177 protein-coding genes, 5 tRNA genes and 2 pseudogenes are annotated in these 194,388 nt (G+C 62.3%); 137 read left to right on the top strand and 47 right to left on the bottom strand.

What is annotated here, in order from left to right; all coding sequences use genetic code 11:
- The coding region (locus HMPREF3173_RS02635) for an FdhF/YdeP family oxidoreductase (protein ID WP_070571422.1) at positions 1–1,846 on the top strand (1,846 nt) is incomplete at its 5' end.
- A gap of 33 nt (positions 1,847–1,879) precedes the next feature.
- Here HMPREF3173_RS02635 and HMPREF3173_RS02640 read toward each other — a convergent pair.
- The gene (locus HMPREF3173_RS02640) at positions 1,880–2,338 is read right to left on the bottom strand and encodes an Lrp/AsnC family transcriptional regulator (protein WP_043215826.1); all 459 of its coding nucleotides are present in this window, start codon (positions 2,336–2,338) and stop codon (positions 1,880–1,882) included.
- A 156-nt stretch (positions 2,339–2,494) separates the two neighbouring features.
- Here HMPREF3173_RS02640 and HMPREF3173_RS02645 point away from each other — a divergent pair, with 156 nt between their 5' ends.
- Positions 2,495–3,679 carry a trans-sulfuration enzyme family protein gene (locus HMPREF3173_RS02645; protein ID WP_070571423.1) on the top strand — a complete coding sequence of 395 codons (1,185 nt, stop codon included), beginning with the start codon at positions 2,495–2,497 and terminating at the stop codon, positions 3,677–3,679.
- Between the two features lie 111 nt (positions 3,680–3,790).
- Here the strand turns inward: HMPREF3173_RS02645 and HMPREF3173_RS02650 are convergent, their stop codons facing one another.
- Positions 3,791–4,024 carry an HP1242/YdcH family protein gene (locus tag HMPREF3173_RS02650; RefSeq protein ID WP_043215824.1) on the bottom strand — a complete coding sequence of 78 codons (234 nt, stop codon included), beginning with the start codon at positions 4,022–4,024 and terminating at the stop codon, positions 3,791–3,793.
- Positions 4,025–4,142: 118 nt separating this feature from the next.
- Here HMPREF3173_RS02650 and HMPREF3173_RS02655 point away from each other — a divergent pair, with 118 nt between their 5' ends.
- The 5 genes from HMPREF3173_RS02655 to HMPREF3173_RS02675 all read left to right on the top strand — a co-directional run bounded on the left by HMPREF3173_RS02655 (position 4,143) and on the right by HMPREF3173_RS02675 (position 8,820).
- The gene (locus HMPREF3173_RS02655) at positions 4,143–4,517 is read left to right on the top strand and encodes a 5-carboxymethyl-2-hydroxymuconate Delta-isomerase (protein ID WP_070571424.1); all 375 of its coding nucleotides are present in this window, start codon (positions 4,143–4,145) and stop codon (positions 4,515–4,517) included.
- A gap of 148 nt (positions 4,518–4,665) precedes the next feature.
- Positions 4,666–6,306, top strand: coding sequence for a phosphoethanolamine transferase (locus HMPREF3173_RS02660; protein WP_070571425.1), 1,641 nt, complete (start codon positions 4,666–4,668; stop codon positions 6,304–6,306).
- A 79-nt stretch (positions 6,307–6,385) separates the two neighbouring features.
- Positions 6,386–7,516 carry a ribonuclease D gene (gene rnd, locus HMPREF3173_RS02665; RefSeq protein ID WP_070571426.1) on the top strand — a complete coding sequence of 377 codons (1,131 nt, stop codon included), beginning with the start codon at positions 6,386–6,388 and terminating at the stop codon, positions 7,514–7,516.
- Positions 7,516–7,809 (top strand): YcgL domain-containing protein, encoded by a 294-nt coding sequence (locus tag HMPREF3173_RS02670; protein WP_043215465.1) that lies wholly within the window; start codon positions 7,516–7,518, stop codon positions 7,807–7,809. Before rnd ends, HMPREF3173_RS02670 begins: the two co-directional genes overlap by 1 nt.
- Positions 7,810–7,887: 78 nt before the next feature.
- Positions 7,888–8,820 (top strand): D-2-hydroxyacid dehydrogenase, encoded by a 933-nt coding sequence (locus tag HMPREF3173_RS02675; protein ID WP_070571427.1) that lies wholly within the window; start codon positions 7,888–7,890, stop codon positions 8,818–8,820.
- 92 nt (positions 8,821–8,912) lie between these two features.
- Here the strand turns inward: HMPREF3173_RS02675 and HMPREF3173_RS02680 are convergent, their stop codons facing one another.
- Positions 8,913–9,506: a nitroreductase family protein gene (locus HMPREF3173_RS02680; protein WP_070571428.1), complete on the bottom strand. Its 594-nt coding sequence runs from the start codon at positions 9,504–9,506 to the stop codon at positions 8,913–8,915.
- Between the two features lie 219 nt (positions 9,507–9,725).
- Here HMPREF3173_RS02680 and HMPREF3173_RS02685 point away from each other — a divergent pair, with 219 nt between their 5' ends.
- Both HMPREF3173_RS02685 and HMPREF3173_RS02690 read left to right on the top strand, forming a co-directional pair.
- A complete protein-coding gene (locus HMPREF3173_RS02685) occupies positions 9,726–10,175 on the top strand; it encodes a YcgN family cysteine cluster protein (protein WP_070571429.1) in 450 nt (149 codons plus the stop codon).
- Between the two features lie 49 nt (positions 10,176–10,224).
- Positions 10,225–11,433, top strand: a complete 1,209-nt coding sequence (locus HMPREF3173_RS02690) for a hypothetical protein (RefSeq protein ID WP_070571430.1) — start codon at positions 10,225–10,227, stop codon at positions 11,431–11,433.
- Positions 11,434–11,530: 97 nt separating this feature from the next.
- Here the strand turns inward: HMPREF3173_RS02690 and HMPREF3173_RS02695 are convergent, their stop codons facing one another.
- The 3 genes from HMPREF3173_RS02695 to HMPREF3173_RS02705 form a co-directional block, all read right to left on the bottom strand.
- Positions 11,531–11,812 (bottom strand): YgaP family membrane protein, encoded by a 282-nt coding sequence (locus HMPREF3173_RS02695; RefSeq protein WP_070571431.1) that lies wholly within the window; start codon positions 11,810–11,812, stop codon positions 11,531–11,533.
- Between the two features lie 127 nt (positions 11,813–11,939).
- Positions 11,940–12,410: an RNA methyltransferase gene (locus HMPREF3173_RS02700; protein ID WP_043215476.1), complete on the bottom strand. Its 471-nt coding sequence runs from the start codon at positions 12,408–12,410 to the stop codon at positions 11,940–11,942.
- Positions 12,411–12,480: 70 nt separating this feature from the next.
- Positions 12,481–12,852 (bottom strand): YajD family HNH nuclease, encoded by a 372-nt coding sequence (locus HMPREF3173_RS02705; RefSeq protein ID WP_043215477.1) that lies wholly within the window; start codon positions 12,850–12,852, stop codon positions 12,481–12,483.
- A 133-nt stretch (positions 12,853–12,985) separates the two neighbouring features.
- Between HMPREF3173_RS02705 and HMPREF3173_RS02710 the strand changes: the two genes are divergently transcribed.
- Positions 12,986–13,264 (top strand): hypothetical protein, encoded by a 279-nt coding sequence (locus HMPREF3173_RS02710; RefSeq protein ID WP_070571432.1) that lies wholly within the window; start codon positions 12,986–12,988, stop codon positions 13,262–13,264.
- Positions 13,265–13,283: 19 nt separating this feature from the next.
- On the opposite strand, the gene HMPREF3173_RS02715 is transcribed toward HMPREF3173_RS02710, so the two are convergent.
- Complete coding sequence (locus HMPREF3173_RS02715) at positions 13,284–15,326, bottom strand: S9 family peptidase (RefSeq protein WP_070571433.1); 2,043 nt, start codon at positions 15,324–15,326, stop codon at positions 13,284–13,286.
- Between the two features lie 172 nt (positions 15,327–15,498).
- Between HMPREF3173_RS02715 and HMPREF3173_RS02720 the strand changes: the two genes are divergently transcribed.
- Genes HMPREF3173_RS02720 through HMPREF3173_RS02730 form a run of 3 tightly spaced genes read left to right on the top strand, consistent with a single transcriptional unit; the run spans position 15,499 to position 17,326 of the window.
- Entirely contained in the window at positions 15,499–16,002 is a 504-nt protein-coding gene (locus HMPREF3173_RS02720; protein WP_043215483.1) for a hypothetical protein, read from the top strand.
- A 16-nt stretch (positions 16,003–16,018) separates the two neighbouring features.
- Positions 16,019–16,792 (top strand): class II glutamine amidotransferase, encoded by a 774-nt coding sequence (locus tag HMPREF3173_RS02725; protein WP_070571434.1) that lies wholly within the window; start codon positions 16,019–16,021, stop codon positions 16,790–16,792.
- Positions 16,793–16,804: 12 nt separating this feature from the next.
- Positions 16,805–17,326 (top strand): DUF2937 family protein, encoded by a 522-nt coding sequence (locus HMPREF3173_RS02730; RefSeq protein WP_070571435.1) that lies wholly within the window; start codon positions 16,805–16,807, stop codon positions 17,324–17,326.
- 100 nt (positions 17,327–17,426) lie between these two features.
- On the opposite strand, the gene HMPREF3173_RS02735 is transcribed toward HMPREF3173_RS02730, so the two are convergent.
- Positions 17,427–18,338 (bottom strand): LysR family transcriptional regulator, encoded by a 912-nt coding sequence (locus tag HMPREF3173_RS02735; RefSeq protein ID WP_043215489.1) that lies wholly within the window; start codon positions 18,336–18,338, stop codon positions 17,427–17,429.
- Positions 18,339–18,468: 130 nt separating this feature from the next.
- On the opposite strand from HMPREF3173_RS02735, the gene HMPREF3173_RS02740 reads away from it, so the two are divergent.
- Genes HMPREF3173_RS02740 through HMPREF3173_RS02755 form a run of 4 tightly spaced genes read left to right on the top strand, consistent with a single transcriptional unit; the run spans position 18,469 to position 22,150 of the window.
- Positions 18,469–19,755, top strand: coding sequence for an MFS transporter (locus tag HMPREF3173_RS02740; RefSeq protein ID WP_070571436.1), 1,287 nt, complete (start codon positions 18,469–18,471; stop codon positions 19,753–19,755).
- 9 nt (positions 19,756–19,764) lie between these two features.
- Positions 19,765–20,544, top strand: coding sequence for a 5-oxoprolinase subunit PxpA (locus HMPREF3173_RS02745; protein ID WP_070571437.1), 780 nt, complete (start codon positions 19,765–19,767; stop codon positions 20,542–20,544).
- Positions 20,541–21,236 carry a 5-oxoprolinase subunit PxpB gene (gene pxpB / locus HMPREF3173_RS02750; RefSeq protein ID WP_070571438.1) on the top strand — a complete coding sequence of 232 codons (696 nt, stop codon included), beginning with the start codon at positions 20,541–20,543 and terminating at the stop codon, positions 21,234–21,236. Before HMPREF3173_RS02745 ends, pxpB begins: the two co-directional genes overlap by 4 nt.
- Positions 21,233–22,150, top strand: coding sequence for a 5-oxoprolinase subunit C family protein (locus tag HMPREF3173_RS02755; RefSeq protein WP_070571439.1), 918 nt, complete (start codon positions 21,233–21,235; stop codon positions 22,148–22,150). Before pxpB ends, HMPREF3173_RS02755 begins: the two co-directional genes overlap by 4 nt.
- Before the next feature lie 188 nt (positions 22,151–22,338).
- On the opposite strand, the gene HMPREF3173_RS02760 is transcribed toward HMPREF3173_RS02755, so the two are convergent.
- The 3 genes from HMPREF3173_RS02760 to HMPREF3173_RS02770 all read right to left on the bottom strand — a co-directional run bounded on the left by HMPREF3173_RS02760 (position 22,339) and on the right by HMPREF3173_RS02770 (position 25,655).
- Positions 22,339–23,517 carry a vWA domain-containing protein gene (locus HMPREF3173_RS02760; protein WP_070571440.1) on the bottom strand — a complete coding sequence of 393 codons (1,179 nt, stop codon included), beginning with the start codon at positions 23,515–23,517 and terminating at the stop codon, positions 22,339–22,341.
- A 12-nt stretch (positions 23,518–23,529) separates the two neighbouring features.
- Entirely contained in the window at positions 23,530–24,375 is an 846-nt protein-coding gene (locus HMPREF3173_RS02765; RefSeq protein WP_043209275.1) for an AAA family ATPase, read from the bottom strand.
- 206 nt (positions 24,376–24,581) lie between these two features.
- Positions 24,582–25,655 (bottom strand): DUF748 domain-containing protein, encoded by a 1,074-nt coding sequence (locus HMPREF3173_RS02770; protein WP_043209276.1) that lies wholly within the window; start codon positions 25,653–25,655, stop codon positions 24,582–24,584.
- Between the two features lie 133 nt (positions 25,656–25,788).
- On the opposite strand from HMPREF3173_RS02770, the gene cysK reads away from it, so the two are divergent.
- The 3 genes from cysK (at position 25,789) to HMPREF3173_RS02785 (ending at position 29,283) form a co-directional block, all read left to right on the top strand.
- Complete coding sequence (cysK, locus tag HMPREF3173_RS02775; RefSeq protein WP_043209279.1) at positions 25,789–26,763, top strand: cysteine synthase A; 975 nt, start codon at positions 25,789–25,791, stop codon at positions 26,761–26,763.
- Positions 26,764–26,977: 214 nt separating this feature from the next.
- Positions 26,978–27,913 carry an aspartyl/asparaginyl beta-hydroxylase domain-containing protein gene (locus tag HMPREF3173_RS02780; RefSeq protein WP_070571441.1) on the top strand — a complete coding sequence of 312 codons (936 nt, stop codon included), beginning with the start codon at positions 26,978–26,980 and terminating at the stop codon, positions 27,911–27,913.
- 488 nt (positions 27,914–28,401) lie between these two features.
- Positions 28,402–29,283, top strand: coding sequence for a DMT family transporter (locus tag HMPREF3173_RS02785; protein WP_070571442.1), 882 nt, complete (start codon positions 28,402–28,404; stop codon positions 29,281–29,283).
- Positions 29,284–29,373: 90 nt separating this feature from the next.
- Here the strand turns inward: HMPREF3173_RS02785 and HMPREF3173_RS02790 are convergent, their stop codons facing one another.
- Positions 29,374–30,249, bottom strand: a complete 876-nt coding sequence (locus HMPREF3173_RS02790; protein WP_070571443.1) for a DMT family transporter — start codon at positions 30,247–30,249, stop codon at positions 29,374–29,376.
- Positions 30,250–30,455: 206 nt separating this feature from the next.
- On the opposite strand from HMPREF3173_RS02790, the gene aceK reads away from it, so the two are divergent.
- Entirely contained in the window at positions 30,456–32,171 is a 1,716-nt protein-coding gene (gene aceK, locus HMPREF3173_RS02795; protein ID WP_070571444.1) for a bifunctional isocitrate dehydrogenase kinase/phosphatase, read from the top strand.
- An 84-nt stretch (positions 32,172–32,255) separates the two neighbouring features.
- Here the strand turns inward: aceK and HMPREF3173_RS02800 are convergent, their stop codons facing one another.
- The gene (locus HMPREF3173_RS02800) at positions 32,256–33,116 is read right to left on the bottom strand and encodes a DUF6279 family lipoprotein (RefSeq protein ID WP_070571445.1); all 861 of its coding nucleotides are present in this window, start codon (positions 33,114–33,116) and stop codon (positions 32,256–32,258) included.
- A gap of 130 nt (positions 33,117–33,246) precedes the next feature.
- On the opposite strand from HMPREF3173_RS02800, the gene HMPREF3173_RS02805 reads away from it, so the two are divergent.
- Positions 33,247–34,083 carry a CvfB family protein gene (locus HMPREF3173_RS02805; protein WP_043209290.1) on the top strand — a complete coding sequence of 279 codons (837 nt, stop codon included), beginning with the start codon at positions 33,247–33,249 and terminating at the stop codon, positions 34,081–34,083.
- On the opposite strand, the gene HMPREF3173_RS02810 is transcribed toward HMPREF3173_RS02805, so the two are convergent.
- The gene (locus tag HMPREF3173_RS02810; protein WP_043209291.1) at positions 34,084–34,464 is read right to left on the bottom strand and encodes a hypothetical protein; all 381 of its coding nucleotides are present in this window, start codon (positions 34,462–34,464) and stop codon (positions 34,084–34,086) included.
- A gap of 272 nt (positions 34,465–34,736) precedes the next feature.
- Here HMPREF3173_RS02810 and HMPREF3173_RS02815 point away from each other — a divergent pair, with 272 nt between their 5' ends.
- Both HMPREF3173_RS02815 and def read left to right on the top strand, forming a co-directional pair.
- Positions 34,737–35,690, top strand: a complete 954-nt coding sequence (locus HMPREF3173_RS02815; protein WP_043209293.1) for a YihY/virulence factor BrkB family protein — start codon at positions 34,737–34,739, stop codon at positions 35,688–35,690.
- Positions 35,687–36,223, top strand: coding sequence for a peptide deformylase (gene def / locus HMPREF3173_RS02820; RefSeq protein ID WP_070571446.1), 537 nt, complete (start codon positions 35,687–35,689; stop codon positions 36,221–36,223). The genes HMPREF3173_RS02815 and def overlap by 4 nt, the downstream gene beginning before the upstream one ends.
- On the opposite strand, the gene HMPREF3173_RS02825 is transcribed toward def, so the two are convergent.
- Positions 36,178–36,627, bottom strand: a complete 450-nt coding sequence (locus tag HMPREF3173_RS02825; RefSeq protein ID WP_070571557.1) for a GNAT family N-acetyltransferase — start codon at positions 36,625–36,627, stop codon at positions 36,178–36,180. The two genes, def and HMPREF3173_RS02825, sit on opposite strands and share 46 nt — an antisense overlap.
- A gap of 239 nt (positions 36,628–36,866) precedes the next feature.
- Between HMPREF3173_RS02825 and HMPREF3173_RS02830 the strand changes: the two genes are divergently transcribed.
- The 7 genes from HMPREF3173_RS02830 to HMPREF3173_RS02860 all read left to right on the top strand — a co-directional run bounded on the left by HMPREF3173_RS02830 (position 36,867) and on the right by HMPREF3173_RS02860 (position 41,686).
- A complete protein-coding gene (locus HMPREF3173_RS02830) occupies positions 36,867–37,124 on the top strand; it encodes a DUF2790 domain-containing protein (protein ID WP_043209299.1) in 258 nt (85 codons plus the stop codon).
- Between the two features lie 82 nt (positions 37,125–37,206).
- Entirely contained in the window at positions 37,207–38,163 is a 957-nt protein-coding gene (locus HMPREF3173_RS02835) for a threonine dehydratase (RefSeq protein WP_043209302.1), read from the top strand.
- A 98-nt stretch (positions 38,164–38,261) separates the two neighbouring features.
- A complete protein-coding gene (locus HMPREF3173_RS02840) occupies positions 38,262–38,906 on the top strand; it encodes a LysE family translocator (protein WP_070571447.1) in 645 nt (214 codons plus the stop codon).
- Between the two features lie 209 nt (positions 38,907–39,115).
- Positions 39,116–39,538, top strand: coding sequence for a YybH family protein (locus HMPREF3173_RS02845; protein WP_043209305.1), 423 nt, complete (start codon positions 39,116–39,118; stop codon positions 39,536–39,538).
- Between the two features lie 52 nt (positions 39,539–39,590).
- Positions 39,591–39,935, top strand: a complete 345-nt coding sequence (locus HMPREF3173_RS02850; RefSeq protein WP_043209307.1) for a YciI family protein — start codon at positions 39,591–39,593, stop codon at positions 39,933–39,935.
- 18 nt (positions 39,936–39,953) lie between these two features.
- On the top strand, positions 39,954–40,445 hold the full coding sequence (locus tag HMPREF3173_RS02855; protein WP_070571448.1) for an SRPBCC family protein: 492 nt from the start codon (positions 39,954–39,956) through the stop codon (positions 40,443–40,445).
- Entirely contained in the window at positions 40,445–41,686 is a 1,242-nt protein-coding gene (locus HMPREF3173_RS02860) for an RNA polymerase sigma factor (RefSeq protein WP_070571449.1), read from the top strand. Before HMPREF3173_RS02855 ends, HMPREF3173_RS02860 begins: the two co-directional genes overlap by 1 nt.
- A gap of 109 nt (positions 41,687–41,795) precedes the next feature.
- Here the strand turns inward: HMPREF3173_RS02860 and HMPREF3173_RS02865 are convergent, their stop codons facing one another.
- Together HMPREF3173_RS02865 and HMPREF3173_RS02870 are read right to left on the bottom strand one after the other, a co-directional pair.
- The gene (locus tag HMPREF3173_RS02865; RefSeq protein WP_043209315.1) at positions 41,796–42,266 is read right to left on the bottom strand and encodes a MaoC family dehydratase; all 471 of its coding nucleotides are present in this window, start codon (positions 42,264–42,266) and stop codon (positions 41,796–41,798) included.
- Between the two features lie 36 nt (positions 42,267–42,302).
- Positions 42,303–43,247 carry an alpha/beta hydrolase gene (locus HMPREF3173_RS02870; protein ID WP_070571450.1) on the bottom strand — a complete coding sequence of 315 codons (945 nt, stop codon included), beginning with the start codon at positions 43,245–43,247 and terminating at the stop codon, positions 42,303–42,305.
- 212 nt (positions 43,248–43,459) lie between these two features.
- Here HMPREF3173_RS02870 and fadD2 point away from each other — a divergent pair, with 212 nt between their 5' ends.
- Together fadD2 and fadD1 are read left to right on the top strand one after the other, a co-directional pair.
- Positions 43,460–45,148: a long-chain-fatty-acid--CoA ligase FadD2 gene (gene fadD2, locus HMPREF3173_RS02875; protein ID WP_070571451.1), complete on the top strand. Its 1,689-nt coding sequence runs from the start codon at positions 43,460–43,462 to the stop codon at positions 45,146–45,148.
- Between the two features lie 291 nt (positions 45,149–45,439).
- Positions 45,440–47,137, top strand: a complete 1,698-nt coding sequence (fadD1, locus tag HMPREF3173_RS02880) for a long-chain-fatty-acid--CoA ligase FadD1 (RefSeq protein WP_043209321.1) — start codon at positions 45,440–45,442, stop codon at positions 47,135–47,137.
- A 78-nt stretch (positions 47,138–47,215) separates the two neighbouring features.
- On the opposite strand, the gene HMPREF3173_RS02885 is transcribed toward fadD1, so the two are convergent.
- Together HMPREF3173_RS02885 and HMPREF3173_RS02890 are read right to left on the bottom strand one after the other, a co-directional pair.
- Positions 47,216–48,523, bottom strand: a complete 1,308-nt coding sequence (locus HMPREF3173_RS02885) for an NAD(P)/FAD-dependent oxidoreductase (RefSeq protein ID WP_070571452.1) — start codon at positions 48,521–48,523, stop codon at positions 47,216–47,218.
- A gap of 25 nt (positions 48,524–48,548) precedes the next feature.
- A complete protein-coding gene (locus HMPREF3173_RS02890) occupies positions 48,549–49,913 on the bottom strand; it encodes a glutamine synthetase family protein (protein ID WP_043209325.1) in 1,365 nt (454 codons plus the stop codon).
- Between the two features lie 517 nt (positions 49,914–50,430).
- Here HMPREF3173_RS02890 and hrpA point away from each other — a divergent pair.
- Complete coding sequence (gene hrpA / locus HMPREF3173_RS02895; protein ID WP_070571453.1) at positions 50,431–54,336, top strand: ATP-dependent RNA helicase HrpA; 3,906 nt, start codon at positions 50,431–50,433, stop codon at positions 54,334–54,336.
- A gap of 207 nt (positions 54,337–54,543) precedes the next feature.
- Positions 54,544–55,665: a beta-ketoacyl-ACP synthase III gene (locus tag HMPREF3173_RS02900; protein WP_043209328.1), complete on the top strand. Its 1,122-nt coding sequence runs from the start codon at positions 54,544–54,546 to the stop codon at positions 55,663–55,665.
- Between the two features lie 168 nt (positions 55,666–55,833).
- Here the strand turns inward: HMPREF3173_RS02900 and HMPREF3173_RS02905 are convergent, their stop codons facing one another.
- Positions 55,834–57,078 (bottom strand): putative porin, encoded by a 1,245-nt coding sequence (locus tag HMPREF3173_RS02905; RefSeq protein WP_043209330.1) that lies wholly within the window; start codon positions 57,076–57,078, stop codon positions 55,834–55,836.
- A 253-nt stretch (positions 57,079–57,331) separates the two neighbouring features.
- On the opposite strand from HMPREF3173_RS02905, the gene HMPREF3173_RS02910 reads away from it, so the two are divergent.
- Positions 57,332–58,459, top strand: coding sequence for a GNAT family N-acetyltransferase (locus tag HMPREF3173_RS02910; protein ID WP_070571558.1), 1,128 nt, complete (start codon positions 57,332–57,334; stop codon positions 58,457–58,459).
- 59 nt (positions 58,460–58,518) lie between these two features.
- Here HMPREF3173_RS02910 and HMPREF3173_RS02915 read toward each other — a convergent pair whose 3' ends face one another.
- The 4 genes from HMPREF3173_RS02915 to HMPREF3173_RS02930 all read right to left on the bottom strand — a co-directional run bounded on the left by HMPREF3173_RS02915 (position 58,519) and on the right by HMPREF3173_RS02930 (position 62,714).
- Complete coding sequence (locus HMPREF3173_RS02915) at positions 58,519–60,351, bottom strand: ABC transporter ATP-binding protein (RefSeq protein WP_070571454.1); 1,833 nt, start codon at positions 60,349–60,351, stop codon at positions 58,519–58,521.
- Positions 60,352–60,413: 62 nt separating this feature from the next.
- Positions 60,414–60,971, bottom strand: coding sequence for a peptidylprolyl isomerase (locus HMPREF3173_RS02920; protein WP_070571455.1), 558 nt, complete (start codon positions 60,969–60,971; stop codon positions 60,414–60,416).
- On the bottom strand, positions 60,965–61,777 hold the full coding sequence (locus HMPREF3173_RS02925) for an alpha/beta fold hydrolase (RefSeq protein WP_070571456.1): 813 nt from the start codon (positions 61,775–61,777) through the stop codon (positions 60,965–60,967). The genes HMPREF3173_RS02920 and HMPREF3173_RS02925 overlap by 7 nt, the downstream gene beginning before the upstream one ends.
- A gap of 13 nt (positions 61,778–61,790) precedes the next feature.
- On the bottom strand, positions 61,791–62,714 hold the full coding sequence (locus HMPREF3173_RS02930; protein ID WP_070571457.1) for a PA3225 family LysR-type transcriptional regulator: 924 nt from the start codon (positions 62,712–62,714) through the stop codon (positions 61,791–61,793).
- Positions 62,715–62,762: 48 nt separating this feature from the next.
- Between HMPREF3173_RS02930 and HMPREF3173_RS02935 the strand changes: the two genes are divergently transcribed.
- From HMPREF3173_RS02935 to HMPREF3173_RS02945, 3 genes are all read left to right on the top strand, one after another.
- On the top strand, positions 62,763–63,089 hold the full coding sequence (locus HMPREF3173_RS02935) for a hypothetical protein (RefSeq protein ID WP_043209340.1): 327 nt from the start codon (positions 62,763–62,765) through the stop codon (positions 63,087–63,089).
- Between the two features lie 101 nt (positions 63,090–63,190).
- Positions 63,191–63,790, top strand: a complete 600-nt coding sequence (locus HMPREF3173_RS02940; protein ID WP_043209343.1) for an FMN-dependent NADH-azoreductase — start codon at positions 63,191–63,193, stop codon at positions 63,788–63,790.
- Between the two features lie 197 nt (positions 63,791–63,987).
- Positions 63,988–64,857, top strand: a complete 870-nt coding sequence (locus tag HMPREF3173_RS02945; RefSeq protein ID WP_043209345.1) for a carboxylate/amino acid/amine transporter — start codon at positions 63,988–63,990, stop codon at positions 64,855–64,857.
- 48 nt (positions 64,858–64,905) lie between these two features.
- Here the strand turns inward: HMPREF3173_RS02945 and HMPREF3173_RS02950 are convergent, their stop codons facing one another.
- Complete coding sequence (locus HMPREF3173_RS02950; RefSeq protein WP_070571458.1) at positions 64,906–66,198, bottom strand: mechanosensitive ion channel family protein; 1,293 nt, start codon at positions 66,196–66,198, stop codon at positions 64,906–64,908.
- A 144-nt stretch (positions 66,199–66,342) separates the two neighbouring features.
- On the opposite strand from HMPREF3173_RS02950, the gene HMPREF3173_RS02955 reads away from it, so the two are divergent.
- Entirely contained in the window at positions 66,343–67,668 is a 1,326-nt protein-coding gene (locus tag HMPREF3173_RS02955; protein ID WP_043209349.1) for a DEAD/DEAH box helicase, read from the top strand.
- A gap of 107 nt (positions 67,669–67,775) precedes the next feature.
- Here the strand turns inward: HMPREF3173_RS02955 and HMPREF3173_RS02960 are convergent, their stop codons facing one another.
- On the bottom strand, positions 67,776–68,048 hold the full coding sequence (locus HMPREF3173_RS02960; RefSeq protein ID WP_043209351.1) for a hypothetical protein: 273 nt from the start codon (positions 68,046–68,048) through the stop codon (positions 67,776–67,778).
- Positions 68,049–68,249: 201 nt separating this feature from the next.
- On the opposite strand from HMPREF3173_RS02960, the gene HMPREF3173_RS02965 reads away from it, so the two are divergent.
- Positions 68,250–68,642 (top strand): transcriptional regulator, encoded by a 393-nt coding sequence (locus HMPREF3173_RS02965; protein WP_043209353.1) that lies wholly within the window; start codon positions 68,250–68,252, stop codon positions 68,640–68,642.
- 106 nt (positions 68,643–68,748) lie between these two features.
- Entirely contained in the window at positions 68,749–69,675 is a 927-nt protein-coding gene (locus tag HMPREF3173_RS02970) for a DMT family transporter (RefSeq protein ID WP_070571459.1), read from the top strand.
- A gap of 22 nt (positions 69,676–69,697) precedes the next feature.
- Here HMPREF3173_RS02970 and HMPREF3173_RS02975 read toward each other — a convergent pair whose 3' ends face one another.
- On the bottom strand, positions 69,698–70,870 hold the full coding sequence (locus HMPREF3173_RS02975; protein ID WP_070571460.1) for a YbfB/YjiJ family MFS transporter: 1,173 nt from the start codon (positions 70,868–70,870) through the stop codon (positions 69,698–69,700).
- Between the two features lie 105 nt (positions 70,871–70,975).
- Between HMPREF3173_RS02975 and HMPREF3173_RS02980 the strand changes: the two genes are divergently transcribed.
- Both HMPREF3173_RS02980 and HMPREF3173_RS24795 read left to right on the top strand, forming a co-directional pair.
- Positions 70,976–71,869: a putrescine utilization regulator PtrR gene (locus HMPREF3173_RS02980; RefSeq protein WP_070571462.1), complete on the top strand. Its 894-nt coding sequence runs from the start codon at positions 70,976–70,978 to the stop codon at positions 71,867–71,869.
- Between the two features lie 125 nt (positions 71,870–71,994).
- Positions 71,995–72,123 carry a PA1414 family protein gene (locus HMPREF3173_RS24795; protein WP_256543834.1) on the top strand — a complete coding sequence of 43 codons (129 nt, stop codon included), beginning with the start codon at positions 71,995–71,997 and terminating at the stop codon, positions 72,121–72,123.
- 87 nt (positions 72,124–72,210) lie between these two features.
- On the opposite strand, the gene HMPREF3173_RS02985 is transcribed toward HMPREF3173_RS24795, so the two are convergent.
- Positions 72,211–73,590 (bottom strand): sodium:solute symporter family protein, encoded by a 1,380-nt coding sequence (locus HMPREF3173_RS02985; RefSeq protein ID WP_043209362.1) that lies wholly within the window; start codon positions 73,588–73,590, stop codon positions 72,211–72,213.
- 247 nt (positions 73,591–73,837) lie between these two features.
- Positions 73,838–74,788 carry an agmatinase gene (gene speB / locus HMPREF3173_RS02990; RefSeq protein WP_043209365.1) on the bottom strand — a complete coding sequence of 317 codons (951 nt, stop codon included), beginning with the start codon at positions 74,786–74,788 and terminating at the stop codon, positions 73,838–73,840.
- 225 nt (positions 74,789–75,013) lie between these two features.
- Between speB and HMPREF3173_RS02995 the strand changes: the two genes are divergently transcribed.
- From HMPREF3173_RS02995 to HMPREF3173_RS03005, 4 genes and pseudogenes are all read left to right on the top strand, one after another.
- On the top strand, positions 75,014–75,907 hold the full coding sequence (locus HMPREF3173_RS02995; RefSeq protein WP_043209367.1) for a LysR family transcriptional regulator: 894 nt from the start codon (positions 75,014–75,016) through the stop codon (positions 75,905–75,907).
- A gap of 143 nt (positions 75,908–76,050) precedes the next feature.
- A pseudogene (locus tag HMPREF3173_RS25235) lies at positions 76,051–76,326 on the top strand (PAS domain-containing protein); the annotation flags it as partial.
- A gap of 303 nt (positions 76,327–76,629) precedes the next feature.
- Positions 76,630–77,610 (top strand): annotated as a pseudogene (locus HMPREF3173_RS25240) (methyl-accepting chemotaxis protein); the annotation flags it as partial.
- Positions 77,611–77,685: 75 nt separating this feature from the next.
- Entirely contained in the window at positions 77,686–78,279 is a 594-nt protein-coding gene (locus HMPREF3173_RS03005) for a tRNA-uridine aminocarboxypropyltransferase (RefSeq protein WP_070571466.1), read from the top strand.
- A 7-nt stretch (positions 78,280–78,286) separates the two neighbouring features.
- On the opposite strand, the gene HMPREF3173_RS03010 is transcribed toward HMPREF3173_RS03005, so the two are convergent.
- Positions 78,287–79,171 carry a LysR substrate-binding domain-containing protein gene (locus HMPREF3173_RS03010; protein WP_070571468.1) on the bottom strand — a complete coding sequence of 295 codons (885 nt, stop codon included), beginning with the start codon at positions 79,169–79,171 and terminating at the stop codon, positions 78,287–78,289.
- A gap of 149 nt (positions 79,172–79,320) precedes the next feature.
- Between HMPREF3173_RS03010 and HMPREF3173_RS03015 the strand changes: the two genes are divergently transcribed.
- Positions 79,321–82,341, top strand: a complete 3,021-nt coding sequence (locus HMPREF3173_RS03015; RefSeq protein ID WP_070571470.1) for a D-2-hydroxyglutarate dehydrogenase YdiJ — start codon at positions 79,321–79,323, stop codon at positions 82,339–82,341.
- Positions 82,342–82,446: 105 nt separating this feature from the next.
- On the opposite strand, the gene HMPREF3173_RS03020 is transcribed toward HMPREF3173_RS03015, so the two are convergent.
- From HMPREF3173_RS03020 to phhA, 5 genes are all read right to left on the bottom strand, one after another.
- Entirely contained in the window at positions 82,447–83,646 is a 1,200-nt protein-coding gene (locus HMPREF3173_RS03020) for an MFS transporter (protein ID WP_070571471.1), read from the bottom strand.
- 102 nt (positions 83,647–83,748) lie between these two features.
- Entirely contained in the window at positions 83,749–83,877 is a 129-nt protein-coding gene (locus HMPREF3173_RS24800) for a hypothetical protein (protein ID WP_256543836.1), read from the bottom strand.
- Positions 83,878–84,108: 231 nt separating this feature from the next.
- Positions 84,109–85,305, bottom strand: a complete 1,197-nt coding sequence (locus tag HMPREF3173_RS03030) for an amino acid aminotransferase (protein WP_168166361.1) — start codon at positions 85,303–85,305, stop codon at positions 84,109–84,111.
- Positions 85,302–85,658, bottom strand: a complete 357-nt coding sequence (locus HMPREF3173_RS03035) for a 4a-hydroxytetrahydrobiopterin dehydratase (protein WP_028691075.1) — start codon at positions 85,656–85,658, stop codon at positions 85,302–85,304. Before HMPREF3173_RS03035 ends, HMPREF3173_RS03030 begins: the two co-directional genes overlap by 4 nt.
- 39 nt (positions 85,659–85,697) lie before the next feature.
- Positions 85,698–86,486, bottom strand: coding sequence for a phenylalanine 4-monooxygenase (gene phhA, locus HMPREF3173_RS03040; protein WP_043209381.1), 789 nt, complete (start codon positions 86,484–86,486; stop codon positions 85,698–85,700).
- Positions 86,487–86,743: 257 nt separating this feature from the next.
- Here phhA and HMPREF3173_RS03045 point away from each other — a divergent pair, with 257 nt between their 5' ends.
- Positions 86,744–88,303: a sigma-54-dependent transcriptional regulator gene (locus tag HMPREF3173_RS03045; protein ID WP_070571476.1), complete on the top strand. Its 1,560-nt coding sequence runs from the start codon at positions 86,744–86,746 to the stop codon at positions 88,301–88,303.
- 95 nt (positions 88,304–88,398) lie between these two features.
- Here HMPREF3173_RS03045 and HMPREF3173_RS03050 read toward each other — a convergent pair whose 3' ends face one another.
- Positions 88,399–88,656 (bottom strand): DUF2790 domain-containing protein, encoded by a 258-nt coding sequence (locus HMPREF3173_RS03050; RefSeq protein ID WP_043209383.1) that lies wholly within the window; start codon positions 88,654–88,656, stop codon positions 88,399–88,401.
- 416 nt (positions 88,657–89,072) lie between these two features.
- Here HMPREF3173_RS03050 and acs point away from each other — a divergent pair, with 416 nt between their 5' ends.
- The 13 genes from acs to astE all read left to right on the top strand — a co-directional run bounded on the left by acs (position 89,073) and on the right by astE (position 103,667).
- A complete protein-coding gene (gene acs / locus HMPREF3173_RS03055) occupies positions 89,073–91,034 on the top strand; it encodes an acetate--CoA ligase (protein ID WP_070571478.1) in 1,962 nt (653 codons plus the stop codon).
- Between the two features lie 524 nt (positions 91,035–91,558).
- A complete protein-coding gene (locus tag HMPREF3173_RS03060) occupies positions 91,559–92,344 on the top strand; it encodes an ABC transporter substrate-binding protein (RefSeq protein WP_043209388.1) in 786 nt (261 codons plus the stop codon).
- 90 nt (positions 92,345–92,434) lie between these two features.
- Positions 92,435–93,124 (top strand): ABC transporter permease, encoded by a 690-nt coding sequence (locus HMPREF3173_RS03065; protein WP_043209390.1) that lies wholly within the window; start codon positions 92,435–92,437, stop codon positions 93,122–93,124.
- On the top strand, positions 93,121–93,819 hold the full coding sequence (locus HMPREF3173_RS03070; protein ID WP_043209392.1) for an ABC transporter permease: 699 nt from the start codon (positions 93,121–93,123) through the stop codon (positions 93,817–93,819). The genes HMPREF3173_RS03065 and HMPREF3173_RS03070 overlap by 4 nt, the downstream gene beginning before the upstream one ends.
- A gap of 22 nt (positions 93,820–93,841) precedes the next feature.
- Positions 93,842–94,606 (top strand): ABC transporter ATP-binding protein, encoded by a 765-nt coding sequence (locus HMPREF3173_RS03075; RefSeq protein ID WP_043209394.1) that lies wholly within the window; start codon positions 93,842–93,844, stop codon positions 94,604–94,606.
- 99 nt (positions 94,607–94,705) lie between these two features.
- On the top strand, positions 94,706–95,686 hold the full coding sequence (argR, locus tag HMPREF3173_RS03080) for a transcriptional regulator ArgR (protein ID WP_043209396.1): 981 nt from the start codon (positions 94,706–94,708) through the stop codon (positions 95,684–95,686).
- Between the two features lie 328 nt (positions 95,687–96,014).
- Positions 96,015–97,235, top strand: coding sequence for an aspartate aminotransferase family protein (locus HMPREF3173_RS03085; protein ID WP_070571479.1), 1,221 nt, complete (start codon positions 96,015–96,017; stop codon positions 97,233–97,235).
- Positions 97,236–97,383: 148 nt separating this feature from the next.
- A complete protein-coding gene (gene aruF, locus HMPREF3173_RS03090) occupies positions 97,384–98,403 on the top strand; it encodes an arginine/ornithine succinyltransferase subunit alpha (RefSeq protein WP_043209401.1) in 1,020 nt (339 codons plus the stop codon).
- Between the two features lie 81 nt (positions 98,404–98,484).
- Complete coding sequence (gene astA / locus HMPREF3173_RS03095; RefSeq protein ID WP_043209403.1) at positions 98,485–99,510, top strand: arginine N-succinyltransferase; 1,026 nt, start codon at positions 98,485–98,487, stop codon at positions 99,508–99,510.
- Entirely contained in the window at positions 99,511–100,974 is a 1,464-nt protein-coding gene (gene astD, locus HMPREF3173_RS03100) for a succinylglutamate-semialdehyde dehydrogenase (RefSeq protein WP_070571481.1), read from the top strand.
- Positions 100,975–100,997: 23 nt separating this feature from the next.
- The gene (astB, locus tag HMPREF3173_RS03105) at positions 100,998–102,347 is read left to right on the top strand and encodes an N-succinylarginine dihydrolase (RefSeq protein ID WP_070571482.1); all 1,350 of its coding nucleotides are present in this window, start codon (positions 100,998–101,000) and stop codon (positions 102,345–102,347) included.
- Between the two features lie 13 nt (positions 102,348–102,360).
- Positions 102,361–102,648, top strand: a complete 288-nt coding sequence (locus HMPREF3173_RS03110; protein WP_043209409.1) for a hypothetical protein — start codon at positions 102,361–102,363, stop codon at positions 102,646–102,648.
- 11 nt (positions 102,649–102,659) lie between these two features.
- On the top strand, positions 102,660–103,667 hold the full coding sequence (gene astE / locus HMPREF3173_RS03115) for a succinylglutamate desuccinylase (protein WP_043209412.1): 1,008 nt from the start codon (positions 102,660–102,662) through the stop codon (positions 103,665–103,667).
- 158 nt (positions 103,668–103,825) lie between these two features.
- On the opposite strand, the gene HMPREF3173_RS03120 is transcribed toward astE, so the two are convergent.
- The gene (locus tag HMPREF3173_RS03120) at positions 103,826–104,662 is read right to left on the bottom strand and encodes a hypothetical protein (RefSeq protein WP_070571484.1); all 837 of its coding nucleotides are present in this window, start codon (positions 104,660–104,662) and stop codon (positions 103,826–103,828) included.
- Between the two features lie 389 nt (positions 104,663–105,051).
- On the opposite strand from HMPREF3173_RS03120, the gene alaS reads away from it, so the two are divergent.
- From alaS to mgtE, 8 genes are all read left to right on the top strand, one after another.
- Positions 105,052–107,676 carry an alanine--tRNA ligase gene (gene alaS / locus HMPREF3173_RS03125; protein WP_043209414.1) on the top strand — a complete coding sequence of 875 codons (2,625 nt, stop codon included), beginning with the start codon at positions 105,052–105,054 and terminating at the stop codon, positions 107,674–107,676.
- A gap of 86 nt (positions 107,677–107,762) precedes the next feature.
- Complete coding sequence (locus HMPREF3173_RS03130) at positions 107,763–108,998, top strand: aspartate kinase (protein ID WP_043209416.1); 1,236 nt, start codon at positions 107,763–107,765, stop codon at positions 108,996–108,998.
- Positions 108,999–109,165: 167 nt separating this feature from the next.
- Positions 109,166–109,354, top strand: coding sequence for a carbon storage regulator CsrA (gene csrA, locus HMPREF3173_RS03135; protein WP_043209419.1), 189 nt, complete (start codon positions 109,166–109,168; stop codon positions 109,352–109,354).
- 72 nt (positions 109,355–109,426) lie between these two features.
- Positions 109,427–109,517: transfer RNA gene (locus HMPREF3173_RS03140), tRNA-Ser, on the top strand.
- A gap of 106 nt (positions 109,518–109,623) precedes the next feature.
- Positions 109,624–109,700 (top strand) — tRNA-Arg (locus tag HMPREF3173_RS03145).
- Positions 109,701–109,773: 73 nt separating this feature from the next.
- Positions 109,774–109,850 (top strand) — tRNA-Arg (locus HMPREF3173_RS03150).
- Positions 109,851–109,923: 73 nt separating this feature from the next.
- A tRNA-Arg gene (locus HMPREF3173_RS03155) sits at positions 109,924–110,000 on the top strand.
- Between the two features lie 401 nt (positions 110,001–110,401).
- Entirely contained in the window at positions 110,402–111,844 is a 1,443-nt protein-coding gene (mgtE, locus tag HMPREF3173_RS03160) for a magnesium transporter (RefSeq protein WP_043210979.1), read from the top strand.
- A gap of 70 nt (positions 111,845–111,914) precedes the next feature.
- On the opposite strand, the gene HMPREF3173_RS03165 is transcribed toward mgtE, so the two are convergent.
- Positions 111,915–112,241 carry an Arc family DNA-binding protein gene (locus HMPREF3173_RS03165; RefSeq protein ID WP_003254499.1) on the bottom strand — a complete coding sequence of 109 codons (327 nt, stop codon included), beginning with the start codon at positions 112,239–112,241 and terminating at the stop codon, positions 111,915–111,917.
- A 346-nt stretch (positions 112,242–112,587) separates the two neighbouring features.
- On the opposite strand from HMPREF3173_RS03165, the gene phnN reads away from it, so the two are divergent.
- The 10 genes from phnN to HMPREF3173_RS03215 all read left to right on the top strand — a co-directional run bounded on the left by phnN (position 112,588) and on the right by HMPREF3173_RS03215 (position 122,793).
- The gene (phnN, locus tag HMPREF3173_RS03170) at positions 112,588–113,187 is read left to right on the top strand and encodes a phosphonate metabolism protein/1,5-bisphosphokinase (PRPP-forming) PhnN (RefSeq protein ID WP_070571486.1); all 600 of its coding nucleotides are present in this window, start codon (positions 112,588–112,590) and stop codon (positions 113,185–113,187) included.
- Positions 113,188–113,382: 195 nt separating this feature from the next.
- Positions 113,383–113,457: transfer RNA gene (locus tag HMPREF3173_RS03175), tRNA-Arg, on the top strand.
- A 172-nt stretch (positions 113,458–113,629) separates the two neighbouring features.
- A complete protein-coding gene (locus HMPREF3173_RS03180; RefSeq protein ID WP_070571559.1) occupies positions 113,630–114,643 on the top strand; it encodes a LacI family DNA-binding transcriptional regulator in 1,014 nt (337 codons plus the stop codon).
- Positions 114,644–114,725: 82 nt separating this feature from the next.
- Positions 114,726–115,496: an AP endonuclease gene (locus HMPREF3173_RS03185; RefSeq protein ID WP_070571488.1), complete on the top strand. Its 771-nt coding sequence runs from the start codon at positions 114,726–114,728 to the stop codon at positions 115,494–115,496.
- Complete coding sequence (locus HMPREF3173_RS03190; RefSeq protein WP_070571490.1) at positions 115,489–116,442, top strand: sugar kinase; 954 nt, start codon at positions 115,489–115,491, stop codon at positions 116,440–116,442. The genes HMPREF3173_RS03185 and HMPREF3173_RS03190 overlap by 8 nt, the downstream gene beginning before the upstream one ends.
- A 65-nt stretch (positions 116,443–116,507) precedes the next feature.
- Positions 116,508–117,785, top strand: coding sequence for an MFS transporter (locus tag HMPREF3173_RS03195; protein WP_043210970.1), 1,278 nt, complete (start codon positions 116,508–116,510; stop codon positions 117,783–117,785).
- A 9-nt stretch (positions 117,786–117,794) separates the two neighbouring features.
- On the top strand, positions 117,795–118,781 hold the full coding sequence (locus HMPREF3173_RS03200) for a 2-hydroxyacid dehydrogenase (RefSeq protein ID WP_070571492.1): 987 nt from the start codon (positions 117,795–117,797) through the stop codon (positions 118,779–118,781).
- Between the two features lie 143 nt (positions 118,782–118,924).
- Positions 118,925–119,680 carry a gluconate 2-dehydrogenase subunit 3 family protein gene (locus HMPREF3173_RS03205; RefSeq protein ID WP_070571494.1) on the top strand — a complete coding sequence of 252 codons (756 nt, stop codon included), beginning with the start codon at positions 118,925–118,927 and terminating at the stop codon, positions 119,678–119,680.
- A 1-nt stretch (position 119,681) separates the two neighbouring features.
- Positions 119,682–121,469 (top strand): GMC family oxidoreductase, encoded by a 1,788-nt coding sequence (locus HMPREF3173_RS03210; protein ID WP_070571496.1) that lies wholly within the window; start codon positions 119,682–119,684, stop codon positions 121,467–121,469.
- Positions 121,470–121,479: 10 nt separating this feature from the next.
- On the top strand, positions 121,480–122,793 hold the full coding sequence (locus tag HMPREF3173_RS03215) for a cytochrome c (RefSeq protein WP_070571498.1): 1,314 nt from the start codon (positions 121,480–121,482) through the stop codon (positions 122,791–122,793).
- Between the two features lie 87 nt (positions 122,794–122,880).
- Here the strand turns inward: HMPREF3173_RS03215 and HMPREF3173_RS03220 are convergent, their stop codons facing one another.
- Positions 122,881–123,366, bottom strand: coding sequence for a hypothetical protein (locus HMPREF3173_RS03220; protein WP_232092049.1), 486 nt, complete (start codon positions 123,364–123,366; stop codon positions 122,881–122,883).
- A 218-nt stretch (positions 123,367–123,584) separates the two neighbouring features.
- Here HMPREF3173_RS03220 and HMPREF3173_RS03225 point away from each other — a divergent pair, with 218 nt between their 5' ends.
- Positions 123,585–124,583, top strand: coding sequence for a diguanylate cyclase (locus HMPREF3173_RS03225; RefSeq protein WP_070571500.1), 999 nt, complete (start codon positions 123,585–123,587; stop codon positions 124,581–124,583).
- Between the two features lie 197 nt (positions 124,584–124,780).
- On the opposite strand, the gene lpdA is transcribed toward HMPREF3173_RS03225, so the two are convergent.
- The 4 genes from lpdA to HMPREF3173_RS03245 are packed head-to-tail and all read right to left on the bottom strand — an operon-like array spanning position 124,781 to position 129,733.
- Positions 124,781–126,160, bottom strand: coding sequence for a dihydrolipoyl dehydrogenase (gene lpdA, locus HMPREF3173_RS03230; RefSeq protein ID WP_070571502.1), 1,380 nt, complete (start codon positions 126,158–126,160; stop codon positions 124,781–124,783).
- A 2-nt stretch (positions 126,161–126,162) separates the two neighbouring features.
- Positions 126,163–127,440 (bottom strand): dihydrolipoamide acetyltransferase family protein, encoded by a 1,278-nt coding sequence (locus HMPREF3173_RS03235; RefSeq protein ID WP_070571504.1) that lies wholly within the window; start codon positions 127,438–127,440, stop codon positions 126,163–126,165.
- Positions 127,441–128,499 (bottom strand): alpha-ketoacid dehydrogenase subunit beta, encoded by a 1,059-nt coding sequence (locus HMPREF3173_RS03240; RefSeq protein WP_043210951.1) that lies wholly within the window; start codon positions 128,497–128,499, stop codon positions 127,441–127,443.
- 1 nt (position 128,500) lies between these two features.
- Positions 128,501–129,733, bottom strand: a complete 1,233-nt coding sequence (locus HMPREF3173_RS03245) for a 3-methyl-2-oxobutanoate dehydrogenase (2-methylpropanoyl-transferring) subunit alpha (protein ID WP_070571506.1) — start codon at positions 129,731–129,733, stop codon at positions 128,501–128,503.
- A 197-nt stretch (positions 129,734–129,930) separates the two neighbouring features.
- Here HMPREF3173_RS03245 and bkdR point away from each other — a divergent pair, with 197 nt between their 5' ends.
- The 3 genes from bkdR (at position 129,931) to HMPREF3173_RS03260 (ending at position 133,418) form a co-directional block, all read left to right on the top strand.
- Positions 129,931–130,416, top strand: a complete 486-nt coding sequence (gene bkdR, locus HMPREF3173_RS03250; RefSeq protein WP_043210945.1) for a Bkd operon transcriptional regulator BkdR — start codon at positions 129,931–129,933, stop codon at positions 130,414–130,416.
- A gap of 285 nt (positions 130,417–130,701) precedes the next feature.
- A complete protein-coding gene (locus tag HMPREF3173_RS03255; protein ID WP_177343682.1) occupies positions 130,702–131,943 on the top strand; it encodes a glutamine synthetase family protein in 1,242 nt (413 codons plus the stop codon).
- Positions 131,944–132,074: 131 nt separating this feature from the next.
- Positions 132,075–133,418, top strand: a complete 1,344-nt coding sequence (locus tag HMPREF3173_RS03260) for an MFS transporter (protein ID WP_070571510.1) — start codon at positions 132,075–132,077, stop codon at positions 133,416–133,418.
- Between the two features lie 76 nt (positions 133,419–133,494).
- Here the strand turns inward: HMPREF3173_RS03260 and HMPREF3173_RS03265 are convergent, their stop codons facing one another.
- The 4 genes from HMPREF3173_RS03265 to flgA all read right to left on the bottom strand — a co-directional run bounded on the left by HMPREF3173_RS03265 (position 133,495) and on the right by flgA (position 136,079).
- A complete protein-coding gene (locus tag HMPREF3173_RS03265) occupies positions 133,495–134,238 on the bottom strand; it encodes a flagellar brake protein (protein WP_070571512.1) in 744 nt (247 codons plus the stop codon).
- Positions 134,239–134,318: 80 nt separating this feature from the next.
- Complete coding sequence (locus HMPREF3173_RS03270; protein WP_043210937.1) at positions 134,319–134,786, bottom strand: flagella synthesis protein FlgN; 468 nt, start codon at positions 134,784–134,786, stop codon at positions 134,319–134,321.
- Positions 134,787–134,832: 46 nt separating this feature from the next.
- Positions 134,833–135,141 (bottom strand): flagellar biosynthesis anti-sigma factor FlgM, encoded by a 309-nt coding sequence (gene flgM, locus HMPREF3173_RS03275; RefSeq protein ID WP_043210935.1) that lies wholly within the window; start codon positions 135,139–135,141, stop codon positions 134,833–134,835.
- A gap of 185 nt (positions 135,142–135,326) precedes the next feature.
- Positions 135,327–136,079, bottom strand: coding sequence for a flagellar basal body P-ring formation chaperone FlgA (flgA, locus tag HMPREF3173_RS03280; protein ID WP_043210934.1), 753 nt, complete (start codon positions 136,077–136,079; stop codon positions 135,327–135,329).
- Between the two features lie 63 nt (positions 136,080–136,142).
- Here flgA and HMPREF3173_RS03285 point away from each other — a divergent pair, with 63 nt between their 5' ends.
- The 52 genes from HMPREF3173_RS03285 (at position 136,143) to flhB (ending at position 194,270) form a co-directional block, all read left to right on the top strand.
- Positions 136,143–137,072, top strand: a complete 930-nt coding sequence (locus HMPREF3173_RS03285; RefSeq protein ID WP_043210931.1) for a chemotaxis protein CheV — start codon at positions 136,143–136,145, stop codon at positions 137,070–137,072.
- A 51-nt stretch (positions 137,073–137,123) separates the two neighbouring features.
- Positions 137,124–137,951, top strand: a complete 828-nt coding sequence (gene cheR / locus HMPREF3173_RS03290; protein ID WP_070571514.1) for a protein-glutamate O-methyltransferase CheR — start codon at positions 137,124–137,126, stop codon at positions 137,949–137,951.
- 212 nt (positions 137,952–138,163) lie between these two features.
- Entirely contained in the window at positions 138,164–138,571 is a 408-nt protein-coding gene (gene flgB, locus HMPREF3173_RS03295) for a flagellar basal body rod protein FlgB (protein WP_043210926.1), read from the top strand.
- A gap of 2 nt (positions 138,572–138,573) precedes the next feature.
- Positions 138,574–139,017, top strand: a complete 444-nt coding sequence (gene flgC / locus HMPREF3173_RS03300) for a flagellar basal body rod protein FlgC (protein WP_043210925.1) — start codon at positions 138,574–138,576, stop codon at positions 139,015–139,017.
- Between the two features lie 15 nt (positions 139,018–139,032).
- Positions 139,033–139,737 (top strand): flagellar hook assembly protein FlgD, encoded by a 705-nt coding sequence (flgD, locus tag HMPREF3173_RS03305; protein ID WP_070571516.1) that lies wholly within the window; start codon positions 139,033–139,035, stop codon positions 139,735–139,737.
- 31 nt (positions 139,738–139,768) lie between these two features.
- A complete protein-coding gene (gene flgE / locus HMPREF3173_RS03310) occupies positions 139,769–141,124 on the top strand; it encodes a flagellar hook protein FlgE (RefSeq protein WP_070571518.1) in 1,356 nt (451 codons plus the stop codon).
- Positions 141,125–141,197: 73 nt separating this feature from the next.
- Entirely contained in the window at positions 141,198–141,383 is a 186-nt protein-coding gene (locus tag HMPREF3173_RS03315) for a hypothetical protein (RefSeq protein ID WP_070571519.1), read from the top strand.
- 179 nt (positions 141,384–141,562) lie between these two features.
- Positions 141,563–142,303: a flagellar basal-body rod protein FlgF gene (gene flgF, locus HMPREF3173_RS03320; protein ID WP_070571521.1), complete on the top strand. Its 741-nt coding sequence runs from the start codon at positions 141,563–141,565 to the stop codon at positions 142,301–142,303.
- Between the two features lie 48 nt (positions 142,304–142,351).
- Positions 142,352–143,137, top strand: a complete 786-nt coding sequence (gene flgG, locus HMPREF3173_RS03325) for a flagellar basal-body rod protein FlgG (RefSeq protein ID WP_043210912.1) — start codon at positions 142,352–142,354, stop codon at positions 143,135–143,137.
- Positions 143,138–143,169: 32 nt separating this feature from the next.
- Positions 143,170–143,865 carry a flagellar basal body L-ring protein FlgH gene (flgH, locus tag HMPREF3173_RS03330; protein ID WP_070571523.1) on the top strand — a complete coding sequence of 232 codons (696 nt, stop codon included), beginning with the start codon at positions 143,170–143,172 and terminating at the stop codon, positions 143,863–143,865.
- A gap of 11 nt (positions 143,866–143,876) precedes the next feature.
- Positions 143,877–144,986, top strand: coding sequence for a flagellar basal body P-ring protein FlgI (locus HMPREF3173_RS03335; RefSeq protein WP_070571560.1), 1,110 nt, complete (start codon positions 143,877–143,879; stop codon positions 144,984–144,986).
- Between the two features lie 12 nt (positions 144,987–144,998).
- Entirely contained in the window at positions 144,999–146,159 is a 1,161-nt protein-coding gene (gene flgJ / locus HMPREF3173_RS03340) for a flagellar assembly peptidoglycan hydrolase FlgJ (protein WP_070571525.1), read from the top strand.
- Between the two features lie 12 nt (positions 146,160–146,171).
- Complete coding sequence (flgK, locus tag HMPREF3173_RS03345) at positions 146,172–148,217, top strand: flagellar hook-associated protein FlgK (protein WP_070571527.1); 2,046 nt, start codon at positions 146,172–146,174, stop codon at positions 148,215–148,217.
- 13 nt (positions 148,218–148,230) lie between these two features.
- Entirely contained in the window at positions 148,231–149,799 is a 1,569-nt protein-coding gene (locus tag HMPREF3173_RS03350) for a flagellar hook-associated protein 3 (protein WP_070571529.1), read from the top strand.
- Between the two features lie 144 nt (positions 149,800–149,943).
- Positions 149,944–153,519 carry a glycosyltransferase gene (locus tag HMPREF3173_RS03355; protein ID WP_070571561.1) on the top strand — a complete coding sequence of 1,192 codons (3,576 nt, stop codon included), beginning with the start codon at positions 149,944–149,946 and terminating at the stop codon, positions 153,517–153,519.
- A gap of 52 nt (positions 153,520–153,571) precedes the next feature.
- Positions 153,572–156,298 carry a glycosyltransferase gene (locus HMPREF3173_RS03360; protein ID WP_070571531.1) on the top strand — a complete coding sequence of 909 codons (2,727 nt, stop codon included), beginning with the start codon at positions 153,572–153,574 and terminating at the stop codon, positions 156,296–156,298.
- A gap of 360 nt (positions 156,299–156,658) precedes the next feature.
- A complete protein-coding gene (rfbF, locus tag HMPREF3173_RS03365; RefSeq protein ID WP_070571533.1) occupies positions 156,659–157,429 on the top strand; it encodes a glucose-1-phosphate cytidylyltransferase in 771 nt (256 codons plus the stop codon).
- The gene (gene rfbG, locus HMPREF3173_RS03370; RefSeq protein WP_218188840.1) at positions 157,411–158,484 is read left to right on the top strand and encodes a CDP-glucose 4,6-dehydratase; all 1,074 of its coding nucleotides are present in this window, start codon (positions 157,411–157,413) and stop codon (positions 158,482–158,484) included. Before rfbF ends, rfbG begins: the two co-directional genes overlap by 19 nt.
- Positions 158,481–159,803 (top strand): lipopolysaccharide biosynthesis protein RfbH, encoded by a 1,323-nt coding sequence (gene rfbH, locus HMPREF3173_RS03375; protein ID WP_070092454.1) that lies wholly within the window; start codon positions 158,481–158,483, stop codon positions 159,801–159,803. Before rfbG ends, rfbH begins: the two co-directional genes overlap by 4 nt.
- A 47-nt stretch (positions 159,804–159,850) precedes the next feature.
- Positions 159,851–163,336, top strand: coding sequence for a glycosyltransferase (locus HMPREF3173_RS03380; protein ID WP_070571537.1), 3,486 nt, complete (start codon positions 159,851–159,853; stop codon positions 163,334–163,336).
- Positions 163,337–163,483: 147 nt separating this feature from the next.
- On the top strand, positions 163,484–164,593 hold the full coding sequence (locus HMPREF3173_RS03385) for an N-acetylneuraminate synthase family protein (RefSeq protein WP_070571538.1): 1,110 nt from the start codon (positions 163,484–163,486) through the stop codon (positions 164,591–164,593).
- Positions 164,594–164,595: 2 nt separating this feature from the next.
- Positions 164,596–166,434, top strand: coding sequence for a thiamine pyrophosphate-binding protein (locus tag HMPREF3173_RS03390; protein WP_070571539.1), 1,839 nt, complete (start codon positions 164,596–164,598; stop codon positions 166,432–166,434).
- A complete protein-coding gene (locus HMPREF3173_RS03395; RefSeq protein WP_070571540.1) occupies positions 166,427–167,560 on the top strand; it encodes an FkbM family methyltransferase in 1,134 nt (377 codons plus the stop codon). The genes HMPREF3173_RS03390 and HMPREF3173_RS03395 overlap by 8 nt, the downstream gene beginning before the upstream one ends.
- Positions 167,557–168,543, top strand: a complete 987-nt coding sequence (locus HMPREF3173_RS03400) for an NAD-dependent epimerase/dehydratase family protein (RefSeq protein WP_070571541.1) — start codon at positions 167,557–167,559, stop codon at positions 168,541–168,543. Before HMPREF3173_RS03395 ends, HMPREF3173_RS03400 begins: the two co-directional genes overlap by 4 nt.
- Before the next feature lie 34 nt (positions 168,544–168,577).
- Positions 168,578–169,474 (top strand): class I SAM-dependent methyltransferase, encoded by an 897-nt coding sequence (locus HMPREF3173_RS03405; RefSeq protein ID WP_083299912.1) that lies wholly within the window; start codon positions 168,578–168,580, stop codon positions 169,472–169,474.
- A gap of 296 nt (positions 169,475–169,770) precedes the next feature.
- Positions 169,771–170,706 (top strand): ketoacyl-ACP synthase III, encoded by a 936-nt coding sequence (locus HMPREF3173_RS03410; protein WP_070571542.1) that lies wholly within the window; start codon positions 169,771–169,773, stop codon positions 170,704–170,706.
- Between the two features lie 242 nt (positions 170,707–170,948).
- The gene (locus HMPREF3173_RS03415) at positions 170,949–171,797 is read left to right on the top strand and encodes a flagellin domain-containing protein (protein ID WP_070571543.1); all 849 of its coding nucleotides are present in this window, start codon (positions 170,949–170,951) and stop codon (positions 171,795–171,797) included.
- Positions 171,798–171,870: 73 nt separating this feature from the next.
- Complete coding sequence (locus HMPREF3173_RS03420) at positions 171,871–172,227, top strand: flagellar protein FlaG (protein WP_070571544.1); 357 nt, start codon at positions 171,871–171,873, stop codon at positions 172,225–172,227.
- Between the two features lie 76 nt (positions 172,228–172,303).
- Positions 172,304–173,701: a flagellar filament capping protein FliD gene (gene fliD, locus HMPREF3173_RS03425; RefSeq protein ID WP_070571545.1), complete on the top strand. Its 1,398-nt coding sequence runs from the start codon at positions 172,304–172,306 to the stop codon at positions 173,699–173,701.
- 136 nt (positions 173,702–173,837) lie between these two features.
- Complete coding sequence (gene fliS / locus HMPREF3173_RS03430) at positions 173,838–174,233, top strand: flagellar export chaperone FliS (protein WP_043210879.1); 396 nt, start codon at positions 173,838–173,840, stop codon at positions 174,231–174,233.
- Between the two features lie 16 nt (positions 174,234–174,249).
- A complete protein-coding gene (locus HMPREF3173_RS03435; protein WP_043210877.1) occupies positions 174,250–174,546 on the top strand; it encodes a flagellar protein FliT in 297 nt (98 codons plus the stop codon).
- 168 nt (positions 174,547–174,714) lie between these two features.
- Positions 174,715–176,190 carry a transcriptional regulator FleQ gene (gene fleQ, locus HMPREF3173_RS03440; RefSeq protein ID WP_070571546.1) on the top strand — a complete coding sequence of 492 codons (1,476 nt, stop codon included), beginning with the start codon at positions 174,715–174,717 and terminating at the stop codon, positions 176,188–176,190.
- A 183-nt stretch (positions 176,191–176,373) separates the two neighbouring features.
- Positions 176,374–177,591, top strand: coding sequence for a sensor histidine kinase (locus tag HMPREF3173_RS03445; RefSeq protein ID WP_043210980.1), 1,218 nt, complete (start codon positions 176,374–176,376; stop codon positions 177,589–177,591).
- On the top strand, positions 177,591–178,952 hold the full coding sequence (locus HMPREF3173_RS03450) for a sigma-54-dependent transcriptional regulator (RefSeq protein WP_070571547.1): 1,362 nt from the start codon (positions 177,591–177,593) through the stop codon (positions 178,950–178,952). Before HMPREF3173_RS03445 ends, HMPREF3173_RS03450 begins: the two co-directional genes overlap by 1 nt.
- Positions 178,953–179,057: 105 nt before the next feature.
- Complete coding sequence (gene fliE / locus HMPREF3173_RS03455; protein ID WP_043212757.1) at positions 179,058–179,390, top strand: flagellar hook-basal body complex protein FliE; 333 nt, start codon at positions 179,058–179,060, stop codon at positions 179,388–179,390.
- A gap of 14 nt (positions 179,391–179,404) precedes the next feature.
- A complete protein-coding gene (gene fliF / locus HMPREF3173_RS03460; RefSeq protein ID WP_070571548.1) occupies positions 179,405–181,183 on the top strand; it encodes a flagellar basal-body MS-ring/collar protein FliF in 1,779 nt (592 codons plus the stop codon).
- The gene (fliG, locus tag HMPREF3173_RS03465) at positions 181,176–182,195 is read left to right on the top strand and encodes a flagellar motor switch protein FliG (RefSeq protein ID WP_043212764.1); all 1,020 of its coding nucleotides are present in this window, start codon (positions 181,176–181,178) and stop codon (positions 182,193–182,195) included. The genes fliF and fliG overlap by 8 nt, the downstream gene beginning before the upstream one ends.
- 89 nt (positions 182,196–182,284) lie before the next feature.
- Positions 182,285–183,061, top strand: coding sequence for a flagellar assembly protein FliH (fliH, locus tag HMPREF3173_RS03470; protein WP_070571549.1), 777 nt, complete (start codon positions 182,285–182,287; stop codon positions 183,059–183,061).
- Entirely contained in the window at positions 183,051–184,409 is a 1,359-nt protein-coding gene (fliI, locus tag HMPREF3173_RS03475; RefSeq protein WP_070571550.1) for a flagellar protein export ATPase FliI, read from the top strand. Before fliH ends, fliI begins: the two co-directional genes overlap by 11 nt.
- A 6-nt stretch (positions 184,410–184,415) precedes the next feature.
- A complete protein-coding gene (gene fliJ / locus HMPREF3173_RS03480) occupies positions 184,416–184,868 on the top strand; it encodes a flagellar export protein FliJ (protein WP_043212772.1) in 453 nt (150 codons plus the stop codon).
- Positions 184,869–184,965: 97 nt separating this feature from the next.
- Positions 184,966–185,271: an STAS domain-containing protein gene (locus tag HMPREF3173_RS03485; protein ID WP_043212774.1), complete on the top strand. Its 306-nt coding sequence runs from the start codon at positions 184,966–184,968 to the stop codon at positions 185,269–185,271.
- A gap of 8 nt (positions 185,272–185,279) precedes the next feature.
- On the top strand, positions 185,280–186,971 hold the full coding sequence (locus HMPREF3173_RS03490; RefSeq protein ID WP_070571551.1) for an ATP-binding SpoIIE family protein phosphatase: 1,692 nt from the start codon (positions 185,280–185,282) through the stop codon (positions 186,969–186,971).
- 60 nt (positions 186,972–187,031) lie between these two features.
- Entirely contained in the window at positions 187,032–187,379 is a 348-nt protein-coding gene (locus HMPREF3173_RS03495) for an Hpt domain-containing protein (RefSeq protein ID WP_070571552.1), read from the top strand.
- A gap of 70 nt (positions 187,380–187,449) precedes the next feature.
- Positions 187,450–188,721, top strand: a complete 1,272-nt coding sequence (locus tag HMPREF3173_RS03500; RefSeq protein ID WP_070571553.1) for a flagellar hook-length control protein FliK — start codon at positions 187,450–187,452, stop codon at positions 188,719–188,721.
- Between the two features lie 139 nt (positions 188,722–188,860).
- Positions 188,861–189,358 (top strand): flagellar basal body-associated protein FliL, encoded by a 498-nt coding sequence (gene fliL / locus HMPREF3173_RS03505; RefSeq protein WP_043212786.1) that lies wholly within the window; start codon positions 188,861–188,863, stop codon positions 189,356–189,358.
- Between the two features lie 9 nt (positions 189,359–189,367).
- Positions 189,368–190,336, top strand: coding sequence for a flagellar motor switch protein FliM (gene fliM / locus HMPREF3173_RS03510; RefSeq protein ID WP_043212789.1), 969 nt, complete (start codon positions 189,368–189,370; stop codon positions 190,334–190,336).
- A 47-nt stretch (positions 190,337–190,383) separates the two neighbouring features.
- Positions 190,384–190,848 carry a flagellar motor switch protein FliN gene (fliN, locus tag HMPREF3173_RS03515; protein WP_043212852.1) on the top strand — a complete coding sequence of 155 codons (465 nt, stop codon included), beginning with the start codon at positions 190,384–190,386 and terminating at the stop codon, positions 190,846–190,848.
- A gap of 12 nt (positions 190,849–190,860) precedes the next feature.
- A complete protein-coding gene (gene fliO / locus HMPREF3173_RS03520; RefSeq protein ID WP_070571563.1) occupies positions 190,861–191,295 on the top strand; it encodes a flagellar biosynthetic protein FliO in 435 nt (144 codons plus the stop codon).
- Positions 191,295–192,050 (top strand): flagellar type III secretion system pore protein FliP, encoded by a 756-nt coding sequence (gene fliP, locus HMPREF3173_RS03525; RefSeq protein WP_070571554.1) that lies wholly within the window; start codon positions 191,295–191,297, stop codon positions 192,048–192,050. The genes fliO and fliP overlap by 1 nt, the downstream gene beginning before the upstream one ends.
- A 21-nt stretch (positions 192,051–192,071) precedes the next feature.
- On the top strand, positions 192,072–192,341 hold the full coding sequence (gene fliQ, locus HMPREF3173_RS03530) for a flagellar biosynthesis protein FliQ (RefSeq protein ID WP_043212792.1): 270 nt from the start codon (positions 192,072–192,074) through the stop codon (positions 192,339–192,341).
- Positions 192,342–192,348: 7 nt separating this feature from the next.
- The gene (fliR, locus tag HMPREF3173_RS03535; protein ID WP_070571555.1) at positions 192,349–193,125 is read left to right on the top strand and encodes a flagellar biosynthetic protein FliR; all 777 of its coding nucleotides are present in this window, start codon (positions 192,349–192,351) and stop codon (positions 193,123–193,125) included.
- Positions 193,126–193,127: 2 nt separating this feature from the next.
- Positions 193,128–194,270 (top strand): flagellar biosynthesis protein FlhB, encoded by a 1,143-nt coding sequence (flhB, locus tag HMPREF3173_RS03540; protein WP_070571556.1) that lies wholly within the window; start codon positions 193,128–193,130, stop codon positions 194,268–194,270.
- The last annotated feature ends 118 nt before the right edge of the window (positions 194,271–194,388 follow it).

Genomic DNA, 194,388 nt, shown 5'->3' on the forward strand with positions numbered 1-194,388 from the left:
GGCGTTCCTGTACCAGCTGTTCGTGCGGGCCTTCGGCACCAACAACTTCCCGGACTGCTCGAACATGTGCCACGAAGCCAGTGGCGTGGGCATGTCCAGCACCTTGGGTGTGGGCAAGGGCACTGTGGTGTTCGATGACCTGGAGGAAGCCGACGCGATCTTCGTCATCGGCCAGAATCCCGGCACCAACCACCCGCGCATGCTCGAACCGCTGCGCGAAGCGGTCAAGCGCGGTGCCCAGGTGGTGTGCTTCAACCCGCTCAAGGAGCGTGGCCTGGAGCGTTTCCAGCATCCGCAGCACCCCTTCGAGATGCTCAGCAACGGCTCGGAGCCGACCAACACCGCGTACTTCCGCCCGGCGTTGGGCGGCGACATGGCGGTGATGCGCGGCATTGCCAAGTTCTTGCTGCTGTGGGAACGCGAGGCCCAGGCAAAGGGCGAGCCGGCGGTCTTCGACCACGCTTTCATCGCCGAGCATACCGATGGCGTGGAGGCCTACCTGGCAGTCCTGGATGCCACGTCCTGGGAGCATATCGTCGAGCAGTCCGGCCTGAGCCTGGCTGAGATCGAGCTGGCCGCACGCATGTACCGCAAGGCTGAGCGGGTGATCATGTGCTGGGCCATGGGCGTGACCCAGCACCGTCACTCGGTGCCGACCGTCCAGGAAATCGTCAACCTGCAACTGTTGCGCGGTAACGTCGGCAAGCCTGGCGCGGGCCTCTCGCCGGTACGCGGCCACAGCAACGTGCAGGGCGACCGCACCATGGGCATCGACGAGAAACCCCCGGCCCGCTTGCTCGATGCCCTGGAAAAACGCTTCCAGTTCAAGGTCCCCCGCGAGCATGGCGATAACGCCGTGCTGGCGATCAAGGCCATGGAAGAGAAGCGGGCCAAGGTGTTCATCGGCTTGGGGGGCAACTTCGCCCAGGCCACGCCCGATACACCGCGCACCCATGCGGCGATGCGCAACTGCGAACTGACGGTGCACATCGCCACCAAGCTCAACCGCTCGCACCTGGTGACAGGCCGTGATGCCTTGATCCTGCCGTGCCTGGGCCGCACCGAGATCGACCTGCAGGCCGAAGGCCCGCAAGGCGTCACCGTGGAAGACACCTTCAGCATGGTGCATATCTCCCACGGCCAGCTCAAACCCCGCTCGCCGCACCTGCGCTCGGAGCCGGCGATCATTGCCGGCATGGCCAAGGCGACCCTGGGTAACCATCCGATCGATTGGGAATGGGTGGTCGGCGACTATGGACGCATCCGCGAACTGATTGCCGATGTGATCCCAGGCTTTGCCGATTTCAACACGCGCCTGGCGCAGCCGGGGGGGTTCCATTTGGGCAACGCGGCCGCCGATCGTACGTGGAACACGGCGACCGGCAAGGCTCAGTTCACGCCCAGCGAACTGCCTGAACAGCTGGTCAACGCCAAGGTCCTGGCCCGCGGCGACAAGCCGGACCTGATCCTGCAGACGCTGCGCTCGCACGATCAGTACAACACCACCCTGTACGGCCTGGACGACCGCTACCGGGGCGTGTTCGGCCTGCGCGAGGTGGTGTTCGTCAACGAGGCTGACATCCGCCGCCTGGGCTTTGAGCCCGGCGAGCAGGTGGACATGGTGTCGCTGTGGGAAGACGGTCGCGAGCGGCGCGTATCGGGCTTCCGCCTGGTGGCCTACGACCTGCCCGAGGGCCAGGCGGCTGCCTACTACCCGGAGACCAACCCGCTGGTGCCGCTGGAGAGCTACGGCGAAGGGACCTACACCCCAACGTCGAAGTTCGTGGCGATCAAGCTTCAGAAGGCGCGTGCGGACAACAGAATCGAAGTCAGCCACGCAGACTGACTGACGGCCGGGGCTGCTTTGCGGCCCCAGCGTTCAGCGGTGAACCGGGTACGCCGTGGTGTACTTCATCTGCTCCATGGCAAAGCTCGAGGTAATGTTCGAAAGGCCGTCGGTGCTGGTAATCAGCTTCTTGTAGAAACGGTCATACGCGGCGATATCGCCCACCACTACCCGCAGCATGTAGTCCCAGTCGCCGGACATTCGATACACCTCCATCACTTCCTCGAACCCGGTCACGACCCTGGCGAATTGCTCGAGCCAGGCGCTGTCGTGACGTTGGGTCTTGAGCTGGACGAACACGGTCAGTCCCAGGCCCAGCTTTTCGGGGTCGAGCAGGGCGACGCGGCCGCGGATGAAACCCTCATCCTCCAGGCGCTTGACCCGCTTCCAGCAAGGCGTGGTCGAGAGATTGACGGCTTCGGCCAGGTCCTTGAGGGAGATGGAGGCATCGCGCTGGAGCAGGGTGAGGATGTGTTGATCGAAACTGTCCATACCGTTATCGGGCGCCCGTTGAGAAAAAGTTTCTCGAGATTAGCGTGCTTGAAGAATCACGAGAATAGCCAAAGCGCCCAGGCAGCAGATTCATCCCCCGCTCGGCGAAGGGCAGTGGATATGCCATAGTGGCGCCTTCCTCCCTCATCATCGTCAATGGACCCGACCATGTCCGACAACAAGCCGCGCAATTTCGCCACCCGTACCATCCACGCCGGCGAGCAGACCAGCGTCGCCGACAACGCCATCTTCCCGGCCATCGTCACCACCAGCTCGTTCATCAAGCGCGGTCTGGATGATCACCCCGAATATGCCTACAGCCGGGTCAGCAACCCGACCCGCCATGCCTATGAAACCTGCGTCGCCGCCCTGGAAGAAGGCGTGGGCGCGGTCGCCACCGCTTCGGGTGTCGGCGCCACGGCCACCGTGCTGGAACTGCTGTCCAAAGACGCCCACGTCGTGGTGATGAACGGCGTGTACGGCGGTACCTTCCGCCTGCTGGAGGACTACCGCAGTCGCACCTCGGGCCTGACCACCACCTATGTCGACCTGAACGACCTGGAGGCCGTCGCCGCCGCCATTCGCCCTGAGACCCAACTGATCTGGATCGAGTCGCCGACCAACCCGTTGCTGCACCTGGTGGACATCCAGGCGGTGTGCACGCTGGCCCGTGAGCGCGGCATCCTCACCTGCATCGACAATACCTTCTGCTCGCCCTGGAACCAGCGCCCGATCACCCTGGGGGTCGATCTGGTGATGCATTCGGCGAGCAAGTACATCGGGGGGCACTCCGACCTGATCGGTGGCGTGGTGGTGGCGGCCAACGACGAGCTGCTCAAGCGCCTGCGCCGCATCAGCATGGCCGTGGGTGCCATCCAGGGGCCGTTCGACTGCTACTTGGCCCTGCGCGGGCTCAAGACCCTCGACGTGCGCATGGAGCGCCAGTGCGCCAACGCCCTGCGCGTCGCCCAGTTTCTGGAAGGGCATCCGCAGGTCGAGCAGGTGTATTACCCGCAGCTCGAAAGCCATCCGCAGCATGAGCTGTGCAAGCGACAGATGCGCGGCGGCGGCGCGGTGGTAGCGATGAAGATCAAGGGCGACCGCGCCGCGGTCAACCGCCTGGTGGAAGCGCTGTCGATCTTTGTGCTGGCCGATTCGCTGGGAGGGGTGGAGAGCATGATCAACCACTCCTGGAGTATGTCGCACAACTCCCTGAGCCCCGAGCAGAAGGGGCAGATGGGCATCAGCGAGAACCTGCTGCGCCTGTCGGTGGGTATCGAAGACTACCGCGACCTGATCGAGGATCTGGAAACCGGGCTCAAGGCTTCGGCCGGGGCGTAACGACAGCCGCTTGGGTCGTATGTCTGGCTTTCGCGAGCGAACCCGCTCCCACTGGCTTTTGCAGAACCTGTGGGAGCGGGTTCCTCCGCGAATGTTTTTGAAGAGGGAATGTTATCTGGCGGGATGAACGATCCGTTCGATCTTGTCCTTGATCAGCAGGCGCTCCTTGCGCAAGCGATTGACCGCGTCGTCAGCGGTACCGTTGCCTTCGGCGGCCACCACTTCCTTGTCCTTGGCGTTGTACTCCTTGTGCAGTTGATGGAGCGTCTGGTCCTTGTCGATCAGCGCCTGGAAATCGTCAGCGGAAATGTGCAGGTCAGCGAGCAGATCATGCGGGACTGGCATTTCTTCACCTCGGGTCAGGGGTTGGCAAAAAGTCCTGAACCTTGAGGATAGTCGCCTTTGCCCGGTTGCGGGACTGGAGTAGGCTGTGGCCCTCCCGCCCTGACCTGGAACCCGCGCCATGCCTCACCTGAACCTGGAATACAGCGACAACCTGGCCGATCTGAATGTCGATCTGCTGCTGATGCGCCTGAACCACACCCTGGTGGGCAGCGGCCAGTTCGCCGACGAGCTGGATATCAAGAGCCGTGCCCAGGCCTTCGCCCATTACCGGGTGGGCACCGCACCGCTCGAACGGGCGTTTGCCCATGTACGGCTGGCGATTCTCAGCGGGCGTTCGGCGCAGGTGAAGAAGCAGTTGTCCGCCAGCCTGCTGGAGGTGCTGAGCGAAGTAATCGCCGCTCGCGAGGGCCTGGATATCCAGCTGTGCGTGGAGGTGCAGGATATCGACCGCGAGCCTTACGCCAAGCTACATCTGGCCGCCGGGGAAAGATGAAATTCATTTAATGTTAAAAAGATATCAGCCAACCCTTTGTTGGCGTCTTTTTCACAAAATCTTGATGGTGCGCTTTCTAGAGTTCGGCCAACTTCCCCGGTGCCCTGCCAGGTGCGTGGGCCGATCTTAATTCTCGACTGCGAACATCATCTTGAACGTAAAAACACTGCGGGCCGAATGGGTCACGTTGCTGGCCAGTCTTTACCTGTTGATCGGGTTCAATACCGCGCTCTGGGAGCACCTGGAAACCGCTGTACCTCCCGGCATGGTGGGCATGTGGCTGCTACTGGCCTTCGCCGTGATGATGCTGTTCGCGTTCAACCTGCTGCTGACGCTGGTGGCGTTCAGGTATGTGCTCAAGCCATTGTTGATCGTGTTGTTCATGAGCGGCGCGGGTGTTGCCTATTTCATGAACCAGTACGGTGTGCTGATCGACACAGGCATGTTCCGCAACATGGCCGAGACCAACGTCGCCGAAGTCCGTGACCTGCTGTCGATCAAGTTCGCCCTTTACATCGGCCTGCTCGGCGTCCTGCCGTCGGTGCTGCTGTGGAAGGCCAGGATCGCCTATCGGCCCTGGCATCGCGAGCTGCTGGGCAAGCTGGTGGTCAGCGGTGCCTGCGTGGCGGCCCTGGGCTCGGTGGCGCTGGTCAACTACCAGGGGCTGTCTTCGCTGTTTCGCAACCACCATGAAATCCGCCTGATGCTCACCCCGAGCAACATCGTCGGCGCCTCGTTCGGTTATGTCAGCGAGCGCCTTGGCAGTGCCGCGCGGCCGTTCCAGCACTACGGTGAGGACGCCAAGCGCGACACCCATGCCTGGCAGCGCCATGAACGCAAGTCGCTGACCGTGCTGGTGGTGGGGGAGAGCGCCCGGGCCGAGAACTTCGGGGTACTGGGTTATGGACGCGACACCACGCCTCGCCTGAACCAGGAGCAAGGCCTGCTGGCGTTCAGCGATGTGCATTCGTGCGGCACCGAAACCGCCGTGTCGGTGCCGTGCATGTTCTCTGGCATGCCACGCAAGGACTACGACGCTCGCGTTGCCAAGAACCGCGAAGGGCTCCTGGACATCCTCCAGCGCGCCGGCCTGAGCGTGCAGTGGCGCGACAACCAGTCCGGGTGCAAAGGCACCTGCGACCGGGTGCAGTTCGTCGATGTCAGCAACCTCAAGGACCCTAAGCTCTGCGCCGATGGTGAATGCCACGACGAGATCCTTCTGCAGGGCCTTGGCGAGCTGCTGGACAATCTGACTCAGGACACCGTGCTGGTACTGCACCAGATGGGCAGCCATGGCCCGGACTATTACAAGCGCTATCCGGCCAGCGCCGAGCGCTTCACCCCGGTGTGCCAGAGCAACGCCCTGAACCAGTGCGACCAGCAGGCCATCGTCAACAGCTATGACAACACCTTGGCTTACACTGACCAGGTGCTGGGCTCGCTGATCGATCTCCTGCGCAGCCGTCAGGACAAGGTCGACACCGCGATGATCTACCTCTCCGACCATGGCGAGTCGCTGGGCGAATACAACCTGTACCTGCATGGCACACCCTACATGTTGGCGCCCGAGCAACAGCGTCATGTGCCGCTTTTGGTGTGGTTCTCCGACAGCTACCGCCAGGACTTCGCCCTCGACACCGACTGCCTGGGCCGTCTGCGCGACGCGCCGCTGAGCCAGGACAATCTGTTCCATTCGATGCTCGGCCTGTTGCAGGTGCGTACCGAGGTCTACCGGCAATCGATGGATATGTTCGCCAGCTGCCGGCCGTGGATGACCGCCGACCGTTGATCAAACCAAGGATGGCGCAGGTTTCACCCCCAATGCCCGCGCCGTATATACTGCCCGCCATTATTTGTGGGAGAGCCTCGTGGGCATCGAAATACACTGGATACGAGATGACCAGACCCTGGCCGAACACTGCCGGGCCTGGCGCGAGCTGCCCTTCGTGGCGCTCGACACCGAGTTCATGCGGGTCGACACGTTCTATCCCAAGGCCGGCCTGATCCAGGTCGGTGAAGGCAACCGGGCTTTTTTGATCGACCCTTTGCTGATCCGCGACTGGCAGCCGCTGGCCGAGCTGCTCGAGGACAACGGCGTGGTCAAGGTGCTGCACGCCTGCAGCGAAGACCTGGAAGTGCTCCTGCGCCTGACCGGCAAGCTGCCGCAACCGCTGTTCGACACCCAGCTGGCCGCCGGCTACCTGAATATCGGCTTCTCCATGGGCTACTCGCGCCTGGTGCAAGAGGTCCTGGGCATCGAGCTGCCCAAGGGCGAAACCCGTTCGGACTGGCTGCAACGGCCATTGTCCGAAACCCAGGTCAGCTATGCTGCCGAGGATGCCGTGCACCTGGCCGAGCTGTTCAGTGCCCTGCGCCCGCGCCTGTCGGACGACAAGTATGCTTGGGTGCTCGAAGACGGCGCCGAGCTGGTTGCCCAGTTGCGCCGCGAAGTCGAGCCGGAGCTGCTTTATCGCGACGTGAAGCTCGCCTGGAAGCTCAGCCCCCAGCAACTGGCGGTGCTGCGCGAATTGTGCATCTGGCGCGAGCGTGAGGCCCGCAGCCGCGATGTACCGCGCAACCGCGTGCTGCGTGAGCACTCGCTTTGGCCCATGGCCAAAAGCCAGCCGGACAATCTGTCGGCCTTGGCCCGGATCGACGACATGCACCCGCGCACCATCCGCCAAGACGGCGAGTTCCTGCTTGGCTTGATCAAGCGCGCGGCGAGCCTGCCGGCCGAACAGTGGCCGCAAGCCTTGCCCGAGCCGCTGCCGATCGAGGCCTCCGGCATCCTCAAGCGTCTGCGCGCGGTCGGCCAAGCCGAAGGCGAGCGTCTGGGTATCGCCCCGGAACTGATGCTGCGCAAGAAAACCCTCGAAGCCTTGCTCAAGAGCGGCTTCCCCAACGGCCCCTATCAACTGCCCGATTCGCTGCGCGGCTGGCGCCGCGAGCGCATGGGCCAGGCCCTGCTGGACAGCCTGGCAGGCGCCGGAGACTCCTGATGAAACGTATTTGCTCGATCTACAAGAGCCCTCGCAAGAACGAAATGTACCTCTATGTGCTCAAGGCCGAGGGGCTGGCGCGAGTGCCCGAGGCCTTGCTGCCCTTCTTTGGCACCCCGGTGCATGCCTTCGACCTGGTGTTGACCCCCGAGCGCAAGCTGGCGCGTGAGGACATCGCCAAGGTGCTTGAGAACCTCGACAACCAGGGCTACCACCTGCAGATGCCACCGCCCGAGGACGACTACATCGAGCACCTGCCCGAAGAGCTGCTGCGCCGCAACGACCCGGCCTGACCTCGGCCCGGTCCCAATCGTTCGTCAAGCGACCCGCCTGCCGGGTCGTTTTCGTTGTTTGCCAAGGTTGTCTTCTACATGCGCATTCTGATCGCTGAACAGGATCATGCCAACTATGCCCGCCTGCTGGGCGAGGCGGCGCCAGAGCTGGATATCGTGACCAGCGGCGATTCCGCCGAATTATCGCGTCTGGCGCCTGACTGCCCGGTATGGCTGGGCCAGCCCGACCTGCTCGCCAGCCTGCTGCGCCAAGGGCATGGGCCCCGGTGGATACAGTCCACCTGGGCCGGCATCACGCCGCTGCTGGCCAAAGGCCTGCCGCGTGATTACCGCCTGACCCGTGCGGTCGGTATCTTCGGCCAGGTGATGGCCGAATACATGCTCACCTACATGCTGATTCATGAACGCGACGTACTGGCGCGTCTGGTCAGTCAAGTCGAGCGCCGTTGGGATGATCGCCCGGGGCGCTCCCTCGAAGGGCGTCGGGTGCTCGTGGTGGGTACGGGCGATATCGGCCAGCGGGTCGCCGAGTTTCTCGTGCCGTTCGGCGTGACCTTGTATGGCATTGCCAGCAGCGCCCGCGAGCAGGCGCCCTTCGTCGAGGTGGCCGGGCTCGAGGACTTGCCGCGCATGGTGGCGCAGGCCGACTACGTGCTCAACCTGCTGCCGGACACGCCGGCGACGCATGATCTCTACGATGCTGCGCTGTTCAGGTGCTTCAAGCCCAGCGCTCTGTTCATCAATGCCGGGCGCGGCGTGGCAGTGGTCGATGCCGACCTGGTGGAAGCCTTGAAGCAGGGCCATCTGGCCGGGGCAGTGATCGATGTCTGCCGGCAGGAGCCGCTGCCTCAGCGCCATCCGTTCTGGACGGCCTGGGGCCTGCTGTTGACCGGGCACAGCTCGGCGCCCACCTCGCCAGTGGCGATGGTGCGGTTGTTTGTCGAGAACATGCAGGCGTATCAGGCGGGGCAGGGGTTGCGCGGGGAAGTGGATTTCAAGCGCGGGTACTGAGTCGGTCGCAGTTCGCGGATGAACCCGCTCTCACAAAGACCGCACGGTCTCTTGCAGGAGCGGATTCACCCGCGGATCAGGGCCGGAGAGCCTCAGAGGCTGAAGTCGCCCTCGGCCGCCAGTTCGCTCAGCGGACGGCGTGGGCTTGGCTCTTCACGCGCTTGCAGGGCTTCGGCCAAGGTGGCCTTGTCGCCGAGCTTGCCGATCGCCACCATCGCGTGCAGCGCATAGCCTTCGGGGATCTTCAGCTCCTTGCGAGCCAGCTCCGGATCGAAACCGGCCATGCCATGGGTGTGCCAGCCGCTGATGCTGGCTTGCAGCGCCAGGTGGCCCCAGGCGGAACCGGTGTCGAAGGTGTGCCACAGGGCCGGTTTTTCCTCGCTGGAGCCGGGGGCGGCGAAGGTGGTCTTGGACATCACCAGTACCAGCGCCGAGGCCTGTTGTGCCCAGCTGCGGTTGAATTCGTTGAGGATGCCCAGGTAGCGCTCCCAGTTCGCCGTGTCACGGCGGGCATACAGGAAGCGCCAAGGCTGGGAGTTGTAGGCCGAAGGCGCCCAGCGCGCGGCCTCCAGGAAACTCAGCAGGGTCTGCTCGCTGATCGGCTCGGCGGTGAACGCCCGTGGCGACCAGCGGTTGATGAACTGCTCATTGATGGCATAGTCAGCGATGCGTGGGTTGGCGCTCATGCGTGCTCCTGCAAATGGAGGGGAAAGCGCGCACGCTACTGCGTCTGATCGGCACTGACAAGCGGTCTGGCTTTGGTTCGGGACAGGCTCTAGACTGGCGCCGCCATGGCGGCAGCTGCGCGTTTGAAGCTGCTAGCCACAAGAAAAAGCCGTTACGCCCGCTCTTGCTTGAAGCGTGTTGCTTGAAGCATGCCGCTGGCCCAAGCAGGAACACGTGTGATGATCGCCGATACCGCGCCCTTCTGGCGGCGCAAGACCCTTGAGCAACTCGACCCGCAAGAATGGGAGTCGCTGTGCGATGGCTGCGGCCTGTGCTGCCTGCAGAAGCTCGAGGACGAGGACGACAACAGCGTCTACTACACGCGCATCGCCTGCAAACTGCTGGACCTCACCACCTGCCAGTGCAGCGACTACCCGAACCGCTTCGCCCAAGTGCCCGACTGCATCCAGCTCACCCCGGGCAAGGCCGACCAGTTCAAGTGGTTGCCCACCACCTGCGGCTATCGCTTGGTCAGTGAAGGCAAGGACTTGCCTGCCTGGCATCACTTGGTCTGCGGGGATCGCAGCCAAGTGCATGAGCAGCGTATTTCCCAGTCTGGGCGCATGCTCAGCGAGCACGATGTGGACGAGGACGACTGGGAAGACCACCTCATCTTCCGCGCCGGCTGATCAGGTCGCGCTTTTTTGTCTTTCGCTTCTGGGAACAAGGAGTTTCTGCATGCGCTGCCATTTGTTGTGGGTTCTGGGCCTTCTGGCCTGTACGCCGGCCTGGGCCAAGAAAGTCGATCTGGATTACCAGGTGCGCCTGCTGCCGGCGAGCGGGCAGGCCGAGGTGCATCTGACCCTGGCCGATGGCAGTGTGGTGCGCAGCCTGGACTTCGACCTGGGCACGCACAGTGCATACAGCGATTTTCACGCCGATGGCCAATGGCAGGTGCAGGGCGAGCGGGGGATTTGGCGCCCGGCCTCGGGCAAGACCCAGCTCAGCTATCGCGTGCAGCTCGACCAAAAACCGCGGGGCGGCGCCTATGAAAGCCGCATCACGCCGCACTGGGCGTTGTTTCGCGGGGACCAGCTGGTGCCGCCAGCCCGCCTGGACCAGCAGGACGGCACCGAGCTGGTGGCGCGTCTGATGTTCGAGTTGCCGACAGGCTGGAAGAGCGTAGAAACTGCCTGGCCCCGCATCGGCAAGCAGACGTTTCGCATCGACGATGTCTCGCGCCTGTTCGACCGTCCAACCGGCTGGATGCTTGCTGGCAACCTTGGCAGTCGCCGGGCGCGGTTGGGCGAGACGGAGGTCACCGTGGCCGCGCCGCAAGGCCAGGGTTTACGCCGGATGGACACGCTGACGTTGTTGACTTTCGTCTGGCCGCAGGTGCAGGCCGTGTTCCCGCGCAATCCGCCCAAACTGCTGTTGGTGGGGGCGCGGGATGAGATGTGGCGCGGGGCGCTGGCCGGGCGCAATTCCATCTATCTGCACAGCAACCGACCATTGATCGGTGAGAGCGGCGCCAGCCCTTTGATGCGTGAGTTGGTTCAGGTATTCGCCCAGATCAACGACCGCGAGGGCAGCGACTGGCTCGGGGAAAGCCTGGCTGACTACTACGCCACCGAGCTGTTGCGCCGGGCTGGGGGGCTCAGTGATGACCGTTACGAGGCCTGGCAGGCGCGGCTGCACAAGCAGGCGGCCAAGGTCACCCGCCTGAGAGGGGAAAAGGCCGATACCGCCCAGGTCGCCCGCGGTGTGCTGCTGCTCCAGGCCCTGGACCGGGAGATCCGCCTGCATACCCAGAATAAGCGCTCGCTGGACGATGTCACTCGCGCGTTGATGCGCCTGTCCAGTGTCAGCACGGCAGAGTTCATCCAGCTCAGCGAGAGCGTGCTCGGACGATCTTCCGAGGTGCTGGACAGCAAGGTTCTGCGCTGAAGTTCCGAGGGTTTGTCCGCGGGTAAGCCCGCTCCACAGATGTTTCGATGTTCCCACTGTGAGGCGACTTTACCCGCGAATGCGCCGCGCAGGCGCCTCAGCCTTTGGCCTTGAGCGCTTTCAACTGCTCTGCACTGCGTTCGATATCATCGCGCAGGCGCAGGTACTCCGCCCTGTGACGTTGCAACCATGCCTTGGTCGAGCAGTGTCCGCTGATCCCGCGGGCCAGGGCCATGCCGCCTACCACGATCTGCAGCAGCCCGAGCGCGCCGCCATGGCGCAGCCCCTTGCCGATCATCAGCGCGCCGCCTGCCAGGGAGCTGGCACGCTCCCAGCCGTGGACATTATGGGTATGCACAAGCAAAGGGGTATCACGCATGGCTTGGTCTCCGTGTGGGGTGTAAGCAACTGACCCGCTACGGCAGCTGGCCGTTCAGTCCGATTGCCAGGCGGAACCTGTTGGAGAGCGTTTCAACCGCGTGAAGCCCCCCTCGCAAAGGTGGTGTTCATTTGAATTTGGGCCCCGAGCGGGTATTGAGCCCCTTGGCCATCCGGTCATACAGCACCACATTCACCGTTGCCGCCAGGTTCATGCAGCCTTCGGTGGGGATGTAGATGGTTTCTTCGCACCAGGCCCGGACATCGGCGCTCAGGCTGCCGTCTTCGGGGCCGAAGATGTAGAGGGCGCGGTCGGGATGGGTGTACTCGGGCAGGGGGCGGGCGCCTTCGACCAGTTCCACGGCCACCGGCGTGCAGCCCAGGGGGATGATGCGCTGCAGATCGTCGATACCGATCAGCGGGATGTCGTAGTGCACGCGTTTGGTGTCGGTGACGAAGTCGCGGGCGCGCTCATAACGCTTGCCGGTGTAGAACACCGAATTGACGCCGTAGCAACCTGCTGCGCGCATCACCGAACCTACGTTCTCTGCCGACTTGGGATTGAACAGGCCGATGCAGCTGTACCGTTTGTTTGCCACGTGCCGGGGTCCTTCGCAAAAAAAGCGCGATTATACGGACTCGCCGGCGGCAGCGGAGGCGATTCGACGATCAGTCTTTCTTGAGCAGGCTCGCAAGGCCGGCGAACGGGTTGTGGGTCGCCTTGGCGATGCTCGGAGTGCTGGTGGAGCCTTCGCTGAAATACTGCTGGTCGGTGTAGCGCGAATGCTCGTTGTCGTGGCAGTACAGGCACAGCAGCTCCCAGTTCGAACCATCCTGGGGATTATTGTCGTGGTTGTGGTCGCGGTGATGCACGGTCAGCTCGCTCAGGCGCTTGCCGGAGAACTCGCGGGCGCAGCGGCCGCAGACGTGCGGGTACATCTTCAGGGCCTTGTCGCGGTAGCCCATTTCCTTGTCGCGCTTGGCGTCGGCGAGGATGCGGTCGAGGCGGGCAGTGGCGGCGGAAGTAGAGGCCGAGCTCATGGGTATTACCTTTCTTGTATTCAGGCGGATGACGGTTATACCGTTGAGTCTAGCGCGCCTGCGCTGTCCTCGGACAGGCGAAAACGCAGGAATGGGCATAGCCTGTAGGTAGGTTCCAGACAGGAGGTTGCTGATGTTTCCTGCGATCCTCGCCGTATCGATCCTTGCTCTTGCACCGTCCGCCGAGGCTGCGGGCCAGCCGACGCCGCGGATCAACACGTCAGTGCCAGGGGCGCCGGGCACGCCGACGCCGACACCTTACCCACAGATCACCCCGAGCACGCCGCCCAAGGCCGGCGACAATCAGCCCGGTGCGCCGCTGCTGCCGCCGATGCCGCTGCCCGGGCCGCGCAAAGACCAGCCTCTGCCAGGGCTACAGCCGGAGCCGCCGAAGGCGCCGACCAAGCATTAGCGGCTGGGTGAAATGCGGATTACACCACCCCCAGCTCGTTGAGCACGAAGGCATACTCCAGCGCCACATCGCGCAGCCCCTGGTAACGGCCGCTCATGCCACCGTGGCCGGCGCCCATTTCGGTCTTGAGCAGCAGCAGGTTGTCGTCGGTCTTGCAGGTGCGCAAACGTGCCACCCACTTGGCTGCCTCCCAGTACTGCACGCGGCTGTCGTTGTAGCCGGCGACCACCAGCATGGCTGGGTAGGCCTGGGCCTTGAGGTTCTCGTAGGGGGCGTAGGCCTTGATCCGTTGGTACACGTCCGGCTCCTGCGGATTACCCCATTCGTCGTACTCGGTGACGGTCAGCGGCAGCTCTGGGTCGAGCATGGTGTTGAGCACGTCGACGAACGGCACCTCGGCAATGGCGCAACGGAAGAGCTCCGGGCGCTGGTTGAGCACCGCACCTATCAGCAGGCCGCCGGCGCTGCCGCCACTGATGGCCAGGTGCGCGGAGTCGGTCACACCTTCGGCGATCAGGTGCTCGGCGCAGGCGATGAAGTCATCGAAGCTGTTTTGCTTGTGTTCCTGCTTGCCAGCCCGGTACCAGGCCTCGCCCAGCTCGCCGCCGCCACGCACATGGGCGATGGCGAAGGCCACGCCCCGTTGCAGCAGGCTCAGACGGGCATGGGAGAACCAAGGGTCGAGGCTTTCGCCATAGGCACCATAGCCGTACAGGTAGAGCGGCACGCATTTGCCCAGATCGTCACGGCGGCGCACCAGGCTGATCGGTACCCGGGTACCGTCCTTGGCCACCGCCCACAGGCGCTGGCTGACGTAGTCGTCGGCGTCGAACTCACCCAGCACCGGCGTCTGCTTGAGCACGGCCTGGGCGCCGCTGGCCAAGTCCAGCTGGCGCACTTGGGCCGGCCGGTTGAGCGCTTCGTAGCGCAGGCGTACGCGGGGGCTGACGAACTCCAGGCTGTCTTGCACGTACAGGCTGTAGGCGGCATCCGGCAGTTCGACGCGGTAGGGTGGCAGGTCGCGCGGGTGCACTTCGATGATCGGCAGGCCGCCTTCGCGCAGGCTCAAGGTCAGCGCGCTGGCATTGAGGCTCAGGCCTTCGAGCATGATGTCGTCACGGTGGGGGACCAGCACTTGCCACTGGTCGCGGGTTGGCACCTGCTCGGCCGGGGCATGGAACAGGGCGAAGTTGATACCGTCCTGGTTGCTACGGATGAACCAGCGCCACTGGCCGTCGAGCTGGCCGTGGTCGGGGTAGTACTCGTGATCCTCGACCCGGGGCGCCAGGCACGTGAACGCGGCCTGTGGAGTCGCGGCGTCCAGTACCCAGGCTTCGCTGGTGGTCTTGCTGTTGAGCAGCAGCACCAACTGGCGCTCGGAGCTGGAGCGATAGCAATGCAGGAAAAACCGCCCATCGGCTTCCTCGAACACGCTCTGGGCGGTGTCCTCACCGAGGGTGTGACGGCGCAGGCGCCATGGGCGGTGGGTGTCGTCCAGCTCGGCGAAGAACAGCGTGCGGCTGTCGTTGGCCCAGGTCATGCTGCCGTCGCAGTCCTCGAAGGGCAGGGTGGTGACCGCGCCGCTGGTCAGGTCCTTGACGTACAGGGTATAGATTTCGTCGCCGCTGGTATCGAGGCTGTAGGCCAGCAGGCGATGGTCGGGGCTGACGTTGAAGGAGCCCAGCGCCAGGAAGCCGCCAGCAGCCAGCACGTTGGGGTCGAGTAGCAGTTCTTCGCGGCTTTCATCGACGGTGTTGCTGTCGTCCGCCGGACGCGGGCAGCGGTAGTGGCGCGGGTATTCATCGCCTGCTGTGGTGCGGGTGTAGTACAGGTACGGGCCCCAGGGGGAGGGCAGCGACAGGTCGGTTTCCAGGATACGGCCCTTGATTTCCTCGAACAGTTGCTCGCGCAAGGGAGCCTGGTCGGCCAGGCAGGCCTGCTGGTAGGCATTTTCCGCGTTCAGGTAAGCCAGCACCTGGGGCGTGTCGCGCTGTTGCAGCCAAGCGTACGGGTCGGGGGCGTTGTCGGCGTGGGCGATCGGCGGCTGGGGCGTGTTGGGCATTGGCAGTCTCATGGCAAGGGGTGGGCTGCATGGGCCTGTTCGCGGGGAAGCCAGCTCCTACGGGTCGTCTGCATGGCTTGCGACCTGTGGAAGTGGGATTGCCCGTGAAGAGGGCGGCGCGGTCCAAAAGTGTTTATCATAGGCGTCTCTTTACCTGGCTTGCACGAACACCATGACCGAGAACGACTATACGCTCGCCTGGGGCTTGTACGCCCTTGCCGCCCTGGGCTGCCTGTGGGTGGGTTTCAAGCTCACTGGCTGGATGTGGCGCTGGCTGCGCGAACCGCTGCGGGTGGTCATGGCGGTGCTGTTGCTGACGCCCACCATCGTTGACCCGGTCAAGGAAAGCTTCGCGCCGGCCATCGCCATCACAGCGCTGGACGTGGCCTTCAAGGTCGGCAACAACGCCTGGCGCGCCGCTTCGGACTTGGCTATGTACGGTTTGATTGCGTTCATCCTTTACGGGGTGTTCGTGGTGGTGCGCTGGCCGCTGGAAAAACGCGCCCGCGAACGCCGGGCCAACGCCGATGCTGCCGCCAAGCGCCAGGCTGCCGAGGATGAGCAGGTGATGGTCGAGGCGCCGGTCGCCGCCGACCGTCGCGACCGCTACCGCGACGACCCGCTGCCGGCGGCGCCTGTCGGCACCGGCCGTGGCCGGGTCGAGCCACGTCTGTAGGCAGGGGGCATCGAATATGTGCGAACTGCTGGGCATGAGTGCCAACGTCCCCACTGACATCGTCTTCAGTTTCACCGGCCTGATGCAGCGCGGTGGGCGTACCGGCCCGCACCGCGACGGCTGGGGCATCGGTTTCTACGAAGGGCGTGGCCTGCGGGTGTTCCAGGACCCGGCCGCGAGCAGCGAGTCGGAAGTGGCGAATCTGGTGCAGCGCTATCCGATCAAGAGTGAAGTGGTCATCGGTCATATCCGACAGGCCAACGTCGGCAAGGTGTGCCTGTCCAATACCCACCCGTTCGTGCGTGAGCTCTGGGGCCGCAACTGGTGCTTTGCGCACAACGGCCAGCTGGGCGATTTCCGTGGCCATACCACCTTCTACCGCCCGGTGGGCGATACCGACAGCGAGGCGGCGTTTTGCGACTTGCTCAACCGCGTGCGTGAAGCCTTCCCGGAACCGGTTGAAATCGAACAGCTGCTGCCGGTGCTGGTCGAAGCCTGTGCCGGCTATCGTGGCCAAGGCGTGTTCAATTGCCTGCTGAGCGACGGCGATTGGTTGTTCTGCTTCTGCTCGACCAAGCTTGTGCACATCACTCGGCGTGCGCCGTTCGGACCGGCGCGCCTGAAGGACTTCGACCTGAACGTCGACTTCCAGGCTGAAACCACCCCCAACGATGTGGTCACGGTGATCGCCACCGAGGCCCTGACCGAAAACGAGACCTGGCACCGCTACGAGCCGGGTCAATGGGCCCTGTGGCGGCATGGCGAGTGCGTAGCCCAGGGGCAGAGCTAGGGAAACCATTGCATGTTCAGAGGTTACCTGCGGTTGCTGTTGTTCACCTTCGGCTTGTTGGTCGGTCTTCAGGTTCCGGGGCTGGTCAAGGATTACAGCCAACGGGTCGAAGCGCACCTGTTCGAGTCGCGCGAGGCGCTCTCAGGGTTCGAAGAGACGGCGCAACGCTTCTTCAAAGGCGACCTGCAAGCCCTCATACGCCATTACCGCAGCAGCGATGACCCGGTGTTCAACAGCGATGCCAACAGCATCGAAAGCCTGCTGATCCGCAACCAGTTGCTGGAAAACGAATGGCAGGCGCTGCAAGGCCCGTGGCTGAGCCGCACCTGGCATGTGCTGGTGCAGGCCGATCCTCAGTTGCGTGAGGAAACCCTCAATGGCTACAGCTATCAGATCCTGCTGGTGCCCGAGGCGATCGGCTGGGGCTTGGGCGCCGGCTTCGTGTTGGCGTTGGTGATCGAAAGCCTGTTGCTGGGGCTTGGTTGGGTGGCGCTTGGCGGGCGTCGCAAGGCCGTCAAAGAGAGCTGGCGCTAAGGCCCGCGGGAAGCCCGCTCCCACAGGCCTGGGCAAACTTCACGTTCAGCGGCGTGCCGGTGGGAGCGGGTTTGCCCTTGTAGATGACACTGCCGTCGATTCAGACCAGCACGATCCGCTGCTCCCCCGCATCCTGCGCGTAGCGCTCCAGCACTTGCCGACATAGGCTCACGACTTCTTCCACCAGCTCCACCCCGGTCTGCCAGGCCACCACCAGCTCAAGGCTAGGCGGCGGCTGCAAGCCACCCAGCAGTACCAACTCGCCGCGGGCAAGTTCGGCATCGACCAGCGCCGGGGGCAGGGCGCCGATGCCGAAGCCATCGCGCAGCAGGCGGGTGATGGCTGCCACCGAATTTACGCAATTCAAACGAGGTGTCTCGGCGCCGGCCGCCTGCAGCAGGCTGAGCACCTCCTGGTGCGGGCGCGAGTTTTTCGAGAAGGTGATGATCCGTTCGCGGGCAAGCTCGGCCAGCGAGGCATAGTCATGCTGCTGGGTCGAGCCCGCGGCAACGATCCAGCCCATGGGGTAGCGTGCCAGGTCCAGGCTGCGGATCGACTCCTGGCGCAGTAGGTCGGTCTGCAGGATCACGTCGAGAAAGCCCTTCTGCAGCTGCTCGCGCAGGTTCAGCGCGGTGTCGGCCACCAGCTCGATCTCTACCTGCGGGTAGCGCTCGGTCAGTTCGGCCACCAGGGCACTCATCCAGGTGTGGATGACCGTATCCATCACGCCGATGCGGATCCGCCCGACCTTGGCCCGGTCAGTGTCCAGCGACTGTTTCATGGCCTTGGCGGTGTCGAGCATGCGCTCGGCATATTCGAGCACCTTGCTGCCCTCCGGTGTCAGGCTGACTCCGCGCGAATCGCGCAATAGCAGCTTCACGCCCAGGTCCGCCTCCAGCGCGGCGATGCGGCTGGACACCGAGGCCTGGGTGGTGAAGAGCTTCTCGGCGGTGAGGCGAAAGCTCTTGAGCCGGGCAACCCAGACGAAGGTTTCGAGGAAGCGAAGGTTCATGATCAGTTTTTCTTGTTCCAGACCGGCGGTTTTTATCGTTGGACGCCCGGCGCACGGCCTCTGAACAATGACGCCCAGGCCGCGACGCAAGACGTCGCCCAGAGAACAATACCAACAAGCCGAGGCAATCATGAACCCAACCGGCGTGCAGCAGCAGGCTTCCCCCCGGCCATCCAATGGCCCCTTCGCCTGGTACCGCGACATCGACCGTCAGCAACGACGCACCTTCTGGAGCTGCAAGATCGGCTACGGCCTCGATGGCATGGACACCCAGATGCTGAGCTTCGTCATCCCCACGTTGATCCTGATGTGGGGCATCACCACCGCCGAGGCTGGGCTGATCCATACCAGCACCCTGATCGCCTCGGCCCTGGGCGGCTGGATTGCCGGCATTCTCTCCGACCGCATCGGCCGGGTGCGCACCCTGCAACTGACCGTGCTGTGGTTCGCCTTCTTCACTTTCCTGTGCGGCTTCGCCCAGAGCTATGAGCAACTGCTGATCGCCCGGACCCTGATGGGCTTCGGCTTTGGCGGCGAGTGGACGGCCGGCGCGGTGCTGATCGGTGAGGTGATCCGCGCCCAGGACCGTGGCAAGGCCGTGGGCATGGTGCAGTCCGGCTGGGCCATCGGCTGGGGACTGACGGCGATCCTCTATGCGCTGCTGTTCTCCTTCCTGCCGCCGGAGCAGGCCTGGCGGGCGCTGTTCCTGCTGGGCATCGTGCCGGCAGTGTTCGTGATCTTCGTCCGCCGCCTGGTCAAGGACCCGGAGGTCTACCGCCAAGCCAAGGCAGTGGAAAAGTCCCAGGCGCCGTCGCATTTTTATGAAATCTTCGCCCCGGGCATGCTCTGGACCACCCTGCGTGCCTCGCTGCTGACGACCGGCGCCTTGGGCGGTTACTACGCGATCACCTCCTGGCTGCCGACCTTCCTCAAGAACGAGCGTGGCCTGAGCGTGCTGGGCACCGGCGGCTACCTGGCCATGGTCATCGTCGGCTCCTACGTGGGTTATGTGATCAGCGCGTACCTGACTGATCTGCTGGGCCGCAAGAAGAACTTCATCCTGTTCGCCGTCGGCTCGTTCGTCATCGTGCTGCTCTACACCCAGATCCCGGTCAGTGACGGCGTCATGCTGTGGCTGGGCTTTCCGCTGGGGTTCTTCGCCTCGGGCATCTTCAGTGGCATGGGGGCCTTCCTGACCGAGCTGTTCCCCACCCGCATTCGCGGTTCGGGGCAGGGCTTCTGCTACAACGTGGGGCGCGCCATCGCAGCGTTCTTCCCGCTGCTGATCGGGATGCTCAGCCAGAAAGTGCCCTTGGGCCTGGGCATTGGTGGTTTTGCCGCGGTGTCCTACGGTGTGGTGATCCTCGCGGCCCTGAGCCTGCCTGAAACACGCGGCAAAGAACTCCAGGCACGGTAAGGTAGGCACATGAACAACCACAAGAGAGTTCGACCGGTGAAACGCCTGCTACTCAATTGCGACATGGGCGAGAGTTTCGGCAGTTGGCGCATGGGCCTGGATGCCGAGGTGATGCCTTACATCGATTGCGCCAACATCGCTTGCGGCTACCACGCAGGCGACCCAGGCACCATGCGCCGCACCGTGGCCCTGGCACTGGAGCACGGCGTGACCATCGGCGCGCACCCGGCCTACCCGGACCTGGTCGGTTTCGGCCGCCGCTCCATGGCGTGCAGCAACGAGGAAATCCGAGACATGCTGCACTACCAGATCGGCGCGCTGGAGGGGATCTGCAAAGTGCTGGGCAGCCGCGTGGCCTACGTCAAACCCCATGGCGCGCTGTACAACGACATGATGGCCGACCCGCTCAAGCTGCGCGCAGTACTCGAGGCCGTGGCCGCCTATGATGCGGGCCTGCCGGTGATGCTCATGGCCACCGCCGACGACAGCGCCGCACGCGCCCTGGGCGAGGCCATCGGTGTGCCGTTGTGGTTCGAGGCCTTTGCCGACCGGGCCTATACCGCCAGCGGTCACCTGGTGTCCCGGCGCCTGCCCGGCGCGGTGCATCACGACCCGGCCCTGGTGATCGAGCAGGCCTTGCGCCTGGCCCGTGGTGAGGCGTTGGTGGCCGATGACGGCAGTGCTGTGCAACTGGATGCCGGTACCCTCTGCGTGCATGGCGACAATGACAGCTCCGTGGCGGCCGTGCGGCAGATCCGCCAGGTCCTCGACGCCCTGGTGCAGCCATGAACCCACGCATCGAGGTGGTGGCCATCGACAGCTTGATGGTGCGCCTGTTCGACGTTATCGATGAGGCCAACATGCCGTGGATCCTGGCTGCCAGCCAGTGCCTGCGCACAGCCTTCGGAGCGGGGCTGGTGGATTTGGTCCCCTCCTATACCACCGTGATGGTGCAGTTCGAGCAGGCACCTGGGCAGGCGCGGGCGCTGATCGACCAGGCATTGGTGGACTTGCAGCCGGATGCAGGCAACACCGGGCGTCGCCATGAGATCCCGGTCTGGTACCACGCCAGCGTCGGGCCGGAGCTGCCGGTGCTGGCTGCCCGCAGCGGCCTGAGCGAGGCCGAGGTGATCGGCCTGCACAGCGAGCGGGAGTATCCGGTGTTTGCCCTGGGCTTCGCGCCGGGGTTCGGTTTCATGGGCCTGGTGGACGAACGCCTGGCCAGCCCACGCCTGAGTACCCCGCGCAAGCGCGTGGCAGCGGGCAGCGTGGGCATCGCCGAGCGCCAGACCGCCGCCTACCCGGCGGTCTCGCCAGGCGGCTGGAACCTGATCGGCCGCACCCCGGTGCGCTTGTTCGACCGCGCACGTGAGGGCTACAGCCTGCTGCAACCAGGTGATCGGGTGCGTTTCGTGGCGGTGTCTCACGAGCAGTTCATGGCATTGGGCGGCGACGACAGCCCGTTGGAGGCCTTGGCATGAAGCGATTGACGATCGAGGCCAGCACCGCGCTGTGTCAGTTGCAGGATGCCGGGCGTTTCGGCGTACGCCACCTAGGCGTGACCCAGGGTGGGGCGCTGGATTGGGTGGCGATGTACTGGGCCAACTGGCTACTGGGCAATGCACTGGGTGCGCCGGTGGTGGAGGTCACGCTGGGGGGCTTCACGCTGGTCGCCGAGGACGATTGCACCTTGGCCCTGGCCGGTGGAGATCTGGATGCGCGTGTTGACGATCAGCCCGTCCAGCCCTGGCGCAGCTTGCGCTTGGGCAAGGGCCAGCGCCTGAGTCTTCGCCAACCTCGGCAAGGCGCGCGGGCCTACGTGGCAGCGCCTGGCGGGTTTCTGGCCGAGGCGGTATTGGGCAGTTGCGCGACCGTGGCACGCGAGGCGCTCGGCGGCCTCGATGGGCGAGGGAGGGCGCTGGCCAAAGGGCAAGTGTTGTCGTTCGCCAAGGGGGCGCCTGCCTTGCGAGAAGTGGCGCAGCATTTGCGTCCGACCTACCCGCAAAAGCCCGAACTGGACTTGGTCATGGGCGCACAGATCGGCGCATTCAGTGGCACCAGCCTGTTCGAGGCGTTCAATCGTGAGTGGACCTTGGACAGCCGCGCCGACCGCATGGGCATGCGCCTGCTCGGGCCGCAGTTGGTCTACCAGGGCGCACCGATGATCTCGGAGGGTATCCCCTTGGGCGCCGTGCAGGTGCCGCCGGACGGGCAGCCGATCGTGCTGCTCAATGATCGGCAGACCATTGGTGGGTATCCACGGCTTGGAGCGCTGACGCCCCTGGCGCTGGCGCAACTGGCACAGTGCCTGCCCGGGGCGGTGGTGTGCTTCAGGGCGGTGGTGCAGGAGCTGGCCTGGCAACAGCAGCAGGCTTATCTGCAACGTTGGCGGTGAGGCTTCGGGCTCTCTGGTGGGTAAATCGGAGCGCCGGACCCCGGCTTGCACAAGGTACGTGCTTAAGCCTGTAGGTGCGGGCTGACCTGCGACGGGCCTATACAGGGCAGTTGCTCAGGTGCAGCACAGTCCTCAACGGATGTGCTGCACCTGTGGGCGCGGGTTTACCCGCTAAACGGGCGACGCCATTACTTGGACAGGTAACGCATCCCGTCTTCCAGCCCCTGCAAGGTCAGCGGGTACATCTTGTCTTCGATTAGCTCGCGCACCAGATGGGTGGAGGCGGTGTAGTCCCAGGCCTGCTTGGGATACGGATTGATCCAGATGATCTTCCTGAACTTCTCCATGAAACGCTGCATCCACACGTACCCGGCTTCTTCGTTCCAATGCTCCACGCTGCCGCCCGGCTGGGTGATCTCGTAAGGTGCCATGGCCGCATCGCCGACGAATACCACCTTGTAGTCGTCGCCATACTTGTGCAGCAGGTCGAAGGTGGAGAAGCGCTCCGACGTACGGCGCAGGTTGTTCTTCCACACCGACTCGTAAACGAAGTTGTGGAAGTAGTAGTACTCCAAGTGCTTGAACTCGGTCTTGCACGCGGAGAACAGTTCTTCGCAGACCTTGACGTGGGCGTCCATGGAGCCGCCGATGTCGAACAGCAACAGCAGCTTTACCGTGTTGCGCCGCTCCGGGCGCATCTGGATGTTCAGCAGCCCCGCATCCCGTGCGGTGTGGTCGATGGTGCCATCGATGTCCAGCTCCTCGGCAGCGCCTTCGCGGGCGAACTTGCGCAGGCGACGCAGGGCCAGCTTGATGTTGCGTGTGCCCAGTTCGACCTGATCGTCGAGGTTCTTGTATTCGCGCTGGTCCCACACCTTGACCGCCTTGCCCTGGCGCTTGCCGGCCTCGCCCACGCGGATGCCTTCGGGGTTGTAGCCGCCGGAGCCGAATGGGCTGGTACCGCCGGTGCCGATCCATTTGTTGCCGCCGGCGTGACGTTCCTTCTGTTCTTCAAGGCGTTTCTTGAATTCCTCGATCAGCTTGTCCAGCCCGCCCAGGGACTGGATCTGCGCACGTTCCTCGTCACTGAGCGAGCGCTCGAACTCCTTGCGCAGCCAATCTTCGGGGATCAACGCTTCCAGGTGTCGGTCGAGATTCTCCAGGCCTTTGAAGTAGGCGGAGAAGGCCCGGTCGAACTTGTCGAAATGCCGCTCGTCCTTCACCAGGATGGCTCGCGCCAGGTAATAGAACTCGTCCATGTCGGCGAACACCACGCGCTGCTGCAAGGCATTGAGCAGGTCGAGCAGTTCGCGCACCGACACCGGCACCTTGGCCGCGCGCATTTCGTTGAACAGATTGAGCAGCATGGCCGGCTCCTGTCAGCGGTTGCCGCGCCGGCTCATGAAGGCCAGGCGCTCGAGCAGTTGCACGTCCTGCTCGTTCTTGACCAAGGCGCCGGCCAGCGGCGGAATGGCCTTGGTAGGGTCGCGCTCGCGCAGCACGGCTTCGCCGATGTTGTCGGCCATCAACAGTTTGAGCCAGTCGACCAGCTCGGAGGTGGATGGCTTTTTCTTGAGGCCCGGCACCTTGCGCACGTCGAAGAACACGTCCAGCGCTTCACTGACCAGCGACTGCTTGATGTTGGGGAAGTGCACGTCGACGATGCGCTGCAGGGTGTCGCGGTCGGGGAAGGCGATGTAGTGGAAGAAGCAGCGGCGCAGAAAGGCGTCGGGCAGTTCCTTCTCGTTGTTGGAGGTGATGATGATGATCGGACGTTGCTTGGCCTTGATCGTCTCGTCGATCTCGTAGACGTAGAACTCCATCTTGTCGAGTTCCTGCAACAGGTCGTTGGGGAACTCGATGTCGGCCTTGTCGATCTCGTCGATCAGCAAGATCACACGCTCTTCGGCCTCGAATGCCTCCCAGAGCTTGCCCTTTTTCAGGTAGTTGCGTACGTCATGGACCTTGTCCACACCCAGTTGCGAATCGCGCAGGCGGCTGACCGCGTCGTATTCGTAGAGGCCTTGGTGGGCCTTGGTGGTGGATTTGATGTGCCAGGTGATCAGGCGGGCACCGAAGGAGGCGGCGAGCTGTTCGGCGAGCATGGTCTTGCCGGTGCCCGGTTCACCCTTGACCAGCAGCGGGCGCTCCAGGGTGATGGCTGCGTTGACCGCCAGCTTCAGGTCGTCTGTGGCGACGTAGTCGCGGGTGCCTTCGAACTTCATGAACCGATCCTCTGCGGGGTGTCATTCAAGACCCTTTCGCGGGCAGACCACTCCCACAGGAAGCGGTGACGCTGGCCCTGTGGCAGCGGGTTCACCCGCGAAAGAGGCGATACGTGTTTGTCATTGCCAGCGACTATAACGCGGGCCCAGGCGAGAGAAAACGCAGACTGGTCATTCAGTCTCTGAATGGTGCGTCGCGCCCCGGTTCAGTCGGAATCGGGCGGCGGTTGTTCGTAGCGTGCATTGAATGCCTGGATAAAGCCGTTGCGCAGGATCTGCAGGAACGCCTCGAAGGCGCTGATGTTGCGCTGGTGCACGCTACCGCTCAGCTCCACACGGGTGGCGAACTGGTTCTTGGGTTGGTTCTTGAGCACCGTTTCGCTGGCGCCGACCAGCGCTTCCCAGATCGAACGGAAGAAGCCTTTGTCCTTGTCCTCCACGTCTTGCTGCCAGTTGAACACATCCACATCCCGCAGCAGAGGCTTGATGTACCCGTGCAGGCGGCCTTTCTCGGCCTGGGCTTCGATCACCAGATCGCCATGGCCTGCATTGAAGTCGAACTTGCCGTAGGCACTGGCGAAATCATTCAGCCGGCGCAGCTGGATGCCGGTCGCGCGCAGGCGAAACTCGAAATCGTCGAAATCGCTGAACGGGTCGAAAGTGGCACGGCTTTCCACCCGGGCATCGCCCAGCAGCCGCGCTGTGCCGTCGAAATGGGCATCGCGGCGGCCTTTTTCGTCGCGTACGTTGGTCAGGTTGCGGATGCTCGCGTCCAACTGGGTGGCCTTCAGATCGACAGGCGGTTTGGAGTTGAAGTTGCGAAAGGTCAGGGTGCCGTTTTCAATGCGTACCTCGTTGAGGGTGATGGGCAGCAGTTTTTCTAGCTGCTGGCGCCAGTCGGTACCCTGGCCGGTCTGGGAGTTCTGCTTGTTGCCACCGTCGACGAAATTGAGCTCCGGATGCACGAAGACGACTTCAGCGACTACAGCATGGTCGTACCACAGCGAGCGCCAGCTCACCGAGAGGTCGATCAGCGGGGCATCGAGAAACGGCACCGGTACCTTGCCGCTGGTCTTGACGATCTTCAGCTCGTTGATCTGGTAGGCCCCGCGCCACCAGGCCAAGTCCACGTCGGTGATGTGCCCGCGGTAGTCGCCCATGTCCGCGAGCCGGTCGTTGAGGTAGTCACGGACCAGGTAAGGCAGGGCCAGGTGCAGGGCCAGCAACAGCGCGACCAGGCTGGCCAGGCCTATCAGCGGCCAACGATAGCGAGCTTTCATCGAGGGCTCTCCGGGGCAGGTTGTCCGGTTGACCGCTATGGCCTGTGGGGAGTTCGAACGGGCTTTACTGCCCCCCGGGGCAGGCTTACCCTTGAAGCTTTCCCTGCTCCTACAAAGTTCAAGGACTCCTGCCATGAGCCGCATCTACGCAGACAACGCCCACTCCATCGGCAACACGCCGCTGGTGCAGATCAACCGCATCGCTCCGCGTGGTGTGACCATCCTGGCCAAGATCGAAGGACGCAACCCAGGCTATTCGGTCAAGTGCCGGATCGGCGCGAGCATGGTCTGGGACGCCGAGAGCAGCGGCAAGCTCAAGCCGGGCATGACCATCGTCGAGCCCACCTCGGGCAACACCGGCATTGGCCTGGCCTTCGTCGCCGCTGCCCGTGGCTACAAGCTGGTATTGACGATGCCTGCATCCATGAGCCTGGAGCGGCGCAAGGTGCTCAAGGCGCTGGGGGCCGAACTGGTGCTGACCGACCCGGCCAAGGGCATGAAGGGCGCGATCGAGAAAGCCAACGAAATCGTCGCCTCCGACCCGGCCAACTACTTCCTGCCGGGCCAGTTCGACAACCCCGCCAACCCGGCGATTCACGAAAAGACCACCGGCCCGGAAATCTGGAACGACACCGATGGCGCGGTAGACGTCTTGGTGGCGGGCGTCGGCACCGGCGGTACCATTACCGGGGTTTCGCGTTACATCAAGCACACCCAGGGCAAGTCGATCCTGTCGGTGGCGGTGGAGCCGGTGGCCTCGCCGTTGATCAGCCAGACCCTGGCGGGTGAAGAGCTCAAGCCAAGCCCGCACAAGATCCAGGGCATCGGCGCCGGTTTCGTGCCGAAGAACCTTGACCTGTCCATCGTCGACCAGGTCGAGACCGTCACCGACGACGAGGCCAAGGCCATGGCCCTGCGCCTGATGCAGGAGGAGGGCATTCTCTGCGGCATCTCCTGTGGCGCGGCGATGGCCGCTGCCGTGCGCCTGGCCGAGAAGCCCGAGATGCAGGGCAAGACGCTCGTGGTGATTCTGCCGGATTCGGGCGAGCGTTACCTGTCGAGCATGCTGTTCAGTGACTTGTTCACCGAGCAGGAAAACCAGCAGTAACACGCGGCCCTGGCGATACCGGGGCCGTGTGGCGGCCCCGCTTTTCTGATGCACCGCTGATCCGGAGCAATGCCGGGCAGCACTCTTTGTTGCAAGATCCTGAAAACTGCACTGCGTCCCTGGAGGTTTTTACCGGGGGCAGATGGGTTTATGATGGCCGGATGATTTTGAATGGAGCAGGCCACGGCCTGGTTTCTTCTCCAAGGAGTGTTGCATGACCTTTTCCTTCGCCGCCAAGGCAGGTGTCCTGCTGGTGTTCTTCTCCAGTGTGCTGTTCGTGCACCTGCGCGGCAAGGCACGTCTTCCCGTGCTGCGCCAGTTCGTCAATCATTCGGCGCTGTTCGCACCTTATAACAGCCTGATGTACCTGTTTTCCGGCGTGCCGTCCAAGCCTTACCTGGACCGTCAGCGGTTTCCCGAGCTCGATGTGCTCAAGGACAACTGGGAAGTGATCCGCGAAGAGGCCATGCGCCTGTTCGACGAGGGCTACATCCGTGCCGCGGAAAAGGACAATGACGCAGGCTTCGGCTCGTTCTTCAAGAAGGGCTGGAAGCGCTTCTACCTGAAGTGGTACGACAAGCCGCTGCCCTCGGCCGAAATGCTCTGCCCCAAGACCGTCGAACTGGTCAGCCGCATCCCCAATGTCAAGGGCGCCATGTTCGCCTTGCTGCCCGGTGGCAGCCATCTGAACCCGCACCGCGACCCGTTTGCCGGCTCCCTGCGTTATCACCTGGGCCTGTCTACTCCGAATTCTGACAACTGCCGCATCTACGTCGACGGCCAGCCCTCCGCCTGGCGCGACGGTGAGGACGTGATGTTCGACGAGACCTATGTGCACTGGGTGAAGAACGAAACCGACGTGACCCGCGTGATTCTGTTCTGCGACATCGAGCGCCCGCTCAGCAGCCCCTTGATGACCCGCATCAACCGCAAGGTCAGCGCCTTCCTGGGCCGCGCCACTGCGCCGCAGAACACCGATGACGAGCGCGTGGGCGGGATCAACCAGGCCTATGCCTGGAGCAAGCGCTTCAGCAACAAGATCAGCACCCGCGTGAAGCAGTTCAAGCGCGCAAACCCCAAGGCCTACCGCATCCTGCGGCCAGTGCTGGCGGTGGTGGTGGCGTATCTGCTGTACCGTTGGCTGTTCTGAATCACCTGTCATCGCATCCGCCGGTAAACCCGCTCTCACAGGCTCAGCGCAAACCTTGAGAGCGGGTTTTTCACCCACCGGCTCAACCTGGAACGTGCGGGAGCGGGTTTACCGGCGAAAGGGCCTGATCTGCCAATCCAGAAGGCAGCTATTGCCCGGCCCAGGATTCGCCGTTATATTCCGAAACATTCTCTTCTCCGAAGACCCGATCATGCCTGCCATCCCTTCCATCACAGCTGTCGTCCTCGCGCCTGTCGCGGGCGTGGTTGTGCGTGGCAGTCAGCAGCCGGCCATGATCAGTCATTACCCACCACCTGTCAGTGGCGTGGTAGGCGGCGTAGCTCCGCCTCCTTGCGCAGTGGTGCTGGGCTGATCGGCCTCTGGCCGCTTCCCAACACACTCGCAACCTACTGAACACGGTCGGCTACCTCCCTCGCTAACGCGACAGCCTGCCGTTCGGCTCATTTGCCCTATACAGGTGGCAATACATGTCTGTCTTTTCCAAAGCATCCGTGGCCTCGGCGGCCACGACCAGCCTGTTCGTCCTGCTGTGGAGCAGCGGGGCGATCGTCTCCAAGCTCGGGCTGGCCCAGGCCAGCCCCTTTGCCTTCCTCCTGCTACGCTCTGCCCTGGCGCTTGCCGGCCTGCTGATGGTCAGCCCACTGCTGGGGCTGCGCTGGCCGTGTGGTCGTGGTGCCGTGCTGCGCGCCCTGGGTACCGGTTGCGTGTTGTTGGGCGCTTACCAGATCTTCTATCTGCTGGCGCTCAACACCCACGTCACCCCTGGCATCATGGCCACGGTCATGGGTGTTCAACCGATCCTTACCGTTGTGCTGATGGAGCGTCAGCGCTCCTGGAGCCGACTGTTCGGGCTTAGTCTGGGGCTCGGGGGCCTAGTGATGGTGGTCTACCAGGGCCTCAACCTGGGCGGGGTATCCCTTGCTGGGATGCTGTTCGCCCTGCTGGCACTGGCCAGCATGACCTTGGGCTCGATCCTGCAAAAGCGCATCACCGACAACCCCATGGGTACCTTGCCGTTGCAATACCTGGCCGGCTTTGCCTTGTGCGCAGTGTTCGCGCCATTTCAGCCGCTCCAGGTGCAATGGAGCGCAAGCTTCATCGGTGCGCTGGCATGGATGGGGCTGGTGGTCTCGCTGCTGGCGACTTTGCTGCTGTATCGCCTGATCGCCCGAGGCAACCTGGTCAATGTCACCAGCCTGTTCTACCTGGTGCCTGCGGTGACTGCCGTGATGGATTATCTGTTTTTCGGCAATCGTCTGGCGCCGCTCAGCCTGCTGGGCATGGGGTTGATCGTCGTCGGCCTGCTGTTCGTGTTCCGCAAGCCGGCATTGCGTGCGGCTGAAGCCTGATGCACCGAGGGCCGCTTTGCGGCCCTCTTCGCGAACGGGTGTACGCCATTTCCAAGACGCAGGGCCTTGTCCCGCGATAGGGCCATGGCCCTATTTTTTGGCCGGACGTAGCACTAACCACAAGGCCACGCCGATCAGCACTCCGCCATACAGGTGCGCCATCGACAGCGGCTCGTCCAGCAGCCAGGCGCCCCACAGGACGCCGAATACCGGAATCAGGAAGGTCACGGTACTGGCCTTGACCGGTCCGATCTCGGCCAGCAGGCGGAAGTACAGGATGTAGGCGAACGCCGTGCACAGCAGGCCCAGGCCCAGCAACGACAGCCACACCGACCAACCGCCCCAGCTGGCCGGTGGCTGGGCGAGGGCACTCCAGGCGAACACCGGCGTCAGCAGCAAGGTCGCGCCGAGCATGCTGCCCAAGGCCGACAACCGGCTATCCAGATCGCTCACCCAACGTCGCGCAAGGAACCCGGCAAAGCCATAGCAGGTGGTCGCAGCCAGACAGGCCATGGCGCCTTGCAACAAGGCAAGATCCAACGCCACCGGGCCCGCACCGCTGAGGATGCCGACGCCGAACAGCCCCAGGAAGATGCCGCACAGCTTGGCCAGGGTCATGGGTTCGCGGAAAAACAGCACGCCGATCAACACACCCATCAGCGGTGTGGTGGCGTTGAAAATGGCTGAGTAGCCGGCGGGCAGTACCTGCGCGGCCACCGAATAGAAGGTGGCCGGGATCCCGGAGTTGATCATCCCCAGTACCAGGCAGGCGCCAAGCTTGCCGTTGAAGTCCCAGCGCACCCGCGCTGCGGCAAGAATGGCGATCAGCCCCAGACACGCGATCGAGACGCGAAAGAACGCTGTCGGCACGGTACCGAGTTCCGGCGCGATGATGCGCATGAACAGGAAGCTCGCCCCCCAGACAGCGGCAAGGGTCAGCAGGCGGGCAAGGGCGATGGGGCTCACAGCGGTCTCCAGCAATCGGCAAGGGCGCGAGTGTACGCCATCGACTGAGCGCGGTTCTTGTCCTTTCTTGCTGTGTGAATTTGTCCGCGGCCTTTCGTGGGAACCCGCTTGAGAATCCTGCGGGAGCGGGTTTGCCTGTGAAAAGGGCACGACGAAAGCAGGGGCAACTAAGCTTGCGTGTTGAACCCCCGCATGGAGTCCCCTGCATGTCCCAGTCATGGCCGGCGGCCGAGATCGCCCGGATGATCCTCGATGGTTTCGACGACTACCGCGAACATTTCCGGCGTATCACCCTGGGCGCGCGCGCGCGCTTCGAACAGGCGCTGTGGCAGCAGATCCAGCAGGCTGCGGCGGCACGCATCAATCTCTATGAAGAAAAGGTCGCCCAGGTCAATGGCTGGCTGCGCGATGGCTTTGCCGAGGCGGTACTGCTGGATGTCGAGCAATGGCCGCTGGTGAAGAATGCCTATATCCGCCTGATCGACCCGCGCCTTGACGATGAGTTGGCCGAGACTTGGTACAACTCGATCTTCTGCAGCCTGTTCAGCCACGACCTGATCAGCGATGGCTGCATGTTCATCCATACCACACGGCCGTCGATGCGCGGACATGAGCGGGCTGCACAGACCCGCATCTATCAGCCTGACGGCAGCGTCCGGAGCCTGTTGCGCTCGATCTTTGCCGATTACCCGTTCAGTGTGCCCTATGGCGATCTGGACGGGGATGTAGCACGTCTTGAGCAGCAACTGCGCGAATGCTTGCCCGACTGGGTCTGCAAGGATCCCGCGCTGGCCGTCGAGCTGTTCTCGCCGGTGCTCTACCGCAACAAGGGCGCTTACCTGGTGGGGCGGCTGTACACGCCGGATGAGCAGTGGCCGCTGGTGATTCCGCTGTTGCACCGCGAGGGCCATGGCATCGAGGCGGATGCGGTGATCACCGACGAAGCCGAGGTGTCGATCATCTTCTCCTTCACCCGCTCGTATTTCATGGTCGATGTGCCGGTGCCGGCGGAGTTCGTCAATTTCCTCAAGCGCATCCTGCCGGGCAAACACATCGCGGAGCTGTACACCTCGATCGGCTTCTACAAACACGGCAAGTCGGAGTTCTACCGTGCGTTGATCAATCACTTGGCCAGTACCGAGGATCGCTTCGTCATGGCGCCTGGGGTGCGCGGTATGGTGATGAGCGTGTTCACCCTGACCGGCTTCAATACTGTGTTCAAGATCATCAAGGATCGCTTCTCGCCGTCCAAGACCGTGGACAGGGCCACGGTGATCGACAAGTACCGTCTGGTCAAAAGCGTCGATCGGGTTGGGCGCATGGCCGATACCCAGGAGTTCGCCGATTTCCGCTTCCCCAAGGCCAAGTTCGAAGCGCAGTGCCTGGCCGAGCTGCTGGAGGTGGCACCCTCGACCGTCAAGCTTGAAGGCGACACAGTGCTGATCCGTCACTGCTGGACCGAGCGGCGCATGACGCCGCTCAATCTTTACCTGGAACAGGCCAGTGAGGCCCAAGTTCTGGAAGCGCTGGAGGACTACGGCCTGGCGATCAAGCAACTGGCGGCGGCGAACATCTTTCCTGGTGACATGCTGCTCAAGAACTTCGGCGTCACCCGTCATGGCCGGGTGGTGTTCTATGACTACGACGAGATCAGCTTCCTGACCGAGGTGAACTTCCGGCATATCCCGCCGCCCCGTTATCCGGAGGACGAGATGTCCGGCGAACCATGGTATTCGATCGGGCCGCACGATGTGTTTCCGGAGGAGTTTCCGCCGTTTCTGTTCGCCGACATCGGCCAGCGACGGCTGTTCAGCCGGTTGCATGGCGAGCTGTATGACGCCGATTACTGGAAGGGGCTGCAGGCGACGATTCGTGACGGGAAGGTCATCGACGTGTTTCCGTATCGGCGCAAGGCGCGGTGAGCGTTTGAGGCTGCCTTACAGCCCATCGCAGGCTGTCGCCAGCGCTTACGACTTTCTGGGGCGGCTGGCGACAGCGCAAAGGTGCTACCCCTTCATGCACTTGAGTTCGGTGAAGTCGTTGCGCACCTTGCTCAGCCGTTGCTGGAGGTACTGCCGTTGTACCGGGGTGCTCTGCTTCATCAGGTCCACCAGCAGGCTGCGGGCCTGTTGTTCGGAATGCTGGAAGGCGATGCGGTATTCCGGGCTCCATAGGCTTTCCTTGCGTTGCAGCAACTGCGCGATGCGGGGCTCGAAGGCGGGCGTGTCGCGCTGAGCCATGACCAGCACCAGTTGCTGCTGCCAGTGGGCGCGGTTGGCGATCCACTGACGATTCTGGTCACCGAGAGCCTGGGACCAGGTCAGCACACGCAGGCGTTGAGACGCGTTGAGTTCGCCCAGCCAGGGTTCGAGGCGCTTTTCCATGCGTTTGGCGCGGTCGTTGATCTGCTTGGGCAGGGGCGTCTCGACATAGTTGGCCTGGCGCTCGCGGATGTCATCAAGAAAGGCCTGGCGCATCTGCGCGACCTGCTCGTCGCTCATGCCACGCAACAGCTGGGTGGCGGAGGGGGTGATCGCCTCGGCGACCCGGCCGATGGCCTGGCGAGCCTCGGTGGTGCGTTGCAGTAGTGCCTGGTCGGTAACTTGGTCGGTGACGACCATCTGGCGGATCTGGTCGAGCCACTCCAGGTAGCCGGGCAGTTGCGTCTTGCAATGCCAGGCCAGGTGCTGCTTGAGACGCTCATCGAGCCAGGTTTTCTGCTGGCGGTTCATGTTCAGGTAGTCATTCAGGGACCAGGGCACCAGCACGTCGAGGTTGCGGTAAGCCAGGTCGATGCGGCTGCAGGCCGCCACCGCCAGGGTCAGGCACAGGACGATGATGCACACAGGGCGTAGGGTGACGGGCATGGGCGAATCCTTGCTGGAGCTTGCCAGGCAGTAGACGCAAGGGAGCTCCGTCGGTTCCTGGGCACGGACGGCCAGGCGGCGAAGGCTGTTCAGGTGTAGAATAGTCGCCTTGTCTTGAGGATCTTCGTAAATGGCTTTGCTTGGGCGTTACAACAGTTTGCAAATCGTGAAATACACGGACTTCGGCCTGTACCTGGATGGCGGTGCGGATGGCGAGATCCTGCTGCCCAAGCGCTACATCCCCAAGGACGTCGACGCCGAGATCGACGACTGGCTCAATGTGTTCATCTACCTCGACAGCGAAGACCAGCTGATCGCCACCACCGAAAAGCCCAAGGTACAGGTCGGTGAGTTCGCCAGTCTCAAGGTCAAGGACATCAACGGCGCGGGCATCTTCCTCGACTGGGGGCTGTCCAAGGACCTGTTGATGCCCTATTCGGAAGAGTCGCGTCCGCTGAAGATCGGCGACTACTGCGTGGTGCACGTCTACCTGGACAAACGTACCCGTCGCATCACCGCCACCGCACGCCTGGACCGCTACCTCGATCGCACCCCGGCCGACTACCAGGCCGGCCAGCCGGTGGAACTGCTGGTGGCCGGGCAGACGCCCATGGGCTTCAAGGCGATCATCAACAACCGCCACTGGGGCTTGATCCACAAGAACGAGGTGTTCAAGTTCCTGCGTTCGGGCATGCATGAGAAGGGTTACATCAAGGAAGTGCGCCACGACGGCAAGATCGCCCTGAGCCTGCAGCCGGTGGGCAAAGTCCTGGTCGACAGCCTGCCCGAGCAGATCATGGCGCGCCTGGAGGCGGCGGGCGGGATGCTCGAGGTGTGCGACAAGAGCGACCCTGAAGTGATCAGCCGACTGTTCAATGTCAGCAAGGGCAACTTCAAGAAAGCGATCGGCGCCCTCTACAAGCAAGGCCGCATCGTCATCCTTGACGATCGCATCGAACGGGCCTGATCAACCCTGCAGGAAGGGCGTGAAGTCCAGCTGCTCGCCACCGGGGCGGGTGTCGCGCAGCAGCGAGTCACGGTCGGCGCTCAGGGCCAGGCTGATGGTCGAGCGCCGCTTGCCCGGATGACGGACTTCCATCTGCTCCTGGTGAGCGCGCAGGAAGTTGGTCGGCACTTTCAGGTGCTGCAGCTCATCGGTCTCGGGGGTGTGCAGCAGCAGGTTGACCCAGTCGGGCTGGCCTTTGCGCAGTAGCGCCGTCGGCACATCGAACCACCACAGGTTACGTTTGCGGTCCAGGATCGCGAGCAGGGTGTTGTCGCGGTTGAGCACCGGCCGCTCCAGCGCTTGGTTACGGCGGGCGATGGCGGTGGGTTTGTCGAGTTTCATGCAGGTTCCTGCGGGTTGACGCGAGATAAGGCCTGGTATTGTGCGGGGCCGGCTGCGGGCAAACAAGCCTGGGAGCAGCGGCCCGGTCCAGCAGCAAGGCGCTGACGGTTCAGCCCCGGTCGGTCTACAGGCATTTGTAGCTGTTTTCTTTTGTTGGCCTGGCGTTGAGCTGCAACGTGTCTGATGTGGTCTATTAGACTTGCATCATTGAAACGTGCCTGCCCGATTGGCTGGCCTTCACCTGACACGATCCTGCAGCGAAAGGAGACGCTATGTTTTTCCCCAACCTGCGCGGTTTGCCCCTGCACCGCGTGCTGGTGCGCACCGTCCGCGAGTTTCTCGATGACGAGATGTCCACTTATGCGTCCGCGCTCGCCTACCAAATGCTGTTTTCGTTGTTTCCCTTCCTGTTGTTCCTCATCGCCCTGATCGGTTTCCTGCACCTGCCGGACTTCTTCTCCTGGCTGCGCCTGCAGTCGGAGCTGGTGCTGCCGCCCCAGGCCCTGGAGCAGGTCAATCCGGTGATCGACCAGCTGCAGCAGTCCAAGGGGGGGCTGCTCTCGGTGGGTATCGTCATCGCCCTGTGGACGGCTTCGGCTGGCGTGCGCCTGATGATGAGCGCGATGAACGCCGCCTACGACGTACCCGAAGGGCGGCCGGTCTGGAAGCGCATCCCGCTGTCGGTGGTTTACACCATCGGCATCGCCGGTATGCTCCTGGCGGCGGCGGCGCTGATGGTGCTGGGGCCGCAGGTGATGGAGTGGATCGCCGCCCAGGTGGGCATGCAGGAGGTCATCGTCACGGTCTGGACCATCCTGCGCTGGCCGGCGATCATCATTCTGATGATGGTGGCGGTGGCGCTGATCTACTACGTCATGCCCGATGTGAAGCAGGAGTTTCGCTTTATCACCCCAGGCTCGGTATTGGCGGTGGTCGTGTGGATCATTGCTTCGCTGGCATTCGGTTACTATGTGAAGACCTTCGCCGATTACAACGCCATGTACGGCAGTATCGGGGCAATCATCGTCCTGCTGCTGTACTTCTACATTTCCGCCGCCGTGCTGCTGCTCGGTGCCGAGATGAACGCGGTGATCGAGCACATGTCGGCCGAAGGCAAGAACCCTGGCGAGAAGGAAGCCGCAGGTCATACCTCCAAGGAGACATTGACCGTGCTCGGCCATGAACATCCTGTCGAGCCCCAGCCGAGTGAGCCGAACCCCCGATGATCCGTGACATCCTCAAGATGGGCGACGAACGCTTGTTGCGCATCGCCCCACCGGTACCGGCGGACCTGATCGGCAGCGAGCAGTTGCAGGCGCTGATCGACGACATGTTCCAGACCATGCACCACGTGGGCGGCGTGGGCTTGGCCGCACCGCAGATCGGCGTCGACCTGCAACTGGTGATTTTCGGCTTCGAGCGCAGCGAGCGCTATCCGGACGCCGAACCCGTTCCCCAGACCATCCTGCTCAACCCGGTGATCACGCCCTTGTCCCCGGAGGTCGAGGACGGCTGGGAAGGCTGTCTGTCGGTGCCGGGGCTGCGCGGTGTGGTGCCGCGCTTCAAGCACATCCGCTACGAGGGCATCGACCCCGATGGCAATGCGATCAACCGCTTCGCCGACGGTTTCCATGCCCGTGTCGTGCAGCATGAATGCGACCACCTGATCGGCCGGCTGTACCCGTCGCGAATTCAGGACTTCAGCAAGTTCGGCTATACCGAGGTGCTGTTCCCTGGGCTCGATGCCCGTGACGACTGATCTCGCACCATTGCCACCAGGCGCTTGCTGCGCTGGTAGCGCGCCAGCCGTGAGGCCAGTGCCTCGGGCAGCGTATCTGTCAGGGTGAAGGCCTGGCGCTGGTAGAAGTCCTCCAAATCAGGATGGCAGAACAACCAGGTCGGGCCGCAGGTGACCTGCAGTGCCGCTTCGATCAACTCGGACGCGACCTGTCGGCCACGCCACGATGGCGCAACGAACAGGCCTGTGAGCCAATGCCCCTGGGCCACGGGGCTCAGGCTCATGCCCGCGACGATACCTCCCGCCCGTGCCACCCACCATTGGCCATCGCCCGCGGCGCGCATGCGAGAGTCGTGCTGGCGGTAGAAATGATCGAGTAGCTTGCGTTCAAGGGGCCCCAAAGGGCTGCAATGGAGCGGATTCATGGTCATGGGCAAGGGTTTTCGTGGAGGCGTTTTTTCGCAGATTGTTGCAGGGTTCGCAAGAGTGATTGTCCGAGTTCGGGGTTCAACTATTTCAGGCGGGGAGTAGACTTTCAGACATCCCCCGGCAGTACGAAGCGGGATCGGTACTTCGTGTCATCTTCGTAGTTGATGACAACTTCTCCGCGCCATTCACGGCATATGAAGTCAATCGAGTTGATTGCTTTTAAGGCCAACCTCTCATGAAAGCTTTACTGATTCTCGCACTGGTCGGTATGTCCTCGCTCGCCTTCGCCGATGAGGTCAAGACCGCCACCAACCAACCTGCAGTCGAGCAGTACGACTATTCCACCAACCTGGACATCAAGCGGGTGATCAGCCTGTCGACCATCCCCAACGTCTGCGAGGTGGTGCCTGCGACCATGACCTACGAAGACCACCAGGGCCAGGTACACACCATCCAATATCGCGCCATGGGTGAGGGTTGCAGCCAGGGCTGAAACTGTCGGTGGGCAGATAAGGTTTACCTCGGCGTCGGGTCGGGCTTAGGATCGATCTCCCTTTGATGAAGGAATATCGTCCATGTTCGACCTGCCCGCCCTGCGTGAAGCCGCCGACTTCGTCCACCAGCACGTTCCCGCCACACCGCAGCATGCCTGGCCGCTTTTGGCCGACCGTTTGGGTTGCAAGGTCTGGGTCAAGCACGAAAACCATGCGCCGACCGGTGCCTTCAAGGTTCGTGGCGGGCTGGTCTATGTGCGGTCGCTGTTGGCCAATGGCAAACCACCGCGAGGGCTGGTCACCGCCACTCGTGGTAACCATGGCCAGAGCATGGCGCTGGCGGCGCGTCAGGCTGGGGTGCCGCTGGTGATCGTAGTGCCGGAAGGCAACTCGCGAGAAAAGAACGCCGCCATGCGTGCCTTGGGCGCCGAATTGGTGGAACACGGGGTCGATTTCGATGTGGCCCGCGAAGAAGCCGCCAGGCTTGCCGAGTCGCTGGGTTACGCCATGGTGCCTTCATTCCATCCGGAGCTGGTGCGCGGCGTGGCCACCTATGCGCTGGAGCTGTTCGATGCGGTGGCAGACCTGGATTGCGTCTACGTGCCGATCGGCATGGGTTCGGGTATTTGTGGTCTGATTCAGGCGCGCAACCTGCTGGGGTTGAAGACCCAGATCGTCGGCGTGGTTTCCAGTGCTGCCGATGCTTATGCCCAGAGCTTCGAGCAGGGACGCATCGTCACTACCGAGACCGCCGACACCTTCGCCGACGGCATGGCCTGCCGAGTTCCGCACCCTGATGCCTTCGCGCTGGTTCATGAACACGCCGCACGCATCGTGCGCGTCACCGACGATGAAGTCGCCCAGGCCATGCGCCTTTACCACGAAGCCACCCACAACACCGCCGAAGGTGCCGGCGCAGCGGCCCTGGCGGCGTTGATGCAAGAGCGCGCGCGTCAGGCCGGCAAGCGTGTGGCGGTGGTGCTGAGCGGGGCGAACATCGATCGAGAGCGCTATGCGCGGGTATTGCTCGGTGCTTGAGGGTATTCAGGCGAGGTTTCTTGCGCGAAAGATCTGAACAGGGCATCACGCGCTCAGGCACAATCGCCTTCCCTTGAACCTGCATGACCGAGTCTCCCATGCCCTTTTCGAATGGATTCCTCCTCAGCCTGTCCCTGTGCCTGGACATCGGTGTCGCCAACATCGCCATGATCACCCTGGCCATGCAACGCGGTTTCATGCAAGGCGTGTGGCTGGGGCTGGGGACGTGCGTGGGTGATCTGATCTATGCCGTTGCCGCGCTCGCGGGCATGACCGTGCTGCTGCAGTTCGAAGCGGTGCGCTGGACGTTGTGGCTGGGCGGCTCGGTCCTGCTGGTGTGGTTCGCGCTGAAGATGTTGCTGGCGGCCTGGCGCGGTGGGCATCTGGAGGCCAGTGGACAGGCAGTGGTGGAGCCGGCCTGGCGCGAATTCTTGCGGGGGATGTTCCTGGCCATGTCTTCGCCCAGTGCCATCCTCTGGTTCGCGGCAGTGGGCGGGGTGCTGATTTCCCGCTCCGGTGCCGGTGGGCCGCTGGAGGCCGGACTGTTCCTGGGCGGCTTCTTTGCGGCCGGGGTGGTGTGGTGCCTGGGCCTGTGTGCTATCGCCAGTCACGGCGGGCGTTTGCTGGGAGATCGTCTGCTGACGTGGTCGTACCTGCTGTCGGCGGCGATCTTCTGTTACTTTGCCGGATACGTGGTGCTTTCAGGCTACCGTGAGTTCATCCTTGCAAGCCCTGCCATGTGATTTTCCGGGGCTGTGATTTGTCCGTGAGCAACGATTTTGGTATGCGCGGGTAACCCGCTCCTATACGTCAAAGCTGAAAAGCCGCAGTGTTTGCTGCTTTGATACTTTTTTTGCCTGCCTTGTCGATTTCCCCAATCACCATTCGACCAGTCATGAAGGCGCCGAAACTTGAGGCGCCAACCGCTCATGACCGATTGGAGGAAACACCGATGAACACCGCCGAAACCCAACTCAGCCAATTGATCGACCGCTGGATGCAGGCCGTGCGCGACCGCGACCTGGACGCCATCTGCGCGCCGTACGCTGACGATATCGTCGCCTTCGATGCCATCAACGCATTGCAATTCAAGGGTAAGGCCGCCTACCGGGCGCACTGGGAAATGTGCATGAGCTTCTGCACCGGGCCCATGGTGTTCGAACTGGCGCAACTGACCGTGCATGCCGACGGTGACCTGGGTTTTGCCCATTGGCTCAATCGCTGCGGCCCTTCGGACGACGAGAGCCAATGCGGCTTCATGCGGGCCACCGTAGGCTATCGTCGTAGTGGCGGGCAATGGCAGGTCATTCACGAGCACTGGTCGGCACCGTTCGACATGCAAACCCAGAAAGCCCTGTTCAACCTCAAGCCTTAACGACCCTGCCGCTCATCGGCAAACGCACCTTTGCGCAGCATTGGAGACGACCATGAAATACCTGTGCCTGGTCTATTGTGACGAAGGGCTGCTGCACAGCCTGCCCGACAGCCCTGAAGATGCCGAATGCATGGCCTACGCTGAGTCGTTGCAGGGGGCCGGGCGAATGCTTGCGGCCGAGGCGCTCAAACCTGTGCAGACCGCCACTACAGTGCGTGTGCGGGGTGGGCGCATGAGCCTTACCGACGGCCCGTTTGCCGAGACCAAGGAGCAATTGGCGGGTTTCTACCTGGTCGATGCGCGCGACCTGAACGAGGCACTGAACATCGCCAAAGGCATTCCGGCGGCGCGAGTCGGTAGCGTTGAGGTACGGCCTGTACGTGAGTTGCAACCCTGACGACGGAGAACGACCAGCATGAGCCTTGCACAGCCCGGCCCGCAACAGTCGCCACACGAGTTGTCCATCACACGCTTGATCGATGCTCCTGCGGCCAAGATGTTTCGCGCCTGGACCGAGCCACAGTGGTTGACACAGTGGTGGGGACCCCATGGCATGACCACCCCCGAGTGCGAGTTGCAACTCTGGGTGGGCGGGCTGTTCCGGACCTTGATGCGAGCCCCCGATGGCGCCGAGTATCCCAACCAGGGGGTGTTCCTGGAGATCGTCGCGCCGCGGCGGTTGGTGTTTACCGATGCCTTTGGGCCGGGCTGGGTGCCTTCGGACAAAGCGTTCATGACGGCCGTGATCACCTTCGACGAGGAACAGGGCAAGACCCGCTACACCGCACGCGCCTTGCACTGGAACGCCGCCGACTGCCGTGCTCATGAGGAGATGGGTTTTTACCAGGGCTGGGGTGAAAGCCTGGATCGGCTGGTCGAGGTGGTGACCCAGCGGATGCCGGACTGATGCTCGAGGCTCAACAGGTGCGGCGGGAGGTCGAGGCGGTCTATCGGCAGGACTCCCGGCGTATCCTGGCGACGCTGATCCGCCTGCTGGGCGACTTCGATCTCGCTGAAGAGGCCCTGCACGACGCCTTTTTCATTGCCGTCGAGCGTTGGCAACGCGATGGCATCCCAGACAACCCGCGTGCCTGGCTGGTGTCTGCGGGCCGCTTCAAGGCCATCGACGCCTTGCGCAGGCGCGCCCGCTTCGACCGATCCCAGGCGGACCTGGTCATGTTGCTAGAGGACGAACGGGAGGGTCCCGGCGAGGAGGAGGATCTGGTGGATGATCGCCTGCGGCTGATCTTCACCTGTTGCCACCCGGCGCTTTCAGCCGATGCCCAGGTGCCGCTCACCCTGCGTGAAGTCTGCGACCTGACCACCGAGCAGATCGCCCGAGCCTTCCTGCAAAGCCCGGCGACCATTGCCCAGCGCATCGTGCGCGCCAAGGCCAAGATCCGCGATGCGCGCATTCCCTATCAAGTACCGGCGCTGGCCGAACTTCCAGAGCGCCTGGAAAGTGTGCTGCGAGTGGTTTACCTGGTCTTCAACGAAGGTTATTCGGCCTCCACGGGTGATGACCTGATACAGCGTGAGCTGTGTGACGAAGCGATCCGGCTCGGACGGTTGCTTGCCCAGTTGTTGCCGGATGCCGAGGTGCTTGGGCTGTTGGCGTTGATGCTGCTGCAGGCCTCGCGATTGCAAGCGCGCAGCGATGCGGCGGGGGAGTTGGTGGTACTGGACCGACAAGACCGCAGCCTGTGGGATCGTGCCCAGATCGCCGAAGGTTGCCAATTGGTGCAACAAGCACTACGCAGCCGGCAGTTCGGTGCCTATAGCGTGCAAGCGGCCATTGCCGCGGTGCATGCCGAGGCTTCAAGTCCCGAGCAGACCGACTGGCAGGAAATCGTAGGGTTGTACGATGTGTTGCAACGGCACTGGCCGTCACCGGTGGTCGAGCTTAACCGGGCGGCGGCATTGGCCAGGCGTGACGGGCCAAGGGCGGGGCTTGTGGCGATCGAGGCGATTCTGCAGCGTGGCGAGTTGCGCGACTATCATCTGGCCCATGCTGCCCGGGCGGAGTTGCACCGTCAGTTGGGCCAAGACGAGCAGGCCCGCACAGCCTGGCAGCAGGCGCTGGCGCTTACCCGGCAGGGGCCGGAGAGGCGGCACATCGAGCGGTGTCTGCGGGAGCTGGATCGCTAGGCGGCGCGGGTGAATCTTTTGCAGGTGAACCCGCGCCCACGGTTTTCAGGGCAGCGCTGGCCTTGTAGGAGCGGGTTCACCCGTGAAAGCGTACTGTCGACGGGCTCGATCAGCTGGCAACGAAGTTCGGCGGGCTGACCAATTCGACGGTCTGCTGTTTGCGCGGAGCCAGGATCTCGGCGACGCCTTCGACCACCAACTCGTCGTTCTGGTTGTACACATTCGTTGCGATGCGCACCTTGAACTTGGGTAGCTTCTCGAGAATCTCCAGGCGCACGGTCAGGGTGTCGCCGATCTTGACCGGCTTCTGGAAGCTCATCTGCTGACCCAGGTAAATGGTGCCTGGGCCTGGCAGGGTGCAGGCAACCGCGGCACTGATCAGTGCACCGCTGAACATGCCATGGGCGATACGCTCGCGGAACATGCTCTTGGCGGCGAATTCGGCATCCAGGTGTACCGGGTTGTGGTCACCGGACATCGCAGCGAACAGCTGGATGTCGCGCTCTTCCACGGACTTTTCATAGCTGGCTTTCTGCCCGACTTCGAGGGCTTCGTAGGGCGTGTTGGTGACCTGGGACATCTGGGCTTCCTTAAGGGGCGGACGAGCAAGTGTACATCATTCACTGCGGGCAGGGCGGCCAAGGGCCAGCGCCTGCTCCAGCCAGCCGAGGATGTCGGCGGTGACCTCGTCGCGGTTGGTTTCGTTGAGCACTTCGTGTCGCGCTGCAGGGTACAGGCGCAGCTGCACATGGCGGTTGCCGGTCGCGCGCAGGGCGTCGGCCAGATGCTTCAGACGCTTGCCGTCACTGACCGGATCACATTCGCCGCCTAGGACCAGGATCGGCAGGTTCGGGTCGATCTGCGCGAGGTTCTTCGGCTGGCTGATCTGCGCCAGGCCCTGGAGCAGGTCGATCCACAGCTGGTTGCAGCAGCGAAAACCGCATAGGGGGTCGGCGATGTACTTATCGACCTCCTCGGCATCGCGGCTGAGCCAGTCGAAGGCCGTGCGGTTGGGCTTGAACGCTTTGTTGAACGAACCGAAGGACAACCATTCGATCAGTGCACTCTTGCCCAGATAGCCCTGGCGCCAGGCCTCCAGGCGTGCAATCAGCGCGGCGGTGCGGTAGAGCAGCGGCGGCTGGAAGTTCGAGCCGCTGAGCACGGCACCCTGGAGGCTGGCGCTGTGGTGCATGAGGTAGGCCTGGGCGATGTAGCTGCCCATGCTGTGGCCGAACAGAAACAGCGGTGTGCCGGGAAACTGCTGGCCGATGTGCTGGGCCACCAACCCAAGGTCGTTGACCACGGTGTTCCAGCCATGATGGCGGGCGAATAGGCCGAGATTGCCGAGTTCCGCGGTGCGGCCATGGCCGCGTAGATCGGGGGCGAACAGGGCGAAACCTGCATCGGCCAGGGCATGCCCCAGGCGCTGGTAGCGACCGGCGTGCTCGGCCATGCCGTGGGCCAGCAGCACCACGGCCTTGACCGGTGTTGTCGGCAACCACTGATGGACATACAAGCTGCAATGCTCGCTGGCGGGCAGCCAGAAGGCGTCATGGGGCATGGCGAGTCCTTGGCTCATGGGTTGCAGACAGTGTATGCCCAATGGGCCTGATTGCAGGAAGGGCACAAATAAGATTCACAATGTTAATGGCGGCACTTGGCGTATATGCCGTCTCCTGCTTACCTGCTAACGTCGATTCAACGCCTTCTTGCCCGTTCGTGAGCTTGGGCAGGCAGGTCAGGGACAGCGCATGGCAGAGGAACAACAATAAGATGCAAGCCGACTTCTGGAACGACAAACGCCCGGCGGGCGTGCCTTCCACCCTCGAGATCACTGCTTATCAATCGGTCGTCGACGTGTTCGAGCGCTCCTGCAAGCGCTTTGCCGACCGTCCGGCCTTCAGTAACTTGGGCGTGACCCTCAGCTACAGCGACCTCGAGCGTTATAGCGCTGCCTTCACCGCCTGGTTGCAGCAGCACACCGACCTCGTTCCGGGCGATCGCATCGCGGTGCAGATGCCCAACGTCCTGCAATACCCCATTGCCGTGTTCGGCGCGATGCGCGCCGGGCTGATCGTGGTGAACACCAACCCGCTCTACACTGAGCGAGAAATGCGCCACCAGTTCAAGGATTCCGGTGCCCGCGCCCTGGTCTACCTGAACATGTTCGGCAAGCGGGTCCAGGAGGTATTGGGCGACACCGATATCGAGTACCTGATCGAGGCGAAGATGGGCGATCTGCTGCCGTTCGCCAAGGGCTGGCTGGTCAATACCGTGGTCGACAAGGTCAAGAAGATGGTGCCGGCCTACCGGCTGCCCCAGGCCATATCGTTCAAGCAGGTGCTGCGCCAGGGCCGGTCGGGCGTGCCCAAGCCGGTGCCACTGAGCCTCGATGATGTCGCGGTGTTGCAGTACACCGGTGGCACCACGGGGCTGGCCAAGGGTGCCATGCTCACTCATGGGAACCTGGTGGCCAACATGTTGCAAGTGCTGGCCTGTTTCTCCCAGCACGGCCCGGATGGGCAGAAGCTGATCAAGGATGGCCAGGAGGTGATGATCGCACCGCTGCCGCTATACCACATCTATGCCTTCACCGCGAACTGCATGTGCATGATGGTCACCGGCAACCATAACGTGTTGATCACCAATCCCCGTGATATTCCCGGCTTCATCAAGGAGCTGGGCAAGTGGCGTTTCACCGCCTTGCTTGGCTTGAACACGTTGTTCGTTGCCTTGATGGACCATCCTGGTTTCAAGTCCCTGGACTTTTCCTCGCTCAAGGTCACCAACTCCGGAGGCACGGCTTTGGTCAAGGCCACGGCCGAACGCTGGGAGAGCCTGACGGGCTGTCGCATCGTCGAGGGCTACGGCCTGACCGAGACCTCTCCGGTCGCCAGCACCAATCCTTACGGCGCGCTGGCGCGTCTGGGGACGGTGGGTATTCCTGTGCCTGGCACAGCATTCAAGGTCATCGATGACGAGGGCAACGAGCTGCCTCTGGGCGAACGGGGCGAGTTGTGCATCAAAGGCCCGCAGGTCATGAAAGGCTACTGGCGCCAACCTGAGGCCACCGCACAGACGCTGGATGCCGACGGCTGGCTCAAGACTGGCGATATCGCCGTGATCGACCCGGACGGTTTCACCCGGATCGTCGATCGCAAGAAGGACATGATCATCGTCTCGGGTTTCAACGTGTACCCCAACGAGATCGAGGAAGTGGTCATGGGCCATCCCAAGGTTGCCAACTGCGCGGCCATCGGTGTGCCCGACGATCGCTCCGGCGAGGCGGTCAAGCTATTCGTGGTGCCGCGAGAGGCAGGCTTGAGCGTCGACGAGCTCAAGGCGTACTGCAAGGCCAACTTCACCGGCTACAAGGTGCCCAAATACATTGTATTGCGCGACTCGCTGCCCATGACCCCGGTGGGCAAGATCCTGCGCCGTGAGCTGCGGGATATCGCCTGATTTGCCCAAGGCCTGTTCGAACGGCAGAAGAGGGCGGTTCGCAAGCGCTCTATCCTGCCGTTTTCGGCTTGAATTGCGACGTTTTGGATAAATACTCTAAAAATGACCGGTACATTTCTTTGAGTCATTATTGTGACCGGCTGGGCCGATTTGGGCTCTAGGCGACCCCTGGCAAAGCTGTTACTCTCGGCGCGCTTTCAGATGATCCGGTTTGCAATGAGCCGTCATCCCATATCAATAATAAACGCGTAATGCGTGACGAATTCGCTGTTGCTGAAGGAGCGGGCTTCCATGATCGAAAATTTTTGGAAGGATAAGTACCCAGCCGGGATAACGGCGCAAATCAATCCTGACGAGTTCCCCAATATCCAGGCGGTGCTCAAGCAATCCTGCCAACGCTTTGCCGACAAACCGGCCTTTAGCAACCTGGGCAAGACCCTCACCTATGGTGAGCTGTACACCCTGTCGGGCGCCTTTGCCGCCTGGCTGCAACAGCATACCGACCTCAAACCGGGTGATCGGATTGCCGTACAACTGCCGAATGTCCTGCAATACCCCGTGGCCGTGTTCGGTGCCATGCGCGCAGGTTTGATCGTGGTCAACACCAACCCGCTCTACACCGCGCGGGAGATGGAACACCAGTTCAACGACTCCGGCGCCAAAGCCTTGGTGTGCCTGGCCAACATGGCGCACCTGGCCGAGAAGGTGGTGCCAAAGACCCAGGTCAAGCACGTCATCGTCACTGAAGTGGCCGACTTGCTGCCACCGCTCAAGCGCCTGCTGATCAACAGCGTAATCAAGTACGTGAAGAAGATGGTGCCGGCCTACAACCTGCCGGGCGCTGTACGCTTCAACGATGCCTTGGCGCTGGGCAAGGGTGGCGCGGTGACCGAAGCCAACCCACAGCCGAACGACGTTGCGGTGCTGCAGTATACCGGCGGCACCACCGGGGTTGCCAAGGGGGCCATGCTGACCCACCGCAACCTGGTGGCCAACATGCTGCAATGTCGCGCCCTGATGGGGGCGAACCTGCACGAAGGCTGCGAGATCCTCATCACACCGCTGCCGCTGTACCACATCTATGCGTTCACCTTCCATTGCATGGCCATGATGCTGATCGGCAACCACAACGTGCTGATCAGCAACCCCCGTGACCTTTCGGCGATGGTCAAGGAACTGGGCAAATGGAAGTTCAGCGGCTTCGTCGGCCTCAATACCCTGTTCGTTGCCCTGTGTAACAACGACGCCTTCCGCGCCCTGGACTTCTCGGCGCTGAAAATCACCCTTTCCGGTGGCATGGCCTTGCAACTGAGCGTGGCCGAGCGCTGGAAGACCGTCACCGGCTGCGCAATTTGCGAAGGCTACGGCATGACCGAGACCAGCCCGGTCGCAGCGGTCAACCCGGCCGAGGCCAACCAGGTCGGGACCATCGGCATTCCTGTGCCTTCAACCCTGTGCAAGGTGATCGACGACAGCGGTCGCGAGCTGGGCCTGGGCGAGGTCGGTGAGCTGTGCGTCAAGGGCCCGCAGGTCATGAAGGGCTATTGGCAGCGCGAAGAGGCCACCGCTGAAATTCTCGACCAGGACGGTTGGCTGAAGACTGGCGATATCGCAGTCATCCAGCCTGATGGCTACATGCGCATCGTCGATCGCAAGAAGGACATGATTCTGGTTTCTGGTTTCAACGTCTATCCGAACGAGCTCGAAGACGTACTGGCCAGTCTGCCGGGCGTGCTGCAGTGCGCGGCGATCGGTGTGCCGGACGAAAAGTCGGGCGAAGTGATCAAGATGTTCATCGTGGTCAAGCCGGGCATGACCCTGACCAAGGAGCAGGTGATGGAGCACATGCGCGCCAACGTCACCGGCTACAAGGTCCCTCGTCACATCGAGTTCCGCGATGCGCTGCCGACCACCAACGTCGGCAAGATCCTGCGCCGTGAGCTGCGTGATGAAGAGCTCAAGAAGCAGGGCCTGAAGAAGATCGCCTGACGTTGCTCATGCAGGGCTGCATTGCAGCCCTGCGCAACCAAGGTTCGGATCCTGGGGCTGTCACGCAGCCCTCAGTGATCAGCGCAGTTTCTCGAGCATCTGGTAGTACCACATTCCTGCCGCCAACAGCGGATTGCCCAGCAAATCCCCCATCGGCACCTTGATGTGCTTGCACGCCGCGAAGGTGTCGAACTTCTCCAACGTCCCGGTCAGCGCCTCGGCCATGATCTCGCCCATGATGTGGCTGGTGGCGATGCCGTGCCCGGAGTAACCCTGGCAGTACCAGACGTTGTCCGACAGCTTGCCCAACTGCGGAATCCGGTTGACCACGATACCCATCGCGCAACTCCACTTGAACTCGATCGGCACACCCTTGAGGGCCGGGAAGGTGCGCTCGATGCACGGGCGCAGCTCGGCTTCGATGTCCCGCGAATCCTTGCCCGAATAGTTGGCGCCACCGCCGAACAGCAGGCGCTTGTCGGCCGTGAGGCGGTAGTAGTCGAGAACGAAGCGGCAGTCGTATACCGCCAGATCCTGGGGGTTGATCTGGTCGGCCAGCTCACCGAGCGGCGCAGTGGTGACGATGCCACCCATGGCCGGGAAGATCTTGCCCTTGAGCTGGCGCTTTTCCAGCTTGTGATAGACATCACCGGCCAGCAGCACCTGGCGCGCCTCGATCCGGCCTCGGGCGGTGACCACCGCCGGGCGTGGCCCATGGACGATCTCCAGCACCTCGGAGTTCTCGAAAACCAGTGCGCCCAGGCCATGGGCTGCGCGCGCTTCGCCCAGGCACAGGTTGAGCGGGTGCAGGTGCAGGTTGCGACGGTTCTTGAGGGCGCCCAGGTACAGCGGGCTTTGCAGGTGTTCGCTGACCGCATTGCGATCGAGCAGGTGCACCAGGTCGCCCATGCCACGGCGCTGGGCTTCGTCGTAGCTCGCTTGCAGTTCATCCATATGCGAAGGCTTCATCGCTGCGTGCAGGTGCCCGCGCTTGAGATCGCAGTCGATGCCGTAGCGCTCTACGCGCCGCTCGATGATCTCGTGGCCCCGCCAGCGCAGGTGCCAGATGAAATCGTCCACTTCTTCACCCAGGCGCTTGCGCATCTGCGTGCGCATGGCCTCGTCACCCGACAGGCTGCCGGTGACCTGACCGCCGTTGCGTCCGCTAGCGCCCCAGCCGATGCGGTTGGTTTCGACAATGGCCACCTTCAGGCCGCGTTCGGCCAGTTCCACCGCGGTGGCGACGCCTGTGAAACCGCCGCCGATGATGGCCACGTCGACCTGCTCGGTGCCCGTCAGGGTGGGGTACTGGGTAGGGTCGTTGAGCGTGGCGGTGTAGTAGGACGGCGCCCGTTGGGCTGGCCCGTTGTTCACTGCTGAGTTCATGTTCGTTCCTTACTGTGAATGGGGCTCAGGCTTGGTGCAGGTACCAGCGCCAGTCCTGTTCGCCGACTTCGGCCATGAACTGGCGATACTCGGCGCGCTTGACCTTCAGATAGACGCCGAGGAAGGCTTCGCCGAGTGCTTCCCGGGCCCAGCTCGAATGCTCCAGCGCCTCGAGGGCGGTGAGCCATTCGGTGGGCAGGTGTTCGGTGGCCTGGGCGTAACCGTTGCCCTCGATCGGGGCCCCCGGGTCGAGTTGTTCGCGTACGCCTTGATGAGTCGCGGCGAGGATCGCGGCGGCAGCCAGGTAAGGGTTGGCGTCGGCGCCGCAGATGCGGTGCTCTACATGCCGGCTGTTGGCAGGCCCGCCCGGCACGCGCAGGCTCACGGTGCGGTTGTCCACCCCCCAGGTGGGCGCCAGCGGCGCATAGCTGTTGGCCTGGAAGCGCCGGTATGAGTTGGCGTTGGGGCAGAACAGCAACAGCGACTCGCGCAGGTGGCGCAACATTCCGCCCACCGCCTGACGCAGCAGCGGGGTGCCGGCGGGATCATCGCTGGCGAACAGGTTGCGGCCCTCGGCGTCGGCCAGGCTCAGGTGCATGTGCATGCCGGTGCCGGCCAGGTGGGCGAAAGGTTTGGCCATGAAGCAGGCCTGCATGCCGTGGGCATGGGCGATGCCCTTGACCAGGCGTTTGTAACGCACGGCCTGGTCCATGGCCTGCAGTGCATCGCCGTGTTCCAGGGTGATTTCCACCTGGCCCGGCGCATATTCGGAGATGGCGGTGCGCGCCGGGATGCCCTGGGCTTTGCAGGCGGCGTACAGGTCGGCGAGAAACGGCTCGATCTGCTCCAGCTCGCGCAGGCCATAGACCTGGGTGGTGCGGGGGCGACCACCGTCATTGTCCAGCGCCGGTTGCGGACGCCCCTGGGCGTCGCGCTGCTGGTCGAGCAGGTAGAACTCCAGTTCGCAGGCCATCACCGGGTAATAGCCGTCGGCCTTGAGCGCATCGAGCGTGCGGATCAGCACATGGCGCGGGTCGGCGACGCTGGCAGGTAGCCCTTGGCTGGGGTGCATGCTGACCTGCACGGCAGCCGTCGGCACGCGCCGCCAGGGCAGGCGCACCAGGCTGCCTTCCAGAGGGTAGGCGCGGCAATCGATATCGCCGACATCCCAGACCAGGCCGGAGTTTTCCACATCGTCGCCATTTAAGGTCAGGCCCAGAATGGTGCTCGGCAGCGGGCGGCCGCTTTCATAGACGGCCAGCAGTTCGTCCCGGTGCAGCAGCTTGCCGCGGGGCACTCCATTGGCATCGAGGATGAACAGCTCGAACAGTTCGATATCGGGGTTGTCGGCCAGAAAGCGACGGGCTTGCTCGGGGTTGGCAAAATGCATGATGTTCGCTCGCGCCCGCAGGCGCACAGGACCGCCACAGCTAGGCGGCGAGTCGGGCTGAAAATGCCGGCCAAGGTTGGCCGAGGCTGGATCAGTGAAATGCGAACGGGATATCCGGTGGGCGAGCGTGGCGGCAGTGCCACAGGGCCCAGAAGGCGAGGATGACATGTACCAGCGGGTTTTCGCCGGCGCGGGCCCGGGCCTTGGGAAGGGTAGGACGCGCATTGCTCGGAGGGCAGGTCATCACTGGATACTCACACGGGGCATAAGGTTGATTAAAGCAGTGATTGGCAACCTTCATTCCGTAATTGGCTAAACATTCGTGCTGGCGTCTTCGCGGATAAGCCCGCTCCTACAGGACCGGGCAGCCTCCAAGTTCTGTGAAATTGCTGGGAGCGGCTTTACCCGCGAAGAGCCCCGCATAGGCAGCAGAGAACCTGCAAATCTGCGACAATCGCCCGACTTTCCGAATGACGATCATGAAAAAGCAGGCTCACCTGCATCATCAAAAAGCCCCATGACAGACCACTGCATCGATCAACTGCTGAAAAACCTCGACCACGCCATGATTGCTGATCGCCATCGGCTGCGCCGGCAATTGCACGAGCTGCGCAAGCGCCCCGATGAGGCCAAGCTTGCCCAATGGGTGGAGCGGGTCCAGGCGTCCTGTGCCCAGGTTGTCGCGCGCCAGAACAGCGTGCCGAGCATCCGCTACGACGACAGCTTGCCGATCGCCGCCAAGCGCGACGAAATCAAGAAGGCCCTGGCCGAGCATCAGGTTCTGGTGATTGCCGGCGAGACCGGTTCGGGCAAGACCACTCAGTTGCCGAAGATCTGCCTGGAAATGGGCCGCGGTCAGCATGGCCTGATCGCTCATACCCAGCCTCGCCGGATCGCCGCGCGCAGCGTCGCGGCACGGGTGGCCGAGGAGATCGGCACACCGCTGGGCGCTCTGGTGGGCTATCAGGTGCGTTTCGAGGACCAGAGCGATGCGGGCACCCTGGTCAAGCTGATGACCGACGGTATCCTGCTGGCCGAAACCCAGCATGACCGCTTCCTTGAGCGCTACGACACGATCATCGTCGACGAAGCCCACGAGCGCAGCCTGAACATCGACTTCCTGCTCGGCTACCTCAAGACGCTCCTGCACCGTCGCCCGGACCTGAAACTGATCATCACCTCGGCAACCATCGACCTGGAGCGGTTCTCCAAGCATTTCGACGGGGCGCCGATCATCGAGGTGTCCGGCCGTACCTTCCCGGTGGAAACCTGGTACCGCCCGCTGACCAGCGAACAGGACGAAGAGGGCAATCGGGTCGAGGACGACCTGACCGTCGACCAGGCGATCCTCGCTACCCTCGATGAGCTGGCCCATCACGAACGCAGCGAGGGCAAGGGCCCCGGCGATGTGCTGGTGTTCCTACCGGGCGAGCGTGAGATCCGCGATGCCGCCGAGATCCTGCGCAAGGCCCAATTGCGCCATACCGAGATCCTGCCGTTGTACGCGCGCCTGACGCCGGCCGAGCAGCAGAAGATCTTCCAACCCCATACCGGGCGCCGGGTGGTGCTGGCCACCAACGTTGCCGAAACCTCGCTGACCGTGCCGGGCATCCGCTATGTGATCGACAGCGGCACCGCGCGCATTAGCCGCTACAGCTACCGCGCCAAGGTCCAGCGCCTGCCGATCGAGGCGGTATCCCAGGCCAGCGCCAACCAGCGCAAGGGCCGTTGCGGTCGGGTCGAACCGGGCATCTGCGTACGTCTTTACAGCGAAGAGGACTTCAACGCACGGCCCGCGTTCACTGACCCGGAGATCCTGCGGACCAACCTGGCCGCGGTGATCCTGCAGATGCTGCACCTGCGCCTGGGCGCCATCGATGCGTTTCCGTTCATCGAGCCGCCGGACGGCAAAGCCATCAGTGACGGCTTCAACCTGTTGCAGGAACTCTCGGCGGTCAACCGCGAGAACCAGCTGACACCCCTGGGCCGCCAGTTGGCGCGCCTGCCGATCGACCCACGCTTGGGGCGCATGCTGCTCGAGGGCGCTCGCCAGGGCAGCCTGCAGGAGGTGCTCATCGTCGCCAGCGCCCTGTCGGTGCAGGACCCGCGCGAGCGTCCTCCGGAACGCCAGCAGGCCGCCGACCAGGCCCATGCCTTGTGGAAGGATCCTGACTCCGACTTCGCGGCTTTGGTCAACCTATGGCGTGGGTTCGAAGAGCAGCGCCAGGCGCTGACCGCCAACCCGCTGCGCAACTGGTGCCGCAAGCATTTTCTCAATTACCTGCGCCTGCGTGAGTGGCGCGACGCCCATCGCCAATTAGCGCTGATCTGCCGCGACCTGCAATTGTCGGTCAATAAAGAGCCTGCGGATTTCCCGCGTATGCACAAGGCCATTCTCAGTGGCCTGCTCAGCCAGATCGGCCACAAGACCGAAGAGGGCGACTATCAAGGCGCACGCCAGCGGCGCTTCTGGATCCACCCGTCCTCGGGCATCGGCCGCAAGCGTCCGCAATGGGTGATGGCTGCCGAGCTTGTGGAAACCACCAAGCTCTATGCGCGCATGGTGGCCAAGATCGAACCGGACTGGATCGAGCCGCTGGCCACGCATCTGGTCAAGAAGAACCATTTCGAGCCGCACTGGGAGAAAAAGCGCGGCCAGGTGGTGGCCTACGAACAGATCACCCTGTACGGGCTGATCCTGGTCGGCCGCCGGCCTGTGCATTTCGGGCCTATCGATCCGGTGGCCTCGCGCGAGCTGTTCATCCGCGAAGGCCTGGTCGGCGGCGAGATTCAGTCGCGGGCCAAGTGCCTGACCGCCAACAAGCGCCTGCTCGAGCAGCTTGACGAGTTGGAAGCCAAGGCACGTCGGCGCGACATCCTGGCAGACGAAGAAACGCTCTATGCCTTCTATGAGGCGCGTTTGCCTGCAGAAATCCACCAGACTGCGACCTTCGACAGCTGGTACCGGATGAACAGCCAGAAGGATCCGAACCTGCTGATCATGCGCGAAGAGGACGTGCTGGCCCGTGAGGCCAGCGAGGTTACGGCCGCGCAGTATCCCGACAGTCTTCAGGTCGGCGACCTGCGCCTGCCGCTGACTTACCACTTCGAGCCGGGTCATCCGCGAGACGGCGTCACCGTACGGGTGCCGGCACCGCTGCTGCCGAACCTGCCGGGCGAGCGGTTGGAGTGGCTGGTGCCAGGCCTGCTGGAGGCCAAATGCGTGGCCTTGGTGCGCAACTTGCCCAAAGCCCTGCGCAAGAACTTCGTGCCGGTGCCGGACTTCGTCAAGGCCGCTCTGGCGCGCATGACATTCGGCCAGGGGGCCTTGCCTCAGTCGTTGGGACAGGAGCTGTTGCGCATGACGGGTGCTCGGGTGTCCGACGAGGCCTGGACGGAAGCTGCCGGGCTGGTCGAAGGCCACCTGCGCATGAACATCGAAGTGGTCGATGGCCAAGGCAAGTTCCTCGGCGAAGGTCGTGACCTGGCCGAGCTGACAGCACGATTTGCCGCCGCGAGCCAGGCGGCATTGGCCATGCCGCGCAACGACAAGGCCGAGCAACCGGTGCAGGCCAAGGCGTTCTCTGAAGTGGCGCAGACGGCGCAGCAGAAGATCGCTGGCCTGTCGTTGACGGTCTACCCGGCCTTGGTGGAAGAGGCCGGCACCGTGCGTGAAGGGCGATTCTCGACCCAGGCCGAAGCCGAGTTCCAGCATCGCCGAGCCTTGCAGCGGCTGTTGCTGCAACAGTTGGCCGAGCCTGCCAAGTTCCTGCGGGGCAAGCTCCCGGGGCTGACAGAACTGGGCTTGCTGTACCGCGAGTTGGGGCGTGTCGAGGCGTTGGTGGAAGACATTCTGCTGGCCAGCCTGGACAGCTGCATCCTTGAAGGCGAGGCGCCGCTACCCCGAGATGGCGCTGCCCTGGCCGGCCTTGCCGAGCGTAAGCGTGGCAACTGGGCCGAGCACGCCGAACGCTTGGCCCGCCAGACCCTGGAGGTGCTCAAGCTGTGGCACGGTTTGCAGAAGCGCTTCAAGGGCAAGATCGACCTGAGCCAGGCAGTGGCCTTGAACGACATCAAGCAGCAGCTGGCCAACCTGGTCTATCCGGGCTTTGTCCGCGAGACACCGGCAGCGTGGTTCAAGGAGTTGCCGCGTTACCTCAAGGCGGTGGAACTTCGTCTGGAGAAGCTTGGCGCCCAGGTGCAGAAGGACCGTGTCTGGAGTGGCGAGCTGGCCAATCTATGGACGCAATACAAGGCTCGGGCCGACAAGCATGCCCAGGAGGGCAAGCGTGACGAACAACTGACGGTCTACCGCTGGTGGCTGGAGGAATACCGGGTGTCGTTGTTTGCCCAGCAGTTGGGGACCAAGGTACCGGTTTCCGACAAGCGATTGAGCAAACAGTGGGGGCAGGTGGAAGCCTAAAGCCCGGGAAATGTGGCAAACTTGTGGGAATTTGGGCCGCTGTGCGACCCATCGCGGGACACGCCCGCACCCGCAGGTTATGTGGGTGCAGGTTTGCTCCGTGACCGAGGGGCAAACCCTTGCCTACAAATTGGCACTAAAGTGCCATTATGTTGCCCTTTTCCGGCCAGCGCCGTGTGGTGGTGGCCTTTGACCAGAGGAACGACCGTGCATAACGTCGTGATCAGCGGCACCGGCCTGTACACCCCGGCCCAGAGCATTTCCAACGAAGAACTGGTGGCATCCTTCAACACGTGGGCCCAGCAGTTCAATCAAGACAACGCGGCCGCCATCGAGCGTGGCGAGATCGAAGCTGCGCCGCTGTCCGATGCGGCCTTCATCGAGAAGGCTTCCGGTATCAAGAGCCGCTTCGTCATGGACAAGGCGGGCATCCTCGATCCCCAACGCATGAAGCCGCGCCTGCCGGAGCGCTCCAACGACGAGCCGTCAATCCTCTGCGAGATGGCCGTGGCCGCTGCCCGCCAGGCCCTGGAACGCGCGGGACGCACAGCGGCCGATGTCGACGGTGTGATCGTCGCCTGCTCCAACCTGCAGCGCCCGTACCCGGCCATTTCCATCGAAGTGCAGCAGGCACTGGGCATCCAGGGCTTTGCCTTCGACATGAACGTGGCCTGCTCCTCGGCCACCTTCGGCATCCAGACGGCCGCCAACAGCGTGCAACTGGGCCAGGCGCGTGCGGTGCTGATGGTCAACCCTGAGATCTGCACCGGCCATCTGAATTTCCGCGACCGCGACAGCCACTTCATCTTCGGTGACGCAGCGACTGCAGTGCTGATCGAGCGTGCCGACCAGGCCACCTCCAAGCATCAGTTCGATATTGTCAGCACCAAGCTGCTGACCCAGTTCTCCAACAACATCCGCAACAACTTCGGCTTCCTCAACCGCGCGGCGGAGGAGGGCATCGGGGCGCCGGACAAACTGTTCGTCCAGGAAGGCCGCAAGGTGTTCCGCGAAGTGTGCCCGATGGTCGCCGAACTGATCGGCCAGCACCTGGGCGAGAACGGGTTGCAGCCCACCGACGTCAAGCGCTTCTGGCTGCACCAGGCGAACCTGAGCATGAACCACCTGATCGTCAAGAAGCTGGTCGGTCGTGATGTGGCCGAGGAAGATGCGCCGGTGATCCTGGATCGCTATGCCAATACCAGCTCGGCAGGTTCGGTGATTGCCTTCCACCTGTATCAGGATGATCTGCCCAAAGGTGCGCTGGGTGTTCTGAGTTCGTTTGGCGCAGGCTATTCGATCGGTAGTGTGATCTTGCGCAAGCGCTGATCCCGGCCCAGGTCGCGGGTAAACCCGCTCCCACAGGTAAAGTGCCGCCTTCGACGGGTAGCGCCTAATCGGTGGGGACGGGTTTATCTGCCAATGGCCTATAAAAAAGGCGGGAAGCGCCGGATGGGGTCGGCACTTCCCACCTGAGCAACGCAGGGGAGCTTGCGCTTAGAACTTGGCTTCCAGGTCGACCTGCAGGGTGTCGACATCGGCATCGCTGTTCGGCAGTTGCGACAGGTCGGTCTTGGCCATCAAGTAGGCCGCGCCCAGCGAGAAGTTCTTGTCGATTTCGTAACCGACCTTGAACTTGTGACCACGGGAACCGGTGTAGCCGGCACCGAAGTCAGAGTCGGTGAAGGCACTGACCACCGCGTTACGCTGCACGTCGCGGTAGTTGTAATCCAGGCTCCAGGCGCCAAGCTTGGTCTTCAGACCGGCCAGCCAGGCCTTGTCTTCGCCGTCGGTGCTTTCGGTGTTCTTCACGTACTGGCCATAGGCGGACAGCGGGATGGCGAAACCGGTGAAGTCGACCTGGCCGAAGCCTTCCACCAGGTTGAACTCGTTGGTGGTGTTGCCGAAGGCCTGCAGTGGGGCTGCGTCCTTGTCATTGTCATAGCCGTAGATGCTGGTGCCCACGGTGACCTTGACGGTGTCGGCGGCATTGAAGCGGGCGCCCAACTGGCCGTGATAGAGCTGCGCGTCGTGCTTGAACTGTACGCCTTCGCCGTCGACGTTGTCCTTGAGGTTGTAGTGACCGGCGCTGCCGAACAGCTCGGCCGCGCCCAGATCGGTCTTGTAGGTGACGGCCACGCCTTCTGGGTTGATGTCGCTGTCCCAGATGATGTCGCCCATGCTCACCCAGGGCTGCATCATCTTGCCGCCGATCAGGTGCAGGTTTGGCACGGCGGTGGGGTGCCAGTCGAGGTAGGCCAGGTCGACCCACAACGATTTCTTCTCGAAGTAATTGTCCAGGCTCTGGTTGGTGGAGCGGGCATCGGCGCTGCTGCCGGTGGCCACGCGCACGCCGGCATCGACCTGCGGGTTGATCTCGCTGTAGAAGCCGACACGGGCACGGACGCGCTCGCGATCCTGGTTGGGACTCTTGCGGTTGGGGTCGTCGACGTTGACGTCTTCGTAGCGCAGGCGCACGTCGCCTTTGATCTGGGTCTTGGCGGCCCAGGCCACTTTCTGTTCGAAGGAGCTCAGGCGCTCGGACTGGGCTTTCTGCTCTGCCTTTTCCTTGGTTTCCTTGGCCAGATCGGCCTGCAGTTCGTTGTACTGCGCCTGGTTGATCGAGCCGTTGGCGCGGAGCATTTCGAGCAGCTTGGCGTCGACTGCAGCACTGGCCGGAGCACTCAGTGCCAGCATCATGCCGGTGAGGCTGACTCCGGTAAGTGTAGAAACAAGACGCATAAGGTTCTCCCTGTTGGAAAAAAGTGGGGAGGCTTTGGCGCCCACCCCCAAGTTGGCATGTCTTCGGAAAGGGCCTGAATAGACAGGTTGCTGGGGCTCCGAAAAACAGGCGCAAGTATTGCGAGGGGGAATGACAGAATGATGTCTATTTGGTGGCACTGCGGTTAAGTGCGTGGGATCCAAGCGCCTCTTCATTTGAGTGCGGGGCCCCACATCCGGGATACTGGCCATCTCTTTGCAGCGAGTCGAAATCGTGACCAGCCTGTACAGCCTTGCTCATTTGCACGATTTGCCGGCGGCGACCTGGGACGCCTTGGTCCCCGAGGGCCAGCCGTTCTTGCGCCATGCCTTTCTAAGCGCTCTGGAAGACAGCGGCAGCGTCGCGCCTGCCACAGGCTGGGCCGCCGAGCACCTGGTGCTGGAGCGTGAAGGAGAGGTGCGCGCGGTGCTGCCGGCGTATCGCAAATGGCATTCGTTCGGCGAATACGTGTTCGACCAGGGGTGGGCCGACGCCTGCGAGCGAGCCCGCATTCCCTACTACCCCAAGCTGCTTGGCGCGGTGCCCTTCAGCCCTGTGAGTGGCCCCCGCCTGCTGGCGGCAGACTGCGCCGATGGCCTGCTGTTGCTCCAGGCCATCCCTGAGTACCTGGTCAAGGGAGAGCTCTCAGGCGCTCATATCAACTTCACCGACCGTGCCCTGGATGAGCAGATCGCCAAGGTGCCCGGCTGGATGGAGCGCCTGGGCTGCCAGTTTCATTGGCACAATCGCGGCTATCGGGACTTCCAGGATTTCCTCGACACCCTCAGCTCACGCAAGCGCAAGCAGATGCGCAAGGAGCGTGAGCAAGTGGCGGGGCAGGGGATCGACTTCCACTGGTACCGTGGCGATGAGTTGAGCCAGGTGCAATGGGACTTCGTCTACCTGTGCTATGCCAACACCTACGCGGTGCGCCGCCGCGCGCCCTACCTGACCCGCCACTTCTTCAGCCTGCTGGCAGAGCGCATGCCCGAGGCATTGCGCGTGGTCATCGCGCGCCAGCAAGGGCGGGATGTGGCCATGGCCTTGAGCCTGGTCGGTGGCGGCAGCCTATTCGGCCGGTATTGGGGCTGCTTGGCCGAGTTCGACCGCCTGCATTTCGAGACCTGTTTCTACCAGGGTATGGACTTTGCCATCAGCCAAGGGATACAGCGGTTCGATGCTGGGGCCCAAGGGGAGCATAAGCTGATTCGCGGGTTCGAGCCGGTGCTGACGCGCTCCTGGCATTACCTGTTGCATCCGGGGTTGCGTCGGGCGGTCGAGGATTTTCTCGAGCAGGAGCGGGCAGGGGTCAAGGCCTATGCCGAAGAGGCGCTGGGGATGTTGCCTTACCGCAAGGATTGAGAGCCGCCGCCTGGCCCTTTGTTCGCGGGTAAACCCGCGAACGGGCGCAGTTGCGGCGATCAATCCACCCCGACGAACCCTCCGGTCTGGTGATGCCAGAGCCGCGCATAAAGCCCATGCTGGGCCAGCAGCTCGGCATGGGTGCCGCTCTCGACGATGTGCCCTTTGTCCAGCACCACCAACCGATCCATGCGGGCGATGGTGGACAGGCGGTGGGCGATGGCGATCACCGTCTTGCCCTGCATCAGGGTTTCCAAGCTTTCCTGGATCGCCGCCTCGACCTCTGAATCCAGTGCCGAGGTGGCTTCGTCCATGATCAGAATGGGCGCGTTCTTGAGCAGTACCCGGGCAATGGCGATCCGTTGCCGCTGCCCGCCTGAAAGCTTGACCCCACGCTCGCCGACATGGGCATCGAAGCCGGTGCGCCCCTGGGCATCTGAGAGTTGTGGGATGAACTCATCGGCCCGGGCCCGGCGCACGGCTTCCCAGACTTGCGCTTCGCTGGCATCCGGACGGCCATACAGCAGGTTGTCCCGGATCGAGCGGTGCAGCAGAGAGGTGTCCTGGGTGATCATGCCGATCTGCGCGCGCAGGCTGGCCTGGTTGACCTCGGCGATGTCCTGGCCATCGATGGTGATCCGCCCGCCCTGTACGTCGTACAGGCGCAGCAGCAGGTTGACTAGGGTCGACTTGCCGGCTCCGGACGGGCCGATCAGGCCGATCTTCTCGCCGGGACGAATATCCAGGCTCAGCCCGTCGATGACTTTGCTGCCCTTGCCATAGTGGAAGCTCACGTCATCGAAATGCACGGCCCCACGGCTGACCTTCAGCGCAGGGGCATTGGGCTTGTCGGTGACGCTGACCGGTTGGGCGATGGTCTGCAGGCCGTCCTGGACCATGCCGATGTTCTCGAAGATGCCGTTGACCACCCACATGATCCAGCCGGACATGTTGATGATGCGGATCACCAGGCCCGTGGCCAGGGCAATGGCACCGACGGTGATCAACGACTGGCTCCACAACCACAGGGCAAGGCCCGTGGTCCCCACCACCAGAAGCCCGTTCAGGCCGGTGATGACGACGTCCATGCTGGTGACGACTCGTGCGGCCAGCTGGGTTTTCTCGGTCTGTTCGCTGATCGCCTCGCGGGCATACTGTTGCTCGTAGTCGGTATGGGCGAACAGTTTGAGGGTGGCGATGTTGGTGTAGCCGTCGACGATCCGCCCCATCAGCTTGGAGCGGGCGTCGGAGGAAATCACCGAGCGCTCCTTGACCCGCGGAACGAAGTAATAGAGCGCGCCGATGTAGCAGACGATCCAGGTCAGCAGCGGCAGCATCAGGCGCCAATCGGCCTCGGCGAACAGCACCAGCGAGCTGATTGCATAGATCAGCACGTGCCACAGGGCATCGACAGCCTGGACGGCAGAGTCGCGCAGGGAGTTGCCGGTCTGCATGATGCGCTGGGCGATACGCCCGGCGAAGTCGCTCTGGAAGAAATTCAGGCTCTGCTTGAGCACATAGGTGTGGTTCTGCCAGCGGATCAAGCTGGTCATGCCCGGGCTGATGGTCTGGTGCACCAGCAGGTCGTGCAGGCCGAAGAACACCGGCCGCAACACCAGGACCACCACCAGCATCCAGACCAGCTCGCCGCTGTGCAGGCTGAAGAATTCACTGCCCGGGGTAGCCTGGGCCAGGTCGATGATCCGGCTCAGGTAGCTGAACATGGCCACTTCGATTAGGGCCGCCACCAGCCCGACGACCAGCAGTGCAAGGAAGCTGGGCCAGACCTGGCGCAGGTAATAGAGGTAGAACGGCCATACCTGGCTAGGCGGTGCTTCGCTCGGTGCCTCGCGAAAGATGTCGATCAATTGTTCGAAACGACGGTACAGCATGATGGGCACACTCCTGTTCCATCCGACCCTGAGGCGGTTTCACGTCCTTGTGAGACCTTCGGTCAGTCGATGCGTTTGGCGGACTTGATGTACACAGGGTCCGCCGGCACGTCACGCATGCCTTGCTTGATGGTGGTGGGTGAGTTGACGATCTGGTCGACCACTTCCATGCCTTTGGTCACCTTGCCGAACACGGCATAGCCACGGTCGCGGCCTGGGTTGAGGAAGTCGTTGTCGGCCACGTTGATGAAGAACTGGCTGGTGGCCGAGTTCGGGTCCGAGGTGCGGGCCATGGCGAGGGTACCGCGGGTGTTGGCCAGGCCATTGCTGGCTTCGTTGCGGATCGGGTCGCGGGTTGGCTTTTGCACCATCCGGTCGGTGAAACCGCCGCCCTGGGCCATGAAGCCCGGGATCACGCGGTGGAAGATGGTGTTGTTGTAGAAGCCACTGTCGACGTACTCGAGGAAGTTCTTCGTGCTGATCGGCGCCTTCTCGGCATTGAGCTCGATTTCGACCGGGCCGAAGCTGGTGTCGAGCAGGACGTGAGGGGTCTTGTCGGAGGCCATGACGCTGGTGGCGAAGGCGACCGAACAGGCGGTGAGCAGAAGTTTTTTCAGCATGGGCTCAAAGATCCTTGAGGGGTGGAGGCGGCTGCGAGAAAACGCAGCAGGGTCTGGTTGAAGACCTCGGGTTGGTCCAGGGGCGTAGCGTGCCGCGAATCCTCGATGACCGCCAGTGTTGCCTGGGGCATCAGGGCGACATAGCGCTCCTTCAGTTGTATCGGGGTGTAATCATGGTCGGCGGCGATCACCAGGGTGGGACAGTGGATCTGCCCGATGCGTTCCTGCACCCCCCAGTCGACAATGGCATCGAAGCTCTTGAGGTAGGCGCGCTTGTCGTTGCGTGCCCAGCGTTGGGCCATCTTGTGGCGCAGCTCGGTTTGTTCGGGCTTGGGAAACAGGCGTTCGGCCAGGCCCTTGCCGATGGTCTCGACGCTCAGGATGCGGGCCAGGCTCCAGCGCTTGATCCACCAGATCCAGTGGGCGACGGAGTTGCGCCTGACCTCAGGTGCGCTGTTCACGATGCACAGACTGCGCAGCCAGGAGGGGTGGTCGACGGCGAACTGGAAACCCACCATGCCCCCCATCGACAGGCCGACGAAGTGCACGGGGCCGGTGTGCAGGTGGTCCAGCAGCGCCAGCAGGTCGGCGCTGAAGGTCGCGATCTGGTAGCCGTCACGGGGTTTGTCGGAGCGCCCGTGACCGCGGATGTCCATGAGGATCACCCGGTAGTTTCGGCTCAGCGTCGGGACCTGCAGCTCCCAATCCTGGCAGCTTGAGCCCAGTCCGTGTAACAGCACCAGGGGTTCGCCCTGGCCGTATTCCTCGTAATGCAGCGTGCATCCTTCGTGTTCGAAATAGGCCATGGGCGCGGTCCTCTCAGGCTTGCGGGGGGGCTGCGAAGGGCACGTCCAGTGGCGCGGTGTCGAAGTTGCGCAGCAGCTCGATGAGGATCTGCGTGGCCGGACCCAAGGTCTTGTCCTTGTTCGAATAAAGGTAGAACAGCGGATGGCGGCTGCCACCCTGATCCAGCGGCAAAGGCTTGAGCACGCCCTCTTGCAGCTCGCGCTCGATCATGTGCCGTGGCAGCCAGGCAAAGCCCAGGCCGCTGCTGACGAAGATGGCGGCGGTGCCCAGGCTGCCGACAGTCCAGCGTTGCTCGGCACCGAGCCAGCCAACATCGCGCGGCTGGGCGCGACCGGAGTCGCGGATCACCACTTGCAGTTGGCTTTCCAGGTCCTGGAAGGTGATTTCCCGTCCCAGGCGATGCAGGCTGTGATCGGGGTGGGCAACGGCGATGAATTCCACCGAGCTGAGCTCGGCGCCCAGGTAGCCGCCAATGCTATAGCTGCTGATGGCCAGGTCCGCGATTCCCTCGTGCAGGACTTCCTCGACGCCCGACAGCACCTCCTCGCGCAGGCGTACGCGGCAACCCCGGCTCTGCGGCATGAAGGCGCTCAGGGCGCGGACCAGGCGGGCGCTGGGGTAGGCTGCGTCGACCACTACGCGCACCTCGGCCTCCCAGCCTTGCTCCATGTGGTGGGCGAGGTCCTCGAGCTGGCTGGCCTGCTTGACCAGATGGCGTGAGCGGCGCAGCAGCACGTTGCCGGCTTCGGTCAGTACCGCCTTGCGACCATCGATGCGCAGCAGTGGTACGCCCAGTTGCTCCTGCATCCGTGCGACCGTGTAGCTCACCGACGATTGCGAGCGGTGCAGGGCCTCGGCGGCCTGGGCGAATCCGCCATGATCGACCACTGCCTGGAGAGTTCGCCACTGATCCAGGGTTACGCGTGGCGCTTTCATCTTCGGCTCCTGTTGTCCTAAGCTGCGCTCTGTCAAGGAGAGCGCCCTATGAAAAAATGTTGTGCGGCATTGCTGATGTGCCTGCCCCTCGGGGCGATGGCCTATTACCCCATCGATGTCGAGAAGGACTTGGAAGGGGTCAAGCTCGACTACACCACCTACGACACCGCGCGCAATATCGGCTCGATCACCCTGAACAACTATGGGCAGGTCCCGGCGGCGTGCAAGGTGACCTTTCGCAATGGGCCTGAAGCGCCGCGGGTGCGACGGGTGAACGTGCCGGCGGGCAAGAGCCGCGATGTCACGGCCACCTTTAACCGAGAGATCATCAAGCTGCGCATCGCATTGAGCTGCAAAGCCGAAGGAACTGATTAATCGATAGATTGCACCCACTTTTTACGCTTTTTTATCGATAGGTCAAGTCTTAATCTCACCTCCATCGAATCGCATCCCCTTGTTTGCCGATGGAGGCTCCCATGTCCCGCGTACTGATCATTGAAAGCAGCGCCCGCCAGCAGGATTCCGTTTCTCGTCAATTGACCCGTGACTTCATCCAGCAATGGCAGGCCGCTCATCCGAGCGATGAAATCAGTGTGCGCGACTTGGCGGTTACCCCTGTACCGCACCTGGATGCGGACCTGCTCGGTGGTTGGATGAAGCCACAGGAGCAGCGCTCGCCTGCCGAGCTTCAGGCTCTGGCTCGCTCCAATGAATTGACCGATGAACTGCTGGCCGCTGACGTGCTGGTGATGGCTGCGCCCATGTACAACTTCACCATCCCCAGCACGCTGAAGGCTTGGCTGGACCATGTACTGCGTGCCGGCATCACCTTCAAGTACACCCCGACCGGCCCGCAGGGCCTGCTGACTGGCAAGCGCGCCATTGTGCTCACTGCCCGTGGCGGCATTCATGCCGGTGCCAGCACCGACCACCAGGAGCCGTACCTGCGCCAGGTCATGGCCTTCATCGGCATCCACGACGTTGAGTTCATTCACGCCGAAGGTTTGAACATGAGCAGCGATTTTCACGAGAAGGGCCTGAACCAGGCCAAGGCCAAACTGGCGGCGGTGGCCTGACCCGCAACGCATTCCCAACCCCCTGACACCTGTCGCTCCTTTGGGTGTATCCGCCCGGCCATGTGATGGCCGGGCTTTTTTTTGCCGCGTCATCCGAGGCCACTGCCTTGTGTTCCTAGCGCTAGCCGAAGCCCTGATGGTTGAACGACGGCAGGCCAACCGGCTAAGGTCGCCGCCTTGATTCACGAGAGGCAATCATGGGCTATCTGATAATCGTCGCGCTGATCCAGGCGTTCTCCTTCAACCTGATCGGGGTCTACCTGGCCGGCAACGTGGACAGCTACTTCGCGGTGCTGGCGCGGGTGGTGCTGGCGCTGCTGGTGTTCCTGCCACTGACCCGCTGGCGCCAGGTGGAGCCGCGCTTCATGCGTGCGATGCTGTTGATCGGGGCGCTGCAGTACGGCATCACCTATGTCTGCCTGTACCTGAGCTTCCGCGTGCTAACGGTGCCGGAAGTGCTGCTGTTCACCATCCTCACACCGCTGCATGTGACCTTGATCGAAGATGCGCTCAACCGCCGCTTCAACGCTTGGGCCTTGCTGGCTGCGCTGGTGGCGGTGGCCGGTGCCGCGGTGATCCGCTTCGACAGCATCAGTGGTGAGTTCTTCATGGGCTTTTTGTTGCTGCAGTTGGCCAACTTCACTTATGCCGCCGGCCAGGTGCTCTACCGTCATCTGGTCGCCCGGCATCCCAGTGATCTGCCGCACTATCGGCGCTTTGGCTACTTCTACCTCGGGGCGTTGATCGTCGTGCTGCCGGCCTTTGCGTTGTTCGGCAACGCCCAGCACCTGCCAAGCACCGACGTGCAATGGCTGGTGTTGTTGTTCCTCGGTTTGTTCCCGACCGCCCTTGGACTGTACTGGTGGAACAAGGGGGCGTGCCTGGTCAGCGGTGGCACACTGGCGGTAATGAACAACCTGCATGTGCCCGTGGGCTTGTTGCTCAACTTGCTGATCTGGAATCAGGACGAGCCGCTGGGGCGGCTGTTCATAGGCGGGGCGGTGATTCTGGGGTCGGTCTGGATGAGCCGGCTGGGCCTGCAGCGCCCGGCAACAGCATCTGGCTGACACTGTCAGGGCTCGTTGGGGCCGCAGCGCGGCCCCGTTCTGCCGGCTTCAAGCCTCGGTGAGTTCACTCAGCCGTTGTACTGAATGAGGCCTGCCAGCAAGACCCACTCGCATGTCATTGCCGCTCGGCTGCTGATACAGGCTCAGGCCGAACTCCGGCAACACGGCCAGCAAATAGTCGAAGATATCGCCCTGGATCCGCTCGTACTCGCCCCAGGCAGTGGTGCGCGTAAAGCAGTAGATCTCCAGCGGCACGCCCTCGGCGGTGGCCTGCATCTGGCGCACCATGCAGGTCATGCCTTGCTGCACGTCGGGGTGGTTCTGCAGATAGGCCAGGGCGAAGGCGCGGAAGGTACCGATATTGGTCAATTGGCGACGGTTGGCCGACAGAGCGGCCACCGGGCCCAGCGACTCGTTCCAGGTGCTCAACTCTTTGCGCTTTTGCGCCAGGTAGTCACCCAGCAAGCGGACCTGGCCCAGGCGCTGCTCCTCCTCCGGGGTGAGGAAGCGTACGCCCGCAGCGTCTATGAACAGGCTGCGCTTGATGCGGCGCCCACCTGATTGCTGCATGCCACGCCAGTTGCGGAAGGACTCGCTCATCAGGCGCCAGGTGGGGATGGAGACGATGGTCTTGTCGAAGTTCTGCACCTTGACCGTGTGCAGGGTGATGTCCACCACGTCACCATCGGCGCCCACCTGAGGCATCTCGATCCAGTCTCCGACGTGGAGCATGTCGTTGCTCGTCAGCTGCACGCTGGCGACGAACGACAGCAGCGTGTCCTTGTACACCAACAGCAGCACCGCCGACATGGCACCCAGACCGGACAGCAGCAACAGCGGCGAGCGGTCGATGAGCGTGGCGACGATGACGATGGAGGCGAAGATCCACAGCATCATCTTGGCCAGCTGCACGTAACCCTTGATGGAGCGGGTGCGGGCGTGCTCGGTTCGGGCGTAGATGGCCAGCAAGGCATCGAGCAGGCAGGAGACGGCCATGGTCATGAACAGCAGGGTGAAGGCCAGGGCGACGTTGCCGAGGAAATGCTGGGCGGTGTCGCCCAGCTCCGGCACCAGCTTGAGGCCGAACTGGATCACCAGCGAGGGGGTGGTTTGGGCCAGGCGGTGGAAGACCTTGTTGTGACGCAGGTCATCGAGCCACTTGAGCGGTTGCTGCCGAGCGAGCAACCGGCTGGCGTGCAGCATCAGAAAGCGCGCGAGGCGGCCGATGATCAGGGAAATCAACAGCAGCACCGTCAGGCCTAGCGCCGCATGCAGCATGGGGTGTTGATCGAGGGTGCCCCAGAGGTCCAGGGCGTCGTTCCAGAGTCGTTGTATATCCATGAGGGTAATAGCAGGGTCTGTGTTGCGAAAACGAGGCCCATTAGAGCGCGGATCGGCAACAAGTTGCCAAAAGAAATTCGGCGCCAGCGATGGAAAACGTTACCCTATGCAACTGAATTTCCAGCGACTGCCCGAGGTACATCCGTGTTTTCCCAATTCGCCCTGCACGAACGCCTGCTCAAAGCTGTGGCCGAGCTGAACTTTGTCGAGCCGACTCCGGTGCAGGCAGCGGCCATTCCCCTGGCCCTGCAAGGGCGTGACCTGCGGGTGACCGCGCAGACCGGCAGCGGCAAGACCGCCGCCTTCGTGCTGCCATTGCTCAATCGCTTGGTCGATCTGCGCGAGCGCCGCGTCGAGATCCGCGCGCTGATCCTGCTGCCGACCCGTGAGCTGGCCCAGCAGACCCTCAAAGAGGTGCAGCGCTTCTCCCAGTTCACCTACGTCAAGTCGGGCCTGGTCACCGGTGGCGAGGACTTCAAGGAGCAGGCCGCACTGTTGCGCAAGGTCCCGGACGTGCTGATCGGTACCCCGGGTCGTCTACTGGAACATCTCAATGCCGGCAACCTGGACCTGTCTCATGTCCAGGTGCTGGTACTGGACGAGGCCGACCGCATGCTGGACATGGGCTTTGCCGAGGACATGGAGCGCCTGTGCAAAGAATGCGAAAACCGTGAGCAGACCCTGCTGTTCTCTGCCACAACCGGTGGTGCAGCCCTGCGCGACATCATCGGCAAGGTGCTGAAGGATCCTGAGCACCTGATGCTCAACAGCGTGTCGCAGCTCTCCGAGGGCACCCGCCAGCAGATCATCACCGCTGACCACGACCAGCACAAAGAGCAGATCGTCCAGTGGCTGCTGGCCAACGAGACCTACCAGAAGGCGATCATCTTCACCAACACCCGTGCCCTGGCCGACCGGATCTACGGTCACCTGGTGGCCAAGGATGTGAAGGCCTTCGTGTTGCACGGCGAGAAGGACCAGAAGGACCGCAAGCTGGCGATCGACCGTTTCAAACAAGGCGGTTCCAAGGTCCTGGTGGCGACTGACGTGGCCGCGCGTGGCCTGGACATCGATGGTCTGGACCTGGTGATCAACTTCGACATGCCGCGCAGTGGCGACGAGTATGTACACCGCATCGGTCGTACAGGGCGCGCAGGTGCCGAGGGCTTGGCGATCTCGCTGATCTGCCACAACGACTGGAACCTGATGTCGAGCATCGAGCGCTACCTCAAGCAGCAGTTCGAGCGCCGGGTCATCAAGGAGGTCAAAGGCACCTACAGCGGGCCGAAGAAGGTCAAGGCCTCGGGCAAGGCCGCCGGTACCAAGAAGAAAAAGATCGAGAAGAAGGCAGGCGAGAAGAAAGGCGCCACCGCCAAGCGCAAGCCGGCCGCCAAGCCCAAGTCCAAGGCGCCTCTGGCCAGTGCCGATGGCATGGCCCCGCTGAAGAAACGCGCGCCCAAGGCGGAGTAAGCTCATCAGGGCCGCTGGGCGGCCCTTTGCGGATCAACCCGCTCCCACCACCTGGAGGGGCGTCATCCTTGTGGACGCGGGTTTGCCGTGAAAGGGCCTTCAGCGGGTTAGTCAGCCTTTTTCTCCGCTGCTTTGAGTTCCTGGATTCGCTTGTCGATCAGCTGGCACTTGTCCGGCAGGTCCTTGCTGGCCGTGCCCAGATCCATCCCCTGCAACTCCTCGTTGATTTCCTTGGCCTTCTGCGGATTCTGCTCCGTCAACTGGGTGACCAGCCCGGCCAGCTCCTCGCGTTTCTGAGTCGCTTCTTCCGGTGTGCAGGCCCAGCCGGGCAGGGCGTAGAGCAATGCACTCGCGCACATGAAGGGCAGTAAGCGTTTCATCCATTTTCCTCCCGAGTGGGGTGTACGCGGTTGAAAGACGGGAACTCTGGAAGTTCAACGAGATAGCATGGGTGGCATTGACCCTGACAGAGCGCTGTATGTCCCAGCGGCTTTTTAGCCATCCGATTTCGCCGGAACACCCATCACCACTCACCGGTCCCATGCTGTGTACCCCACACGTTCACAGCAGGAGGCCACCACATGAGCACCTATGACTGGGACCTGATCGAACGCTTGTTGCATGAAGTGCAGAACAGCGCAGGCCACAGCTTCACGCCACGTCCCTATGCCGAGCAGCATGCGGCTGCCTTGGCCGCCGCCGGTCAGCCGGTGGGCGATCTGGATCATCTCAAGACGCGGGCCTGCGAGTACGAGAAGATCCTCTTCGAGCGCGGTTACATCGAAAGCCGTCCGGAGGAGGACGGCGGTAATGGCGAGAATTTCGTCCTCACCGAGCGTGGCTCGCGCCTGCTCAGCCTGATCGACAGCAGCATCCCTGGGTTCGAGCATCCGCGTCAGGTGCTGGACGAACAGGACGACGCCCTCGATGAGGCGACCTTCGAACAGGTGGCCACCAAGGCGCAAATTGCTTGAGGTCGTTTTGAGACTGGCATCGGCACCCCGGCAAACCCGATAATCGGCACTCAGTTGCCAGAGACAGGACCTCGCCCATGCCATCGATAGACCACGGGGGTCGCCCATGAGCGCGGCCCGCAAGAACCCCGATGCTTTTGCGTTGCAGGTCATGCTGGGCCTGTGCCTGATCTGGGGCAGCCAGCAGGTGATGATCAAATGGGCCGCCAGCGACATTGCGCCGGTGATGCAGGCGGCGTTGCGTTCCGGGATCGCCGCGGTGCTGGTGGGGCTGTTGGTCTGCTGGCGCGGCGGCTGGTCCATGGCGGGCAGCACCTGGCGGGCGGGCATGTTGGCCGGCGCCTTGTTTGGCCTGGAGTTCTTGTTCATCGCCGAGGGGCTGAAGCTGACATCGGCGGCGCACATGTCGGTGTTTCTCTACACTGCCCCAGTGTTCACAGCCCTGGGGTTGCATTTCACGTTGCCAAGCGAGCGTCTGCGGCTGCTGCAGTGGCTGGGCATCCTGTTGGCTTTCGCCGGGATCGCCACGGCGTTCGCCGGCGGAATGTCGCTGAGCCAACTGGATGGACGAATGTTGCTCGGTGACGCCTTGGGCGTGCTGGCGGGCCTGGCCTGGGGCGCGACCACTGTGGTGGTGCGTGGGTCGCGACTGTCGGAAGCCCCGGCCGATCTGACCCTGTTCTATCAGTTGCTGGTGGGCTTTGTCGGGTTGCTGCTGATTGCGCTGGTCAGCGGCCAGATCGGCAAGGTTGCGTTCACTCCGGTAGCCGTTGGCAGCGTCTTGTTCCAAGCGGTGGTGGTGTCCTTCATCAGTTACCTGACCTGGTTCTGGTTGCTGCGCAAGTACCTGGCCTCCAACCTAGCGGTGTTTTCCTTCATCACGCCGTTGTTTGGCGTGACCTTCGGCGTGCTGTTGCTGGGCGAGCCCTTGAGCCTGAACTTCGTGTTGGGCGCATTGATGGTCCTGGGCGGGGTCATTCTGGTCAGCGCTGAACCCTGGGTGCGTCAGCAGTTACGCAGATTCGTGGGCTGATGAGAACGACCACGATCGGACCTCAGGAACTGGTGCAGGCCCTTGCCGTGCTGACCTGCGCGGCGCTGATGCCGGTCAGCGCCAATACACCAGCCAACCCCAGCCCGCCTGCGGCGAGCATCAAGGCAGGCTGCAACCCGCCCCAGGAGTGAGTGCTCGCTGCTGCCAGCAAGGGGCCGCTGAGCTGCCCCAACGCGAAACAGGCGGTCAACAGGCCGGCATTCCGTTGGGTCGCATGGGGCGCCAACTCCCGCGAGCGCTGCATGACCAGCTGCATGCATGCCAGGAAGGGGGCGCCACACAGCAGCACGCCCAAGGCCAGGCCAAGACCGTCGCCCAGCAAGCACGCCAGCACACCCAAGCCCTGCAACCACAAAGTCGCGCTCAGCCAGGCGGATGTCCGGGTGGGGCGCCGCAGATTGACCAGCACCACGCCCAATGCTGCCGCCAGGCCGAACGCCGGCCAGAACAGATCGGCCGCCCAATGCCCCTGAAACTGATGGCTGGCCATCTGTGACAGAAAAGTCGCCGGCAGGATGTAGCCGATGCCATACAGGGCGTAGATCACGCCCAACCGTCCGATCCCGGTGGTGGGTACAGCTGCGCTGTCGGTCATGCCCGACGGCACCTTCGTGGCCTGCGGCTGCGGCAGCCAGGGCAATACGGCCAACAGCACGACCAGCGCCGCCACCGCATAGATCAGCCAAAGGGCGGCCGACCCGAGCCCCAGCAAGTGTGCGCCCAGGGCCAGCAGGCCGGTCAAGGCGATACCCACGCCTGGCCCGGCGAATACCAGGGCGCCGAGGCGAGGACGGCCGTATGCGGTGGCCACTTGCTGACTGAGACTGGTGATCATCACCAACACCCAGGCGCTGGCCACCCCTGTGCCGAAGCGCAGCAGCATATGGCCCCAGAAGCCATCGGCAGCCCAGGAGGCGAGGGTCAGCAACACGCATAGCCAGAGGCCGGTATGCAGACGCAGGCGCACTTGGCCCGGCTGACGGGCGAACATGCTGTCGACCGCGCCGAGAAAGTAGCCCAGGTAGTTGGCCGCTGCGACCAGGCCGCCTGCGGTCAGGTCGAGCTGACCTTCGGTAATCAGGCGTGGCAGTTGCGGGGTGAGGGCGAAGCGGCCGATGCCCATGGCCATCATCAAGGCCATGGCGCTGGCCAGCAGTTGCACGAAGGGTGACATGGCGGCTCTCCTGCCGGACGAAAGGGATGGAGGGCAGGTTAGAGGGGATTGACTTTCAATAAAATTGAATAATGATGATCAAGTTATTCTGTTTTGGAGAATGCCATGGAATTCAGCCAACTGCGCATCTTCCAGGCCGTGGCCGAGGAGGGTTCGGTCACGCGTGCTGCCGAGCGCTTGCATCGGGTGCCTTCGAACCTGTCGACGCGCCTGCGTCAGTTGGAAGAGCAACTAGGGGTGGAATTGTTCGTGCGCGAGCGCCAGCGTTTGCAGTTGTCTCCGGCAGGCAAGGTCCTGTTGGACTACGCCAATCGTCTGTCGACCCTGCGCGATGAGGCGGTCGCTGCGGTGCAGGGCGGTCAACCGGCAGGCGACTTCGTCCTCGGTACCATGTACAGCACCGCGGCGACGCATTTGCCGCCGTTGCTGGCGCGTTATCACCAAACCTACCCGGCGGTGAACCTGCAGGTGCAAGCCGCGCCCAGTGGTGAATTGCTGGAGGGGTTGCTGGCCCACCGGTTGGACGCAGCGCTGGTGGACGGCCCGCTGAGCCTGGCCGGGCTCGATGGCGTGCCGTTGTGCGAGGAGGTGCTGGTGCTGATCACCCGCCCGGAACATCCGCCGGTTCACAGCGCGCGGGACGTCGCGGGGCGTGCAGTATTCACTTTCCGGCAGGGCTGTTCCTACCGCATGCGCCTGGAAGCCTGGTACGCCCATGACCACACCCCCATGGGGCGGGTGATGGAGATCGAGTCATACCAGAGCATGCTGGCGTGCGTAATTGCCGGCGCAGGGGTGGCATTGATGGCCCAGTCCATGCTCGACACCCTACCTGGTCGCGACCAGGTGCAGGCGCACCGTTTGCAGGCGCCGTTCGATCATGCGGTCACCTGGCTGATGTGGCGCCAGGGTATGCTGGGGGCCAACCTGCAAGCGTGGATCGATGTGCAACAAGGGGAAACAATTGACCGACGGTCGGCACGTGCCATTTCCGCTTGATCCGCGTCAAACTCGCCCCTATCTGTAGGATCAGAGGCATGCGCGATGTAGGACATCGGGCTATGATCTGTATGAAGCATCGAAGGACTGAATCGCCGTGAGGTTGACCCGTTAAGGGGGCATTTATGAACAATCGAATGTACAACTGGCTCCATGACCTTGCCGTCGCCCTGGGCTTGCTCCCACCTCCGCTGCAACCGGTGCCGATTCCTACCGACGAAGAGCAGCGCAAGCGCCAACCGCGTCGCCGCTGAAACGAAAAGGCCGCCGCATCTGACGATGCCGCGGCCTTTGTTTTTTCTTGCCTGGCGCCCGTCGGGGCGCCAAGCGTTCGCTTTACATCACGCCAGGTTGACGGTTGCCACAGGGCGGCGCGACAGCAGGCTGACCACCACGAAGCTCACCAGGCCGATCGCCAGGCTGTAGTAGATCGGCGAGTTGGCATCCAGACCGTCCTTGAACATGAAGAACAGTGCGGTGGCGAAGCCCAGCGCCATGCTGGTGATGGCGCCTGCGGTGGTGGCGCGCTTCCAGAAGATCGCCCCGATCAGCGGAATCAACATGCCGCCGACCAGCAGGTTGTAGGCCAGGGTCAGGGCGCTGATCACATCGTTCACCGCCAGGGCGATGCCCAGTACCACCAGACCGGTGAGGAGGGTGAACAGGCGGTTGACGCCCAGGCTCGATTGCTTGCCGCCACGCAGTTTAGGCAGCAGGTCTTCGGTCAGGGTGGTCGAGGCCGCCAACAGGCCTGCGCTGGCGGTGGACATCATCGCTGCGAGGGCGGCAGCCATCAGCAGGCCACGGACGCCTTCGGGCAGTTGGCCCTTGATCATTTCAGCGAAGGCATTGTTCGGGTTGGCCAGGTCAGGCAGCAACACGTGGGCGGCCATGCCGATCAGGGCGCAGGCCAGGCCGTACAGGACGCAGTAGATACCGGCGACGGTACCGGCGCGCTGGCAGACCTTCTCGTCACGGGCGGTGAACACACGTTGCCAGATGTCCTGGCCGATCAGGATGCCGAAGAAGTAGATCAGGAAGTAAGTGATGATGGTGTCCCAGCCGATGGTGGTCCAGCTGAAGCTGGCCGCCGGCAGCTTGGCTACCAGGGTGTCCCAGCCACCGGCCTTGTACAGGCAGATCGGCAGCAGAATGAACATCAGGCCCACGGTCTTGATGATGAACTGGACGATGTCGGTCAACGTCAGCGACCACATGCCGCCGATGGTCGAGTACACCACCACTACGCCACCGCCGAACAGCAGGGCCATCCAGAACGGTACATCCAGCAGCACTTGCAGCACGGTGCCCATGGCCAGGGTCGAAGTGACCGCGATCATCAAGGCATAGGCGAGCATGATCGCTGCGCTGGCCTGACGGGCCATCGGATTGTAGCGGCGCTCCAGAACCTGGGTGACGGTGAAGATCTTCAGGCGCAGCAGCGGTTTGGCGAGGAACAGGTTCAGGGCGATGATCCCCAGACCCAGGGCCGCACACAGCCAGAAACCGGAAATGCCATGGACGTAGCCCAGGCGCACGGTGCCGACAGTGGAAGCGCCGCCCAGCACGGTGGTGGCCATGGTACCCATGTACAAGGTAGGGCCGAGGTTGCGCCCTGCCACCAGGTAGTCTTCATGGGTTTTCGCGCGTCGCATGCCATACCAGCCGAGGCCGAGCATGCCTGCGGCATAGATCAGTACAACGAAGATGTCCAAGGCCATTGGGGGTCTCCCGATTATCTTTATTATGGCGAGATCGACCGTCCGGGCGGTTTATGGCGCCCAGCGGTCTTGTCTTGTGTTGACGGGCCTCTATGGCCCTTCCTAATGGCTCCTGCCGCAGGTATTGCGTTCACGTCCTTCGTCGGTGCGGGCTGGCCCGGCGGTCACGGTCGCGGGGACTGCATGGCCGGTCATGCCATCGTCATCGCAAGGCAGCCTGCGCCTACAAAGGTGTGTGACTACTCGCTCAGCGGCGTACCACGCCCGGCAGAACGCAGAGCATCTCGAACAGCAGGTTCGCGCCGAGCAGCGAGGTGTTACCGGTGGTGTCGTAGGGCGGCGAGACTTCGACCAGGTCGCAGCCGATCAGGTCCAGGCCGTGGCAGCCACGGATGATCTCCATCGCCTGGATGGTGGTCAGGCCACCGATTTCCGGGGTGCCGGTGCCAGGAGCCCAGGCTGGGTCGATGCCGTCGATGTCGAACGACAGGTACACCGGACCGCCACCGACCTTTTCACGTACTTCGGCCATCAGCGGCTCCAGCGACTTGTGCCAGCACTCTTCGGCCTGCACGACGCGGAAACCTTGGCGACGGCTCCAGTTGAAGTCATCGGCGGTATAGCCCTGGGCGCGCAGGCCGATCTGCACCACGCGGTCGCAGTCGAGCAGGCCTTCTTCTACAGCGCGGCGGAAGGTGGTGCCGTGGGCGATCTTCTCACCGAACATATGATCGTTGACGTCGGCGTGGGCGTCGATATGCACCAGGCCGATCTTGCCGTGCTTTTTGTGCAGCGCACGCAGGATCGGCAGCGTGATGGTGTGGTCGCCGCCGAGGGTCAGGGGGATGATGTTGTGCTCGAGGATCTCGTCGTAGGCCTCTTCGATGATGCGCACGGCGTCGAGCAGGTTGAAGGTGTTGATCGCCACGTCACCGATGTCGGCAACCGACAGCGAATCGAACGGAGCGGCTCCGGTCGCCATGTTGTACGGACGGATCATCACCGACTCGGCGCGGATCTGACGCGGACCGAAACGAGTGCCCGAGCGCAGCGAAGTGCCGATGTCCAGCGGTACGCCAATGAACGCGGCGTCCAGGCCTTCGGCGCTTTGCAGGTGGGGGAGACGGAGCATGGTGGCGATGCCGCCGAAACGCGGCATTTCGTTGCCGCCCAGTGGTTGGTGGAGAATCTTTTCCACGGTGGGCCTCATCAGTCGGTCGATTGTTTTGTTTGTTCGAACCTGTGCCGCAGCGTGCCAGGCAGGCAAGGAGACGCCGGCGGGCAGGGACATTGGGAGCCAGTCTGCGCAAGGTAGTGGGCAGGAGGAATCGCTACAGACAAATACTTACTTCAGGATTTTCTAAACTATCCGTTCACAGCGGGTTAGACTCTGGTGATTTCCACCCTGCGGAACCGTTGCACCATGGCTTCTTCACTGCCCGACCTGAAACTGCTGCGTATCTTCGTCAGCGTGGTACGCCACCAGGGCTTCGCCAATGCCCAGCGCGAACTGAACCTCTCTACATCGGCCATCAGCACTTACATGAGCCAGTTGGAAAGCGCCTTGGGCATCGTCCTGTGTCACCGTGGCCGTGGCGGTTTCAGCCTGACCAGCAAAGGCGAGCTATTCCACCAGGAGACCTTGCGCCTGCTGGCCGAACTCGATGGCTTCGAGCAATACGCCGCGGCGCTCAAGGGCGAGCTGCGCGGTACCCTCAATCTCGGGGTGATCGACTCCACCGTGGGCGACCGCGCCCTGCCGCTGGCCGAGGCCATCGGGGCCTATAGCCAGGAGCATCCAGCGGTGCATCTGCACCTGTCGGTCTCCAGCCCCTATGAGTTGCAACTGGGGGTACAGGACAACCGCCTGGACCTGGCCATCGGCGCCTTCTCCTCGCGCATGAGCGGTCTGGTGTATCAGCCGTTGTACCGCGAGCAGCACTGGCTGTACTGCAGCAGCCGGCACCCGTTGTTCGGCGAGCGGCGGGTACCGGAAGAAGTGATCACCCAACAACGCATGGTGGGGCGGGGCTACTGGAGCCAGGCGGAGCTGGCGCGCCACGGTTTCAAGCACAGCGCGGCGACGGTTGAGAGCATGGAGGCCCAGTTGATTCTCATCCTCTCCGGCGCCTATATCGGTTATCTGCCCGAACACTATGCCCAGGCCTGGGTCGATAAGGGAGACCTGCGCGTCCTGTCGCCGGCCACCTTTGGCTATCAGGCGCCGTTTTCGTTGATCATCCGCCGTGGGCGTAGCCGCGAGCCCTTGATCCAGACCTTCCGTGACCTGCTCAAGTCGCAACTGAATGTCAGTTAAAAAACGTCGCTTTTAGAACATTGCGTCAGGCTGTGTAAATTTCCTGGGAGGCATGCGACTGGAGTGATGGCGTTCTGCTAAATATCTATTTGCTTTGATGAAATTTCCCATCATCTAACAAAGCAAGGACTGCCCAGATGCGCATGAATTTGCCCGTCACAGAGCAAGAAAGAACCTTCCCGTCCGACCAGCGGCTCATTTCCACCACCGACCTGAACAGCCGCATTACCTATTGCAATGACGCGTTCGTGGCCATCAGCGGTTTTACCTACGACGAACTGGTGGGGCAGCCGCACAACCTGGTGCGACACCCCGACATGCCACCGTCGGTGTTTGGCCACATGTGGGAAACCATCAAGCAGGGCAAACCTTGGATGGGAGTGGTCAAGAACCGCGCCAAGAACGGTGATTTCTATTGGGTCAGCGCCTACGTCACGGCCATCTATGAAAATGGCCGGATCAGCGGCTACGAGTCGGTACGTTCGGTCCCGACCCGAGACCAGATTCGCCGTGCCGAGGCGCTTTATGCGCGTTTGCGTGGCGGACGTTCGGCAGTGCCTTGGGCCGCACGCCTCGGGTCCGGGCTGCAACATGGTTTGCCGCTGATTGGCGCAGGCCTCGCGTCGGCTGCCGCTTATCTCTGGTTACCGCAGTACGCGGCGCTGGGCGTGCTGATGGCCAGCATGCTGGGGGCCTGGTACTGGATCGAACACCGGCAGAACCAAGCCATTCGCCGGACCTTGGCCGAGCACCCCAAGGCGTTCACCAGCCCGTTGGTGGCCCTGACCTACAGCGACAACCCTGGTCTGCAAGGGCAGTTGGACCTGGCCATCATCAGTGAAGAGGCTCGCCTGCAAACAGCCCTGACCCGTCTGGTGGATGCCGGCGTCGGGGTCAAGTCGCGGGCGGCGGAGTCGGCCGGTTTGTCCGATGCCCAGGCGCAGATGCTCGACCGCCAGCGCAGCGAGACCGACCAGTCGGCCACCGCCATCGCCCAGATGGCCGCAACCATCCAGCAGGTTACCCACAACGTGCAAAGCACCGCTCACGCCGCCAGCGATGCCGATCATCTGGCCCAGCAAGGCAGTGAGCTGGCGCAACAGAGCCTGAAGGCCATGGGCAGCATGAGCGATGCGGTCAACGACATCGGGCAGGCGGTCAATGCGCTGGCCGAACAGACCCAGTCGATCGGCAGCGTGGTGGATGTGATCACTTCCATTGCCGAGCAGACCAACCTGCTGGCGCTCAACGCAGCGATCGAGGCCGCGCGGGCGGGCGAGCAGGGGCGTGGGTTCGCGGTGGTGGCCGATGAAGTACGTTCCCTGGCCCAGCGCACCCGTGCTTCCACCGACGAAATCCATCACATCATCGCCTCGCTGCGTTCGGGCGCCGAGCGGGCGGTCACTACCGCCAACCGCGGCGAGCAGATTTCCCGAGACAGCGTGCACAGCGTCGAAGCGGTCCAGGAGGCGTTGTCCGGTATCGTCCAGGCGGTCAGCCGTATCACTGGCATGAGCCAGCAGATGGCAACGGCCTCGGAGCAGCAGAGCCATGTCGCCGAGGACATCAATCAGCAGATCGTGCGGATCGCCCACCTGTGCGACGAGAGCGCTGGGCAGGCCAAGCAGGGCGCGCAGATCAGCCAGGACCTCGAACGCATGGCCGAGTACCTGCACAGCCTGGCCGAACGATTCAATCGCTGAAAATTCACCTCTCCCACAGGGATGTGGGGCTTTTCCGAGCGGCTGTGGCACACTGCGCCGGGTAAGGAGAAGCCGATGTCCAGACCCCGCTGCGAACGCTGCCAGCGTCCGCTCGATCACTGCCTTTGCCCATTGATTCCCAGCCTCGACAGCAGGACCCGCGTGGTCCTGCTGCAGCATCCCAGTGAAGTGTCCCATGCTTTGAACACCGCACGCCTGGCCGCGCTTGGCCTGGTGAACGCCGAACTGCGGGTGGGCGAGGTATTCGATGACCTGCAGGCGCTGCTCGCCACACCCGGGTACCGGCCGGTGCTGTTGTTCCCAGGGGAGCAGGCGCAGGTGCTGTCGGGTTACGAGGTCGGAGACGAGATGCCGCTGCTGTTGATCGTGCCCGATGGTACCTGGCGCAAGGCACGCAAGCTGCTCTATCTCAATCCGCTGCTCGACGCGTTGCCACGGGTGACGCTGGGTCAGGTACCGCCCTCACGCTACCGGTTGCGCAAGGCGCCGGAGCCGGGCGCCTTGTCGACCATCGAGGCCGTGGTCGAAGCCCTGAATGCCCTGGAGGGCGCTGGGCGTTTCGATGCGCTGTGCCGGCCTTTCGATGCCTTGATCGAAGGGCAGATCAAGGCCATGGGGCGGGAGACGTTCGAGCGCAATCACGGCTAGGCGGCGATCAGATCTGTTCCAGCAACCACCCCCGGAACGCCCGCAGCGAGGGCAGCGCCTCGTTGCGCGGTGGATAGATCAGGTAATAGCTGCGCTGGCTGGCAAAGGCGCCCCCGGCGCTGACCAGCTCACCGCTGGCCAATTCTTCTTCCACCAGGATTCGCGGTACCAGGCCGATGCCGATTCCCGCCCGTACGGCCTGGATCAGATGCGATGTCAGCTCGAAGCTTGGCCCCAGGCGCATGCTGCGATGGGGCAGGCTATGGTGGGAGAACCACTCGCCCCACGCATGCGGGTTGTTGGCGACGTTGAGCAGCACCTGTTCGCTGATGCGCACCGGGTCCCAGCCCCGGACATCGTCTGCAGCCGTTGGCGGCAGGATGACCACCAGCTCTTCGGCATGCAGCCGATGGCAGATCAGTCCCGGCAGGTCATGGGTGGCGACACCGATGGCGGCGTCGATTTCGCTGGTGTCGAAGTTGATCGCTTCGATCCGTGAATGGATGTGCACCAGCATCCCGGGGTGCGCGGTATAGAACGCATGCAGGCGTGGCAGCAGCCATTTGGAGCCGAAGGTCGGCAAGGTGGCCAGGCGCAAGGTACCGACGCCCGACTGGTAAGCCAGGGCCTGCAAGGTGGCGCTGCGGATGCGCCCCAGGGCTTCGCTGAGCTCGCGCTGATACAGGCGGCCTACGTCGGTCAGCTGGACCTGGCGCCCTTCACGGCGAAACAGCGTCAAACCCAGCTGCTGCTCCAGCGCCTGCACCTGTCGGCTGACCGCGCTCTGGGTCAGGGACAGTTCGGCAGCAGCGCGGGTGTAGCTCTCATGTCGGGCGGCGGCCTCGAAGGCCAGCAGTAACGACATCGATGGGGTCAGGTGGCGGTAATTCATTCGCAAAACTCATCGATAGCGGCAGGAATATCCGTTTGCCCTTGGCTGGAAACTACAGGAACATTGGCGCATTCGTCATCCCTGCGCAGTCCATCCATGCCGGAGTGACAGTATTTCCGTGAATTTGCCTATATAGAGGCCATCCTTCGATGATCGCCCAGCTGTCGACCCGTGCGCCTGCCGCCCACTACCCAGAGTTCCTCGAAGCGCTGCGCAACAGCGGCTTCCGTGGCCAGATCAGCGCCGACTACGGCACCCGTACCGTGCTCGCCACGGACAACTCCATCTATCAGCGCCTGCCCCAGGCGGCGGTGTTCCCGATGGACGCCGACGATGTCGCCCGGGTTGCCACCTTGATGGCCGAGCCACGGTTCTGCCAGATCAAGCTGACCCCGCGTGGTGGCGGCACCGGCACCAACGGCCAGTCGCTTACCGACGGCATCGTTGTCGACCTGTCGCGGCACATGAACAAGATCCTTGAGATCAACGTCGAGGAGCGTTGGGTCCGGGTCCAGGCCGGCACCGTCAAGGACCAGCTCAACGCCGCGCTCAAACCCCATGGGCTGTTCTTCGCCCCGGAGCTGTCCACCTCCAACCGTGCCACCGTCGGTGGCATGATCAACACCGACGCCAGCGGTCAAGGTAGCTGCACCTACGGCAAGACCCGCGACCACGTGCTCGAACTGCATAGCATCTTGCTCGGCGGTGAGCGTCTGCACAGCCTGCCGATTGACGATGCCACGCTGGAGCAGGCCTGCGCTGCGCCCGGCCGGGTCGGTGAGGTGTACCGCATGGCCCGGGAGATCCAGCAAACCCAGGGCGAGCTGATCGAGAGCACTTTCCCCAAGCTAAACCGCTGCCTGACCGGCTACGACTTGGCGCACCTGCGCGACGAACAGGGCCGTTTCAACCTCAACAGCGTGCTGTGCGGCGCTGAGGGCTCGCTGGGCTATGTGGTCGAGGCCAAGCTCAACGTGCTGCCGATTCCGAAGTACGCTGTGCTGGTGAACGTGCGCTACACCAGCTTCATGGATGCCCTGCGCGATGCCAACGCGCTGATGGCGCACAAGCCATTGTCGATCGAGACCGTCGATTCCAAGGTGCTGATGCTGGCGATGCAGGACATCGTCTGGCACAGCGTCGCTGAATACTTCCCGGCCGACCCCGAGCGTCCGACCCTGGGCATCAACCTGGTCGAGTTCTGCGGTGACGAGCCGGCCGAGGTCAACGCTCGGGTCGAGGCATTCATCGCTCACTTGAAGGCCGATACCAGCGTCGAGCGCCTGGGCCACACCTTGGCCGAAGGCGCCGAGGCGGTGATCAAGGTCTACACCATGCGTAAGCGCTCGGTGGGCTTGCTGGGCAATGTCGAGGGCGAGGTTCGTCCGCAGCCGTTCGTCGAAGACACTGCGGTACCGCCGGAGCGGCTGGCCGATTACATCGCTGATTTCCGTGCATTGCTCGACAGCCATGGCCTGGCCTACGGCATGTTCGGTCACGTCGATGCCGGTGTGCTGCACGTGCGCCCAGCCCTGGACATGAAGGATCCGGCCCAGGCTGCGCTGGTCAAGCCGATCTCCGATGCCGTCGCCGTATTGACCCAACGCTATGGCGGCCTGTTGTGGGGCGAGCACGGCAAGGGCCTGCGCTCGGAATACGTGCCCGAATACTTCGGCGAGCTGTACCCGGCGCTGCAACGCCTCAAGGGCGCTTTCGACCCGCACAACCAGCTCAACCCGGGCAAGATCTGCACCCCACCGGACAGCAGCGAAGGTCTGACCCCGGTCGATGGCGTGACCCTGCGCGGCGACCTGGACCGTACCATCGACGAGCGTGTCTGGCAGAGCTTTGGCAGCGCGGTGCACTGCAACGGTAACGGCGCCTGCTACAACTACGACCCCAACGACGCCATGTGCCCTTCCTGGAAGGCCACCCGGGAGCGTCAGCATTCGCCCAAGGGCCGCGCTTCGCTGATTCGCGAATGGCTGCGTTTGCAGGGCGAGGCGGATATCGATGTGCTCGCTGCCGCACGTGGCAAGGTGTCCTGGCTCAAGGGTTTGCCGGCACGCCTGCGCAATGCCCGCGCCCGTCAGCAGGGGCAGGAGGATTTCTCCCACGAGGTCTATGACGCCATGGCTGGCTGCCTGGCGTGTAAATCCTGTGCGGGACAGTGCCCGATCAAAGTCAACGTGCCGGACTTCCGCTCGCGCTTCCTCGAGCTGTACCACGGCCGTTACCAGCGCCCGCTGCGCGACTACCTGATCGGTTCGCTGGAGTTCACCATCCCGTATCTGGCTCACGCGCCTGGCCTGTACAACGCCGTGATGGGCTCCAAATGGGTGAGCAAGTTATTGGCCGACAAGGTCGGCATGGTCGACAGCCCATTGATCAGTCGCTTCAACTTCCAGTCGACCTTGACCCGCTGCCGCGTCGGTGTGGCGAGCGTGCCGGCTCTGCGCGAGCTGACCCCAGCCCAGCGCGAGCGCGCCATCGTGCTGGTTCAGGATGCCTTTACCCGTTACTTCGAGACGCCATTGTTGGCGGCCTTCATCGAGCTGGCGCACCGTCTGGGCCATCGGGTGTTCCTGGCGCCTTACAGCGCCAATGGCAAGCCGCTGCACGTGCAGGGCTTCTTGGGGGCCTTCGCCAAGGCAGCGATCCGCAATGCCACCCAGCTCAAGGCGCTGGCCGAATGCGGTGTACCGCTGGTAGGCCTGGACCCGGCCATGACCCTGGTGTATCGCCAGGAGTACCAGAAGGTCGATGGCTTGGACGGCTGCCCGAAGGTACTACTGCCCCAGGAGTGGCTGATGGACGTGCTGCCGGAGCAGGCTGCCGTCGACGCTGGCAGCTTCCGTCTGATGGCCCACTGCACCGAGAAGACCAATGTGCCGGCCAGCACCCGGCAGTGGGAACAGGTGTTCGCGCGCCTGGGCCTGAAGCTGGTCACTGAGGCTACCGGTTGCTGCGGCATGTCCGGCACCTATGGCCACGAGGCGCGCAACCAGCAGACCTCGCGGACCATCTTCGAGCAGTCCTGGGCCACCAAGCTGGACAAGGAGGGAGAGCCATTGGCCACAGGGTATTCGTGCCGCAGCCAGGTCAAGCGCATGACCGAGCGTCAGATGCGCCATCCATTGGAAGTGGTGCTGCAGTACGCGCAGCGTTAGTCGTTCTGGCCTCTTCGCAGGTAAACCCGCCTCCACAAGGATCATCGCCAACCCTTGTGGAAGCGGGCTTACCCGCGAAGAAGCGGATCAGGCAGCGCAGGGCTTTCAGGTTTCGTCGACGTGCTGGCGCAGGCGTCGTGCCTGGCGGTACAGATAGAGACTCAACACCAGCCCGCAAGCCGCCGCGCCGGCGGCGAACAGAAAGATCGAAGCAAAGCCGAAGCCCGACGCCACCGCGCCCACCAAGGGCCCGGTGATGCCCAGCGATAGATCGATGAATAGCGAATAGGCGCCCACCGCAGCCCCGCGGTTGGCAGCTGACACTTGATTGACCGCCTCCACGCCCAGCGCCGGAAACACCAGCGAAAAACCGAAACCACTGAGGGCGGCGCCTGCCAGGGCCAGCTCCGTGCTGGTCGCCTGCCATAGCATCAACAGGCCAAGGGCTTCGACGGTCAGGCAGGCAATGGCCACGCGGAACCCGCCGATACGATTGATCAAGTGGCCGAACAACAAGCGGGCACCGATGAAGCAGGCCCCGAACACAGTCAGGCACAGCGCTGCGTTGTTCCAGTCGCGGCTGGCGTAGTAGAGCGTGATGAAGGTGGCGATGGTGCCGAAACCGATCGAGCCCAGGGCGAGCCCCGACCCATGTGGGAAGACCTTGCCCAGGACCCGCAGGAACGGCAGCCGCACACCTGCGACGATCGGCGCGGCGCGCTTGGGCCAGGCCAGCAGCAGGCCGATGCCTCCCAGCAGCATGATGCTCACGCCCATGCTCCACAGCCCCAGGCTTTTCACCATCAGCACCCCGAGCGGTGCGCCGACGGCCAGCGCGCCGTAGCTGGCGATGCCGTTCCAGGAAATCACCTTGGCGGTGTGCTCGGCACCGACCCGGCCGATGCCCCAGCCGATGGCGCCTGAGCCGACCAGGCTTTCAGCGCTGCCCAGCACCAGACGGCCAATGAGCAGGCACGCCAGGCTCAGCCAGGGCAGGTGGGTGAAGAAGCTGCTGGCCAGCATCAGCACGCCGCTCAGGCTGCAGCCGAGCAGGCCGTACATCACGGCCTTCTTGCTGCCGAGATTGTCGATGATGCGCCCGGCATGGGGGCGGCTGAGCAGGGTGGCCAGGTACTGCACGCTGATCACCAACCCCGCAACAATTGCGCTGAAACCCAGGTCGTTGTGCACATAACTCGGCAGCACGGCCAAGGGAATGCCGATGTTCAGGTAGCCGATAAAGGTGAAAAGGACGATGGAGACAACTTGCAGGGTGACCGCAAGGGGACGCGGTGAGTCGGGCATGGAGGTCTTTGGCGGGTAAAGGGTTCTGGACGGTGTGAAAACGCGATGACGGGCAAGTTCCCGCGAGTCAGCCGTTTTCACACAGTCGGGGGGATGCGCGATTTATTCCTGGTCAGCGCTGGATTGATCGTCGCCATCCTGTTCGACGGCAGGCGTCGGTTCGGTGTGGGCGGCAACGGTTTGCTCTTCGGGGTTCAGGCTTGGGAAGGGAAGATTCGGGATTTCATGCATCTCGTCGTTCCTCGCAAGTGTGAGTGAAAAGACTGCGCCAGGCGCGTGTGTGGCTTCGAAAAGCTGGGGCAGGATACAGGAGTCCGGATGACAGTTTGAGTTTTTTCCGCCCTGCGGCGCGGTTTTGCGGGCGGCTATCGGACAATCGGGGAAGCTTTTTCGCGGGGTAAGCCCGCTCCGGCAAAGGCCTCGTGCAAGCCTTGGCAGAGCGGTTTACCCGCGAATAGGCACTTACCGGCAGACGTCGGCGATGGCCGCTGCCAGTTGCTCCAGTCGCTGCGCATCGGCCCCGGCGATATTCGCCCGACCTGTGCCGACCATGTACACACTGTGCTTTTCACGCAGCAGGCGGACCTGCTCCGGGTTCAGCCCTGTGTAGGAGAACATCCCGCGTTGCGCGGCGATATGGGCGAAGCGCTCGGCCAGACCATGGGGGGCCAAGGCCTTGACCAGTCCCTCGCGCAGTTCGGCGATGCGCTGGCGCATGGCGTTGACCTCTTCGACCCATAGGGCTTTGAGGTCCGGATCGCCGAGGATCTGCGCGACCACCGCGGCGCCATGGTCCGGTGGTGTGGACCACAGGTTGCGGGCCAGCAGCGCCAGTTGGCTACGTACATCCAGGAGCTTTTCGGCGTCATGGCTGCAGACCAGCAGTGCGCCGGTCCGGTCGCGGTACAAGCCAAAGTTTTTCGAGCAGCTACTGGTGATCAACAGTTCCGGCAGTTGCGCAGCGAACAGGCGAACCGCCCAGGCGTCTTCTTCCAGACCATCACCGAAACCTTGGTAGGCAAAGTCGATCAGCGGCAGCAGGTTGCGCTTGCGCACGACTTCGAGCACGGCGCGCCAATCGTCCTGGCTCAGGTCGAAACCGGTGGGGTTGTGGCAGCATGCATGCAGCAGCACGACGTCGCCTTCCGGGGCCTGTTCCAAAGCGGCCAGCATGCCGGCGACATCCAGGCGGTTGTCCGCACCCACGTAGGGATAATGGGACACCTTAAGCTTGGCGCCAGCAAAGATGGTCTCGTGGATCGGCCAGGTGGGGTCGCTGAGCCAGATGCCACGCCCCGGCAGGCAATGGGCGATGAACTCTGCCGCCAGGCGCAGGGCGCCGGTGCCACCAGGGGTCTGGGTGGCGCCGGCACGGTGGCTGTCGAGCAGCGGCGAGGCGCTGCCCAAGACCAGTTCGCTGACCAGGCGGCCGAATTCAGCATCGCCATGGCCGCTCACGTAGCTCTTGGTGGCTTGATGCTCCACCAGGCGCTGCTCGGCCTGCTTGACCGCTGCGGGAATCGGGGTCAAGCCCTGGGCGTCCTTGAACACGCCCACGCCCAGGTCGAACTTGGCCGGGTTGGTGTCGCGGGCGTAGGCTTCCATCAGCCCGAGGATCGGGTCGCCTGGGACCCGGCCAATGGCCGCGAAATGCATCACTTGCGCCCTTCGGCGGTCTTGGCGACTTCGTCGGTGCGGGCGCACATGATGAAGTCGTTGCGGTGCAGGCCCTTGATCGAGTGGCTCCACCAGGTAACGGTGACCTTGCCCCACTCGGTCAGCAGACCAGGGTGGTGGCCTTCGGCTTCGGCGATTTCACCGATGGCGTTGGTAAAGGCCAGGGCATGCTTGAAGTTCTTGAACAGGAAGACACGCTCCAGCTCCATGTGGCCGTCGCGCACTTCAATGTTCCAGTCCGGGATCTCACGGATCAGTTCGGCCAGTTCTTCGTCGGTGACTTTAGGGGCGTCGGCGCGGCAGGCTTCGCAATGGGCTTGGTTCAAGGCATTCATGGGTGTTTTTCCGATTTGAGTTGTTATCGACAAGGCAGCTCAGGCAGCCGCCTTGGGTGGAAACTTCGGCGCGTGCAGGCCCAGTTTCATGGCCTGGTGGACCATGCCCATGATGTCTTCGTGGGCCAGGTCGAACAAACGCTTGAGGTTAGGCAGGACAAAGTACAGAGGCTGCAGGATATCGATCCGATAGGGCGTGCGCATGGCCTCGATCGGATCGAACGCCTGGTGCTCTGGCTCGTCGGACAGGCTGTAGACGGTTTCCTTGGGCGAGGAGAGGATGCCGCCGCCGTAGATCTTGCGACCTTGGGCAGTCTCCATCAGGCCGAACTCGATGGTCATCCAGTACAGGCGGGCCAGGTAGACGCGTTCTTCCTTGGTCGCCGCCAGGCCCAGCTTGCCGTAGGTGTGGGTGAACTCGGCGAACCAGGGGTTGGTCAGCAGCGGGCAATGGCCGAAGATCTCATGGAAGATGTCCGGTTCCTGCAGGTAGTCCAGCTCTTCGGGGGTACGGATGAACGTGGCCACCGGGAAGCGTTTGCTGGCCAGCAGCTCGAAGAAGGTCTGGAAAGGGATCAACGCAGGGACGCGGGCGACTTGCCAGCCGGTGGTGGCGCCCAGGACCTTGTTGATTTCGCCCAGTTGCGGGATGCGGTCGTAGGGCAGCTTGAGCTGCTCGATGCCGTCGAGGTATTCCTGGCAGGCGCGGCCTTCGATCACTTTCATCTGTCGGGTGATCAGGGTGTTCCACACCGCGTGTTCCTGTTGCGGGTAGTCGATAAAACCATGCGCATCGGGCTCGCGTGCCACGTATTGCGTCTGTTTCATGTGGCTCTCCTGGTGAGGGCTTTCTTGTTATGTGCAGGACATGCCTTAAGGAATATCCCCTTGCCTGAGCCTTTGCACGGGGTATGGCGCGAGGGTGGGCCGAGTCGGTACGTTGTTTCTGTAACGATAATTTTACAAAAAGGCCGGGATGCCGGAAAATCACAGGCATCGAGCTGGCCTTAGCTGGGTTTTTGTCAGCTTATCTTTACGACTTTTCCACGCGTCGCTGAAATTTCTGCGCGCCTCGGGGCTTTTCCATGCGTATCAAAGTGCATTGTCAGAACCGCATCGGCATCCTGCGGGACATCCTCAACCTGTTGGTGGAATACGGCATCAACGTGTTGCGTGGGGAGGTTGGCGGCGATCACGGCAATGCCATTTACCTGCACTGCCCGAACCTGATCAACCTGCAGTTCCAGGCGCTGCGGCCCAAGTTCGAGTCGATCGCCGGTGTGTTCGGGGTCAAGCGCGTAGGCTTGATGCCCAGCGAACGCCGGCACATGGAACTCAACGCCTTACTCGGTGCGCTGGATTTCCCGGTGTTGTCGGTCGACATGGGTGGCAGCATCGTCGCGGCCAACCGCAGCGCCGCTCAGTTGCTGGGGGTGCGGGTCGACGAAGTGCCGGGGCTTCCGCTGGCGCGCTATGTCGAGGACTTCGACCTGCCGGAACTGGTACGGGCCAACAAGTCGCGGATCAACGGCTTGCGCATCAAGGTCAAGGGCGATGTGTTTCTTGCCGATATCGCGCCGCTGCAATCGGAACACGACGATAGCGAGGCGCTGGCGGGTGCGGTGCTGACGCTACACCGGGCAGATCGTATTGGTGAGCGCATCTACAACGTGCGCAAGCAGGAGCTGCGCGGCTTCGACAGCATTTTCCAGAGCTCTCGGGTGATGGCTGCGGTGGTACGTGAGGCGCGGCGCATGGCACCTCTGGATGCACCGCTGCTGATCGAAGGCGAAACGGGTACCGGCAAGGAGCTGTTGGCGCGTGCCTGTCACCTGGCCAGCCCACGCGGCCAGGCGCCGTTGATGGCACTCAACTGCGCGGGCCTTCCGGAATCGATGGCTGAGACTGAGCTGTTCGGCTATGGCCCGGGCGCTTTCGAAGGCGCCCGGGCCGAAGGCAAGCTGGGCCTGCTGGAGCTGACCGCCGGTGGCACGTTGTTCCTCGACGGTGTGGGAGAGATGAGCCCGCGCCTGCAGGTCAAGCTGCTGCGGTTCCTGCAGGATGGCTGCTTCCGCCGGGTGGGCAGTGACGAGGAGGTGTATCTCGATGTGCGGGTCATTTGCGCCACCCAGGTCGATCTCTCCGAGTTGTGCGCCCGGGGCGAGTTCCGCCAGGACCTGTATCACCGCCTCAATGTGTTGTCGCTGCATATCCCGCCGCTGCGCGAGTGCATGGACGGGCTGGACGGGCTGGTGCAGCATTTTCTCGACCAGGCCAGTCGGCAGATTGGTTGCCCGATGCCGCGTCTGGCGCCAGCGGCGATGGACAAGCTCAGCCAGTACCACTGGCCAGGCAATGTGCGCCAGTTGGAGAACGTGCTGTTCCAGGCGGTGTCGTTGTGCGAGGGCGGGGTAGTGAAGGGCGAGCATATTCGCCTGCCGGACTATGGTGCGCGGCAACCATTGGGTGAGTTTTCGCTGGAAGGGGATCTTGCGCAAATTGTCGGACGATTTGAAAAGGCTGTGCTGGAATCCTTGATGACGGAATATTCCAGTAGTCGAGCGCTGGGCAAACGTCTGGGTGTTTCACATACGACAATAGCCAATAAGTTGCGCGATTACTCGCTCAACAAATCGGCGGAATGAAGTAAGAGATATGAATTACTCGACATTGAGTAAACACAACTTTTGGCGCCGCGCGCCTCGGGATGTTCGAGGCGCAGCAGGCGTTACTGCCAATATCAGCCGTTGGAGCAGCCGTTGCCCATCACGCGGTACTCGAGGATGTGCTTCTGGCCTTGGGAATCCTCATAGGTCATGCGGGCTGGAACCACTTCACAGACGTTCGGGACTTCGCTCATCGAGAGTACGCGGGCGATGTCCAGGTGCTGCGAGTAACTGTACTGCTCAACCGGAATCTGCTCGACATCCTTTGCAACTTCGTCGGCCATCGCCGCGCTGCAAAGACCGCCAAGTACCAATGCCAGTAACGCTTTCATTTTCAATTTACCTATTTTAGGTCGTGAGGGGGCACGCGGCGCTTTTGGCGCCGCGAGTACAGCCAGGTCTTAACTATCGGATCAAGAGAGGGATCAACTTGCCTTCGTGGGGGCTGTTACTTGAGTTAATCGCCTTGCCGTTGTTGGCGAGATGAATTTTATGGCGGGGCAGTGCACTGAAACAGATGGACTTTTGATAAAGTTTTTTTGCCTTTTGACAGAATCTGTAACAATCCCCAGGATCGGCTCCTCGTTTTTTTTCTTCACCGCCCTGTGAGTGCTGGGTTAGAGCGGTTGTGTAAGTTTTTGTAGGGAATTCAGCGTTTCGCTACTACCAACGTCGAATGGCTTTTCGCGCTCTGGTACAGTTACAAACGATTCCATACAAAAACAACTATTACACCGAGGTAAAACAGATGAGTGCGGCTCCCCTGTATCCCGTTCGTCCCGAGGTTGCGGCCAATACCCTGACCGACGAGGCCACCTACAAGGCCATGTACCAGCAGTCGGTGATCAACCCGGACGGCTTCTGGCGCGAGCAGGCCCAGCGCCTGGACTGGATCAAGCCCTTCACCAAGGTCAAGCAGACCTCCTTCGACGATCACCATGTCGACATCAAGTGGTTCGCTGATGGCACTCTGAACGTTTCCTACAACTGCCTCGACCGTCATCTGGCCGAGCGTGGCGATCAGGTCGCCATCATTTGGGAAGGCGACGACCCGGCTGACAGCCGTAACATCACCTATCGCGAGTTGCACGAGCAGGTCTGCAAGTTCGCCAACGCCCTGCGTGGCCAGGACGTGCACCGCGGTGACGTGGTGACTATCTATATGCCGATGATCCCTGAGGCCGTGGTGGCCATGCTGGCCTGCGCACGCATCGGCGCGATCCACTCGGTGGTATTCGGTGGCTTCTCGCCCGAGGCGTTGGCTGGGCGCATCATCGATTGCCGCTCGAAGGTCGTCATCACCGCCGACGAAGGTGTGCGCGGTGGACGTCGTACCCCACTCAAGGCCAATGTCGACCTGGCCCTGACCAACCCTGAAACCAGCAGCGTGCAGAAGATCATCGTGTGCAAGCGCACTGGCGGTGACATTGCCTGGCACCAGCACCGTGACATCTGGTACGAGGACTTGATGAAGGTCGCCTCCAGCCACTGCGCCCCGAAGGAAATGGGTGCCGAGGAGCCGCTGTTCATCCTTTATACCTCCGGCTCGACCGGCAAGCCCAAGGGTGTGCTGCACACCACCGGTGGCTACCTGGTGTACGCCGCACTGACCCACGAGCGGGTGTTCGACTACCGTCCGGGCGAAGTCTACTGGTGCACCGCCGACGTGGGTTGGGTCACCGGTCACAGCTATATCGTCTACGGCCCTCTGGCCAACGGCGCGACCACGCTGTTGTTCGAAGGCGTGCCGAACTACCCGGACATCACCCGCGTGTCGAAGATCATCGACAAGCACAAGGTCAACATTCTCTACACCGCACCGACCGCCATTCGCGCCATGATGGCCGAAGGGCAGGCCGCAGTGGCCGGTGCCGACGGCTCCAGCCTGCGCCTGCTGGGTTCGGTGGGCGAGCCGATCAACCCTGAAGCCTGGAACTGGTACTACCAGACTGTGGGCAAGGAGCGTTGCCCGATCGTCGACACTTGGTGGCAAACCGAGACGGGCGGCATCCTGATCAGCCCGCTGCCAGGCGCCACGGGCCTGAAGCCTGGCTCGGCGACCCGTCCGTTCTTCGGCGTAGTGCCGGCGTTGGTGGACAACCTGGGCAATCTGATCGAGGGCGCTGCCGAGGGCAACCTGGTGATCCTCGACTCCTGGCCGGGCCAGTCGCGTTCGTTGTACGGCGACCACGACCGCTTCGTCGATACCTACTTCAAGACCTTCCGCGGCATGTATTTCACCGGTGACGGTGCTCGCCGTGACGAGGATGGCTACTACTGGATCACCGGCCGGGTCGATGACGTGCTCAACGTCTCCGGTCACCGCATGGGCACGGCCGAGATCGAAAGCGCCATGGTGGCGCATGCCAAGGTCGCCGAAGCTGCGGTGGTGGGCGTGCCGCACGACATCAAGGGGCAGGGCATCTATGTGTACGTGACGCTCAATGCTGGCGAGCAGCCGAGTGAGGCGCTGCGTCTGGAGCTTAAGAACTGGGTGCGCAAGGAGATCGGCCCGATCGCTTCGCCGGACGTGATCCAGTGGGCGCCGGGGCTGCCCAAGACTCGCTCGGGCAAGATCATGCGGCGCATCCTGCGCAAGATCGCCACGGGTGAATACGATGCGTTGGGGGACATCTCGACGCTGGCCGACCCTGGGGTGGTGCAGCATCTGATCGACACCCACAAGTCGATGGCGTTGGTGTCGGCGTGATGGTTGTGGGGCGCTTCGCGCCCCTTTCGCTCGCGTTTTTCGAAACAACGAAACCCCGCTCGGGCAACCGGCGGGGTTTTTGCTTTACTGGAGGGATGTTACCCGACATTCATCGGTAACCTTTCCTGTCACCGGATTCGCACAAAAGCGGGGCGAGTCGAAACAGTTAGATACCTTTGTGGTGCTGCGCGCGGGCTTTTCTTGCAAGCTGGCACGCTGGACTTGCCGGAGTACAAGGCTTTGCCAATAATAGGCCCGCTTATTGCTTGGCTTATAGGTTATTTTTCTTTTGCTCTTGCATATTGCGCGGGAGCTGTCAATATCGCCCGCCGCGGTTCAAGGCGCTTCTGTAAGTAGTTGTCGCTTTGAAGAAATATCGGCCACCGGGCTGTCGTTAAAATGCCACTCACTCGCTCGTGGTCTGCGACCTTGGTCGATACCCCCGCGGCTCGCGTTGTACCCATTCGCATGTCGGGCAGTCGTTACACCTGCCTTGTATTGCCCTGTACCGATGGAGTTACCTGATGAAGAAGCTCGCACTGCTTGGCGCCCTGGCGCTGTCCGTGTTGTCCCTGGTATCGCAGGCCGATGAGAAACCGTTGAAGATCGGTATCGAGGCTGCCTACCCACCCTTCGCCTTCAAGCAACCCGACGGCAGCATCGCCGGTTTCGACTACGACATCGGCAACGCCCTGTGCGAAGAGATGAAAGCCAAGTGCACTTGGGTCGAGCAAGAGTTCGACGGCCTGATTCCGGCGCTGAAAGTGCGCAAGATCGACGCCATTCTCTCGTCCATGTCCATCACCGAAGACCGCAAGAAGTCGGTCGACTTCACCAAGCGCTACTACCTGACCCCGGCTCGCCTGGTCATGAAGGATGGCACTCAGGTCAGCGAAGACCTGCATGAACTCAGCGGCAAGAAGATCGGCGTGCAGCGCGGTTCGATCCATGACCGCTTCGCCAAGGAAGTCCTGGCGCCCAAAGGGGCCACCGTCGTGCCTTACGGCACTCAGAACGAAATCTATCTCGACGTCGCAGCCGGTCGCCTGGACGGCACCGTTGCCGACGCCACCCTGCTCGAGGACGGCTTCCTCAAGACTGACGCCGGCAAGGGCTTTGCCTTCGTCGGTCCATCGTTCACCGACGTGAAGTACTTCGGTGACGGCGTCGGCATCGCCGTGCGCAAGGGCGACAACGCCAATCGTGAGCGCATCAATGCCGCGATCGACGCGATCCGCAAGAACGGTAAGTACAAGGCCATCGAAGCCAAGTACTTCAACTTCGACATCTATGGGCCTGAAGCTCAGTAAGACGTCGGGTTTCACCTGTGCAATGGTGCAAACAGCAGAGGCTCTGAGGTTTGCACCATTTTTCATTCCAAGTCCCGAGGAATCCCAATCATGTTGAAAGGCTACGGGGCAGTCATCCTCGATGGGGCATGGCTGACGCTGCAGCTCGCCCTGTCGTCGATGGCCCTGGCTATCGTGCTTGGCCTGATCGGCGTGGCGCTGCGTTTGTCGCCAGTACGCTGGTTGGCCTGGCTGGGTGATATGTACGCCACGGTGATCCGTGGCATTCCAGACCTTGTGCTGATCCTGCTGATCTTCTATGGCGGTCAGGATCTGATCAACCGCATTGCGCCGCTGGTCGGCTATGAAGACTACATTGACCTCAATCCGTTAGTGGCCGGTGTGGGCACCTTGGGCTTCATTTTCGGTGCATACCTTTCCGAAACATTCCGCGGTGCCTTCCTGGGTATTCCCAAGGGGCAGGCCGAGGCGGGCATGGCTTATGGCATGAGCGGCATGCAGGTTTTCTTCCGCATCATGGTGCCGCAAATGATCCGTCTGGCGATCCCAGGCTTCACCAACAACTGGTTGGTGCTGACCAAGGCCACGGCGCTGATCTCGGTGGTCGGCCTGCAGGACATGATGTTCAAGGCCAAGCAGGCGGCCGACGCCACGCGCGAGCCTTTTACCTTCTTCCTGGCAGTAGCGGCACTGTACCTGGTGCTCACCAGCATCTCGCTGCTGGCCCTGAAGTACCTCGAGCGACGCTATTCGGTGGGCGTAAAGGTGGCTGAACTATGATCTTCGACTACAACGTCATCTGGGAGGCCATGCCCCTTTACCTGGGCGGCCTGCTGACCACCTTGAAGCTGCTGGCGCTGTCGCTGTTCTTCGGCTTGCTGACGGCCATTCCCCTGGGCCTGATGCGTGTCTCCAAGCAGCCGCTGGTGAGCCTGGTCGCCTGGCTCTATACCTATGTGATCCGTGGCACGCCGATGCTCGTGCAGCTGTTCCTGATCTACTACGGTCTGGCGCAGTTCGAAGCCGTGCGCGAAAGCTTCCTCTGGCCCTGGCTGTCGAGCGCGACCTTCTGCGCGTGCCTGGCCTTTGCGATCAATACCAGCGCCTACACGGCCGAGATCATCGCCGGCAGTCTGCGGGCCACCCCGCACGGTGAGATCGAAGCGGCCAAGGCCATGGGCATGTCGCGCATGATGATGTACCGCCGCATCCTGCTGCCGTCGGCCTTGCGCCGGGCGCTGCCGCAGTACAGCAACGAGGTGATCATGATGCTGCAGACCACCAGTCTGGCCTCGATCGTCACCCTGATCGACATCACGGGCGCGGCACGTACCGTCAATGCCCAGTACTACCTGCCTTTCGAGGCCTACATCACGGCGGGCGTGTTCTACCTGTGCCTGACCTTCATTCTGGTGCGCCTGTTCAAGATGGCCGAACGCCGCTGGCTCAGCTACCTGGCGCCACGCAAGCACTGATCGCTCTGTGAGAACCGACAGCATGTACAAACTTCAAGTCCAAGACCTGCATAAGCGCTACGGCAGCCACGAAGTGCTCAAGGGCATTTCGCTCGAAGCCAAGGCGGGCGACGTGATCAGCATCATCGGCTCCAGTGGTTCGGGTAAGTCGACCTTCCTGCGCTGCATCAACCTGCTCGAGCAGCCGCACGCCGGGAAGATCCTGCTCAACAATGAAGAGCTCAAGCTGGTCCCCGGCAAGGATGGCGCGCTCAAGGCCGCCGACCCCAAACAGTTGCAGCGCATGCGTTCGCGCCTGTCGATGGTGTTCCAGCACTTCAACCTCTGGTCGCACATGACGGCGCTGGAGAACGTGATCGAGGCCCCGGTGCATGTGCTGGGCGTGAGCCGCAAGCAAGCGCTGGAAAAAGCCGAGCACTACCTGAACAAGGTGGGCGTGGCCCATCGCAAGGATGCCTTCCCCGGGCACATGTCCGGTGGTGAGCAGCAGCGGGTCGCGATCGCCCGGGCCTTGGCCATGGAGCCTGAGGTGATGCTGTTCGACGAGCCAACCTCGGCCCTTGACCCGGAGCTGGTGGGCGATGTGCTCAAGGTCATGCAATCGCTGGCTCAGGAAGGCCGCACCATGGTCGTGGTGACTCACGAAATGGGCTTCGCCCGTGAGGTGTCCAACCAATTGGTGTTCCTGCACAAGGGGTTGGTGGAAGAGCGCGGCAACCCGCGTGAAGTGCTGGTCAATCCGCAGTCGGAGCGACTCAAGCAGTTTCTTTCCGGCAGCCTGAAGTAAAGGCTGCACCTTGCACCAGAATAGGGCATGCTGCGCAGCGAAGCGCAGCTTGACCCGGCGCCACAGACACGAACGATCCCAGGTTTCGGACCACGCCCTATGACCACCCAGCGAATCGGATTTCTCATCTGGCCCAGTACCCGGCCGCTGACCCTGGCGCTGGCCGAGGAAGTGCTGCAGGTCGCCCAGCGGGTGCATCCGGATGTGTCTTACGAGTTGGTGTTTCTCCAGGCTGAAGTAGCGCCCGACGGGGCCTGGCGCTTGCCGGGCGAGCCTTGGAGCGGTCGTCTGGAGGGCTGTCAGAAGCTCTTTCTTCTGGCGGATGAGCCACCAGTGGCGGTGGGCTCGGCCCTGTCGTCCGCGCTCAAGCAACTGGCGCGCAGCGGTTGCCTGATTGGTGGTCTGTCGGCTGGTGTGTACCCGCTGGCGGCGCTGGGTCTGCTCGATGGTTATCGCGCCGCAGTGCACTGGCGTTGGCAGGATGACTTTGCCGAGCGCTTTCCCAAGGTCATCGCCACCAGTCACCTATTCGACTGGGACCGTGATCGCCTGACCGCATGTGGTGGCATGGCTGTCACCGACCTGCTGCTGGCGGTGCTGGCGCGTGATCACGGCGCCGAGCTTGCCGGAGCGGTGTCTGAGGAGCTGGTGGTCGAGCGCATTCGTGAAGGGGGCGAGCGCCAGCGTATTCCGCTGCAGAATCGGCTCGGCTCCAGCCATCCGAAGCTCACCCAGGCGGTGCTGCTGATGGAGGCCAACATCGAAGAGCCGCTGACCACCGACGAAATCGCCCAGCACGTGTGCGTGTCCCGTCGGCAACTCGAGCGAATCTTCAAGCAGTACCTCAATCGCGTACCCAGCCAGTATTACCTGGAGCTGCGCCTGAACAAGGCGCGGCAGATGCTGATGCAGACCAGCAAGTCGATCATCCAGATCGGGTTGTCGTGCGGGTTTTCCTCCGGGCCGCATTTCTCCAGTGCCTACCGCAACTTCTTTGGGGCCACGCCGCGCGAAGACCGCAATCAGCGGCGCAGCGCCAGCCCGTTCGAGCTCAGTTCGGCGCCTGCCGAAAAGGGCTGAGTCCTGATCGTTCGAGTCGGCCTTTTTCACAGGTGAACCTGCGTCTGCAGGTCCTCGTCGGCGTTGGTGTCCGGCGTGGCCTGTGGGGCGGGTTCACCTGCGAAAAGGCCACCGCTCTTCTTATGTGAACACCCGTTCACCCATCCCTTTCTCTCCCGTACACTGCGCGATTGCGACAGTGTTTGTCGCATTGCCGAAAACCTGCCTGAAACAGGGTTTTGCGCTGTAACAAGTTGTCGCCTGGCAGCAAGGACAGGCGCCGATCAGTCCTTACAATCCCCCCATCGCTCGCCACTTCCAGGCCAGCGTTCCTCTTCAGGAGACTCAGATGTCCGTTGAGCAAGCCCCGGTGCAACGTGCCGATTTCGACCAGGTCATGGTTCCCAACTATTCTCCGGCGGCCTTCATTCCTGTGCGAGGCGAGGGCTCCCGAGTCTGGGACCAGTCGGGTCGCGAACTGATCGACTTCGCCGGTGGTATCGCCGTGAACGCCTTGGGTCATTGCCATCCGGCGCTGGTCAAGGCCCTCACCGAGCAGGCCAATACCCTGTGGCATGTGTCCAACGTCTTCACCAACGAGCCGGCCCTGCGCCTGGCCCACAAGCTGGTGGACGCGACCTTCGCCGAGCGTGCCTTCTTCTGCAACTCTGGCGCCGAGTCCAACGAGGCCGCTTTCAAGCTGGCCCGTCGCGTGGCCCATGACCGCTTCGGCCCGGAGAAGCACGAGATCATCGCCACCGTGAACAGCTTCCACGGTCGCACCCTGTTCACCGTCAGTGTCGGTGGCCAGCCCAAGTACTCCGATGGCTTCGGTCCGAAGATCACCGGTATCAGCCATGTGCCATACAACGACCTCGAAGCGCTGAAAGCCCAGATTTCCGACAAGACCTGCGCTGTGGTGATCGAGCCGATCCAGGGCGAGAGTGGTGTGGTTCCGGCTGACAAGGCCTACCTGGAAGGCGCGCGCAAGCTGTGCGACGAACACAACGCGCTGCTGATTTTCGACGAAGTGCAGACCGGCGTGGGCCGTACCGGCTCGCTGTATGCCTACCAGCACTATGGCGTGACCCCGGATATCCTCACCAGCGCCAAGAGCCTGGGCGGCGGTTTCCCGATTGGCGCCATGCTGACCACCACCGACCTTGCCAAGCACCTGGCCGTCGGCACCCACGGCACCACCTATGGCGGTAACCCGCTGGCTTGCGCCGTGGCCTGCGCCGTGCTCGACGTGGTCAACACGCCTGAGACGCTGGCCGGCATCAAGGCCAAGCACGAGCGCTTCAAGTCTCGCCTGGAGAAGATCGGCCAGCAGTCCGGCCTGTTCACCCAGGTGCGTGGCGTCGGTCTGCTGATCGGTTGCGTGCTCAGCGAAGCCTGGAAAGGCAAGGCCAAGGACATCCTCAATGCCGCCGAGAAAGAAGGCGTGATGGTCCTGCAGGCCGGCCCGGACGTGGTGCGCTTCGCTCCGAGCCTGGTGGTGGAAGATGCTGACATCGACGAAGGTCTGGCGCGCTTCGAGCGTGCCGTGGCCAAGCTGACCCAGGGCTGATAGCCCGCAGTCACCCTCGCCGGCCCTGACTGCGGTCGGGGCTGGCGATACCCGAATTTCTGCGCGGGCGCCCGCTTTCCAACGAAGTAGCGCGCCCGTTGTTTTTCCGTGCCGATGCGTCGGCCTGTTTTCCCAAAGGAGTGACACCATGCTGGTGATGCGCCCCGCGCAAATGGCGGATCTGAACGAAGTGCAGCGCATGGCTGCCGACAGCCCCATTGGTGTCACCTCGCTGCCCGACGACGCCGGTCGCCTGGGCGACAAGATCGCCGCCTCGGAAACGTCCTTTGCCGCCGAAGTGAGCTTCAACGGCGAAGAAAGCTACTTCTTCGTCCTTGAAGACAACGAAACCGGCAAGCTCGTCGGTTGCTCGGCGATCGTCGCCTCGGCGGGCTACTCCGAGCCGTTCTACAGTTTTCGTAACGAGACCTTCGTGCACGCCTCGCGCGAGCTGAAGATCCACAACAAGATCCACGTCCTGTCGTTGTGCCACGACCTGACCGGCAACAGCCTGCTGACCAGCTTCTACGTGCTGCCGGAGTTGGTGAACAGCGCCTTCGCCGAACTCAACTCCCGCGGTCGTCTGCTGTTCATGGCTTCGCATCCGGAGCGCTTTGCCGATTCGGTGGTCACCGAGATCGTCGGCTACAGCGACGAGCAGGGGGAGTCGCCGTTCTGGGACGCCATCGGCCGCAACTTCTTCGACCTTAACTACGCCGACGCCGAGCGCCTGTGTGGCCTGAAGAGCCGCACCTTCCTCGCCGAACTGATGCCGCACTACCCGATCTACGTGCCGCTGCTGGCCGATGAGGCCCAGGAGGCCATGGGCCAGGTCCATCCGCGAGCGCAGATCACCTTCGACATCCTCATGCGCGAAGGCTTCGAGACCGAGCACTACATCGACATCTTCGACGGTGGCCCGACGTTGCACGCGCGCACCTCGGGCATCCGCTCGATCGCCCAGAGCCGGGTGGTGCCGGTAAAACTCGACGATAGCCCGATCAAGGGCGGGCGCGCCTATCTGGTCTGCAACGGCCAGTTGCAGGATTACCGCGCCGTGCTGCTGGAGCTGGACTGGGTGCCGGGTAAACCGGTCAGCCTCAGCCACGAAGCCGCTGATGCCCTGGGGGTCGGTGAGGGCGGCAGTGTCCGCCTGGTCGCCGTCTAAGCCTGCGCCCGGCCCGCCCGTGTCGGGGCGCCGGTTCAGAGAGATTCGCGGTAGGCACGAGCCGCCGCACAAGGAGATAGCATGATCGTTCGTCCCGTACGCAGCAGCGACTTACCCGCGCTGATCGAATTGGCACGCAGCACCGGCACCGGCCTGACCACCTTGCCGGCCAACGAAGGTCGCCTCGGACACCGTGTCGGCTGGGCCGAGAAGAGCTTCCGTGGCGAGGCCGAGCGCGCTGATACCGACTACCTGTTCGTGCTGGAGAACGACGAAGGCCTTGTGGTCGGCATCTGCGCCATCGCCGGCGCCGTGGGACTGCGCGAGCCTTGGTACAACTACCGCGTCGGCCTGACCGTCAGCGCCTCTCAGGAACTGAAGATCTATCGCGAGATCCCGACCCTGTTCCTGGCCAACGACCTGACGGGCAACTCCGAGCTGTGCTCTCTGTTCCTGCGGGGCGACTACCGCAGCGGCCTCAATGGCCGCCTGTTGTCCAAGGCGCGCATGCTGTTCATCGCCGAATTCCCGGAACTGTTCGGCAACAAGATCATCGCCGAAATGCGTGGCATGTCCGACGAGAACGGTCGTTCGCCATTCTGGGAGAGCCTGGGGCGGCACTTCTTCAAGATGGAGTTCAGCCAGGCCGACTACCTCACCGGTGTAGGCAACAAGTCCTTCATCGCAGAACTGATGCCCAAGTTCCCGCTGTATACCTGCTTCCTGTCGGAGGCTGCGCGCAACATCATCGGTCGTGTGCACCCCGACACCGAGCCTGCGCTGGCCATGCTCAAGCGCGAAGGCTTCAGTTACCAGGGCTATGTCGACATCTTCGACGCCGGCCCGGCCATCGAATGCGAAACCTCGAAGATCCGTGCCGTGCGCGAAAGCCAGACCCTGGTGCTGGCGGTCGGGACGCCAGGCGACGATGCGACCCCTTATCTGATTCATAACCGCAAGCGCGAGGACTGCCGCATCACCGCGGCGCCGGCACGCCTGGCGGCTGGCACTTTGGTGGTCGATCCACAGACCGCCAAGCGCCTGCGCCTGGGGGCCGGCGACAGTGTGCGCGCTGTGACGCTGTCCGCTAGCCGGGAGGCCAATTAAATGACGACCCATTACATCGCCGGCCAATGGCGGGCCGGGCAGGGCCAGGCCCTGCAATCGCTCAACCCGGTGACCCAGGCCGTAGTCTGGGAAGGGCAGGGGGCCGACGAGGCGCAGGTGCAGGCAGCCGTGCAGGCGGCACGCCAGGCCTTTCCAGCCTGGGCGCAGTTGAGCCTGGATGCGCGCATCGGTGTGTTGGAAGCCTTTGCCGAAAAGCTCAAGGCCAATGGTGACGCCCTGGCCCGCTGCATCGGCGAGGAAACCGGCAAGCCCCTGTGGGAATCGGCCACCGAAGTCACCAGCATGGTCAACAAAGTGGCCATCTCGGTGCAGAGCTACCGTGAGCGTACGGGCGAGAAGAGTGGGCCACTGGCCGACGCCACTGCCGTGCTGCGACACAAACCCCACGGCGTGGTGGCGGTGTTCGGCCCTTACAACTTCCCTGGGCACCTGCCCAATGGCCACATCGTCCCGGCCTTGCTGGCGGGCAATTGCGTGGTGTTCAAACCCAGTGAGCTGACCCCCAAGGTGGCCGAGCTGACCGTCAAGTGTTGGATCGAGGCGGGGCTGCCGGCAGGCGTGCTCAACCTGGTGCAAGGCGCCCGTGAGACCGGTGTCGCGCTGGCCGCCAATCCCGGTATCGATGGTCTGTTCTTCACCGGCTCCAGCCGTACCGGCAACCTGTTGCACCAGCAGTTCGCTGGTCGTCCGGACAAGATCCTCGCCCTGGAGATGGGCGGCAACAACCCATTGGTGGTGGACGAGGTTCAGGACCTGGACGCTGCCGTCTATACCATCATCCAGTCTGCCTTCATTTCCGCCGGCCAGCGCTGCACCTGCGCTCGCCGCCTGCTGGTGCCTCAAGGCGCCTGGGGTGACGCGCTGCTGGCGCGTCTGGTCGAAGTCAGCCGTGCCATCAGTGTCGGCGCGTTCGACCAGCAACCAGCGCCGTTCATGGGGTCGGTGATTTCGCTGCAGGCCGCCCGCGCACTGCTGGATGCCCAGGCTGAGTTGCTGGGTAAAGGGGCCGTGGCGCTGCTGGAGATGACCCAGCCACAGGCCGGCGCTGCCTTGCTGACACCCGGCATTATCGACGTCACCGCTGTGACCGGTCGCCCGGACGAAGAATTCTTCGGCCCGCTGCTGCAAGTGATCCGCTACAGCGACTTCGATGCCGCGATCGACGAGGCCAACAACACCCAGTACGGCCTGGCCGCAGGACTGCTGTCGGACTCCCGGGCGCGCTACCAGTACTTTTGGCTGCGCAGTCGCGCCGGCATCGTCAACTGGAACAAACAACTGACCGGCGCCGCCAGCAGCGCGCCGTTCGGTGGCGTCGGGGCCAGCGGCAACCACCGCGCCAGCGCCTATTACGCGGCTGATTATTGCGCCTACCCAGTGGCTTCGTTGGAGACCGCGAGCCTCACTCTGCCGGCGACCCTGACGCCGGGCGTCACCCTATAACAACAGGTCTCGGAGCCTAGCCGATGAAATCCTACGAAGTGAATTTTGATGGCCTGGTGGGGCCTACCCACAACTATGGTGGTCTGTCCTACGGCAACGTGGCTTCGCAGAGCAACAGCCAGCAGCAGTCCAACCCGCGTGAAGCGGCGCGCCAAGGCTTGGCGAAGATGAAGGCTCTGGCCGACATGGGCTTCAAGCAAGGCGTGCTGGCCCCGCAGGAGCGTCCGGACGTTGCAGCCTTGCGTCGCCTGGGCTTCAGCGGCAGCGACGCCGAGGTGATCCGCCGCGCGGCGAAAGAGGCCATGCCTCTGCTGGTGGCAAGCTGCTCGGCCTCGAGCATGTGGGTGGCCAACGCCGCGACCGTCAGCCCCAGCGCCGACACCGCCGATGGCCGCGTGCATTTCACCGCTGCCAACCTGAACTGCAAGTACCACCGCAGTATCGAGCATCCCACCACCAGCCGTGTGCTGGGCGCCATGTTCGCGGACGAAAAGCACTTCGCCCACCACCAGGCCCTGCCGGCAGTCGCCCAATTCGGTGACGAAGGTGCGGCCAACCACACGCGCTTCTGCCGTACCTATGGCGAGCCGGGCGTTGAGTTCTTCGTCTACGGGCGCAGCGCCTTCGACAGCCGGTACCCGGCGCCGCAGAAGTACCCGGCGCGCCAGACCCTGGAAGCGTCCCAGGCTGTGGCGCGGCTGCACGGGCTCGCCGATGACGGTGTGGTCTACGCTCAACAGAACCCGGCGGTGATCGATCAGGGTGTGTTCCACAACGACGTGATTTCGGTGGGCAATGGCGAAGTGCTGTTCTATCACGAGGATGCCTTCCTCGAGACCGACACGGTGCTTGGCCAGTTGCAGGCTAAACTGGCCAGCAAGGGCGGCAACTTCCAGGCGATCCGTGTGCCGCGGGCCGCGGTGACGGTGGAGGACGCGGTGCGCTCCTACCTGTTCAATAGCCAGCTGCTCAGCCGGGATGATGGCTCCATGTTGTTGGTGGTGCCGGAGGAGTGCCGTAACAACGAGCGGGTATGGTCCTACCTGGGGCAGTTGACCAGCCAGGGTGGCCCGGTGAAGGAGGTCAAGGTGTTCGACCTCAAGCAGAGCATGCAGAACGGCGGTGGCCCGGCTTGCCTGCGTCTGCGGGTCGCTTTGAAGGACAACGAACTGGCGGCGGTCAATTCAGGCGTTATCATGACCGCGCCGCTGTACGATACCTTGGTCCAGTGGGTCGACAAGCACTACCGCGATCGCCTGAGCGAAGCGGACCTGGCCGACCCGCAACTGCTGGACGAATGCCGTACGGCACTGGATGAGCTGACCCAGATCCTGAAACTGGGTTCGGTCTATCCGTTCCAACGCCAACCTTGAGAGAGAACTTGTAATGTCCGATGCCCTGCGGCTGATCCTTGAAGACAACGATGGTACCCAGCTGGAAACCTCCTGCACTCGCTTTGCTGTGGTCTGGCAGGGCAAGGAAGTCTGGATCCAGCAGGATGGCCGCGGCCAGCTGCTGATCGGCGTCGACGTGGAGGAAGGCGATACCGAATACGCCAACCTGCTGCTGCGCCCCATGGCGACCAACCTGGTCAGCCTGCAACTGGAAATGGAGCCGGCTGAAGTCGGTGACGACGACCACGTGCATGGCCCGGATTGCGGTCACCATCACTAAGGAAACGCTCTATGCTCGCCCTCGGAAAACTGCTTGACCTGACCCTGGCCGATCATGAACCGGCCGAGAAAACGCAAGTGACGGTCGAGGGCGTGCGCTTGCGCTGGCTGGGGGAGGGCGCCCTTGAGGTACGTCCGCCCGAAGGCAAGGACAATGGCCTGGACCTGCTGCTGTCGGCCGGCATCCACGGCAATGAAACCGCACCCATTGAGCTGCTCGACGAGCTCCTCCACGGCGTGGCCCGTGGCGAGATCAAGCCACGGGCGCGTGTATTGTTCCTGTTCGGCAATCCCGAGGCGATCCGCAAGGGCGAGCGTTACGTCGAGCAAGACATCAACCGCCTGTTCAACGGTCGGCATGAACTCTCCAGTGGCCCCGAGGCCTTGCGCGCGGCAGAGCTGGAGCAGTTCGCCCGGGTGTTCTTCAGCCTGCCGGGGCGTACCCGCCTGCATTACGACCTGCACACGGCGATCCGGGGTTCGAAGATCGAGCAGTTCGCGCTGTATCCGTACAAGGAAGGGCGTCGCCACTCCCGTCGTGAGCTGGCTCGCCTGAACGCCGCGGGGATGGAAGCGGTGTTGCTGCAGAACAAGTCATCGATCACCTTCAGTGCTTTCACCTACGAGCAACTGGAAGCCGAGGCTTTCACGCTGGAGCTGGGCAAGGCGCGGCCGTTTGGTCATAACCAGCAAGTCAACCTGGACCGCTTGCAGGCTCGCCTGTTGCAGATCATCGAGGGCAACGAGCCTGAGGGCGAAGAGAGCCTCGATGGATTGCAGCTGTTCAGCGTCGCCCGCGAGATCATCAAGCACAGCGATAACTTCCACCTGCACCTGCCCGCTGACATCGAAAACTTCTCTGAGCTCAGCAAGGGCTACCTGCTGGCTGAAGACCTGGCTGAAATGCGCTGGGTCGTCGAGGAGGAGGGCGCGCGCATCATTTTCCCCAACCCCAAGGTCAGGAATGGGCTGCGCGCTGGCATCTTGATCGTGCCTGCGTTGGCCGGTGAGCTTGGCTGACGCGTTCGCAGACTCTCGTACTTCCAGGCCTGGCGCGTCCGCGCCTTTCTTTGGCCCAGCTCATACCCAGATCCTGAACCTTGCCCCAAGGCCAAAAGCGGCCTCAGGGCAGGGGTTTTCATTGTGTCCGGCGCCGGTATCAGCCGGCCTTGAGGTGGTCAGTCGCCCTGCGTTGGGGCTGGGAATAACATGCTGGACGCCAGGGTGTCGTATGCATGTTGCAGCATCCGCAGGAGCGTGGTGAGCCCGTCGAGGCCTTCTGCATCGTAGGGATCATAGAGCACGACCGTGTAGTTTCCGCTCAACAGATGGGCGTACTTGTCCGGCATCGCCCTGTGCAGGTCGAAGCCGGGGCCCTGTTGGGGCGGGCCTGCATGGCATTGCATCAATACGATGTCAGGCACCGTGGCGTACTGCTTGCGCGCCGTATCCAATAGCCGGCTGAGCTGCGGATAGCCTGGCAGCAAGGCCAACTGCTCAAATACCCTTTCCTGGAACTGCGGTGTGCCGTAGAGATACAGATGGTCGATCGCCGTGACCTCGAATTGCGCCTGCGCGCCTGCGTTGCCGTCCACGCGCAGAGGAAGGGTGATGCCCTCGGTGAGATGCGCCGGGGCTTCCGTGCCCATGAACAGCAGATGAATGCGCTGCTTCGGCGAGGCTTGTTGGATGGTCAAAGGCTGGCCATCGGCTTGCAGGGTGAAGGCGCCCTCCTGGCGCAGTGTCACGTCGGTGGTGGTGAGCCAGACCAGGATTTCGTCGAGTGTGCCGACCACAGTCCCGGCGTCGATCGCTTCGATGAGCCTGCGCTGAACATGGACATTGCTTGCCTTGTAGAGATCAAACAGCTCGTAGTTGAAATAGACCCGTGCTGCGGTGAGCTGTGACTCGGTCGGATTGTCGTAAGCGATGGCCTCGTCCATCTCGCCGATAGCGACTTCCTGAACTTTGCCGTTGCCATCGATGATCTGTGCGTTTGCTGCTTGGGTTGTCATCAGCGTGACCTCCTTTGAATGGGGAGGGCAGGCTAAGCCGGTAGAGGGCAGACGCGTCGCTATACATGTAGGGCCGAAAGGGTGGCCCCTGTGCTAATGGAGGGGACAGTCCGATTCTGGCCGCCAATCTCTGATAAAAACCTTTTCATTCACCGCCTGTTCCATTTTCCATTCCCTTGGGCGGTAATGGGCTTGCCAGTGGCGAAAGGCTGCATTTAGCATCCGGCCATGTCTTTTTAATTTGCAAGCGCCTTAAAAGCCGTCGAAACGACGCTTTCTATCGCATAAACACACTGCACCTTGCTTGCAGGACCGATATAATGCGGCCCTTTGCCGTCGTTTCGTCGACGTGTTTGCCCCTTAGGGCCGCCGTTTCCGTGGAAGAACCTATGAAAAGCGCCGAAATCCGTGAAGCCTTCCTTCGCTTCTTCGAAGAGCAGGGACATACCCGAGTCGCCTCCAGTTCGCTGATCCCGAACAACGACCCGACCCTGCTGTTCACCAACGCAGGCATGAACCAGTTCAAGGACTGCTTCCTGGGTGCGGAGAAGCGCGCCTACACCCGTGCCGTGAGCAGCCAGAAGTGCGTACGCGCCGGCGGCAAGCACAACGACCTGGAAAACGTCGGTTATACCGCTCGTCACCACACGTTCTTCGAAATGCTGGGCAACTTCAGCTTCGGCGACTACTTCAAGCGCGATGCCATTACCTTCGCCTGGACCTTCCTGACCTCCGATAAGTGGCTGAACCTGCCGAAGGAAAAGCTCTGGGTCACCGTCTACGCCAGCGACGACGAAGCCTACGACATCTGGACCAAGGAGGTCGGCGTACCGGCCGAGCGCATGGTGCGCATCGGTGACAACAAGGGGGCGCCGTACGCTTCCGACAACTTCTGGACCATGGGCGACACCGGCCCATGCGGTCCATGCACCGAGATCTTCTACGATCACGGCCCGGACATCTGGGGCGGCCCACCCGGCTCGCCAGAAGAGGACGGCGACCGCTACATCGAGATCTGGAACAACGTCTTCATGCAGTTCAACCGCACCGCCGATGGCGTCCTGCACCCGCTGCCGGCCCCGTCGGTGGACACTGGGATGGGCCTGGAGCGCATCAGTGCGGTCATGCAGCACGTGCACTCGAACTACGAGATCGACCTGTTCCGCAGTCTGCTGGCCGCCGCGGCCAAGGCCATCGGTTGCAGCAACGACGATCAACCTTCGCTGAAAGTTGTCGCCGACCACATCCGTTCCTGCGGCTTCCTAATCGCCGATGGTGTACTGCCGTCCAACGAGGGCCGCGGCTATGTGCTGCGCCGCATCATCCGTCGTGCATGCCGTCACGGTAACAAGCTCGGCGCCAAGGGCAGCTTCTTCTACCAGATCGTCGCGGCCTTGGTGGCCGAAATGGGCGACGCCTTCCCTGAGCTCAAAGCCCAGCAGGCACACATCGAGCGCGTTCTCAAGACCGAGGAAGAGCAGTTCGCCAAGACCCTGGAACAAGGCCTGCGCATCCTGGAGCAGGACCTGGCCCAGCTCAAGGGTGACGTAGTGCCAGGTGACGTAGTGTTCAAACTGTACGACACCTACGGTTTCCCCATGGACCTCACCGCCGACATCGCCCGCGAGCGCGAGCTGACCATCGACGAAGCCGGCTTCGAGCGCGAGATGGAGGCCCAGCGCGAGCGTGCCCGCTCCGCCAGCGCCTTCGGCATGGACTACAACAGCCTGGTGAAGGTCGATGTAGCCACTGACTTCCTCGGCTACAGCACCACCGAAGGCAAGGGCAAGGTCGTTGCCCTGTACAAGGATGGTCAGTCCGTCGAGCGACTGGGCGAAGGCGAGCAGGGCGTCGTGATCCTGGATCGCACCCCGTTCTACGCCGAGTCCGGCGGCCAGGTAGGTGACACCGGTTACCTGCAGGCCGGCGACATGCGTTTCGATGTGCGTGACACCACCAAGACCGGTGGCGCCTTCCTGCACCACGGCGTTGTCGCCAGTGGCGCGCTGAGCGTGGGTGCCGAGGTCGCGGCGCAGGTCGATGCCGACGTGCAGCACGCCACCTCGCTGAACCACTCCGCCACTCACCTGCTGCACGAAGCGCTGCGCCAAGTACTGGGCGAGCATGTCCAGCAGAAGGGTTCGTTGGTCGACAGCCAGCGCCTGCGTTTCGACTTCAGCCACTTCGAGGCGGTGAAGCCTGAGCAGATCAAGGCGCTGGAAGACATCGTCAACCGCGAAGTGCGCAAGAATACTGCGGTGGAAACCGAGATCACCGACATCGAAACCGCCAAGCGCAAGGGCGCCATGGCCCTGTTCGGCGAGAAGTACGGCGATACCGTGCGCGTGCTGACCATGGGTGGCGACTTCTCGGTGGAGCTGTGCGGCGGTATCCATGCCAAGCGTACCGGTGATATCAGCCTGTTCAAGATCATCAGCGAGGGCGGCGTGGCCTCTGGCGTACGCCGTATCGAAGCGATCACCGGCGCCGCCGCGCTGGCCTACCTGAACGCTGCCGAAGAGCAGGTCAAGGAAGCCGCGCAGCTGGTCAAGGGCAATCGTGACAACCTGATCGACAAGCTGTCGGCTGTGCTCGAGCGCAACCGTCAGCTGGAAAAGCAGCTCGAGCAGCTGCAGGCCAAGGCCGCCAGCGCCGCCGGGGACGATCTCTCCAATGCGGCCGTTGAGGTCAAGGGCGCCAAGGTTCTCGCCGCTCGCCTGGATGGGCAGGACGGCAAGGCTCTGTTGGCCCTGGTCGATCAGCTGAAGAACAAGCTCGGCCACGCAGTGATCCTGCTGGGCAGCGAGCATGAGGGCAAGGTCGTGCTGGTGGCCGGCGTGACCAAGGACCTCTCCAGCCAACTCAAGGCTGGTGACCTGATGAAACAGGCCGCTGCGAAAGTCGGTGGCAAGGGCGGTGGCCGTCCGGACATGGCCCAGGGTGGTGGCGTCGACGTCGCCGCGCTGGACGATGCCCTGGCCCTGGCCGTGCCGTTCGCCGAGCAGGGGCTTTGAGATGACCGAGGCCCACTGTCTAGTAGTGGGCCTTGGCGTGATGGATTGTTTATTGGGTGCCCATCGTGGGCTGAGGCAGCTTTGAAATGGCGTTGATCGTACAGAAATTTGGCGGCACCTCTGTCGGTTCCATCGAGCGGATCGAGCAGGTTGCCGACAAGGTCAAGAAATTCCGCGACCAAGGCACCGACCTGGTGGTAGTGCTTTCGGCCATGAGCGGAGAAACCAATCGCCTGATCGACCTGGCCAAGCAGATTACCGATCATCCCGTCCCGCGTGAGCTGGATGTGATCGTATCGACTGGCGAACAGGTGACTATTGCCCTGTTGACCATGGCCCTGATCAAGCGTGGCGTGCCGGCAGTGTCCTACACCGGCAACCAGGTGCGAATCCTCACCGATAGTGCGCACAACAAGGCGCGCATCCTGCAGATTGACGACCAGAAGATTCGCGCCGACCTCAAGGCCGGTCGCGTTGTCGTGGTGGCAGGTTTCCAGGGGGTCGACGAGCACGGCAACATCACTACCCTCGGTCGTGGCGGCTCCGACACCACCGGCGTGGCCCTGGCAGCAGCGCTCAAGGCTGATGAGTGCCAGATCTACACCGATGTCGATGGTGTCTACACCACCGACCCGCGCGTGGTGCCACAGGCACAGCGCCTGGAGAAGATCACCTTCGAGGAGATGCTGGAAATGGCCAGCCTCGGCTCCAAGGTGCTGCAGATCCGCTCTGTCGAGTTCGCAGGCAAGTACAACGTTCCGCTGCGCGTGCTGCACAGCTTCAAGGAGGGTCCGGGTACCCTCATTACCATTGATGAAGAGGAATCCATGGAACAGCCGATCATTTCCGGTATCGCCTTCAACCGTGATGAAGCCAAGCTGACCATTCGCGGCGTGCCGGATACCCCCGGCGTTGCCTTCAAGATCCTCGGTCCGATCAGTGCGGCGAACATCGAAGTCGACATGATCGTACAGAACGTCTCGCACGATAACACCACCGACTTCACCTTCACCGTGCACCGCAACGAGTACGAGAAGGCACATAGTGTGCTGGAGAACACCGCCCGTGAAATCGGCGCCCGTGAAGTGATCGGCGACACCAACATCGCCAAGGTTTCCATCGTCGGCGTCGGCATGCGCTCCCACGCGGGTGTCGCCAGCCGCATGTTCGAAGCCCTGGCCAAGGAGAGCATCAACATCCAGATGATCTCCACCTCCGAGATCAAAGTCTCGGTCGTCATCGAAGAGAAGTATCTGGAGCTGGCTGTTCGCGCGCTGCACACCGCGTTCGAACTTGACGCTCCTGCCCGACAGGGCGAGTAAGACGCTGCCTGGAGGGGCGCGGCTTGCCGCGCCCTTCGCGTTTCTGGCTGTTGCGCAGGTACCTGTCCTGCCTCGCGCGATGGCTCACCTGGGCCTGCTGCTTTCCCGGCCTAGGCCCTGCCCATTACAGACTGTTGTCCCTGATTGAATTGCGTGAGGAGAAAGTTATGTTGATTCTGACTCGTCGGTGCGCCGAGAGCCTGATCATTGGAGACGGTGAGATTACCGTGACGGTCCTGGGTGTGAAAGGCAACCAGGTGCGTATTGGTGTGAGCGCCCCTAAAGAAGTGGCCGTTCACCGCGAAGAAATCTACCTGCGGATCAAGAAAGAGAAGGACGAAGAACCAACCCTTTAATTTTTATCGATTTTTTTTCAAAAAAGGGTTTGCAAACGGGGAAGGGTCTGGTTATTATACGCCCCGTGTTGCGGTGAGGTGGCCGAGTGGCCGAAGGCGCTCCCCTGCTAAGGGAGTATACCTCATAAGGGTATCGGGGGTTCGAATCCCCCCTTCACCGCCATTTTTCGTGTAGGGCGCTGTAATTGGCGGATCACTTAAGTCGTTGAAATTAAACGAAAAAGTGCTTGGCAAAGCGATTCAGCGAACTATAATGCACGGCAAGACACGGACTCATAGCTCAGCTGGATAGAGTACTCGGCTACGAACCGAGCGGTCGGAGGTTCGAATCCTCCTGAGTCCGCCATTTAATGGGCGGTTTTGTTAAGTCAAAGCAGTTCATTCACCAGTGGTAACCTGGTCTAAAAAATACCACCTACGGACTCATAGCTCAGCTGGATAGAGTACTCGGCTACGAACCGAGCGGTCGGAGGTTCGAATCCTCCTGAGTCCGCCACTTTTGAGGCGGTTTTGCCAGTCAAGGCAGCTTCAGCAACCAGTGGTAATCTGGTCTAAAAATACCACCCTACGGACTCATAGCTCAGCTGGATAGAGTACTCGGCTACGAACCGAGCGGTCGGAGGTTCGAATCCTCCTGAGTCCGCCATACATCAAGAAGCCCGCTCGATTAGAGCGGGCTTTTTGTTTTTCCGTGTCGCTGAATTGTCAGCAATGTCGAACTAAGCTCATTCCAGGTGCGATGTCCTCAAGAACAGGTGTTGCACAGGTCTGACACATTCTGTCGTATGTGCTTTTTTCTTTTTTGCCGCCGTCGCACTGTTGGTTTCGAGCGTTGTCGTAGCTTTATCGCGCAAACGATTGTTCTGGCCAAAATTTTAAGCGATCTGACAGCTGATGCAGTGTATGATTGCGCCCGTCAGCCCCGCCGGGGCTAGTGGAATACCACCATGGACTTACCCAGTAGTTACTCGATAACACGATTTACCAAGCTAGATCTGACCGATTGATTCTCCCGGCGTGCTCCGCTGCTGGGAGTGGAGTTCGCCTATGACCGAAGTAGAAGTAAAGAAAGCCCAAGAGAGCCTGCAGGATCGCCTGGCCCAGGTGATCGAACTGTTGCAGCGCCAGCGGGTGGTCGAGGACCTGACGCACCGTCAGGAAGGTCACCACCACGATCTGGTGGAAAACCTTGTCCACCGCCAGAACCTGGTCGAGCTGCAGCGTAAGCTCGACGACCTGCACCCCGCCGACATCGCCTATATTCTTGAAGCTCTACCGCTGGAAGACCGTCTGACGGTATGGCAGCTGGTGCGCTCCGAGCGTGACGGCGACATCTTGCTCGAAGTCTCCGATGCCGTACGCCAGACCTTGATCGCCGACATGGACGATCACGAGTTGCTCGCGGCCGCCAAGGAGATGGATGCGGACGAACTGGCCGACTTGGCGCCGGAATTGCCGCGAGATGTTGTCCATGAGCTGATGGAAAGCCTCGATGCGCAGCAGCGTGAGCGCGTACGCTCGGCCCTGAGCTACGACGAGGAGCAGGTCGGTGCGCTGATGGACTTCGAGATGGTGACCATCCGCGAAGACGTCAGCCTGGAAGTGGTGTTGCGTTACTTGCGCCGGCTCAAGGAGCTGCCTGGCCATACCGACAAACTGTTCGTGGTCGACTACGACGGCATCCTCAAAGGCGTGCTGCCGATCAAGCGTCTGCTGGTCAACGACCCGGAAAAGAAAGTCGCGGAGGTCATGGCCAATGACCCGGTGACCTTCCATCCCGAGGAAGATGCCTATGATGCCGCCCAGGCCTTCGAACGGTACGATTTGATTTCCGCGCCAGTCGTGGACAAAAGTGACCGCTTGATCGGTCGTCTGACCATCGATGAAATGGTCGACCTCATCCGCGAGGAGAGTGAGAGCGAAGTGCTCAACATGGCGGGTCTGCGCGAAGAAGAAGACATCTTCGCTTCGGTCTGGCGTTCGCTGCGTAACCGCTGGGCATGGCTGGCCATTAACCTGATCACCGCCTTCGTGGCTTCGCGGGTCATTGGCTTGTTCGAAGGCTCCATCGAGAAGCTGGTCGCCCTGGCCGCCTTGATGCCGATCGTGGCGGGTATTGGTGGCAACTCTGGTAACCAGACGATCACCATGATCGTACGTGCCATGGCGCTGGACCAAGTCTCGCCGGGTAATACGGGTCGTCTGATGCGCAAGGAGCTGGCGGTTTCGCTGCTCAATGGCCTGATCTGGGGTGGGGTGATAGGTGCAGTGGCCTTCTGGCTTTATGGCAGTTGGTCGCTGGGGCTGGTGATGACCGGCGCGATGACGCTGAACCTGTTGCTGGCTGCGTTGATGGGGGTACTCATTCCGATGACCCTGACCCGTCTGGGGCGCGACCCGGCGATGGGGTCGAGTGTCATGATCACTGCCGTGACCGACAGTGGTGGTTTCTTCATCTTTTTAGGGTTGGCCACCTTGTTCCTGCTCTGAGCACCCGGGCCAGATCTGCAATAAAAAAAGCCAGCGTTGAGCTGGCTTTTTTTATGGGTGGTGCAAAAACTCAGGAAGCGTCTGCAGCCATTTCCACGTCGTGAGCGATGAGGGCAACCAGCGCGTTCTGCTGGCGGTGGGAGAGTTGGCGGAAGCGCTGCAGCAGCTCGCGCTCATGCAGGCTCAGCTCGGGACTGTCCAGGCGCATGCTCAGCTCGTCGCCCAGCGCACCTTCCTGGATAAGGCTTTGTTCCAGGCGTGCGATGATCTCGGAGTTCATGCTGCGGTGGTGGTTGCGCGCTACCTCGGCAATGCGCTCACGCATTCCGTCTGGCAGGCGGACGACGAACTTGTCAGCGGTGCGGCTTGAATAGATAGCCTGTTTCATTGGGCGCATATACATTGACCGGTTTTTCTGGTTCAGGGGAGGCGGTTCTCAAATTGGCCGCACGGTGGTGGCTACGACCGTGGCGGTGACAAAATGTTCAACCGTGTTCTCAAATCTGGGTGCTCATCTTGCCCTATGGCCGCCGTTTCATTGGCGTCAATTCTGTGACAAATAGTGATCCGAATAAAGGCTTTTTGCCAGTACCAATTATCAGAAATGAGTACTGGTTTGAAAAGTTTTGCTTTTTTCGAGTCGTAAGGCTGTCAGTTTATTGCCGCCAAAATCTGTCAAAAATCAGCAATGGCTATAGAAAATCCTTAAAATACGCAGGTTCCCTCATTTGAGCGTAGTGGCTATGCGACATGACGCAAGCGGGACGTCCCGGCTGGGAGGTCGCCTGATATTCCTGATAGGACCGTCTGGATCGGGAAAAGATTCCCTTATTGATGCTGCGCGCGTGCAATTACTCGAAAACGGCGTCCAAGTCGCCAGGCGCGTCATTACCCGATCGGCCGAGTCCAAGGGGGAGGCTGCCCTTAGCGTCAGCCCCGAGGTGTTCGAGCAGATGTGCGAGGACGGGGAATTTGCCATGCACTGGCAGGCCAACGGCCTGCAGTATGGGATTCCGGTGCAGGTGAATGAATGGCTGTCCAGTGGTCGCCATGTCTTGGTCAATGGGTCTCGGGGTTATTTGCCAGAAGCGCGCCGGCGGTACCTAAACCTGCTGGCCATTCGCCTGGAAGTGGCGCCCCAGGTGCTTCGTGAGCGTCTGCTGGCCAGGGGGCGGGAGTCAGTGGAGCAGGTCGAGCAGCGCCTGGCGCGCAGCGCCCTGTTGCAGGCCGGAGATGACCCTGACGTGCACGTGCTGGACAACTCGACTTCCCTGGCCGATACCGTCAAGGCCTTGCTGCGCTTGCTGGTCGAGGAGGGCGTGATCGCGCAGCCGGCTGTCTAGGCGTGACCCGCTTGGAGGTGCCGGTCCTGCGGGCCTGAGTAGTCTTGCTCTGCCGAAAAGGGCTACGGCTAAAAAGCCGATTCAGGCATGACAAACGGTTGAACGCTGGTTAAGATGCTCGCCGCCTTCGCACACCAGTCTGGCTGCTGCGAAGCATCTTGAATGGAGCTCCCCCGTGTGGGAGTCCAGCTATCCGTCCTCGTAGTTTAATGGATAGAACGGGGCCCTCCTAAGGCCTTGATGCAGGTTCGATTCCTGCCGGGGACGCCATCTTTCGGTAATGCTGCATTACCTTTTCGTCCTCCATCCCCCATCACCGATCATCAAGCCATCAGTCCCCCTTGGGATTTTCGATTGACGGAATTCCGTATCCCTGATTTATTGAAACCGTTTTCATAACCCTGCCCATAAGTACAGACAAGAAGGTCATAGGGTGAACAAGATGCATGCGCCTGCCCGCGGGCGGGTCACCATCAGCGAGGTAGCCCAGGCTGCCGGCGTTTCCAAGGCTACGGTTTCGCGCTACATCGGCGGCGACCGGCAATTGCTCGCCGATGCCACTGCCCAACGTATCGAGGCGGTGATCGAACGGCTCGGTTATCGCCCCAATCGCATGGCCAGCGCGCTCAAGCGAGGCCGTACCGGCCTGATCGGCATGCTGCTGGCCGATATCAGCAACCCTTATTCCGTGGCGGTGATGCATGGCGTCGAGCTGGCTTGCCGCCAGCATGGCTACAGCTTGGTGGTGTGCAACACCGACTGCGATGACGAACAGGAGTGCCTGCACTTGCAGGCGCTGCAGTCGTACAACGTCGATGGTCTGATCGTGAACACCCTTGGCCACCATGCGGGTGAGTTGGCTAGCTTGGGCCGCGAGTTGCCGATGGTGTTGGTGGACCGACAACTGGCCGAGCTGCAGACCGACCTGGTGGGGCTAGACAACACCGACGCCGTCGAACAAGCATTGGAGCACCTGCAGCGACAAGGTTATCGCGACATCCTGGCGGTCACCGAGCCCCTCGATGGCACCAGTTCGCGCCAGGAGCGGGTGTCTGCGTTCCAGGCGTCCATCGCACGCAGGCCCGGCATGCGCGGTCAGGTCCTGGAAGTGAGCAGTCGCCTGCCGGAGCAGTTGGCAGGATTTTTGGCGGGCGCTGGCCATGGTCCGCAGGCGCTGTTCAGCTGCAACGGTGTGGCTACCCTTGAAGTCATGCGGCATCTGCACCGACGTGCCGAGCATCCGTTCCTTAATCTGGGCCTGGTCGCCCTCGATGATCTGGATTGGTACCCGTTGGTCGGGGGCGGCATCACTGCCCTGGCACAACCCACTGAGCGCATCGGCGCGGCCGCGTTCCAGTGTCTGCTGGAGCGTATGCAAGGCAGTCGATTGCCCGCCCGGCGCCTGGACCTTCGTGCTGAACTCATCGTTCGAGGTTCCAGCCGACCCATTGACTGAAAAACAGCGCGGCCTGCGTGTCGCGCTGTTTTTTCCCTGGAAATGAAACCGGTTTCATTCGACAAGAACAAGGACTACAACGATGCACGCGACCCCTGTTTCCATCAGCCTGTCGAGCTTCGGCGCCGATACCGTACGCCACCATGGTCAGCTCGCTTACCTGCCTCTGCTGGCTGCGGCCGGTGCGTGTCGCGTGGAGTGGCGCGAGGAGTTGTTCGAGGCATGGCCTGACGCCGCCGAACTTGCCAGTGCCAGTGCGGCGCTGGGCCTGGAGAGCCTGTTCTCCACACCGCTGGAACTGTGGCGCGAGGATGGCAGTTTGGAGCCGCACGTGGCGGGACGGCTGCAATTGGCCAACGAGGTTGGCGCTGTAGCCTTGAAGGTCTCCCTCGGCCACTATCGCGAGAGTTGCGACCTTCAGGCCTTGCGCCCATTGCTGGGGCAGGGGACAGCCCTATACGTGGAGAACGACCAGACCGTTCAAGGCGGGCGTCTACAGCCGTTGCTGAGCTTCTTCCAGCGTTCTGCGAACCTAGGCCTAGCACCGGGCATGACCTTCGATATCGGTAACTGGTACTGGCAGGACGAGTCTCCCCTACAGGCCGCGCGGGCCTTGGGACCCTGGGTGCGCTACGTGCACTGCAAGGCCGTCGAGCGCCGCACCGATGGCCGCAGGGCGGCGATCCCGCCGCAAGCGAGCGATCTGGCCGATTGGCGTGAGCTGATGGCCTGTTTTGCCCCAGGCGTGCCGCGGGCAATCGAGTACCCCCTGGTGAGTGACGATCTATTGACGTTCACGCGTGAGCAGGTTGTGCAGTTGGCCGCGCTCGAGGCGGAGGTGTGCCATGGCTGACTGGGACGTGCTCTGCTTCGGCGAAACCATGGCCATGTTCGTGGCCGAGCAGTGTGGCGATCTGGCCCAGGTCGAGGGATTCACCAAGCGCATCGCCGGAGCCGACAGCAATGTGGCCATTGGCCTGGCCCGCCTGGGTCTGAAAGTGAACTGGCTGAGCCGGGTGGGCGCCGACTCTCTCGGCGCCTTCGTGCTCGCTAGCCTGCGCCGTGAGGGGCTGAGCTGTGACGACGTCGAAATCGACCCTGAACATCCAACAGGTTTTCAACTCAAGGCCCGCTGCGACGACGGGCGAGATCCGCAGGTCGAGTATTTTCGTCGTGGCTCTGCGGCCAGTCACCTGTCATCCGCTGTGCTACGGCCAAGCCTGCTCAAAGCGCGACACCTCCATGCCACGGGTATCCCACCAGCCTTGTCGGCATCTTGCCGTGAACTTTCCCACAGCTTGCTGGATGCCATGCGTGCCTGTGGGCGGAGTGTGTCCTTCGACCCGAACCTACGCCCGTCGCTGTGGCCGAACCTGCAGACCATGGTGCAGGAGATCAATGCTCTGGCGATCAAGGCCGACTGGGTGCTACCGGGCCTGGAGGAGGGGCGTCTGCTGACCGGCAGGCAGTCACCCGAGGCCATCGCCGGCTTCTACTTGGAGCGTGGTGTGCAGCAGGTGGCAATCAAGCTTGGGGCACAAGGCGCGTACTACCGCAATACCGCGGGCGCAGAGGGCATGGTAGCGCCGCAGCCGGTGGCCCAGGTGGTGGATACGGTGGGGGCGGGCGATGCCTTTGCCGTCGGCGTGATCAGCGCCTTGTTCGAAGGCCACGACCTGCGTCGCGCCGTGACGCGCGGCAACTGGTGTGGCAGCCGGGCTGTGCAATCGCGCGGAGACATGGAAGGGCTGCCGCAACGCTTTGAGCTGGACCATTTCGAGATGCGCGCGAGCGCATGACGACCTCACCTGCCGGCCTGGCCGGCACCTGTTGCAACAAGAACAAAAAGCTCAGGAGACACACCATGCAGATCGACCGAATTGCTCCACGGCGTTGGTGGTACATCATGCCGATCGTCTTCATCACCTACAGCCTCGCTTACCTCGACCGCGCCAACTACGGTTTCGCGGCGGCCTCAGGCATGGCCGATGACTTGCACATCACCCCGGCCCTGTCGTCGCTGCTGGGGGCGCTGTTCTTTCTCGGTTATTTCTTCTTCCAAGTCCCCGGCGCCATCTATGCCGAAAAGCGCAGCGTGAAGAAACTCATCTTCGTCAGCCTGATCCTTTGGGGTGGGCTGGCGACACTCACGGGCATGGTCCAGGACGTCTACCTATTGATCGGCATCCGCTTTTTGTTGGGTGTGGTCGAGGCGGCGGTGATGCCGGCCATGCTGATCTACCTGTGCCACTGGTTCACCCGGGCCGAGCGCTCGCGGGCCAATACCTTCCTGATCCTCGGCAACCCGGTGACCATCCTCTGGATGTCGGTGGTTTCCGGCTACCTGGTCAAGCACTTCGACTGGCGCTGGATGTTCATCATCGAAGGGTTGCCTGCCGTGCTCTGGGCCTTCATCTGGTGGCGCCTGGTGGATGACCGCCCAGAACAGGCCAAGTGGCTGGCCGCGCAAGACAAGGCAGCGCTGCGCGAGGCTCTGGCCGCAGAGCAGCAGGGCATCAAGCCGGTGAAGAACTACCGCGAAGCCTTCCGCTCGCCCAAGGTGATCATCCTGTCGTTGCAATACTTCTGCTGGAGCATTGGGGTCTACGGCTTCGTGCTCTGGCTGCCGTCGATTCTCAAGCAGGCTGCCGCGCTGGACATTGTTACCGCTGGCTGGCTGTCGGCGGTCCCCTACCTGGGGGCGGTGCTGGCCATGCTGGGCGTGTCCTGGGCCTCGGACCGGATGCAAAAACGCAAACGCTTCGTCTGGCCGCCATTGCTGATCGCCGCATTGGCGTTCTATGGCTCCTATGTTCTGGGCACCGAGCACTTCTGGTGGTCCTACACGTTGCTGGTGATTGCCGGTGCCTGCATGTACGCCCCCTATGGCCCGTTCTTCGCCATCGTCCCGGAGCTGCTGCCGAGCAATGTCGCCGGCGGTGCCATGGCCCTGATCAACAGCATGGGGGCCTTGGGCTCGTTTTCCGGCTCGTGGTTGGTGGGCTACCTCAATGGCGCCACGGGTGGCCCTGGTGCCTCCTACCTGTTCATGTGCGGCGCGCTGTTGGTGGCTGTGGCCCTGACCGCCGTTCTCAACCCTTCGCAACAGGTGCAGCGCCCGCGCCTGGCGCCCAGTCAATAGGATCCGACCATGAAGAAACGCATCGTCCTCTACAAACGCCTGTCCGATCAGCTCATGCAGCGTTTGCATGCCCACACCGAAGTGACGCTGGTCGAGGCGCCCGCGGCCGACGGTCTGGCCCGCCTGCGCGCAGCGCTGCCAAGCGCCCACGGCCTGCTGGGTGCGAGCCTGCGCCTGGGCGGCGAACTACTCGACCTGGCGCCGGAACTGGAGGTGGTCTCCAGCGTTTCGGTGGGGGTGGACAACTACGACATCGCTGAGCTGGACCGGCGCGGTGTCTTGCTGACCAACACCCCCGACGTGCTCACCGAGACCACTGCCGACACCGGGTTCGCCCTGCTGCTGGCCTGCGCAAGGCGGGTGGTGGAGCTGGACGGCTGGATCCGCGACGGCCACTGGCGCGCCGGGATAGGCCCTGCGCAGTTTGGTTGCGACGTGCATGGCAAGACCCTCGGTATCGTCGGCATGGGCCGTATCGGTGAGGCTTTGGCGCGCAGGGCCAACGCTGGTTTTGGCATGCAGGTGCTGTATCACACCCGCCAGCCGCGCCCCGAGGTGGAGGCGCGTTACGGGGCACGCCATCGCAGTCTTCAGGCCTTGTTGGCCGAGTCGGATTTCGTCTGCCTGTGCGTGCCCCTGAGCGCGCAAACCGAGAACCTCATCGGTGCCCCTGAACTGGCCTTGATGAAGCCTTCGGCGATCCTGGTGAACATCTCCCGTGGTCGCGTGCTGGACGAGCCTGCCGTGTTGCAGGCCTTGCGTGAGCGGCGCATTCGCGGTGCCGGGCTGGATGTCTTCGTGCAGGAGCCGTTGCCGGCGAACTCGCCGCTGTTGCAACTGGACAACCTGGTGGTGACCCCGCACATCGGCTCGGCCACCGAAGAGACCCGTGAAGCCATGGCGCGCTGTGCGGTGGACAACCTGCTCGCGGCATTGGCAGGCGAGCGTCCGGCGAACCTGGTCAACCCCCAGGCCTGGGAGCGCCGGGCAGGGTAATCACGCGGTGCCCCTTCGCAGGCTCGCCTGCGAGGGCGTCGGTACAACCCCGATGTCTATGCTTTACCCAAAACAACAGCCCCGACCAACGGAGCGTATGCCGTGCACGACCTGATTGACCTATTGAAGAAGAGACCTGAGCCATGTCCAACGACGAACCTGCCTTCGCACAACCGGCGCGGCGCGAGTTCTTGCGAAAATCCCTGACGCTCATCCCGGTGGCGACCCTCGCCAGCACCGGCATGGGTAGCGTGGTGCTCGCTGAACCCGCCAAACCTACCGATCCCTCACCTGCCGCTGCTCCTGAACAGGGCAGGGCGCGTGCCTATCAGCCGACCTTCTTCACTGCCGAGGAGTGGGCCTTCATCAGCGCCGCCGTGGCCGTGCTGATTCCATCCGACGCACTCGGCCCGGGCGCCGCCGAAGCCGGCGTGCCGGAGTTCATCGACCGTCAGCTCAATACGCGCTATGGCAGCGGCGGCCTGTGGTACATGCAGGGGCCGTTCCGCCCGGATGCCCCGGCCGAACTGGGCTACCAGCTCAAGCTCAGCCCACAGGAGATCTACCGCCTGGGCATCCAGGAGACCGATGCCTGGTGCCAGGCGCAATGGGGCAAACCGTTCGCCGAGCTGGGCCCGGCCCAACAGCAGCAAGCCCTCGAGGCGTTGGACAGCGGCAAGGCAGCCCTTGCGTCGGTACCGGCAGTGACCTTCTTCGCCATGCTCTGGCTCAATACCCGTGAAGGCTTCTTCAGTGACCCACTGCACGGTGGCAACCAAGGGCTGGCCGGCTGGAAACTGATCGGCTTCCCTGGCGCGCGCGCCGATTTCATGGATTGGGTGGAGCGCGATGAGCGTTACCCCTTCCCGCCGGTATCGATCAGTGGCGAGCGAGGTTGAGATGGCCCAAGTGATGAAGAAAGTCGATGCAGTCATCGTCGGGTTCGGCTGGACCGGCGCGATCATGGCCAAGGAGCTGACCGAGGCAGGCCTGCAGGTGGTGGCGCTGGAGCGAGGCCCTGCCCGTGACACCTACCCGGACGGGGTCTATCCGCAGACCATGGACGAGCTGACCTATAACTCGCGCAAGAAGCTGTTCATGGACATCTCTCGCGAAACCGTGACCTTGCGCCACAGCGTGAACGACCTTGCCGTGCCGTACCGCCAGTTCGGCGCTTTCCTGCCTGGCACAGGCACTGGTGGGGCAGGGCTGCACTGGTCGGGCGTGCACTTTCGGGTCGACCCGATGGAACTGCGCATGCGCAGCCACTACGAGGAGCGCTATGGCAAGGCCTTCATCCCTGAGGGCATGACCATCCAGGACTTTGGCGTCAGCTACGAAGAGCTTGAGCCGTACTTCGATTTCGCCGAAAAGGTCTTCGGCACCTCCGGTACCGCCTGGTCGATCAAGGGCCAGGTGGTGGGCCGCGACAAAGGCGGCAACCCGTTCGCTGCGGACCGCTCCGATGACTTCCCGCTGCCGGCGCAGAAGAACACCGTGTCGGCGCAGCTGTTCGAAACGGCTGCCCGTGAAGTGGGCTACCACCCTTACAACCTGCCCTCGGCCAACACCTCCGGGCCTTACACCAACCCTTACGGCGCGCAGATGGGGCCGTGCAACTTCTGCGGATTCTGCAGTGGCTACGCCTGCTACATGTACTCCAAGGCATCGCCCAACGTGAACATTCTGCCGGCCCTGCGCCAGGTGCCGAACTTCGAGCTGCGCAACAATGCCCATGTGCTGCGGGTGAATCTCAATGCCGAGAAGAACCTCGCCACCGGCGTGACCTACGTCGATGCCCAGGGCCGGGAAGTGGAGCAACCGGCGGACCTGGTGATCCTCGGTGCGTTCCAGTTCAACAATGTGCGCCTGATGCTGCTCTCGGGCATCGGCAAGCCGTACGATCCGATCAGCAATGAAGGCGTCGTGGGGCGCAACTTCGCCTTCCAGAACCTCTCCACCGTGACGGCGTTCTTCGACAAGAACAGCCACCACACCAACCCGTTCATCGGCGCCGGGGGCAATGGCGTGGCGGTGGACGATTTCAATGCCGACAACTTCGACCACGGCCCTGAAGGGTTCGTGGGCGGCTCGCCGTTCTGGGTCAACCAGGCCGGGACCAAGCCCATCTCCGGTACCAAGGTGCCATCGGGCACGCCCAAATGGGGCAGCGCCTGGAAAGCCGCAGTGGCCGATAGCTACAGCCACATGCTGTCGATGGATGCCCATGGTGCGCATCAGTCTTACCGCGACAACTACCTGGATCTGGACCCGGTGTACAAGGACGCCTACGGCCAGCCGCTGTTGCGCATGACCTTCGACTGGAAGGACAACGACGTGAAGATGAACCGCTTCATGGTCGAGCGCATGCGCAAGATCGCCGAGGCCATGGGGCCCAAGGCGATCACCGCGTCGATGAAGGCGTTCGGTCAGCATTTCGACGCCACGGTGTACCAGACCACTCATTTGAATGGCGGGGCGATCATGGGCACCGATCCGAAGACCAGCGCGATCAATCGGTACCTGCAAAGCTGGGATGTCCACAACGTGTTTGTGCCAGGCGCTTCGGCCTTCCCACAAGGGCTGGGCTACAACCCCACCGGTCTGGTAGCGGCGCTGACGTACTGGTCGGCGCGGGCCATTCGCGAGCAGTACCTGAAAAAACCCGGCCCGCTGGTGCAGGCATAGGAGGCCGACCATGAAACGTATTCTGATCGCCGCCCTGAGCCTGGGCGCCAGCACCCTGTTGCACGCAGCCCAGATGAGCGACCCGACCTTGATCAAGCAGGGCGAATACCTCGCCCGGGCTGGGGATTGCGTGGCCTGCCACACCGCCAAGGGTGGCAAACCCTTCGCCGGTGGGCTGCCCATGCAGACGCCCATCGGCACGATCTATTCGACCAACATCACCCCGGATCCGACCGGCATTGGCGACTACAGCCTCGAAGACTTCGAGCGTGCCGTGCGCCAGGGCATCGGGTTGAACGGCAGCACGTTGTATCCGGCCATGCCCTATCCGTCCTATGCGCGGGTCAGCGATGACGACATCAAGGCCTTGTATGCCTATTTCATGCACGGCGTGCAGCCGGTTGAGCAGGCAAACAAAGAGAGCGATATCCCCTGGCCGCTGAGCATGCGCTGGCCGCTGGCGTTCTGGCGTGGTTTGTTCGCGCCTGAGGTCAAACCGTTCGACGCAGCAGGACGTGACCCGGTACTGGCCCGTGGCGCCTACCTGGTCGAAGGCCTTGGCCACTGCGGCGCCTGCCATACGCCCCGAGCTTTGACCATGCAGGAAAAAGCCCTGGATGCTGCCGGTGGGGATGCCTACCTCTCGGGCAGCGCGCCGCTGGAAGGCTGGATCGCCAAGAACCTGCGAGGGGATCACAAGGATGGCCTGGGCAGTTGGAGCGAGGCGCAAATCGTCGCCTTCCTCAAGACCGGGCGAAACGAGCGTACCGCGGTGTTCGGTGGCATGAGCGATGTGGTCGAGCACAGTATGCAGTACATGACCGAGGCCGACCTGACTGCCATTGCCCGCTACCTGAAGTCCTTGCCGCCGGTGAATCCGGACGACAAGCCATTCCAGGAAGATCGCCAGGTCGCCGAGGCATTGTGGAAAGGGGACGATACCAAGCCCGGCGCGGCTCTCTACGTGGACAACTGCGCTGCCTGTCATCGCACCGATGGCAAGGGCTATGCGCGGGTGTTCCCGGCGTTGGCGGGCAACCCGGTGTTGCAGAGCGCTGATGCCACCTCGTTGATCCACATCGTGCTCGACGGCTATACCCTGCCGGCCACAGCAACTGCGCCATCGACGTTCACCATGCCGGGTTTCGCCTGGCGCATGACGGACCAGGAGGTAGCCGATGTGGTCAACTTCATTCGCAGCAGTTGGGGTAATCAGGCAGCGTCGGTGACGGCCAGCCAGGTGGCTGACTTGCGCACCGCGCCTCGGCCTGCACTGAAGGCGCAGTCGCTGATCGGTGATACCACAGGAGTGAAGGAGCCGTGAGGTGACAGTGGGCCGCGTCGCGGCCCATCCCAGGCGTGGCCAGCTCCCACAAGCGCAGCGCTAGCCTTGTGGGAGCTGGCTGCGCGCTTACAGCTCCACGTCCTGGCGCCCGGCCATCTTCGCCTGGGTCTTGAGCTCTACGTCTTCTTGCATTCGCTGGGCGATCTGCTGGTCGATCTTTTCCTTCTGCTCAGGCGGCAAGGCGTTGTATTCCTCCTCGCTCAGGCCCAGCTCGGCGAGGTACTTCTCCTTGATCTTCTCTTCCGGTGATTTGGCCATGTAGTCGCGGAACGCCTCCAGGGCACCGCTGGTGTCCTGCTCGTTGACGCTGGCCTGCTGGCGCGCGGCGACGTCCGGGTTCTGCAGCATCACCATGAGTTTGGCGAAGGCTTCCTTGCGTGCATCCTCGGCGTTCTGCCCGGAGGTGCTGCTCTGGCCGTTCTGCTGTGGCGTGGCGGTGGCAGGGGCGACGGGCAGGCGCATCGGCAGCACTGCGGCCAACGGCTGCTCGGCGCCGGTGCGGTTGTACTGCTGAACGGCAGTCTGCCAGCCCAGGCCATTAAGGGTGATCATCAGGTTTGCTCCTTGCGAATCAATGACGCCACCGAAGGGGCAAAACCTGTGCCAGCGGCTTGAAAAGGCATGAAAGCGGCCGCATCGGCTATCTGGATCCAATCGAGTTTGGCGCTAAGCTTGCCATTCAGAGGCACAGGTTTGCCGCTCGGCGGCAATCACCACGACCATCAGCAGCCCAGAAAGGCGCAGTTGCTGGACACCAGGAGAGAGCGTCCATGAGTCAGCAGTCCAGGCCGATGCCTGCCGGCTTCAGCGAGCAGCAACTGCATACCTTGTTCGACCTGATCAGCGACGGCATCTGGGATTGGGATGCCAACTCCGGGTACGTGTACCGCAACCCTGGCTGGTACGCCATGCTCGGCTACGAGAGCCACTCGATGGCCAACACCGTGCTGACCTGGGAGAGCGTGATCCACCCCGAGGACTACCCACGGGTGATGGCCCACTTCGAGGCTTACATCAACCAGCGCAACGAGCGCTACCGCATCGAATACCGCTGCCGCTGCCAGGATGGCAGCTATCTGTGGATCGAAGACAGCGGCCACATTATCGCCCGCAACGAAGATGGCTCGGTGGCGCGCATGCTCGGCGCCCACCGCAACATCGACGCGGGCAAGCGCTTGGTGATCGAACTGCAGCAGAGGAACGAGTCGCTGGAAACCCAGGTAGCCGAGCGTACCCGCGAGCTGTCCTGGGTCAATCAGCAACTGCAGCGCCAGCTTGACGAGAATCTCGAGCTGGCCGAGCGCGACGCCCTGACCCGCACCGCCAATCGTTATCGGCTGGAAAAGACCCTACGCCAGGAGTGCGAGCGTGCCCGGCGCTTCCGCCAGCCGTTGTCGCTAATCGTCATGGATGTGGACGATTTCAAGCCGATCAACGACCGCTACGGCCATGCCCGAGGCGATGCAGCGCTGGTCGAGGCGGTGGAGCGCGTCCGGGCGTGTTTGCGCAAGCAGGACCTGCTGGCGCGCTGGGGAGGCGACGAATTTGTCGCCGTCTTGCCCCAGACCCCGGTGGAGCAGGCGGTGGAGCTGGCCACGCAGATCCGCCAGGCGCTGGACGGCATGGAGCCGATCGGCGATTGTCGCCTGTCCATGAGTTTTGGCGTGGTGCGCTGGCAGGACGATGAGGACCAGCATGGTCTGTTGGCGCGGGCAGACCAAGCGCTGTACCGGGCCAAGGCTGCGGGCAAGAACACCATCTTCGAGTGAGGGCCACCCCCCTGTTCTTGAGCGTCGTGCGCACCTTGTGGGAGCGGGATTACCCGCGAATGCGTCGGTGAGTGCGCTGCCCTAGTCGCGGGTAAACCCGCTTCTACAGACATCGGCGAAATCCGGGTAATGAGGACAAAAAAATGCCCGCCGCGCCTGGGGCGCAGCGGGCCAAATCGGCTGTCGCCGCTTCAGTGTCAGATATGCAGTGCGTGGCCCAGGGCCCGCAATGCCGCTTCCTGGACCGTCTCGCCCAGGGTCGGGTGGGCGTGGATGGTGCCGGCGATGTCTTCCAGGCGGGCACCCATTTCCAGGGATTGGGCAAAGGCGGTGGACAGTTCCGAGACCGCCACCCCTACGGCCTGCCAACCGAGGATCAGGTGGTTGTCACGGTGGGCGACCACCCGCACGAAGCCACTTTTCGATTCCAGGGTCATGGCCCGGCCGTTGGCGGCGAAGGGGAACTGCGCGACGATGCAATCCAGGCCTTGCTGGCTGGCTTGCTCGGGCGTCTTGCCGACCACCACCACTTCCGGGTCGGTGAAGCACACCGCCGCGATGGCGCTAGGCTCGAAGCGCCGTGACTTGCCCGCGATGATTTCCGCGACCATCTCGCCCTGGGCCATGGCCCGGTGGGCCAGCATCGGTTCGCCCGCCACATCGCCGATGGCCCAGACGTTGCGCATGCTGGTCTGGCAGCGCTCGTCGATGGCCACGGCCGCGCCGTTCATCTTCAGGTCCAGGGATTCGAGGTTGAAGCCTTGGGTGCGTGGGCGCCGTCCTACAGCGACCAGCACCTGGTCGGCTTCCAGACGCAATTGCCCACCTTGACCGTCCTTGGCCAGCAAACAGCCGTTTTCGTAACCTTCGACGCTGTGGCCCAGGTACAGGGCGATGCCCAGTTTCTTCACCGAGTCGGCCACCGGCTGGGTCAGTTCGGCGTCATAGGTCGGCAGGATGCGCTCGCGCGCTTCCACCACGCTGACCTGAACGCCCAGTTTGCGGTAAGCAATGCCGAGCTCCAGGCCAATGTAGCCACCGCCGACCACCACCAGATGACGGGGCAGGGCTTTGGGGGCTAGGGCCTCGGTGGAGGAAATCACCGCGCCGCCCAGCGGCAGCATGGGCAATTCCACGCTGGTGGAGCCGGTTGCCAGCAGCAGGTGCTCGCATTGGATTTTCTGGCCGTCGACCTCGACGCTCTTGCCGTCGAGGATCTTCGCCCAGCCATGGATCACCTTGACCCCGTTCTTCTTGAGCAAGGCGGCAACGCCGGAGGTCAGGCGATCGACGATGCCGTCCTTCCAGGCGATGCTGCGGGTGATGTCCAGGCGCGGCGAAGACACGCTGATGCCCAGCGCCGATTGCTCATCGTGGTGGCAGGTCTGGTGGAACTGCTCGGCCACATGGATCAGTGCTTTGGACGGAATGCAGCCGATGTTCAGGCAAGTGCCGCCAAGGGCCTGGCCTTCGACCAGTACCGTAGGGATGCCCAGTTGGCCGGCGCGAATGGCGGCGATGTACCCGCCAGGGCCGCCACCGATGATCAGCAGGGTCGTGTTGAGGATCGGTTGCATGCTTACTCCACGAACAGGCAGGCGGGTTGCTCCAGCAGGCCGCGCACGGCCTGAATGAACAAGGCGGCATCCATGCCATCGACCACCCGGTGGTCGAAGGAGCTGGACAGGTTCATCATCTTGCGCACGACGATCTGGCCATCGACCACGACCGGCCGTTCGACCATGCGGTTGACGCCCACGATGGCCACTTCCGGTGTGTTGACCACCGGCGTGCTGGCGATGCCGCCCAATGCGCCGAGGCTGGTCAAGGTGATGGTCGAGCCGGAGAGTTCCTCGCGGCTGGCCTTGTTGCTGCGCGCGGCATTGGCCAGGCGAGCGATCTCGCTGGCGTTGCTCCACAGGCTGCCGGCTTCGGCATGGCGCAACACCGGCACCATCAGGCCGTTGTCGCCTTGGGTGGCGATACCCACGTGCACCGCGCCGTGGCGGGTGATGACCTGGGCTTCGTCGTCATAGGTGGCGTTGATCTGCGGGAAGTCGCGCAGGGCCACGACCATGGCGCGCACGATGAACGGCAGCAAGGTCAACTTGCCGCGGTCTTGGCCGTGCTTGGCGTTCAGTTGCTGGCGCAGGGCCTCGAGGGCCGTGACGTCGATTTCCTCGACATAGCTGAAGTGTGCGACGCGACGCTTGGCGTCCTGCATGCGCTGGGCGATCTTGCGACGCAGACCGATCACCGGAATCTGCTCGCTGTCGGTGCGCTTGCCGTAGCCACTCGGCACCTGGCCGGCCGCGCTGTGCGGTTTGCTGATGAAGGCGTCGAGGTCTTCATGCAGGATGCGCCCGGCCGGGCCGCTGCCATGCACGTAGCGCAGCTCGATACCGGCATCCAGCGCGCGCTTGCGCACCGCCGGGGAGGCCAGGGGCTTGTCGCCCGCCTGGCGTGGCACGATCGGCGCGGTGACGCTGACGCTGGACACGGGGCTTGCGGCCGGCTGCGGTTCGAATCGGGGCTCGGCAGCGACCGGGGCGGGTGCGGCTGGCGCGACGGCCTCGACCGGCTTGGCGTGGGGTTCGTCCACGTGGTTGCCGCTGCCTTCGACTTCGATGCGGATCAGCTCGCTGCCGACCGCCATCACCTCACCGGGCTGGCCGCCCAGGGCCAATACCTTGCCGCTGACCGGCGAGGGGATCTCCACGGTGGCCTTGTCGGTCATGACATCGGCCACCACCTGGTCTTCGGCGATCACATCGCCGACCTTGACGAACCACTCCACCAACTCGACCTGTGCGATGCCTTCGCCGATGTCCGGCATCTTGATGACGTGCGTGCCCATTCAGACCTCCATGACCCGTTTCAATGCCGCACCTACCCGCGAAGGCCCTGGGAAGTAGGCCCATTCCTGTGCATGGGGATAGGGGGTGTCCCAACCGGTGACGCGCTCGATCGGCGCTTCGAGGTGATGGAAGCAGTGCTCCTGCACCAGCGACACCAGCTCGGCACCGAAGCCGCAGGTACGGGTCGCCTCGTGGACCACCACGCAGCGGCCGGTCTTCTTCACCGATTCGACGATGGTCTCCAGGTCCAATGGCCACAGGCTGCGTAGGTCGATGACTTCGGCATCGACGCCGGTCTCTTCGGCGGCCACTTGGGACACATACACCGTGGTGCCATAGGTCAGTACGGTGACATCGTTACCTGGGCGGACGATGGCGGCTTTGTCCAGCGGTACCTGGTAGTAACCATCGGGCACTGCACTTTGCGGATGCTTGGACCACGGCGTTACCGGGCGGTCGTGGTGGCCGTCGAACGGGCCGTTGTACAGGCGCTTGGGCTCGAGGAAGATCACTGGGTCGTCGCACTCGATCGAGGCGATCAGCAGGCCTTTGGCATCATAGGGGTTCGAGGGCATCACGGTGCGCAGGCCGCACACCTGGGTAAACATCGCCTCGGGGCTCTGGCTGTGGGTCTGGCCGCCATAGATGCCACCGCCGCACGGCATACGCAGGGTCAGTGGAGAGATGAACTGGCCGGCCGAGCGATAGCGCAGGCGGGCCATTTCCGAGACGATCTGGTCGGAGGCGGGGTAGAAGTAGTCGGCGAACTGGATCTCCACCACCGGACGCAGACCATAGGCGCCCATGCCCACGGCAGTGCCGACGATGCCGCTTTCGGAGATCGGTGCGTCGAACACGCGGGACTTGCCGTATTTGTTCTGCAGGCCTTCGGTGCAACGGAACACGCCGCCGAAGTAACCGACGTCCTGGCCGTAGATCACCACGTTGTCGTCGCGCTCGAGCATGATGTCCATGGCCGAGCGCAGGGCCTGGATCATGGTCATGGTGGTGGTGGACATGGCGGATTCCAGATGGATGCTGTTGTTGTGATCGTTCATCTCAGACCCCCAGTTCCTGGCGCTGGCGGCGCAGGTGGTCGGGCATTTCCTTGTACACGTCCTCGAACATCGAGGCGGCGCTAGGAATGTGGCCATTGCCCAGGGTGCCGTACTGCTCGGCTTCTTTCTGCGCCTTGATGATCTCGGCCTCGAGCTCGGCGGTGATGGCCTGGTGTTCTTCTTCGGACCAGTGGCCGGTAGCGATCAGGTGCTGCTTGAGGCGAGCGATCGGATCGCCCAGCGGGAAGTGGCTCCAGTCATCGGCCGGGCGGTACTTGGATGGATCGTCCGAGGTGGAGTGTGGGCCTGCGCGGTAGGTGACCCATTCGATCAAGGTCGGGCCCATGCCGCGGCGGGCACGTTCGGCGGCCCAGCGCGAGGCGGCGTAGACCGCGATGAAGTCGTTGCCGTCGACCCGCAGGGAGGCGATGCCGCAGCCCACGCCACGGCCTGCGAAGGTGGTGGACTCACCGCCAGCGATGGCCTGGAAGGTCGAGATCGCCCACTGGTTGTTGACCACATTGAGGATTACCGGGGCGCGGTAGACGTGGGCGAAGGTCAAGGCGGTGTGGAAGTCCGACTCGGCCGTGGCGCCGTCGCCGATCCAGGCCGAAGCGATCTTGGTATCGCCCTTGATGGCCGAGGCCATGGCCCAGCCGACGGCCTGGACGAATTGGGTGGCCAGGTTGCCGCTGATGGTGAAGAAGCCTGCCTCGCGCACCGAGTACATGATCGGCAGTTGGCGCCCCTTGAGCGGATCGCGCTCGTTGGACAGCAACTGGCAGATCATCTCGACCAGGGACACGTCCCGGGCCATCAGAATGCTCTGCTGGCGGTAGGTCGGGAAGCACATGTCGGTGTATTGCAAGGCCAACGCCTGGGCGCTGCCGATGGCTTCCTCGCCCAGGCTCTGCATGTAGAAGGACATCTTCTTCTGGCGCTGGGCAACGACCATGCGGTTGTCGAAGATCCGCGTCTTGAGCATGGCGCGCATGCCCTGTCGCAGGACCTGCGGGTCGATGTCCTCGGCCCATGGACCGACGGCATTGCCTTGTTCGTCCAGCACACGGATGAGGCTGTAGGACAGATCCGCAGTGTCGGCGGGTTCTACATCGATCGGGGGTTTACGGACTAGACCGGCGTCGTTCAGACGCAGGTAGGAGAAATCGGTCTGGCAGCCTGGCCGGCCGGTAGGCTCGGGCACATGCAGACGCAGGGGGGCGTACTCGTTCATGCTTTTTACGCTCGCTCGAATGTTGTTTTTGTGAGCTTTGAAGCGGTCGCCGCTGAGTACCGGCTTGTGACCGGTAGGTCAGCGCTAACTACATCATAGGGGGACCGCTGAAGAATTTTTCTCTCAAGTTGATTGCCTTTGCCTGACGGCGCAGATAAACATTCCGCATAAACACAAAAAACCGGTGAATTTGTCTCATGCGCAAACTCGATCGCACCGATATCGGCATTCTCAACAGCCTTCAGGAAAATGCCCGCATCACCAACGCAGAGCTGGCCCGCTCGGTGAACCTGTCGCCTACGCCCTGTTTCAACCGGGTCAAGGCAATGGAAGAGCTGGGCGTTATCCGTCAGCAGGTGACTTTGCTCGCACCCGAGGTGCTGGGGCTGGACGTCAACGTGTTCATCCACGTCAGCCTGGAGAAGCAGGTGGAGCAGGCGTTGCACCGCTTCGAGGAGGAAATCGCCGAGCGGCCTGAGGTGATGGAGTGCTATTTGATGACCGGCGATCCGGACTACCTGCTGCGCGTACTGTTGCCCAGCATCCAGGCGCTGGAGCGCTTTCTCGACTACCTGACTCGCTTGCCCGGAGTGGCTAACATCCGTTCGAGTTTTGCCCTCAAGCAGGTGCGCTACAAGACCGCGCTGCCGTTGCCGGCCAATGGTATGACCTTGCGCGAATAGCTTCGTATTGGGCTGATGGGAGTCCGAGGTTGCGCCAATCTGATGGCGAATACAGCGGCGCGTCCGCAGGTGTTAATAAATTTCCACACTGCTGCCCATCCTCGCTTGATATTTTCAACAGCGGACGCCTATGTTGTGCCTAACGCCATTTCCGGCCTGCAAAACAACAAGAAGGACAGCGTCATGACGACCGAAGCCCCGCGTTCCCTCAGCGAACGTCTGACCGGCATCGACGAGATCGAATGCGTCACCCCCGACCTCAATGGTGTACCCCGCGGCAAGGTGATGACTGCCGAGGGCTTTCTGGAAGGGCGCCGCTTGCAGATGGCTCGGGGTGTATTGCTGCAATGCATCATGGGCGGTTACCCGCCAGCCCGTTTCTACGGCAGCGATGATGGCGACCTGGCCCTGGTGGCCGAACCTGCCCAGATCCATCGCCTGCCCTGGAGCGACGAGCCGCGGGCGCTGGCCGTCTGCGATGCAGTCGAGCTCGACGGTGTGGCGTCCGGACTTTCCACCCGGGGCCAGCTCAAGGCCGTGATCGCGCGCTATGCCGCGCTTGGCCTTGCGCCGGTGGTGGCCACGGAGCTGGAGTTCTTCGTCTTTGCACCGAATACCGATCCGCACCAGCCGTTCTTGCCGCCGGTGGGCAAGGATGGCCGTCGCGAGCTTGGGCACTCGGCGTTCAGCGTCAGTTCCAACAATGGCCTGCGGCCATTTTTCAGCGAGGTGTATCAGTGCATGGCCGCCCTAGGCTTGCCCCGTGACACCTTCATGCACGAGATGGGCGTCAGCCAGTTCGAGATCAATTTGCTTCACGGCGATCCGTTGCTGCTGGCCGACCAGACTTTCCTGTTCAAGCACCTGCTCAAGGAAGTCGCACTCAAGCATGGCCTGACCGTTGTGTGCATGGCCAAGCCCTTGGCCAGAACACCGGGTAGCTCGATGCATATCCACCAGAGCCTGGTGCGCATCGACAGTGGCCGCAACGTCTTCAGCGATGAGGGCGGGCAGCCGACCGATACCTTCCATCACTTCATCGGCGGCCTGCAGGCCTGCATGGCTGACTTCACCGCGCTGTTCGCGCCCAACGTCAACTCCTACCAACGCCTGTGCCACCCGTACGCCTCGCCCAACAATGCCTGTTGGTCCCATGACAACCGAGCCGCCGGCTTGCGCATCCCGGCCAGTTCGCCTGTGGCTCGACGGGTCGAGAACCGGCTACCTGGGGCCGACGCCAACCCGTACCTGGCCATCGCTGCGAGCTTGGCCGCTGGTCTGCACGGCATCGAGCAGCGCCTGCAACCTACGGCCGCGATCCAGGGCGAGTTCGAAGTGCCGGAGCACCTGAACCTGCCTTGCACCCTGCATGGCGCATTGGAACGCCTCAAGCGCAGCGCATTGGCGCGTCAGATGTTCGGGAACGAATTCATCGATGGGTATGTCGCAACCAAGACCTTGGAGCTGACGGATTTCCTCGACGAAATCACCCCTTGGGAGCGGCGGGTGCTAGCCGCACAGGCCTGATCGCGACACAACCGACACTGGACACGCCCCCTGGCTGGCTATTTAGCCGATGGGGGCCTGCGCTGCGGCGAATTTGCTTTTATGCTTGCCTGCAAGCTAACGCCACCTGACCAGGGAGCCCGACGGGACGTATGCGAAACATCTGGAAGCCGTTTCAGTCGCTGTATTTCGCTGCCTTGATGATGCTGATCGGCTCGGGCCTGCTCAGTACCTACCTGGCCTTGCGCCTGGCCGCCGACCATGTGGACAGCCTTTGGGTCGGTGCCCTGATGGCAGCCAACTATTTTGGCCTGGCCGTGGGCGGCAAGGTCGGCCACCGGCTGATCGGCCGGGTCGGGCACATCCGCGCCTACGCCACGTGCGCGGGCATCGTCTGCGCGGCGGTGCTCGGCCATGGCATGACCAATTGGCTCCCGGTGTGGGTAGGGCTGCGGATGATCGTGGGCCTGGGGATGATGTGCCAGTACATGGTCATCGAAAGCTGGCTCAACGAGCAGGCCGATGTGAAGCACCGCGGGGCGGTGTTCAGTGGGTACATGATCGCCTCCTACCTGGGTTTGGTACTCGGCCAATTGATCCTGGTGGTGCATCCGGAGCTCGGCCCTGAACTGCTGATGCTGGTCGCCATGTGCTTTGCCCTGTGCCTGGTGCCGGTGGCGATGACCCGGCGCATCCACCCGGCACCGTTGCGCCCGGCGCCGATGGAGCCGAAGTTCTTCCTCAAACGGGTACCGCAGTCGTTGTCGACGGTGCTGGGTTCGGGCCTGATCGTAGGTTCCTTCTATGGTCTGGCGCCGCTGTATGCGGCCAAGCAGGGGCTTACCACCGAGCAGATCGGTCTGTTCATGGGTAGCTGCATCTTCGCGGGCTTGGTGGTGCAGTGGCCGCTGGGTTGGCTGTCGGACCGCTATGACCGTGCGGTGCTGATCCGTAGCGTCTCGATCGGTCTGGCGCTGGCTGCATTGCCGCTGGCGGTGCTGCCCAGCGTGCCGCTGGAGTTGCTGTTCGCCGTCGGCTTCGTGATTTCGCTGTTGCAATTCTGCCTATATCCGCTGGCGGTCGCGTTTTCCAACGACCATGTCGAAAGCGAGCGCCGTGTCTCGCTGACGGCCATGTTGCTGGTGACCTACGGCGTGGGGGCCTGTATCGGTCCGCTGGCGGCGGGTGTGCTGATGAAGGTCCTGGGGCCGCAAATGCTCTATGCCTTCTTCCTGTTCTTCGCCTTGGTGCTGGTGTGGCGGATCCGGCCGAAGGCCGTCACCGGCCTGCATCAGGTGCAGGACGCGCCGCTGGGCCACGTGGCCATGCCAGCGGCGGGCTCACCCTTGTCGGCAGCGCTGGACCCTCGGGTCGATGAGCAGACCGTGCAGGACGTGATGCAAGCGCCGGTGGCGGCCGAAGACACCGAAGCCGAGGAGCAAAAGCCCCGGGAAGAGGTGGGTGCACCCCAGGCCGAGGTCGACAAGTCGGTGTGAGCCGGTCTTCAGGCAGGCTGCAAAGCAATGAAAAACGCCACCCGATGGGTGGCGTTTTTCATTGGACATTCGACACTCAATAGTCGTCTTTGTCGAAGCGTCGTGCCTCGCGCTGCAACTGGTAGACGAAACTCTCGATCTTGCGCTGCATCTGGCCATTGAGGTTGTGAAAGCGCACGCCAGCGAAGGTGGTGTTCAGGCGCTCTTCGAAGTGCAGGTGACGCAGCTCTACCATCGCCTGCGCCATGCCCAGCGGATTGCTGGCGGCGAAGCGCTCGTACACCTCACCCAGTTGCAGGCGCTCTTCGATGTTGCCTTCAAAGCGTAGCTTGCAGCCTGTGGCGGAGATATCCAGCAACTTGCCACGCAGGGCGCCCTTGCCCTTGAGTCGTTCACCGTCGAGCACGATATCGACCAGCTGCGACAGCTTGAGCGCGGCGCGGAAGGCGTTGCGGCGCTGGTGATAGGTCATCTCGGTCGGCAGGGGGGCACGGTAGCAGCGATGGCCATCGATCTCGGTGATGGTGGTCGCGGTGTTGCATTCCCAGGCGATGCGCACGCCATCATGGAAACCTTCGATGCGGAAGGGTTCGCCATTCTCGATGTACTTTTCACCGTCGCGAGGGATCATTTCGTCCAGCGCCAGGGTATTGGCGTCACGGTCCACATGCACGACGTAACTTTGGAACCGCTGGCTGCGCTCAGGGAAGGTGATGATCAGCGGATCGTGGCTATCCAGCAATTGACGCAGGTTGGCTGCGATTTCCAAGGGTGTGGTGAGCACCTTGGGCGGCTGGGGAGCATCGGATGCATTGAACACGGGTAATCAATCTCCAGGCAAAAACGACACACGCAAGTAACGGCATTTTGCCAGTATGTTCCGTGCCTTGATAGAAATAATCACACTTGGCTGATGGCGCGGGCCTTAGCCATGGGCGAGGTGGCGCCGCGGCTGTCATAGAGCGACGGAGAATCGCCACCCATGAGGATTCTGATCTGATTGGCCGTGGCGTGTTGCTGCAGCTGGATGATCCGGCCGTTGGTCTCGTTGACCTTTTGGCAGGCATCCATCAACTGGGTGAGTACGTCGAGTTGTTGCAGCATGACCTCGCCCAGGGAGGATTGCGCGGCCAGGGCCTGCACACCGGCCCGGTCGGCGGATAAGCCCAGGCCGACCAGCAGTTGGTTGCGCCGCATGCCTTGCTGCTCGAGCAGGACGATCAGGGACTGCTTGCGTGCCAGGATGTTCTCCAGCACCTGCATGTCCCGGCCATGCAGGGCGACGGCTTCTTTCTGAAGCAGTTCGAGCAGTTCCTGCGTTGGCGCGATGTCGTCTTCGATCAGTTGCAGCAAAGTGGTGTCGTGCATGGCTGGCTCTTGGCTTTTGCGTCCCTGAAGTCAGCGCCCCGGAGGGTTAGCGCTGGGCTTCGAAATCAAGCAGTTTGCTGGCGACCCGGCCGGCATCGACCTGATAGCTGCCGTCGGCGATCGCCTGTTTCAACTGGGCCACGCGGGCGCTGTTGACTTCAGGCTGGTCGCGCAGCTTGTCGCTGATCTTCTGCAACTGCTGGGCCTCTTGGCTGAGGTGTACCGCTTCTCCGCTGGCAGTCTGTGGCGCTTCGCTGGTTTCGCCGGCTTTCGGGGCGCTACCGGTCGCGGTATTGCTGCGAACCCCGCCCGTGACGGCCGGAGAATTATTCAAACGACTGAAGTCGATGACCATGATCAGAAACCTCTGGGAATTTGGACGCTTGCCCTGTTTTCGGCCAACCCGAAAAAAACTTTAGGCACGAATGTATCGCCACCTGTCGGCAACCGCGCATGACCCGTTTTCTGACACAGTTTAGGAAAACCCGTTCCCCGTCGCTAGTTTTTATCCTGTCCCGCCTCGCGGGCGCCGCAAATGCCTTACATGGCCACTTCTACCTGTCCAGGCCCAATCACCCGTGCCTTGACCACGCGCTTGGAGTTCAGGTTGCGCACGCGAATCTGCTCAGACAGCCCGCCTTTGCTCAAGGCCTCGCCAGGCATGCGCACGCTAAGGCTGCCGCTGCGGGCCGTGATCACCACATGATCGCCCTTGCGTACCACCTCCGCCTGCTCCAGATGCTGGGGCGTCAGGACCTGGTCGAGCACCGTCGGGCGCAGCAGCTTCATGCCCACGGCCTGTTCCAGGCTTGTGAGAAAGCCTTGATTGAGCGTGCCCACGTCGCGCTCACGCAGGCTGACATCGCCTTCGCCAATCACGCTCTCGCGCCTGAGCGGGCGGGTCATCACCACCACCTCGCGAAACAGCTTCACCTGGGCCGGGACGAACACGGTCCAGGGGGCGCTGCCGTTGCAGCGTACCCGCACCGTGACCCTGCCCAGCGGCTGTGCTGGACTTTCAAGCGAAGCGTCCAGTTGCTGACTGCACAGCGGCATGCGTAGGCGCGGGTCGAGCGGGTTGACCTGGATCTCGTAGCGACCAGTGGTCTGGGTGGTGGCCAGATAATCCTCCACGGTGAATTCAAGAAACCCCTGGGTGACGCCGATAAGTTGTTCAGGCAAGGTAACCGCATCGGCCAGCGCGCGTGTGCCGGGTGCCAGCAGGCATAGCGCCATTATCAAGCCGGTCATCAGGCGCGTCAGGCGTCGGTAAAATGTCGTTTTCGTGTACATGGCGCTCAAAAAAGCAAAGCCCGTGCCGAGTCGGTAAATGGGCGAAAACTAGAGGAGTCTGGCATGGCTGGAGTCATGGATTCGGTCAACCAGCGCACGCAACTGGTGGGGCAGAATCGTCTGGAGCTGTTGCTGTTCCGCCTCAATGGCGAGCAGCTCTATGGCATTAACGTGTTCAAGGTCCGGGAGGTGCTGCAGTGCCCGGAGCTGACGTTGTTGCCTAAGTCCCACCCGGTGGTGCGTGGGGTGGCCAACATTCGCGGCGCGACCATCCCCATCCTCGACCTGTCGATGGCGACCGGCTTGCCGGGTCTGCAGGAAGAGACGCGCAACAGTTTCGTGATCATCACCGAGTACAACACCAAGACCCAAGGTTTCCTGGTGCATTCGGTCGAGCGCATCGTCAACATGAACTGGGAGGAGATCCATCCGCCACCCAAGGGGACCGGACGTGATCACTACCTGACCGCTGTCACCCGTGTGGACGGGCGGATGGTGGAGGTCATCGACGTAGAGAAAGTTCTTGCCGAAGTGTCGCCATCGTCCGAGGACGTGTCCGTGGGTGTGGTCGATGCCGAGGTGCAGGACAAGGCGATGATGCTGCGCGTGCTGACCGTCGATGATTCGTCGGTGGCGCGCAAGCAGGTCAGCCGTTGCCTGCAGTCGGTAGGGGTGGAGGTGGTAGCCCTCAATGATGGTCGCCAGGCCTTGGACTACCTGAACAAGTTGGTGGAAGAGGGCAAGCGTCCGGAGGAAGAATTCCTGATGATGATCTCCGACATCGAAATGCCGGAGATGGATGGCTACACCCTGACGGCGGAGATTCGCAGCGATCCGCGCATGCAAAAGCTGCACATCCTCCTGCATACTTCGCTGTCCGGGGTCTTCAACCAGGCCATGGTCAAGAAGGTCGGCGCCGACGACTTCCTGGCCAAGTTCAAGCCGGACGACCTCGCCCAGCGGGTGGTCGATCGGATCAAGGCGACGCATTGAAACGGCCGGGGGGCAACCCTTGGCACCAGGGATTTGAAAGAGGCGGCAGCATTGTCTACGGGTAATTTGGATTTTGAACAGTTCCGGGTCTTCCTGGAGAAAGCCTGTGGCATCTTGCTGGGCGAGAATAAGCAATACCTGGTCTCCAGCCGTCTCAACAAGCTAATGGAGCAGCAGGGCATCAAGTCGCTCGGTGAGCTGGTGCAGCGAATTCAGAGCCAGCCGCGCAGCGGGTTGCGTGAGCAGGTAGTCGATGCGATGACGACCAATGAAACCCTGTGGTTCCGCGACACCTATCCGTTCGAGGTGCTCAAGAACAAGGTGATTCCGGAGTTCATCAAGAACAACCCGGGCCAGCGCCTGCGGATCTGGTCGGCGGCATGCTCCTCGGGGCAAGAGCCGTATTCCATCTCCATGGCCATCGACGAGTTCGAGCGCAGCAACCTGGGGCAACTGAAGATGGGGGCGCAGATCGTTGCCACCGACTTGTCCGGGGCGATGCTGACCAACTGCAAGACCGGTGAATACGACAGCCTGGCCATTGGTCGCGGCTTGTCCCAGGAGCGCCTGCAGCGCTACTTCGACACCAAGGGGCCGGGTCGTTGGGCAGTCAAAGCGCCGATCCGCAGCCGGGTCGAGTTCCGTTCCTTCAACCTGCTCGACAGCTATGCGGCGCTGGGCAAGTTCGACATCGTGTTCTGCCGCAACGTGCTGATCTACTTCTCGGCCCAAGTCAAGAAGGACATCCTCATGCGCATCCATAGCACGCTCAAGCCGGGCGGGTATCTGTTCCTGGGGGCGTCCGAGGCGCTCAACGGGTTGCCGGATCACTATCAGATGGTCCAGTGCAGCCCGGGGATCATCTACCAGGCAAAATAAACCCAGACAGGGGCCGCATCGCGGCCCCTTTTTTTGCCGGTGCCCATTGCCGCTTTGCTGACGCCAAGCGGTAATCCATTGCCGCTTTTCTGGCATTGCCGCCGGCAAGCAGGGCCTCGGTGCCCGGTTTTACTGGGGCTTTATCGCTTGGCACAAACCTTGCTCTAGCTTGCTCACGATTCTTCCGGTCAACCTTCGAAGGTTTCCCAGACATGAGCATCAGCTTCGACAAGGCGCTCGGCATCCATGAGCAGGCATTGAGCTTCCGCGCCCAGCGCGCCGAGGTTCTGGCCAACAACATCGCCAACGCCGACACGCCTAACTACAAGGCGCGTGACATGGATTTCTCGGCGGTGCTCGCCGCTGAAGCCGACAAGCAGCAGAAGGGGCGCATTGCCCTGGATCGCACCAATAACCGCCACATCGAGGCCGAAGGCCTGGCCATGGGCGACGATACCCTCAAGTACCGCACGCCGATGCAGCCGTCGATCGACCAGAACACCGTGGACGCCCAGATCGAGCAGTCCAACTACGCAGAGAACGCCATTGGCTTCCAGGCCAGCTTCACCCTGCTCAACAGCAAATTCAAAGGGCTGGTTTCGGCCCTGCGCGGAGAGTGATCATGTCCCTTGCCAGTGTCTTCAATATTGCCGGTAGCGGCATGAGCGCGCAGAACACCCGCCTCAATACCGTCGCTTCCAACATCGCCAACGCCGAGACTGTTTCCTCGAGCATCGACCAGACCTACCGCGCGCGTCATCCGGTGTTCGCCACTACCTTCCAGCAAGCCCAGAACGGCGCTGGCCAGTCGCTGTTCCAGGATCAGGGCGAAGCGGGGCAGGGGGTGCAGGTGATGGGCATCGTCGAGGATCAGAGCAACCTTGAGGCGCGCTACGAGCCCAATCATCCGGCGGCGAACAAGGACGGCTACGTCTACTACCCCAATGTCAATGTGGTGGAGGAGATGGCTGACATGATCTCCGCCAGCCGTGCGTTCCAGACCAACGCCGAGCTGATGAACACCGCCAAGACCATGATGCAGAAGGTGCTGACCCTCGGTCAGTGATAAGGAGTCAGGATCATGGCAGTCAACAGCACCGGTGGTGTGAACCTCAACGACGTCCTCGCGGCGTCGGGCGTCAGCACTGGCACCACCAAGAAGCCCACACCCGAGAACACCGACAAGAACGCCCTAGGCAAGGATGCGTTCCTGCAGTTGCTGGTCACCCAGATGCAGCACCAGAACCCGCTCGATCCTCAGGACAACAGCGAGTTCGTCGCCCAGCTGGCGCAGTTCAGCAGTCTGGAAGGCATCACCACGCTCAACAGCACGGTCAATTCCATTGCCGGTGCCATGGGTTCGTCCCAGGCCCTGCAGGCTTCGTCGTTGGTGGGTCGTTCGGTGATCGTGCAGAACGACAAGGCGGTGGTCGACACCACCCAGAGTTTCAATGGCCAGTTCATCGTCCCGCAAGGTATCAGCGAGGCGAAGATCACCATCAAGGATAAAGACGGCAACACCATCAAGACCATCGAGTTGGGCCAGCAGAAAGCCGGTTACGCCGACTTCATCTGGGATGGCACCAATGACAAGGGTGAAAAGGTCGACCCGGGCACCTATAGCTTCTCGGCCACCACCATGGTCGATGGCAAGTCGACGCAGATGTACACCCTGCTGCCAGCCAAGGTCACCAGCGTCAGCATCAACCCCAATGGCGAGATGATGCTCAACCTTGCAGGGCTCGGGAAAGTTTCTCTGTCCAGCGTGCAAACCATTGGTATCTAAGGCCGGCTAGAGCGGCACAAGGAGCGAATTCATGTCTTTCAACATCGGTCTTAGTGGTCTGTACGCTGCCAACAAGCAGCTGGATGTCACCGGTAACAACATCGCCAACGTCAATACCGTTGGTTTCAAGTCGTCGCGCGCCGAGTTCGCGGACGTCTATGCAGGTGCCAACCGCCTGGGTGTCGGCAAGAACCAAGTGGGCAACGGTGTGCGTCTGGCGGCCGTCTCCCAGCAATTCAGCCAGGGTGACATCAACAACACCGGCAACGTACTGGACATGGGTATCCAGGGGCAGGGCTTCTTCGTGCTGTCGGACAACGGCTCGATGGTCTATACCCGTGCCGGTGCCTTCCAGACCAACAAAGACAACTATGTGGTCACCTCGGACGGCCTGCGCCTGCAAGGCTATGCCGCCGACTCGACCGGCAAGATCCAGAAGGGCGTGCTGACCGATCTGAAGATCGACACCTCCGCTCTGGCGCCCAAGGCCACGTCCCTGATCGACCAGGGCATCAACCTGAATTCCTCGGCCACCGACATTCCGCTGATGGTCGACGACGGTACCGGTACCATGGTGCCGAACAAGCCGTTCGATCCCTCTGACGAAACCACCTACACCAAGTCGTTCCCGACCAAGGTGTACGACAGTCAGGGCAACGAGCACACCATGGAGCAGTTCTATCGCAAGACCGGCACCAACCAGTGGACCATGTACACCCTGGTCGATGGACGCAATCCGTTCGACCCGGCCAGCACCACGCCGCTGAGCGGCACCATCAGCTTCAACAGCGACGGTTCGGTCAATGCAATGACGGCCAACAACACCGGCCTGCCGCCTGGTTCGTCGTTCACCGTGAGCAACAATACCTTCACCATGACTGGCTGGATTCCGGCGTCCAAGGATGCTTCGGGTAACTGGGCAGCCAATGGCGCGGCGGGCAATGCCGGTGGCATGCGTCTGTCGATGAACAGCACCACTTCGTACAACACCGAGACCGCGCGTATGTCGCAGTCCCAGGACGGTTACGCCACCGGTATTCTGTCGAGCCTGAGCATCGATTCCACCGGTGTGATGTTCGCCAGCTTCAGCAACCAGCAGTCCCGTGCGATCGGTCAGGTGGCCGTTGCCAGCTTCGCCAACGAGCAGGGCCTGCAGCAGATCGGTGGCACCCGCTGGACCGAAACCTTCTCCTCCGGCATTCCAGGCATCGACGCACCCAAGACCGGTACCTTGGGTAGCGTGGAGTCCAACTCGCTGGAAGCCTCCAACGTCAACCTGACCCAGGAGTTGGTCGAGCTGATCAAGGCGCAGAGCAACTACCAGGCCAACGCCAAGACCATCTCCACCGAAAGCACCATCATGCAGACCATCATCCAGATGACCTGATGGTCGCTGGTCGGTCGAGTGCGCACGAACCCCTTTTCCGATAAAGGGGTTCGTCGTTTTCGAGGTAAGGCTCATGAAGAAATGGATCGTCACGCTCGCCGCAGCGCTGTGTCTGCTCCAGGCGCAGGCGGCTGCGGCGCCCTGGTGGCGCTGGGAGAGCCAGGCCGACGGGCGCCTGGTGTGTTCGCAGTGGTCGCCGGGGGAGGGGTGGAGGCGTTTCGCCGGGCCCTACAACAACGCCGGTTGCCGCGAGCCGTAGCCAATTGCCGTCAGCGGCAAGATGGCGCCGGATATCCGGCGTTGCTCAATCCAAAGGCTTCCCTCAAAGCCCGTATTCACGGGCTTTTTCATACTTTTCAAAAGTTGGTTCGGAACTTGCTTTAGTGCCTGCACAGCAACGTCGGCGGCAATCGCTCGTCAGTGCAGTGGAGAATGACTGTGGACAAAATGCTTTACGTGGCCATGACCGGTGCCAGCCAGAATGCGCTGGCCCAGCGGGCCCATGCCAACAACCTGGCGAACGTTTCCACCAACGGTTTTCAGCGCGACCTGGAGCAGGCGCGCTCGATGCCGGTGTTCGGTGACAGCTTTCCGGCGCGCGCCTTCGCCATGAGCGAACGCCCGGCCACGGATTTCACTGCTGGCGCGATGGTCGAGACCGGTCGCGAACTGGACGTGGCGGTCACCGGTGATGGCTTCATCGCCGTGCAGGCGCCGGACGGCAGCGAAGCCTATGTGCGCACCGGCAGTCTCAATATCGATGCCCTGGGCGTGCTGCGTGCCGGCAACGGCATGCCGGTGATGGGTAACGGTGGCCCGATCGCGATTCCGCCTGAGCAGAAGGTGGAGATCGGTGAAGACGGCACCATCAGCATTCGCGCCATGGGCGAGGACCCGCGGGTCATGGCCGAGGTCGACCGCATCAAGCTGGTCAATCCGGACACCAAGAACCTGACCAAGGGCCTGGACGGCATGATCCACACCAAGAACGGCCAGCCCGCCGATGCCGACGTCAACGTACGGGTGGCGTCGGGCTTTTTGGAATCGAGCAACGTCAATGCCGTCGAGGAAATGACCTCGGTGCTGGCGCTGTCCCGTCAATTCGAACTGCACGTCAAGATGATGAGCGCGGCCAAGGAAGGCGATGAAGCCATGGCGCGTGTTTTGCAAATCGGCTAATCACTTTTGAACGGGTGCCGTAAAACAGGCGCACGAGGAGAACACTAAATGCTTCCGGCTCTTTGGGTCGCTAAGACCGGCCTGTCCGCCCAGGACACCAACCTGACCGTCATCTCCAACAACCTGGCGAACGTTTCGACCACCGGTTTTAAACGTGACCGCGCCGAGTTCCAGGACCTTCTGTACCAGATCAAGCGTCAACCGGGTGCTCAGTCGACTCAGGACAGCGAGCTGCCTTCGGGCCTGCAGGTCGGTACCGGTGTGCGCATTGTCGGTACTCAGAAGAACTTCCAGACCGGCAGCCTGCAGACCACCGAGAACCCGCTGGACATGGCCGTCAATGGTCGCGGTTTCTTCCAGGTCCTGCAGCCTGACGGCACTGTTTCGTACACCCGTGACGGCACCTTCCACCTCAACTCCGACGGCCAGATCGTCACCGCCAACGGTTTTGCCCTTGAGCCTGCGATCGTCGTGCCGCCGGATGCCCAGACCTTCACCGTTGGCCAGGACGGCACCGTGTCGATCACCACTGCCGGCAACCCGGCCGCGCAGATCATCGGCAACATCCAGACCGCCGACTTCATCAACCCGGCAGGTCTGCAGGCCATCGGCAACAACCTGTTCCTCGAGACTGCAGCCAGCGGCGCGCCACAGGTCGGCACCCCAGGCCTGAACGGCTTCGGTACCACCCTGCAACAGACCTTGGAAAACTCCAACGTCAGCACCGTGGAAGAGCTGGTGAACATGATCACCACCCAGCGCGCCTACGAGATGAACTCCAAGGTCATCTCCACCGCCGACCAGATGCTGTCGTTCGTCACCCAGCAGCTGTAAGACCCAAGCCCGTTACACGTGAGGTAAGCGTCATGAATCGTCTGTTGTCCGTCTTCGCCCTGGGGGGCGCGGTGTTGTTGGCCGGTTGCGTCGCACCGACGCCCAAGCCGAACGACCCGTACTATGCGCCGGTTCTGCCGCGTACCCCGTTGCCGGCGTCGGCGGCCAACGGCTCGATTTATCAGGCCGGTTTCGAGCAGAACCTGTACACCGACCGCAAGGCGTTCCGGGTGGGGGACATCATCACCATCACCCTCAATGAGCGCACCTCGGCGAGCAAGAACGCAGGGTCTCAGATCCAGAAAAACAGCAACGCCAACATCGGCCTGACCTCGCTGTTCGGCACCACGCCGAGCACCGACAACCCGTTCGGTGGCGGCGACCTGTCCCTGGAGGCCGGCTACAAAGGCGAACGGGCGACCAAGGGTGACAGCAAGGCCACCCAAGGCAACACCCTGACCGGCTCGATCACCGTGACCGTGGCCGAAGTGCTGCCCAATGGCATCGTCGCCGTGCGCGGCGAGAAGTGGCTAACCCTGAACACCGGTGAGGAACTGGTGCGCATCGCCGGCCTGATCCGCGCCGATGACATCGCCACCGACAACACCGTGCCGTCCACGCGTGTGGCCGATGCGCGCATCACCTATTCGGGCACAGGTTCGTTCGCCGACGCCAGCCAGCCCGGTTGGCTGGACCGCTTCTTCATGAGCCCGCTTTGGCCCTTCTGAGTCCAATGACCATGTTCAACGTAAGGCAGCTGATTGCCGCGACCCTGCTCCTGTCCTGCGCGTTCGGTGCTCACGCCGAGCGCCTGAAGGACATCGCCAGTATTTCTGGCGTGCGTACCAACCAGTTGATCGGCTATGGCCTGGTGGTGGGATTGAACGGTACGGGTGACCAGACCACCCAGACGCCGTTCACCCTGCAGACCTTCAACAACATGCTGTCGCAGTTCGGCATCAAGGTCCCGCCAGGGTCGGGCAACGTGCAGCTCAAGAACGTCGCTGCAGTGTCGGTGCATGCTGATCTGCCCGCGTTTGCCAAGCCTGGCCAGGTGGTGGACATCACTGTTTCCTCGATCGGTAACTCCAAGAGCCTGCGCGGCGGCAGCCTGCTGATGACGCCGCTCAAGGGTATCGACGGCAATGTCTACGCCGTTGCCCAGGGCAACCTGGTGGTCGGGGGCTTCGATGCCGAAGGCCGCGACGGCTCCAAGATCACCGTCAACGTTCCGTCGGCTGGCCGAATTCCTGGCGGTGCCACCGTCGAGCGCGCCGTGCCGAGCGGTTTCAACCAAGGCAACAGCCTGACGCTGAACCTCAATCGTCCGGACTTCACCACTGCCAAGCACATTGTCGACAAGATAAACGACATGCTTGGCCCAGGCGTGGCCCAGGCCATCGATGGCGGCTCGGTGCGCGTCACCGCCCCCATGGACCCGAGCCAACGCGTGGACTACCTGTCGATACTGGAGAACTTGGAGATCGACCCGGGCCAGGCCGTGGCCAAGGTCATCATCAACTCGCGTACCGGCACCATCGTCATCGGCCAGAACGTCAAGGTCTCGCCGGCGGCGGTCACCCACGGCAGCCTGACCGTGACCATCACCGAAGACCCGATCGTCAGCCAGCCTGGACCGTTCTCCAATGGCCAGACCGCTGTGGTGCCGCGTTCGAAGGTCAACGCCCAGCAGGAGGCCAAGCCAATGTTCAAGTTCGGCCCGGGCACGACCCTGGACGAGATCGTGCGTGCGGTGAACCAGGTGGGCGCGGCGCCAAGCGACCTGATGGCGATCCTCGAAGCCCTGAAGCAGGCCGGCGCCTTGCAAGCCGACCTGATCGTGATCTGAGGACGCCAGCCCATGAATTCCAAGAGCCTGGTTTCCGGACACGCCGACAGCGGCGCCTACACCGACCTCAACCGCCTGAGCTCGCTCAAGCACGGTGACCGCGACAGCGATGCCAACGTGCGCAAGGTGGCCCAGGAGTTCGAGTCGTTGTTCATCAGTGAGATGCTCAAGGCCTCGCGCAAGGCCAGTGACGTGCTGGCCGACGACAACCCGATGAACAGCGAGACGGTCAAGCAGTACCGCGACATGTACGACCAGCAGTTGGCCGTGAGCATGTCCCGCGAGGGCGGCGGTATCGGTCTGCAGGATGTGCTGGTGCGTCAGCTGTCCAAGAACAAGCCTGCGCCGGTCAACACCAGCCCGTTCCCACGTGTCGAAGGGCATGCCCCGGCGCTGTGGGGCAGCAAGGTGGCCGAGCCCATGCATTTCAGTGAGACGGCCGGCACCCGCAATGACGTCGCTGCGCTCAATTCGCGGCGCCTGGCCCTGCCGGGCAAGCTGACCGATCGTTTGCTGGCCGGCATCGTGCCGTCGGCGGCCACCACCCATGCCGCTGCCGTGCCGGCCCGCGAAGGCCAACAGGTGGCCAGTGCCGCCCGTGCCTTCGCCGCGCCGGATGGCACGCGCATTCTCGGCCGCGCTGTGGCTCAGCCACCGCTGGCGCCGAAGAAGGCCTTCACCGACAGCGACCAATTTGTCGCCACCATGCTGCCGATGGCCGAGCAGGCCGCCAAGCGTATCGGTATCGACCCCCGTTACCTGGTGGCTCAGGCCGCCCTGGAGACCGGATGGGGCAAGTCGGTCATGCGCAATGCCGATGGCAGCAGCAGCCATAACCTGTTCGGCATCAAGGCCACCGGCAGTTGGCAGGGTGGTCAGGCGAGGGCGATCACCAGCGAGTTTCGTGGCGGGCAGTTCGTCAAGGAGACTGCGGCGTTCCGTTCCTATGATTCCTACCAGGACAGCTTCCATGACCTGGTCAGCCTGCTGCAGAACAATGCGCGCTATCAAGATGCGGTGAAGTCGGCCGATAACCCGGAACAGTTCGTGCGAGAGCTGCAGAAGGCCGGGTATGCCACTGACCCCAACTACGCCAGCAAGATCTCGCAGATCGCAAGACAGATGAAGTCGTACGAGAGCTACGCAATGCTCGGTACCACAACGAAACTTTAAGGGTTTGGAACCATGGCGAGTTTGATCAATATTGGCATGTCGGGCCTGGGCGCCGCGCAGTCGGGGATGTACACCCTGGGTAACAACATCGCCAACGCCGATGTCGACAGTTATTCTCGCCAGCAGATCGTGCAGAAGACCAAGGGCTCGCAGCAGTATGGCCAGGTCTTCATCGGCAGTGGCACTACCTTGGCCGATGTGCGCCGGGTGTATAACGCCTTCCTGGAAAACCAGCTGCGCACCACCACGTCGCTGTCGAGCGACGCCGCTTCCTACCTGAACCAGATCACCCCGCTGGACACCGCCCTGTCGAGCGCCGATACCGGCATCACCGCTGCGCTCAAAAGCTTCTTCGGCGCCATGCAGGACGCCTCGGCCAAGCCCAACGAGGACGCCTCGCGCCAGCTGCTGCTGACCAGCGCCCAGACCCTGGCCAAGCGCTTCAATACCCTGTCGGCGCAGCTGAACCAGCAGAACACCAATATCAACACCAACATGGCCTCGATCGCCGACCAGGTGAACAAGCTCACCGCGACGATCGCCGAGTACAACGACCAGATCTCGCGGATCTCGGCCGTGCAAGGCCAACCCAACGACCTGCTCGACCAGCGCGATGGCGCCGTGCGCGAGCTGACCGCGTTGATCGGTGCCGAGGTGGTGGAGCGCGAAGGCAACTACGACATCTATCTGAAGAACGGCCAGGCGCTGGTGCTGGGCAAGACCACCCAGACCCTGGGCGTCGAGCCGAGCCAGACCGATCCGACCCGCATGAACCTGGTGCTCAATCGCGGCACCACCAAGATGGATATCACCAACAGCACCACCGGCGGGGAGCTCGGTGGCCTGCTGCGCTACCGCAAGGAGACCCTCGACCCTGCGCTCAACGAGCTGGGCCGCGTGGCGCTGGTGGTAGCCGATGCCATCAATAGCCAACTGGCCCAGGGCATCGACAAGAACGGCGAGTTCGGTGCGATTCTGTTCGGCGACATCAACAGCGCCAAGGCCATGAGCGAACGCAGCGTGCCCAAGCTGGGCAACAGCGCAGGCTCCGGCAACCTGGATGTGAACATCAAGGACACCGGCAAGCTCACCACCAGCGACTACCAGGTGACCTTCACCAGTGCCACGGCCTATACCGTGCGCAAGCTGCCCGAAGGCACCGAGATGGGTTCGTACGATCTTACCGACGACCCAGCCCCGGTGATCGACGGCTTCACCTTGTCGCTCAAGGGCGGTGCGTTGAGCGCCGGTGACAGCTTCAAGATCACCCCGACGCGCAATGCCGCCGCCGGTATGGAGTCGGTGCTCACCGACCCCAATCGCCTGGCCATGGCCGCCCCGCTGACCAGCACCAACGGTGCCGGCAACAAGGGCACCGGTGCGGTCACCCCGCCGACCCTGACCTCGGAGCTGGACATCTACGATGCAGCCCAGCGCGCCGACCTGCAGACAGGCCTGAAGTATTCCACCCCGGTCAAGCTGGTGTTCGGCGACGACAGCACCTCGCCCCAGGCCTACACGATGTACGACGCCAAGGGCAACGCCATTGGCAGCGGCACTATCATTCCGGGCCAGGAAAACAAGCTGCAGCTCTCGGTGCCGATGGTCGATGGCAGCGGCAACCCGATCATGGACGGCGCTACCCAGAAGACCTTCACTTTCGAGATGAGCGTCTCCGGTGCGCCGAAAAGCGGTGACAACTTCACCGTGTCGCTGACTGGCGCGGGCTCTGCCGACAACCGCAATGCCCAGTCGGTGCTCGGACTGCAGACCAAGGGCACCGTGGGCGTTGGCGCCGACGGCAAGGGCATCAGCTTCACCGACGCTTACGCCAAGCTGGTATCCAACGTCGGCGGCAAGACCGCCCAGGCCACCATGGACGGCAATGCCACCAACGCCCTGCAGCAGTCCGCGCTGGACGGCCGCAATTCGGTGTCGGGCGTGTCGGTCGACGAAGAGGTCGGCAACCTGGTCAAGTTCCAGCAGTACTACACCGCGTCGTCGCAGATCATCAAGGCGGCCCAGGAAACCTTTGCCACCTTGATCAACAGTCTTTAAGGAGCCGTAGACCGTGCGCATCTCCACTTCGCAGTTCTACAACACCAGCAGCGCCAACTACCAGCGCACCTTCTCCAACGTCAACAAGACGAGCCAGGAGGCCAGCGACTTCCTGCGCATCCGCACCGCCGCCGACGATCCGGTGGGCGCCGCGCGCCTGCTGCAGTTGGAGCAGCAGCAGAACATGCTGGAGCAGTACAGCGACAACATCGTCAACGTGCGCAATGCGTTGGGGACTGCTGAGAGCACGCTCAACTCCATTGGCAATATTCTGCAGCGTGTCAACGAACTAGCGGTTGGCTCCGGCAACGGTGGCTTTACCGATGCCGACCGCAAGGCCAACGCCGATGAGTTGGCATCGTTGGAAGACCAGTTGTTCACGCTGATGAACAGCAAGGACGAGAATGGCAAGTACCTGTTCTCCGGCTCCAAGGGGGACACCCCGCCATACGTGCGCAATGCGGACGGCACCTATAGCTATCAGGGTGATCAGGGTCAGCTGATGCTACAGGTGGGCGATATGCTCAGCCTGGCAGCCAACGAGACCGGCTATAGCGCCTTCGAGCAAGCCCTGAACACCAGCCGCAGCGAGACCCACCTGACTATGCCGGCTGTCGATGATGGTCGCGTCAGTCTGTCCAATGGTCAGGTCTCCGGCAGCGTGACCTACAACGATCGCTTCCGCAGTGGCGAGCCGTACAGCATCGAGTTCACCAGCAGCACCCAGTACAAGATCCTCGATGCCAATGGCACCGATGTGACCCTGGAGGCCAGCCAGGGTGGTACGTTCAATCCCAAGGGCGAGAACAGCAGCATCAGCTTCCGTGGTGTGGAGCTGCGCCTGAAGGTTTCTTTCCAGCCTGGTGACGAAGCCAACCCGGATGCAGCTATCGCCGGCCATACCTTCAGCTTGAGTTCCAAGGCTGACTCCATTGCCGGCACCCGTAGCCCGGGCAACACCTCGTCGGCGCAGGTCACCGGCGCGACAGTCAGCGACCCGACGCTCTACAAGGCAGCATTTCCAGGTGGTGGCGCGGTGCTCAAGTTCACCAGCGCAACGGACTTCGAGTTATACGCGGCGCCGATGAGCGCCGACAGCCGACCGGTGTCCACCGGCACGCTGAGTGGCACCACTGCCACCGCAGCTGGAGTGGATTTCGAGCTGTCCGGCACACCCAGTGCCGGCGACTCCTTTGGGGTGAAGGTCGATACCCATCAGACCCAGAACATCCTCGATACCATCGGGCAACTGCGCGAGGCGCTGACCACGCCACAGGACAGCGATCCAGTGGCGCGACAGAACTTCCTGGCCTCGTTGGATTCGGCAATTGGTAACATCGCCAGTGCCAGTAACCAGGTATCCTCCTCGATTTCTGCGATTGGTGGGAGGGGGCAGGCGCTCGACATCCAGGCTGAGACCAACGAGGCGTTGAGCACCGAGAACAAGAAAACCCAGAGCTCGATCCGTGAAAGCGATCCGGCGGACGTGATGCTGCGCTTGGAAATGCAGAAAAACATGCTGCAGGCATCGTTGCAGTCCTACGCGAAGATCGCTGGGTTGTCGCTGCTCAACTACATCTGATCAATGTACAAGCGTCTGCAAGGCGGCCCGTGTGTTCCGGGCCGCCTTGCCTGTTGTTCCGGCATCGGTTTTCACAACAGAACGACATGCGGGGTTTATCGGGAGACTCTCGCAAATAGATTGACCATCGCGTGAGTGAGCTTCGTGAACGACCAACCCCTCGTTAGTATCGTCATCCCAGCGTTCAATCCTGAGTTCTTTCGCAGTACGCTGATCAGTGCTGTGACTCAGGATTACCCGCACCTGGAAATCGTGGTCTGTGATGAAAGCCCAGGTACGCAGATCGAGACGACTTGCCAGGAGGTAAGCACCAGCTTTCCGGTGTCGCTTCGTTATGTGCGCAACCCTCGCCGATTGGGCTTTGCCCGTAATCTGTTGGCGTGTCTGGAGCAGGCTTGCGGGGATTTGATCAAGTTCCTCTGTGATGACGATGTGCTGTTCGGCAGCCATGTGCGTCATCAGGCCAAGGTGATGAATGACTGGCCGCAGGTCAGCATGGTCATCAGTCAACGTCTCCTGTATTCAGCGGACGATATCCTGCTGCCCTCGCGCTCGCTCAACTTCGTTATTTCTCCTGAAAGCGCCGTCCTCAATGGTGGCGATTTGTTGGCGAGCATCGCCGATAATGCCCCTAACTTGTTCGGCGGTATCAGTCATGCCTTGTTCCGGCGTGCACAGGTCAGTGAGTGCCTGGCTACCTTGGTACAGGAAGGGCAGGGTTTCGCTGCACGCCTGGACCTGGCGCTTTATGCCTGCTTGTTGCGTCGGGGTCACTTGTGCAGCTTGGAACAGGTCTTGAGCCTGGAGCGGGTTCATCCAGGCCGGCTCAGTCACCACAGCTCCATGGTGGAAGCGTACAAGCTCGAGACCGAATGGTTGCTGCAGATGCTGGCGGCGCGCGCGGTGGAGGATGGGCTCACGCCGGGATGGGTGCGCTATCTGCCTCTGGCATCTTACGATGGCGATCAGGAGCGGGTCTGGGAGGAGCTGGACCTTCGACGCGCTTTCGCCAAACAGATGGCCAACTTCAGTCAGCAAATCGGTACTCATAGCCTGAGTTTCGCAGAGTTGTACAGCGAATGGCTGGAGTGTCGCCGCCTATCGGCGGGGCAGTTGCGTTTGCTGCCCAAGCGCATTGAACAATGGCCGGGCAAGCCTCGCATCGTGCCTGTGATTTTCGCTGAGCAGGGTGATGCGACGGCTCTGCACGCTACGCTCGATAGTTTGAACAAGCAGTCCTATGCGGCTCATCGGGCTCTGGTCCTTGGCCCACCTGGCCTAGAGGATGCAGCGGCTGTCGAAGCCGAATTCCGGATTCGGCAAGGTGATGGTTTTGAGCAGCTCAACCCGTGGTTGGCCAGCGATGACCAGGTTGAGTGGATCTACCTGCTACGCGCGGGAGATGTCCTGCATGAGCATGCCTTAGCAATCATGGCTGAGCGCATGGCCTTGCGTGCGGACTGCGCTTGCCTGTACAGCGACGAAGGCGCCTATGATGGCCTCGTTTCGTCCAATCCCATCTTCAAACCCGATTTCAATCTCGATCTGATGCGCAGCGTGCCTTACGTAGGGCGCTTGTTGGCGTTCAAGAGTGCAACTGCTCTCGCTCTTGGCGGATTCGATACCGACTTCGGCTCGCTGGCTCCTCATGATTTGCTATGGCGCCTGGTTGAGACTCACGGTCTGCACGTGGTGGAGCACATTCCCGAAGTGCTGGTGCAATGCCAATACGCTTATGCACAGTGGCTGAGCGACCCTACCAATCACAGCCAGGCCCCGCGGATCCTGCGTGCACATTTGCAGCGGTTGGGCGTGAGTGCGCAGGTGGACAGCGGTCAGGGTGGTTTGGTCAGCCGCGTGACCTACGCGCATGACTCTGCGGCCATGGTATCGATCCTGGTCCATGCTCGGGCGGATTTTCCGGCCCTGACACGTTGCGTCGAGTCGCTGTTCGGGCATACCAATCATGGCCATTTCGAACTGCTGCTGATCGCCAGCGGTGACGAGGCGCCAGAGGTGCGGTCTTGGTTGAGCGCGATGCGCGACATTGGCAGCGATCAGCTGCGTGTCGTTGAAACCTCGGCTCAGGGGCGTGCGGCAAGCTTGAACGAGGCGAGCCTGCAGGCCCGTGGTGACTATGTGCTGCTGCTCAATGCCAACTGTGTGCTGTTCGATGGGCAGTGGCTCCATGAACTGATGCATCATGCCCAGCGCCCCGAAGTGGGGGTGGTCGGTCCGATGATTCTGGCTGGCGATGGTGCCGTTGTCTCGGCAGGCTTGGTTCTGGGCATGGGCGAATCCGCCGGGAGCCCATTTGTCGGTGGCGCTGCGGGGGCGGACAGTTACATGAACCGCCTGCGTCTGGTCCAGAACTGGAGCGCCTTGAGCCTCGATTGCCTGTTGGTTCGTCGAGAATTGTTCAGCGCTCTGGATGGGTTGGATGCGGCTGCCTTTAACGAGTCGCTGTTCGACGCAGACTTTTGCCTGCGAGCGGGCAAGTTGGGCTACCTGGCGGTGTGGACGCCTTTTTCGAAGGTGGCGAAGCTGTCTGTGGCGCAGGAAACGATGGGCACGGCGCAGGGGCGGGAGGCAGATCGCGAAACGTTCTACCAGCGGTGGCTGCCTTGGGTGGCGTTCGACCCAGCCTACAACCGCAACTTGAGCCTCAAGCTGGCGAACTTTAATTTCGAGCCCGGCCTGCGCGCGGGTTGGGATCCTTTCGTCGCGCGGGTCATGCCCTCGGTGCTGGCGTTGCCAACCAATACCACCGCTGTGGGACATTACCGTGTTGCCCAGCCGTTTACCGAACTGGAGCGCGCAGGCTGGATTCAGGGGCGAATCAACTACAACAGCTTGGGGTTGATAGAGCTTGAGCGGGAAAAGCCCGACGTGGTGATCCTGCAGTGCCGCTACTCATCGGGCAACCTCAAGGAGATGGCTCAGTTCAAGCGGTTCTCCAGTGCGCGGCGGATCTACGAGCTGGATGACTACATCATCGAGCCGTCGAAAAAAAACGATCATGCGCGCAACATGCCCAGCAATATGCGTGAGCTGGTCGCCAAGGGCATTTCCCTGTGTGATCGCGTGGTGGTGTCCACAGAGCCTTTGGCTGATGCCTTGTCCAGCATGCATCACGATATCCGTGTCGTGCCGAACATGCTGGCTGCGTCGTTGTGGGCAGGGCTTGCGAGCGAGCGCCAGACCAGTGTCCGACCCCGTGTGGGCTGGGCTGGAGGCACCAGCCACCGGGGCGATCTTGAGCTTCTCCTGGATGTCGTCAGGACCTTGGCAAATGAGGTCGACTGGGTGTTCTTCGGCATGTGCCCGGATTTCTTGCGTCCCTATGTGAAAGAGTTCCACCAAGGCATTTCATTTGCTGATTACCCGCGCAAGCTGGCCAGTTTGAACCTGGATCTGGCATTGGCGCCGCTGGAGCAGAACCTGTTCAACGACTGCAAGAGTAATTTGCGCTTGTTGGAATACGGTGCCTGCGGTTTCCCAGTGATCTGTACCGATACCAAGGCGTACGCCGGTTACCTGCCCTGCACCCGTGTACAGGAAAACACGACCGAGCAGTGGCTGGACGCGATTCGCATGCACCTCAGCGATCCGCAGGCCAGCTACCGTCAGGGGGATGCTCTGCGTGAGGTGGTGTTGCGTGACTACGTGTTGACGTCACATCACCTGCAGCATTGGGCCAATGCCTGGCTGGCGGACTAATCTCCACGGCCGCAATGCCGTGACCCGAACCGACAATTTTGAAGAGAGCGCTATGGCCGAAACCGCAATCGCAACACGCAATGAGGTGACCGTCGTTCTGCTGGGGCAGGGCGAGAGCGATTACCGTGCGCGTGCGCAGCATTATTACCATCAGGCCGCCGTTCCTTGCCTGGCCCTCGACCTGTCATCGGTCGAGCAGAGCAGCCAGGCGTTTGGCGCGCATCTGGAGCGCGCGCTGCAGAGCGTCACCACAGCGTTCGTGGTGCTGACGCTGGACGCCGATTTCGTGTTGCCGTCGGCCTTGCACAGCGCAGCCGCCAGCCTGGAGCAGCAGCCGCGGGCGATGGCTGCTCAGGGTTATGCCCTGGGCTTTGTGGTAGGCAATGCCAAGGTGATGTACCACAAGCTTGGTGATGCGTTGCCGGCATTGGGGGAGGGCGGGGTGCTTGCACGCCTACGTCAGTACGGCCAGGCCGGTCGTCAGGCCTGGCGTGCCGTCATCCGTTTGGCCGACTTGAAAGCGGCATTGGCCGGCATGCCGCCTGGGTCCGACTTCGCTGCGTTCCGTCTGGGGCTGTCCTACGCGATCCTTGCTCAAGGTGAGATTCTCCCAATCGAGCAGACCGATGTGCTCTGTGCGTATGAGCCTGATGCGCTCAACCTGCATCGGCGCGGCGAGCAGTTGAGCCAGGTGTTGCGCAGCCTGCGTCAATGGGATGGCGAACACTTGCGACTGGCTGTCGATGATGGCGGTTATGGCGTGCTCAATCGCTTCGTGCGGCGTACCTACGATCATGGCGAGGCGCCGCTGTTGTTCACGTCCACCTGGAGCAGCGTGATCGATGATCCTGAGCGTCTGTTCGAGCCTCGCCAGTACGTCGAAATGCCTTATTACTCGAATTTATTGTTCGCTCAGTTGTCGGCGCTCGAGTTTTTGTGCCATGCGCTGCCAGCCGGGAATGCTCAGCATCGGGCGCTGGAGGGGGGGTGGGTGCGTCAGCGGCATCTGGCGCAAGTGCATCCCAACGATACCGCCGAGAGCCTGCAGTTGCGCTATTGGCAGGCGCTTGCCCTGGGATTGTTCGACCCACAGGTCTGCCGGCAGCTCGTGACGATGCTCACCGGTCCTGCCGATGGAGACCGTGCGCGTGAGCTGACTGACTGGCTTAACCGCCTGGATCAGATCCCGGGGGTTGATCGACAACCTCGCCTTCAGGCTACGGCATCAGGCCGGTTGCTTGCGGCACTCGAGGCCGTGGCACCGGATGCCAGCGCACGCAAGCGGGTCCAGGCGCACTTGGCTGGCCGCGCTGCCAATCAGGTCGCGTTCGTGGTGCTGGACTTGGCCAACGACGACGCAGGCCTGCAAGCCACGTTCGACAGCTTGCTGGCGAGTGGCCTGGGTGATTTCAAGCTGGTAGTGCTCAAGGGCGGGAAGCCTCCTTTGATCACCACAGCGCGCGATACCCTGCATTTCGTCCAGGTCAACGAGAGCAACTGGGTCGCTCACCTCAACCAGCTGGTGCGCCAGTTGCCGAGCGAATGGCTGCTGTTGCTGCAGGCAGGCGATGAGTTGCTGCCTGCAGGCTTGTTGCACTTGATGGTCGAACTATCCGAGTCGCCCGCGTGCCAGGCCGTCTGTGCCAATGAGGTCCAGCGTGATGACCAAGGCCGGCTGCACGCGGTGGTGCGGCCGGGGGCCGACGTGAATCTGCTGCGTAGCCTGCCGGACCTGATGTCGCGGCACTGGATGGTGCGGCGTCAGGCGGTCCTGGAACTCGGTGGTTACAGTGAGTCCTATCGTCACGCGCTGGAGTTCGACCTTTTGCTGCGTATGGTCGAGGCATCGGGCCTGGGTAGCCTGGCACATCTGGATGATTATCTGGTCATTGGGGAGCAGGCATCCCAGGCCACGACTGAGGAGGCCTTGAAGGTGCTCAACCGTCACCTGACTCAGCTGGGCTATCGGGCCCAGGTCAGGGAGCAGCAGGGCGCGGGGTTTTCGATCGACTTCCGTCATGATGCAACGCCGTTGGTCAGTATCCTCGTCGCCAGCGAGGGCGATCAGGCGCAGCTTGAAGCCTGCCTCACCAGTGTGTTGCAGCGTACCCGTTATCCACGCTACGAGGTGTTGGTCGCGTGCGCTGATCATGAGCAGGCGGCGCTGCAGCGTTTGGGGGGGCGTGTGCGTGTGCTGGTCGGCAAGTCCGTGGCGTCGCGTAGCGACGGGTTGAATCAGGCTGCGCGTCAGGCAAAGGGTGAATACCTGGTGTTGCTGTCCGAGCGTTGTCAGGTCATTTCTCCGGCCTGGATCGAGGCATTGCTTAATGAAGCGCAGCGTCCGGAAGTGGGTGTGGTAGGCGCTTTGTTGCAGACCACCGATGGAGCCTTGGCGCATGCGGGCTATGCCCTCGTGCAGGGGCCTGAGGTTTCGGCGCCCTGGCTTGGGCTGTCGGCTGAGGCTCGAGTCCAAGTGCGTTGGCCATTGGCAGTTCGCACTTGTGCTGCCGTTTCCGGCGATTGCTTGATGGTGAGTGCTTCGGTGTTCGAGCATTGCGGCGGCTTGCACGACCAGAAGGGCGGCGATATCGAGTTGTGTCTGGCGGCCGCCAAGGCCGGGCAATTAGTGGTTTGGACGCCTCAGGCGCAATTGCAGGTCGGTGAAGCGGTCGTTCCAGACGTTGGTGTGGCGCTGTCTCTGGCGGCATGTTGGCCGTCCGCGTTTGTTGGGCGTGCCGATTCGGCGCCTACATTGGCGTGGTTGGATCGGTTGGCGTAGCGCGTCGAGGCAAATTATTGACGGGGCATGATGCGAGGCATCGTGCCCCGCAGCCATGAAGCGTTCTGGCTCCGGCCCTAACTTGGGCAATCCGAGTTGGGGCGATCTCTTCACGCCTTGCGCTGTATTCGTTGTTTCCAGAGCGGTATGCCGAATCCGGTTTTCCTGCGAGCGGACTTCCGACAATGCCTCGCAGGGAGCCGCCATTCAAATCCCCCCGGTCCCTTCAATTATTCTTGTTTTGCCATATGCGCCCGGTGCCATATTGGCAATCTTTTTGCTTTGAAAGACCAAGTTGCTGAATTGGTCAGTATTTTGTCAGCCCGACATGGGGCATCGGCCTCTCAAGGTAAGTCGACAATGAAAACAGTCATCCTGGCCGGCGGCCTGGGTACGCGCATCAGCGAAGAGTCGCATCTTCGTCCTAAGCCCATGATCGAGATCGGTGGCAAGCCGATCATCTGGCACATCATGAAGATCTACTCCCACTACGGGATCAACGATTTCGTGATCTGCCTGGGCTACAAGGGCTACGTGATCAAGGAATACTTCGCCAACTACTTCCTGCACATGTCCGATGTGACTTTCGACATGTCGGAAAACCGCATGCATATCCATAACCGCAATGCCGAGCCCTGGCGCGTAACGTTGGTGGACACCGGTGAAAACACCGCCACGGGCGGTCGGATCAAGCGCATACGTGACTATGTTGGCGACGAGACCTTCTGCCTGACCTATGGCGACGGTGTGGCTGACGTCAATGTCCCTTCGTTGATCGACTTCCACAAGAGTCATGGCAAGCTGGCGACAGTTACTGCGGTTCAGCCCCCGGGACGCTATGGTGCATTGGATATCCGTGGCGAGCGGGTCCACGGCTTCCAGGAGAAACCGCTGGGCGACGGCGGCTGGATCAACGGCGGATTCTTCGTGCTCGAGCCCGGGATCTTTGACTACATCGACGGCGACGAGACCACCTGGGAATATGATCCGATGCGCTCCCTGGCGCAGAATGGCCAGTTGATGAGCCACACCCATCGCGGCTTCTGGCAGGCCATGGACACACTGCGCGATCGCAGCTACCTGGAAGAACGCTGGAAGTCCGGAGAGGCGCAATGGCGAGTATGGCCGTAAGCCGCAGCTTCTGGGCCGGGCGCAGGGTCTTCCTGACCGGCCACAGCGGCTTCAAGGGCGGCTGGCTGGCCTTGTGGCTCAGCGAGCTGGGCGCCGAGGTATACGGCTATTCGCTGGCGCCCAATACTACCCCCGCACTCCACGATCAGGCCCGGTTGGCCGAACGGGTTTCAGGCGAGTTCGCCGACATCTGCGATGCCGACAGGCTCGCCAGCAGCCTGGTGGCATTCCGCCCTGAGATCGTCCTGCACCTGGCGGCCCAGCCGTTGGTACGCGAGTCCTATCGCACGCCCGCGCAAACCTACGCCACCAATGTCATGGGCACGGTGAATGTGCTAGAAGCCGTGCGCCAGTGTGACTCGGTTCACGCGGTCCTGGTGGTGACCACCGACAAGTGCTACGAGAACCGCGAATGGCTTTGGCCTTATCGCGAGCAGGATGCCCTGGGTGGACATGACCCCTATAGCAGCAGCAAGGCATGCGTCGAGTTGCTTTGCGCGTCCTGGCGCGAGTCCTTCCTGAAAGACCAAGGCGTGGCGCTGGCCACCGCTCGGGCCGGCAACGTGATTGGCGGTGGTGACTGGTCCGCCGATCGCCTGCTTCCGGACATCCTGCGTGCCTGGGATGCCGGCGAGTCGTTGACCTTGCGCTACCCGGGCGCGGTGCGCCCTTGGCAGCACGTGCTCGACCCCCTGCAGGGATACCTGATGCTGGCCCAGGCTCTGATCGAACAGGGGCAGGCGGTCGCCCAGGCCTGGAACTTCGGCCCCGACAGCGAAGGCACCGCAACAGTCGGCGAAGTGGTAGAGACCATGGCCCGGCTTTGGCCTGGCGAGGCGCGCTGGGCGGTCGAGCCATCTGCGCAGCCCCATGAGGCAGGTCTTTTGACCCTCGACTCTTCCATGGCACGCCAGCGCTTGGGCTGGCGCCCGAGCTGGGGCCTGGAGCAGGCCTTGCAGCGAACCCTCCAATGGCATTGCGCCTGGCGAGAAGGCCAGGACATGCAGCAATTTTGCCGCGCGCAGATCGCGGACCATGAAGGCGAAAACCGATGACTGATCAGACGGCGCAGCAGTTGCGCCAGCAAATTGCCGAACTCGTAGGTCGTTACGCGGAGCTGGAGCTCGCCACGCCCGGGTTCGTACCCGGCCAGCATGCCGTACCACCGTCGGGCAAAGTCATCGGCGCGCCGGAACTGCAAGCCATGACCGAAGCCGTACTGGACGGCTGGCTGACCACCGGACGTTTCAACCAGGCTTTCGAAAAGCGCCTGGCGCGCTATCTGGGGCGTCGTGGCGTGTTGACCGCCAACTCCGGGTCGTCGGCCAACCTGCTGGCTTTCTCCGCGCTGACCTCGCCGCGTCTGGGTGACCGTGCCATTGGCAAAGGCGACGAAGTCATCGGCGTGGCGGCGGGCTTTCCCACTACCGTCAACCCGATCCTGCAGTTCGGTGCGGTGCCGGTGTTCGTCGACATCGAGATGGGCACCTACAACATCGATGCGAGCCTGATCGAGGCCGCAATCGGCCCGCGCACCAAGGCCATCATGCTGGCGCATACCCTGGGCAACCCGTTCAACCTCAAGGTGGTACGTGAACTGTGCGACCGCTATGGGCTGTGGCTGATCGAGGACTGCTGCGACGCGCTGGGCTCCACCTACGATGGGCGCCAGGTCGGCAGCTTCGGAGACCTGGGCACCCTGAGCTTCTATCCCGCGCACCACATCACCATGGGTGAAGGGGGCGCCGTATTCACCGACTCTCCGTTGCTCAAGCGCATCGTGGAGTCTTTCCGTGACTGGGGCCGCGACTGCTACTGCGGCCCAGGCGAGGACGACACCTGCGGCAAGCGTTTTTGCTGGCAGTTGGGCGACCTTCCGCAGGGGTACGATCACAAGTACACCTACTCGCACCTGGGCTACAACCTCAAGATCACCGACATGCAGGCCGCCTGTGCATTGGCGCAGATGGACCGTGTCGATGACTTCATCGCCGCGCGCAAGCGCAACTTCACTTGGCTCAGCGAGCGCCTGGCCGGGTGCGCCGAGCAGTTGATCCTGCCGCAGGCCACCGCCAACAGCGATCCATCCTGGTTTGGCTACCCCCTGACCCTGCGCGATGGCTGTGGCGTCGAGCGGCTGGACCTGCTGCGTCATCTGGATGCGCAGAAGATCGGCACGCGCCTGCTGTTCGCCGGCAACCTGACGCGCCAGCCTTACATGAAAGACCAGCAGTACCGGGTGGCGAGCGACCTGAGTGTGACTGACAAGGTCATGAAGGACACCTTCTGGATCGGCTTGTGGCCAGGGCTGGGCGAAGAGCACCTCGAGCATGCCGCCCGCAATATCGAAGATTACGTGCGGAGGCTGCGTTGATGCGCGCCCCTGTTCGTGCGTCGCTTCAGCGGTTCGGAAGATAACCTATGACTCTGCATGCCCATCCACCGTTGTACGCGACGTCGCCTCGTCCGTATTACCTCGTCGCGCCGGCCTATCGCCAGAACTCCGCCGGCATACGAGTAATGCACATGCTCTGTCACCTGCTTAACCGGTGTGGGCAGGATGCGTATCTGTATCCAACGCAGACCAACCCGCTTTGGCACACGCCGCTGTTGTCGAACGAACTGAAAGAGCAGCATGAGCAGGCAGGTCGTCAACCTATCATGGTGTATCCGGAGGTGGTGCGGGGGAACCCGGCCGACGCTCGATCGGTCGTGCGTTATCTGCTGAACGTACCGGGTTTGCTGGGTGGCGATACCGAGTTTCCCGACTCGGAGATGATCTTTGCCTATGGGCAGCATCTGTTGCCGGAAGGATTGGGGGAGCAGCGCTTGTTGTTCCTGCCGCCTATCGATACCTCGTTATTCAACAATCAGGACAACCCCTATGACGCACATCGACAGGGGTGCCTGATCTATCCGGGGCGTTATACCGACGCCCTGAAGAATCACCCGGAGTTGGCGGCTCGGTGCACGGTCATTACCCATGATTGGCCCGCAAGCCGCCAGGAAATGGCCGAGCTGTTCCGGCGCAGTGAGCGGGTCTATTGCTTTGCCTCCACCTCCATTGCCATGGAGGCGATGCTGTGTGGCTGCCCTGTCGTCCTCCTGAAATCGCCATTTTTCGATGGTGTCCCGCTTAGTGTCGATGAGTTCGGTACGTACGGGTTGGCATTCGAAGACACTCCACAGGCGATCGAGCAGGCCAGGCAGGAGCTGGCCATCGTCCAGCAAAAATACCAGGCCCTGCAAGGGCGCTTCTGGGAGCAGCTAACCAATTTCATCGAGCTGACCCAGGCGATGCCGATTGCGCCGGCGGTCGGTGTCGGCACAAGTAAGGCAGCGGATAAAGGCAGCGCGTACGCGCAAAACCAGGCCATCGAGCGTTGGTTGCGCCAGCGCAGTCCCAACGACGCGCAAGCGACCTTGATGGCTCGTCGCCTCGAGGAGCGACAGCACGACTTGCCGCATTTCGATTTCTTCATCGTTCCAGACGGCTCGTCGGGGTCTGTCGAGACCACGCGGCAAAGCTTGCAAGCGCAGGGCTATCCGAATATCGGAATCCATATCGCGACCAGTGGTGCTGCAGCGACCCTCAATGAGTTGGTCTTGCAACAGGGCATCGGGCAATGGCTTTGCTTCGTGCGTGCAGGTACGACGTTCACCTCCTTTGGCCTGCTGATGCTGGCGCTGGAGCTACTCGATGCCACGAATGTCCGTGCAGTGTATGCGGACGAGATCACCACATCGCCCAAGGGTGAGCTGGGCACGTTGCTGCGACCGGATTTCAACCTGGACATGCTCCTGTCGAGCCCCGGGCAAATGGCCCGGCACTGGTTCTATCGCCGAGCGGTATTTGTCGATGCAGGTGGTTTTGATCCGGATTGCGCCGGAGCCACCGAGCTGGGACTGCTGTTGAGGTTGATCGAGGATGCCGATGGGCTGGACGGGCTGGCACATGTCAGTGAGCCGATATGCATCAGCCCGATGAGCGTCGCCGTTCACAGCCCGCAGGAACAGGCCGTTCTGTTAAGGCATCTGCATCAGCGCGGTTACCTCCAGGCTCGGGTACAGATGCATCGGCCAGGCATTCATCGCATCCACTACGGCCATGCGGCTACTCCACGGGTGACAGTGGCGATCGCAGTGGGCAATCGTCTGGATCGTGCACAGCGTTGTGTCACTTCCGTGATGGAAAAGACGACCTACTCGCACTATGAAATTCTGTTGGTCGACAACGGCATGGCGGACCTTGCCACACGCGTCTGGCTCGATGGCCTCATGGCGCAGGAGATCCAGGGTATTCGGGTATTGCGCAACACGTACGCACTCGACCTAGGTACTGCCAACAACCTGGCTGCACACCACGCCACGGGCGACTATCTGCTGCTGCTCAGTAGCGATGCGATCATCGTGCAGGGCGACTGGCTGGAAGCCTTGCTCAACCATGCGCAGCGTCCTGAGGTCGGCATCGTCGGAGCAAAACTGCTGCACCCCAACGGGACGGTCGAGCAGGCAGGGATGGTGCTGGGCCTGGGGGGGGCGGCGCATTCGGCATTCTCGGCTTCGGCCAGCGATGAGGGTTACATGCAGCGCTTGGAGATGGACCAGAACTACAGTGCTGTGTCCGGTGCCTGCCTGATGATTCGCCGCGATCTCTATGAAGCGCTGGGAGGGATGGATGCCGAGCAGTTCAAGTCGTCCGGTGCGGATGTTGACCTGTGCCTGAAGTCGGCGCAGGCCGGCTACCTTACGGTGTGGACGCCACACGCGACGGTCGTGGTCGAAGGCGAAAGCCCCCTGGCGGCTGAGGCGGAGCAGGATGCGCTGTATGTCAAATGGCTGCCGCTCATTGCCCGAGATCCGGCCTACAACCGCAACCTGTCGCTGCAGGGGGCAGGATTTGCTCTGGAGACCGATCCAGGGCTGGCCTGGAACCCTCTTGCGTGGCGCCCGTTGCCGGTGGTTCTGACCACTCCCAACAATCTTGAGGCCAACGGCCTCGGGCGCATGATCGACCCGGCGTTGTCCATGAGTGCCGCAGCCATGGCCGATGTTCGCTTGGGCCTGCGTCACTACCTGCCAGCAGAGCTGGAGCGGCTTCAGCCTGATACCTGGGTCATGCAACAGCCGACCAACGAAGCGCAACTGGAGACATTGCGCCGTAGCGCCCGATTCACCCGTGCGCTGAAGGTGGCTGACGTGAGTGTAGCGGACCTTCGGGCCGACTTGCAGGTTGGTGGAGGGATGCTGCGACGGTTCATTGGGTTGGCTGACCGATTGGTCGTGCCTACCGAGGCATTGTCCGATACGTTGCGCAGCGCGGGGCAGGACGTTCGTGTGGTACCAGACCGGCTGCATCCCGCTCGCTGGGGCGCCCTGGCTCACCAGAGAAACCCGGATGCCCGCCCGCGCGTAGGCTGGGTCGGCGGCATCGTTGACGACGAAATGCAGGCGCTCATGTTGGACGTTGTCCAGGCATTGCACGGCGAGGTGGACTGGGTATGCCTGGGCCAATGCCCGCGCCCGATCCAGCCTTACCTGCGAGAGCAGCACGATGTGGTGCCGTTCGATGAGTACCCGCAAAAGCTGGCATCGCTGGCATTGGACTTGGCCCTTGCGCCACTGGGGGCAGGGTTGATCGATCAATGCAAGGGAAATCTGCGCTTGTTGGAGTTTGCGGCGTGCGGTTATCCGGTGGTGTGCAGCGATGTGCAGCCCTACCAGGGCTTGCCAGTGACGCGAGTACAGAACAACGCCAGCGCGTGGCAAGCGGCGATACGCATGCACCTTGCCGAGCCGCAGGCCTCCGTTGGAGACGCAGGAATTTTGCATCAAACGGTAATGGAGCAGTGGATGTTGGATGACCGTTGCATACAGCAGTGGCTAGCGGCCTGGCTTGCTGATTGAGCCTTGGGCACAAAGGCAGGCAGCAGTGCGCTGCCAGGCAGGGATACAGCGCTATCGGGGACGGTGGCATGAAGTGCGGATTTTCGGCAGCCGGGGGCAATGACTTGGCGCCGGTTTCAAATGAGCAAGGCAAATGGGGAATACTCGATGAAGACCATCAGCCAACGTGACAAAGATTTATTCGAAAACCTGTTCGTTCTCGAACTTGCCAACAACCATTGGGGCAAGCTGGAGCGTGGGCTGAAGATCATTCGCGACCACGGTACGATTGCGCGCTTCAACAACGTCAAGGCCGCCATCAAGCTGCAGTTCCGAGATGTGGATGAGTTCATCCACCCTGATTTCAAAGGCACCACCGAACTGCGTTATGTGAAGAAAACCGAGGACACCCGCCTGACCAAGGCCGAGTTCTCGCGTATGGTCGAAGAGATCCGCAACCTGAGTTGCATTCCGATGGCCACGCCCTTTGACGAGGCCTCGGTCGATCTGTGCGTCGAGTTCGACATGCCGATCCTCAAGATCGCCAGCTCCGACATGAACGACTGGCCTTTGATCGAGAAGATCGCGTCCACCCGCCGGCCCACCATCATTTCGACCGGGGGCGCATCGGAAAAAGACCTGGACGACATTGTTCGCTTCTTCGAAAAGCGTGACATCCCGCTGGCCATCAACCACTGCGTTTCGCTCTACCCGAGTGAAGACGACGAGCTTCACCTCGACCAGATCGACTACCTGCGTAACCGCTACCCGGGCCATGTCATCGGCCTATCCACCCATGAGTACCACGATTGGCATTCGTCCATGCTGATTTCCTACGGCAAGGGTGCCCGTACTTGGGAGCGGCATATCGATATCGATTATGAAGGCGTCTCGGTCTCCAATTACTGCTCCCTGCCCGAGCAATGCGATACTTGGTACAAGGCGTTCCACAAGGCCAAGGAAATGTGCGGTGGCGTCAGCACCAGCCGACGCATCATTTCGCGCAAGGAAACCGAATACCTCAACGCGCTCGTGCGCGGTGCCTATGCCCGTCGGGACCTGGAGCCCGGCTACGTGCTGAACCACGATGAATTCGAAAAGGACTTCTACCTGGCCATTCCCTTGCACAAGGGGCAGTTGTCGTGCCGTGAAGTCATGAACGGTGAAAGGCTGCTGCAGCCGATTCGGGCCAATGAGCGACTGACCATCGAGCACATCGATGGCCCCTACAGCGAAACACCTGCGCTCAAGACCCTCATCCTGAACCGGGGGCTTTGAACATGCGCGTCTCCGAGCAAATCGCACAATGGTTGGTGCAGCAGGGTGTCGAACAGGTCTTCACCGTGACCGGTGGGGGGGCCATGTTCCTCAACCAGGCCCTGGGCGGGCATGAGGGGCTGCGCTGTACCTTCATGCATCACGAGCAGGCCTGCGCCATGGCTGCCGAAGGCTATGCGCGTATCACCGGCAAACCGGCAGTGGTGATGCTGACCACCGGCCCGGGCTCCATAAACGCACTCAATGGCGTACATGGCGCATTCACCGATTCCATTCCGATGATCGTGATTTCCGGTCAGATCAAGCGCGAGACCTGTGTCTCGTTCCAGGATGTGCCAGGCTTGCGCCAGCTGGGCGACCAAGAAGGTCCCACGATCGCCATGGCCAGTCCGGTCTGCAAGTATGCGCAGATCGTTCGCTCGGAGAAGGATCTGGAAGTCATGCTGCCCAAAGCCTATGCCGAGGCCGTGAGCGGTCGCCCGGGCCCGGTATGGCTCGACATCCCGCTGGACATTCAGCAGTCCACTGTGCCCATCAGCATCCCCGGGCCGGTGTTGACCCGGCCGCAACCGTCCGAAGGGTTGCGAGCGGCGTGTGCGCAAATCGCCCAGCAGCTCTTGCAGGCGCATCGCCCGTTGATTTTGGGCGGGACGGGGGTCCGGCTTTCGGGCACCGAAAAGCGCCTGCTAGCGCTGATCGAGCGTTACCGTGTACCGCTGGCCACGGCCTGGACGCATGACCTGATCGCTTCCGACCATCCGCTGTTTGCGGGGCGACCGGGCACCATCGGCACGCGGGCGGGCAACCTGTGCCTGCAGGCGGCCGATTTCGTGCTCGTGCTCGGCTCGCGCCTGAACGTTCGCCAGACTAGCTACAACTGGCAAGCCTTCGCCAAGCATGCCTGGGTGGCCCAGGTGGATATCGACGCCGCCGAGCTGAACAAGCCCACCTATCGACCGGACCTTGGGGTTGCCGCCGACCTGAACGACTTCCTGGATGTGCTGGAGCAGGAGCTGGCGCGTGCAAGCCTTCCCGATTTCGGTGCTTGGGTGCAGTGGTGCCAGCGTATCGGGACCACTTACCGCGCCTCGGCAGAGCACCAGCAGCGTCCTGGCGATGTGCTCAACCCCTATGTCATGGTTTCGCGTATTTTCAGCCAACTGCGCCCTGACGATATCGTGGTGTGTGGCAACGCATCTGCCTGCATTCTGCCGTTCCAAGTGGGGGCTCTGCAGAAAGGGCAGCGCCTGTTCAGCAACTCCGGCTCCGCCTCCATGGGCTACGACCTGCCTGCCGCCATTGGCGCTGCGACAGCGGCAGCGCTCGAAGGCAAGCGGGTGATCTGCTTTGCCGGGGATGGCAGCTTGCAGATGAACATCCAAGAGCTTCAGACGCTGAAGACCTTGGGCGCCAATGTCATCGTCATCGTGCTCAACAATCGCGGTTATCTCTCGATCTGGCAGACCCATGAGAACTTCTTCGGTCGGGTCATCGGCGCCACGCCAGAATCGGGTGTGGAATTCCCTGATTTCACGGCAGTTGCGCGTGCCTATGGGCTGCGTGCCGAATCTGTCGCCTCGGAGCAGGACCTGAACCGCTTCGATGCCTTGCTGGAAAGCGACGGTCCGTTGTTGATCGACTTGCATGTCGATCCGCGGCAAGAGTTCGTTCCGCGTATCAAGTCTCGCGTGGACGCGCAGGGAGCCTTCGTCACGCCTGAACTGGATGACATGCATCCATTCCTGGATCAGGCAACGCTAGCGCGGATTCGCACAGAAGCATTGGCGATACGTGCAATCTCTCAAACTGCACAAGACTCAGGAAGCAATGGCAATGGCTGATAAAACCTACCGCTCTGCCGATTTCATTTCCCTGCGAGATCAGGCCAGTGACCAGGTACCGACGCGCATTGATCCAGATCGCCCGGTTTGGATTTTCGGTGCCGGGAATTTTGGTCGAAGCCTTGCCGCGGCGATGCAGAAGCAGAACATTGCTGTTGCAGGCTTTGTCGAAACGACACCTCGTGTCGCATCAGCGCTCGGGTTGCCAGTACTGGACTGGCAAGCATTGGCGCTTGAACATCCGCAGGCGCAACTGGCACTTGGCATCTTCAACCGCGATACGGCCTACGATGAATTGCTGGGGATCGTCGCCGATGCCGGATTTGCTCCACCGCTGATGCCCTGGATGCTCTATGAACAGTTTTCCCAAGCGCTGGGGTGGCGCTTCTGGCTAAGTGCTCGCTCGTTCCTGTTGGGGGCCATGGACAGGCTGGGGCGAGTGGCCGAAGCGCTGGCAGATGACGAGAGTCGGAAAATACTGTATCGCATGTGCGCTTTTCGCCTTGGACTGGACATGGAGTACTCCAGTTTCATGTCTGACGAGACGAGGTACATCAATGAGCTGACCTTGCCAGCGCTGAAGGGGCGAGACATCACCTACGTTGATTGCGGGGCCTATGATGGCGACAGTTATGACGAACTGATCGCATGGTCGGAAATCTCCTGCAAGCAGGCGTTTCTCCTGGAGCCGGACCCGGAGAACTTTACTCGTCTGGTTCATCAGGTTGCGCTCAAAGGGACCAATGCCATCTGTCTGCCGATGGCCGCTGCTGAGTCCTATAGCATCCTTACGTTCAATGCCGGGCAAGGGGAAGCCTGTTCCATCAGCCAGGGAGGCGGTGGTACATCCATTGCGGCGGTCGCGTTGGACCAGATGCTGCCTTGCATGCCCGTCGATCTTATCAAACTCGATGTGGAGGGGGCCGAAGCGCAGGTGCTACGTGGCGCCGAGCAGATCATCCGGCGCAGTCGTCCGGTATTGATCGTATCGCTTTACCATAACCCGCAGGATCTGTGGGAGCTGCCGGAGCTGTTGTTCGATCTCTGCCCGAACTACAAATTCCATATCCGGCAGCATTGCCCCAATACCTTCGAGTCCGTCCTGTACGCTGTGCCGAACCCATGAATCTGCTGCTGACGGGGGGGACGGGGTTCTTTGGCCGTGCGCTGTTGCGGCATTGGCTGGCTCTTGCCCAAATGGGTAGCCAGGTCCCGATGGTGACGGTATTGAGCCGTTCTCCTCAGAAGTTCTGCGCGCAGTTTCCTGAGTTTGCGGGCCAGCACTGGTTGCACTTGCATCAAGGAGACATCCTGGAGCCGGCTTCGTTGCCGGTGGGTGCAGGCTTCACCCATGTGTTGCACGCCGCAGCCGACTCCACCGAGGGGCCTCGCCTGAGTCCGTTACAGCGTTATGTCCAGATAGTCGATGGTACCCGGCACCTGTTGGATCATGCGGCGGCCCAGCGCATTCCTCGTTTTCTGCTGACCAGCTCCGGTGGCGTCTATGGCCCTCAGCCAGCGCAGATGGAGACCATCAGTGAACACTACAACGGAATGCCGGACCCACTCAGCGCAGCGCATGCCTACAGCGTTGCCAAGCGTTGCGCAGAGCATTTGTGCGCTCTGTATCAGCAGCAATTTGGCCTGGAGGTGGTGATTGCCCGTTGCTTCGCCTTCGTGGGGCGCGATCTGCCACTGGATGTGCACTTTGCGATCGGCAATTTCATCCGGGATGCCCTGGAGGCCCCTGTCATCACCGTCAATGGTGATGGAGCGCCCGTGCGCTCCTACATGGATCAGCGTGACCTGGCGCATTGGTTGGATGTGCTGTTGCGCCAAGGTAGGGCGGGGCAGGCTTACAACGTGGGTTCGGACGCAGCGATCACGATCGGTGAACTGGCGCACCTGGTGCGCGATACCCTTGCGCCGCACAAGCCTGTATCCGTCAGCGCCAAGGCTGTTGTGGACGGGAGCTTCCGCAACCGTTACGTGCCCTCCATCGATAAGGCACGTACCGAGTTCGGGCTGCAATTGCAGCATCCGCTGATGGAGGCGATTCAAGAGGCAGCCCGCCATGCGCGCTCTGGCGGCGTCGTGAAACTGTCCTAGGACCATGAAAACCCATCACTGACGGGATGAAATCATGAGCAACTCCCTTCCGTTCTCGCCATCGCGTGAACGCGTCGCCACGCAATGCATCTGCTGTGGCGGCACGCAACTGCAAAAGTCCGCAGCCATTCTAATGCCCTTCGTCTCGCACCGAGCGCTGGATTGGCCTCCGGTGCTCATAGATGCCGAATGGGGGCTGAATACCGTTCCGCAGGGGATGGCGTACTGCATTTGCAATACGCTTCATTGTGAGCATTGCGAGTTCCTGTTCCTGGACATTCGCTTCTCGGACCGCGAAATGGAGCGGTTGTACGATGGGTACTACGGCGAGGACTATGAGCGTCTTCGCGAGCATTACGAACCTGGATTTCGCGAGCGCAACCAGGCTTTGACCGCACCCAGTGATCTGATCGAACTGACACGGCACTACATCCTTCGGTACGTTAACCCGACGCGTGTTCTGGACTGGGGAGGAGGGGATGGCACCAATACGCCTTTCAAGGGACAGGGGTACCAGACGGATATCTTCGATATCGATAAAAAGGCGACTGTGCCTGGCACGCGGAGCGTCTCGAAGGATGAAATCCGTGGGGTCGACTACGACCTGATCGTTTGTCGCCAGGTATTGGAGCACGTTCCTTATCCTGCGGACACGCTCTCCCAGATCCGAACGTACATGCGGGACGATACCTTGCTATACGTGGAGTTGCCGCACGAGGCCCTGATGGTGGGCAACAATGGCCTGTCTGCCGGGCAGAAGAAACATTGGCATGAACACATCAACTTCTTCTCCCCAAAGGCAGTCAGCCACTTGTTCGAGGCGTGCGGGTTCACTGTCCTCGACGTTCGGTCGACGCCGATCTCCGGTGACCCAAGGTTGAGCTCCGCGTCCCGTATCCTGCAGGCAATCGTGAAGAAAGAACGCTCCTGAGCACAAAGCGCCGGTGCCTGGCAGACAGGTGCTGGCCTGGCGCCATATGGAGGTCGAACTTTCTGGCTGTTCAGTTCCCGCCTGGCTGGATCGACGCTACATCGTGCTGGCCGGTGCCTGGGAAGGTAAGGCGACGTTGCGGCGTACGCAGCTTTGGTCGTATAACCGTGACTTGGCAGTCGAAACGTGCATCTTTAATCTATTCAGTCTGCGGGCAGCCACGTCGACGAGGCTTGCACGGCCTGCATTGCAGCGCCCAATCCCGCACTATCCGCCATGTCTACCGGGAAGCCACAATGATTGGCATTAAAAGCATCGCCAGTTACGTACCTGTGGAGGGCGTCGACAATTACGCCCAGGGTGCGAAATTCGGCAAGGACCAAGAATTCATTTTCGGCAAGATCGGCTCGACCTTCTTGCCACGCAAGGATGCCTCGCAGGAAACCTCCGACCTGTGTGTCGAGGCCGCCAAGGCGTTGTTTGCTGCCAATCCGACGTTCGACCCCGCTAGCATCGAAGCGCTGATTGTCGTCACCCAGAACGGCGATGCCGAAGGGCTGCCGCACACTGCGGCTATCGTCCAGCAAAAGCTCGGACTGCCGACTCACATTGCTGCGTTCGACATCTCGCTGGGTTGCTCCGGCTATGTTTACGGCATCTACGCCTTGAAGGGATTCATGGAGGCGGCAGGCCTTAAGAATGGGCTACTGATTACCGCCGACCCCTACTCGAAGATCGTCGACCCCGAAGACCGTAATACCACCATGTTGTTCGGTGATGCCGCCACGGCGACTTGGATGGGTGAAGGTGCGACCTGGCAATTGGGCAAGTCGCTATTCGGCAGTGATGGGGCAGGGGCAGAGCATCTGCGTACGACCGACGGCAAGTTCTTCATGAACGGTCGCCAGGTCTATAACTTCGCGCTGGTCAAAGTCCCGGCGCATCTGCAGCAACTGCTCGAGGCGAGCGGATTGCAGGCCGACGATATCGATCTCTACTGTTTGCACCAGGGCAGCGCGGCGATCGTCGATGCCGTTTCCCAACGCTTCAATGAGGGCAAGCAGCGCGAGAAATTCGTCAAGGACATGGCCGAGACGGGTAACACAGTTTCTTCGAGCATCCCGCTCTTGCTGGAAAAGTACGTGCTGGATTCCCATTGCAAGCGTGTCGCACTCAGTGGTTTCGGCGTAGGCCTATCGTGGGGGTCCGCCATCCTCGAACGTACCGACTAAGAGGTAGTGGTATGGAAAAAGCGCTGACCGGATCCGGTCGGCGCTTTTTGTTTTTGCGGCGATTTTCTGGCGCCAACTACTTGATTTCATTGGGCTGGCATGGTGCCAGTAAAAAAAAACGAAAAAGGCCCTAAAGCAAACTGCCCTGACGACGATAAACATTACGAAGGTTCTCTAGGCCACACCCCCGGCGAATTGCCAAGGCCGGAAGCCGTAGTACCCAATCCAACGAGGAATTCGTCATGGCTTTGACCGTTAACACCAACACTACCTCTCTGGGCGTTCAGAAGAACCTGAACCGTGCTTCCGACGCACTGAGCACTTCGATGAGCCGTCTGTCCTCCGGCCTGAAAATCAACAGCGCCAAAGACGACGCCGCCGGCCTGCAGATCGCTACCCGCATGACCTCGCAGATCCGCGGTCAGACCATGGCTATCAAGAACGCCAACGACGCCATCTCCATCGCCCAGACTGCTGAAGGTGCGATGCAAGAGCAGACCAACATTCTGCAGCGTATGCGTGAACTCGCTCTGCAGGCGCGAAACGACTCCAACACCGCCGATGACCGTGAAGCACTGGATAAAGAGTTCCAGTCGATGCTCAAGGAAATCGACCGTATTGCAAACAGCACCCAGCTGAACAACAAGAACCTGCTGGACGGCTCCTCCAGCGACCTGACCTTCCAGGTAGGTTCGAACACCGGTAGCGACAACCAGATCGTTATCAGCCTGAGCGATGCCATGAACACCACCGGTGCTCTGAGCGGCATGTCCGGCCAGGCGATCACCGGCGAGAGCTCGGACATCGAAGCCAACTTCAGTGCCGCGATGAGCGCCATTGACGATGCACTGAAAGCGATCAACACCACCCGTGCTGACCTCGGTGCCGCTCAAAACCGTCTGACCAGCACCATCAACAACCTGCAAAACATCAACGAGAACGCCGAAGCCGCTCGTGGTCGTGTACAGGACACCGACTTCGCTGCTGAAACTGCCCAGCTGACCAAGCAGCAGACCCTGCAGCAAGCTTCGACTTCGGTTCTGGCCCAGGCCAACCAGCTGCCATCGGCAGTTCTGAAGCTGCTGGGCTAATCTGCCTGACAGGTGTCGGCGGGGAAGTGCACCTGAGGCGCTTCCCCGCCTTTTCATTGTGAGGTGGTAAAAGATGGACATGAGCCTCAAGTTGAACCTGTCCTATCAGGCTACACGCCAGGCCGAGCAGATTGCCGAAAAGCCGGTGGTCCGGCCGGCTGAAGTTCCCGAAGAAGGCAAGAAGGGCGACTCGGTCAAGGTACAGGGCGTCGACGACGTGAAGAACGCCGTCGCGGAAATCGAAAAGTTCTTGAATGAATCCCGACGTAACCTGGAGTTCTCTACCGACGAGGAATCCGGCAAAATCGTGGTCAAGGTCATCGCCAGTGACAGTGGTGAGCTGATTCGTCAGATCCCCTCGGAAGAGGCCCTGCGAATCGCCCATAGCCTGAGTGATGTCAAAAGTGTTCTGTTCGACGCCAAGGTTTGACCGGCGGCGGACAAATGATGTGAATCATGTCGGTCCTGTGGAGCAGGGTTGACGCGTTGACGAGAGGGACAACAGCATGGCAAGCCCGATTACATCCAGTGTAGGCCTGGGTTCTGGTCTCGATATTGGTGCGATGGTCAAGGCGTTGGTTGGCGCAGATACCGCCGCCAAGCAGGCGCAGATCAAGCGCCAGACCAGTAACAACAGTGCGATGATCTCGGGTGTAGGCGCGCTGCGTAGTGCCCTCACGGCGTTCCAGAGCGCCATGGGCAAGCTCAATGACAAGACGGCGCCGTCTTTCAACGCGTATACGGCGTCCACCGCCAACGACAAGGTTGTAAAGGTCACCTCCGGCAATACCGCGGTGACGGGTGATTACGCGATTGAAGTGAAAAAGCTGGCGACCGGCTCCAAGGTGGCCAGCCTGGGCTACAAGGAAGGCCCCTCCAAGTCGATCACCGCAGGTGAGTTGGTCATCCAGCGGGGTACTAGCACCTACAAGATGCAGATCGGTGAAGGCGCTACGTTGGAAAGCGTGCGGGACCAGATCAACAAGGAAATGGCGTACAACAACATCAGCGCGAACATCATCAATGGTGAGGATGGTGCGCGTTTGGTTCTCACCTCGACCACCACCGGGGATGGCAACGATCTCAAGCTGAGCGGGATTCCCGAGCTGGAAATCGATGGTACCGTGCCGATGGGCTCGGGCGCCGGTTATATTGACGGCAAGGCGCAGAGCGCCGAGCTGACCATTGACGGCCAGACGGTCAAAAGCACCACCAACACGATCAAGAACGCTGTCAGTGGACTGACTCTGGAGCTGACGGGTGTCAGTGAAGGAGGGGCCAAGACCAAGGTTTCGGTTGCGTCGAACAATGACGGCTTGAAGACTTCGGTGCAAGGCTTTGTTGATGCCTATAACACCTTGCAGCGGGCGATCAGTGCGTTGACGGCCAGTAGTCGCGATGCGGATGACAATCTGGTACTGGGGCCGCTAAGCAATGATCCGACGACGCGTTCGCTCCTAGGGGATATTCGCAAGGTGCTCACCGAAGTTGGTTCGGGTGATCGCCTGACAACGCTTGGTCAGTTGGGTGTCAATACTCAGAAGGACGGCACGCTCGAATTCAATAGTGTCAAGTTCACTGCAGCGATGGATGATAAGAAGCTTGGTCCAGAGGTGCAGGAGCTGTTCACGGGCACTAATGGTATTTTTGAGCGGATGAACAAGGCCATCGATCCCTATAACAAGGCCGATGGTACCTTGGCGACAAGAAAGTCCAATCTTGACAAGGTCGCCAAGAACCTCAGTGACCAACAAGCTGCTTTGGATCGCCGCACCGATTCGTTGACCGAATCCTTGACCAAGAAGTTCGTCGCCCTGGATACCGCCCTGGGCAAGATGAAAGCCCAGGCCGACCAGATCACCTCGATCTTCGAAGCGATCAACGCCCAGGCCAAGAAGTCCTGATCCTTTCAGGCGGACACTAAAAAGCCCGGCGGCGTCTACAGGATGCCCCGGGCTTTTGGCTTTATAGCTAAAGTTCTTTGACGCCGCGACGATACACAGGTATACGCAACCTTTTTCGCTGCAACGAGGTAGACCCATGAACCCGATGTTGGCCCTCCGGCAATACCAGAAAGTCAATGGTGTGGCGCAGACCTCCGTGGCCAGTCCGCACCGTCTGGTACAAATGCTCATGCAGGGCGGTCTCGATCGTCTTGCCCAGGCCAAGGGCGCCATGGCGCGCAACGACGTCCCTCAGCGCGGCATTCTGATCGGCAAGGCCATCGACATCATCGGCGGGTTGCGCGAAGGTTTGGACCTTGAAAACCATGCCGACAGCCTCACCGATCTGGACAACCTGTACAGCTACATGAGCCGTCGCCTGGTCGAAGCCAACGTCAAGAACGATCCGGCGATCATTGATGAGGTGGCGCGTCTGCTCATCACGGTCAAGGAAGGCTGGGACGCGATCGGCGATCAGCAGCCGGCAGACTGATTCGGGAGAGGTTGCAATGAGCGAGGTGATCGAGCGTATCGAGCAGACCCGTGAGGCGCTGCTGGCGGCATTGGATAGTCGTGATTGGGATGCGATTGGCGAGCTCGACTTGGAGTGCCGAATTTGCGTCGACGACGTGCTGGCTGAGGCCTCGCTCAACGAAGACGCGGTAAAGGGCAGCCTAGAGCAGTTGCTTGGCGTTTATCGGCAACTTATTGATATTGCAAGTGGCGAACGTCAATCGATAGTCGACGAGATGACGCAGATTCGTCAGGCGAAAAATGCCGCAAAGGTATACCATCTCTTCAGTTGACGCTGGAGGGGTGCAAAAAATCGCGCGCCATTAATTTGACTGTGTGCGTTTTTTTGACTTAACTAGTGACTGTTTTCGCAAAATCAGACGTCCGAGCACTGATCATTCAGTCGGAATGATGTCGAGCACGCCTGCGGGCGTCGAAATGACTAGGGAAGTTGCTAACGCATGTGGCGTGAAACCAAGATCCTCCTGATCGATGACGACAGCGAACGCCGCCGCGATCTGGCGGTGGTCCTGAATTTTCTAGGCGAAGAAAATCTCTCCTGCTCCAGCCATGATTGGCAGCAGGCGGTTGCTTCTTTGTCGTCGAGTCGCGATGTGCTGTGCGTACTGATCGGGACCGTGAATGCTCCGGCGGGTGTCCTTGGGCTGCTTAAGACAGTGGCTGCATGGGATGAGTTCCTTCCGGTTCTGCTTTTAGGTGAAATTTCTTCTGCGGACTTCCCGGAAGACCTACGCCGTCGCGTTCTGTTCAATCTCGAAATGCCGCCGAGCTATAGCCAGTTGCTCGATTCGCTGCACCGTGCCCAGGTCTATCGTGAAATGTACGACCAGGCCCGCGAGCGCGGCCGCCAGCGCGAACCCAATCTGTTCCGCAGCCTGGTCGGCACCAGCCGTGCCATCCAGCATGTGCGCCAGATGATGCAGCAAGTGGCCGATACCGATGCCAGCGTGCTGATTCTCGGTGAGTCCGGCACTGGCAAGGAGGTGGTGGCGCGCAACCTGCACTACCACTCCAAGCGTCGCGAAGCGCCGTTCGTGCCGGTCAACTGCGGGGCGATTCCGGCCGAGTTGCTCGAGAGCGAGTTGTTCGGGCATGAGAAGGGCGCCTTCACCGGGGCTATCACCAGCCGTGCCGGGCGTTTCGAGCTAGCCAACGGCGGGACCTTGTTCCTCGACGAGATCGGCGACATGCCGCTGCCGATGCAGGTCAAGCTGCTGCGTGTGCTGCAAGAGCGCACCTTCGAGCGGGTCGGTAGCAACAAGACCCAGAGCATTGATGTACGCATCATTGCCGCGACCCACAAGAACCTCGAGACCATGATCGAGGAAGGGACCTTCCGTGAAGACCTGTACTACCGCTTGAATGTCTTCCCCATCGAAATGGCGCCGCTGCGTGAGCGAGTCGAGGATATTCCGCTGTTGATGAACGAGCTGATCTCGCGGATGGAGCACGAAAAGCGCGGCTCGATCCGTTTCAACTCAGCATCGATCATGTCCCTGTGCCGTCACGGTTGGCCGGGGAACGTCCGTGAGCTGGCCAATCTGGTCGAGCGCATGGCGATCATGCATCCATACGGGGTGATCGGGGTTTCCGAGTTGCCAAAGAAATTCCGTTACGTCGATGACGAAGACGAGCAGATGGTCGACAGCCTGCGCAGCGATCTGGAAGAACGTGCGGCGATCAACGGTCACGCGCCAAGCTTCTCCGGCAGCGCCATGCTCCCGCCAGAAGGGTTGGACCTGAAGGATTATCTGGGCAACCTCGAGCAGGGCCTGATCCAGCAGGCATTGGACGACGCCAACGGTATCGTCGCGCGAGCCGCCGAGCGCTTGCGTATCCGCCGCACCACGCTGGTGGAAAAGATGCGCAAGTACGGCATGAGTCGTCGAGAAGGTGACGATCAGGCAGAAGGTTGACGCCTTCTGCTTTCTACAAGCGGGGCTGCTTTGCAGCCTTCGCGCCGGCAAGCCCTCTGCAGCCGGGTGGTGCAACGCCGCCTTGCGATGAAGGTCGCGGCATTTCCTTATACCCGGCACGGCTATTGCTACACCGCAGGCAACACACCGTTTTTATGACGGTCAGCCACGCGAGAGAGCATGATGCCCCAGGTCGCCCACATCTCCCGAACCCCCGACGCGCACGGCCGCACCTCGGTCGAGCAGGAAAGCCGTCAGGGCCTGGAGCAGGCGTTCGCCCTGTTCAATCAGGTTTCTGATCAGCTCAGTGAGTCCTACAGCCTGCTCGAAGCCCGGGTCAGCCAGCTCAAGGGTGAACTGGCCGTGGTCAGTGCTCAGCGCATGGCCGAGCTGGATGAAAAAGAGCGCCTGGCCAATCGTTTGCAGAACCTGCTCGACCTGCTGCCCGGCGGGGTGATCGTCATCGACGATCAGGGGTATGTGCGCGAGGCCAACCCGGCGGCTTGCGAGTTGCTGGGCGAGCCACTGGTAGGTGAGCTCTGGCGCCAAGTGATCGCCCGCAGTTTCGCCCCGCGCAAGGATGACGGCCATGAAATCTCGTTGCGTGACGGCCGGCGGCTGTCCATCGCCACGCGCTCGCTCGATGCCGAGCCCGGGCAACTGGTGCTGCTCAACGACCTGACCGAGACCCGCCGCCTGCAAGACCAACTGGCCCGCCATGAGCGGTTGTCGTCGTTGGGGCGCATGGTCGCTTCACTCGCTCATCAGATCCGCACGCCATTGTCGGCGGCGATGCTCTATGCCGGCCATTTGGCCGACGCAGAAAAAGAATTGCCCAAAGAAACCCGCCAGCGCTTCGCTGGCAGCCTCAAGGAGCGCCTGCACGAGCTGGAGCATCAGGTCCGTGACATGCTGGTGTTCGCTCGCGGCGAGCTGCCGCTGGGCGACCGCATGAGCCCCAAGGCTTTGTTCCAAGCGTTGCAGCAGGCGGCCCAAACCCATGTCCAGGGCCATAGCGTGCGCTGGCAATGCGACAGCCATCTCGGTGAGCTGCTGTGCAATCGCGACACCTTGGTGGGTGCCTTGCTCAATCTGATCGAAAACGCCTTGCAAGCCAGCACCGGGCCGGCGCGCCTGAAGGTGCACCTGTACCGGCGCGATCAGGCCCTGCACTTGTGCATCAGCGATGCCGGCTGTGGCATCGAGGCCGAGCTGCTGGCGCGCTTGGGCGAGCCCTTCCTGACTACCAAGTCCACCGGCACCGGCTTGGGGTTGGCGGTGGTCAAGGCTGTCGTGCGGGCGCACCAGGGTAGTCTGCGGCTGCGCTCGAAGGTCGGTCGAGGAACGTGTGTGGACGTGGTGCTGCCGTTGATCGGCGGGCCGGCGATGGGGGAGGCGTGATGACGATCAAGGTGTTGCTGGTCGAGGACGATCGTGTCCTACGCCAGGCCTTGGGCGATACCCTGGAAATCGGCGGTTTCGCCTACCGTGCGGTGGGCAGCGGCGAGGAGGCGCTCGAGGCGGTGGCCGGCGAGTCCTTCAGCCTGGTGGTCAGCGATGTGAACATGCCGGGCATGGATGGGCACCAGTTGCTGGCTCAGCTGCGTACCCAGCATCCTCAATTGCCGGTGTTGCTGATGACTGCCCACGCCGCGGTGGAGCGTGCCGTGCAGGCCATGCGCCAGGGCGCTGTCGATTACCTGGTCAAGCCGTTCGAGCCCAAGGCGCTGCTGAGTCTGGTGGAGCGCCATGCTGCCGGGCGCGTGGGTGGTGCCGATGAAGAGGGGCCGGTCGCCTGTGAGCCTGCCAGTCGGCAATTGCTGGAGCTGGCCGCGCGCGTGGCGCGCAGTGACTCGACCGTGCTGATTTCCGGCGAGTCCGGGACTGGCAAGGAAGTGCTGGCGCGCTATATCCATCAGCAATCGCCGCGCGCGGCGCAGCCCTTCGTGGCGATCAATTGCGCAGCCATTCCCGACAACATGCTCGAAGCCACGTTGTTCGGCCATGAGAAAGGCGCCTTCACGGGGGCCATTGCCGCCCAGGCCGGCAAGTTCGAGCAGGCCGATGGCGGCACTTTGTTGCTCGACGAGATTTCCGAAATGCCCCTGGGCTTGCAGGCCAAGCTTCTGCGCGTGCTGCAGGAGCGTGAGGTGGAGCGGGTGGGTGGGCGCAAGCCGATCGCCCTGGACATCCGCGTGCTGGCGACCACCAACCGAGACTTGGCCGAGGAGGTCGCCGCCGGGCGCTTCCGTGAGGACCTCTACTATCGCCTGTCGGTGTTCCCGCTCGCCTGGCGCCCGCTGCGCGAGCGCGGCGCCGACATTCTGCCGCTGGCCGAGCGCCTGCTGGCGCGCCATGTAGCCAAGATGAAGCATGCCCCGGTGCGGCTGTCCGCCGAAGCGCGCGCCTGCCTGCAAGGGCATCCGTGGCCGGGTAATGTACGCGAGCTGGACAACGCTTTGCAGCGCGCCTTGATCCTGCAGCAGGGTGGGGTGATCGAGGCGGCGGATTTCTGTCTGGCCGGTGCCATTGCGTTGTCGGTACCGGCGGTGGCCGTGAGCGAGGTACCTGCCGAATCCGGGGGGCTGGGCGATGACATGCGTCGCCATGAGTTCCAGATGATCATCGACACCCTGCGCGCCGAGCGTGGCCGTCGCAAGGAAGCCGCCGAGCGCTTGGGTATCAGCCCGCGGACACTGCGCTACAAACTGGCGCAGATGCGTGATGCGGGGTTCGACGTCGAAGCCAGCCTGTACGGCTGAAACCAGTTTTAAAGGTCGCATGCAGGGCTGGCACTCTTGTTGCTAGTTCCAGCCCATTCGCTGCATGAGCGTCAAAAAAATGCGGCCGCCGGAGAGAAGAAGTCCATGACCCAAGGTGTTGAATTCAATCGTCTGATGCTGGATATGCGGGCCATGCAGGCCGAAGCCATGTCCCAGCCCAAGGTCGCTGCCGCGCCTGAACTGGCCCCTGGCCAGAGCAGCTTTGCCGACATGCTCGGCCAGGCCATCGGTAAGGTCAATGAGGTACAGCAGGCCTCGACCCAGCTGTCCAACGCCTTCGAGATCGGCAAGAGCGGTGTTGACCTGACTGACGTAATGATTGCTTCGCAAAAGGCTTCCGTGTCGTTCCAGGCCCTGACCCAGGTCCGTAACAAACTGGTCCAGGCGTACCAGGACATCATGCAGATGCCGGTTTGAGGACAGAGTGAGCCATGGCTGAAGCAGTCGTCGACAATCCCCCCGCCAAGAGTGGTCCGCCAGCGCCCAAGCCGCCGCTGTTCGGCATGTCGTTCCTGGAAAACATCTCGCAGATGCCCATGCTGCGTCAGGTCGGCCTGCTGGTCGGACTGGCCGCGAGCGTGGCGATCGGCTTCGCCGTGGTGCTTTGGTCGCAGCAACCGGACTACCGGCCGCTGTACGGCAGCCTGGCGGGCCTGGATGCCAAGCAGGTCATGGACACCCTGGCCTCCGCGGACATCGGCTACCGCGTGGAGCCCAACTCCGGTGCCTTGCTGGTCAAGGCCGACGATCTCTCCCGCGCGCGCCTGAAGCTGGCTGCTGCCGGTGTCGCGCCAAGCGATGGCAACATCGGCTTCGAGATTCTCGATAAAGAGCAGGGCTTGGGTACCAGCCAGTTCATGGAGGCCACCCGCTACCGTCGGGGCCTTGAAGGCGAACTGGCGCGTACCGTATCGAGCCTGAACAACGTCAAGGCCGCCCGTGTCCACCTGGCCATTCCCAAGAGCTCGGTGTTCGTGCGCGATGAGCGCAAGCCCAGCGCATCGGTACTGGTCGAGCTGTATCCGGGACGCGCCCTGGAGGCCGGCCAGGTCATGGCCATCGTCAACCTGGTGGCCACCAGCGTGCCGGAACTGGACAAGTCCCAGGTGACCGTGGTCGACCAGAAGGGCAACCTGCTCTCCGAGCAGTTGCAGGACACCGCCTTGACTATGGCCGGCAAGCAATTCGACTACAGCCGCCGCATGGAAGGCCTGTTGACCCAGCGTGTGCACAACATCCTGCAGCCGGTGCTGGGCAACGACCGCTACAAGGCCGAGGTGTCGGCCGACGTCGACTTCAGCGCGGTCGAGTCCACCTCCGAGCAGTTCAACCCAGATCAGCCAGCGCTTCGCAGCGAGCAGTCGGTCAATGAACAGCGCTCCAGCAGCCAGCCCCCGCAAGGCGTGCCCGGTGCCCTGAGCAACCAGCCGCCGGCCGGTGCCTCGGCGCCTGAAAATGCCACCGCCTCGGCGCCGCCTGCCGGTGCGATCCAGCCAGGGCAGCCACTGGTGGACGCCAATGGCCAACAGATCATGGACCCGGCCACTGGCCAGCCGATGTTGGCGCCTTACCCGGCTGACAAGCGTCAGCAGACCACCAAGAACTTCGAGCTCGATCGCTCCATCAGCCACACCCGTCAGCAGCAGGGCCGCCTGACGCGCCTGTCGGTGGCCGTGGTAGTGGACGACCAGGTCAAGGTCGACGCCGCCACCGGCGAAGCCACCCGTGCCCCATGGGGTGCCGAGGACCTGGCGCGCTTCACTCGCCTGGTGCAGGACGCAGTGGGCTTCGACGCCAGCCGTGGCGACAGCGTGACCGTGGTCAACGTGCCGTTCTCCGCTGACCGTGGCACGGAGCTGGAGGACATTCCGTTCTACTCGCAGCCTTGGTTCTGGGACATCGTCAAGCAGGTGCTGGGTGTCGTGTTCATCCTGGTGCTGGTATTCGGTGTGCTGCGTCCGGTGCTCAACAACATCACAGGTGGCGGCAAGCAGGCTGCCACCGACAGCGACATGGAGCTGGGCGGGATGATCGGTCTGGATGGCGAACTGGCCAACGACCGCGTCACCCTGGGTGGCCCGCAAAGCATTCTGTTGCCGAGCCCGAGCGAGGGCTATGAAGCACAGTTGAACGCAATCAAAGGCCTGGTGGCCGAAGACCCGGGTCGCGTGGCCCAGGTCGTGAAAGAGTGGATCAACGCCGATGAGTGACAACCGAGCCGTTACCGCCAAGCTGAGCCGCGTCGACAAGGCGGCGATCCTGCTGCTCTCCCTGGGCGAGACCGACGCCGCCCAGGTCCTGCGACACATGGGGCCCAAGGAAGTGCAGCGGGTCGGTGTGGCCATGGCGCAGATGGGCAACGTCCATCGCGAACAGGTCGAGCAGGTGATGAGCGAGTTCGTCGAAATCGTCGGCGACCAGACCAGCCTGGGCGTGGGCTCCGACGGCTATATCCGCAAGATGCTCAACCAGGCCTTGGGCGAGGACAAGGCCAACGGCCTGATCGACCGCATCCTGCTGGGTGGCAACACCAGTGGCCTGGACAGCCTCAAGTGGATGGAGCCGCGTGCCGTGGCCGATGTCATCCGCTACGAACACCCGCAGATCCAGGCCATCGTGGTGGCCTACCTGGACCCGGACCAAGCCGGTGAGGTGCTGAGTAACTTCGACCACAAGGTGCGCCTGGACATCATCCTGCGCGTCTCGTCGCTCAATACCGTGCAACCGGCGGCGCTCAAGGAGCTGAACCAGATCCTCGAGAAGCAGTTCTCCGGCAACTCCAATGCCGCGCGCACCACCCTGGGCGGTATCAAGCGCGCCGCGGACATCATGAACTTCCTCGACAGTTCGGTCGAAGGCCAGCTGATGGATGCGATCCGCGATATCGACGGCGACCTGTCCGAGCAGATCGAAGACTTGATGTTCGTCTTCAACAACCTGGCCGACGTCGACGATCGTGGCATCCAGGCGCTGCTGCGCGAGGTGTCCTCCGACGTGCTGGTCGTCTCGCTCAAGGGCGCCGACGAGAAGGTCAAGGACAAGATCTTCCGCAACATGTCCAAGCGCGCCTCGGAGCTGCTGCGCGACGACCTGGAGGCCAAGGGGCCGGTGCGGGTCAGCGACGTGGAGACGGCGCAGAAGGAAATCCTCACCATCGCACGGCGTATGGCCGAGGCCGGCGAGATCGTGCTTGGCGGCAAAGGCGCCGAAGAAATGATTTAAGCCGCAAGTGGCACGCTGGAGCGGCAAGAAAAGCGTATGGCCTTTTCTTGTTGCTGCAAGCGTGCAGCTCGTAGCCATGAGGTTTTGACATGTCCACCAATGAACACCTCAGCGATCTGATCCGCGCCCGCGATCTTGAGGGCGTCGATGTCTGGGCGTTGCCCAGCTTCGACCCGGAGCCAGAGCCGGAGCCTGAACCGGAACCTGAGATCGTCGAGGAAGAAATCGAGGAGGTGCCGCTGGAGGAAGTCCAGCCACTGACCCTCGAAGAGCTCGAAGCGATCCGTCAGGAGGCCTACAACGAAGGGTTCGCCACCGGTGAGCGCGAAGGTTTCCACAGTACCCAGCTGAAAGTGCGTCAGGAGGCCGAGGTGGCTTTGGCGGCCAAGCTGGCCAGCCTCGAACAACTGATGGGGCAACTGCTCGAACCTATCGCCGAACAGGACACCCAGATCGAGCGTGGCCTGGTGCAGTTGGTGGCGCACATGACCCGCCAGGTGATCGGTCGCGAGCTGCGCAGCGATTCGAGCCAGATCACCCACGTGCTGCGCGAGGCACTCAAGCTGCTGCCCATGGGCGCCGAGAACATCCGCATCCATCTGAACCCTCAGGATTTCGAGCTGGCCAAGGCCCTGCGCGAACGCCACGAAGAGCGTTGGAAGCTGCTCGAGGACGAGTCGCTGCTGCCGGGTGGTTGCCGGATCGAAACGCTGCACAGCCGCATCGATGCGACCATGGAAACGCGCCTGGAAAAGGCGCTGGCGCAATTGTTCGACCAATTGCACGACCAGTCCCTGCACCCGGCCGCGCCGGATCTCGCCCTTGAGCTGGAAACAAGCATCCCGGAGCATGGCGATGCGTCTTGAGCGCACCAGCTTCGGCAAGCGCCTGGGCGGTTATGCGGCGGCGGTTAAATTACCGGACCAACCGGTGGTGGAGGGGCGCTTGCTGCGCATGGTCGGCCTCACCCTGGAGGCCGAAGGCCTGCGCACCGCAGTCGGCAGTCGCTGTCTGGTGATCAACGACGACAGCTACCACCCGGTGCAGGTCGAGGCCGAGGTCATGGGCTTTTCCGGCGCCAAGGTCTTCCTCATGCCGGTGGGCAGTATCGCGGGTATCGCGCCCGGGGCGCGTGTCGTGCCCTTGGACGACAGCGGTCGGCTGCCCATGGGCATGAGCATGCTCGGGCGGGTGCTCGATGGCGCCGGGCGTGCCCTGGATGGCAAAGGCGGGATGAAGGCCGAAGACTGGGTGCCGATGGACGGCCCGATCATCAACCCGCTCAACCGTGATCCGATCAGCCAGCCGCTGGACGTGGGTATCCGCAGCATCAACGGGCTGCTCACGGTGGGGCGTGGGCAGCGTCTGGGCCTGTTCGCCGGTACCGGTGTGGGTAAATCGGTGTTGCTGGGCATGATGACGCGCTTCACCGAGGCCGAGATCATCGTGGTCGGCCTGATCGGCGAGCGGGGCCGCGAGGTGAAGGAGTTCATCGAGCACATCCTCGGTGAGGAAGGGCTCAAGCGCTCGGTGGTGGTGGCCTCGCCTGCCGACGATGCGCCACTGATGCGCCTGCGCGCGGCGATGTACTGCACGCGAATTGCCGAATATTTCCGTGACAAAGGCAAGAACGTTCTGCTGCTGATGGATTCGCTGACCCGTTTCGCCCAGGCCCAGCGGGAAATCGCCCTGGCCATCGGCGAGCCGCCGGCGACCCGCGGCTATCCGCCTTCGGTGTTCGCCAAACTGCCCAAGCTGGTCGAACGCGCGGGCAATGGCGAGCCAGGCGGCGGCTCGATCACTGCTTTCTACACGGTGCTGTCCGAAGGTGACGACCAGCAGGACCCTATCGCCGATGCGGCGCGCGGCGTGCTCGATGGCCACTTCGTACTGTCTCGGCGGTTGGCCGAGGAAGGGCATTACCCGGCCATCGATATCGAAGCGTCCATCAGCCGGGTCATGCCCCAAGTTGTCGATCCGGATCACCTGCGCCAAGCCCAGCACTTCAAGCAGTTGTGGTCGCGCCTGTCTCAAAGCCGCGACCTGATCAGCGTCGGTGCCTATGTGCCAGGCGGAGACCCGGAGACCGACCAGGCCATCGCCTTGCAGTCGAGCCTGGTGGGCTTCTTGCGTCAGGGCCTTCAGGAAAACGTCGGCATGGCCCAGAGCCGCGAGCAGCTCGGCGCCATCTTCGCTTCGCCTGCAGGCGGCTGATAGGTCATGGCCTTGCCCAGTCGAGCCGCGCGCCTGGCGCCGGTGGTGGAGATGGCCGAGGAGGCCGAGCGCAAGGCCGCCCAGCGCCTTGGCCACTTCCAGCAGCAGTTGGCCCAGGCCCACGCCAAGCTGGCCGAGCTCGAGCGTTTTCGCGAAGACTATCAGTTGCAGTGGATCAACCGCGGCGGACAGGGGGTCAACGGCAACTGGCTGGTCAACTACCAACGCTTTCTCGGTCAGTTGGAAACGGCGATGACTCAGCAACGCCAGAGCCTGGCCTGGCACCAGAACAACCTCAACAATGCCCGGGGCATCTGGCAGCAGGCCCATGCGCGGGTCGAGGGGTTGCGCAAGCTGGTGCAGCGATATCTCGACGAAGCCCGGCGGGCGGAAGACAAGCGTGAGCAAAAGCTGTTGGATGAATTATCCCAGCGTTTGCCGCGTCATCATCACCTGTAACCGTCTTGCTGGCGTCTGCGCCAATTTGCGATTGCCGGTAGCGCCTGCTAAACCTACTAGGATCGCATTCGCCATCATCATCGAAGGAATCGCTGGCATGGCTGTCGAATCCGATTTTTCACAGGACGAGAAAAAACTCACGATCACCGTCAAAGGGCGGTTTGACTTCGGCAGGCATCAAGAATTTCGCAATGCCTACGAACGACAACCCGTCCGCCCTGACTCAGTGGTCGTGGATCTCAAGGACGCCACTTACCTGGACAGCTCGGCATTGGGCATGCTGCTGTTGCTGCGCGACCATGAGGGCGGTGAAGACGCCTGCATCAGCGTGATCAACACCAGCCCTGACGTGCGCAAGATCCTCGCCATCTCCAATTTCGAAAAACTGTTCGATATCAGTTGAGCGTCGACATGCCGGCCGAACGGGCGCTGAGCGTGCTGGTCGCCGAAGACGGTGCGGCAGACCGGTTGTTGCTGGCGCAGATCGTCCGGCGCCAGGGTCATGAAGTGTTCACCGCAGAAAACGGCGAGCAGGCCGTGGCGCTGTTCGCCGAACGGCGGCCGCAGCTGGTGCTGCTCGATGCGCTGATGCCGGTGATGGACGGATTCGAGGCGGCGCGTCGGATCAAGGCGCTGGCCGGCGAAGCGCTGGTGCCGATCATCTTTCTCACCTCGCTCAACGAGCAGGACGCCTTGGTGCGCTGCCTGGAAGCCGGCGGCGACGACTTCATGGCCAAGCCCTACAGCGCGGTGATCCTCGGCGCCAAGATCCGCGCCATGGATCGGCTGCGTCGGTTGCATGCCACGGTGCTCGAGCAACGAGACCAGATCGCCCGGCATCATCATCACCTGCTCAACGAGCAACGGGTCGCCAAGGCGGTGTTCGACAAGGTGGCCCATGCCGGATGCCTGCGCGCGCCCAACATTCGCTACCTGCAATCTCCCTACGCGCTGTTCAATGGCGACCTGTTGCTGGCGGCCTATACCCCCAACGGCAACCTGCATGTGCTGCTGGGCGACTTTACCGGCCATGGCTTGCCCGCCGCGATTGGCGCCATGCCTTTGGCCGAGGTGTTCTACGGCATGGCCGCCAAGGGCCATGGTGTCGCAGAAACGCTGCGGGAGATGAACTCCAAGCTCAAGCACATCCTGCCAGTGGACATGTTCTGCTGCGCCCTGATGCTCGACCTGAGCTATCAACGTGGCACGGTGGAGGTCTGGAACGGCGGCATGCCGGATGGTTACCGTTTGTCCGGTGCAGGAGAGGTGCTGGCCACGCTGCAATCGAGGCACCTGCCACTGGGCATCCTCTCGCCAGAGCGCTTCGATGACAGCACCGAGGTGTTGCCGCTGGCGGTGGGCGAGCGGCTGTTGTTGCTTTCCGATGGTGTGGTCGATACCTGCGATGACCAGGAGCGGTTATTCGGCGTGCAGCGCTTGGAGCAGGTGCTGCGCGCCAATCGCGATCCGGCGCAGTTGCTGCCGGAACTGATGCAAGCACTGGAGCATTTTGGCGGGCGCCCCCGGGACGATATCAGCCTGTGTGACGTGTCCATGGTCGAGCCCCAGTGGCAGGCGCCAGCGGCCGTGCCCGACAGCGAGGCCAGCCGTTCTGGTCCGTTGCATTGGTCGCTGCACTTCGAATTGCGTGGCGAAAGCTTGAAACGTTTCAATCCTGTGCCATACCTCGTTCAACTGCTGCAGGAGATCCATGGCCTGCGGCCAAACGGTGGCCTGCTGCACACAGTCCTGAGTGAGTTGTACGCCAACGCCCTGGAGCATGGGGTGCTTGGCCTGGATTCGCGTCTCAAGCACGACGCCCAAGGATTTGCCGACTACTACCGCGAGCGTAGCCTTCGCTTGGCGCGGCAGGATGACGGCTTCGTGCGAATCGATCTGGAAGTTGAACCCTGGGCGAGGGGTGGGCGTCTGAAGATCGACGTACGCGACAGTGGCCTGGGATTCGACGTTGCCCAGGTGCTGTCCGGCCAGCGGCAGGCCCAGGGGTTGAGCGGGCGCGGACTGAACCTGGTGCGCAGCCTCAGCCAGAGCGCCGAATGGCTTGAGGGTGGGCGTTGTGCGCGGGTGGTATTCTGTTGGTGACTAGCTGGCGCCGGTCCCTGCGCAAGCAGGCCCCATGGACTTGATCAAAGGAGTGAGCAAGTGGCTGACATGCATATCGACCCGAAGATCCTCAGCGACCTGCAAGAGGTCATGGAGGAGGGGTATTTGCAATTGCTCGAGACTTTTCTGGAAGACTCCGAGCGCCGCCTAGACCAATTGCACGGGGCCCGCAGCGCCGAGGAGCTGGGCTTGGCGGCCCACAGCTTCAAGGGCAGCAGCGGCAACATGGGCGCGGTGGGCCTGGCCGAGCTGTGTCGGCAGTTGGAGGAGCGTGTGCGAAAGCAATCCCTGTATGGCATCGAGGACCTGATCAACCGGATCGACCAGGAGTATCTCGAGGTTCAGCGCTTCTACCGCGCCGAGCGCGCGCGTATTTCCGCAGGTTGAAGCAACCTGGCGCGACTTTTGCCTGTCTTTGCCTGGACGATTCACGATTATTCGGCGCGGAGACCTTTCAATGCCTGTCGCATCCAATCCTTTGCTGCAAGCCAGTGTGGTGAGCAAGCCATCGCGCGCGGCTGCTCAGACGGCGGACAAGCCGCAGGCGGCGGGCTCCCAGACGGGGGGCTTCGATCAGGTCATGGCCCGCCAGGGGCGTGATGACAAGGCGACCCAAGCCAAAGCCAAGGACAAATCCGACAGTGCGATCGACGGCAAGACCGAGCCTGCCGATACGCAGCCGGTTGCCGATGGCGGCAAAACCTTGCCAGTGGTCGATCAAACCAGCGTCAGCAGCGAATCGAGCTTGCTCGATGCCAGCCTCGTGGCCGGGCAGGTCACCGATGCCCAGCCTGGCGCGCAATTGATTCAGGCGCAGGCAGAGGCAGTGGCGCCTGTGCTGCAGGCCGCGGTGCAGCCTCAGGTCGCGCCTGTCGAGACGCCGTCGGAGCAGGCGCCGGCCGTGGAGGATTTCGACCCTGCGGCCGATCCGTTGGCCAACCTGCCGACCTTGCGCCTGGCCCTGGAACAAAGTGCGCAGGCCAAAGGAACGACCTCCGCCCATGCGGCGCCCACCAGTCAAAGTGACAGCGGCCAGCCCGACGATGGGCAGGTAGCCGTCAATACCTTGGCGAGCCTGATCGACAAACCGCAAGCCGAAGGCGACACCTCGCAGCCAGGTGACAAAGCCTTCAGCGAGCTGCTCGATAACGGCTTGAAGGACACCAAGAGCGCCAGCAGCGACACGCGGGTCGACGACTTCGCCAATCGCCTGGCCAGCCTGACCCAGGCCGCAACGCCCAAGACCGCCAATGCCGTACCGCCCAGCCCACTGCATCAGCCGCTGCCGATGAACCAGAACGCCTGGGCCGAAGGATTGGTGAATCGCGTCATGTACCTGTCCAGCCAGAACCTCAAGTCCGCAGACATTCAACTCGAGCCCGCCGAGTTGGGCCGCTTGGACATCCGCGTCAATGTCGCGGCGGATCAGTCTACCCAGGTCACCTTCATCAGTGGTCACGCCGGGGTGCGTGACGCCCTGGACAGTCAGGTGCATCGCCTGCGCGAGCTGTTCGCCCAGCAGGGGTTGGCCCAGCCTGATGTCAACGTTGCCGATCAATCCCGCGGCCAGCAGCAACAGCAGGCTCAGCAGGAGGGTTCGAACCTGTCCGGGGTCGCGGCGCGGCGCGCCATGGCCGGTGGCGAGGACGACGGTGAACTGGCCGATGGCGCACAGCCGGTCGAACAACAGGTGGTGATCGGCGACAGCGCCGTCGATTACTACGCCTGAGGGCTGCGGCGCAGCCCATCTCAGGCCGTCGCAAGCTCCTACGCCTGTCGGTTGCTCCCGCTCGGCTCAAATCTGGCATAACACTTGCTCAAGCCACGTCATCCTTCTTTGAAACCCCGATGGACGACGGATTATTGGCATGGCGAAGAGCGAAGCAGTCAAAGACCCCGCCACTAAAGGCAAACTCAAGCTGATCCTCCTGCTGGTGCTGGCACTGCTGCTGGCCGTGGGCCTGTCGGTGGGCGCCACGTGGTTCGTCATGCACAAGAGCGAGTCGGCACCCGCTGTCGATCCTGCCCAGGCCAACGTCAAGGCGGCGGCGATCTATGAGCCGCTGGCGCCGGCTTTCGTGGTCAATTTCAACCAGAACGGCCGCCAGCGCTACATGCAGGTGAGCATCACCATGCAGGGGCGCAACCAGGCCGACCTGGACGCACTCAAGGTGCACATGCCTGTGATCCGCAACAACCTGGTCATGATGTTCTCGGGGCAAGGTTTCGACACCCTGGCCAGCAGCCCGGTAGGCCAGGAGATGCTGCGCCAGAAGGCCACCGCGGTGGTCCAGGAAGTGGCACAGAAGGAAGTCGGCAAGCCGGTCGTGGACCAGCTGCTGTTCACCAATTTCGTATTGCAGTAGGAGCCCGAAATGGCCGTGCAGGACCTGCTGTCCCAGGATGAGATCGACGCCCTGTTGCATGGCGTCGATGACGGTCTGGTACAAACCGAAAGCGCTGCCGAGCCCGGTGGCGTCAAAAGCTATGACCTGACCAGCCAGGATCGGATCGTCCGCGGACGCATGCCGACCCTGGAGATGATCAATGAACGTTTCGCCCGCTATACCCGCATCAGCATGTTCAACCTGCTGCGTCGCTCCGCCGACGTGGCGGTCGGCGGCGTGCAGGTGATGAAGTTCGGCGAGTACGTGCATTCGCTGTATGTCCCGACCAGTCTGAACCTGGTCAAGATCAAGCCGCTGCGCGGCACTTCGTTGTTCATCCTCGACGCCAAGCTGGTGTTCAAGCTGGTGGACAACTTCTTCGGTGGCGATGGCCGTCACGCCAAGATTGAAGGTCGTGAATTCACGCCCACCGAGCTGCGCGTGGTGCGCATGGTGCTCGACCAAGCTTTCGTCGACCTCAAGGAAGCCTGGCAGGCAATCATGCCGGTCAACTTCGAGTACATAAACTCCGAGGTCAACCCGGCCATGGCCAACATCGTCGGCCCGAGCGAGGCGGTGGTGGTCTCGACGTTCCATATCGAACTGGACGGCGGTGGCGGCGACCTGCACGTAACCATGCCGTACTCGATGATCGAACCGGTGCGCGAGATGCTCGATGCGGGCTTCCAGTCCGACTTGGACGACCAGGACGAGCGTTGGGTCAAGGCCCTGCGCGAAGACGTGCTCGATGTCAGCGTGCCGCTCTCGGCCACCGTGGCCCGCCGTCAGCTCAAACTGCGCGACATCCTGCACATGCAGCCGGGCGATGTGATCCCCGTCGAGTTGCCCGAGCACCTGGTGCTGCGCGCCAACGGCGTGCCGTCGTTCAAGGCGCGCCTTGGCTCGCACAAGGGCACCTTGTCGCTGCAGATCATCGACCCGATCGAACGTCGCTGACGGCGTGCCGGTCGCTCCTTCCGAATTGAATGCCTGTCGAGGACATCATGGCTAACGAAAACGAAATCACCTCCCCGGAGGAACAGGCTCTGGCCGATGAGTGGGCTGCCGCCCTGCAGGAAACCGGCGACGCCGGTCAGGCCGACATCGATGCGCTGCTGGCTGCCGACAGCGGCAAGTCCGGCGCCGGCCGCCTGCCGATGGAAGAGTTCGCAAGCTCCCCCAAGCCCAATGAAAACGTCAGCCTCGAGGGGCCGAACCTGGATGTGATCCTGGATATCCCGGTGAACATTTCCATGGAAGTGGGCAGCACCGAAATCAGCATCCGCAACCTGCTGCAGCTCAACCAGGGCTCGGTGATCGAGCTTGATCGCCTGGCGGGCGAGCCGTTGGACGTGCTGGTCAACGGCACCTTGATCGCCCACGGCGAGGTGGTGGTGGTCAACGAGAAGTTCGGCATCCGCCTGACCGACGTGATCAGCCCCAGCGAACGCATCAAGAAGCTGCGCTGAGTGAAGGGTTCGATGCGGGCCGTGATGGCCTTCGGCGCATTGCTCGTCAGCGAGACGGTGATCGCGGCCACTCAGGCATCGGCACCCGCTGCGGCTGCACCCGGCAGCCTCAGTGGGCAGTTGGCACAGATGGTCTTCGGCCTGTTGCTGGTGGTCGGCTTGATCTTCGCCCTTGCCTGGTTGCTGCGCCGCATGCAAGGCGCGACACCGCGCGGTGGGCAGGTGATCGATATCATCGGCAGCCGGACGATCGGCCCGCGTGACCGCCTGCTGCTGGTGCAGGTGGGCAAGGAGCAGATCCTCATCGGTCACTCGCCCGGCAACATCGAAGCGTTGCACGTGTTGGCCGAGCCTGTGGAGGTGCCCGCCAGTGCCCGCCCGGCCACGCCGGAGTTCGCCCAGCGGCTGCTCGAGCTGATGGGCAAGGATCAGAAGGACAAGAAGTGATGACCGGCGCACTGCGCTCATTGTTGACCCTGGCGCTGCTGCTGGCTGCGCCGATGGCCTTGGCTGCCGACCCGTTGTCGATCCCGGCCATCACCCTGTCCAATGGGGCGGACGGCCAGCAGGAGTATTCGGTCAGCCTGCAAATCCTGCTGATCATGACGGCGCTGAGTTTCATTCCGGCGTTCGTCATCCTGATGACCAGCTTCACCCGCATCATCATTGTCTTTTCCATCCTGCGTCAGGCCCTGGGCCTGCAGCAGACGCCTTCGAACCAGGTGCTGACCGGCATGGCGTTGTTCCTGACGCTGTTCATCATGGCCCCGGTGTTCGACCGGGTGAACCAGGACGCGATCCAGCCCTACCTGAACGAGCAGATGACGGCCCAGCAGGCCATCGACAAGGCCCAGGGGCCGCTGAAGGACTTCATGCTGGCACAGACCCGGCAAAGTGACCTGGACCTGTTCATGCGCCTGTCCAAGCGCACCGACATCGCCGGCCCTGAACAGGCGCCGTTGACCATCCTGGTGCCGGCGTTCGTTACCTCGGAGCTCAAGACCGCGTTCCAGATCGGCTTCATGATCTTCATTCCGTTCCTGATCATCGACATGGTGGTGGCCAGTGTGCTGATGGCCATGGGCATGATGATGCTGTCGCCGCTGATCATCTCCCTGCCGTTCAAGATCATGCTGTTCGTCCTGGTCGATGGCTGGGCGTTGATCATGGGTACCTTGGCCGGCAGTTTCGGTGGCGTCTGAGGCCATCAAGGAGAGCCACGTATGACACCAGAAGTTGCCGTAGACATTTTCCGCGATGCGCTCTGGATGACGACCATGATGGTGGCCATCCTGGTGGTGCCGAGCTTGCTGGTCGGCCTGGTGGTGGCGATGTTCCAGGCTGCCACCCAGATCAACGAGCAGACCCTGAGCTTTCTGCCGCGCCTGCTGGTGATGCTGGTCACCCTGATCGTCATCGGGCCCTGGCTGTTGCAGCGATTCATGGAGTATTTCAACCGTCTGTACACCAGCATTCCGCAGTTGATCGGTTGATGCAGCCATGCTGGAGCTGACCGATACACAGATTGGCACCTGGGTCGCCACCTTCATCCTGCCGTTGTTCAGGGTGACGGCGGTGCTTATGACCATGCCGATCTTCGGTACGCGCATGTTGCCTGCGCGAGTTCGCCTCTATGCTGCCTTGGCGATCACGGTGGTGATCGTGCCAGGGTTGCCGCCATTGCCTGAAATAGATCCTTTAAGCTTGCGCGGTGTGTTGCTGTGTGGTGAGCAGATCATTGTCGGTGCCTTGTTCGGTCTGGCGTTGCAGATGCTGTTCCAGGCATTCGTGGTGGCCGGGCAGGTGATTGCCGTGCAGATGGGTATGGCCTTCGCTTCCATGATGGACCCAGCCAATGGTGTTAACGTGGCGGTGGTCAGCCAGTTCATGACCATGTTGGTCAGCGTGCTGTTCCTGGTGATGAATGGCCATTTGGTGGTGTTCGAGGTGCTCACCGAGAGTTTCACCACTTTGCCGATAGGCAGTGCGCTAATGGTCAATCATTTCTGGGAGATGGCTGGGCGCATGAGCTGGGTGCTCGGCGCCGGCCTGCTGTTGGTATTGCCCGCGATCACCGCGCTGCTGGTGGTCAACATCGCGTTTGGCGTGATGACACGTGCTGCGCCGCAACTGAACATCTTTTCCATCGGCTTTCCGCTGACCTTGGTGTTGGGCATGGCTATCTTCTGGGTCACCCTGGCCGACATATTTTCCCATTACCAGTTATTGGCCAGCGAAGCGCTGCAATGGCTGCGTGAGCTGGCCAGAGCGCGCTGAACATGGCTGAAAGCGAGAGCGGTCAGGACAAGACAGAGGAACCCACCGACAAACGCCGGCGCGATGCGCGTGAAAAAGGCGAGGTGGCCCGGTCCAAGGAGCTCAACACCGTGATGGTGACCCTTGCCGGGGCGGGCAGCCTGCTGGCGTTCGGGGGGTACTTGGCCGAGACCCTGATGGACCTGATGCGCATGAATTTCAGCCTCTCGCGGGAGGTGGTGGTGGACGAGAGCGCCATGGGCACTCTGCTGCTGATCTCGGGCAAGATGGCGATCTGGGCGGTGCAGCCGGTGTTGATCCTGCTGTTCCTGATTTCCTTCGTCGGGCCAATCGCCTTGGGCGGCTTCCTGTTCTCCGCAAGCCTGCTGCAGCCTAAGTTCAGTCGTATGAACCCGTTGGCGGGTATAAAGCGCATGTTTTCCCTCAACGCCTTGACCGAGCTGCTCAAGGCCCTTGCCAAATTCTTCGTGATCCTGCTGGTGGCACTGGCGGTGTTGTCCAATGATCGTGAGGCGTTGTTGGCGATCGCCAATGAGCCGCTTGATCAAGCCATCATCCATAGCGTCCAGGTGGTCGGGTGGAGTGCATTGTGGATGGCTGCCGGGTTGTTGTTGATCGCGGTGGTGGATGTGCCGTTCCAAATTTGGCAGGCGCATAACAAGTTGAAGATGACCAAGCAGGAAGTGAAGGACGAATACAAGGATTCGGAAGGCAAGCCTGAGGTCAAACAGCGGATTCGCCAGTTGCAGCGTGAAGCCTCGCAGCGGCGCATGATGGCGGCGGTGCCGGAAGCCGATGTGATCATCACCAACCCTACGCACTATGCCGTGGCGCTCAAGTACGACCCCGAATCGGGCGGGGTGGCGCCTTTGCTGTTGGCCAAGGGGACGGATTTCATCGCGTTGAAGATTCGCGAGATCGGGGTTCAGCATCAGGTGCAGATCCTCGAGTCGCCGGCGTTGGCGCGGGCGATCTACTACTCCACCGAGCTTGAGCAGGAGATTCCTGCGGGGTTGTACCTGGCGGTGGCGCAGGTGCTGGCTTATGTGTTCCAGATCCGACAGTACCGGGCGGGGAAGGGCAAGGCGCCGGAGCCTTTGAAGCCTGATTTGCCGATTCCGCCGGATTTACGGCGTGATCGGTGAGTCGCTTTGGGTTGCATTGGTTGGTGTTGGGGGTTGTGGGCTTATCCGTTTGATTTATTGACGCTTAGTTACCTTTCCGCCCTTACGGCGGGTCACTTTGGCCAAGACCAAAGTGACC

It is taken from the genome of Pseudomonas sp. HMSC08G10, assembly GCF_001808425.1.
GTDB lineage: Bacteria > Pseudomonadota > Gammaproteobacteria > Pseudomonadales > Pseudomonadaceae > Aquipseudomonas > Aquipseudomonas guariconensis.

Bases quoted from the DNA above. Each gene is read 5' to 3' on its own strand.
- HMPREF3173_RS03485 (WP_043212774.1), top strand. From the start codon at position 184,966: ATGGCTGTCGAATCCGATTTTTCACAGGACGAGAAAAAACTCACGATC.
- HMPREF3173_RS02735 (WP_043215489.1), bottom strand. From the start codon at position 18,338: ATGAACCTTCGCTTCCTCGAAACCTTCGTCTGGGTTGCCCGGCTCAAG.
- aceK (WP_070571444.1), top strand. From the start codon at position 30,456: ATGTCCCAGTCATGGCCGGCGGCCGAGATCGCCCGGATGATCCTCGAT.
- HMPREF3173_RS03005 (WP_070571466.1), top strand. From the start codon at position 77,686: ATGTCCAGACCCCGCTGCGAACGCTGCCAGCGTCCGCTCGATCACTGC.
- HMPREF3173_RS03335 (WP_070571560.1), top strand. From the start codon at position 143,877: ATGTTCAACGTAAGGCAGCTGATTGCCGCGACCCTGCTCCTGTCCTGC.
- HMPREF3173_RS02760 (WP_070571440.1), bottom strand. From the start codon at position 23,517: ATGCTGCTCAATCTGTTCAACGAAATGCGCGCGGCCAAGGTGCCGGTG.
- HMPREF3173_RS02715 (WP_070571433.1), bottom strand. From the start codon at position 15,326: ATGCCCAACACGCCCCAGCCGCCGATCGCCCACGCCGACAACGCCCCC.
- HMPREF3173_RS03130 (WP_043209416.1), top strand. From the start codon at position 107,763: ATGGCGTTGATCGTACAGAAATTTGGCGGCACCTCTGTCGGTTCCATC.
- flgG (WP_043210912.1), top strand. From the start codon at position 142,352: ATGCTTCCGGCTCTTTGGGTCGCTAAGACCGGCCTGTCCGCCCAGGAC.
- HMPREF3173_RS24795 (WP_256543834.1), top strand. From the start codon at position 71,995: ATGAACAATCGAATGTACAACTGGCTCCATGACCTTGCCGTCGCCCTG.
- HMPREF3173_RS02655 (WP_070571424.1), top strand. From the start codon at position 4,143: ATGCCTCACCTGAACCTGGAATACAGCGACAACCTGGCCGATCTGAAT.
- fliG (WP_043212764.1), top strand. From the start codon at position 181,176: ATGAGTGACAACCGAGCCGTTACCGCCAAGCTGAGCCGCGTCGACAAG.
- flhB (WP_070571556.1), top strand. From the start codon at position 193,128: ATGGCTGAAAGCGAGAGCGGTCAGGACAAGACAGAGGAACCCACCGAC.
- HMPREF3173_RS02970 (WP_070571459.1), top strand. From the start codon at position 68,749: ATGAGCGCGGCCCGCAAGAACCCCGATGCTTTTGCGTTGCAGGTCATG.
- aruF (WP_043209401.1), top strand. From the start codon at position 97,384: ATGCTGGTGATGCGCCCCGCGCAAATGGCGGATCTGAACGAAGTGCAG.
- HMPREF3173_RS02785 (WP_070571442.1), top strand. From the start codon at position 28,402: ATGTCTGTCTTTTCCAAAGCATCCGTGGCCTCGGCGGCCACGACCAGC.
- HMPREF3173_RS03085 (WP_070571479.1), top strand. From the start codon at position 96,015: ATGTCCGTTGAGCAAGCCCCGGTGCAACGTGCCGATTTCGACCAGGTC.
- HMPREF3173_RS02995 (WP_043209367.1), top strand. From the start codon at position 75,014: ATGGCTTCTTCACTGCCCGACCTGAAACTGCTGCGTATCTTCGTCAGC.
- HMPREF3173_RS02745 (WP_070571437.1), top strand. From the start codon at position 19,765: ATGAACAACCACAAGAGAGTTCGACCGGTGAAACGCCTGCTACTCAAT.
- fliN (WP_043212852.1), top strand. From the start codon at position 190,384: ATGGCTAACGAAAACGAAATCACCTCCCCGGAGGAACAGGCTCTGGCC.
- HMPREF3173_RS02985 (WP_043209362.1), bottom strand. From the start codon at position 73,590: ATGGCCTTGGACATCTTCGTTGTACTGATCTATGCCGCAGGCATGCTC.
- HMPREF3173_RS03015 (WP_070571470.1), top strand. From the start codon at position 79,321: ATGATCGCCCAGCTGTCGACCCGTGCGCCTGCCGCCCACTACCCAGAG.
- HMPREF3173_RS02855 (WP_070571448.1), top strand. From the start codon at position 39,954: ATGAGCCTTGCACAGCCCGGCCCGCAACAGTCGCCACACGAGTTGTCC.
- HMPREF3173_RS03050 (WP_043209383.1), bottom strand. From the start codon at position 88,656: ATGAAAGCGTTACTGGCATTGGTACTTGGCGGTCTTTGCAGCGCGGCG.
- HMPREF3173_RS03200 (WP_070571492.1), top strand. From the start codon at position 117,795: ATGAAGAAACGCATCGTCCTCTACAAACGCCTGTCCGATCAGCTCATG.
- HMPREF3173_RS02840 (WP_070571447.1), top strand. From the start codon at position 38,262: ATGCCCTTTTCGAATGGATTCCTCCTCAGCCTGTCCCTGTGCCTGGAC.
- astA (WP_043209403.1), top strand. From the start codon at position 98,485: ATGATCGTTCGTCCCGTACGCAGCAGCGACTTACCCGCGCTGATCGAA.
- phnN (WP_070571486.1), top strand. From the start codon at position 112,588: ATGCGACATGACGCAAGCGGGACGTCCCGGCTGGGAGGTCGCCTGATA.
- HMPREF3173_RS03415 (WP_070571543.1), top strand. From the start codon at position 170,949: ATGGCTTTGACCGTTAACACCAACACTACCTCTCTGGGCGTTCAGAAG.
- HMPREF3173_RS02685 (WP_070571429.1), top strand. From the start codon at position 9,726: ATGATCGCCGATACCGCGCCCTTCTGGCGGCGCAAGACCCTTGAGCAA.
- rfbG (WP_218188840.1), top strand. From the start codon at position 157,411: ATGGCGAGTATGGCCGTAAGCCGCAGCTTCTGGGCCGGGCGCAGGGTC.
- hrpA (WP_070571453.1), top strand. From the start codon at position 50,431: ATGACAGACCACTGCATCGATCAACTGCTGAAAAACCTCGACCACGCC.
- fliL (WP_043212786.1), top strand. From the start codon at position 188,861: ATGGCGAAGAGCGAAGCAGTCAAAGACCCCGCCACTAAAGGCAAACTC.
- flgA (WP_043210934.1), bottom strand. From the start codon at position 136,079: ATGTACACGAAAACGACATTTTACCGACGCCTGACGCGCCTGATGACC.
- fliO (WP_070571563.1), top strand. From the start codon at position 190,861: ATGCGGGCCGTGATGGCCTTCGGCGCATTGCTCGTCAGCGAGACGGTG.
- flgK (WP_070571527.1), top strand. From the start codon at position 146,172: ATGGCGAGTTTGATCAATATTGGCATGTCGGGCCTGGGCGCCGCGCAG.
- HMPREF3173_RS24800 (WP_256543836.1), bottom strand. From the start codon at position 83,877: ATGCATGAAATCCCGAATCTTCCCTTCCCAAGCCTGAACCCCGAAGAG.
- HMPREF3173_RS02710 (WP_070571432.1), top strand. From the start codon at position 12,986: ATGTTTCCTGCGATCCTCGCCGTATCGATCCTTGCTCTTGCACCGTCC.
- HMPREF3173_RS02765 (WP_043209275.1), bottom strand. From the start codon at position 24,375: ATGAAGTTCGAAGGCACCCGCGACTACGTCGCCACAGACGACCTGAAG.
- HMPREF3173_RS03060 (WP_043209388.1), top strand. From the start codon at position 91,559: ATGAAGAAGCTCGCACTGCTTGGCGCCCTGGCGCTGTCCGTGTTGTCC.
- HMPREF3173_RS03315 (WP_070571519.1), top strand. From the start codon at position 141,198: ATGAAGAAATGGATCGTCACGCTCGCCGCAGCGCTGTGTCTGCTCCAG.
- def (WP_070571446.1), top strand. From the start codon at position 35,687: ATGATCCGTGACATCCTCAAGATGGGCGACGAACGCTTGTTGCGCATC.
- HMPREF3173_RS02890 (WP_043209325.1), bottom strand. From the start codon at position 49,913: ATGCATTTTGCCAACCCCGAGCAAGCCCGTCGCTTTCTGGCCGACAAC.
- HMPREF3173_RS03035 (WP_028691075.1), bottom strand. From the start codon at position 85,658: ATGAATGCCTTGAACCAAGCCCATTGCGAAGCCTGCCGCGCCGACGCC.
- fliD (WP_070571545.1), top strand. From the start codon at position 172,304: ATGGCAAGCCCGATTACATCCAGTGTAGGCCTGGGTTCTGGTCTCGAT.
- fliS (WP_043210879.1), top strand. From the start codon at position 173,838: ATGAACCCGATGTTGGCCCTCCGGCAATACCAGAAAGTCAATGGTGTG.
- HMPREF3173_RS03195 (WP_043210970.1), top strand. From the start codon at position 116,508: ATGCAGATCGACCGAATTGCTCCACGGCGTTGGTGGTACATCATGCCG.
- HMPREF3173_RS02945 (WP_043209345.1), top strand. From the start codon at position 63,988: ATGGGCTATCTGATAATCGTCGCGCTGATCCAGGCGTTCTCCTTCAAC.
- astB (WP_070571482.1), top strand. From the start codon at position 100,998: ATGAAATCCTACGAAGTGAATTTTGATGGCCTGGTGGGGCCTACCCAC.
- HMPREF3173_RS03400 (WP_070571541.1), top strand. From the start codon at position 167,557: ATGAATCTGCTGCTGACGGGGGGGACGGGGTTCTTTGGCCGTGCGCTG.
- HMPREF3173_RS02965 (WP_043209353.1), top strand. From the start codon at position 68,250: ATGAGCACCTATGACTGGGACCTGATCGAACGCTTGTTGCATGAAGTG.
- argR (WP_043209396.1), top strand. From the start codon at position 94,706: ATGACCACCCAGCGAATCGGATTTCTCATCTGGCCCAGTACCCGGCCG.
- HMPREF3173_RS03220 (WP_232092049.1), bottom strand. From the start codon at position 123,366: ATGATCACCCTTAATGGCCTGGGCTGGCAGACTGCCGTTCAGCAGTAC.
- astD (WP_070571481.1), top strand. From the start codon at position 99,511: ATGACGACCCATTACATCGCCGGCCAATGGCGGGCCGGGCAGGGCCAG.
- HMPREF3173_RS03380 (WP_070571537.1), top strand. From the start codon at position 159,851: ATGACTCTGCATGCCCATCCACCGTTGTACGCGACGTCGCCTCGTCCG.
- HMPREF3173_RS03210 (WP_070571496.1), top strand. From the start codon at position 119,682: ATGGCCCAAGTGATGAAGAAAGTCGATGCAGTCATCGTCGGGTTCGGC.
- HMPREF3173_RS02850 (WP_043209307.1), top strand. From the start codon at position 39,591: ATGAAATACCTGTGCCTGGTCTATTGTGACGAAGGGCTGCTGCACAGC.
- acs (WP_070571478.1), top strand. From the start codon at position 89,073: ATGAGTGCGGCTCCCCTGTATCCCGTTCGTCCCGAGGTTGCGGCCAAT.
- HMPREF3173_RS02740 (WP_070571436.1), top strand. From the start codon at position 18,469: ATGAACCCAACCGGCGTGCAGCAGCAGGCTTCCCCCCGGCCATCCAAT.
- HMPREF3173_RS02940 (WP_043209343.1), top strand. From the start codon at position 63,191: ATGTCCCGCGTACTGATCATTGAAAGCAGCGCCCGCCAGCAGGATTCC.
- HMPREF3173_RS03235 (WP_070571504.1), bottom strand. From the start codon at position 127,440: ATGGGCACGCACGTCATCAAGATGCCGGACATCGGCGAAGGCATCGCA.
- HMPREF3173_RS02810 (WP_043209291.1), bottom strand. From the start codon at position 34,464: ATGAAACTCGACAAACCCACCGCCATCGCCCGCCGTAACCAAGCGCTG.
- HMPREF3173_RS03205 (WP_070571494.1), top strand. From the start codon at position 118,925: ATGTCCAACGACGAACCTGCCTTCGCACAACCGGCGCGGCGCGAGTTC.
- fliH (WP_070571549.1), top strand. From the start codon at position 182,285: ATGTCCACCAATGAACACCTCAGCGATCTGATCCGCGCCCGCGATCTT.
- HMPREF3173_RS02925 (WP_070571456.1), bottom strand. From the start codon at position 61,777: ATGGCCTATTTCGAACACGAAGGATGCACGCTGCATTACGAGGAATAC.
- cysK (WP_043209279.1), top strand. From the start codon at position 25,789: ATGAGCCGCATCTACGCAGACAACGCCCACTCCATCGGCAACACGCCG.
- HMPREF3173_RS03435 (WP_043210877.1), top strand. From the start codon at position 174,250: ATGAGCGAGGTGATCGAGCGTATCGAGCAGACCCGTGAGGCGCTGCTG.
- fadD2 (WP_070571451.1), top strand. From the start codon at position 43,460: ATGCAAGCCGACTTCTGGAACGACAAACGCCCGGCGGGCGTGCCTTCC.
- phhA (WP_043209381.1), bottom strand. From the start codon at position 86,486: ATGAAACAGACGCAATACGTGGCACGCGAGCCCGATGCGCATGGTTTT.
- HMPREF3173_RS02905 (WP_043209330.1), bottom strand. From the start codon at position 57,078: ATGCGTCTTGTTTCTACACTTACCGGAGTCAGCCTCACCGGCATGATG.
- HMPREF3173_RS03255 (WP_177343682.1), top strand. From the start codon at position 130,702: ATGACTGCCGAGGGCTTTCTGGAAGGGCGCCGCTTGCAGATGGCTCGG.
- HMPREF3173_RS02755 (WP_070571439.1), top strand. From the start codon at position 21,233: ATGAAGCGATTGACGATCGAGGCCAGCACCGCGCTGTGTCAGTTGCAG.
- HMPREF3173_RS03245 (WP_070571506.1), bottom strand. From the start codon at position 129,733: ATGAACGAGTACGCCCCCCTGCGTCTGCATGTGCCCGAGCCTACCGGC.
- HMPREF3173_RS02825 (WP_070571557.1), bottom strand. From the start codon at position 36,627: ATGAATCCGCTCCATTGCAGCCCTTTGGGGCCCCTTGAACGCAAGCTA.
- HMPREF3173_RS02935 (WP_043209340.1), top strand. From the start codon at position 62,763: ATGAAAAAATGTTGTGCGGCATTGCTGATGTGCCTGCCCCTCGGGGCG.
- flgH (WP_070571523.1), top strand. From the start codon at position 143,170: ATGAATCGTCTGTTGTCCGTCTTCGCCCTGGGGGGCGCGGTGTTGTTG.
- HMPREF3173_RS02800 (WP_070571445.1), bottom strand. From the start codon at position 33,116: ATGCCCGTCACCCTACGCCCTGTGTGCATCATCGTCCTGTGCCTGACC.
- lpdA (WP_070571502.1), bottom strand. From the start codon at position 126,160: ATGCAACCGATCCTCAACACGACCCTGCTGATCATCGGTGGCGGCCCT.
- HMPREF3173_RS03225 (WP_070571500.1), top strand. From the start codon at position 123,585: ATGAGTCAGCAGTCCAGGCCGATGCCTGCCGGCTTCAGCGAGCAGCAA.
- flgJ (WP_070571525.1), top strand. From the start codon at position 144,999: ATGAATTCCAAGAGCCTGGTTTCCGGACACGCCGACAGCGGCGCCTAC.
- fadD1 (WP_043209321.1), top strand. From the start codon at position 45,440: ATGATCGAAAATTTTTGGAAGGATAAGTACCCAGCCGGGATAACGGCG.
- HMPREF3173_RS02650 (WP_043215824.1), bottom strand. From the start codon at position 4,024: ATGCCAGTCCCGCATGATCTGCTCGCTGACCTGCACATTTCCGCTGAC.
- HMPREF3173_RS03405 (WP_083299912.1), top strand. From the start codon at position 168,578: ATGAGCAACTCCCTTCCGTTCTCGCCATCGCGTGAACGCGTCGCCACG.
- HMPREF3173_RS02930 (WP_070571457.1), bottom strand. From the start codon at position 62,714: ATGAAAGCGCCACGCGTAACCCTGGATCAGTGGCGAACTCTCCAGGCA.
- HMPREF3173_RS02670 (WP_043215465.1), top strand. From the start codon at position 7,516: ATGAAACGTATTTGCTCGATCTACAAGAGCCCTCGCAAGAACGAAATG.
- HMPREF3173_RS03070 (WP_043209392.1), top strand. From the start codon at position 93,121: ATGATCTTCGACTACAACGTCATCTGGGAGGCCATGCCCCTTTACCTG.
- HMPREF3173_RS03445 (WP_043210980.1), top strand. From the start codon at position 176,374: ATGCCCCAGGTCGCCCACATCTCCCGAACCCCCGACGCGCACGGCCGC.
- HMPREF3173_RS03490 (WP_070571551.1), top strand. From the start codon at position 185,280: ATGCCGGCCGAACGGGCGCTGAGCGTGCTGGTCGCCGAAGACGGTGCG.
- HMPREF3173_RS03285 (WP_043210931.1), top strand. From the start codon at position 136,143: ATGGCTGGAGTCATGGATTCGGTCAACCAGCGCACGCAACTGGTGGGG.
- HMPREF3173_RS02780 (WP_070571441.1), top strand. From the start codon at position 26,978: ATGACCTTTTCCTTCGCCGCCAAGGCAGGTGTCCTGCTGGTGTTCTTC.
- HMPREF3173_RS03185 (WP_070571488.1), top strand. From the start codon at position 114,726: ATGCACGCGACCCCTGTTTCCATCAGCCTGTCGAGCTTCGGCGCCGAT.
- HMPREF3173_RS02860 (WP_070571449.1), top strand. From the start codon at position 40,445: ATGCTCGAGGCTCAACAGGTGCGGCGGGAGGTCGAGGCGGTCTATCGG.
- HMPREF3173_RS03500 (WP_070571553.1), top strand. From the start codon at position 187,450: ATGCCTGTCGCATCCAATCCTTTGCTGCAAGCCAGTGTGGTGAGCAAG.
- mgtE (WP_043210979.1), top strand. From the start codon at position 110,402: ATGACCGAAGTAGAAGTAAAGAAAGCCCAAGAGAGCCTGCAGGATCGC.
- HMPREF3173_RS03010 (WP_070571468.1), bottom strand. From the start codon at position 79,171: ATGAATTACCGCCACCTGACCCCATCGATGTCGTTACTGCTGGCCTTC.
- HMPREF3173_RS02805 (WP_043209290.1), top strand. From the start codon at position 33,247: ATGGCTTTGCTTGGGCGTTACAACAGTTTGCAAATCGTGAAATACACG.
- HMPREF3173_RS02690 (WP_070571430.1), top strand. From the start codon at position 10,225: ATGCGCTGCCATTTGTTGTGGGTTCTGGGCCTTCTGGCCTGTACGCCG.
- HMPREF3173_RS02730 (WP_070571435.1), top strand. From the start codon at position 16,805: ATGTTCAGAGGTTACCTGCGGTTGCTGTTGTTCACCTTCGGCTTGTTG.
- fliP (WP_070571554.1), top strand. From the start codon at position 191,295: ATGACCGGCGCACTGCGCTCATTGTTGACCCTGGCGCTGCTGCTGGCT.
- HMPREF3173_RS03270 (WP_043210937.1), bottom strand. From the start codon at position 134,786: ATGCACGACACCACTTTGCTGCAACTGATCGAAGACGACATCGCGCCA.
- HMPREF3173_RS03260 (WP_070571510.1), top strand. From the start codon at position 132,075: ATGCGAAACATCTGGAAGCCGTTTCAGTCGCTGTATTTCGCTGCCTTG.
- HMPREF3173_RS03180 (WP_070571559.1), top strand. From the start codon at position 113,630: ATGCATGCGCCTGCCCGCGGGCGGGTCACCATCAGCGAGGTAGCCCAG.
- HMPREF3173_RS03395 (WP_070571540.1), top strand. From the start codon at position 166,427: ATGGCTGATAAAACCTACCGCTCTGCCGATTTCATTTCCCTGCGAGAT.
- HMPREF3173_RS03190 (WP_070571490.1), top strand. From the start codon at position 115,489: ATGGCTGACTGGGACGTGCTCTGCTTCGGCGAAACCATGGCCATGTTC.
- pxpB (WP_070571438.1), top strand. From the start codon at position 20,541: ATGAACCCACGCATCGAGGTGGTGGCCATCGACAGCTTGATGGTGCGC.
- HMPREF3173_RS03165 (WP_003254499.1), bottom strand. From the start codon at position 112,241: ATGCGCCCAATGAAACAGGCTATCTATTCAAGCCGCACCGCTGACAAG.
- HMPREF3173_RS03240 (WP_043210951.1), bottom strand. From the start codon at position 128,499: ATGAACGATCACAACAACAGCATCCATCTGGAATCCGCCATGTCCACC.
- alaS (WP_043209414.1), top strand. From the start codon at position 105,052: ATGAAAAGCGCCGAAATCCGTGAAGCCTTCCTTCGCTTCTTCGAAGAG.
- flgD (WP_070571516.1), top strand. From the start codon at position 139,033: ATGGCAGTCAACAGCACCGGTGGTGTGAACCTCAACGACGTCCTCGCG.
- flgC (WP_043210925.1), top strand. From the start codon at position 138,574: ATGTCCCTTGCCAGTGTCTTCAATATTGCCGGTAGCGGCATGAGCGCG.
- HMPREF3173_RS02640 (WP_043215826.1), bottom strand. From the start codon at position 2,338: ATGGACAGTTTCGATCAACACATCCTCACCCTGCTCCAGCGCGATGCC.
- fliI (WP_070571550.1), top strand. From the start codon at position 183,051: ATGCGTCTTGAGCGCACCAGCTTCGGCAAGCGCCTGGGCGGTTATGCG.
- HMPREF3173_RS02725 (WP_070571434.1), top strand. From the start codon at position 16,019: ATGTGCGAACTGCTGGGCATGAGTGCCAACGTCCCCACTGACATCGTC.
- HMPREF3173_RS02975 (WP_070571460.1), bottom strand. From the start codon at position 70,870: ATGTCACCCTTCGTGCAACTGCTGGCCAGCGCCATGGCCTTGATGATG.
- fliE (WP_043212757.1), top strand. From the start codon at position 179,058: ATGACCCAAGGTGTTGAATTCAATCGTCTGATGCTGGATATGCGGGCC.
- HMPREF3173_RS03390 (WP_070571539.1), top strand. From the start codon at position 164,596: ATGCGCGTCTCCGAGCAAATCGCACAATGGTTGGTGCAGCAGGGTGTC.
- HMPREF3173_RS02835 (WP_043209302.1), top strand. From the start codon at position 37,207: ATGTTCGACCTGCCCGCCCTGCGTGAAGCCGCCGACTTCGTCCACCAG.
- fliJ (WP_043212772.1), top strand. From the start codon at position 184,416: ATGGCCTTGCCCAGTCGAGCCGCGCGCCTGGCGCCGGTGGTGGAGATG.
- fliR (WP_070571555.1), top strand. From the start codon at position 192,349: ATGCTGGAGCTGACCGATACACAGATTGGCACCTGGGTCGCCACCTTC.
- HMPREF3173_RS02870 (WP_070571450.1), bottom strand. From the start codon at position 43,247: ATGCCCCATGACGCCTTCTGGCTGCCCGCCAGCGAGCATTGCAGCTTG.
- flgB (WP_043210926.1), top strand. From the start codon at position 138,164: ATGAGCATCAGCTTCGACAAGGCGCTCGGCATCCATGAGCAGGCATTG.
- HMPREF3173_RS02645 (WP_070571423.1), top strand. From the start codon at position 2,495: ATGGACCCGACCATGTCCGACAACAAGCCGCGCAATTTCGCCACCCGT.
- rfbF (WP_070571533.1), top strand. From the start codon at position 156,659: ATGAAAACAGTCATCCTGGCCGGCGGCCTGGGTACGCGCATCAGCGAA.
- HMPREF3173_RS02720 (WP_043215483.1), top strand. From the start codon at position 15,499: ATGACCGAGAACGACTATACGCTCGCCTGGGGCTTGTACGCCCTTGCC.
- HMPREF3173_RS02885 (WP_070571452.1), bottom strand. From the start codon at position 48,523: ATGAACTCAGCAGTGAACAACGGGCCAGCCCAACGGGCGCCGTCCTAC.
- flgM (WP_043210935.1), bottom strand. From the start codon at position 135,141: ATGGTCATCGACTTCAGTCGTTTGAATAATTCTCCGGCCGTCACGGGC.
- HMPREF3173_RS02675 (WP_070571427.1), top strand. From the start codon at position 7,888: ATGCGCATTCTGATCGCTGAACAGGATCATGCCAACTATGCCCGCCTG.
- HMPREF3173_RS02695 (WP_070571431.1), bottom strand. From the start codon at position 11,812: ATGCGTGATACCCCTTTGCTTGTGCATACCCATAATGTCCACGGCTGG.
- HMPREF3173_RS03450 (WP_070571547.1), top strand. From the start codon at position 177,591: ATGACGATCAAGGTGTTGCTGGTCGAGGACGATCGTGTCCTACGCCAG.
- HMPREF3173_RS03420 (WP_070571544.1), top strand. From the start codon at position 171,871: ATGGACATGAGCCTCAAGTTGAACCTGTCCTATCAGGCTACACGCCAG.
- astE (WP_043209412.1), top strand. From the start codon at position 102,660: ATGCTCGCCCTCGGAAAACTGCTTGACCTGACCCTGGCCGATCATGAA.
- fleQ (WP_070571546.1), top strand. From the start codon at position 174,715: ATGTGGCGTGAAACCAAGATCCTCCTGATCGATGACGACAGCGAACGC.
- HMPREF3173_RS02865 (WP_043209315.1), bottom strand. From the start codon at position 42,266: ATGTCCCAGGTCACCAACACGCCCTACGAAGCCCTCGAAGTCGGGCAG.
- HMPREF3173_RS03120 (WP_070571484.1), bottom strand. From the start codon at position 104,662: ATGACAACCCAAGCAGCAAACGCACAGATCATCGATGGCAACGGCAAA.
- HMPREF3173_RS02980 (WP_070571462.1), top strand. From the start codon at position 70,976: ATGGAATTCAGCCAACTGCGCATCTTCCAGGCCGTGGCCGAGGAGGGT.
- HMPREF3173_RS03360 (WP_070571531.1), top strand. From the start codon at position 153,572: ATGGCCGAAACCGCAATCGCAACACGCAATGAGGTGACCGTCGTTCTG.
- HMPREF3173_RS03385 (WP_070571538.1), top strand. From the start codon at position 163,484: ATGAAGACCATCAGCCAACGTGACAAAGATTTATTCGAAAACCTGTTC.
- HMPREF3173_RS03410 (WP_070571542.1), top strand. From the start codon at position 169,771: ATGATTGGCATTAAAAGCATCGCCAGTTACGTACCTGTGGAGGGCGTC.
- bkdR (WP_043210945.1), top strand. From the start codon at position 129,931: ATGCGCAAACTCGATCGCACCGATATCGGCATTCTCAACAGCCTTCAG.
- fliQ (WP_043212792.1), top strand. From the start codon at position 192,072: ATGACACCAGAAGTTGCCGTAGACATTTTCCGCGATGCGCTCTGGATG.
- rfbH (WP_070092454.1), top strand. From the start codon at position 158,481: ATGACTGATCAGACGGCGCAGCAGTTGCGCCAGCAAATTGCCGAACTC.
- HMPREF3173_RS02950 (WP_070571458.1), bottom strand. From the start codon at position 66,198: ATGGATATACAACGACTCTGGAACGACGCCCTGGACCTCTGGGGCACC.
- HMPREF3173_RS02845 (WP_043209305.1), top strand. From the start codon at position 39,116: ATGAACACCGCCGAAACCCAACTCAGCCAATTGATCGACCGCTGGATG.
- HMPREF3173_RS02705 (WP_043215477.1), bottom strand. From the start codon at position 12,852: ATGAGCTCGGCCTCTACTTCCGCCGCCACTGCCCGCCTCGACCGCATC.
- csrA (WP_043209419.1), top strand. From the start codon at position 109,166: ATGTTGATTCTGACTCGTCGGTGCGCCGAGAGCCTGATCATTGGAGAC.
- HMPREF3173_RS02915 (WP_070571454.1), bottom strand. From the start codon at position 60,351: ATGCTGTACCGTCGTTTCGAACAATTGATCGACATCTTTCGCGAGGCA.
- HMPREF3173_RS02680 (WP_070571428.1), bottom strand. From the start codon at position 9,506: ATGAGCGCCAACCCACGCATCGCTGACTATGCCATCAATGAGCAGTTC.
- HMPREF3173_RS03075 (WP_043209394.1), top strand. From the start codon at position 93,842: ATGTACAAACTTCAAGTCCAAGACCTGCATAAGCGCTACGGCAGCCAC.
- HMPREF3173_RS02960 (WP_043209351.1), bottom strand. From the start codon at position 68,048: ATGAAACGCTTACTGCCCTTCATGTGCGCGAGTGCATTGCTCTACGCC.
- fliF (WP_070571548.1), top strand. From the start codon at position 179,405: ATGGCTGAAGCAGTCGTCGACAATCCCCCCGCCAAGAGTGGTCCGCCA.
- fliM (WP_043212789.1), top strand. From the start codon at position 189,368: ATGGCCGTGCAGGACCTGCTGTCCCAGGATGAGATCGACGCCCTGTTG.
- HMPREF3173_RS03045 (WP_070571476.1), top strand. From the start codon at position 86,744: ATGCGTATCAAAGTGCATTGTCAGAACCGCATCGGCATCCTGCGGGAC.
- HMPREF3173_RS02920 (WP_070571455.1), bottom strand. From the start codon at position 60,971: ATGCTGAAAAAACTTCTGCTCACCGCCTGTTCGGTCGCCTTCGCCACC.
- HMPREF3173_RS03215 (WP_070571498.1), top strand. From the start codon at position 121,480: ATGAAACGTATTCTGATCGCCGCCCTGAGCCTGGGCGCCAGCACCCTG.
- HMPREF3173_RS02770 (WP_043209276.1), bottom strand. From the start codon at position 25,655: ATGAAAGCTCGCTATCGTTGGCCGCTGATAGGCCTGGCCAGCCTGGTC.
- HMPREF3173_RS02815 (WP_043209293.1), top strand. From the start codon at position 34,737: ATGTTTTTCCCCAACCTGCGCGGTTTGCCCCTGCACCGCGTGCTGGTG.
- HMPREF3173_RS03020 (WP_070571471.1), bottom strand. From the start codon at position 83,646: ATGCCCGACTCACCGCGTCCCCTTGCGGTCACCCTGCAAGTTGTCTCC.
- flgE (WP_070571518.1), top strand. From the start codon at position 139,769: ATGTCTTTCAACATCGGTCTTAGTGGTCTGTACGCTGCCAACAAGCAG.
- HMPREF3173_RS03065 (WP_043209390.1), top strand. From the start codon at position 92,435: ATGTTGAAAGGCTACGGGGCAGTCATCCTCGATGGGGCATGGCTGACG.
- HMPREF3173_RS02830 (WP_043209299.1), top strand. From the start codon at position 36,867: ATGAAAGCTTTACTGATTCTCGCACTGGTCGGTATGTCCTCGCTCGCC.
- HMPREF3173_RS03110 (WP_043209409.1), top strand. From the start codon at position 102,361: ATGTCCGATGCCCTGCGGCTGATCCTTGAAGACAACGATGGTACCCAG.